This window comes from Micromonospora sp. CA-240977 (genome assembly GCF_050942285.1).
Lineage (GTDB): Bacteria > Actinomycetota > Actinomycetes > Mycobacteriales > Micromonosporaceae > Micromonospora.
This window is the reverse complement of record NZ_CP192055.1, coordinates 505,491-734,646: the sequence shown is the minus strand read 5'-3', so window position 1 is coordinate 734,646 and position 229,156 is coordinate 505,491. Positions and strand designations below refer to the sequence as shown.

At 71.6% G+C, this 229,156-nt stretch carries 202 protein-coding genes, 4 pseudogenes and 1 riboswitch (2 of these 207 only partly in view); of the genes and pseudogenes, 86 read left to right on the top strand and 120 right to left on the bottom strand.

Features of this window, described 5'->3' with window-relative positions:
* On the top strand, positions 1–162 hold the 3' end of the coding sequence (locus tag ACQPWW_RS03485; RefSeq protein ID WP_433129065.1) for a hypothetical protein. It extends 243 nt beyond the left edge of the window; only the last 162 of its 405 coding nucleotides appear in the window; its start codon lies beyond the left edge, outside the window; the stop codon is at positions 160–162.
* Positions 163–314: 152 nt separating this feature from the next.
* Here ACQPWW_RS03485 and ACQPWW_RS03480 read toward each other — a convergent pair.
* The 4 genes and pseudogenes from ACQPWW_RS03480 to ACQPWW_RS03465 form a co-directional block, all read right to left on the bottom strand.
* A pseudogene (locus ACQPWW_RS03480) lies at positions 315–425 on the bottom strand (hypothetical protein); the annotation flags it as partial.
* An 833-nt stretch (positions 426–1,258) separates the two neighbouring features.
* Entirely contained in the window at positions 1,259–1,864 is a 606-nt protein-coding gene (locus tag ACQPWW_RS03475; RefSeq protein ID WP_433129063.1) for a short chain dehydrogenase, read from the bottom strand.
* Positions 1,861–2,793, bottom strand: a complete 933-nt coding sequence (locus ACQPWW_RS03470; RefSeq protein ID WP_433129061.1) for a helix-turn-helix transcriptional regulator — start codon at positions 2,791–2,793, stop codon at positions 1,861–1,863. The genes ACQPWW_RS03475 and ACQPWW_RS03470 overlap by 4 nt, the downstream gene beginning before the upstream one ends.
* A 193-nt stretch (positions 2,794–2,986) precedes the next feature.
* On the bottom strand, positions 2,987–3,346 hold the full coding sequence (locus tag ACQPWW_RS03465; protein ID WP_433129059.1) for a hypothetical protein: 360 nt from the start codon (positions 3,344–3,346) through the stop codon (positions 2,987–2,989).
* 515 nt (positions 3,347–3,861) lie between these two features.
* On the opposite strand from ACQPWW_RS03465, the gene ACQPWW_RS03460 reads away from it, so the two are divergent.
* Positions 3,862–4,197, top strand: coding sequence for a hypothetical protein (locus ACQPWW_RS03460; protein WP_433129057.1), 336 nt, complete (start codon positions 3,862–3,864; stop codon positions 4,195–4,197).
* A gap of 34 nt (positions 4,198–4,231) precedes the next feature.
* Here ACQPWW_RS03460 and ACQPWW_RS03455 read toward each other — a convergent pair whose 3' ends face one another.
* From ACQPWW_RS03455 to ACQPWW_RS03405, 11 genes and pseudogenes are all read right to left on the bottom strand, one after another.
* Entirely contained in the window at positions 4,232–5,707 is a 1,476-nt protein-coding gene (locus ACQPWW_RS03455; RefSeq protein ID WP_433129055.1) for an aminotransferase class V-fold PLP-dependent enzyme, read from the bottom strand.
* Positions 5,697–6,998 carry an amino acid adenylation domain-containing protein gene (locus tag ACQPWW_RS03450; RefSeq protein WP_433129053.1) on the bottom strand — a complete coding sequence of 434 codons (1,302 nt, stop codon included), beginning with the start codon at positions 6,996–6,998 and terminating at the stop codon, positions 5,697–5,699. The genes ACQPWW_RS03455 and ACQPWW_RS03450 overlap by 11 nt, the downstream gene beginning before the upstream one ends.
* Positions 6,995–8,203, bottom strand: coding sequence for a cytochrome P450 (locus tag ACQPWW_RS03445; protein ID WP_433129051.1), 1,209 nt, complete (start codon positions 8,201–8,203; stop codon positions 6,995–6,997). Before ACQPWW_RS03445 ends, ACQPWW_RS03450 begins: the two co-directional genes overlap by 4 nt.
* Positions 8,200–8,430 (bottom strand): phosphopantetheine-binding protein, encoded by a 231-nt coding sequence (locus ACQPWW_RS03440; RefSeq protein ID WP_110568593.1) that lies wholly within the window; start codon positions 8,428–8,430, stop codon positions 8,200–8,202. The genes ACQPWW_RS03445 and ACQPWW_RS03440 overlap by 4 nt, the downstream gene beginning before the upstream one ends.
* Positions 8,408–9,505, bottom strand: a complete 1,098-nt coding sequence (locus ACQPWW_RS03435; RefSeq protein WP_433129049.1) for a hypothetical protein — start codon at positions 9,503–9,505, stop codon at positions 8,408–8,410. The genes ACQPWW_RS03440 and ACQPWW_RS03435 overlap by 23 nt, the downstream gene beginning before the upstream one ends.
* Positions 9,498–10,829, bottom strand: coding sequence for an MFS transporter (locus ACQPWW_RS03430; protein ID WP_433129047.1), 1,332 nt, complete (start codon positions 10,827–10,829; stop codon positions 9,498–9,500). The genes ACQPWW_RS03435 and ACQPWW_RS03430 overlap by 8 nt, the downstream gene beginning before the upstream one ends.
* The gene (locus ACQPWW_RS03425; protein WP_433129045.1) at positions 10,826–12,013 is read right to left on the bottom strand and encodes a condensation domain-containing protein; all 1,188 of its coding nucleotides are present in this window, start codon (positions 12,011–12,013) and stop codon (positions 10,826–10,828) included. The genes ACQPWW_RS03430 and ACQPWW_RS03425 overlap by 4 nt, the downstream gene beginning before the upstream one ends.
* A 279-nt stretch (positions 12,014–12,292) precedes the next feature.
* Complete coding sequence (locus tag ACQPWW_RS03420; RefSeq protein WP_433129043.1) at positions 12,293–13,582, bottom strand: MFS transporter; 1,290 nt, start codon at positions 13,580–13,582, stop codon at positions 12,293–12,295.
* A 218-nt stretch (positions 13,583–13,800) separates the two neighbouring features.
* Complete coding sequence (locus ACQPWW_RS03415; protein WP_433129041.1) at positions 13,801–14,568, bottom strand: 3-keto-5-aminohexanoate cleavage protein; 768 nt, start codon at positions 14,566–14,568, stop codon at positions 13,801–13,803.
* Between the two features lie 89 nt (positions 14,569–14,657).
* A pseudogene (locus ACQPWW_RS03410) lies at positions 14,658–15,308 on the bottom strand (transposase family protein).
* Between the two features lie 39 nt (positions 15,309–15,347).
* A complete protein-coding gene (locus ACQPWW_RS03405) occupies positions 15,348–18,083 on the bottom strand; it encodes an AAA family ATPase (protein WP_433129039.1) in 2,736 nt (911 codons plus the stop codon).
* 695 nt (positions 18,084–18,778) lie between these two features.
* Here ACQPWW_RS03405 and ACQPWW_RS03400 point away from each other — a divergent pair.
* The 3 genes from ACQPWW_RS03400 to ACQPWW_RS03390 all read left to right on the top strand — a co-directional run bounded on the left by ACQPWW_RS03400 (position 18,779) and on the right by ACQPWW_RS03390 (position 22,433).
* A complete protein-coding gene (locus tag ACQPWW_RS03400; RefSeq protein WP_433129037.1) occupies positions 18,779–19,234 on the top strand; it encodes an SRPBCC family protein in 456 nt (151 codons plus the stop codon).
* A gap of 319 nt (positions 19,235–19,553) precedes the next feature.
* Entirely contained in the window at positions 19,554–20,549 is a 996-nt protein-coding gene (locus ACQPWW_RS03395) for an SDR family NAD(P)-dependent oxidoreductase (RefSeq protein WP_433129035.1), read from the top strand.
* 393 nt (positions 20,550–20,942) lie between these two features.
* Positions 20,943–22,433 carry a tannase/feruloyl esterase family alpha/beta hydrolase gene (locus ACQPWW_RS03390; protein WP_433129033.1) on the top strand — a complete coding sequence of 497 codons (1,491 nt, stop codon included), beginning with the start codon at positions 20,943–20,945 and terminating at the stop codon, positions 22,431–22,433.
* Here the strand turns inward: ACQPWW_RS03390 and ACQPWW_RS03385 are convergent.
* A complete protein-coding gene (locus tag ACQPWW_RS03385) occupies positions 22,421–22,756 on the bottom strand; it encodes a hypothetical protein (protein ID WP_433129031.1) in 336 nt (111 codons plus the stop codon). The two genes, ACQPWW_RS03390 and ACQPWW_RS03385, sit on opposite strands and share 13 nt — an antisense overlap.
* A gap of 218 nt (positions 22,757–22,974) precedes the next feature.
* On the opposite strand from ACQPWW_RS03385, the gene ACQPWW_RS03380 reads away from it, so the two are divergent.
* Positions 22,975–23,577 carry a VOC family protein gene (locus tag ACQPWW_RS03380; RefSeq protein WP_433129029.1) on the top strand — a complete coding sequence of 201 codons (603 nt, stop codon included), beginning with the start codon at positions 22,975–22,977 and terminating at the stop codon, positions 23,575–23,577.
* A 277-nt stretch (positions 23,578–23,854) separates the two neighbouring features.
* Here the strand turns inward: ACQPWW_RS03380 and ACQPWW_RS03375 are convergent, their stop codons facing one another.
* A complete protein-coding gene (locus ACQPWW_RS03375) occupies positions 23,855–24,238 on the bottom strand; it encodes a nuclear transport factor 2 family protein (RefSeq protein ID WP_433129027.1) in 384 nt (127 codons plus the stop codon).
* Between the two features lie 108 nt (positions 24,239–24,346).
* On the opposite strand from ACQPWW_RS03375, the gene ACQPWW_RS03370 reads away from it, so the two are divergent.
* Positions 24,347–25,270, top strand: a complete 924-nt coding sequence (locus ACQPWW_RS03370; RefSeq protein ID WP_433129025.1) for an AraC family transcriptional regulator — start codon at positions 24,347–24,349, stop codon at positions 25,268–25,270.
* 104 nt (positions 25,271–25,374) lie between these two features.
* On the opposite strand, the gene ACQPWW_RS03365 is transcribed toward ACQPWW_RS03370, so the two are convergent.
* The 8 genes from ACQPWW_RS03365 to ACQPWW_RS03330 form a co-directional block, all read right to left on the bottom strand.
* Complete coding sequence (locus tag ACQPWW_RS03365; RefSeq protein ID WP_433129023.1) at positions 25,375–25,656, bottom strand: hypothetical protein; 282 nt, start codon at positions 25,654–25,656, stop codon at positions 25,375–25,377.
* Between the two features lie 135 nt (positions 25,657–25,791).
* A complete protein-coding gene (locus ACQPWW_RS03360) occupies positions 25,792–25,995 on the bottom strand; it encodes a cold-shock protein (RefSeq protein ID WP_007074326.1) in 204 nt (67 codons plus the stop codon).
* A 388-nt stretch (positions 25,996–26,383) separates the two neighbouring features.
* Positions 26,384–26,707, bottom strand: a complete 324-nt coding sequence (locus tag ACQPWW_RS03355) for a helix-turn-helix domain-containing protein (RefSeq protein ID WP_433129020.1) — start codon at positions 26,705–26,707, stop codon at positions 26,384–26,386.
* A 980-nt stretch (positions 26,708–27,687) separates the two neighbouring features.
* The gene (locus ACQPWW_RS03350; protein WP_433129018.1) at positions 27,688–28,170 is read right to left on the bottom strand and encodes a GNAT family N-acetyltransferase; all 483 of its coding nucleotides are present in this window, start codon (positions 28,168–28,170) and stop codon (positions 27,688–27,690) included.
* Positions 28,171–28,325: 155 nt separating this feature from the next.
* Positions 28,326–30,860: a caspase, EACC1-associated type gene (locus tag ACQPWW_RS03345; RefSeq protein WP_433129016.1), complete on the bottom strand. Its 2,535-nt coding sequence runs from the start codon at positions 30,858–30,860 to the stop codon at positions 28,326–28,328.
* Positions 30,861–31,014: 154 nt separating this feature from the next.
* Entirely contained in the window at positions 31,015–31,707 is a 693-nt protein-coding gene (locus ACQPWW_RS03340; RefSeq protein ID WP_433129014.1) for a class I SAM-dependent methyltransferase, read from the bottom strand.
* The gene (locus ACQPWW_RS03335) at positions 31,704–32,447 is read right to left on the bottom strand and encodes a TIGR04282 family arsenosugar biosynthesis glycosyltransferase (RefSeq protein WP_433129011.1); all 744 of its coding nucleotides are present in this window, start codon (positions 32,445–32,447) and stop codon (positions 31,704–31,706) included. Before ACQPWW_RS03335 ends, ACQPWW_RS03340 begins: the two co-directional genes overlap by 4 nt.
* Positions 32,444–33,118, bottom strand: coding sequence for a glycosyltransferase family 2 protein (locus tag ACQPWW_RS03330; protein WP_433129009.1), 675 nt, complete (start codon positions 33,116–33,118; stop codon positions 32,444–32,446). The genes ACQPWW_RS03335 and ACQPWW_RS03330 overlap by 4 nt, the downstream gene beginning before the upstream one ends.
* Positions 33,119–33,263: 145 nt before the next feature.
* Here ACQPWW_RS03330 and ACQPWW_RS03325 point away from each other — a divergent pair, with 145 nt between their 5' ends.
* A complete protein-coding gene (locus ACQPWW_RS03325; protein ID WP_433129007.1) occupies positions 33,264–34,676 on the top strand; it encodes a hypothetical protein in 1,413 nt (470 codons plus the stop codon).
* A 14-nt stretch (positions 34,677–34,690) separates the two neighbouring features.
* Here the strand turns inward: ACQPWW_RS03325 and ACQPWW_RS03320 are convergent, their stop codons facing one another.
* On the bottom strand, positions 34,691–35,752 hold the full coding sequence (locus ACQPWW_RS03320; RefSeq protein WP_433129005.1) for an NAD-dependent epimerase/dehydratase family protein: 1,062 nt from the start codon (positions 35,750–35,752) through the stop codon (positions 34,691–34,693).
* A 73-nt stretch (positions 35,753–35,825) separates the two neighbouring features.
* On the opposite strand from ACQPWW_RS03320, the gene ACQPWW_RS03315 reads away from it, so the two are divergent.
* The gene (locus tag ACQPWW_RS03315) at positions 35,826–37,235 is read left to right on the top strand and encodes a molybdopterin-dependent oxidoreductase (RefSeq protein WP_433129003.1); all 1,410 of its coding nucleotides are present in this window, start codon (positions 35,826–35,828) and stop codon (positions 37,233–37,235) included.
* Positions 37,236–37,290: 55 nt separating this feature from the next.
* Positions 37,291–37,773, top strand: coding sequence for a hypothetical protein (locus ACQPWW_RS03310; RefSeq protein ID WP_433134106.1), 483 nt, complete (start codon positions 37,291–37,293; stop codon positions 37,771–37,773).
* Here ACQPWW_RS03310 and ACQPWW_RS03305 read toward each other — a convergent pair.
* Entirely contained in the window at positions 37,709–38,539 is an 831-nt protein-coding gene (locus ACQPWW_RS03305; RefSeq protein WP_433129001.1) for a helix-turn-helix domain-containing protein, read from the bottom strand. The genes ACQPWW_RS03310 and ACQPWW_RS03305 overlap by 65 nt on opposite strands.
* Before the next feature lie 279 nt (positions 38,540–38,818).
* Between ACQPWW_RS03305 and ACQPWW_RS03300 the strand changes: the two genes are divergently transcribed.
* Positions 38,819–39,502, top strand: coding sequence for an alpha/beta fold hydrolase (locus ACQPWW_RS03300; RefSeq protein ID WP_433128998.1), 684 nt, complete (start codon positions 38,819–38,821; stop codon positions 39,500–39,502).
* Positions 39,503–39,568: 66 nt separating this feature from the next.
* On the opposite strand, the gene ACQPWW_RS03295 is transcribed toward ACQPWW_RS03300, so the two are convergent.
* Complete coding sequence (locus tag ACQPWW_RS03295) at positions 39,569–40,030, bottom strand: SRPBCC family protein (protein ID WP_433128996.1); 462 nt, start codon at positions 40,028–40,030, stop codon at positions 39,569–39,571.
* Complete coding sequence (locus ACQPWW_RS03290) at positions 40,027–41,400, bottom strand: MFS transporter (RefSeq protein WP_433128994.1); 1,374 nt, start codon at positions 41,398–41,400, stop codon at positions 40,027–40,029. The genes ACQPWW_RS03295 and ACQPWW_RS03290 overlap by 4 nt, the downstream gene beginning before the upstream one ends.
* 131 nt (positions 41,401–41,531) lie before the next feature.
* On the opposite strand from ACQPWW_RS03290, the gene ACQPWW_RS03285 reads away from it, so the two are divergent.
* Positions 41,532–42,485 (top strand): LysR family transcriptional regulator, encoded by a 954-nt coding sequence (locus ACQPWW_RS03285; protein ID WP_433128992.1) that lies wholly within the window; start codon positions 41,532–41,534, stop codon positions 42,483–42,485.
* A 40-nt stretch (positions 42,486–42,525) separates the two neighbouring features.
* Here the strand turns inward: ACQPWW_RS03285 and ACQPWW_RS03280 are convergent, their stop codons facing one another.
* A complete protein-coding gene (locus ACQPWW_RS03280) occupies positions 42,526–43,176 on the bottom strand; it encodes a CGNR zinc finger domain-containing protein (protein ID WP_433128990.1) in 651 nt (216 codons plus the stop codon).
* Positions 43,177–43,359: 183 nt separating this feature from the next.
* Between ACQPWW_RS03280 and ACQPWW_RS03275 the strand changes: the two genes are divergently transcribed.
* Positions 43,360–44,577 (top strand): MFS transporter, encoded by a 1,218-nt coding sequence (locus ACQPWW_RS03275; protein ID WP_433128988.1) that lies wholly within the window; start codon positions 43,360–43,362, stop codon positions 44,575–44,577.
* A 138-nt stretch (positions 44,578–44,715) separates the two neighbouring features.
* Here ACQPWW_RS03275 and ACQPWW_RS03270 read toward each other — a convergent pair whose 3' ends face one another.
* On the bottom strand, positions 44,716–46,101 hold the full coding sequence (locus ACQPWW_RS03270; protein ID WP_433134103.1) for a glycoside hydrolase family 6 protein: 1,386 nt from the start codon (positions 46,099–46,101) through the stop codon (positions 44,716–44,718).
* A 272-nt stretch (positions 46,102–46,373) separates the two neighbouring features.
* Here ACQPWW_RS03270 and ACQPWW_RS03265 point away from each other — a divergent pair, with 272 nt between their 5' ends.
* The 3 genes from ACQPWW_RS03265 to ACQPWW_RS03255 all read left to right on the top strand — a co-directional run bounded on the left by ACQPWW_RS03265 (position 46,374) and on the right by ACQPWW_RS03255 (position 51,486).
* Positions 46,374–46,931, top strand: coding sequence for a hypothetical protein (locus ACQPWW_RS03265; RefSeq protein ID WP_433128986.1), 558 nt, complete (start codon positions 46,374–46,376; stop codon positions 46,929–46,931).
* A gap of 406 nt (positions 46,932–47,337) precedes the next feature.
* The gene (locus ACQPWW_RS03260; protein ID WP_433128984.1) at positions 47,338–48,711 is read left to right on the top strand and encodes a ricin-type beta-trefoil lectin domain protein; all 1,374 of its coding nucleotides are present in this window, start codon (positions 47,338–47,340) and stop codon (positions 48,709–48,711) included.
* 318 nt (positions 48,712–49,029) lie between these two features.
* Positions 49,030–51,486: a ricin-type beta-trefoil lectin domain protein gene (locus tag ACQPWW_RS03255; RefSeq protein WP_433128982.1), complete on the top strand. Its 2,457-nt coding sequence runs from the start codon at positions 49,030–49,032 to the stop codon at positions 51,484–51,486.
* Positions 51,487–51,665: 179 nt separating this feature from the next.
* Here ACQPWW_RS03255 and ACQPWW_RS03250 read toward each other — a convergent pair whose 3' ends face one another.
* The gene (locus ACQPWW_RS03250) at positions 51,666–52,712 is read right to left on the bottom strand and encodes an ISAzo13-like element transposase-related protein (protein ID WP_433128980.1); all 1,047 of its coding nucleotides are present in this window, start codon (positions 52,710–52,712) and stop codon (positions 51,666–51,668) included.
* 251 nt (positions 52,713–52,963) lie between these two features.
* Between ACQPWW_RS03250 and ACQPWW_RS03245 the strand changes: the two genes are divergently transcribed.
* From ACQPWW_RS03245 to ACQPWW_RS03215, 7 genes are read left to right on the top strand one after another with little or no spacing between them, the layout of a single operon-like run.
* Complete coding sequence (locus ACQPWW_RS03245) at positions 52,964–56,629, top strand: amino acid adenylation domain-containing protein (RefSeq protein WP_433128978.1); 3,666 nt, start codon at positions 52,964–52,966, stop codon at positions 56,627–56,629.
* Positions 56,626–57,579: a fatty acid desaturase family protein gene (locus ACQPWW_RS03240; RefSeq protein ID WP_433128976.1), complete on the top strand. Its 954-nt coding sequence runs from the start codon at positions 56,626–56,628 to the stop codon at positions 57,577–57,579. Before ACQPWW_RS03245 ends, ACQPWW_RS03240 begins: the two co-directional genes overlap by 4 nt.
* Positions 57,579–58,211 (top strand): N-acyl amino acid synthase FeeM domain-containing protein, encoded by a 633-nt coding sequence (locus ACQPWW_RS03235; RefSeq protein ID WP_433128974.1) that lies wholly within the window; start codon positions 57,579–57,581, stop codon positions 58,209–58,211. Before ACQPWW_RS03240 ends, ACQPWW_RS03235 begins: the two co-directional genes overlap by 1 nt.
* Positions 58,212–58,236: 25 nt before the next feature.
* Positions 58,237–61,371 carry an aminotransferase class III-fold pyridoxal phosphate-dependent enzyme gene (locus ACQPWW_RS03230; protein WP_433128972.1) on the top strand — a complete coding sequence of 1,045 codons (3,135 nt, stop codon included), beginning with the start codon at positions 58,237–58,239 and terminating at the stop codon, positions 61,369–61,371.
* On the top strand, positions 61,368–62,375 hold the full coding sequence (locus ACQPWW_RS03225) for an amidohydrolase family protein (protein ID WP_433128970.1): 1,008 nt from the start codon (positions 61,368–61,370) through the stop codon (positions 62,373–62,375). The genes ACQPWW_RS03230 and ACQPWW_RS03225 overlap by 4 nt, the downstream gene beginning before the upstream one ends.
* On the top strand, positions 62,308–62,559 hold the full coding sequence (locus tag ACQPWW_RS03220) for a hypothetical protein (protein ID WP_355027173.1): 252 nt from the start codon (positions 62,308–62,310) through the stop codon (positions 62,557–62,559). The genes ACQPWW_RS03225 and ACQPWW_RS03220 overlap by 68 nt, the downstream gene beginning before the upstream one ends.
* On the top strand, positions 62,556–63,527 hold the full coding sequence (locus ACQPWW_RS03215; protein ID WP_433128968.1) for an amidohydrolase family protein: 972 nt from the start codon (positions 62,556–62,558) through the stop codon (positions 63,525–63,527). The genes ACQPWW_RS03220 and ACQPWW_RS03215 overlap by 4 nt, the downstream gene beginning before the upstream one ends.
* Positions 63,528–63,616: 89 nt before the next feature.
* Here the strand turns inward: ACQPWW_RS03215 and ACQPWW_RS03210 are convergent, their stop codons facing one another.
* Positions 63,617–64,498 (bottom strand): phenylalanine 4-monooxygenase, encoded by an 882-nt coding sequence (locus tag ACQPWW_RS03210; RefSeq protein ID WP_433128966.1) that lies wholly within the window; start codon positions 64,496–64,498, stop codon positions 63,617–63,619.
* Between the two features lie 347 nt (positions 64,499–64,845).
* Here ACQPWW_RS03210 and ACQPWW_RS03205 point away from each other — a divergent pair, with 347 nt between their 5' ends.
* Entirely contained in the window at positions 64,846–66,114 is a 1,269-nt protein-coding gene (locus ACQPWW_RS03205; protein WP_433128964.1) for a cytochrome P450, read from the top strand.
* Here the strand turns inward: ACQPWW_RS03205 and ACQPWW_RS03200 are convergent.
* Positions 66,086–67,105, bottom strand: coding sequence for a methyltransferase (locus ACQPWW_RS03200; protein WP_433128962.1), 1,020 nt, complete (start codon positions 67,103–67,105; stop codon positions 66,086–66,088). The genes ACQPWW_RS03205 and ACQPWW_RS03200 overlap by 29 nt on opposite strands.
* 101 nt (positions 67,106–67,206) lie before the next feature.
* On the opposite strand from ACQPWW_RS03200, the gene ACQPWW_RS03195 reads away from it, so the two are divergent.
* Genes ACQPWW_RS03195 through ACQPWW_RS03180 form a run of 4 tightly spaced genes read left to right on the top strand, consistent with a single transcriptional unit; the run spans position 67,207 to position 73,699 of the window.
* Positions 67,207–70,362 (top strand): non-ribosomal peptide synthetase, encoded by a 3,156-nt coding sequence (locus ACQPWW_RS03195; RefSeq protein ID WP_433128960.1) that lies wholly within the window; start codon positions 67,207–67,209, stop codon positions 70,360–70,362.
* Positions 70,359–71,180, top strand: a complete 822-nt coding sequence (locus ACQPWW_RS03190) for an alpha/beta fold hydrolase (protein WP_433128958.1) — start codon at positions 70,359–70,361, stop codon at positions 71,178–71,180. The genes ACQPWW_RS03195 and ACQPWW_RS03190 overlap by 4 nt, the downstream gene beginning before the upstream one ends.
* A 29-nt stretch (positions 71,181–71,209) precedes the next feature.
* Entirely contained in the window at positions 71,210–72,412 is a 1,203-nt protein-coding gene (locus ACQPWW_RS03185; RefSeq protein ID WP_433128956.1) for an MFS transporter, read from the top strand.
* 42 nt (positions 72,413–72,454) lie between these two features.
* A complete protein-coding gene (locus ACQPWW_RS03180; protein ID WP_433128954.1) occupies positions 72,455–73,699 on the top strand; it encodes a PP2C family protein-serine/threonine phosphatase in 1,245 nt (414 codons plus the stop codon).
* A 9-nt stretch (positions 73,700–73,708) separates the two neighbouring features.
* Here the strand turns inward: ACQPWW_RS03180 and ACQPWW_RS03175 are convergent, their stop codons facing one another.
* From ACQPWW_RS03175 to ACQPWW_RS03145, 7 genes are all read right to left on the bottom strand, one after another.
* Positions 73,709–74,059 carry an STAS domain-containing protein gene (locus tag ACQPWW_RS03175; protein ID WP_433128952.1) on the bottom strand — a complete coding sequence of 117 codons (351 nt, stop codon included), beginning with the start codon at positions 74,057–74,059 and terminating at the stop codon, positions 73,709–73,711.
* A gap of 113 nt (positions 74,060–74,172) precedes the next feature.
* Positions 74,173–75,333: an alanine racemase gene (locus tag ACQPWW_RS03170; RefSeq protein WP_433128950.1), complete on the bottom strand. Its 1,161-nt coding sequence runs from the start codon at positions 75,331–75,333 to the stop codon at positions 74,173–74,175.
* Positions 75,330–76,928 (bottom strand): IucA/IucC family protein, encoded by a 1,599-nt coding sequence (locus tag ACQPWW_RS03165; RefSeq protein ID WP_433128948.1) that lies wholly within the window; start codon positions 76,926–76,928, stop codon positions 75,330–75,332. Before ACQPWW_RS03165 ends, ACQPWW_RS03170 begins: the two co-directional genes overlap by 4 nt.
* Positions 76,925–78,550, bottom strand: coding sequence for an IucA/IucC family protein (locus ACQPWW_RS03160; RefSeq protein WP_433128946.1), 1,626 nt, complete (start codon positions 78,548–78,550; stop codon positions 76,925–76,927). The genes ACQPWW_RS03165 and ACQPWW_RS03160 overlap by 4 nt, the downstream gene beginning before the upstream one ends.
* On the bottom strand, positions 78,547–79,719 hold the full coding sequence (locus ACQPWW_RS03155; protein ID WP_433128944.1) for an ATP-grasp domain-containing protein: 1,173 nt from the start codon (positions 79,717–79,719) through the stop codon (positions 78,547–78,549). The genes ACQPWW_RS03160 and ACQPWW_RS03155 overlap by 4 nt, the downstream gene beginning before the upstream one ends.
* Before the next feature lie 105 nt (positions 79,720–79,824).
* Positions 79,825–81,084, bottom strand: coding sequence for an MFS transporter (locus ACQPWW_RS03150; protein ID WP_433128942.1), 1,260 nt, complete (start codon positions 81,082–81,084; stop codon positions 79,825–79,827).
* Entirely contained in the window at positions 81,081–81,791 is a 711-nt protein-coding gene (locus tag ACQPWW_RS03145; protein WP_433128940.1) for a siderophore-interacting protein, read from the bottom strand. Before ACQPWW_RS03145 ends, ACQPWW_RS03150 begins: the two co-directional genes overlap by 4 nt.
* 81 nt (positions 81,792–81,872) lie before the next feature.
* Between ACQPWW_RS03145 and ACQPWW_RS03140 the strand changes: the two genes are divergently transcribed.
* Positions 81,873–82,433, top strand: a complete 561-nt coding sequence (locus ACQPWW_RS03140; RefSeq protein ID WP_433128938.1) for a GNAT family N-acetyltransferase — start codon at positions 81,873–81,875, stop codon at positions 82,431–82,433.
* Here ACQPWW_RS03140 and ACQPWW_RS03135 read toward each other — a convergent pair.
* Both ACQPWW_RS03135 and ACQPWW_RS03130 read right to left on the bottom strand, forming a co-directional pair.
* Positions 82,415–83,038 carry a DUF305 domain-containing protein gene (locus ACQPWW_RS03135; RefSeq protein WP_433128936.1) on the bottom strand — a complete coding sequence of 208 codons (624 nt, stop codon included), beginning with the start codon at positions 83,036–83,038 and terminating at the stop codon, positions 82,415–82,417. The two genes, ACQPWW_RS03140 and ACQPWW_RS03135, sit on opposite strands and share 19 nt — an antisense overlap.
* 14 nt (positions 83,039–83,052) lie before the next feature.
* The gene (locus tag ACQPWW_RS03130) at positions 83,053–84,951 is read right to left on the bottom strand and encodes a sigma-70 family RNA polymerase sigma factor (RefSeq protein ID WP_433128934.1); all 1,899 of its coding nucleotides are present in this window, start codon (positions 84,949–84,951) and stop codon (positions 83,053–83,055) included.
* Positions 84,952–85,268: 317 nt separating this feature from the next.
* Here ACQPWW_RS03130 and ACQPWW_RS03125 point away from each other — a divergent pair, with 317 nt between their 5' ends.
* Entirely contained in the window at positions 85,269–85,454 is a 186-nt protein-coding gene (locus ACQPWW_RS03125) for a hypothetical protein (RefSeq protein ID WP_433128932.1), read from the top strand.
* 6 nt (positions 85,455–85,460) lie between these two features.
* Here the strand turns inward: ACQPWW_RS03125 and ACQPWW_RS03120 are convergent, their stop codons facing one another.
* From ACQPWW_RS03120 to ACQPWW_RS03075, 10 genes are all read right to left on the bottom strand, one after another.
* Positions 85,461–86,522, bottom strand: a complete 1,062-nt coding sequence (locus ACQPWW_RS03120; protein WP_433128930.1) for a DUF2855 family protein — start codon at positions 86,520–86,522, stop codon at positions 85,461–85,463.
* 69 nt (positions 86,523–86,591) lie between these two features.
* Positions 86,592–87,806: a PP2C family protein-serine/threonine phosphatase gene (locus ACQPWW_RS03115; RefSeq protein ID WP_433128928.1), complete on the bottom strand. Its 1,215-nt coding sequence runs from the start codon at positions 87,804–87,806 to the stop codon at positions 86,592–86,594.
* A gap of 645 nt (positions 87,807–88,451) precedes the next feature.
* Positions 88,452–89,942, bottom strand: coding sequence for a glycoside hydrolase family 130 protein (locus ACQPWW_RS03110; RefSeq protein WP_433128926.1), 1,491 nt, complete (start codon positions 89,940–89,942; stop codon positions 88,452–88,454).
* Positions 89,939–90,991 (bottom strand): glycosyltransferase, encoded by a 1,053-nt coding sequence (locus ACQPWW_RS03105; protein ID WP_433128924.1) that lies wholly within the window; start codon positions 90,989–90,991, stop codon positions 89,939–89,941. Before ACQPWW_RS03105 ends, ACQPWW_RS03110 begins: the two co-directional genes overlap by 4 nt.
* Positions 90,988–92,124, bottom strand: coding sequence for a glycosyltransferase (locus tag ACQPWW_RS03100; protein ID WP_433128922.1), 1,137 nt, complete (start codon positions 92,122–92,124; stop codon positions 90,988–90,990). The genes ACQPWW_RS03105 and ACQPWW_RS03100 overlap by 4 nt, the downstream gene beginning before the upstream one ends.
* 116 nt (positions 92,125–92,240) lie before the next feature.
* A complete protein-coding gene (locus ACQPWW_RS03095) occupies positions 92,241–93,245 on the bottom strand; it encodes a glycosyltransferase family 4 protein (RefSeq protein ID WP_433128920.1) in 1,005 nt (334 codons plus the stop codon).
* On the bottom strand, positions 93,242–93,415 hold the full coding sequence (locus ACQPWW_RS03090) for a hypothetical protein (RefSeq protein ID WP_238646621.1): 174 nt from the start codon (positions 93,413–93,415) through the stop codon (positions 93,242–93,244). The genes ACQPWW_RS03095 and ACQPWW_RS03090 overlap by 4 nt, the downstream gene beginning before the upstream one ends.
* A 312-nt stretch (positions 93,416–93,727) precedes the next feature.
* A complete protein-coding gene (locus tag ACQPWW_RS03085) occupies positions 93,728–94,759 on the bottom strand; it encodes a zinc-binding dehydrogenase (RefSeq protein WP_433128917.1) in 1,032 nt (343 codons plus the stop codon).
* Between the two features lie 90 nt (positions 94,760–94,849).
* Positions 94,850–95,392 carry a TetR/AcrR family transcriptional regulator gene (locus ACQPWW_RS03080; protein WP_433128915.1) on the bottom strand — a complete coding sequence of 181 codons (543 nt, stop codon included), beginning with the start codon at positions 95,390–95,392 and terminating at the stop codon, positions 94,850–94,852.
* Positions 95,393–95,532: 140 nt separating this feature from the next.
* Positions 95,533–96,414, bottom strand: a complete 882-nt coding sequence (locus ACQPWW_RS03075) for a helix-turn-helix transcriptional regulator (protein ID WP_433128912.1) — start codon at positions 96,412–96,414, stop codon at positions 95,533–95,535.
* 132 nt (positions 96,415–96,546) lie between these two features.
* Between ACQPWW_RS03075 and ACQPWW_RS03070 the strand changes: the two genes are divergently transcribed.
* Entirely contained in the window at positions 96,547–97,413 is an 867-nt protein-coding gene (locus ACQPWW_RS03070) for an oxidoreductase (protein ID WP_433128910.1), read from the top strand.
* Here ACQPWW_RS03070 and ACQPWW_RS03065 read toward each other — a convergent pair.
* Complete coding sequence (locus ACQPWW_RS03065; RefSeq protein ID WP_433128908.1) at positions 97,410–98,957, bottom strand: MFS transporter; 1,548 nt, start codon at positions 98,955–98,957, stop codon at positions 97,410–97,412. The genes ACQPWW_RS03070 and ACQPWW_RS03065 overlap by 4 nt on opposite strands.
* Positions 98,958–99,063: 106 nt before the next feature.
* On the opposite strand from ACQPWW_RS03065, the gene ACQPWW_RS03060 reads away from it, so the two are divergent.
* Complete coding sequence (locus ACQPWW_RS03060; protein WP_433128906.1) at positions 99,064–99,543, top strand: winged helix-turn-helix transcriptional regulator; 480 nt, start codon at positions 99,064–99,066, stop codon at positions 99,541–99,543.
* Between the two features lie 68 nt (positions 99,544–99,611).
* Entirely contained in the window at positions 99,612–100,862 is a 1,251-nt protein-coding gene (locus ACQPWW_RS03055; RefSeq protein ID WP_433128904.1) for a DUF222 domain-containing protein, read from the top strand.
* A gap of 315 nt (positions 100,863–101,177) precedes the next feature.
* Here ACQPWW_RS03055 and ACQPWW_RS03050 read toward each other — a convergent pair whose 3' ends face one another.
* Positions 101,178–102,140, bottom strand: coding sequence for an NAD-dependent epimerase/dehydratase family protein (locus ACQPWW_RS03050; RefSeq protein ID WP_433128902.1), 963 nt, complete (start codon positions 102,138–102,140; stop codon positions 101,178–101,180).
* Positions 102,141–102,204: 64 nt separating this feature from the next.
* On the opposite strand from ACQPWW_RS03050, the pseudogene ACQPWW_RS03045 reads away from it, so the two are divergent.
* Positions 102,205–103,145 (top strand): annotated as a pseudogene (locus ACQPWW_RS03045) (IS5 family transposase).
* A gap of 117 nt (positions 103,146–103,262) precedes the next feature.
* Here ACQPWW_RS03045 and ACQPWW_RS03040 read toward each other — a convergent pair.
* Complete coding sequence (locus tag ACQPWW_RS03040) at positions 103,263–103,994, bottom strand: serine/threonine protein kinase (RefSeq protein ID WP_433128900.1); 732 nt, start codon at positions 103,992–103,994, stop codon at positions 103,263–103,265.
* Between the two features lie 257 nt (positions 103,995–104,251).
* Here ACQPWW_RS03040 and ACQPWW_RS03035 point away from each other — a divergent pair, with 257 nt between their 5' ends.
* Together ACQPWW_RS03035 and ACQPWW_RS03030 are read left to right on the top strand one after the other, a co-directional pair.
* Positions 104,252–107,266, top strand: coding sequence for a S8 family serine peptidase (locus ACQPWW_RS03035; protein ID WP_433128898.1), 3,015 nt, complete (start codon positions 104,252–104,254; stop codon positions 107,264–107,266).
* Positions 107,267–107,364: 98 nt separating this feature from the next.
* On the top strand, positions 107,365–109,782 hold the full coding sequence (locus ACQPWW_RS03030; RefSeq protein WP_433128896.1) for an ATP-binding protein: 2,418 nt from the start codon (positions 107,365–107,367) through the stop codon (positions 109,780–109,782).
* Positions 109,783–109,832: 50 nt separating this feature from the next.
* On the opposite strand, the gene ACQPWW_RS03025 is transcribed toward ACQPWW_RS03030, so the two are convergent.
* The 5 genes from ACQPWW_RS03025 to ACQPWW_RS03005 are packed head-to-tail and all read right to left on the bottom strand — an operon-like array spanning position 109,833 to position 117,239.
* Positions 109,833–112,070, bottom strand: a complete 2,238-nt coding sequence (locus tag ACQPWW_RS03025) for a glycoside hydrolase family 27 protein (RefSeq protein WP_433128894.1) — start codon at positions 112,068–112,070, stop codon at positions 109,833–109,835.
* Between the two features lie 49 nt (positions 112,071–112,119).
* Positions 112,120–114,207 (bottom strand): alpha-galactosidase, encoded by a 2,088-nt coding sequence (locus tag ACQPWW_RS03020; RefSeq protein WP_433128892.1) that lies wholly within the window; start codon positions 114,205–114,207, stop codon positions 112,120–112,122.
* Positions 114,204–115,025 carry a carbohydrate ABC transporter permease gene (locus ACQPWW_RS03015; RefSeq protein WP_433128890.1) on the bottom strand — a complete coding sequence of 274 codons (822 nt, stop codon included), beginning with the start codon at positions 115,023–115,025 and terminating at the stop codon, positions 114,204–114,206. Before ACQPWW_RS03015 ends, ACQPWW_RS03020 begins: the two co-directional genes overlap by 4 nt.
* A complete protein-coding gene (locus ACQPWW_RS03010) occupies positions 115,025–115,942 on the bottom strand; it encodes a carbohydrate ABC transporter permease (RefSeq protein WP_433128888.1) in 918 nt (305 codons plus the stop codon). Before ACQPWW_RS03010 ends, ACQPWW_RS03015 begins: the two co-directional genes overlap by 1 nt.
* A gap of 1 nt (position 115,943) precedes the next feature.
* A complete protein-coding gene (locus tag ACQPWW_RS03005; protein ID WP_433128886.1) occupies positions 115,944–117,239 on the bottom strand; it encodes an ABC transporter substrate-binding protein in 1,296 nt (431 codons plus the stop codon).
* Between the two features lie 159 nt (positions 117,240–117,398).
* Here ACQPWW_RS03005 and ACQPWW_RS03000 point away from each other — a divergent pair, with 159 nt between their 5' ends.
* The 8 genes from ACQPWW_RS03000 to ACQPWW_RS02965 all read left to right on the top strand — a co-directional run bounded on the left by ACQPWW_RS03000 (position 117,399) and on the right by ACQPWW_RS02965 (position 124,585).
* A complete protein-coding gene (locus tag ACQPWW_RS03000; protein WP_433128884.1) occupies positions 117,399–118,145 on the top strand; it encodes an SDR family NAD(P)-dependent oxidoreductase in 747 nt (248 codons plus the stop codon).
* Between the two features lie 35 nt (positions 118,146–118,180).
* Positions 118,181–118,891 carry a FadR/GntR family transcriptional regulator gene (locus tag ACQPWW_RS02995; RefSeq protein WP_433128882.1) on the top strand — a complete coding sequence of 237 codons (711 nt, stop codon included), beginning with the start codon at positions 118,181–118,183 and terminating at the stop codon, positions 118,889–118,891.
* Positions 118,888–120,033, top strand: coding sequence for a galactonate dehydratase (gene dgoD / locus ACQPWW_RS02990; protein ID WP_433128880.1), 1,146 nt, complete (start codon positions 118,888–118,890; stop codon positions 120,031–120,033). Before ACQPWW_RS02995 ends, dgoD begins: the two co-directional genes overlap by 4 nt.
* Positions 120,027–120,881, top strand: a complete 855-nt coding sequence (locus ACQPWW_RS02985; protein ID WP_433128878.1) for a hypothetical protein — start codon at positions 120,027–120,029, stop codon at positions 120,879–120,881. Before dgoD ends, ACQPWW_RS02985 begins: the two co-directional genes overlap by 7 nt.
* 11 nt (positions 120,882–120,892) lie before the next feature.
* Complete coding sequence (locus tag ACQPWW_RS02980) at positions 120,893–121,513, top strand: bifunctional 4-hydroxy-2-oxoglutarate aldolase/2-dehydro-3-deoxy-phosphogluconate aldolase (RefSeq protein ID WP_433128876.1); 621 nt, start codon at positions 120,893–120,895, stop codon at positions 121,511–121,513.
* Positions 121,510–122,451, top strand: coding sequence for a sugar kinase (locus tag ACQPWW_RS02975; RefSeq protein WP_433128874.1), 942 nt, complete (start codon positions 121,510–121,512; stop codon positions 122,449–122,451). The genes ACQPWW_RS02980 and ACQPWW_RS02975 overlap by 4 nt, the downstream gene beginning before the upstream one ends.
* Positions 122,452–122,471: 20 nt before the next feature.
* Positions 122,472–123,353: an SMP-30/gluconolactonase/LRE family protein gene (locus ACQPWW_RS02970; protein ID WP_433128872.1), complete on the top strand. Its 882-nt coding sequence runs from the start codon at positions 122,472–122,474 to the stop codon at positions 123,351–123,353.
* A gap of 128 nt (positions 123,354–123,481) precedes the next feature.
* Positions 123,482–124,585, top strand: coding sequence for an L-dopachrome tautomerase-related protein (locus tag ACQPWW_RS02965; protein ID WP_433128870.1), 1,104 nt, complete (start codon positions 123,482–123,484; stop codon positions 124,583–124,585).
* Between the two features lie 108 nt (positions 124,586–124,693).
* On the opposite strand, the gene ACQPWW_RS02960 is transcribed toward ACQPWW_RS02965, so the two are convergent.
* Complete coding sequence (locus ACQPWW_RS02960; protein ID WP_433128868.1) at positions 124,694–125,449, bottom strand: dienelactone hydrolase family protein; 756 nt, start codon at positions 125,447–125,449, stop codon at positions 124,694–124,696.
* A 145-nt stretch (positions 125,450–125,594) separates the two neighbouring features.
* On the opposite strand from ACQPWW_RS02960, the gene ACQPWW_RS02955 reads away from it, so the two are divergent.
* Entirely contained in the window at positions 125,595–126,557 is a 963-nt protein-coding gene (locus ACQPWW_RS02955) for an SDR family oxidoreductase (protein ID WP_433128866.1), read from the top strand.
* A gap of 66 nt (positions 126,558–126,623) precedes the next feature.
* Here the strand turns inward: ACQPWW_RS02955 and ACQPWW_RS02950 are convergent, their stop codons facing one another.
* Together ACQPWW_RS02950 and ACQPWW_RS02945 are read right to left on the bottom strand one after the other, a co-directional pair.
* Positions 126,624–128,633 (bottom strand): FAD-dependent oxidoreductase, encoded by a 2,010-nt coding sequence (locus ACQPWW_RS02950; RefSeq protein WP_433128864.1) that lies wholly within the window; start codon positions 128,631–128,633, stop codon positions 126,624–126,626.
* Between the two features lie 195 nt (positions 128,634–128,828).
* On the bottom strand, positions 128,829–129,869 hold the full coding sequence (locus ACQPWW_RS02945) for a TRM11 family SAM-dependent methyltransferase (RefSeq protein ID WP_433128862.1): 1,041 nt from the start codon (positions 129,867–129,869) through the stop codon (positions 128,829–128,831).
* A 72-nt stretch (positions 129,870–129,941) separates the two neighbouring features.
* Between ACQPWW_RS02945 and ACQPWW_RS02940 the strand changes: the two genes are divergently transcribed.
* Positions 129,942–130,754, top strand: a complete 813-nt coding sequence (locus tag ACQPWW_RS02940; protein WP_433128860.1) for a zf-HC2 domain-containing protein — start codon at positions 129,942–129,944, stop codon at positions 130,752–130,754.
* Between the two features lie 38 nt (positions 130,755–130,792).
* Here the strand turns inward: ACQPWW_RS02940 and ACQPWW_RS02935 are convergent, their stop codons facing one another.
* Entirely contained in the window at positions 130,793–131,278 is a 486-nt protein-coding gene (locus ACQPWW_RS02935; RefSeq protein ID WP_433128858.1) for a MarR family winged helix-turn-helix transcriptional regulator, read from the bottom strand.
* A gap of 84 nt (positions 131,279–131,362) precedes the next feature.
* Between ACQPWW_RS02935 and ACQPWW_RS02930 the strand changes: the two genes are divergently transcribed.
* Positions 131,363–131,752, top strand: a complete 390-nt coding sequence (locus ACQPWW_RS02930) for a hypothetical protein (protein ID WP_433128856.1) — start codon at positions 131,363–131,365, stop codon at positions 131,750–131,752.
* Positions 131,753–131,830: 78 nt separating this feature from the next.
* Here ACQPWW_RS02930 and ACQPWW_RS02925 read toward each other — a convergent pair whose 3' ends face one another.
* Together ACQPWW_RS02925 and ACQPWW_RS02920 are read right to left on the bottom strand one after the other, a co-directional pair.
* The gene (locus ACQPWW_RS02925) at positions 131,831–132,475 is read right to left on the bottom strand and encodes a TetR/AcrR family transcriptional regulator (protein WP_433128854.1); all 645 of its coding nucleotides are present in this window, start codon (positions 132,473–132,475) and stop codon (positions 131,831–131,833) included.
* Positions 132,476–132,582: 107 nt separating this feature from the next.
* A complete protein-coding gene (locus tag ACQPWW_RS02920) occupies positions 132,583–132,738 on the bottom strand; it encodes a hypothetical protein (RefSeq protein WP_433128852.1) in 156 nt (51 codons plus the stop codon).
* 242 nt (positions 132,739–132,980) lie between these two features.
* On the opposite strand from ACQPWW_RS02920, the gene ACQPWW_RS02915 reads away from it, so the two are divergent.
* The 7 genes from ACQPWW_RS02915 (at position 132,981) to ACQPWW_RS02885 (ending at position 140,840) form a co-directional block, all read left to right on the top strand.
* On the top strand, positions 132,981–133,196 hold the full coding sequence (locus ACQPWW_RS02915; RefSeq protein WP_433128850.1) for a helix-turn-helix transcriptional regulator: 216 nt from the start codon (positions 132,981–132,983) through the stop codon (positions 133,194–133,196).
* Between the two features lie 268 nt (positions 133,197–133,464).
* Positions 133,465–134,604 (top strand): peptidoglycan recognition protein family protein, encoded by a 1,140-nt coding sequence (locus tag ACQPWW_RS02910; protein ID WP_433128848.1) that lies wholly within the window; start codon positions 133,465–133,467, stop codon positions 134,602–134,604.
* Positions 134,605–134,748: 144 nt separating this feature from the next.
* Positions 134,749–135,915 carry an acyl-CoA dehydrogenase family protein gene (locus tag ACQPWW_RS02905; RefSeq protein WP_433128846.1) on the top strand — a complete coding sequence of 389 codons (1,167 nt, stop codon included), beginning with the start codon at positions 134,749–134,751 and terminating at the stop codon, positions 135,913–135,915.
* The gene (locus tag ACQPWW_RS02900) at positions 135,905–137,119 is read left to right on the top strand and encodes an acetyl-CoA C-acetyltransferase (RefSeq protein WP_433128844.1); all 1,215 of its coding nucleotides are present in this window, start codon (positions 135,905–135,907) and stop codon (positions 137,117–137,119) included. The genes ACQPWW_RS02905 and ACQPWW_RS02900 overlap by 11 nt, the downstream gene beginning before the upstream one ends.
* 14 nt (positions 137,120–137,133) lie before the next feature.
* Complete coding sequence (locus ACQPWW_RS02895) at positions 137,134–139,302, top strand: 3-hydroxyacyl-CoA dehydrogenase NAD-binding domain-containing protein (protein WP_433128842.1); 2,169 nt, start codon at positions 137,134–137,136, stop codon at positions 139,300–139,302.
* The gene (locus ACQPWW_RS02890) at positions 139,299–140,462 is read left to right on the top strand and encodes a CaiB/BaiF CoA transferase family protein (protein ID WP_433128840.1); all 1,164 of its coding nucleotides are present in this window, start codon (positions 139,299–139,301) and stop codon (positions 140,460–140,462) included. The genes ACQPWW_RS02895 and ACQPWW_RS02890 overlap by 4 nt, the downstream gene beginning before the upstream one ends.
* Positions 140,463–140,552: 90 nt before the next feature.
* Entirely contained in the window at positions 140,553–140,840 is a 288-nt protein-coding gene (locus tag ACQPWW_RS02885; RefSeq protein WP_433128838.1) for a hypothetical protein, read from the top strand.
* Here ACQPWW_RS02885 and ACQPWW_RS02880 read toward each other — a convergent pair whose 3' ends face one another.
* Positions 140,841–141,668, bottom strand: coding sequence for a cytochrome c oxidase assembly protein (locus ACQPWW_RS02880; RefSeq protein WP_433128836.1), 828 nt, complete (start codon positions 141,666–141,668; stop codon positions 140,841–140,843). It lies immediately after the preceding gene.
* Positions 141,665–142,147, bottom strand: a complete 483-nt coding sequence (locus ACQPWW_RS02875; RefSeq protein ID WP_433128834.1) for a DUF2243 domain-containing protein — start codon at positions 142,145–142,147, stop codon at positions 141,665–141,667. The genes ACQPWW_RS02880 and ACQPWW_RS02875 overlap by 4 nt, the downstream gene beginning before the upstream one ends.
* 294 nt (positions 142,148–142,441) lie before the next feature.
* Between ACQPWW_RS02875 and ACQPWW_RS02870 the strand changes: the two genes are divergently transcribed.
* The 3 genes from ACQPWW_RS02870 to ACQPWW_RS02860 all read left to right on the top strand — a co-directional run bounded on the left by ACQPWW_RS02870 (position 142,442) and on the right by ACQPWW_RS02860 (position 145,482).
* Entirely contained in the window at positions 142,442–143,704 is a 1,263-nt protein-coding gene (locus ACQPWW_RS02870; protein ID WP_433128832.1) for a DUF2786 domain-containing protein, read from the top strand.
* A gap of 147 nt (positions 143,705–143,851) precedes the next feature.
* Positions 143,852–144,208 carry a YciI family protein gene (locus ACQPWW_RS02865; protein WP_433134100.1) on the top strand — a complete coding sequence of 119 codons (357 nt, stop codon included), beginning with the start codon at positions 143,852–143,854 and terminating at the stop codon, positions 144,206–144,208.
* Positions 144,205–145,482 (top strand): RNA polymerase sigma factor, encoded by a 1,278-nt coding sequence (locus ACQPWW_RS02860; RefSeq protein WP_433128830.1) that lies wholly within the window; start codon positions 144,205–144,207, stop codon positions 145,480–145,482. The genes ACQPWW_RS02865 and ACQPWW_RS02860 overlap by 4 nt, the downstream gene beginning before the upstream one ends.
* Before the next feature lie 24 nt (positions 145,483–145,506).
* Here ACQPWW_RS02860 and ACQPWW_RS02855 read toward each other — a convergent pair whose 3' ends face one another.
* The 7 genes from ACQPWW_RS02855 to ACQPWW_RS02825 form a co-directional block, all read right to left on the bottom strand.
* Positions 145,507–146,955, bottom strand: a complete 1,449-nt coding sequence (locus ACQPWW_RS02855) for an alpha/beta hydrolase (RefSeq protein WP_433128828.1) — start codon at positions 146,953–146,955, stop codon at positions 145,507–145,509.
* A gap of 123 nt (positions 146,956–147,078) precedes the next feature.
* Entirely contained in the window at positions 147,079–147,348 is a 270-nt protein-coding gene (locus ACQPWW_RS02850; protein WP_433128826.1) for a hypothetical protein, read from the bottom strand.
* The gene (locus ACQPWW_RS02845; protein ID WP_433128824.1) at positions 147,345–147,692 is read right to left on the bottom strand and encodes an ArsR/SmtB family transcription factor; all 348 of its coding nucleotides are present in this window, start codon (positions 147,690–147,692) and stop codon (positions 147,345–147,347) included. The genes ACQPWW_RS02850 and ACQPWW_RS02845 overlap by 4 nt, the downstream gene beginning before the upstream one ends.
* A gap of 167 nt (positions 147,693–147,859) precedes the next feature.
* The gene (locus ACQPWW_RS02840) at positions 147,860–148,033 is read right to left on the bottom strand and encodes a CsbD family protein (protein WP_036410891.1); all 174 of its coding nucleotides are present in this window, start codon (positions 148,031–148,033) and stop codon (positions 147,860–147,862) included.
* Positions 148,034–148,107: 74 nt separating this feature from the next.
* The gene (locus ACQPWW_RS02835) at positions 148,108–150,360 is read right to left on the bottom strand and encodes a heavy metal translocating P-type ATPase (RefSeq protein WP_433128821.1); all 2,253 of its coding nucleotides are present in this window, start codon (positions 150,358–150,360) and stop codon (positions 148,108–148,110) included.
* A gap of 12 nt (positions 150,361–150,372) precedes the next feature.
* Positions 150,373–151,329 carry a hypothetical protein gene (locus tag ACQPWW_RS02830; protein ID WP_433128819.1) on the bottom strand — a complete coding sequence of 319 codons (957 nt, stop codon included), beginning with the start codon at positions 151,327–151,329 and terminating at the stop codon, positions 150,373–150,375.
* Positions 151,330–151,343: 14 nt separating this feature from the next.
* Positions 151,344–151,553, bottom strand: coding sequence for a heavy-metal-associated domain-containing protein (locus tag ACQPWW_RS02825; protein WP_433128817.1), 210 nt, complete (start codon positions 151,551–151,553; stop codon positions 151,344–151,346).
* Between the two features lie 94 nt (positions 151,554–151,647).
* On the opposite strand from ACQPWW_RS02825, the gene ACQPWW_RS02820 reads away from it, so the two are divergent.
* Positions 151,648–151,944, top strand: coding sequence for a metal-sensitive transcriptional regulator (locus tag ACQPWW_RS02820; RefSeq protein WP_355027247.1), 297 nt, complete (start codon positions 151,648–151,650; stop codon positions 151,942–151,944).
* Positions 151,945–151,951: 7 nt separating this feature from the next.
* On the opposite strand, the gene ACQPWW_RS02815 is transcribed toward ACQPWW_RS02820, so the two are convergent.
* The gene (locus ACQPWW_RS02815) at positions 151,952–154,000 is read right to left on the bottom strand and encodes a copper-translocating P-type ATPase (protein WP_433128815.1); all 2,049 of its coding nucleotides are present in this window, start codon (positions 153,998–154,000) and stop codon (positions 151,952–151,954) included.
* 309 nt (positions 154,001–154,309) lie between these two features.
* On the opposite strand from ACQPWW_RS02815, the gene ACQPWW_RS02810 reads away from it, so the two are divergent.
* On the top strand, positions 154,310–155,683 hold the full coding sequence (locus ACQPWW_RS02810) for a YibE/F family protein (protein WP_433128813.1): 1,374 nt from the start codon (positions 154,310–154,312) through the stop codon (positions 155,681–155,683).
* 166 nt (positions 155,684–155,849) lie between these two features.
* A riboswitch (cyclic di-AMP (ydaO/yuaA leader) is annotated at positions 155,850–155,980 on the top strand.
* Positions 155,981–155,984: 4 nt separating this feature from the next.
* Positions 155,985–157,004, top strand: a complete 1,020-nt coding sequence (locus tag ACQPWW_RS02805; protein ID WP_433128811.1) for a coiled-coil domain-containing protein — start codon at positions 155,985–155,987, stop codon at positions 157,002–157,004.
* A 57-nt stretch (positions 157,005–157,061) separates the two neighbouring features.
* Here ACQPWW_RS02805 and ACQPWW_RS02800 read toward each other — a convergent pair whose 3' ends face one another.
* Positions 157,062–157,784 (bottom strand): carbonic anhydrase, encoded by a 723-nt coding sequence (locus ACQPWW_RS02800; RefSeq protein WP_433128809.1) that lies wholly within the window; start codon positions 157,782–157,784, stop codon positions 157,062–157,064.
* A 226-nt stretch (positions 157,785–158,010) separates the two neighbouring features.
* Between ACQPWW_RS02800 and ACQPWW_RS02795 the strand changes: the two genes are divergently transcribed.
* Positions 158,011–158,346 (top strand): helix-turn-helix transcriptional regulator, encoded by a 336-nt coding sequence (locus ACQPWW_RS02795; protein ID WP_433128807.1) that lies wholly within the window; start codon positions 158,011–158,013, stop codon positions 158,344–158,346.
* A gap of 52 nt (positions 158,347–158,398) precedes the next feature.
* Positions 158,399–159,640: a type VII secretion-associated serine protease mycosin gene (mycP, locus tag ACQPWW_RS02790; RefSeq protein WP_433128805.1), complete on the top strand. Its 1,242-nt coding sequence runs from the start codon at positions 158,399–158,401 to the stop codon at positions 159,638–159,640.
* Between the two features lie 79 nt (positions 159,641–159,719).
* On the opposite strand, the gene ACQPWW_RS02785 is transcribed toward mycP, so the two are convergent.
* The 3 genes from ACQPWW_RS02785 to eccCa all read right to left on the bottom strand — a co-directional run bounded on the left by ACQPWW_RS02785 (position 159,720) and on the right by eccCa (position 164,479).
* A complete protein-coding gene (locus ACQPWW_RS02785) occupies positions 159,720–159,998 on the bottom strand; it encodes a WXG100 family type VII secretion target (RefSeq protein WP_433128803.1) in 279 nt (92 codons plus the stop codon).
* Positions 159,999–160,023: 25 nt separating this feature from the next.
* Positions 160,024–160,332 (bottom strand): WXG100 family type VII secretion target, encoded by a 309-nt coding sequence (locus ACQPWW_RS02780; RefSeq protein ID WP_088986628.1) that lies wholly within the window; start codon positions 160,330–160,332, stop codon positions 160,024–160,026.
* 181 nt (positions 160,333–160,513) lie between these two features.
* A complete protein-coding gene (gene eccCa / locus ACQPWW_RS02775; protein WP_433128801.1) occupies positions 160,514–164,479 on the bottom strand; it encodes a type VII secretion protein EccCa in 3,966 nt (1,321 codons plus the stop codon).
* A 166-nt stretch (positions 164,480–164,645) separates the two neighbouring features.
* Here eccCa and eccD point away from each other — a divergent pair, with 166 nt between their 5' ends.
* Positions 164,646–166,043, top strand: coding sequence for a type VII secretion integral membrane protein EccD (gene eccD / locus ACQPWW_RS02770; RefSeq protein ID WP_433128799.1), 1,398 nt, complete (start codon positions 164,646–164,648; stop codon positions 166,041–166,043).
* 22 nt (positions 166,044–166,065) lie between these two features.
* Here the strand turns inward: eccD and ACQPWW_RS02765 are convergent, their stop codons facing one another.
* The gene (locus ACQPWW_RS02765; RefSeq protein WP_433128797.1) at positions 166,066–167,253 is read right to left on the bottom strand and encodes a type VII secretion protein EccE; all 1,188 of its coding nucleotides are present in this window, start codon (positions 167,251–167,253) and stop codon (positions 166,066–166,068) included.
* Between the two features lie 161 nt (positions 167,254–167,414).
* On the opposite strand from ACQPWW_RS02765, the gene eccB reads away from it, so the two are divergent.
* The 8 genes from eccB to ACQPWW_RS02725 all read left to right on the top strand — a co-directional run bounded on the left by eccB (position 167,415) and on the right by ACQPWW_RS02725 (position 173,903).
* Positions 167,415–168,917, top strand: coding sequence for a type VII secretion protein EccB (gene eccB, locus ACQPWW_RS02760; RefSeq protein ID WP_433128795.1), 1,503 nt, complete (start codon positions 167,415–167,417; stop codon positions 168,915–168,917).
* A gap of 88 nt (positions 168,918–169,005) precedes the next feature.
* Complete coding sequence (locus ACQPWW_RS02755; protein WP_433128793.1) at positions 169,006–169,374, top strand: hypothetical protein; 369 nt, start codon at positions 169,006–169,008, stop codon at positions 169,372–169,374.
* A complete protein-coding gene (locus ACQPWW_RS02750; RefSeq protein WP_433128791.1) occupies positions 169,367–170,647 on the top strand; it encodes a WXG100 family type VII secretion target in 1,281 nt (426 codons plus the stop codon). Before ACQPWW_RS02755 ends, ACQPWW_RS02750 begins: the two co-directional genes overlap by 8 nt.
* A 177-nt stretch (positions 170,648–170,824) precedes the next feature.
* A complete protein-coding gene (locus ACQPWW_RS02745) occupies positions 170,825–171,184 on the top strand; it encodes a hypothetical protein (protein WP_433128789.1) in 360 nt (119 codons plus the stop codon).
* Positions 171,185–171,337: 153 nt separating this feature from the next.
* On the top strand, positions 171,338–172,135 hold the full coding sequence (locus tag ACQPWW_RS02740) for a hypothetical protein (RefSeq protein WP_433128787.1): 798 nt from the start codon (positions 171,338–171,340) through the stop codon (positions 172,133–172,135).
* A gap of 33 nt (positions 172,136–172,168) precedes the next feature.
* Positions 172,169–172,510, top strand: coding sequence for a hypothetical protein (locus tag ACQPWW_RS02735; protein WP_433128785.1), 342 nt, complete (start codon positions 172,169–172,171; stop codon positions 172,508–172,510).
* A gap of 31 nt (positions 172,511–172,541) precedes the next feature.
* A complete protein-coding gene (locus tag ACQPWW_RS02730) occupies positions 172,542–172,949 on the top strand; it encodes a pyridoxamine 5'-phosphate oxidase family protein (protein ID WP_433128783.1) in 408 nt (135 codons plus the stop codon).
* Between the two features lie 309 nt (positions 172,950–173,258).
* Positions 173,259–173,903 (top strand): C39 family peptidase, encoded by a 645-nt coding sequence (locus ACQPWW_RS02725; RefSeq protein WP_433128781.1) that lies wholly within the window; start codon positions 173,259–173,261, stop codon positions 173,901–173,903.
* A 13-nt stretch (positions 173,904–173,916) separates the two neighbouring features.
* Here ACQPWW_RS02725 and ACQPWW_RS02720 read toward each other — a convergent pair whose 3' ends face one another.
* The gene (locus tag ACQPWW_RS02720) at positions 173,917–175,242 is read right to left on the bottom strand and encodes an FUSC family protein (protein WP_433128779.1); all 1,326 of its coding nucleotides are present in this window, start codon (positions 175,240–175,242) and stop codon (positions 173,917–173,919) included.
* Positions 175,243–175,413: 171 nt separating this feature from the next.
* Here ACQPWW_RS02720 and ACQPWW_RS02715 point away from each other — a divergent pair, with 171 nt between their 5' ends.
* On the top strand, positions 175,414–176,019 hold the full coding sequence (locus ACQPWW_RS02715) for a hemerythrin domain-containing protein (RefSeq protein WP_433128777.1): 606 nt from the start codon (positions 175,414–175,416) through the stop codon (positions 176,017–176,019).
* A 69-nt stretch (positions 176,020–176,088) separates the two neighbouring features.
* On the opposite strand, the gene ACQPWW_RS02710 is transcribed toward ACQPWW_RS02715, so the two are convergent.
* Entirely contained in the window at positions 176,089–176,271 is a 183-nt protein-coding gene (locus tag ACQPWW_RS02710; RefSeq protein WP_433128775.1) for an antitoxin, read from the bottom strand.
* A gap of 206 nt (positions 176,272–176,477) precedes the next feature.
* Here ACQPWW_RS02710 and ACQPWW_RS02705 point away from each other — a divergent pair, with 206 nt between their 5' ends.
* The gene (locus tag ACQPWW_RS02705) at positions 176,478–177,581 is read left to right on the top strand and encodes an AI-2E family transporter (protein WP_433128773.1); all 1,104 of its coding nucleotides are present in this window, start codon (positions 176,478–176,480) and stop codon (positions 177,579–177,581) included.
* A gap of 3 nt (positions 177,582–177,584) precedes the next feature.
* Here ACQPWW_RS02705 and ACQPWW_RS02700 read toward each other — a convergent pair whose 3' ends face one another.
* Positions 177,585–178,235, bottom strand: coding sequence for a dienelactone hydrolase family protein (locus ACQPWW_RS02700; RefSeq protein ID WP_433128771.1), 651 nt, complete (start codon positions 178,233–178,235; stop codon positions 177,585–177,587).
* A gap of 170 nt (positions 178,236–178,405) precedes the next feature.
* Between ACQPWW_RS02700 and ACQPWW_RS02695 the strand changes: the two genes are divergently transcribed.
* Positions 178,406–178,585 (top strand): hypothetical protein, encoded by a 180-nt coding sequence (locus ACQPWW_RS02695; protein ID WP_357402731.1) that lies wholly within the window; start codon positions 178,406–178,408, stop codon positions 178,583–178,585.
* Between the two features lie 48 nt (positions 178,586–178,633).
* On the opposite strand, the gene ACQPWW_RS02690 is transcribed toward ACQPWW_RS02695, so the two are convergent.
* From ACQPWW_RS02690 to ACQPWW_RS02645, 10 genes are all read right to left on the bottom strand, one after another.
* Entirely contained in the window at positions 178,634–181,015 is a 2,382-nt protein-coding gene (locus ACQPWW_RS02690; protein ID WP_433128769.1) for a glycoside hydrolase family 65 protein, read from the bottom strand.
* Entirely contained in the window at positions 181,012–181,815 is an 804-nt protein-coding gene (locus tag ACQPWW_RS02685) for a beta-phosphoglucomutase family hydrolase (RefSeq protein ID WP_433128767.1), read from the bottom strand. Before ACQPWW_RS02685 ends, ACQPWW_RS02690 begins: the two co-directional genes overlap by 4 nt.
* A gap of 60 nt (positions 181,816–181,875) precedes the next feature.
* The gene (locus ACQPWW_RS02680; protein WP_433128765.1) at positions 181,876–182,340 is read right to left on the bottom strand and encodes a DUF4442 domain-containing protein; all 465 of its coding nucleotides are present in this window, start codon (positions 182,338–182,340) and stop codon (positions 181,876–181,878) included.
* Between the two features lie 64 nt (positions 182,341–182,404).
* Positions 182,405–183,409: a hypothetical protein gene (locus ACQPWW_RS02675; protein ID WP_433128763.1), complete on the bottom strand. Its 1,005-nt coding sequence runs from the start codon at positions 183,407–183,409 to the stop codon at positions 182,405–182,407.
* 93 nt (positions 183,410–183,502) lie between these two features.
* Positions 183,503–184,855, bottom strand: a complete 1,353-nt coding sequence (locus tag ACQPWW_RS02670; RefSeq protein WP_433128761.1) for an ABC transporter ATP-binding protein — start codon at positions 184,853–184,855, stop codon at positions 183,503–183,505.
* 69 nt (positions 184,856–184,924) lie between these two features.
* Complete coding sequence (locus ACQPWW_RS02665; RefSeq protein ID WP_433128759.1) at positions 184,925–187,135, bottom strand: bifunctional glycosyltransferase/CDP-glycerol:glycerophosphate glycerophosphotransferase; 2,211 nt, start codon at positions 187,133–187,135, stop codon at positions 184,925–184,927.
* Positions 187,136–187,150: 15 nt separating this feature from the next.
* Positions 187,151–189,193 (bottom strand): DUF5941 domain-containing protein, encoded by a 2,043-nt coding sequence (locus tag ACQPWW_RS02660; RefSeq protein ID WP_433128757.1) that lies wholly within the window; start codon positions 189,191–189,193, stop codon positions 187,151–187,153.
* Complete coding sequence (locus tag ACQPWW_RS02655) at positions 189,190–189,936, bottom strand: ABC transporter ATP-binding protein (protein ID WP_433128755.1); 747 nt, start codon at positions 189,934–189,936, stop codon at positions 189,190–189,192. The genes ACQPWW_RS02660 and ACQPWW_RS02655 overlap by 4 nt, the downstream gene beginning before the upstream one ends.
* Position 189,937: 1 nt before the next feature.
* Complete coding sequence (locus ACQPWW_RS02650) at positions 189,938–190,765, bottom strand: ABC transporter permease (protein WP_433128753.1); 828 nt, start codon at positions 190,763–190,765, stop codon at positions 189,938–189,940.
* Between the two features lie 72 nt (positions 190,766–190,837).
* On the bottom strand, positions 190,838–192,208 hold the full coding sequence (locus tag ACQPWW_RS02645; protein WP_357813330.1) for an L-serine ammonia-lyase: 1,371 nt from the start codon (positions 192,206–192,208) through the stop codon (positions 190,838–190,840).
* 532 nt (positions 192,209–192,740) lie between these two features.
* Here ACQPWW_RS02645 and ACQPWW_RS02640 point away from each other — a divergent pair.
* Positions 192,741–192,950 (top strand): PspC domain-containing protein, encoded by a 210-nt coding sequence (locus ACQPWW_RS02640; protein WP_357072623.1) that lies wholly within the window; start codon positions 192,741–192,743, stop codon positions 192,948–192,950.
* Between the two features lie 302 nt (positions 192,951–193,252).
* Here the strand turns inward: ACQPWW_RS02640 and ACQPWW_RS02635 are convergent, their stop codons facing one another.
* The 7 genes from ACQPWW_RS02635 to pdxH form a co-directional block, all read right to left on the bottom strand.
* The gene (locus tag ACQPWW_RS02635) at positions 193,253–194,101 is read right to left on the bottom strand and encodes a DUF4230 domain-containing protein (RefSeq protein ID WP_433128750.1); all 849 of its coding nucleotides are present in this window, start codon (positions 194,099–194,101) and stop codon (positions 193,253–193,255) included.
* A 98-nt stretch (positions 194,102–194,199) separates the two neighbouring features.
* Entirely contained in the window at positions 194,200–195,363 is a 1,164-nt protein-coding gene (locus ACQPWW_RS02630) for an acyl-CoA dehydrogenase family protein (RefSeq protein WP_433128748.1), read from the bottom strand.
* Positions 195,364–195,407: 44 nt separating this feature from the next.
* Complete coding sequence (locus ACQPWW_RS02625; RefSeq protein ID WP_030329612.1) at positions 195,408–195,713, bottom strand: type II toxin-antitoxin system VapB family antitoxin; 306 nt, start codon at positions 195,711–195,713, stop codon at positions 195,408–195,410.
* Between the two features lie 187 nt (positions 195,714–195,900).
* Complete coding sequence (locus ACQPWW_RS02620; RefSeq protein WP_433128746.1) at positions 195,901–196,503, bottom strand: nitroreductase family protein; 603 nt, start codon at positions 196,501–196,503, stop codon at positions 195,901–195,903.
* Complete coding sequence (locus ACQPWW_RS02615) at positions 196,503–197,432, bottom strand: aldose 1-epimerase family protein (protein ID WP_433128744.1); 930 nt, start codon at positions 197,430–197,432, stop codon at positions 196,503–196,505. Before ACQPWW_RS02615 ends, ACQPWW_RS02620 begins: the two co-directional genes overlap by 1 nt.
* Before the next feature lie 18 nt (positions 197,433–197,450).
* Positions 197,451–198,746, bottom strand: coding sequence for an MFS transporter (locus ACQPWW_RS02610; protein ID WP_433128741.1), 1,296 nt, complete (start codon positions 198,744–198,746; stop codon positions 197,451–197,453).
* A complete protein-coding gene (gene pdxH, locus ACQPWW_RS02605; RefSeq protein WP_433134097.1) occupies positions 198,743–199,372 on the bottom strand; it encodes a pyridoxamine 5'-phosphate oxidase in 630 nt (209 codons plus the stop codon). The genes ACQPWW_RS02610 and pdxH overlap by 4 nt, the downstream gene beginning before the upstream one ends.
* Positions 199,373–199,652: 280 nt before the next feature.
* Here pdxH and ACQPWW_RS02600 point away from each other — a divergent pair, with 280 nt between their 5' ends.
* The 3 genes from ACQPWW_RS02600 to sepH all read left to right on the top strand — a co-directional run bounded on the left by ACQPWW_RS02600 (position 199,653) and on the right by sepH (position 203,342).
* Entirely contained in the window at positions 199,653–200,759 is a 1,107-nt protein-coding gene (locus ACQPWW_RS02600; RefSeq protein ID WP_355027285.1) for a citrate synthase 2, read from the top strand.
* A gap of 190 nt (positions 200,760–200,949) precedes the next feature.
* Positions 200,950–202,077 (top strand): phosphoserine transaminase, encoded by a 1,128-nt coding sequence (gene serC, locus ACQPWW_RS02595; protein ID WP_433128739.1) that lies wholly within the window; start codon positions 200,950–200,952, stop codon positions 202,075–202,077.
* A gap of 185 nt (positions 202,078–202,262) precedes the next feature.
* Complete coding sequence (gene sepH / locus ACQPWW_RS02590; protein ID WP_433128737.1) at positions 202,263–203,342, top strand: septation protein SepH; 1,080 nt, start codon at positions 202,263–202,265, stop codon at positions 203,340–203,342.
* Positions 203,343–203,397: 55 nt separating this feature from the next.
* Here the strand turns inward: sepH and ACQPWW_RS02585 are convergent, their stop codons facing one another.
* The gene (locus ACQPWW_RS02585; RefSeq protein WP_433128735.1) at positions 203,398–204,228 is read right to left on the bottom strand and encodes an alpha/beta fold hydrolase; all 831 of its coding nucleotides are present in this window, start codon (positions 204,226–204,228) and stop codon (positions 203,398–203,400) included.
* Between the two features lie 38 nt (positions 204,229–204,266).
* On the bottom strand, positions 204,267–204,932 hold the full coding sequence (locus ACQPWW_RS02580) for a DUF4097 family beta strand repeat-containing protein (protein WP_433128733.1): 666 nt from the start codon (positions 204,930–204,932) through the stop codon (positions 204,267–204,269).
* Between the two features lie 238 nt (positions 204,933–205,170).
* On the opposite strand from ACQPWW_RS02580, the pseudogene ACQPWW_RS02575 reads away from it, so the two are divergent.
* Positions 205,171–205,887: pseudogene (locus ACQPWW_RS02575) on the top strand (helix-turn-helix domain-containing protein); the annotation flags it as partial.
* 65 nt (positions 205,888–205,952) lie between these two features.
* Here ACQPWW_RS02575 and thpR read toward each other — a convergent pair.
* The 5 genes from thpR to ACQPWW_RS02550 form a co-directional block, all read right to left on the bottom strand.
* A complete protein-coding gene (gene thpR, locus ACQPWW_RS02570; RefSeq protein WP_433128731.1) occupies positions 205,953–206,534 on the bottom strand; it encodes an RNA 2',3'-cyclic phosphodiesterase in 582 nt (193 codons plus the stop codon).
* Between the two features lie 7 nt (positions 206,535–206,541).
* Entirely contained in the window at positions 206,542–207,051 is a 510-nt protein-coding gene (locus ACQPWW_RS02565; protein WP_433128728.1) for a hypothetical protein, read from the bottom strand.
* A 96-nt stretch (positions 207,052–207,147) separates the two neighbouring features.
* Entirely contained in the window at positions 207,148–208,431 is a 1,284-nt protein-coding gene (locus tag ACQPWW_RS02560) for an MFS transporter (RefSeq protein ID WP_433128726.1), read from the bottom strand.
* 71 nt (positions 208,432–208,502) lie between these two features.
* Positions 208,503–208,952, bottom strand: a complete 450-nt coding sequence (locus ACQPWW_RS02555) for a MarR family winged helix-turn-helix transcriptional regulator (protein WP_357251878.1) — start codon at positions 208,950–208,952, stop codon at positions 208,503–208,505.
* Positions 208,953–209,067: 115 nt separating this feature from the next.
* Positions 209,068–210,546 (bottom strand): NCS2 family permease, encoded by a 1,479-nt coding sequence (locus ACQPWW_RS02550; protein ID WP_433134095.1) that lies wholly within the window; start codon positions 210,544–210,546, stop codon positions 209,068–209,070.
* An 88-nt stretch (positions 210,547–210,634) separates the two neighbouring features.
* Here ACQPWW_RS02550 and ACQPWW_RS02545 point away from each other — a divergent pair, with 88 nt between their 5' ends.
* The gene (locus tag ACQPWW_RS02545) at positions 210,635–210,880 is read left to right on the top strand and encodes a DUF2530 domain-containing protein (protein WP_433128724.1); all 246 of its coding nucleotides are present in this window, start codon (positions 210,635–210,637) and stop codon (positions 210,878–210,880) included.
* A gap of 37 nt (positions 210,881–210,917) precedes the next feature.
* Here the strand turns inward: ACQPWW_RS02545 and ACQPWW_RS02540 are convergent, their stop codons facing one another.
* Positions 210,918–211,847, bottom strand: coding sequence for a DUF3027 domain-containing protein (locus tag ACQPWW_RS02540; protein ID WP_433128722.1), 930 nt, complete (start codon positions 211,845–211,847; stop codon positions 210,918–210,920).
* On the opposite strand from ACQPWW_RS02540, the gene ACQPWW_RS02535 reads away from it, so the two are divergent.
* Together ACQPWW_RS02535 and ACQPWW_RS02530 are read left to right on the top strand one after the other, a co-directional pair.
* Positions 211,846–213,447 carry an MFS transporter gene (locus tag ACQPWW_RS02535; protein WP_433128720.1) on the top strand — a complete coding sequence of 534 codons (1,602 nt, stop codon included), beginning with the start codon at positions 211,846–211,848 and terminating at the stop codon, positions 213,445–213,447. The genes ACQPWW_RS02540 and ACQPWW_RS02535 overlap by 2 nt on opposite strands.
* Entirely contained in the window at positions 213,444–214,127 is a 684-nt protein-coding gene (locus tag ACQPWW_RS02530) for a futalosine hydrolase (protein ID WP_433128718.1), read from the top strand. The genes ACQPWW_RS02535 and ACQPWW_RS02530 overlap by 4 nt, the downstream gene beginning before the upstream one ends.
* Here ACQPWW_RS02530 and ACQPWW_RS02525 read toward each other — a convergent pair.
* Entirely contained in the window at positions 214,096–214,929 is an 834-nt protein-coding gene (locus ACQPWW_RS02525; RefSeq protein ID WP_433128716.1) for a helix-turn-helix domain-containing protein, read from the bottom strand. The genes ACQPWW_RS02530 and ACQPWW_RS02525 overlap by 32 nt on opposite strands.
* 767 nt (positions 214,930–215,696) lie before the next feature.
* Between ACQPWW_RS02525 and ACQPWW_RS02520 the strand changes: the two genes are divergently transcribed.
* Positions 215,697–216,545 (top strand): 1,4-dihydroxy-6-naphthoate synthase, encoded by an 849-nt coding sequence (locus ACQPWW_RS02520; protein ID WP_433128714.1) that lies wholly within the window; start codon positions 215,697–215,699, stop codon positions 216,543–216,545.
* Here the strand turns inward: ACQPWW_RS02520 and ACQPWW_RS02515 are convergent.
* Both ACQPWW_RS02515 and ACQPWW_RS02510 read right to left on the bottom strand, forming a co-directional pair.
* Entirely contained in the window at positions 216,506–216,892 is a 387-nt protein-coding gene (locus tag ACQPWW_RS02515; protein WP_088986676.1) for a cold-shock protein, read from the bottom strand. The two genes, ACQPWW_RS02520 and ACQPWW_RS02515, sit on opposite strands and share 40 nt — an antisense overlap.
* A 27-nt stretch (positions 216,893–216,919) precedes the next feature.
* Positions 216,920–217,543: an HAD family hydrolase gene (locus tag ACQPWW_RS02510; protein ID WP_433128712.1), complete on the bottom strand. Its 624-nt coding sequence runs from the start codon at positions 217,541–217,543 to the stop codon at positions 216,920–216,922.
* An 84-nt stretch (positions 217,544–217,627) separates the two neighbouring features.
* Here ACQPWW_RS02510 and ACQPWW_RS02505 point away from each other — a divergent pair, with 84 nt between their 5' ends.
* On the top strand, positions 217,628–220,114 hold the full coding sequence (locus ACQPWW_RS02505; RefSeq protein WP_433128710.1) for a helicase-associated domain-containing protein: 2,487 nt from the start codon (positions 217,628–217,630) through the stop codon (positions 220,112–220,114).
* Between the two features lie 18 nt (positions 220,115–220,132).
* Here the strand turns inward: ACQPWW_RS02505 and ACQPWW_RS02500 are convergent, their stop codons facing one another.
* Together ACQPWW_RS02500 and ACQPWW_RS02495 are read right to left on the bottom strand one after the other, a co-directional pair.
* Positions 220,133–220,369: a hypothetical protein gene (locus ACQPWW_RS02500; RefSeq protein WP_433128708.1), complete on the bottom strand. Its 237-nt coding sequence runs from the start codon at positions 220,367–220,369 to the stop codon at positions 220,133–220,135.
* A gap of 97 nt (positions 220,370–220,466) precedes the next feature.
* Positions 220,467–221,354, bottom strand: coding sequence for a L,D-transpeptidase family protein (locus ACQPWW_RS02495; protein WP_433128706.1), 888 nt, complete (start codon positions 221,352–221,354; stop codon positions 220,467–220,469).
* Between the two features lie 174 nt (positions 221,355–221,528).
* Here ACQPWW_RS02495 and ACQPWW_RS02490 point away from each other — a divergent pair, with 174 nt between their 5' ends.
* The gene (locus ACQPWW_RS02490) at positions 221,529–223,208 is read left to right on the top strand and encodes a DNA repair helicase XPB (protein ID WP_387116126.1); all 1,680 of its coding nucleotides are present in this window, start codon (positions 221,529–221,531) and stop codon (positions 223,206–223,208) included.
* Between the two features lie 48 nt (positions 223,209–223,256).
* Here ACQPWW_RS02490 and ACQPWW_RS02485 read toward each other — a convergent pair whose 3' ends face one another.
* From ACQPWW_RS02485 to ACQPWW_RS02470, 4 genes are all read right to left on the bottom strand, one after another.
* Entirely contained in the window at positions 223,257–226,121 is a 2,865-nt protein-coding gene (locus ACQPWW_RS02485) for a hypothetical protein (protein WP_433128703.1), read from the bottom strand.
* A gap of 163 nt (positions 226,122–226,284) precedes the next feature.
* A complete protein-coding gene (locus tag ACQPWW_RS02480) occupies positions 226,285–227,205 on the bottom strand; it encodes a sigma-70 family RNA polymerase sigma factor (RefSeq protein WP_433128701.1) in 921 nt (306 codons plus the stop codon).
* A gap of 4 nt (positions 227,206–227,209) precedes the next feature.
* Positions 227,210–227,890 (bottom strand): NAD(P)-dependent oxidoreductase, encoded by a 681-nt coding sequence (locus ACQPWW_RS02475; protein ID WP_433128698.1) that lies wholly within the window; start codon positions 227,888–227,890, stop codon positions 227,210–227,212.
* Between the two features lie 244 nt (positions 227,891–228,134).
* A complete protein-coding gene (locus ACQPWW_RS02470; RefSeq protein WP_433128696.1) occupies positions 228,135–228,344 on the bottom strand; it encodes a GntR family transcriptional regulator in 210 nt (69 codons plus the stop codon).
* Positions 228,345–228,818: 474 nt separating this feature from the next.
* On the opposite strand from ACQPWW_RS02470, the gene ACQPWW_RS02465 reads away from it, so the two are divergent.
* Positions 228,819–229,076, top strand: a complete 258-nt coding sequence (locus ACQPWW_RS02465; RefSeq protein WP_433128694.1) for a hypothetical protein — start codon at positions 228,819–228,821, stop codon at positions 229,074–229,076.
* 10 nt (positions 229,077–229,086) lie between these two features.
* Here the strand turns inward: ACQPWW_RS02465 and ACQPWW_RS02460 are convergent, their stop codons facing one another.
* On the bottom strand, positions 229,087–229,156 hold the final stretch of the coding sequence (locus ACQPWW_RS02460) for a TetR/AcrR family transcriptional regulator (RefSeq protein WP_433128692.1). Its footprint extends 503 nt past the window's final position; 70 of the gene's 573 nt are visible here — the last part of the coding sequence; the start codon falls outside the window, past its right edge — the gene reads right to left on this strand; the stop codon is at positions 229,087–229,089.

Genomic DNA, 229,156 nt, shown 5'->3' with positions numbered 1-229,156 from the left:
CGGTGGCTGCTGGTCGCGGCACCGATCCTGATGCCACTCGGCTTCTTCCTCTCAGTGGCCCGGCCGCAAGATACCCGGCCCAACAAGCTGATCTGGCTGACCGTGGCCGGCGGCGTCAGCGTGAGCGCCGGTGCGCTACTCCTCGGCATCAACCTGCTCTGAGCAACGCAGACGTCCGGTCTGCGGCCCGTCGCACAATCACGCGCCCTCGGTATTGCGGTGAGCAGGGCCGCCCCGCCGTAGTCGATGCGAGCTTGGACGCGTTCCGTGGGTGGCAGGTGGACGCGGGTTGCGATGAGCAGGAGGGCGATGGCGCCCAGAGGCAGGTTGACGTAGAAGGTCCAGCGCCAGCTCAGGTAGCCAGCGAGCAGGCCGGCGACGAGCGGACCGCCGACGTAGGCGACCGGCATGATCACGCCGATCATGGACTGTAGGCGGCCGCTCTCACGCGGTGGTAGGTGTACGCCGATGATGGCGCGGGCTACGCCGACTCGCCGACCGCCTCAGCGACGACTTCATCGCCGGCATCGTCCTCTACACCGGAACCTCCACGCTGCCGTTCGACGACAGGCTCCGCGCAATGCCAGCCAGTGCCCTGTGGCGAGTTGCCGCCCCGACAGCAGACTGGTCTCGCTCTCTTCGCAGGTCGCTCCCGTCAGGTGATGGGCTCACCGATCACCGAGCCATCTGGTTCGCTGATCTTCAGCAAGCGACCACAGCAGCACCCCGCTGCGACCGGCAGACATGGGCGTGAACCGAAAAGCCGCAGGTCATCAGCCTGCGGACATGGGCGGAGCAGCACGTTAGGAAACCGATGCTCTATCCCCTGAGCTACGGGGGCGCGAGTGGCCAGTGTAACGACCTGCGGATCAACCCGCGCTGGCAGGGAGTGACCCTCCGCTGGTGACCACCACGCGACCACATCACCAAGATCGATAAAGGCGCGTCGGCAACTGACTCTGTGTCCGGCGCCATCAGTTCGGAAGAGCGCGCTCAGCCGATCGTGTTGCCGAAACGCCTGTTAGTGGTGGCGGAAGGGGCGTGCGCCTAGTGCCCGCTCCAGCGGTACGGCCACCACCGAGACGGCCCCCGTGGGTCGCGCCGTCGGCAATCGCGACCCACATGCTGCGCCGGTTCGACAGTCCGGGACCTCCGCACCAGGCCGGCCCGAGCGGACGCCTACTGGGGACTGCCGGCTTAGCCCAGCGCGTTCAGCCGTGATGATCGTGACGACGACGTGTAAGGGCGAGTCGCGTGGTCATCCGTACGCCCGGATGATGCGACCGGTGTCGTCACCTTCGACGCAGCGCAGGTAGTGGCCGACGAGTTCGCCCATCGGCACCGGACGCATGCCGGGGAAGTGTTCGGCGAAGGCGTCGAGGGAGTCGCCGATCATCGTGGGGCTGACCACGTTGATCCGCATACCCCGCGGTAGCTCGATCGCGGCCGACAAGCCGAAGCTGTGCAGGGCGCCGCTGATGACGCCGCCGCCAGTGACGTGCGGCCATGCTTGGTCGGCGAAGATACCGGACGTCAGGGTGAAGGAGGCGCCGTCGGCGCAGTGGTGCTGGCCGGTGAGAACCAGATCTGCCTGCCCGAAGAACTTGGCTCGCATGTTTTCCAACAGCGCGTCGGATGTCAGCGTCGTGAACTCGTCGAGCGCGCCATGCGCTGCGATGCTCACGACGCTGTCGACCGCCCCGACCTCGCGGTACATGGCCTCGATGGTCGAATGCGAGGTCAAGTCGACGTGGACGTCACCTGAGGATCGTCCGGCCACGACAACGTCGTGTCCGCGCGAGCGCAGCGCGGGCACCAAACGTCGTCCGATGGTGCCGGCGCCGCCGACGACGACGATCCTCATCGTGCTTTCTCCTTCCGGGACAGGATTCCTGGCGCGATGCGTCGTTCGAGGCTCTGTGCCAGCAAGGTGAGCGCGTCGGCGTCAGACGTGCCGGGACGCGCGTAGAACAGGCCGATCTGCTGGTCATCGTCAGGCAGGGTGACCGTCTCGTTCTGCAGAGTCACTCGCCCGACGACAGGATGGCCGAGTTCTCGTAGGTAGTACGAGCACGTTCGGACGGGGCGCCGCACCCACATTCGCGCGAACTCCGGGCTGTCGACGGCGAGTTGGCCGACGAGCTGTTCGAGCTCTGGGTCGGCCGGGTGCCGCGCAACCGCCTGATGCAGGGCCGCGACAGTGACCTGTGCCTTGGCGTGCCAGTCGCAATACAACGCGCGGTGGTGCGGGTCGAGAAACAGCATTCGGGCGATGTTCGGCCGAATCCGCATGTCCGGAGCGTCGACGTCGACATGACCGGCCAGCAGAGCGTGTCCGAGGCGGTTCCACGCGAGGACGTCGGCGCGGTGATCGATCACGATCGCCGGTGTTCCGGGCATAGCGGCGAGCAGTTCACGTACTGATTGCCTCAGCTTGCTTCTACGGGTCCGAGGACGAGTCGGTCGTCGCGGAGCAGCAAGGATCCGCAGATGTTCGTGCTCCGCCGGAGAGAGCTGCAACGCTGCGGCCAACGCGTCGATGACGGCGCCAGAAGCGCTACCGCTGACCCCCTGCTCCAGTCGCGTGTAGTAGCCGATACTGACCCCGGCGAGTTCGGCCAGCTCTTCCCTGCGCAGTCCGGGGACTCGCCGACGAGTAGCGCCGGGCTCGATACCCGCAGCGTCTGGCGTCAGGCGTTCGCGTCGGCTACGCAGAAAGCCGCCGAGATCGTTCGCTCCTTTGTTGCCCACCAGCCCATCGTCGCGCCGATCGCCGATTTCTGCCTGCCCCAAACAGGGATACCTTCGCGGACCTCCGTGTGTCACATGCTTCTCTCATAAACGGTCCTTTGCGCGAGCAAGATCAAGAATGGGCCGCCGATCCCGGTCAATCCCGGATTCGTTCTCAGAACCTGCTCTCACTCAAAAGTGGGAAGGACTTGTCCTGGACAAACAGCACCAGGCCGCTCGCGTTCCTGAGCACCGTTCACCGATCGTGGTGGATGTCGTGCGCGGAGATCCGCTCCCGGATGGCCTGTCGCTGCGGGTCGTCGGTGTCGTCGAGCAGGTCGAGGGCTTCCCGGCCCCGGCTGACAGCGTTGTCGTGGTCGCCGACCCCGCGGAGGGCCTCCGCCAGTACGGCGAGGGCGCGTGCCTGGCGTAACGGGTCGCCCAGCTCGGCGCCGACGACCCGGGCGAGGGTGGCGTCGGCCAGCGCGTCACGGTGCCGACCCAGGCGGAGCTGGGCCTCGGCCGAGATGGTGAGGGCGTCACAACGGACATTGACCCAGCAGGCCGGACCGACCGGCGACCACACGCGGATCACACCGGACGGGTCGGCGACCATGATCGTTGACCTCGATTGACCTGAAGTGGCACGGATTGACCGGGGGTGACCTCCGCTGGAGACCACACGGGGACCACATCACCATGATCAATAAGAGCCCGCCAGCCGACCCTCGTTCAGTATCGCAGCCGCCGATCGCGATCCTCGGTCGACGTGGTGTGTCTGGTGGTCTTTACGAGTTCGCTGCTTCGAGAATGGCGGTGAGACCGTCAATGGTTCGCTGCGCCTCGGCTTGGTCGGTCTCGGTCGTCCATCCTTGATGCCGGGGTCCGCCAGGACCGGCCGCGAAGCGCAGCGCTCGAGCGCAGACGTGGCAAGGGCGGGCACTGGATCGAACAGAGTCGCTGGGCTTGGTTCGTCGGACACTTGCGCAAGGCCGTGCTGTAGGTGCTCGCCGCCGGGAAGGGTAGCGGCCACGAGCGCTGCCGCCACGACTACTTGGTCGGGGAAGTACTCCCGGTCGCGGTTGGTAACCGTACGACCTGCGGGTCTCCCCCACCGCGAACCCGGCGCAGGTGCTCACGGTGGTGCGCGCCTGCGCCGGGCTGCTCGCCGCCGCAGTCGACACCACCGGGTCGGACGCGCGGGCCTGGCACTGGGGCCCCTGCGACCCGGCCGGTTTCGCCGCGATGGGCGTGGCGGAGACCCTGCTGCACACCTACGACATCACCGTCGGCCTCGGCGTGCCGTGGCAACCACCACAGCCGTCGAGCTCGATGGTGCTGCGCCGGCTCTTTCCGGACGCCCCGGACGGCCCCGCACCCGACGTGCTGCTCTGGTTGACCGGCCGGGGCGAGCTGCCAGGCCGGGCGCGGCGCACCTCCTGGAGCTGGCGGGCCGCAGTCGACTGACTCGCACCTCAGCCGGCTGCGGCGAGCCGGGCGCTCAGCACCGGATCCGTGGTGCCAGCCGGACGTCGGCGGGACCGTCCCGGTCCAGGTAGGTCGACTCGCTGAAGGCCAGGAAGCGTTCCGCGTCCGTCACGGTCGAGGCCAGCCCGAAGGAGACGCGTACCGCCCCGCCGGTCGGCAGCCCCAGCGCGACGAGATGCTGGTCGATCGTCTCGACGTGCGCGAGGTTCGTCCGGCGCAGCAGCCCACGACTGATCCCGAAGGCGGCCTCGGCCGAGCCCGGATTGCAGAAGCAACCCGTCCGCAGGGCGAACCCGGCGGCCGAGGACTCGAACGCGACGAGCCGCTCGTCGACGAGCGTGCCGTCCGGGTAGCGGAAGTTGAACGCCACGGTGCCACCCCGGGCATCGCCCGTCGACGGCCCGTAGACCCGGACCAGCGGCTGGCCGTTGCGGTGCCGCAACGCGGTCAGCCGCTCCAGCAGCCAGCCGGTGAGCAGGCTGACCCGGGTGTGAACGAGGTCCACGCCGATCGAGTCGAGCCAGCGCAGCCCGAACTCCACATCGGGGATGCTGAGGAAGTTGAGCGTGCCGTCCTCGAACCCCGTCTCGTCCCCCATCGGCTGATGCCAGTCACCCTGCACACTGACCGCCCGGATGGTGCCACCCGCGAACCAGGGGCGGCGCAGCCGGGTCAGCGCGGCACGTCGGGCGAGCAGCGCCCCGACGCCGGTGGGGTAGCCAAAGAGCTTGTACCAGCTCAGGCAGACGAAATCCGGCCGTACGACGCTCAGGTCCAGCCGGTTCGTCGGCGCGAACGCCGCGGCGTCGAGCAGCACGTCGTACCCGTGCTGCTGGGCCAGGTCCACCCAGCCGAGCGGATGCTGCACGCCGGTGAAGTTGCTCTGCGCCGGGTACGCGAAGAGCCCCGCCGGCCCCGACTCGGGCGACCAGGGACGGCCGACCGGCCCGCCGTCGCGCGCGGCCAGCGCGGCGAGCACGTCGGCCACGGCCACCCGCAGGTCAGGCCCGGCTGGCGGCACGTAACGCACCGGCGAGCGGGCCGCCCGGGCGTACTCCCGGATGCCGTTGACGGAGTTGTGGTTGTCCCAGGTCAACACGAGCGGGCGGCCCGGCCCGAAGCCGTACGCCTCGCCCACCAGGCGGCATGCGCCAGTGGCGTTGGGCGTGAAGATGACCGCGTACTCGCTGGGGTCGGCGCGGAAGAAGTCGAGCACCGCCTGCCGGGCCGACTCGACCAGCCCGCCGCTCGCCTCGGAGGTGGGGTTCTCCGAGTGCGGGTTGCTGTACAGGCCCGCGAGCAACCGGTCGTGATGGGCCATGACCTGTGCCTGTGCGGCCACCCCGGCACCCGTGTAGTCGAGGTAGACGCGGCCGTCGCGGTCGAGGTGCCGGTACTCGGTGGCACGCAGCTCATCGATCCGGGCGGTGCTCGCGTAGGCGGCCGTCACCGGGAAACGTGCCGCGGGCGCGCGGGGCTCAGCCGTCATGTCGAGGGGGGTCGGACCGACTCAGGGCACGCCTGTCGAGTTTGCCGTTGGGCAGTGTGGACAGCGACTCCACCTGCTCGAACACGGTGGGCACGGCTACGGCGGGCAGCCGGTCGAGCAGATGTGCACGCAGGGTTTTCTGCTCCACCGGCTCGCCACAGACGACGTACGCGACCCCCCGGTAGGGGACGGCGACGCCAGCGAGGAGCACCGCCGGGTGGGCCATCAGCGCGTGCTCGATCTCGGCTGGCTCGATCCGCATCCCACCAATTTTAAGCTGCTCGTCGACGCGTCCGTGGTACCGCAGCAGGCCGTCGGCGCCCATGCTGACCCGATCCCCGGTGCGGTACGTCGGCGTACCGGACACCACGCCGGGCGAGGAGATGCACAGCTCGCCGTCGTCGATCGAGACCGTCGTGCCGGGGATCGGACGGCCGATGGGCACCGGGTCCTCGCCCACCGCGCAGCGGTGCACGGTGCTCCAGACGGTGCACTCGGTGGGACCGTACTCGTTGTAGAGCGTCGCGGCGGGCATCCGCTCGTGGTGCAGGTCGACCAGGCCGGGCGGACAGCTCTCGCCGGCCACGATCACGGTTGTCAGGCTGGGCACCGGCGAACGCAGCACCAGGCGGTACAGGGACGGCACCATCAGCGTGTGGGTGGGCCGGTGTGCGGCGCCGGCCCGGACGATCGCCCGCACGTCGAACGGGCGGTCGCTCGGGATGACCAGGGTGCCTCCCGTGCACAGCGTCCAGTAGATGCCCGCCACGGAGCTGTCGAAGGAGATGGACGAGCACAGCATGAACCGCTCGGGCGGGTGACCGTAGTACTCCAGCCGGGCCCCGGTCGAGTAGCTCAGCGCCGCCCGAGTCACCGTGACTGCCTTCGGCACGCCGGTCGAGCCGCTGGTGAACAGCGTGTACGCATCCGGCCCGTCCTGCCAGTCGAAGCGGACCGGACGCAACGTCGCCAGCAGCTTCTCGGTGAGCGTGACGTGCGCACCGCTGCCGGCGGCCATCAACTCGCGGCGGGCGGCGGGGAACGCCGCGTCGATGGGCACGTAACGCGCGCCCGCTCGCAGTACGCCGAGCATCGCCACGATGGCCCAGCCGGACAACCGGGTGTGCACGATGACCGGTTCTCCGACGGCCACCCCCTGCTGCGCGAGATGGGCGGCGACCGCACCGCTCAAGCCGTCCAGGTCGGCGTACGTCAGGGACTGCTCGGGATCCACCACGGCCAGCGTCTCCCGGCGTGAGCGCAGCTGGCCGGCCAGCCCCTCGGGGATCACCGCCGACCGGCCTGGACCGGCATCCGCTTGATCCCGCTCAACCAGATCGACCGTACGCGCTCGACCTCGCCGGCCGATTCGAAGGAGGAGAAGGTGGCGAAGAGTTCCTCGAAGAAGACGCGCAACGTCAGCCTGGCGACCGCCGCCCCCAGGCAGTAGTGCCGCCCCTCCCCGAAGGCCAGGTGCCGGTTCGGGTGACGGTCCGGGTCGAGGGTGTCGGGATCGCGGAAAACGGACTCGTCACGGTTTGCCGACCCGAGCCACACCACGACGGCGTCGCCCGCCGCGACGCGGACGCCGCCGAGGGTGGTGTCGCTCGTCGCCAGTCGCATGAAGTGCCCGGCCGGTGAGGTGAACCGTAGCGCCTCCTCCACCGCGCGGCCGATCCGCTCGGGTCGCCGGGCCCAGTCCTCGTAACGCCCGGTGCGAATCAGCTCGGCCAGGACCGCGCGGGGCACGTGTGGGAAGGCCGCACTGGCGCCGAGCAGCAGGCTGTAGCAGTTGGCCACGATCGCCCCTGCGCGCAGCGGCATCGCCCCCAGCAGGTCCACCAGGTCGCCGCGCGGACGCCGCCGGTGCGACATCACCAGGTCGAGCAGGTACGCGAACAGTTCCCGGTGTCCACGGTCGAGGGTCGCGGACGGCCCGCCCGGCAGCATGACATCCGGGTCCTCTTCGGCCACCGACATGGACACCCAGCGGGCCAGGGCGGGCCAGTCCGCCGCCGGGATGCCCATCAGCGGTCCCAGGAAGGCCATCGGCAGGGCGGAGGTGAGCGAGGCGAAGTCCAGGAGCCCGTCGGCGGGGCCGAGCATCTCCCGGACGAAGGAGCGGATGGCCGGCTCGTGTCGGGCTACCGCCCGTGCGGTCAGCTGCCGCTGCAGCGGCCCCCGGATGAGGCCGTGCCGCGGTGGGTCGCTCGCCGCGAACTGCTGGTTCTGCGCCGGTTCGGGCCGGCCGAGCATGGTGAGCACCACGCCACCGGTGGAGGTGAACCGGGCATGGTCGGCCAGGACGGTGCTGACGTCGCGGTGGCGGGTGACGGCCCAGAAACCTGACCTGTCCTGCACCGGTTGCCAGCTCACCGGATCCCACCGGCGCAGCAGCCGCCACGCGGCGTGGGGGTCGCCGCCGCCATGCAGGTCGGGGTCGGCGAGGTCGACCCGCCCCGGAGGGCGGGCGTACCCACACGGCGGGGTCCTCATGCGGCCAGCACCTCGTCGACCAGTTCGGCGATAGTCGGCTTGAGGAACAGCACCGCCGCGTCGACCTCGACGCCGAGCTGATCGTAGAGGTCCATCAGCAGGTCGGCGGCGAGCAACGAATCGCCGCCGAGGGCGAAGAAGTCGTCGTCGACACCCACCGGTGTGACGTTCAACTTCTCGCTCCAGAGCCGGGTCAACATCGTCTCAAGCTCGCTGCGCGTCTGCACGGATCTCCTCCCAACTGTCGATGAATCGACCGACCAGCGCCTGCATGTCGGCCTCCCGGTACGCGCGGCGGTAGCGCACGCAGGTGGTGTAGGCGCCGCCCGCGCCCGGCTCGAGCCAGAACGTCATTCCGTTCACGGGCAGCAACGGCCCGCCCAGCCCGAGCCCCGGCGGGATCGTCAGCGGCTCGATCCCGGCGCCCTCCGGCACCTGGATCACCTCGAACTGGGCCAGGCCCGGCCCGCCGTCGGCGAACAGCGCGTCGGCCTGCGGCACCGCGTCCAGCAGCACCGGGAACGGGATCTCGTGCGCGTACGCCTCGGCGAACGCGCGGTGCACCGCGCCCACCGTCGGCGTGCGGAGCCGTACCGGCAGTGCGTTCATGTACAGCCCCACGGTGTCCCAGTCGGAGCGCTGCCGGCCGTGCGTCAGCACGGGGACGACGGCCTCGCCGGGGCTGAGCGGGCCGAGGGCCTGCGCGAACGCGGTGAGCAGGACGACGAACGGGGTGCTGCGCACGCTCCGGGCGACCTCGGCCGCCTGCTGCTGGGTGATGCCGCTCGGCGTTCTGATCTCGGCCGTGACCTCGTCGTCGCCGGAGCCCTGGCCCGGGACCAGGGCCGGTACGTCGGCGAGCATCTCCCGCCAGAACGGCACGGACCGGTTGACCCGCTTGGGCGCCGGAGTCGACGTGCTGCCGTGGTAGGAGGGGGCCGGCCCGGTCCGCGGCTTCAGCACCTCGCGCAGCAGCAGCCGCATCGACCAGGGGTCGGACACGTTGTGGTGCGCCACGAGCAGCAGCTCGCGACCGGCCAGGTACGCCCAGAGCAGGCATTTCGCATCGGGCGGGTAGCGGCCCGCGGCGGCCGCCGCCCACACGTCGTCGACCGTGTGCAGCGGCACCGGCCCCGCCCCCAGCACGGGGTGCCGGGCCAGGATCGCGTCCAGGGTGTCTCGCAGGGCGGCCGGGTCGGGTTCCGCGGGCAGCCGGAGCCCGCCCAGTGCGACGAACCGGTCGGGGTTCGCCGGCCCGCCCGTCCAGGAGAGAATGCGCTGGCCGAACGGCTGGTCATGCACCTCGTACACCTCCGATGGCCGTGCCGGCCGGGTCGACCGGCGCCCGCTCACGCGGCGCCGGGAAGCTCGTCGTCGGCTGCCCGCCGGCTGGCTCATCGGCCTCGTCGGGCAGGTCACGCCACCGCCGCAGCGGCGAGAAGTAGAGCAGCAGGCCGGACGCCCACACTCCGACGGCCGCGATCCACAGCGTCGGTCGCACCCCCAGCCAGCTGCCCAGCAGCCCACCCGCCAGGGCGCCCACCGGCATCACCCCGAAGATCACGAAGCGGACCGACGCGGTCATCCGCCCCAGCAGCTCGGGCGGGCAGACCCGCTGCCGGTAGCTGACCGCCGCCGAGTTGAAGATGGCGAAGACCACTCCCATCCCCGCCATGCCGACCGTGTAGGCGGCCGACCCCCAGCCGGGCTGGGCGGCCGGTACGAGGAGCACCGTCCAGCCGATCGCCAGCGGGGCGATCCAGATGATCCGGGCCGTGCCCACCATGCGCGCCAGCCGTGCGGACGCCAGGCCGCCGATGATCCCGCCCAGCGTGGTCAGCCCCATCACCACACCGACCATGCCTTCGCTCAGGCGCAGGTCGCGTACCAGGTACAGGACCGACAACGCGAAGAGCATCTGACTGAACAGGTTGAACGAGGCCGCGGCCGCCACCAGACGCGGCATGACCGGGTGGCGGAACACGAAGGACAGGCCGTCGCCCAGCTCGCGGCGGAAGTCCCGGCGCCGCGCCACGGCCGGCCGCTGCTCGGCATCACGGATCAGCAGGAGGGACACGGCGTTCACCACGTAGGCGATCGCGTCGACGCCCACGGTGCGCGCCACGCCCAGCGCCGACACCAGCGCGCCGCCCACGCCGTACCCGGCGATCCGCGAGACCGAGTAGGTGGTCGTCAGCTTGCCGTTGGCGTCGATCAACTGGTCCTTGGTGACGATCGACGGCAGGAAACTCTGGTGTGCGGTCTCGTACAGCACGGTGCAGACGCTGGTCAGCAGCGCCACTGTCCACAGTTGCGCCATCGTGACCCAGCCGGCCCACGCGCTGACGGCGACGGTGGCCACCAGCCCGGCCCGCACGAGGTGACACACCACCATCACCCGGCGTTTGCGCATCCGGTCCACCCACACCCCGGCGGGCAGGGAGAGAACCAGGTAGGCCACCATCCGGGTGGCGCTGAGGACACCGACCTCCACGGCGGAGGCGTCCAGCACGGTGACGGCCAGCAGCGGAATGGCCAGCATCGAGACCGCGTCGCCGACCTCGCTGAGGGTCTTGCCCGACCACAACACCATGAAGTCGCGGTGTCGCCACAGACTGTCGGTCATGCCGCGTCCTTGACCGCGCGCAGCAGCAGGTCGGTCATGGTGCTCAGGAAGCGCTCCACCTCGGGGCGCCCGTACCCGCTGCGCATCACCCGCATGGTGAGCTGCACGTACGGGTACACCTCCGCCAGCACGTAGAAGCTGGCTCCGCTGTGCGCGCGGGGAGCAAGGAACTCGATCCGCCGGGGTTCCGGATCGGACGGCGCCGGATCGGCAGCGGCGTCGGCCGGCGCCGGGATGAAGGTGAAGAAGGTGCCGTGGTCGAAGTCCGTGGCCTCGACGGCGAACGGGTCGTACACGCCGTGCTGCAGGGCACGCGCCGCCGCGACGTTGACGTCGCGGGCCAGCGGGCGCAGCGGCCCGTCGGGATCGCACTCGACCAGCATGGGCACCAACTGGGTCATGGAGGACACCAGGCGCCGCACCGTGGGGTCCATCCGGTTCGAGGACAACTGCCACAGCAGCTGGTCTGGCCGGCCCGTGGTCGTAACCAGCGCCTGCACGTACACCGTCAGCAGCAGGGTGGGCAGGGTGACTCCCAGTTGCCGTGCCGTGTCACGGACCGCGCCGTACGGGATGCCGGTGTGTGCGCACGCCCGCACCATGGGACCCCGGGACACCGGCACCTTTGGTACGGCGGCGACGATCCGTCGGCGGTAGTCGCCGGCCGCGACCAGTTTGGCCCGGAAGACGTCGGAGCGTTGGCGTTCGGCCACCTCGCGCGGCGTGGGGGCATCGGCGGGACGGTCACCGCGCAGCAGTGCGTGAAAGTCGGACTCCAGGATCCGCACCGCGGCACCATCGGCCGCAATGTGGTGGATCAGCACACGGACCTGCGGTGTTCCGCCGTCGTCGGGGGTACGCACCCAGGCCCGCCACGCCGGCGCGTCGGCCAGGTCGAACGGGTCGCGAACGGACGCCTCGGTGAACCGCACGATCGGGTCGGGCAGGACCACCTGCCGTACGCCGCCGGGATCATCGGCCGCGCGGTACACGGTGCGCAGCGACTCGTGCCGCACGGCCAGCGCGGTGAGCGCCTGCCGAACCTGTTCCTCGGTGGTCCCGGCCGGAGTCGACCAGGTGAGGTCCAGGTTGGACTCCCACAGCTGCTCCGGGGGGCGTACCGAGAGGGCTCGCCACATCGAGAGCTGACCCATGGTGAGCGGGTGGTCACCCGAATTGTGCATGCCTTCTCCAGCGTCGAGGGGTGGGTGGGTGGGTGGTCGCCTGGCCGGCGACCACCCACCGCGCTTCACACGGCTCTCACTTAACGCAGTCGTCCTTCCGCATCTCCCACACCTCCTCTCGGCGCAGTGGTCGGTCTCCTCCGGCCATCAGGTGGTTCCGGAGGCGCTCCAAACGAAATGGAGCGTCACGGTCAGGTCCAGCTGATGCCACGGTTGCGGACGTTGCGCATGCGCTTCCCCTCTCCCGTAGGTGGCGGCCCCCGTGCCCGCCGGGTGATCTCAGCGTCGGCCGCGGCTCGCTTCGGCGGTAGGGCTGTCGGCGTTCGAGATCGTTCGGCCTTGTTCGACCGGAGACTCGAACATCACCGGCGTGGAGACAGGCTGCCGCGGCCACCGCGGTACGAAGGCGAGGACCGCCACCGCGCCGGACATTCCGCTGAACCCGATCACCGTGGTGGCCGACCAACGGTCGGCGGCCAGACCCGCCAGGACCATCGCCGCCCCCTGGAGCCCACTGAGGCCGGTGATGGCCACCCCGAACGCGCGTCCCCGGTACTCCGTCGGCACCGCCCGGCCGAACAACGCGTTGAGCGGGATCGCGAAAGCGCTCGCCGCGCCGGCCAGCACCAACAGCAGCAGCATCAGCCACAGCGGAGGCACCAGCCAGGCCACCGTCAGCACCCCGCTCGACACCGTGGCCAGGGGCAGGATGAGTCGTGGCCGGGCCGCCGGTGGGCAGAACCGGGTGAGGGCGACTCCGCCGACGGCCATCCCCAACGGCGCCGCCGCGAGCAACAGGCCGACGATGCCGGCGCCACCGCCGTACTGCCGGGCCAGCGGTGCCATCAGCCCTTCGGCGGCGTAGGTGAAGGCGCTGGCCGTCCAGAGGACGAGCACGTAGGACCGCAGTCGGGTATCGGTGAAGATCACCCGCAGGCCGATCGCCCGGCCACGGCGGGTCGGGTTCGATGGCGGTTGGGGCGCGGGCCGGGACCGCACGCCGATCGCGATCAGCAGGGCGGAGATGAGGAACGTGCCGGCATCCACCAGCAGGGCGCCGCGCAGCGACAGCAACGCCACCAGGCTCCCCCCGACGGCGAAGCCGACCACCTGCACGACCTGGGCGCAGATGTTGTCCACGCCGTTGGCCACGGCGTAGCGGTCACCGTCGAGCACTTCCGGCATCAGCGCCGCCCGCGCCGCCACGAACGGTGGCCGCATCAGGTTGACCACGAAGAGGAGCACCACCAGGGCCGGCGCGGGGAGGACCGGCAGCGCCGCCAGCGGGATGAGCGCCGCGCGGCCAAGGTCGCACGCGATCATGACGGTTCGCCGGGGGAACCGGTCGGCGAGGCCGGTCAGCAGCGGTCCGCCGGTGAGCCAGGCGAGGTAGGAACTCGCGTAGCCGGCCGCGGCCAGGGCGGCGGAGCCGGTCTCGGTGAAGATCAGGTACGCCACGGTCACGGCCGTGAGCTGGTCACCGGCCAGAGACAGCAGGTACGCCCCGAACAGGTGGCGGTATTCGCGCACCGCGAACACCTCGGCATACGTCGCGGCGCGCTCGGACACTTCGCCCCCGGTCGGGTCCCAGCGCCCGCTGTCGTCAGGGCGCTCGGCCCAGACCGTAGCCGCGCTGGCGTGGTCGGGGCAGCGACCAGGCGTTCGGATCCGTTCGGATCTGTTCGAAACGAGTTCGGACGGCCGACGGGGCGGTGTCGCCCGTCGTCGGCCATTCGGGTGCTGACGGCGAGGATTCGGATGGCCGGGCGTACGTGCAGCACGAATCTCTACTGCCGTGATGACGCGGCGCCGGTCCAAACAACCAGTGCCTGTCGCACCAGGTCAGCATTGTCGACGACCGGTTCGCCAGCCGGACCGACGACGGCGTCTTCCAACCCGATGCGGGTGGGTAGCCCCAGCCGGCCAGCGTGGGCTACCAGCGGCCAGCACGCTGAGTTCTCGCCATGCAGCAGCCGCGGTCCGGCGATTCCGAGTTCGTCTAGGCGGGCGAGGATGGCGTCGGCCGTAGCGGCGGCCGTCTCGGCCACACCGTCGATAACCTCCACCAGGATGCGGGTCCAGCGGGCCGGGCCGGCGGCGGCCAGCGTCTGAGCGTCGGTGGCTGACCACACCCCGGCCTCCACCTCGATCCCGACCCGGTGCAGCGCCTCGACCAGCTCAACGAATCCGGTCTCGCTCACATTGACAGAAGCGAAATCGGGCCGTGCCGCCAACGGCAGGTCAGCCCAGCGAGCCACCATCGCCAGTCGCCGACCGACGTCGCCGTCACTGATCCACAGCCCGGTGGTTACCCCCACCGGCACGCCTGGACAGGCCCGGCGCACTGCAGCGACAGATGCGCCCACGTCATTGGAGTGCAGCGACTGCGCGCCGACGCGGTCACGTGGATGCAGATGCAGCGCCTCAGCGCCAGCGGCCACCGCACCGGCCGCCTGCGCGGCAAGTTCGCCGGGCGTGATCGGCACGGCCGGGTGCTCGTCGGGACGCCGGCCACCGTTAAGGCATGCCTTGATCCGTACAATCTCCGATCGCACGAAGCCCCCTTCCACCGGCGGCCCTCACCCTATTGGAGGGGCACAGACGAAACCGGCGGGAGGGGACCGCACGCAAGGAGCTACCGGCGTTATCCATCGAGCTGGTGCCGTACTGAACTCGCGTAGCGGTTGGCCTCGACGTGGTGCAGGACGAGGATGGCCTGCACGATCGTGGTCGCCCGGCGCGGGCAGCAGCGCAGCTTGGCCATGATCTTCCAGGTCTTGAGCGTGGCGATGGCTCATTCAGCGCGTCAATGACGTCGTGGGTCCGGGCGGCGGTCAGGTCGTGGGCTGATCCCGAAAGTGCCGTTGACGCCCCACACGAGCCGGCCGGCGGCCTCGGCGATGACCTCCACGTTCACGCCGTGCCGCTTGTGTTCTCCGGAGTAATACGGCTTCTGATCGGCGACCCGGTCGATCGGGACCAGCGTGCCATCCAGGATGGCCTACGCCAGCCGGCGGATTCGCTGCATGGCGGTGGCCAGATCGGCGGCGGCGGTCGCGAGCAGAGCGATCGCTTCCTGCGCGTAACGCCGGACGGTGGCGACGCCGACCTCGAAGTCAGCGGCGAGGCGGGCGTAGGTGTCGCCGTCGCGAAGGTGTGTCAGCGCGAGCAGGGCCAGCCGCCCCGGGTCGAGACGACGCCACCTGGATCGTTGCTGCTGACGGTGGCTGCGCGGACGCGGTCTGCGGTGCCGGGTATGGGCAGCGCAGCCGAACGAACTCCACGACGCTGCCAACGCCACGATGGCCAGCGGCTTGTATCGATTGCAGCGGCCTCATGGTCGAGGTGTGCTGGAATCGATTGCCGCGCGGAGCTCACGACGGGAACTAATGCCCAGCTTGGTGAAGACCTTGCGCAGGTGCCACTCGACCGTTCGCGCGCTGAGGAACAGCACGGCGCCGATCTCCCGGTTCGTCCGGCCGGCAGCAGCCAATCGGGCGATCTGCGTCTCCTGCGAGGTCAGCTCCTCTGGCATACCCACCGTGCGCTTGCGGACCGTCTCGCCGGTGGCAGCAAGTTCCCGGCCCGCCCGCTGGGCGAACGCCTCCGCCCCCATCACGCTGAACGCCTCGTACGACAACCGCAGCTGGGTTCGGGCGTCGCCACGGCGGTTCGACCGGCGCAGCCACTCCCCGTACAACAGCCGAGCCCGGGCCAGTTGCAGGCCGAGCTGCGTGGTGGCGAGCCGGTCGATGGCCACCCGGTAGCGTTCGTCCGCTTCCGCGTCCGGCCCGACGAGCGCGTCCGCGAGTGCCTGCGTGCCGATCGCCCAATCCGTCGCCACCAGGCTGGTTCGCTCCGCGAGGCGGTCGCGTGCCTGCACTGCGGCAGCGTGCGCACCCGAGTGCGCGGCGGCCTCGATCAGCTCACCGAGCGCCCACTGCTGAACGGCCAGGTCGTCCTGCTCGGCCGCCCAGCGCACGGCGTCCAGCGCCGCCGGGTAGTTGCCGAGCCCGTTGAACAGCACTGCCTTGCTGTAGCCGGCGACGCTGAGCAACCAGCCCATGCCGCCCGTTTCGGCCTCCTTGGCCAAGGCGTCGATCAGCTCGACGGCCGACTCTTCCCGGCCTCGGTAGGCCGCCAGGATGACTGCGGTGGCCGGGTGTGGCGACGGCCCTGCGGCGTACGCGAGAGCCTCGGCCTCCTCGAGCAGATCGGACGCGTCGGCGAACCGCCCGGCGAAGATCAGCGCGGTGGCCCGGAACGTCAGCGCGGTGGGCAGCAGCGACAGCCGCCCCGTCTCGCGGGCGTAGCTCACAACCTGTTCGGTAAGCGTCTGAAAGGCGACGTCGTCCCACACCTCATGCAGAACCAGACCGACCAGCCAGGCCAGGTCCACATCGGTCTCCACAGTGACCGCGCGCAGCGCCCGGGTAAAAAGCGGCACGGCTGCGGCCTGCCCATCCAGGCTCCACGTGGTGAAAGCCGCCAGAAGCAGGCCGGCAGGCTCCGCACCCTCAGACACTCGCCGGGCGGCCTGGGCAATGAGCCGCAGGTCATCCCCGCCGAACCGTCCGGCATTCAAGGCCGCGCCGATCGCAGAAAGATAGGTCGCCCGGGCCGCAGCCGGGTCCAGCGCCTCGAGCCGGCGGGCGGCCTCGAGAAGCGGCGGCACCGCCGCCCGGCCGGAGTTGAGGGCGAACGCGACGCGGGCCCGCAGCCGCTCCACCTCAGCGAGCTGCGCCGGGTCCAGGGAGCTCAGCTCGGCGGCGGCCAGCAGGCCAGCTACCTGTTCGGTGGCACCGGCGGCGAATCGGGCCTGCGCTGCGGCCAGGACCCGCCGGCCGCGGGCCGTGGAATCGGCGGTGAGCTCGGCGGCCCGTTCGAGGAAGGCGGCGGCCGCAGCCCGACCGCCACGGGCCAACGCCCGGCCTGCCGAGCGTTCCAGCTCACCGGCGACCTCCTCGTCCGGCCCCACCGCGGCATACGCCCGGTGCCAGGCGCGTCGATCCGGGTCCTGCTGCGGGTCGGTTACGTCGGCCAGCGCCCGGTGCACCGCGCGCAGTTCGGCGGGATCGGCCGAACGCCGACTCGCCGAGCGCACCAGCGGATGGCGCAGCCGTACCCGGGTGCCCAGCTCGACCAGGCCGGCTGCCTCCGCCGGCACCGCCGCGGCGGGACCGACACCCAGCAGGTCCAAGGCACGCCAGAGCAGCGACACATCACCGACCGGCTCCACCGCGGCGGTCAGCAGCAGCCGCCGGCTGTCGGCCGGCAACGCAGCGATACGCCGCTGGAAGCCCTCCTCTACCCGGCCGGCCAGCGGCGTTCCGCTGCGCCCACCGAATCCGAACGCCAGCTCCGCCGGGGACAGACCGCGGGGCAGCTCGACCAGCGCGAGCGGGTTACCGCGGGTCTCGGCAACGATCCGATCCCGAACCCGGGTGTCGACCAGACCCGGTAGCACCGAGTCCAGCAGCGCGCGCGCGTCCGCGTCGGGCAGGCCGTCGACGCGCAGTTCGGGCAGGCCGCCCAGCAGTTGCTCATTGGTGGGGCTGCGCACGGCGAAGAGCAACGCGACCGACTCCGCGTCCAGACGGCGGGCGACGAAGGTGAGGATGATTTCGGACATCCGATCCAGCCACTGCGCGTCGTCCACGACACAGACCAGAGGTTGCTCGGCCGCCGCCTCGGCGAGCAGGCCGAGCACGGCGAGACCGACGAGCAGCCCTTCCGGCGGACGACCTGCCTGGAGGCCGAACGCGGTAGCGAGCGCGTCCCGCTGCGGTCCGGGAAGCCGATCCAGGTGTCTCAACAGCGGAACGCACAGCAGCTGAAGCGTCGAGTACGCCAGGTCGGTCTCCGCCTCGACGCCCGCGGCCCGCACGACGCGATCGGTCGGTGTCCGCTCGGTCACGTAGTCCAGCAACGCGGTCTTGCCCACCCCGGCCTCGCCGCGCAGCACCAGCACACGGCTCTGGCCGGCCTGGACGTCGCGCATCAGCCGATCGAGCAGGTCGCGCTCACGGTGCCGGCCGAGCAGTTCGAAACCCATGTTGTCACTCGGCACGTTGGTCCCCCAGCCGAAATTACTACACCGCGAACGGCCACCGCGCGGGTGGGCCGGACAGCACGCGAAGTGGCATCCAGAGAACGCGGGGTACGACTCTGACCCGGCGTGAGTTCCGGCACCAGGTCTTGTTCATCTCGTACCGCCGGGAGGCGTTGATCGGGGACCACGGCCCTTGCGCCCCTACCGGGTGCTGCCGCCGCAAACCCGACGGCAGCGCCCCTGAGGGGCAGTGGCTTCGGCATACCCGCTTAGTGGGCGGACAAGCACTCGGGGTCCTGTGGCAGGGTGCCCGACAGGTGACACGAGACAGCGTATGTAGAGCGGACGTGCCGTCTCGCGCGTGGTGCGGTGGTCGGTGCGGCCCGCGCGGTTGTCGCAGCACAGCGCGGCGCAGGCCGCCGATGTCGTGGTCGACACCTTCCGCCCGGAACCGGATGTCCAGGGACGAACGACCACATCCGCACCTGATCCCTGGGCTCAACCCGGCCACGCTCGCGGCACAGTGCGAAAGCCGGCGCGCAGGCGGTCACCCACCGGCCGAGCAGGCAGCGCGCTACTCGCGATCATTTGTGGGCGGGTCATGGGGCGTCAACCAGTGAGTTGAGGCGGAGAACCAGGGTGTAACACGGGCTCGTCGGACTCCGCGGTCGGAGAGTCTGGGAGGACGTCAGTCGGAGATCCAGGAGAAGGCAATGTCCACGATCCATTTTCTTGAAAAGACCACCGCGACGCCGGAGCAGGTTCTTGCCGCACTCACCGACTTCGGGCCGGGCCGGTCGGAGATATTCGGCAACAGCGCCGACGAATATCTGAAGGTGCATGGCCAGGGTCCTAGCTGGGCTGACGTCACGGAAGGCTCGGGCGGTATCTGGGAGCGGCTGCGCTACGACTGGTCGAATCCCCGCCGTGTCACCATGACGACGACCGACTCCAACCTCTGGGGCGGCCAGTCGGGTCACACCTATACGTTGCGGCCGCAGCCGGACGGGACGACGGTCCTGGACGTCGTGGTGGTTCGCGAGGGCAAGAACCTCAAGGGCCGCTTGACCGGCGTTGTGCTGGGCTCGGTCGGCAAGGGCGTGCTGGGTAAGGCGTTGAAGAACACGCTCAGAGCCATCGAAGCCCGCAGCACGGCCATCGCTGGTTGACCACACGCTCCGCGCCGCGGGCGTGGCACGGCCGCACCCCTGGGCCAACCGACGGTGGCACGCCTGATTGGTCAGGCGTCGGCCGACGCCACGGATGATCTGCTCCTCCCCCGGTTGCTGGACCACGCACTGGGGTGAGCGGCGCCAGCGTGAATTTCGATTGCCAGTCGGCAAACGGCGGCCCACCACGTGCGTGCCGGGGCGGTCCTGCACCGAGACGGTGCTCAGGATCCAGACGAGCTGGCCGGGCACGACGGTGAGGTTCGGCGTACTTACCAAGGTTTTGCGCCCCTCAGGGTCCGCAGAAAGGACTGACACAGTGACGGCACAGCGCCCCATCAGCTCGGGATTCACCGCTTCCTCCACAACCCGGGACGTTCTGGCCTCGGTCGACCTGACCGGCAAGACCGCGATCGTGACCGGCGCCAACTCCGGACTGGGACTACAGACCGCGCTGGCGTTGAGCTCTGCGGGCGCCCACGTCGTGGTCCTCGACCGCGACGTCGCCAATGCCCGGACCGCATTGGCGGCGGAGTCCGCGGAATATGCGGTCATGGACCTCAGCGAACCGGCCTCGATCGACAGCGTGGCAAAGGAGTTCGTCGACTCCGGCCGGCCCGCGCACATCCTGGTCGCCTCGGCGGGAATCATGGCCGCCCCGTTCGCACGCGACTCGCGCGGCAACGAACTCCAGCTGTCGATCAACTATCTCGGTCACTTTCAGCTCGCAGCCCGGCTGTGGCCGGCTTTGCAGGCCGCAGTGGGCGCTCGCGTCGTGACCCTCACCTCGCTCGGGCACCGTCACTCGCCCGTCGTGTTGGACGACCCGAACTTCACACACCGCGAGTACGACCCCTGGATTGCGTACGGCCAGTCCAAGACGGCCATGTCGCTGTTCGCAGTCGAACTCGACCGGCGCGGACAGGCAGATTGTGTACGCGCCTTCGCCGCCCATCCCGGCAGCATCGTCGCCACCGGACTGAAGCAGTATCTGACGACCGGGCAGCTGGCGGCGGCCGGTATGGCCAACCCCGACGGCAGCCCGATCCTCGACCCGAGCAAGCAGCTCAAGACACCCGAACAGGGCGCCGCAACGCCGGTATGGTGCGCCACGAGCCCGCAGCTCGCCGGGATAGGCGGCGTCTACTGCGAGAACTGTGACATCGCGGAACTCGCCCGCGACACCGATGCCGACACCGCGCACCTCGGCGGCTTCAACGACCTTTCGGGGGTCGCGCCGCACGCGATCGACCCAGCCCAGGCCAGGCGCTTGTGGACGCTCAGCGAGGAGCTGACCGGCGTCGACCTCCTCTAGAAACAACCGACACCGGCGTCCACGAGCCCGCGAGATCCCGAGGTCGCGGAGAATTGGTTCGCGCGGCCGGGCTGCGGACGCCGGTCGCGGGCTGCATCGACGTCGGTGTCGGTTGCGGGGTCCAAAGCCTTCGCAGGTCGGGCCCTGCAGCCACAACGCTCAACCACTCGCCAAGTCCCCGTGGACCGGGTCGGGAAGCAGCCCGGCCACGGGAAAGCCGGCCATGCCGCGGACCGGAATCACGCCCGGGAGTTCCCGGGTCCTCGGCCAGGGTGCACACCAGTGCCTCACCCTGGGGTCACGTCGCCCCGGTTCGGTGAGGGTATGGGTATGAAACGACGCTTGATGATTCTGATGGCCGCGGCAGTTCCGCTAGCGGCCTCCCTCACGCCCGTGGCTGTCAACGCCGCCACGCGCGACGGCGGCACGACCGCCGCTACCACCTGCGCCGCCGTTCCGGTCTCCGCGCCGTCTGGCACCACAGTGGTGTCGGTCAAGGCTGTCTCCAAGGCCGGCGGCGACTTCACGTTCCCCTCCACCCCGGGGCTCCCGCAGAATCCGCCGATCAACGCCGTGCCTGCCTGGTGCGACATCAATGTCGTCGTGACTCACCCGGGCGCGAACGACACCGTCACCATCAAGGTCTCGCTCCCCCAGGATGCCAAAGACTGGAACGGGCGTTTCCAGGCCACCGGCGGCAGCGCTTACTCCGCCGGCGACCTCAGCGATCTGAGCGTCCCGCTGATCAGCGCGGTCAAGGGCGGATACGTCGGCGCGGCCACCGACGCTGGCGTCAAGACCGGCCTCGACGCCAGTTGGGGGCTCACCGCCGACGGAAAGATCAACACCGGGCTGCTCACCAACTTCGCCTCCCGCTCGGTGCACGACATGGCGGTCATCGGCAAGGACGTGGCGACCAAGTTCTACCAGCGCGCCGTTACGTACTCGTACTTCACCGGCTGCTCGACCGGCGGCCGCCAAGGCTACGCGGAGGCACAGAACTACCCGACGGACTTCCAGGGCATCCTCGCGAACGCGCCGGCGATCGAGTGGAACCGGTTCGAGATCGCCACGCTGTGGTCGCAGGCCGTCTACAACGAAGAGAAGGTCGCCCCGTCGCAGTGCGAACTGGCCGCCTTCAACACCGCTGCAGTCACGGCCTGCGACACCCTCGACGGCGTCAAGGACGGCGTCATCGACAACCCGCAGGACTGCAAGTGGGACGCCCGTCGCCTGGTCGGCCAGAAGGTCGTCTGTGAAGGCGAGGAAATCACCATCACCAACGCGGTCGCCGACGCGGTCAACAAGATCTGGGCCGGCCCGGTCTCACCGTCCGGCAAGAAGCTCTGGTACGGCCAGAACAAGGGCTCCGCGTTCAACTTCATCGCCAACCCCGGCGCGCCCTTCCAGGTGCCCGACCAGTGGGCCAAGTACTTCGTGACGAAGAACCCGTCGTTCGACAGCACCAAGCTCACCTACAAGACGTTCACGCAGCTCTTCACCTCGGCGACCAGGCAGTACGACGCCATCATCGCCAACAACGACCCGAACCTGTCGACCTTCGCCGAGGCTGGCGGCAAGCTGCTCACCTGGCACGGCCAATCAGACCAGCTGATCCCGACCCAGGGCACTGTCGACTACCGCAAGCACGTCAACGCCGCCTTCGGCGGTAACAAGCGCGTCGACGACTTCTACCGCCTCTTCCTGCTGCCCGGCGTCGACCACTGCGGAACGCCGCTCTTCAGCACCGGTCCGCTGATCAACCCGGGCGCCGACCTCGACGCCCTGGTCAACTGGGTGGAAAAGGGCCAAGCCCCGGCGACTCTCCCAGCCACGTCCCTAGATGGCAAGACCGCTAGCAACATCCACCACTACCCGCGGTGACTTGCCACACCGGCCACGACAACACCACCCAGGCGGAAAAGTGCCGCGGCGTCGCGGTCTGACCTAAACCGCACCAACCACGGCGGCCCCGGATCGACGTCCGGGGCCGCCACTCGCGAGGCCACCACGTCGATGAGCGGGTGGGCGATCAGGAGGACGACGGTGATGGCGGTGAGCGAGTCGCTGCCGGCCGAGAATCCGGTAGCCCAGACGATCGCGACGAGACCACGGACGAGGTAGATGCCGAGGAGGGGAGACATGACGTGCTGGTCGGCGTGACCCATCACCGGCGCCGCTGTCGCCGAATTCCTCCGCGCGGCCACGATCGCGATCGTCGGGGAGGTCCCGCTCCGGCGGATGCGCCACGCGATTCCCGCGTTTCCCACCCGGAGCGAGATCCGGCTGCACCTGTTCAACGCGCTGGCCCGGTGAGGCCCAGGGCACCTGCCAGGGGTTCTCCCTGGGGCGACACCTGAGTCCGGTGCGCGACGGTGAGGACCGGACGCCGAACGGCATCCTGCGCAGCGGAGGAGTGAAGATCGTGGATTTCAAGCTCGAGGTCATCGTCCTGCCGGTCTCGAACGTGGACCGGGCCAGGGATTTCTACCAAAAAATCGGTTTCCGGCAGGACGTGGACTATGTCGCCCCGGACGGCTTCCGCGTCGTGCACTTCACCCCGCCCGGCTCGGCTTCCTCGCTGATCATTGGGGAGGGAGTGTCCGATGCCGCACCCGGATCGGTGCAGGGTGTACACCTCGTGGTGGACGATGTCGTCGCCGCCCGGGCCGAGCTGGTCGCCCGTGGGATCGAGGTGAGCGAGGTCTTCCACGACGCCGGTGGCGTGTTCCACCACGCCGGCACGCGGGACCGGGTGACCGGCCCTCAGCCTGATCGGCGGTCGTACAGCTCGTTCGCGTCTTTCAGCGACCCAGACGGCAACGGCTTCGTGCTCCAAGAGGTCACCGCGCGGCAGCCGGGACGTACCACCCACGTCGTCTACGGCTCGGTGACCGAGGTGGAACAGGCTCTGCGCGACGCCGCTGTGGCCCACGGCCAGCACGAGGCAGAGCTCGGTCACGAGGACCCGGACTGGCCGACCTGGTACGCCGACTACATGGCGCGGGCCGCCGGCCTCGGCTCCTGACTCCGGCACGGTCCCTCGCGCTGTCGACGCGCGAGGGACCGCAACCCTGAGCAGGCCGTACGCGGGTTTGGTGAGCTCACTTGGTGCACCCTCCGTCGGGAGAGGTTACGTGCCGAGTAACACCGAAAGTCTCGTATCGCGGAGGCGGTGGCGCGAGTGGGAAACGCCCGACCGGCTGCTGCGCGATGGCTCGGGGTCCAGGTCAGACGGATCCCGAGGAGCATTCCGCAATGAAACGGAACGCCCTACTGTCGGCGCACGCCTCGATGGACCACGCCTAGTCGAGCGGTCGGTTGTATTCGTGAAAGCCCACGACCTTGCCATTTCGGACCATGACGTGAATGCAGTGTCGGGCCGCGTACGGCTCGTTGAAGAAGCTACCTCGAGCCCAGTCCTCGAAGACGACGCGATCCTCAGCGACGGTCTTGGAAATCACCTCAACCTTGTCGAACCGGCTGACGCCGGGTGTGAACACGCTGAAGAACCCGACCAGCTTTTCCCGCCCCTCGGACCCGGTGAAATGACCGGTCTGCGGGGCCGGGAGGATCACGTCCACCTCAGCGTCGAACAGGTCGAAGAAGCTCTCCCATGAACCAGTCTGGAACCCTTGAATCAGGGCATCATACGCCTTGTCGGCAATCACCTGAACGTCGTCGCTCATCGTCTACCCTCCGCGTTGTTCATTGCCAGATCCAAGATTAGCTTCCTGGGTTGCCCACAATGCATGCGAGAAGCGCCAGAATTATTTCGCGATCGTCCCGGAGTCTAAATGGATCCCCTGTCCCATGTACTGGCCCTGTCGAACATCGAAGGTGCCGTCTGCGCGGAGCTGCGAGCCGGCGGTAAGTGGGCGATCGCCTTCCGCGGTCAGATGCACGTGAAGTTCGGAGTGGTGCTCTCCGGAGCCTGTTGGCTCACCGTGGAGACCGTCAAGGCACCGCTGCACCTGCGGCAGGGCGACTGCTACCTGGTGGTCGGCGGTCAGGATTACCAGCTTGCCAGCACTCCGGGGATCACCGCCGTGCGTTCGGAGGAGATCTGGACGTCAGGCGAGGACCTCGGCTACGGCGGCGACGGCCATGACACCACCCTGGTCGGCGGGCGCCTGCATTTCGACCGCGCCAACGGCGAACTGCTGCTCAACGCACTTCCGTCGGTCGTACACCTCGCCGCCGACGCGGACCCCACCGGCGTGCTTCGGGCGACGATCCAACTCATGAGGTACGAGACGGCCGCGCCCCGGCCGGGACAGACGCTCATGCTCGACCATCTGGCGCGCATCATCCTGCTGCACGGGCTGCGCGCTCATTTGACCGCCAGCACCGCTGGACCTCCCGGTGAGCGCGCGCATGTGGCGGCGCTGCTCGATCCCGGGGTGGACGCGGCCCTGACAGTGATGCATGACGACGTCGCGCGCGCCTGGTCCGTTGACGAGCTCGCGAGAACGGCGCGGATGTCACGGTCAGGCTTCGCGGAGAAATTCAAGGCGGGCGTCGGGGAGAGCCCTGGTAGGTACCTGCTGAGCCTGCGCATGCACACGGCCAAGCAGATCCTGCTGAAGTCCGACCGGACAGTCTCCTCGGTCGCCGCCGAGTTGGGCTACAGCTCCGAGGCCGCCTTCAGTACCGCCTTCAAACGGGTGATGGGAGCGTCCCCTCGGGACTACCGGACCTCCCGCACCGCCGGTGACTAGAGCGTGGGTTGTCGAGCCGGGAGGGCAACGCTACTTCGAGCCGAGCAAACCCCTCTTGAGCCTCTCCCCGCGGTTGAGCCGGTGCAGTGCTTTGAGGATGGTGATCAGAATGGTGCGGGTCCGCGTCCTGCCAACGACATCAACATCTGCGTGGCGAGTAGCTTGCGAATGCCGGTGACGGCGACTGTCCCCACCCGATCGTAGGGCAGCTCCAGTTGCAGCCCTTCGACTGCGTTGCGAAGGTCTGTCGTGATCTCGTCCGGCCGGAACGTGCCGCCCCAGCCGTTGAGTCCTCCGCGCTGGTTGGTGCTGAGGGAAGCCATGCCGGAGATGCAGGCGCCGTCGACCAGGATCAGCTTCGCAGGACCCGAGTAGGTCGTCGTCATAGTCACCAACCCTTCAAGATGCAACGCCGTACACCCTTCTGCCGAGCAGACGAGTTTCGCGATGCCCTGGTGAGCGCATGAAACGCCGAACGGCGGCCCGCTGAACCAGTCGGACCGCCGTTCGCAAGCTGTGGATCAGAGCGGGCGGATGTTCTCCGCCTGCGGGCCCTTCTGGCCCTGGGTGATGTCGAACTCCACCTTCTGGTTCTCGTCGAGGCTGCGGAAGCCGCTCGCCGAGATCGCGGAGAAGTGGGCGAAGACGTCAGCGCCGCCGCCGTCCGGGCTGATGAAGCCGAAGCCCTTGTCGGCGTTGAACCACTTCACGGTGCCTGTAGTCATGTCTGCTCCTTCGCAGGCTGTCAGAGACCGCACTTTGCGGACCCTTACGCCGCCGCGTTGATCACCCGCGTCGAAACGACACGAAAAACGAAAAGCGCCTGGATGGGTTTCAGATGCCCCATCAGGCGCCGGAAAACGTCTACGGAAATCAAAACTGCAACTCGGTTACCGTAGCACGTGATCCGCCGTCGATCCCATGGGGGTGCGAGGACGTTGATCCTGTCCGAGAAGGACCACGTCCTGGCAGATAAGAAGAACGCTGTTCAGCTGCCGCAGCCAACGGCGGCGGAGGTGGAGTTCGCTCAGCACCTCGACTGGCACGGCGGGCGCAGCGAAAACCGGCGTACCCGCGCTGGCGGGCCAGCCGGCTCAGCGCCCGCCGACGACCTCACCCCTCAGTGCGCCGCGTCCGATGCTGCTGGGTCTGGTTCTGCCGGAGGGCTTCCTCGAGTTGGTCTTCGAGGATGATGATCCGGCAGGCGGCCTCCAGGGCGGTGCCCTGGTCGACCATCTCCCGGGCACGGGCGGCCAGGCGAAGCTGGTAGCGGGAGTAGCGGCGGTGCCCGCCGCTGGAGCGGTGCGGGTTGATCAGTTTGGCCTCGTCCAGGCGGCGCAGGAAGTCCTGCGTGGTGCCGAGCATTTCCGCGGCTTGGCCGATGGTGTAGGCCGGGTAGTTCTCGTCGCCGAACATGTCATCCGGGCCTTGCCCCATTTCACCTCCACGTCGAGGGCCCCGGCGCTGACGCGCCGGGGCCCAGGGTTACGGGTCAGAACACCATCTGCCGAACGGAACGTCGGCTTGTCGTATCCGCACCAGCCGCAACTGACGGCTTCGGGTGCGAGGATCGCGTATGCGTGACCGGAGACCACCTCTCGTTCGATGGAAACTGCGGTGTCCGCCCGGCCTGACATGACGGCCGACGGCGGGCGATCCAACGGTGTACGGCCCTCCCTTTCCTCTGCCTACTTCTTTCCCTTGCTGACGTACGGTCCGCCGGTGCCGGAGCCCCACGCGACTTCATGGCCCCCACACGTACGGCGAACAACAGGTAGAGCCACAGAAGACCCTCGGCCCCACCTGCACTCCGGCTCGCATTACGCCGGACTGTGCTCTTACTGCCTTCGGTAGAGGGAGCGATGGAACCTGCTCCACTCCTCGCCGCCCGGCGTGCTCTCACGGCCGGACAGCCCGTCTGCGTTCTAACGGATCTTTACTCTCGACTTGAAGAAGAGTATGCCACACCGCAGAAGATGTCTAGTCTCTTCAGCCTAGATTTACCGGTCGCCGTCCGAACCTCAGGCGTCGGTGCAGTACCTGGAGGGCGCCGCCCAGCTTGCCGGGTACGGCTGCTGAACCCGGACCAGCGCGCGGCGCTCCGGCTTGCTCTTGGGATACGAGGAGGTGCTGACCGCCACGGCGGGGAAGCTGAACGTGACGATCCCCGCGGTGATCACCTACCGCTCGTACCTGATAGCCGAGTACGCCGCCGCGCCGCGCTGACACCACCTTGGCCAGCGGGCGGCGCCGCTGCTCCGCGACGCGCACCCAGGCACCATGCCTGCCTGGCTATCCGTCGCCCGATGCCATGCCACGAAAGGGCAACCGGTACCGGCGACGACATGATGATTGGACAGGCGACGTCGATTCATTCCGAGTAGAGGGCGTCAGCACGGCCAGTGACATGAACTGGTCTACGTCGCGGTGGTGGTCACAGGCCACGAGTAGTTGTAGACGATACAGCCCCTGTAGACCGCGATCTTGTCGTACAACGCGCGAGCGTCGGCGTCGACCTCGGTGTTCCAGTACAGGCGCGGGGCACCGTGCTCGGCGGCATCCTGCGCCACCCATTCGATCATTGCTGTCGCAATACCACGCCGTCGTAGGTGCGGATCGACGAACAAATCAGCCAGATAACATCTTCCGGCACCCCATACGCTTGCGTGAAACAAGTAATGGGCGATGCCAACCATTTCGCCGTCGAGCCTTGCGCAGATACCACGAATCTGCTCACCGCCGACCAAGCGTCGCCAAGTCTGTTCGTATCCATCGTCGTCAACCTCAGTCGCGGGCCGACCCGGCCGTCCAGCCCAGTGCGCGTGGAAACTTCGGGTCAGCCTCTCCCACTCGTCTCGGTCGAGTTCAGTCAACGGGCCGATGCTCACCACGGATGCCATCCTCACATCAACTCCAGCGCCCGGCGTACCCAGAGCGAGCTGGGCGCCACACGCCCCTCGTGCGCCTCACCGACGTCGGCATCCTGATCAACAAGGCCGGGGTCCACCTGAGCGGAGATCAATTCCTCCTGTTCTGGGTTGGAGGTCGAGCCGGGTCACTTCCAGCGGTCGAGGCTCCCTGGGTGTGCCCGCGAGGCGCCGAACAGCGCGTACGCGAGCACACCGACGCCAGCGCTGGCGGTCATGCCCACCAGGTACCGGGCGAGTAGGTACTGCGCTGGGGGTGCGTAGTGGCCGTCCGCGACGAACCCGATGGCTACTGACGCGGCGACCGCGACGCCGACGACGACCGCCCAGCCGGTCCGCCGCCCGCGGATCAGCGCCACGAGCGTGAACGCCGCTGTGACAAGTAGCGCCAGCCATCCGGCGCACCACAGTGCGGTCGCCCAGTTGTGGCCGGCCTGGGCGTACGTCGATGCCACGTTGCCCAGGCCGACGACGGCGGTCGGCCCGTAGGCAACGCTGTGCTGAGGCCGGATGAGGCCGAACGTGCTTGCGCTGCCGTCGGATACGGGATCGAGTATCGCTGCCCCGGTCAGCGACACGGCGAGGGCGACGACGACGGTCAACAGCAGACCGGGATGGCGCAGCCCGCGCCACGCCCGCCGCCTGGGCGCCCGCGCCGGGCCGAACAGCGCGAACCAGAGCATCGGCGGCACGCTGACCGCCAGCCGGAGCAGGAATCCGTTGGGACCTTCGGCGGCGGCGTGGCCGTCGAACCACACAACACCGCTGCGCACCACACCGTGGTCGTAGACGGTGTCGCTGAACAGCGTGAGTAGTGCCTGGCCCAGCGTGATCGCCACGACCGCGGCCATCCCGGCCGCCCAGCGCCACTCCTGCGACCGCACCGCCGTGACCAGGGCGATCGCCGCGACGACCGGAACGACGGCGAGCACATTGATGCCGGAGAAGTTGCGGGCGTCGTAGCCGACGATCACCATCTCGACGGCTTGGATGATCGCTATCAGCCCGACGGCCACCAGAATGGCGAACAACGTCGGATGCGCCATCGTCGTGGGCCACCGCCAGGCCGCCGGGGCCGCCGCCGGCGGCTCATCACGTACGCGTGGCGCGGCCACCGCTGGCTTCGGCGCTGTCTCGGGTGACGGTGTTGGCGCTGGGATGGGTGCCGGTGCCGGGGTCGCCGCCGGGGTCGGTGTTGGCGCTGGGATGGGTGCCGGTACCGGGGTCGCCGGTGCCAGTGCCGGGGTGCGCGCCCGAGCCGGTTCCTGACCCGGTGCGGGGTCGGGTCGCGCGGCCGGAACGGGCAGCCGGACCGGCGGGACCGTGCCGTCCAGCGCGCCCGCCGCAGCCGCCCGCACGCGCGCGCTGTCGTCCTCGTCGCGCAGCCGGCGCAGCTCGGTCGAGGCGCGCTCGGCGAGGTTCGCGTTCGGTCCGCCGCGGAGCCGGCGCAGCGCGGTCACCGCCTCCAGGCGCAGGGCTACCCGTTCGCTTGCCAGGTCGGCCAGCACCGACGCGGGCAGAGCTGCGGGCCGGACGCTGCGGGCGACGGTCAGACTGCCCTCTACGCCGAACGTCCATTTCATCGGCGTCTGACCCGGGGTCCGCTCACGGACCTGCCGGTAGGTGTAGTCGTAGAGTTCGTCGACGGAGATCTCGCCGTCGCCGCCGAGGTCCGCCTCTCCGGTGGCCAGCCCGTTGACCAGCGCCGTGGTGAAAACCGACGTTCCGGCCTCGACGCGGGCCAGATCGCCGCCCTCGAACGCGTACTCGGTCGCGCTGGACGCGGTGAGCACGATCCGGCCGGTGCCGGTGTTGAACTCGTCGCCGATGTGAACGCTCCGGTCGGCGCGGGCCGTCACACCCCGATTGAACGCGCCGCTGTAGCAGCAGTCCAGCACCAGGATCACGCGCTTGGACTGGGTCTGCACCATCTGGTCGTTCACGAACGCGGCAGCGACCCCGGTAGCGCTCAACGTCTTCAGGTCGGTGTCGCGCGCGGCCAGGTAGAGCCGGCCGTGCGGGTCCTTCACGCCGTGGCAGGAGAAATGCAGCAGCAGCAGGTCGTCGCGGTCACGGTCGGTGAAGAATCCCGCGACATGCCGCCGGACGGTGCGCTCGTCGGCATCCATCAGCAGCTCGACGTCGAAGCCGCCGATCGCCGGGTCGCCGAGCACCCGGGCAAGCGCGTCCGCGTCGCGGGTCGGAGCGCGCAACGCGGCGAGTGCCGGATCGTCGTACCGGGCGTTCGCGATCACGAGCGCCCGCCGCCGCCCGGTCACGAGTCGGCCGGGTTGAGCCAGGAGCGCTGCCACGATCGGCGCGACGTCACTATCGGCGGCGACCTCCACATCGACCCCGGCTACGGTCAGCCGCACCCGGCGGCGGCCGGCGACGCGGGCGAGGCAGCCGCGGATCGCCTCCACTACCTTCGTGAGGGCCTCTACGGTCTGCACGGCGGTGACGATGAACGCGATCACGCCGAGCAGCTCGATCCCCCGGGCACCATCGGGCGCGGTGCCGGTCGCCGCCGCGTCGATCCGCGTCGCGCCCGCGTCGGCCAGCGCCAGCCGCAGCATCCCCGCCAGCTCGTCGACGCCGTCCGGGCCCGCACCGTCCTCGGCGGACACGACCAGAGAGAAGTCGGAAACGCGGGGGGCAGTCATGCAGACCTCGCCTGGAGACGGTGGACTTCGTGAAGGCAACGCGAAGCAGCGCCGACAGAGCGTAGTTCTCCAATGGCGAACGTTGGACCGCTGCTGCTGAATCCCGACAGGTTCGGGACAATGAATCAGAACCACACCTCCCCAGGCACCGAACTCAATCCACTGGGCCGACCGCGCCAGAATTGTCTGCGGTCAACTCGCCGAACCAGCGGCGATCGAGGCGGAACACCTCGCGGACCGTGAGCCCGCCCGCCGATGCCACTCCGGCGACCGCCGTCGTGTCGAGCCGCGCCCAGCGGAAGGGTGGCCCGAGGCGTGATCCACCGCCGGCGGCCTGGAGGGCCAGTTGGGTCTGACCGCACCACAGTCCGGGACCTGGTGGTTCGAGTTCGACGAGCACGGTGCCGCCGGGGCGCAGAAGGTCGTGGCACCGGCCGAGCAGGGCGACGGGGTCACCGCCGATGCCGATGTTCCCGTCGATCAACAGCACGTGCGCCCAGCGTCCCTCGGCGGGCAGCGGGGCGAGGACATCCCGCTGGAGGGCGATCGCGCCTCGGGCCCGGGTCAGACGGACCGCCTGCGCGGAGATGTCGACCCCGACTGCTGTCACTCCGGCGCGGGTGAGTGCCAGTGTGAGCCGGCCTGGGCCGCAGCCCAGGTCGAGAGTTGGGCCGGCGCACCGGGCGACGAGTGCGACCACCGCCGGTTCGGCGGGGCCGTGCCACCGGCGTACCGGTAGGCGGCTGCGCCAACCGTTGTCGCCGTGCACAAGCCAGTGGTCGGCGGTGCGGCGCCGCAGCGCGCTGCCGAACGCCTCGGTCGGTATGGCCCGTACGCCGCGGCTCACCGTGGGATCCCGGGCGTCAGGCTGTGCTGGACCGCCGCGACCTCGCGCGCGAACCGGTTACGCGTGCCGTGCTGCTCCGGACGGCTCTCGGGTTGGGTCGTGGCCTGGTACCCGGACTGCCAGTGCACACACAGAGCGGCCACCGCCAACGCGTCGGGCCACTCGTCGACGTCGCGGAGCAGGGGTAGGCGATCTACGCGCAGACCCTGCGTGCGCAGGGCCTCGATGGTGTGGTGTCCGGTCAGTGCGGTGGACATCGGCACGGTCCGCAGCACTGCGGCGTGCCGGGGGTCGTGCAGACCCAGAGCCCACCATCCGCCGTCGATGGCAGGGCCGAGCACGGCGTCGGTCAGGGTGAGGCGGTGGACGGCCGCGTCGAGTTGCGCGGGGGTCAGCTGCGGCGTGTCCATGCCGATCTGGAGCACCGACCGACCCGGGAAGGCGCCAGCCACGTCGGCGTGGGCGTTGGCGAGACGGTCGCCGAGGTCGGTGCCGCGTTGCGGCAGGATCTGCCAGCCGGCGATCGCGGCGGTCAGCTCGGCGGCCTCCTCGGCGTCGGCCAGCCGCCCGTGGAGGGCGAGGACGGGTGTCACACCGGGCGTGGCGCGTACGGTGTCCAGACTGTCCAGTAGCGCCGCGGCGGCGATCCGGGCCGCCTGAAGGTGGCTGGCCGGTGGACAGAGGCGGGTCTTCACCGCCCCGGGCACGGGTGCCTTCGCCATCACCAGCAGGACGGTCACCGCGACCGCTCCACAGTGCGCAGGACCCCGGCGAAGTCCCGGGTCGCGCGGAGCGTGCCGCGTACCGAGCCGGAGACCTTCGACCGGGTGCCGGCGGCGCGGTGCGAGTACCGCACGTCGAGTTCCCGGATCCGCCAGCCCGCGGCTGCGGCGCGGATGAGCAGCTCCAACGGGTATCCGAAGGCGCGGTCGGTGACTCCGAGGCCGAGCAGCGGGTCGCGGTGGGCCACCCGGATCGGGCTGAGATCGCGCAGCGGTATGCCCCGGTGTCGCAGCAGTGCCGCGACCAGCGCGGTGCCGGCTCGGGCATGCCACGGCCAGACCCCGGCGGCGACGGGCCGACGACGACCGACCACCAGGTCGGCCGATCCGCTGGCCACCGGCGCGACAAGCGCCGGGAGTTGTGTCGGATCGAACGAGCCGTCGGCGTCGAGCACACAGACCAGTGCGGCCTCGGCCGCCAGCAGGCCAGTGTGTACGGCGGCGCCGTAGCCCCGGCGTGCCTCGTGGACGACGCGGGCGCCGTGCCGGGCCGCGACCTCCGGTGAGCCGTCCCGGGAGCCGTTGTCCACCACTATCGCCCGGTAACCGGGCGGCAGGGCGGTCAGTACGCCGGGCAGCGCCGCGGCCTCGTCGAGACACGGCAGTACCACGTCGATCGGTGCTGGCATACCGGAAACGCTAGGACGCCAAGCCGCCCCAGATGGGCGAAATCGGACCATCCGCATCGGTGCCAGCGTCGCTCCCCCATCGAACGGTGGTGTCCTGCCCGTTCCGGCACCACGGGGCCGGCGGTGGCCGTACCGTCCGGTCGTCATGAATGTGCTCGCGCCCCTGCGGCGGGGACCGGAACTGCCCATCCGACGCGTCGACGCCGACCTGGTGGTGCTCGGCGTCGAGGTGGCGTTGGTCGCCGCTGCGGTGGCGGTGGGCGTGCTGCTCAACGCGCGTGGTGTCGGCCTGCACGCCGACGCCGCGCCGCTCTACGCCACCTGGCGTCCGCACCTGGGTTGGGGCACTCCGGCCGCGCTGCTGGTCGCCACCGGGGTGCTCGGTTGGGGCGTCCGGTGGGCCCGGACCGGTGAGTGGGGCCGGCTGCTGGTCGCGGCCTACCTCGCGGCGGTCGCGTGGACGATGTCGTTGGCGCTGGTGGACGGCTGGGCGGCCGGTTTCACCCGGCGACTCACCCCGCAGGCCGAATACCTGCACGAGGTGCCCCGGGTCACCGACGTCACGGCCATGCTGGCCGGCTTCAGCGCCCGGATCCTCGACTTCCAGCCGGAGTCATGGTCCACCCACACGGCCGGCCATCCGCCGGGGGCGCTGCTGGTCTTCGTCGGGTTGGACCGGATCGGCCTCGGCGGTCCCACCGCCGCCGCCCTGGCATGCGTGCTGGTGGGAGCGACAGTGACAGTGTCGGTGCCGGTGACGCTGCGGGCTCTCGGTGCGGAAGAAGCCGCCCGTGGTGTGCTGCCATTCCTGGTGCTGCTGCCCGGCGCGATCTGGGTGGGGGTCTCGGCCGACGGCATCTTCACCGGGGTGGTCGCGGCGGGGCTGGCCCTGCTGGCGGTACGGCGACTGGCCGCCGCCGCGGTCGGGGGCCTGTTGCTCGGCTTCGCCCTCTACCTGTCGTACGGCCTCGTACTGGTGGGCGTCCTGGCCCTGGCGGTGGTGGCGCTGCGGCCACGGGACCGGTGGTCGGCGTTGTTCGTGGCACTGGCCGGCTCCGGGACTGTGGTGGCCACGTTCACGCTTGCCGGTTTCTGGTGGCTCGACGGCTACCACCTGGTGGTCGAGCGATACCACCAGGGCTGGGCCGCGGAGCGCCCGTACGGCTATTGGGTGTGGGCGAACGTGGCGGCGCTTCTGCTCTGTGCGGGCCCGGCGCTCGGGCCCGCGCTGCTCCGGACGGCGCTCGCGTCGGGCGGTCCGGCGCGGACCGTTGCGATGCGGCGGCGCGGGCCGGACCGGAAGCCGGTCATCGCCTGGCGTGACGCCCTGCGGGGAGCCGGGCCCACTGTGCTGCTCCCGCTGGCCGCCGTGCTGGCGGTCGGCGCGGCTGACCTGTCCGGGCTGAGCAAGGCGGAGGTGGAGCGGATCTGGCTACCGTTCGTGGTCTGGCTGCTGGTGGCCGCCGCCCACCTGCCGCCGCCGGCCCGACGGTGGTGGCTGGCCGGGCAGGTGCTCACCGCTCTCGCGGTCAGTCACCTGCTCTGGACGGTGTCCTGATCCGGCGGCCGCTCTCAGGCAGTGAGGGCGGCCGGTTCCCGTAGCGGATCGGTGGCGAAGGCGGCCACCCCCTCGGCGAACCCGACCCGCGCGGTGTAGCCGAGCAGTTCCGCCGCCCGGCGGGGGTCGGCGACCACGTGTCGGACGTCGGCTGCCCGGCCACCACCGGCGATCTGTGGCGCCGGCCCGGCCATCTCCTCGGCGAGGGCGACGGCCAGCTCACCGACCGTGTGCGGCTCGCCGGAGCAGACGTTTACCGGTACGAGGCCCCGCGGCGGCGACGCGGTCAACGCGAGCAGGTTGGCCCGGGCGACGTCGGTGACGTGGACGAAGTCGCGGCGCTGCCGGCCGTCCTCAAGCACTCTCGGCGGCAGGCCCGCCGCCAGTGCGGACCGGAAAATCGAGGCCACGCCCGCGTACGGGGTGTCGCGGGGCATCCGGGGACCGTAGACGTTGTGGTAGCGCAGCGCCCAGACGCTGCCGCCGGTCTGCCGCGCCCAGGCGGCGGCCAGGTGTTCCTGGGCGAGCTTGGTGGCCGCGTACGTGCTCCGCGGATCGAGTGGCGCGTCCTCGGGCACCAGAGCCGGCGAGAGGTCACTCCCGCAGTGTGGGCAGGTTGGCTCGTACCGGCCGGCGGCCAGGTCGGCGACGCTACGGGAGGCGGGCCGCACCGTGCCGTGCGCCGCGCAGACGTACCGACCCTCCCCGTAGACGACCATCGAGCTGGCCAGCACCAGTCGGGTCACACCGGCCCGGTGCATCGCGGCGAGCAGCACCACCGTGCCGTAGTCGTTGTGACTGACGTAGTCGGGGGCGTCGGACGGATCCAGCCCGTGTCCCACCATCGCCGCCTGGTGACACACCGCGTCCACACCGCTGAGAAGCCGGTCCAGCAGGCTGGCGTCCCGGACGTCACCGACCACCGGGTCGTGCCGCCGGGACCACTCCGGGAGGTCCCCACCATGCGCCTGGGGCAGCAACGCGTCGAGCGCCACCAGCTCGTGGCCCTCGGCGACCAGCAGGTCGGCGATCTGCGATCCGATGAAACCGGCCGCGCCGGTGAGCAGTACCCGCATCCCGGTGACCGTAGACCGCACCCGACCGGGGCGGGGCTCCTTCACCCGCCTGCCAGTCCATCGGTATCCCGGTATGCACGAACTTTGCCGCCCGCGGCGTCTAGCGTCCCGGGATATGGGTGTGACGGACCGGCAGACGGGTTTCCCCCAGCGGTGGTGGCGTGCTGTGGAACGACACCCCCCGCCGATCCCCGGTCTGGCCGGGGACCGCTGGCGCAGCCCGCTGCGGGGTCCATGGCTCACCGCCGTCTACGGCGCGGTGCTCCTCGTCGGGCTCCCGCTGGTGATCATCACGGGGCTGCTCGACTACGCCGCCTACGGCCCACAGTTCGCGCAGGCCCTACCCCGCGAGGTGGGCTGGTTACGGCTGCCCCCGTTCGACTGGCCGACCCGGCCGTCCTGGCTGTTCCGGGTCACCCAGGGGCTGCACGTGACGCTCGGCATCATCCTGATCCCCGTGGTGCTGGGCAAGCTCTGGTCGGTGATCCCGAAGCTCTTCGTCTGGCCGCCGGCCCGGTCCCTGGCCCAGGTGCTGGAGCGGCTGTCCCTGCTGCTGCTTGTCGGCGGCATCCTCTTCGAGATCGCGACCGGCGTGCTCAACATCCAGTACGCGTACCTGTTCGGCTTCGACTTCTACACCGCGCACTACTTCGGAGCCTGGGTATTCATCGCAGCGTTCGTGGCACACGTGACGCTGAAACTGCCGCGAATGGTCAGCGCGCTCCGATCCCGGCCGGCCCTGCGGGACCGCCGCCGTCCGGGGCAGCGCGAGCCGGTGCGGGCCGAGCTGCGTACCCCGGTGACCGCGACCCGGCCCGAGCCACCCGACCCGGACGACCTGGTCGCCACCGCACCCGGCGCGCCGACGATGAGCCGACGCGGCGCGATAGCCCTGGTCGGTGGACTGTCATTGCTGCTCGGCGCCCTCACGATCGGGCAGACCCTCGACGGTCCCTGGCGTCGTACCGCGCTGCTGCTGCCCCGCGGACGTCAGTCCGGCACCGGACCGAACGGCTTCCCGATCAACCGCACCGCCGCCGCGGCGGGCATTCAACAGGACGAGACCGGGCAAGGGTGGCGGCTGACCGTGCGGGGCGGCGGCCGTGTCGTCACCCTCGACCGTCCCCGCCTGCTCGCCATGGGCCAGCACACCGCCCGCCTGCCGATCGCCTGCGTGGAGGGATGGTCGACACGACAAACCTGGTCAGGGGTACGACTGCGCGACCTCGCCGCCCTGGTCGGCGTGGACGATCCGGCGTCGGCGCAGGTGCGGTCACTGGAGAAGGCCGGGCTGTTCAACAAGGCGATCCTCCAGGCCAACCAGGTGCTCGACGCCGACTCTCTGCTCGCTCTGCGGGTCAACGGTGTCGACCTCTCGGCCGACCACGGCTTTCCCGCCCGGGTGATCGTCCCCGCCCTACCCGGCGTGCACTGCACGAAGTGGGTCGCCGAGATCATCTTCCGGACCGGCACCGATGGATGAGCTCATCCCCCGATTCCGGGCGGCCTACGGATCGTCAGTCCAGCACCTGGTCGCGATGATCGCCTGCTTCACCCTCGCCGGATGGGTCGCACTCAGAATCGCCGACGAGGCCACGGCCGGCCGAATGCTGGCCTGGTTCGTCGGGGCGGCCGTCGCCCACGACCTCGTCCTCTTTCCGATCTACGCGTCGGCCGACCGGGCGCTGCGCGGTGCGCTCGGGCGCTCCGGCCACGCGCGCAAGAGTGGTCCACCCGCTGGTCCCCATTGGGTGCCAGGCCGCGGCGGGCGGACGCCGTCCCGACCATCCCCGCTGAATTACATCCGGGTGCCGGCACTCGCCGCCGGGCTGCTGTTCCTGGTGTACCTCCCCGGCATCCTGCGGCAGGGCCGCGAAACCTATCTCGCCGCCACCGGTCAGAACCAGCATCCGTACCTGGCCCGCTGGCTGGCCCTCACCGCCGCGCTGTTCCTGGTCAGCGGCGGCTGGTACGTGGTACGGCGGATCCGCTGGCGACGGGACGACGGGGTGTCGCGTTGAACGGGTGATCCCCCGTCGCTGTCCCAGGGAGGCACGAACTCGACACCGGGACTGGCGCCGCCACCGCGAACGCCGGCGGTGCGCGGGTGGTGGCAGCCTGCTCACCCGTTCGGTAGCGGCCCGGGGTCGTGCCGATGACGGTTCTGAACGCTGCGATGAAGCTACTGGGGTTGGCCCATCCGCAGGCGTAGGCGGTCTGGGTGGTGTCCCGGCCGTCGGCGAGGAGCACGAGCGCGTGATAGACGCGCAGCTGCGTACGCCACTCGTAGAAGGTCATGCCGAGTTCGTCGCTCAACAGTCGGCTGACGGTGCGGCTGCTGGCGCCGACCCTCTTCCCGAGTTCGACAAGCGAGGCGTTGTCCGCCGGCCTCTCGTAGAACATCCGGGCAATGGCGCGCAGCCGGTCGTCGCGTGGCTCCGGCAGGTACAGCGGCTGTTCGTGGGTGTCGCGGAGCTCGTCGACGAGCACCCGCAGCAGTCGAGAGCGCGCGGAACGGCTGCGGCCGGGCGCCGTGGCGTCGTAGTGGCCGGGGCCGGTGAGGGCGAGCAGGATCTCGCGAGCGAGGTCGGAGGCCAGGAACACGGCGGGGTGCTCGGGCATGAGCCGGGCCAGGGACGGCGTGAGGAACACGATCCGCATATCGGTGTCGCCGTGGACCCGGTGGTCGTGCGTGAACCCGGCGGGGGTCCAGGCGACCCGGTTGGCGGGGACTATCGACGTGCCGCGCTCGCCGTGCACGGCCAGGATGCCCCTGGCCGCGTACACCAGGTGTCCCCTCGGGTGCGTCTGAGCTGTGCTTTCTCCGCCGGCTGGCCACAGGTGGCGGCCCCCAGACGGCCACAGGTACGACGTCACCGCGGCGCTCGAGCGAGGTTGGTGGGGAACGGGCATCAGACGGCGTCCTATCGGTAGTGAGCCACACCCTGGTCTGGTGACACTGCCTTCATGCGACGTGGTCGTCAGTCGTGCACGGCGCCTGACCGAACCACCTGTCATTCAAGCGGCACGCGTCGACACCGCGGCTGAACAGCGAAGGAGAAACCGATGGAAACATTCGTCCTCGTACCCGGTGCGTGGAAGGGCTCCTGGTCGTTCGAGGCGGTGGCTCCGCTGCTGGAGCGTGCGGGTCATCATGTTCACGCCCTGACCCTGACCGGTCTGCGGCCGGACGACGACGCCGCGACGGTCGCGACCGCCAACCTCGACACGCATGCCGACGACGTGTTGCGGCACCTCGACCGTCACCACATCACCAACGCCACGCTGGTCGGACACAGCTACGCCGGGATGGTGATCGCCGCCGCCGCCGATCGCGCTGACGGCCGGATCGCGCGACTGGTCCATCTCGACGCCTACGTGCCACGCAACGGCGAGTCGTGCTGGTCCTCGACGAACGAGCACTTTCGGGAGGTCTTCGCCGCTGGCGCCACGGCCACCGGCTACACCGTCCGACCCCCGCACGGCGGTGATCCCCGCCGCCGTCCCCATCCCCTCGCCTCGTTCCTGCAAACGATCCGGCTGTCGGGCACGCTCGCCCGGGTCCCCCGTCGGGAGTTCGTCTACTGCTCGGGGTGGGAGGACCGGACACCGTTCGCCGAACTCCGCGCCCAACTCCGAGCCGATCCCGGGTGGCAGGTCCACGATCTCCCCACCGGGCACGACGCGATGCACGAGGCGCCGGAGGCGGTCGCCGCACTACTGCTCGGCGACCGCGCCGCCGATGCGTAGACGTGCCCGGCATTCCCGAACGATGGAGCGCCGCCGACGGGGACGCGCGACGTTGGGGGATGGCGATCAGGTGATGTCACCAGGGGCGGCTGTCGATTTCTCCAGGAGCTGTTTGAGCGTGCCGAGGTTGTCGCGCATTCCGCCTTTGAAGAGTCTCTCGGCGAGCGGTCCGAGGAGCGCGGCTGGGCCGGTGAGCCCGGCGGCGCTGATCGTGCCCTCGAGGATGAGCCTCGTGGCCTCCCGTTCCGGCCGGACGAGGTAGCGGTAGGTGAACGGGGTTGGCCCGCTCAACGACGTGAAGGTGACCTCCTCGCCCTGCGAGTACGTGGTGATCGACACGTCGTTCAGGGCGGGCCCACCGGGCAGGTCTCGATACACGCGGTAGCGGGTTCCGAGGCCGCTGATGCCTCCGACGCGCTCCACGCGGCGTACCGCTGAGTACCACATCGGCATGGTGGTGAAGTCGGCGACGAAGTCGAACACGTGCGCTGCCGGAGCCGTGATGTCCAGGCGCAGTTCGAAGGTCATGGAATCCCCTGTGTACGGTCGCGCTCGGCGACGCGGGGTCGGTCGGCCTGCCCCTCCTCGGCGGCGAGGCGGGCCTTGTACCGGCCTTGATGGTCATGGATGGTCGTCCTGCGTCGGCGGTTCGGCAGCGGTGTTTCCCGTGCAGTGGGACGGTTCTTGCTGTCGTCGCGTGCCCTGGGGCGGGGTAGCAGCAGCGGGCTGGCGAGGATCAGCAGTCCCGCGACAGTGAGGGCCACGCGGGGGCTTGTGGCGTTGGCGAGTAGTCCGGCGAGCGCGCTGAGGATGGCGATGGCTGCGCTGCTGCTGATCGACCAGGCCGACAGCGTGCGGGCGATGCGGTCAGCGGCTGTGTGTTCGAGCCGGTAGGTGGCGAGCACCGGGTTGTACAGGCTCATGCTGATGATGATCGCGAGTTCGACCACCATCACCGTCGCGAGACCGACCACGCCGGGTTGGACGAGGACGAGGCCGATCAGCCAGATCGCGCGCAGCGTGCCGACGGTACGGAGGATCCGGTGTTGGCCGTACCGCGCCACGGCCCGGCGGGCCAGGCGGGAGCCGATGAGCCCGCCGAGGCAGGGGACGGCGAAGGCCAGGCCGTACTGCCAGGGCGGGAACCCGAGGTGGCGGAGCATGAGCACGGCCAGCAGTGGCTCGCTACACATGATCAGCCCACTGACGAGCAACTGGTTGAGGAAGAGCGCCCGCAGGCCCGGATGAGCCAGGATGTGCCGCCAGCCGTCGAGCAGGTCAGCCGCCCGCAGCCGACGCCCGCCGGTGGGCCGCGGCCGCTCCTCCCGGCCGCGAATCGCCGTGATGCCCAGCGCGGAGAACAGGTAGCTGAAGGCGTCGACCGTCACTGTGGTCACCGGCCCGAACAGGCCGACCGCAGCCCCACCCAGCGGCGGCCCGACGGCAATGGAACTCCAGGTCGTCGACTCGAACCGCGCGTTCGCCACGAGCAGGTCGTCCGGCCGGACGAGGGCCTTGAGGTATGCGCCGCTCGCGGCACTGAAGGCGATCTTGGAGGTGGCGACCACTGCCGACACCACAAGCAGGTGGACGAAGCTGAGCAGTTCGACGGCGTAGGCGACCGGAATCGTCAGCATTGTCGCGAACCGGGCCAGATCCATCGCGATCATGACCGGCCGCTTACGGTGAAACTCCACCCACGGCCCGAGCGGCAACGCGATCAGCGCGCCCACCGCCGGCCCGACCGCGGCCAACGCCGACACCTGAGCGGGGCTGGCATCGAGTACCAACACGGCGATCAGCGGCAGCGCGCCGAAACCCAGCCCCGAACCGTAGGCGCTGACGGCGTAGGACGCCCACAACGAGCCGAACCGCCGACCCAGGGATCGCCTCGCCATCAAGACCGACACCCTCCGCCTCGAACAACTCGCCGTTGACCACGGTGATCGAAGCAGGGCCTGGAGCCTCGGATCAAACAACCAAACTATCGGCGAGCCACAACCTGTCGTTGTGTGCGTAGGATCCGGCAATGGATCTGAACGCTGTCCGTACCTTCGTCGCCGCCGCCGACGCCGGCCAGTTCCAGGACGCCGCCGTGGCGCTGTCGATCACCCAGCAGGCCGTCTCCAAGCGCATCGCCGCCCTGGAGAACGACCTCGGCGTACGGCTGTTCACCCGCACCGCTCGCGGCACCCAACTCACCGTCGACGGCCAGGCATTCCTACCGCACGCCCGTGAGCTGCTGCGGGCCGAGGCACGCGCCGACGCCTCCGTACGCCCCGGCCGCCGGGCACTGCGCGTCGACGTGCTCAGCCGACGGATCGCACCAGCGGTGCTGCTACAGGACTTCCACCGTGCGCATCCCCGCATCGAGCTGGACGTCGTCACCCTCGACGCCGACGTCCACGGCGCGATGGCCGCCGTCGAGGCGGGAACTGTCGACGCCACCTTCCACGCCGTCACCGTCGCCGCACGCCACCTGCCAGCCGCGATCAGGACCGCACGCGTGATCGACGAGCACCACGAACTGCTCGTCGGCCCACGCCACGCCCTGGCCAACGCCCGCACCGTCACGCCCGCGCAACTCGCCGAGCACCGCATCTGGATGCCCGGCATGGCCCCCGGCAGCGAATGGGCCGACTACTACGACGAACTCGCCGCCGCGTTCGGCCTCACCATCGACCAGGTCGGGCCGGTCTTCGGCAACGAGGCGCTGCTGGCCGAGATCGCCGACTCCGCGGAGCTGGCGACCCTCGCGGGCGAACGCACCCGGTACCTGTGGCCCGACAGCTACGACCTGCGGCGCATCCCGGTACGCGATCCGGCGCCCATCTACCCGATGTCACTCATCTGGCGCGACGACAACCCGCATCCCGCGCTCGGCACACTCCGCGACTACCTCAGCTTCAGACGAACGGACGCCCCCGACGAAGAGGTGTGGTTGCCGACGTGGGCACAACAACGACAGGCCCCGGGGTCGTAGGCCAGAACCGCCGGACGAACGCGTCGACACCGCCAACCGTCTACTGGTGAGGTGCCCGGGCGGCGCGGCGACGCTCGGTGAGCCGTCGCGCCTTCACCGCGTTGCCGCAGTCGGCCATGCGACACCAACGGCGGGTGCCGCTGCGACTCTGGTCGAGGAACAGCCAGCCGCAGCCGCCTTCGCGGACCGGGCAGCGGCGTACCCGGGTCAGGTCGGCGGTCAGCATGATGTCGCGGGCGGCCTCGGCGATCCGGTCGGGCACCATCATGGCCGGCACCGTGCCGTAGGTCAGCCGTACCCGCGACGAGTCGAGCGCGAATCTCGCTCGGGCGGCCGCGCCCGACCAGCGCTGATGCAGCGCGACAAGCGCCGCGCCGGCGGCGACAGGGTCACCGGCCGGACCACCGTCGGTGTCCGCGATCGTCGCGAGCAGCACGAGATGCAGCCCGTCGCGAACGTCCCGCACCGCGACCAGCCCCGCGTGCGCCGCCGCGGGCTCGTCGCGCCACGCCCGGCCAACCTGGTCGGCCTCCGCGTCGCTGAGCACGCCCACCCGGACGGACCAACGCAGCAGAGCGGAACTGTCGGACAGGAAGTCGTGCGGCGACCCGCCCCCACGTTCGACTGTGTTTACCAGCTCGAGTGCCGGGTGCCCGCCGACCAACGGTAGCTGACACACGTCGACTGACATGACGACGATGCTACCACCTAAGCGGATGACGAAGGTTGCGTTGCGCGCACCCGTTGCCCGCCTTGCTGCCGGATCTGCCTCCGCCGAGGGATAGGGCGAGATATGCCAAGTGATCTATGCTACCGTCAAAATCCGTTTACCAGGAATCACATCCGGCGCTGTCCAGAGTCCGGGAGGTAGCCAATGGCGCACCAACGACGCGCGGTCTATGCCCTCGCCGCGATGTCCGCCGCGACCTTCTGTTACGTCACCACCGAGGTGCTTCCGATCGGGTTGCTCACGCTGATCGCGCCCGACCTGGGGCGCTCCAGGTCCGAGGCCGGTCTGCTGGTGACCGGATACGCCGTGGTGGTCATGATCGTGGCGCTCCCGCTGACCCGGGTCACTCGGCGCGTACCCCGGCGTCCACTGCTCGCCGGCTCGCTCGGTGTGTTCGCCGCGGCGACGGCGGTATCGGCCTTCGCACCCTCCTACGAGGTCCTGCTCGCCGCACGGCTGGTGTCCGCCACCACCAACGGTGTCTTCTGGGCGGTCGTGTTCCCGGTAGCGATCTCGATGTTCCCCGCGAACATCCGCGGTCGCATCGTGGCGCGACTGTCGATCGGCAACGCTCTCGGCCCGGTCGTCGGCGTACCGCTGAGCACCTGGCTGGGCGGGCAGGCCGGGTGGCGGGCGGCGTTCCTCGCGATGGCCATCCTCGGCTTCGTCACGTGCCTCGCGGTGGTCCTGCTCCTGCCAAACGTCACACCCCAGGAGCGTGCGGGCGACACCGGGCCCCTGCCGGACCGACAGCGCTTCGTCGTGCTCATCGTCGCCACCATCCTCGCGGTCACCGGCGCCATGGGCGCGTTCACCTACATGACCGTCTTCCTCCTCGACGTCAGCGGGTTCGCCGCCGCATCTCTCGGCCTGCTGCTCTTCGTCCAAGGCTCGTTCGGTGTCGTCGGCACCTGGGCGGTGGGCCGCGTCCTGGACCAGTTTCCGGTCGGTGTCGTGCTGGTGCTCCTCGGGCTCCTCACCGCCGCGATGCTCGGCCTCTACGGGGCGGGCGGGAGCAAGGCACTGACGATCCCGTTGCTCGCCGTGGCGGGCATGTCGTTCAGCTCGCTGATCGCGGCCATCCAGCACCGCATCATGCAGGTGACCCCGTCGACCACCGACCTGGCGTCGGCCAGCCTCAGCGTCGCGTTCAACGTCGGCCTCGCCGCCGGCTCATTCATCGGCGCAGGCCTGCTGGCGACGGCCGGGGTGCGCGTCATCCCGCTGTTCGGTGGCGTGCTGACGGCTGCGGCGTTCGCGTTGCTCGCCTGCCACGAGACGTCCCGTAAGAGGAAGGACCACGGAGGGGTCCGGGGCAGTGCCCACCGGCAGCCGGTCGGGCAATCCGCAGCTCACGCTTGAGTCGTGGCGATACCCACGGCCTACTACCGCAGTTCGGCCGCCCGCCTGGCCGGCCTGGGCCGGAACGCGGCCGTCCATGACGGACAGGGCCCGGCGTGGAGGGTTGTCCTCCGCGCCGGGCCCTGACGTCGGGTGTGCTCAGCTGGCCGCGCAGGTGGCGGTCGTGCCCGGGCCGGTGCCGGTGCCCTGGAAGCCGAAGTTGGTCGACTGCCCGGCGCCGACGCGCCCGTTGTAGCTCACGTTGGTGTACCGGACGGTCCCGCTGGTGCCGCTGGCCTGGGCATTCCAAGCGCTGGTGACCGTGGCGCCGCTGGGCAGCGTGATGGTCGCGGTCCAGCCGTTGATGTCCGCGGAACCGGCGGTGACCGTCACGCTCGCGGTGAAGCCGCCGGTCCACTGGTTGACCGCCACCGACGCGGAGCAGCCGTTGCCGGTCGGCGGCGGGGTGGTGGGCGGAGCCGTGGTGGGCGGCGCGGTCGTCGGCGGGGCCGTGGTCGGGGGAGCCGTGGTCGGCGGCGCGGTCGTCGGCGGCGCGGTGGTGGGCGGGTTGGGCGCGCCGTTGGCCAGGCTGTAGGCCAAGTCGGGCTGGAACGAACCGGCCGTGTAGCGGCAGCCGTCCGCCTCGCCCGGGGGCTTCACCCAAAGGTACGCGTCGATGTTGGCGTCACCGGTGTTTGTCGTCGGGTACTGCCCGATACGCCGGTCGGTGTTGTCGTCGCCGCACCAGTCGCCGCTGGCGCCCCCGTTGCGGCTGGTGTCGATGACCTGGCGCTTGCCCGAGATGCCCATGCCGTTGAGGGAGGAGATGACCGCCCGGCCGAAGTTCGCCTCGCTGGAGGTCGAGTTGTAGTTCGACACGTTGGTGAAGAAGCCGTCGGCGTACTGCACGCCGGCCGCCCGGAGCCGGTTGGCCGTCTCACCAGCGCTGTTCCAGGTGGAGTGGCCGCCGTCGAGGTACACCTTGGCGTTGGAGTTGGCCGACTTGATGGTCCGGGTGGCCGTCGAGATCGCCTGGTTACGCGCGTTGATCTCACTGCTGTTCAGGCACGTCAGCAGGGCGAGCGAGTCGGTTTCCAGGATGATGATGACGGTCTGGTTGCCCAGCCCTCGGGCGAAGTTGGACACCCACGTCTGGTACTGGTTGAGGTCCGGCGCCCCACCGGCGCTGGCCCCGCCGCAGTCCCGGTTGGGGATCTCGTACACCGCCAGCACCGGGATCTGCTGCGCCGCGTTCGCGGCGCCGATGAACCCGGAGACCTCGGACTGCACTGTCGAGGGGTTGAAGTTGGCAAACCAGCGGGCCTGCGGCTGACTCGCGATCTTGTCGCGGATGACGGCGGCACGGGAGTCGCCGGGGTTGGCGGCTACCCAGCGGACGACAGCCGAACTCGGGTCGCGGTAGAGCGATCCGGACAGCGTGCCGGCGGAGGCGCTGCCGACGGCGAGACAGACGCCGACGGCGGTGGCGCCCGCGACGGCTGCCACGCTGGTGGCCACCGATCTGCGAAGGAGCGAGGAGAGCATAGCCACGACGTGTTGCCTCCTGATCACATAGATGTTACCGAATTCATGGGAGCGTTCCCATGGACGGTAGCGGAGGCGCGCCCCGCTGCCAAGATGTGCGGACCCACCATCAGGGCAGCGACCCCTGTTTATGTGTCGAGACTCGCGCGACACCGTCCCCACGTCAGCCCGGCGCGTTCGACAGGGTCTCCTCGCGGCGGCCGGCCACGTGGCCGGGCTGGTGATCGGACTGCCGGCCGGCGTCATCGCGCGGCAGCGGCTTGAATGGTGGCGTGCAGGTCACCAAGGACGGACGAGACTGGCGCATCGGCGCTGTCGCCGACGTGGGATGGATCGCCGGCCACACCGCCGCCGGCATCTCGGTCACCACCGCCATCCCGCCGATCTTCGACGCCTACGCCACCTCGTACCAGGCGGACGACGTCACCGTCTCTGCCTACGAGCGCGCGCTGGTCGAAGACCTCAGCGCGTACACACCTGACCAGCCCTGGTGGCTGGCCTACCTCGACACCGGCGCCCACGACGTCGTCTTTCCCCACGCCCCGCGGGTGTCGCTCTACTGGGACTGGCCGTACGTGCTGGTCGAGGCCGGCCCCGAGCAGGCTCTCACCTGGCGGACCGGCCACCTGCGCCACGGCCGTGGCTCGCTTCCCGACCTGTTCTTCCCCGCCGACCGATCATGGCTGGTCTCCGCACTCTGGGACGACACCTGGGCCTGCGTCGGCGGCCCGAAACCCCTGATCCACAGACTCGAACGCGACCCGCTGGCCAATGCCCGCCGGGTCCGGCCCGACGAGGACGCGCTGCCGCCGGGGCTGATCCGCGAGTGACCTCGACGCCGGGGCCCGTGCGCGCCGCCAGGCTCGGGACCGGGCCGCAACCTGCCGGACACAGCATTGACATACTTCACTGCGAGATCTAGCGTCGGGGCGAATCGATTCGACGTCGAGCCGGGTGCTCGGGCACCGTCCGACGGTCGGTCGTTGGCGTTCCGGCGCGCACGTGTCGACCGTCGACGGCTCGACGACCAACTGGTCCCGCGTGGGCGGCGAGGCCAGCCGCAGCAACCTGTGGCGATGAGCCGGCCGGGCGCCGTGGGCACATCGCGTCCTCAGAGGTTTCCTCCGCGACGAGTGTGGTCGGCGGGGTGACCGGGAGTGGCGAGTCGTAGCGGTGTGGGTGTCGCCGTGGACCCCGCACCTGAGTCAGTGCGTGTCGAGTGGCGGGAGCCCCATCATGACAAGACGTAGACCCATCCTTGGTTTTCTGGCCACGGCGGCGGCTGTCGTCGTCACAGTGAGCGCGGCCGCGCTGGCCGGCGGTCTCGGCGCCAGCGCGTCGGCCGCGGACTTCGCACCGGCCGCGGCGACCGCCGGGTGCGGCAAGGCGCCCACGCTGACCAGCGGTCAACGAACCATCCAGAGCGGCGGCCAGAACCGCAGTTTCATCCTGAGGATTCCTGACAACTACGACAGGAACCACCCCTACCGGTTGATCTTCGGATTCCACTGGAACGGCGGCACCGCCAACGACGTCGACGGCGGCGGCGCGGACGGGGCGGCCTGGTCCTACTACGGGCTGCGGCAGCAGGCGAACAACAGCACCATTTTCGTCGCCCCCCAGGGCAACGGCAACGGCTGGGCCAACCCCGGCGGCCAGGACGTCACCTTCGTCGACAACATGATCGCGCAGATCGAGGCGGATCTGTGTGTCGACACCACGCAGCTCTTCGCGCTCGGCTTCAGTTACGGCGGAGGCATGAGTTACTCGCTGGCCTGCTCGCGGGCGGGCGTCTTCCGCGCTGTCGCGGTCTACTCCGGCGGGCAGCTCAGCGGGTGCGGCGGCGGCACCCAGCCGATCGCGTACATGGGGATCCACGGCATCGGGGACCCGGTGCTCAACATCTCCGCCGGACGGTCCCTACGGGACACGTTCGTCCGGAACAACGGGTGCACCGCACAGAACCCGCCCGAGCCGAGAGCGGGCAGCCTGACGCACATCACCACCACCTACTCCGGATGCCGTGCCGGCTATCCGGTGGTGTGGGCCGCCTTCGACGGCGGGCACACCCCCGGTCCGGTGGACGGTGGCGGGGACAGCGGAGCCAGGACCTGGACCAAGGGCGAGGTGTGGAGGTTCTTCACCCAGTTCGGCAGCACCGACCCCACGCCGACCCCGACGACGTCGCCCACCGCCAGCCCGACCAGCACCCCGCCACCGACTGGCACGTCGGCCCTGCGCAACACGGCCTCCGGTCGGTGCCTGGACGTCAACGGCGCCTCGCAGACCAACGGCGCGGCGGCGATCATCTGGGACTGCCACGGCCAGAGCAACCAGAGCTGGACCTCGACCGCCGCCCAGGAGCTGCGCGTCTTCGGCGGTAAGTGTCTCGACGTCAACGGCGCCGGCACCGCGAACGGCAGCTCGGTGATCATTTGGGACTGCAACGGCCAGTCCAACCAGCGGTGGCGGCTCAACTCCGACGGCACGATCACCGGCGTCGGCTCCGGCCGGTGCCTGGACGTGGTCAGCAACGGCACGGCCAACGGCACGCGTGTCCAGATCTGGGACTGCAACGGCGCGGCCAACCAACGGTGGAGTCGCAGCTGAGCCCGGCGACCGTCCCGGGAGGGCAACGGTAGGTCCGGTTCGGCGGCGGAACCACCCGGTTCCGCCGCCGAACCGGCCTGCTCCGCCGACGGGACGACGCGGCGCATTCATCGGATATCTCCGCGCCCCGGCACCGCACACAACCGGCACCGACCAGCGAAGTTGCCTGGTCCACGCTGTTGACCGCCGATCGATCCGGTGCCTAACATACGACGTCTGCTCATTAGTGATCTTCGATTGACGCGACTGCGTGCAGTACGCCAGCTCGACGTGTGACGTACGGCTTCGCTGTCGAAACCGGCTGGGGAGGCGGGTCAGATGTTCGATCGAGAGAGTCATCGGCGTGGTGCTGGCGGAGTTGGGCCACGTGGCCGGTCCTGGCGGAGCACCTGGCGTCCGCGTCGGTTGACCGCTTCGGTGGTGGGGGCGGTGGTGGCGGCAGCGGCGGTGCTGACCGGCTTCGCCTCGCCGGCACAGGCGGCAACCGCCATCACGATCAACGGCGGGTCCGGTGGACGGGCGCTCGACGGGATCGGCGCGGTCAGTGGTGGCGGTGGCAACAGCAGGTTGCTGATCGACTACCCGGAACCGCAGCGCAGCGACATCCTGGACTACCTGTTCAAGCCAGGTCGCGGCGCCGCGATGCAGTTGCTGAAGGTGGAGATCGGCGGGGACACCAACTCCACCTCCGGCGCGGAGCCCAGCCACGAACACACCCGGGGCAACGTGAACTGCAACCGGGGCTACGAGTGGTGGCTGATGGAGCAGGCGAGGGCGCGCAACGCCAACATCGCCCTGGCGGGCCTCTCCTGGGGAGCCCCGGGCTGGATCGGGAACGGCAACTTCTGGTCCAACGACTCGATCGACTACCTGCTGGCCTGGCTGAACTGCGCGGGCACCCACGGGCTGACCATCAACTATCTCGGCGGGTGGAACGAGAAGGGCTACAACGCCACCTGGTACAAGAACCTGCGCTCCGCCCTCAACTCCCACGGCTACAGCAGCGTGAAGATCGTCGCCTCGGACGACTTCGGCTGGGGCGCCGCCGACGAGTCACTGCGGGACCCGGCGTTCGCCAACGCCGTGCAGGTCTTCGGCAGCCACTACGTCTGCGGATACCGCAGCGCCCAGACCAGCTGCCCCAGCTCCGGAAACGCGGTCTCCACCGGCAAGTCGCTGTGGGCCAGTGAGAACGGCTCCGACGACTACAACGCCGGGGCGCAGGCCCTCGCCCGGGGCATCAACCGTGGCTACATCGACGGCAAGATGACCGGCTACATCAACTGGCCCGCCATCGCCGCCATCACGCCCAACATCCCGTGGGCGACAACGGGCGTCGCGGTGGCCCAACAGCCCTGGTCCGGCGCCTACTCGATCGGCAAGAACGCGTGGGTGATGGCGCAGACCACGCAGTTCACCGCCCCGGGCTGGCGCTACCTCGACGGATCGAGCGGCTACCTCGGCGGCAACCGCAACAACGGCAGCTACGTCTCGCTGAAGTCGACGAACAACAGCGACTACAGCACCGTCATCGAGACGATGGACGCCGGCTCGGCGCAGACCCTCGACTTCACCGTCACCGGCGGGTTGTCCACCGGCGCCGTGCACGTCTGGTCGACCAACGTCCGGTCGAACAACACCGCCGACCACTTCGTCCGGGGCAACGACATCACGCCGAGCGGAGGGCGTTTCTCGCTCACCGTCCAGCCCGGCTACGTCTACAGCATCACCACCACCACCGGCCAGGGTAAGGGCACCGCGGTCAGCCCGGCGCAGGGCAACCTGAAGCTGCCGTACAGCGACACCTTCGACAGCTACGCCGTCGGGCGCGAGGCGAAGTACCTGATGGACCAGCAGGGCTCGTTCGAGATCGTCGGCTGCGGGGGCGGGCGGTCCGGCCAGTGCGTACGCCAGATGTCGGAGCAGACGCCGATCTTCTGGACGTCCGGCCAGGCCGAGCCGTTCACGCTGTTGGGTGACCTGTCGTGGCGCAACTACACGGTCTCCTCGGACGTGCTGCTGGAGAAGTCCGGCTACGCGCAGCTCATCGGGCGCGCCAACACGTACAACCACCAGGGGCCACAGAACCTGAACGGTTACTACTTCCGGGTGACCGACGGTGGCGCGTGGTCCATCCGGAGCAACAACACAAGCGGCAACTGGCGCACGCTGGCCAGCGGGAACACCTCGGCGCTGGGCACCGGACGCTGGCACACCCTGGCGCTGACGCTCAACGGGAGCACCCTCACCGCGGCCATCGACGGCAACACCGTCGGCACGGCCTCCGACTCGACCTGGGTCGCCGGCCAGATCGGGTACGGCACGGGTCAGGGAGTCTCCGCCCAGTTCGACAACCTCTCCATCACGCCGGTCGGCAACTCCGGCGAGCCGGGCGCGACAACGGCGATCCGGGGCGCGGGCTCCAACCGGTGCCTGGACGTCAACGGAGCCAGCCAGGCCGACGGTTCGGTCGTGCAGATCTGGGACTGCAACGGCGGCGCCAACCAGCAGTGGACGCTCACTTCGAGCAACCAACTGACCATCTATGGCAACAAGTGCCTCGACGTGGCGGGCACCGCGTCGGGTAGCCGCGCGCGGATCATGACCTGCAACGGCGGCAGTGGTCAGCAGTGGCGGGTCAACTCCGACGGCACCATCTCCGGGGTCGGATCGGGGCTCTGCCTGGACGTCAACGGTGCGGGTACCGCCAACGGCACCGCCGTCCAGATCTGGACCTGCACCGGTGGCAGCAACCAGCAGTGGATCCGCGGCTGACCGGTTGACGTCCGCACGGAGACGTACCCGATTCGGGACTGCCGGCCGCTCACCTGAGCGGCCGGCAGTCGTCCGTGTGGGCAGCCACCGCGGCCGGCGTTCCACACCAGGCTCCAGCCCGCACCGACCCTGGGCAGACCACCCCCGCGCGCCGAACTGGTCGACCCGCCGACCCGGGCTCAGGCCGCCGAGCCGACCGTGTAGTTCCAGGCCGGAGGGCCGTCGACGGCCGGGACGGCCGACTGGGCGCCCCGGCCGACGCCGGCCATGACGCCGAGCTCGACCTCGTGGCGGTCGGCCTCCCGACCGGGCCGCTGCACCACGACGCTGGAGCGGATGCATTCGTTGATCCACGTCCACCGCATGGTGAGTGGCGGTAGGTAACAGACGGAGATGGCCAGCCGCGTCTCACCCGCGAGCTTGGTCATGGCCCGGCGCAACGACCGACTGCCGGCCGTCCACAGTGTGCTGTCGGCCACCACCAGAAGGTGGCCCCTCCACTCCGGTTGCCGTTCCCACCAGGCGCGGATGGTGCCGGAGGCCAGCATCAACCTCGCGTCATCGGCGTGGCGGCCCGGTCCGGTGACGGCCGCCGCGGCGCTGCGGGGCGGCCGGTCCGTGCCCCGTCTGGCCGGATCCGGGTCGGTGGGCAGCGTGCCGCCGCGGTCGCGGCGAATGCTCACGCTCACCACCGGCAGCTCCGCGGCCAACCACTGACCCACCCGGCCGTTCACCCGCTCGTACTGCGCGCGCTGGTCGAGCCGCCGGTGCTGATCCGTCGGACGGGAGCCGGGAAAGAGGCGGAAGCCGTTCTGCCGTAACAGGCTCGCCACCGACCAGGCCGAGATGCGGTGCCCGCGTCGCTTGAGGGCCGCCGCGAGCGCACGGGTGGACGAGGTCGTCCACTGCAGGTGCGGGGCGGTGGCGCGGCCCGGTTCCATCAGGTCGAGGAGGGCCGGCAGCACTTCCGGGTTGCTCTCCGTGATCTTCTTACGTCCACCACCCGGCCGGCGCAGGTTGCCGCCGCTCTCCTCGGGCCCCTGAAGCTCCTGGATGCCTTTGGACACGGTGTGTGGGTGCACCCCGACAGCCCGGGCGATGCGACGGGCTCCGCCCTGCCCAAGGGACACGGCGCGGGCGGCCAGTACGAGGCGGCGCTGACGCTCGTCCAGATGCGGCGCCAGGAGGCGGAACTCCTTCGCGAAACTTTCGGGCAGCTCACTCATCTACCACGGCACCCTCCCCCGGTGAATGCCATCACCTCGAAGCGTAGCCGAGACATCGGCGTCCGTGGAACTAGGCGACAAGTTATTACCTCGCACAATCGCCGTTAGCACAATCTGCACTTCTGAATAGTGGACCACTTAGCTGTTTTCCAGCCGCGCAAGTAAATGTGGGTCGACCACACCTTTCGGCCCGTGCTAATTGGTTGGACAGTCGGTCGGAGGGAGCGGCGTGCAACGGGGAGGACTTAACCGTGTCTACGAACGAACCGGAGCATTGGCCGCTGCTGCCCGCGCAGTCGGGGGTGTGGCTGGCCGACGCCCTCGGCTCCGGCGGCGCGTCGAGCAGCATCAGCGACCGCATCGATCTCTTCGGCGCTCTGGACCGTAGTGCCATGGCCGCCGCGCATCGGCAGGTCGAGCGGGAGGCGGAGGCGCTGCGTCTGCGTTTCCGGGCCACCGCGGACGGGCCGGTGCAGTACGTGGATGCGGCGGCGAGCACACCGTTGCGGTTCGTGGACGTCAGCGGCGAGGCCGATCCGGAGCGCGCCGCGGCGGACTGGATGGAGGCGGACACCGCCGCTCCGGTCGACACCCTCGGGCCCTCGCTGTGCACCGCCGCGCTGCTCCGGCTCGGGCCACGGCACCACGTGCTCTACCGCCGGGTCCACCACCTGGTGGTCGACGGCTGGAGTATGGCCGCGCTGCACCGCCGTACCGCCGAGCTCTACGGCGCCTTCGTCTCGGCGCCGGCCACCGAGCCGGCCGAGGTTGGCCGACCGTTCCCGCCCTACCGGGTCCTCGTCGACGCCGACGTCGCCTATCGCGCCAGCCCCCGGCACGCGCAGGATCGGCTCTTCTGGGGCGAGCGCCTGCGTGACCTGCCGGAGCCGGTCCGGCTCGCCGGACGCCGGTACGCGCCCTCCGGCGCCGTCCTGCGGCAGCGGGCCGTCATCCCCACCGACCTCCTGGCCCGGTTGCGGGCGGCCGCGGACCGCTTCGGTGTCGGCTGGTCCGACCTGGCCGTCGGCCTGGTGACCGCGTACGTGGCGCGGATGACCGGTGCGGACGACCTGGTGGTCGGAATGCCGGTGACCGCCCGGATCAGCCGCGCCGAGCGAGCCACCCCCGGCATGACGACGAACGGGATGCCGCTACGGCTGCGGCTGCCCTCGCGGGTAACGCTCGGTGAATTTCTGGCCTCGGTTGCCCTGGAATTGCGTGAAGCGCTGTCGCACAGCCGTTATCCCACTCCCAGCATGATTGCTGACCAGGGCCTCACCGGCACGGGACGCGCCCTGTGGGGCCCGATTGTCAACGTGATGGGCTCGGACGCGGTGTTGGATTTCGCCGGCCAGAGATCCGAGCTCAGAACGATATCCAAGCCTGACATCGAGGATTTTTCCGCGATTTTCTTCCACCTGCCGGGCGGCGATGTCGAACTGATTATCGATGTCGACGCGGGCGGCTATTCGACAACCGAGCTCCAGGCCCACCTGCGGCGGCTGCTCTTCTTCCTCGAGGGTGCCGCGACCGCCGACCCGGCGACCGCGGTGGTCGACGTCCCGCTGGTGGACGAGTCGGAGTCGCGCCGCCTGCGAGACCTCGGCGCCGGCCCGAGTCACCAGATCCCGGACATCGGCGTGCACCAGATGGTTGAGGAGTGGGCGGACCGCACGCCGGATGCCCCGGCTCTGCACTACGCGGACACCGTCGTGGCGTACCGGGCCCTTGACGAACGCGCGAACCGGTTGGCGCGTCTCCTTGTCGCCCGCGGCATCGGACCGGGGCGGACCGTCGGCATCGCGCTGCCCCGTTGCCCGGACCTCATCGTGTCGGTGTTGGCGGTCCTGAAGACGGGCGCGGCCTTCCTCTCCCTGGACACCACCTATCCCGCCGCGCGGATCGCGTTCATGGTCGCCGATGCCGAGGTGGGCGTCATCCTGGTGCACGAGGAAACTGCCGACGTGGCGGGAGAGACCGTCGAGCGCCTGGTACTGGACGCGCCGGAGACCGGCGCGGCGTGGGCCGCGCAGCCGTCGACGCGGCTCACCGACGCCGACCGGCTCGCCCCGTTCTCGCCCCGGTCGCCCGCGTACCTGATCTACACCTCCGGTTCCACAGGCACGCCGAAGGCGGTCCTGGTGGCGCACCGGGGCGTGGTGAACGTGACAAACGCGATGGTCGACCGGCTCGGGCCGGGGCCGGGCCGGCGGACGCTGCAGTTCGCCTCACCGAGTTTCGACGCCTTCGTCGGGGAGATGACCCAGTCGATCTTCCTGGGCGGGACGCTGGTGGGTGCCTCGCAGGACCGGCTCGCCCCGGGTCCCGACCTGTCGAAGCTGCTGCACGAGCACCGGGTGAACGATGTCGTGCTCGTGCCGTCGGTCCTCGCCCAGCTCACCCCGGCGGACCTGCCACCCGGCACGACGGTCTCCATCGTCGGGGAGGCGGCGGCGCCCACCGTCATCGAGCGCTTCGCCCCGGCCTGCCGGCTCATCAACGGCTACGGCCCGACCGAGGGCACCATCTCGACCGCGATGAGTCCCCCGCTGTCACCGGCCGACGCCACCGCTCCGCCGATCGGCACGCCCCTGCGCAACCTGCGCGTCCACGTGCTCGACGACCAACTCCGCCCGGTCCCGGTCGGCGCGGTGGGAGAGCTGTACATCGGCGGCGCGGGCGTCGCGCTGGGCTACCTGAACAGGCCCGAGCTGACCGAGCAACGTTTCCTGCCCGACCCCTTCGCCGGACCCGACGCGCGGATGTACCGCAGTGGGGATCTGGTGCGGTGGAACGCCGACGACCAACTCCTGTTCGTCGGCCGGGACGACGGACAGGCGAAGGTCAACGGATTCCGGATCGAGCTGGGCGAGGTGGAGGCGGCGCTGGTCCGGCTGCCCGGTGTGGCGCGGGCGGCCGCCACTGTCCACGAGGACCCGACCGGCGAACGGCGGTTGCTCGGCTACGTCGTGCCGGTCCCCGGCGCCCGGGTCGACCCGCGTGACCTACGCCGGACGCTGAGCGCGGCTCTCCCGTCCCACCTCGTGCCGCAGCTGCTGGGCGTGCTCGACGAACTGCCGTTGACCCGCAGCGGAAAGCTGGACCGCCGGGCTCTGCCCGACCTGCGCGGCTCCACCGAGCCGGCCAGTCGGCTGCCGCGCGGGCCGGTGCAGGAGGCGGTCGCCGCCGCCTTCCGCGAGGTTCTCCAGATCCCCACTGTCGCCCTCCGGGACAGCTTCTTCGAGTTGGGTGGTCACTCGCTGTCGGCGACGCGGCTCGTCGGCCGGCTCCGCAACCGGTTCGGGGTACGCCTCGACGTCCGGGAACTGTTCCGGAACCTGACGGTCGAGGCGGTGGCCGAGAGGATCGCCGCCGTGGTCGGTGCGGACTGGGGCCGGGATCCACTGGTGCCGCTGCGGCCCGCCGGCGGCCGGGAGCCCCTGTTCTGCGTCGCGGCGCCCGGTGCGGACCCGTGGATCCACCTGCGCCTGGCCCCACATCTGCCGGATCGACCGCTGTACGGCCTGTCCACGCCGCTTCCGGTGACCGACGACGAGATCACGGCGCACGTCCAACGCATCCGCGCGACCGGGTTGCCCGGTCCGTACCACCTCGTCGGCGTGGGCGAAGCGGCCGATCTCGCCCGCCGGCTCGCCGCCGCGCTGTCGGCCGATGGCACACCAGCGGGAACTCTGGTGCTGGTACGGCCGGTGGGGCTCGGCGCGCCCGCGTACCGCGGCGAGACCGTCGTCGTCACCGGGCAGGATCTCGGCCCCGACTCGGCGGAGCCGTTCGATCCGGAGCCACTGGCCCGCCTCGGGGCGACCCTGCAAGCCGTTTCGAACCGCCTGACCGCGACCGCCGCCGACCTTCCACACCAGGAGACCGGCCAGCGGCAGAAAGTGACGAGCACATGAAAATGATCGACGACCGACAGCCACTGGGCAGCGCCGAGCCGGTCACCCCGGCGGACGTCCGGGGTGAGTTCCGGCATCTGCGTACCAGGATCAGTGACCGCACCTTCGCCGCGAAGCTGGCTCTCTGGGCCGCGCTGACCGGCGCCGGCGCGGCGCTTGCCGCGCAGCCGGCGCTCTGGATCCGCGCCGCCGGGATACTGCTGCTCGGATGCATGTTCGCGCACGCGGCCGAGTTGCAGCACCAGACGCTGCACAGTCTCGGGTTCCGGAACCGGCGTGCCAACACGATCGCCGGCATCGTTCTCGGCATCCCCATGCTGATCTCGTTCGCCGCCTACCGGGCGACGCACATGCGTCACCACCGTGACCTGGGGACACCCGAGAACCGGGAGTTCTTCGACTACGGCGACCAGTACGGCGCGGACGGCGGCGGTTCCCGGTGGCGTACCGCGCTGACCTGGACCATCCGGTTCACGATGCTGCACTTCTACGTGCAGTTCCTGGCCTGCGCCGCCCGGGCGGTGCTGCACCGGGACTACGAGGGTGAGTCGAAGACCACGTCCCGGCGCATCCGACGCGACCACTACCTCATCCTCGCCGCCCTGCTGGCGTTCACGCTGCTCTCCGTCGTGCTGCGCGAGCCGGTCGTGCTGTGGGTGTGGCTCCTTCCGCTGCTTGTGGTCGCCGGCCCGGTGCACGCGCTCATCGAGCTGCCGGAGCACTTCCGCTGCGAAACCCTCAGCCAGGACGCGTTCGCCAACACCCGCACCATCCGGTCGAACCGCCTGATGACGTGGTTCACGAACGGAAACAACTTCCACGTCGAGCACCACCTCATGCCCAACCTGCCGATCGAACGGCTGCCGGACCTGCACGACGAGGTGCGACCGCGGCTCAAGCACTTCCACACCGGTTACGTGGACTTCTTCCGAAAGGTGGTGCGGGGTTGATGGCGGACGTGACGTGCTTCCGGGTGGCGCGGTCGGCGGAGGACTGGAGCGCGGTGAGACGGCTGCGCGAGGCGGTGTACGTGCACGAGCAGTCACGGCTCGCCGACGTCGCCGACACTGCCGACACGTTCGACCGCTTCGACGGGTACGCCAGCTACATCCTCGCCGAGGACGGAGCGGAGGCGGTGGGCACCATCAAGGTGGTGCCCGACGCGGAGATCGGCCTGCCCTGTGACGACGTCGTGGACCTCAGCGCCCTGCGTGGGCCCGGGAACCGGCTTGTGGAGTTCGGCCACCTGATGACGCTGCCGCGGATCCGGCAGCGGTCGATCGGCATGGCTCTCATGCGGGAGGCGCTGGTCCACAGCGTCACGCGGTACCGCGCCACCCACGTGCTCGGGGACTTCTTCGTCGACGACACCGGCGGGCTGCGGCCGTTCTACCTGGACATCGGCTTCGTGGCGTTGTCCCCGCCGTACGCGGACGAGCGGTTCCACCACGCGCCGCTGAGCATCGTGGGGGTTCTCGACGTCGAGGATGCCGCCCGCCGCTGCCACACCGAGCAGGGCCGGACCAACCGCCTTCTGCAGTACTTCTTCGCCGACTACGACGCGTACGCGGCCGCGGCCTGACAACGGCGAGGGAGACGGGGGCATCGTGCGATCACAACGACAGCGGCTGGCCGAGTCCAAGGCGGCGCACAACCATCCCACCTACGCCACTATGTCGTTCGTCATGGGCTGTGGAGTCCAGGGCGAGGGGTCGGACAGCTTCGTCGCCGACGAGGACGGCGCCCAACTGCTGGCCCTGTTCGACCAGTACGGCAACCAGTCGTTCGGGTACTCGCACCCGCGGCTGATCGGCGCGATCGAGGAGCAGCTGAGCAGCCGCCGCCTCAACAGCACGAAGATCATGTTCGAGGAGGCGCAGATCCGGCTGACCGCCCGCCTGGCCGAGGTCACCGGCGGTCGACTGCCGTACGCGTACCTCGCCAATGGCGGCGGCGAGAGCATCGACAACGCGTTGAAGCTGGCTCGGGCGGCGACCCGACGGCCGGGCTTCGTCACCGCCGTCGACTGCTTCCACGGCAAGACGTTCGCCACGCTCAGCGCGTCCGGCCGCCCGGAGCACGCAGCGCTGTTCCGGCCGTTCATGGACGGCTTCCAGCAGGTGCCGTTCGGTGACCTGGACGCCCTCGACCGCGCGGTCGGCACCGACACGGCTGCGGTGTTGCTGGAGCCGGTGCAGGCGGAGGCCGGGGTGGTGCTGCCACCCGAGGGATACCTCGCCGAGGTGCGGCGGCTCTGCGACGAGCGCGGAGCGCTGCTGATCCTCGACGAGATGCAGACCGCGTTCGGCAGGTGCGGCGCCCTGTTCGCGCACCAACTCTTCGACGTGACTCCTGACCTGGTCTGCATCGGCAAGGCGTTCGGTGGCGGCATCGTGCCGATCTCCGCGGTGATGGGCACCGCGCGGGTCTGGGAGTCGCTGCGCGACCAACCGTCCACGTTCGGTTCCAGCCTCGGCGGCAACCCGCTGGCCTCCCGGGTGGGCCTGGAGGTGCTGGAGATCGCCACCGCGGACGGCTTCGTCGAGTCGGTGGTCGCCAAGGGGGCACTGATCACCGAGCGGCTGGCCGCGATGGTGGCCCGCCATCCGCGGCTGCTCAGCGCGCACCGCGGCGTCGGGATGATGCACGGCCTGGAGTTCCACGACGAGTCGCTGGGCGGGATGGTTCTCGGGGCACTCCTGAGCCGCCGGGTCACCTCGACGTACTCGCTCTACAACAACCGGGTCCTGCGGGTGCAGCCGCCCATGGTGATCTCCACCGACGACCTGGTCGCGGGCCTGGCGGTGCTCGACGAGGTGCTGGACACCCTGGACGGCCCCGGCGGTCCGGTGCCGGTCCGGCTACCCCCGCTGACGCGGACGGTGTCCGTGGCGCTGAGCCCCGACGAGGTGGCTGAGCTGCTGCACGAGCGGCCACACCTGCTGGACCCGTTCGCCGCCGACCCGGCGGCCACCGGGTCGGCCGTCGAGCCCGACTTCGCCGGGACGCTCGGCGGCCGGTCGGCGCGCTGGACCGACCGCGTCGAGCGGACCCCGGACGGGGTCGTGCTCCGCGCCGATCCCGACTGGCTCTGGAACTCCCTCGAGCGCTCGGTCCGCTGGCGGCCCGACGAGGCGGGCGGCAGCACGCTCACCATCCGGCTCGACTGGGACGCCGGCACCGGCCCGTACGAGCCGATGCTGGGCGGCCACCTCGGCCGGCTCGCACACGACCGCCTGGACACCCTGCTCACCCAGCTGCGCCAGCCCGCCCGGCGCCACTCACGCGAAGGGACGATCGTGAAGCTGTCCAGTCTGATCGAGCACTACCGCGACAACGCCGACTCGGTGGTCGTCGAGATCGACGCCGCCGGCGACCGCCGGGAGATCAGCCACGCCGAGCTGGCGAATCGAGCCGAGCGTCGGGCCGCGGAGTTACGCGCCGCCGGGGTCCGACCGGGTGACGTGGTGGGGCTGCGCGCGCCCAACAGCATCGACTGGTTGACCTGGGACCTCGGCGCGCTGCTCGTCGGCGCCGTGCTCCAGGCCTTCCCGGACGACTTCCCCATCGACGACGTGCCGGCGTTCACCGAGCAGCACGGTCTCGCGCTGCTGGTCCTCGGCGAGGAGACCCACCCGGGGGCTCCCGGGCGTCCGGCCCCGCACGTCGACCCGGACCTGCACAGCCTTGTCTACTCCTCGGGCACCAGCGGGCTGCTGAAGGGCCTGCGGATCAGCGGCAAGGGCACCGAGTACGTCATCCAGCGGTTCATCGACAGCTTCGACGTCACCTCCCGGGACCGGCACCTGATCTTCCTGCCGCTTGCCAACTACCAGCAGCGGCTGTCGGTCTACTGCTGCCTGTGGACCGGCGCGGACCTGGTGCTCGCGCCGTACCAGCGGGTCTTCGCCGCGTTGCGGGCCGAGAACCCCACCTTCCTGATCGGGCCGCCGATCTTCTACGACGCCGTGCTGCAACTCGCCGCCACCTCGGGCGCCGGAATGCCACTCGGCGAGTTCCTCGGTGGGCGGTTGCGGTTCGCCATCACCGGCATGGCGCCCATCAGCCGCAAGACGATGGATGCCTACTGGTCCCAGGACGTGCCGCTGCTCGAGGCGTACGGGATGACCGAGAGCGGCATGATCGGCTGGAACACCCTGGCGGAGAACCGTCCGGGCACGGTCGGCAAGCTCATCGACCCGGACGCGGTGACAGTGCTGGCGGACGGCGAACTTCTGATCCACCGGCCGGCGCCGCTGAGCATCGGCTACTTCGGGCTGGACCAGCAGGTGGCGGAGGAGACGTTCCGGTCCGACGGCACCATCGTCACAGGTGACTACGGGCGTCTCGACGAGGACGGCTACCTCACCCTGCTGGGTCGCAAGAAGGACGTCATCGCGCTGGCCAGCGGGCGCAAGGTCCATCCCGGCGAGGTGGAGTCGCACTTCGCGGGGGTGCCCGGCCTCGCGGACCTGATCGTCGTGCCCACCCCGAACTCGCACGGTCTCGCCGCCATCGGCACCCCCACCGACGACGGCGACGGCCAGCGCGCCGCGATCGTCGAGGGGATCGCCAAGGTCAACGAGCAGTTGGACGGCCAGTACCGCCTCACCGCTGTGTTGTTCAGCGCGAAACCGCTGCGCAGCGATCCGGCGTTCCTGACCGCGAACCTCAAGCTGAGCCGGACGGCCGCTGCCGCCCACTACGCCGAGCGGCGGGACTCGGCCGTCCCCATCGCATGATCGTCGACGCGCACGTCACGCTGGCCAGCGACCGGGCCACCCCACGGGACTTCCTCGCGGCGCAGGCGGCCAACGTCGCGGCCCGGCTCGCCGCCTACGGTGTCGAGGACCGCGCCGAGGCCGTCCTGGAGCAGTTGCTCGCCGGCTACCAGGACCATGACGGTGACCGGCTGGTCGCCGAACTCGACGAGGCCGGGATCGACAAGGCGGTGCTTGTCGCCGCCGACTACTCGTGGGCGAGCCCGCACGCTGTCGCCCCGGCGGAGTTGGCCCTGCTGCACCACCGGGTCTGCGCCCGCCACCCGGGCCGGTTCCGGGTGCTGTGGGGCGTCGATCCCCGGGCCGGCACGGAGGGCGTGGAGCTGTTCGAGCGGTACGTGACGGAGTACGGGTTCGCCGGCATGAAGCTCTATCCGCTCACCGGCTACTCGCCGAGCGACCGCCGGCTGTATCCCTACTTCGAGGTGTGCGCGGCACTGGGACTTCCGGTGCTCACGCACACCGGACCGGGTTGGGGTCCGCTCGACTTCACGCTCGGGCGACCGCTGCTTGTGGACGACGCCGCCCGCGACTTCCCGACAGTGGACTTCGTCCTCGGTCACGGCGGGGTGACCCACGTCGACGAGGCGTCGTACCTGTGCGCCCACCGGCCGAACATCCACCTGGACATCAGCCAGTTCCCGTCGATGCTCAGCGCCGACGGTTGGGTGGCGCACCTCAACCGGCTGTTCCGCAGGGGAATCAACCACAAGATCCTCTTCGGGACGTGCTGGCCCTCGTTCCGCATGTCCGGATCGCTCTCCGCGGTGCTTGCGGAGTTCACCGGGGACGCGCTCTTCACCGGCGTCAAGCGCCGGGACCGTCAATTGATCATGAGTGGCAACGCCCTTCGCCTGTACGGCGAGGCGTCGGCCGCCGTCGCCTCGGGAGGCACCGATGGAAGTCGACACCACGACCCTGCACCAGGAGCTGATCGAGTGGATCGAGAATTGGAACGACGGTGAGACGACGGCAGCGGTGACCGCCGACACCCCACTGCTCACCACCGGGCTCCTGGACTCGATGGGAATGGTGGCCTACCTGTCGTTCCTGGAGGACCGCACCGGCCGCAAGTTCAACCTCATGACGTTCAATGCCGGCCGCGCCGCGACCATCCGTCAGACGGTCGAGCACTGCCTGAAGCCATGATCTACGACGGTCACTGCCACGTGGCCTCGACGGACTTCATCCCGGACGCGTTCCTCGGCGACGTCGCCTACGGCATGCACCGGCGGTTGGACCTGATGGCGGCCGGTCCCCCGCTGGACCGACTGCACGAGAGCTACCGGGCCCAGCACCGGGACCACGACGCGGACCGGCTGGTCGCGGAGATGGACGCCGCCGGAGTCGCCCGGTCGGTGCTGATGGTGCCCGACTTCGGGTACGTCATGCCGGGTCAGCCGGACCTCGCCGCGATGGCCCGGCGGCACCACGAGATCAGGCTGCGCCACCCCGACCGGTTCTGGGTGTACCTGGGCGCCGACCCGCGCCGGGGTGAGGCGGGCGCGCACGCCTTCGCCGATCTCGTGGACCGCTTCGGGCTCGACGGGATGAAGCTCTACCCGCCGTGCGGCTACTCGCCCTCGGACCTGTCGCTCTACCCCTACTACGAGGTGTGCCGGAGTCGCCGCCTGCCGGTCTTCGTCCACACCGGACCGACAGCGCAGTCGCTGACGTTCACCACGAGCGAGGCCATCCTGGTGGACCGCGCCGCCCGGGACTTCCCGGACGTGCCCTTCGTGCTCGGCCATGGCGGGGTCACCGACGTCGAGGTCAGCTCGTACCTGGCGGCACACCGGCCCAACATCTACGTCGACACCGGCGGCTTCGCGGGCTCCCCGGTGCTGGGCGGCTGGGTCGCGCACCTGAACCGGCTGTTCCGGCTCGGCATCAACCACAAGATCATTTTTGGTACGGACTGGCCCCTCAACCAGCTCACCGGCGGCCTGCGGGGACTCGTCGGCGAGATCCGCGACGGCGGCGAGGTGTTCGCCGGTGTCTCCCCGCGCGACCAGGACCTCATCCTGCGGGAGAACCTGCTGCGGGTGCTGTCGCCGGCGAGCGCCGCCGCCGCCGCGCCGGCCGCCGACCGCCCCCGCTCGGGAGCGACGGCATGAGCAGGCCGCCCGGCGACCCGGCCGACGCCCGGCCCGGCCGGCCGGACCGGTGCCGCACACCGGCCGGCCGCCGGGGCCGCGCACGCCGCTCAGGAACCGGTGAGCACCGGCTCGCCGGCCTCGATGGAGGACAGGAACTCGTCGTAGAACGCCTCCAGCTGGTCGAACGACTCGGCGCAGAAGAGCACCGGCTGGAAGTTCTGCACCGTGTAGCTCTGCTCGACCATCGCCCTGACGTCCAGCGGGCGCACCTCCGCGGCGCTGCGGAACTGCTCCAGCTCGCCGACCGACGACAGCAGGCTCGCGCCGTACACCTTGGGCTCACCGTCGGAGAGCACCAGCCCGTACTCCAGGGTGAACCAGAAGACCTGCGAGAGGACCTCGAGCGCCTTCTTGCTGCCCGCGCGGCTCGCGGCCCGGCCGACTCGGCGGTAGAGCGCCGCCAGGCGGTCGTTGGCCAGGGCGTTCCCGTGCCCGATCACCTCGTGCATCATGTCCGGCTCGGGCGAGAAGTACGGCATCGAGCAGTGCCTGATGTACTGCGTGGCCTGGAACCGGCTCTCGTTCAGGGAGCCGTAGAAGTCGCGGAGGCCGACGATGCCGGCCGCCGGCGTGAAGTGGAACCCGGTAAGGGTGCGCAGCCGGCCGGAGACCTCGCGCAGTTGCGGCAGCCGGTCCGTCGGGATGTCGAGGCGTCGCGATCCGTCGAGGAACTCCGGCGCGGCGTACCGGCGGTGCTTCTCCTGAAGGTCGGCGACGACCTGTCGCCAGAGGTCGACCTCCTCGGCGGTGTACTCGACCTCGGGCACCGGATCGCCGAGCTGGTACGTCAGCGCCAGCTCCGCGATCCGTGCGCGGTGGCGCTGGTAGTCGGCATCCTCGAAGCCGGGATGTTCGCGGGCGAATATCACCGAGACTGTCCCGTTCTCCTGCCGGATCACCGGTGAGTAGACGGTGGCTTCTTCGAACATGGTGGCTTCCCTCTCCCACTTGTCGATCGTGCGTCGTTGCGGTGGCGACCACGCGCGCTGCGCCCGTTGCTGTCAGACACCACGGCGTATCGGCCGAGTTGAATGCGCGGTACGTCCGAAAAGCGGTCGTCAGCGCGCTGGAAATATCGGCGTGACGATGCCGGACGTCGGGCGACGCTGCGGGTGCCGGTGGTCTCCCGGACTGCTAGGTGGCCGGATGAATCAATTGTAGGGGGCCTCTGCGAAATTGCCAGAGTTTCAAAAGAACAGGACCGAGGAAAGACCGTTTCCGATGCCTTTCGGCATCGGTGATAATTGCGTGACCCAAATGCAGGAATTATCGGAGGATGGTTGTGACCGATCGCACTCCACTATTCGTCGCCGGTGGGTCCGACGTGGACCTGGCGGACCCACAGTTCTTCACCGGAGACCGTTTTCTGGACGTCGCCGGCGAGGCCCGCCGCCGGCACCCGGTCGCCTGGACCAACCCGGGCCGCGACGGTTTCTGGTCGGTCACCGCGTACCGCCCGGCCCGGGACGTGTTGCGGCAGCCGGAGACCTTTACCTCGACCAGGGGTATGCGCCTCGGTAGCGGCGGCGCCTCGGTGGCGGCCGCGAGCGGCCGGATGCTCGTCGTCTCGGACGGGGCCGACCACCAGCGGTTGCGTCCCGCGCACGCCCGATGGTTCTCCAGTCGAGGGCTCGCGGACCTGGCGTCGGGCCTGCGCGACACCGTCGAGCACCGGCTGCGTGACCTGGTCGGTCGCGGCGGACCGGTGGACGTCGTCGCGGAGCTGGCGCTGCCCGTGCCGTCCTGGGTGTTGTTCACCATGATGGGCGTGCCCCGGGAGGACTGGGACGAACTGGCCGGCCTTACCGCTGCCGGGTTCGACGACGCCGACACCGCACCGGCCGCGGCGGCGGAGCGGACCGCCGCGCACTCGGCGATCTTCGCCTACTTCTTCGACCTCTTGGAGCAGCGTCGCGCCGATCCGGGGGACGACATCGTCTCCACCCTGGCGACCTCCAACTACGGCGGCCGACCACTGACCGACGAGGAGATCGTGCTCAACTGCGACGGCCTGCTCAACGGTGGACTGGAGACGACCCCGCACGCGATCTCCGGCGCGATCCTGGCCTTCGCGCGCCACCCCGAGCAGTGGCGTCGGCTGCGCGCCGACCCCGGACTGCTGGACACCGCGGTCGAGGAGATCCTGCGTTACACCTCCCCACCGGGGCACGCGATGCGCACCGCGACCAGGCCCGCCACCCTCGGTGCCGCGACCATCGCCGAGGGCGACCGCGTCGTCGTCTGGCTGCCCTCCTGCAACCGGGACGAGGACGTGTTCCCGGAGCCGGACCGGTTCCTCGTCGACCGACGACCCAACAAGCACCTGGGATTCGGCGGCGGGCCGCACTACTGCGTGGGCGCGGCCCTGGCCCGGCTGGAGCTGCGCTGCGTGCTGGAGAGCATGCTCGGCACCGTCGCGGATATCCACGAGACGGCCCAGCCGGCCCGGCAGGCCTCCAACTTCCTGAACGGACTGCGACGACTGGACGTGGTCCTCGACCCGGCGGTCTCCACCGTCACGCGGGCCGGCGGGCCGCGTCGATGACGTGCATCCCGGGCGGTCCGGGCACCGTCTCCCGAAGCTGCCAGCCGCCGCGGTCCAGCAGGATCCGGTACTGCTCGGCGGTGCGCTCCCGGGCACCCTCGTACAGCAGCATCATCGCGATGTCGGCCCACGCCTGGGCGGCCGTGGCCGAACCGTCCTCGGGCAGCACGTCCTCGAAGATGACAAGACGCGCGTCGGCCGGAGCGTTCGTCGCCGCGGCGGCCAGGATGCGCACCACCGCCTCGTCGTCCCAGTCGTGCAGCACCCTCGACAACACGTACACGTCGCCGGCCGGCGCCGGGCCGAACAGATCCCCCGCCCGCACCTCACAACGGTCCGCCAGGCCCCGCTCGGCGACGGCGGCACGGGACCGGTCGAGCACCTGCGGCTGGTCCACAAGCAACCCCCGCAGCTGTGGGGACGTGTTCAGCACCGCCGCCAGCAGGGCGCCCGTACCGCCGCCCAAGTCCACCACCACCCCCTCCGCGGGCCAGTCGACGAGGTCGACGCAGGGCAGCGACAGCAGCCGCGCCTGTTCGGCCATGGCCTGGCTGAAGACGGCCTGCCGCTGCGGGCGCGCGGCGAGGAAGGACCAGAAATCCTCGCCCAGCGCCACCGGCGCGGCCGCCCGGCCGGTACGCAGGGCGTCAGCCGTCCGGTGCGCCACATCGGACACGCCCAGCGTCGCGAAGGTCGCCGCCAGCGACAGCGGATGGTCGGAGCGCAGCAGCACACCGCGTCCGGTCAGGGTCACCGCGTCGGCCGCGGGATCGAAGTCGACAAGCTGGTGCCCGGCCAGCAACCGCAGCACCCGCCGCAACGCGTCGGTGTCGGCGCCCACCGCCGCCGCGACCTCGGTCACCGGCCGGGGCTCCTCACCGAGCTGGTCCGGTACGCCCAGCCGGGTCACCGCGCACAGGCAGTGGAAGACCAGCCCGCTCTGGTACACGTCGAACAAGGCCGCGATCTCCGCGATTGGTTCCCGCACCATTCCCCCGCCTCCCCGATCACGATGCTCCGATGCCGTGGGTCGGCAAGCACCCGGGCACCGCGCAATATCGACAGCACTCAAAATACCGATGGAGGACCGCCATGACGACGCCATCCAGTGAGGTTCGGCTGCCGCTGTCCCACGCGCAGCGCCAGCTGTGGCTCATCGACCAGCTCAGCCCGGGTGAGTCCACCTACAACAGCCCGCTGATCTACCGGCTGCGTGGCGCGCTCGACGTCGGGGCGCTGCGCGCCGCGTTGACAGTGTTGCTGCGTCGGCACGACGGCCTGCGCACCCGGTTCGCCGTCAGCGACGGCGTGCCGTACCAGGTGCTTGGTCCGCCACCGGAGGCCGTTGAGCTGGACATCGTCGACCTGCCCGCGTCCGGCGACCGCGACGAGGCGATCACCGACGCGCTGCACGCGGAGGTCACCGCGCCCTTCGACCTGCACGTCGGCCCGCTGTACCGGTTCCGGTTGATCCGGGTCGACGAGTCCGACCACATCCTGGTGCTCGCGTTCCACCACGTGGTCACCGACGGCTGGTCGACCGGAATCGTCCAGCGGGACCTCTCCACCGCCTACCGGGCCCTCGTCGCGGGCGAGGCGCCGCACCTGCCGGTCCCGCGATCCGACTTCGCCGGCTACCTGCGGGAGCAGGCCGAGCGGCTGACCGACGACGCGCTGGAGGAGGGGCTCCAGCACTGGGAGGAGGCGCTGCGCGGGCTGCCCACCCTGGAGCTGCCCGCCGACCGCCCGCGACCGCCGGTGCCCAGCCAGCGGGGCGGCACAGTGGTACGCCACTTCGACGACACGCTGCTGAGCGCGCTGCGCACGGTGGCCGGTGAGGTCAACGCCTCGCTGTTCATGGTGCTCAACACCGGACTGGCCGCGGTGCTGCACGCGCACTCCCGGCAGGACGACATCCCGCTCGGCGTACCCATGCTCGGTCGTGCCGACCCCGACCTGGAGGACACCGTCGGCCTGTTCGTGAACATGGTGGTGCTGCGGCTGGACCTCAGCGGTGACCTCACCCTCGGTGGGCTGCTGGAGCGGGTCGTCGACGCCAGCTTCGGGCTGTACGGCCACGAGGACGTCCCGTTCGAGAAGGTCGTGGAGCGGGTGCGCCCGGTGCGTGACGGCTCGCGTAACCCGCTCTTCCAGGTCGTCACCCAACTGCTCGGCGACGGCACCACCGGAGACGGCCTCGACCTGCCCGGCATCGCCGCCACGCGGCTCGTGCCCCCCTCCGGCCGTGCCCCGTTCGACCTCTCGCTGGACTTCACGCTGAGCGGCGACCGCCTGTCGTTGCACGTCGACTACGCGACCGACCTGTTCGACCGCTGGCGCATCGAAGCCCTGGCCGACCAGATCGAACGGGTCCTGCGGGTCCTGCCCGACGAGTTGTCCACGCCGCTGTCCTGCCTGCCGCTGCTGTCGGAGGCGGAGCAGCAGGAGTTGCTCCAGCTGGGCGACGGCGGTCCCGCCACCGTTCCGCGGCAACCGCTGCACGCGGGCATCGCGGCAGCCGCCGCGGCCGCCCCGGACGCCGTGGCGGCGATCTGCCGCGGTCGGGAGTTGACCTACGGCGAGCTGTGGGCGCAGGCCGAACGGCTGGCCCGGCGGCTGCGCGCCCAGGGCGTACGCCATCAGGACGTGGTGGCGCTCGTCCTGGACCGCGACCTCGACGTCCTGCCCGCCATGCTCGGGGTGCTGCGTGCCGGCGGCGCCATCGCCCCGATCGACCCGGGCGATCCGGTGGAACGGATGTCGTACCTCATCAACGACGCCGACGCCCGCGTCGTGGTCAGCCGCCGTGCGCTCGCCGACCGGTTGCCCGAACCCGACGGGTGGCGCGTCCTGCTGCTCGACGAGCCGCCCGCCGCCGAGCCGGAGGACACCGCGCTGCCGGACCAGGCCGGCCCCGAGTCCCTGGCCTACCTGCTCTACACCTCGGGCTCCACCGGCCGCCCGAAGGGCGTCCAGGTCGAGCACGGCGCGATCGGGCTGTACGCCGAGCACTACCAGCGGTTGCTCGGCCTGGGTCCGGGCGAACGGGTCCTGCAGTTCGCGGCGCTCACCTTCGACGTGTCCTGGGGGGAGATCTTCGCCAGCCTGCTCGCCGGGGCCACGCTCGTGCTGGTGGCGCCCGAGGAGGGCGCGTCGCCCACCGAGGTGGCAGCGCTGGTACGCCGCGAGGAGGTCACCTGCGCCGCGCTGACACCGACAATGCTGAGCCTGCTGGAGACCGACCCGTACCCGACGCTGACTCGGGTCGTGAGCCTCGGCGAGGCCCTGTCGGCGGAGTTGGCGAACGCCTGGATCCGACCGGGGCGCACCCTGTTCAACCTCTACGGCCCGACCGAGGTCGCCGTGGGCTGCACCGATCACGACTGCGGGTCGGGCACGTGGCGGACGCCGCCCCCGATCGGCCGGCCGCACCCGGGCCGCCGGCTGTACGTGGTGAACCCGGCCGGCCGCCTCGTGCCGCGCGGCGCGCCCGGGGAGTTGCTCATCGGCGGCGCGGGCCTGGCCCGTGGATACCTCAACCAACCGGAGCTCACTGCCGACCGGTTCCAGACCGACCCGCTGCGTCCCGACGGCCGGATCTACCGCAGTGGCGACCTCGTCCGGTGGAACGCCGACGGGGAGCTGGAGTACCTCGGTCGGATCGACAAGCAGGTGAAGCTGCGCGGCATCCGCGTCGAGCCCGGCGAGATCGAGTCGGCCCTGCTGGCCCACCCGGGGATTCGGGTGGCCGTGGTGGCCGTACGCCCGGACCGCGACGGCGGTCAGCGCCTGGTCGGCTACCTCGTCCCCGAGGGGCGGGAGCGCCCGACCCCGAGCCAACTGCGGGAGTTCCTCGGGGGCACCCTGCCGCAGCCGCTGATCCCCTCGGCGTGGGTGTTCCGCGACGAGCTGCCGATGACGTCCTCGGCGAAGGTGGACCGGGCTGCCCTGCCCGACCCGGACGCCGACGATCAGGTCGCGGACACTGTCACTCCCCCGGCCACCGCTACCGAGGCGGCACTCGCCGGGATCTTCGCCGACGTGCTCGGCCGGGCCGACGTGGGGGCCGACGCGAACCTGTTCGAACTCGGCGGCTCGTCGCTCCAGGCGATGCGTGTCATCACCCGGATCACCCGCGAGTTCGGCGTCAAGTTGAACCTGCGGCAGCTCTACGGAACATCGACAGTCCGGGCCATCGCCGAACGCATCGACGGGGGCGCGGCGACGACGGGCGGGGGCCCCTCGTGACGGACAGCTTCGACCCGGTGCTGCCCCTGCGCCAGGGCGGCTCCCGGGCGCCGCTCTTCTGCGCACCGCCGATCTCCGGGTCGCCGCACGGCTACCGGACGCTGGTGCCGCTGCTGCATCCCGAGCAGCCCGTCTACGCCCTGGAGGCGCCGGGCTTCGACAACGAGGAGAGCCCGCTCGACTCGGTGCCGGCGCACTCGCAGCGTTATCTGGCCGCGCTGCACCGGCACCGCGGGGGCCGCCCGGTGGCGCTGCTGGGCTGGTCGATGGGGGCTGTCGTGGCGTACGACCTGGCCTGTCGCCTGGTCGCTGCCGGGGCCGTCGTCCCGCGCCTGATCCTCGTCGACCCGCCGACGCCCGGCCCGCTCACCGTCCCGGCCCGGGGGATCGCGGCGCGTCTGCTGGTGCAGGACCTCGTCGCGCTCGGCGGCGGTCCGCGCGAGCCGGTCCAGGCCGCCCTGGCGCAGGTCCCCGAGGACGCGGACGTCGACGACGTCTTCGCTGCGGTAATCCGCGGTGGCGTACTGCCACCGGAGTGTGACGCCGAGTTCCTGCACGCCCGGTACGGCCCCTTCGACGCCCACCTGCGCGCCCTCGGCTCCTACCGGCCGACCGGCCGCTATCCCGGGCCGGTGACGCTCATCCGGGCGACGGAGTCGTCGGCGGACGCCGACCGGTGGCGCGCGATCGTCGAGAGCCTCGACGACTGCACGATAAAGGGAGATCACTATACGATCTGGCATGGTTTGGCATTGGCGGCAATGGGTGCGCTGATCCAGCGAGGACTCGACGACTGTCAACAGGTGAACCGCACGTGAATCAGAAATTCGAGAGGAGCTCTCACCGTATGCGGTCCACGCTCTGGAGCCGGGTCACAGTCCTGGCGGCACTGGCCCTGTCGGCTTTCGTCTTCAACACCACGGAAAACCTGCCCATTGGTCTGCTGAGCCTCATCTCGACGGATCTGGACGTGTCACTGCCGTCGGCGGGCTTCCTCGTCACCGGCTACGGCCTCACCGTCGCGCTGTTCTCCCTGCCCCTGGCATATCTGACCCGGCGGATGCCGCGCCGGCACGTCCTCAGCGGGCTGCTCGTCGTCCTGGTGCTGAGCACACTCGCCTCGGTGCTCGTCAAGTCGTACCCGATTCTGTTCGGGACCCGCGTGACGACGGCGATCGCGCAGGCGCTGTTCTGGGCGGTCCTCGGCCCCACGGCGGTGGGACTCTTCTCCCCGGAGCGCCGTGGCCGCGTCATCGCTGTGATGTCGGTCTTCGGGTCGCTGGCCACGGTGCTTGGCGTTCCCGCCGGCACCTGGCTCGGCCAGCACAGCCGCTGGCAGGTGCCGTTCTTCGTGCTCAGCGCGCTGGCCCTGGTGGCCCTGGTCGTCGTCGCGACACTGCTGCCGACCAGCCGGCCCGAGGAGAGCCACGGCGCGTTCGGCTCCCACCCGGACGGACGTCGATTCGGCATCGTCATCGCCACCACCGCGCTGTCCGTGACCGGTATGTTCGCCGGCTTCACCTACATCACGGACTTCCTCACCAACCTGTCCGGATTCAGCGCGAACACCGTCGGCACGATGCTGTTCGTCTTCGGGGCGGCGGGCACCGCGGGTGTGGTGGCGGTGGGACCACTGCTGGACCGGATGCCCCGGGGATCACTGCTCCTGACCGTCGGGGTGCAGGCGCTCGCCCTGCTCAGTCTGGGCATCTTCGCCGAAAACCAGGTAGCGGTCGTGGTCCTGCTGGCCGTGCTGGGCTGCTCCGCGGCGCCGGTCTTCATGGCCACGCAGGCACGGATCCTTCGGGTGGCGCCCGGACGCACCGAGATCGGGTTCGCGGCCAACTCGGCCGCGTTCAACATCGGCGTGGCGCTCGGCGCCCTCTTCGGTGGCCTGCTGCTGGGGCCGTTCGACGCGCGGGCCGGGTTCCTGCTGGGTGGCGCGCTGACCGCCATCTCGTTGCTGATCCTGCTCGCGGAGGCGCTACTGCCCTCCGAGGAGCGGCAGCCGGGCGACGAGAAGGTGGCCGCAACGGTGGGGGCCGACTGAGTAAAAGATGTCGGCACTCCGGTGGTTGCCTATGCTCGATCGGTGGACGACAACGAGGAGGCCATGCTGACCGGGATGCTTCAGGCGGCCGAGGAAGCCGCGCCGGTCGAGGCGGTGCAGGCCGTCACCGGCGAGATCAGCAAGGCGTTGCACGCCCTCGGCGTCTCGCTGCTCATCGCCGATCTCAGTGGCCGAGCCCTGGTCCGGCTGACGCACCAGACAGATGCCGGCCACCCCGGCCGGCGGCAGGGCGCGGAGGCGGCCGAGGTTCTGCCCTTCGACGGCGGGCCCTACGAGCAGACGCTGCGCCAGCAGACCGTGCGGATTCTTCCCGGTGGTGATGGGTGCCGGGTGCTCGCACCCGTCACCGAGCGCGGCGAGGCCATCGGCCTGCTGGAGATCGACCTGCCGGACGAGCCGGACCTGGCGATGCTCGGGCGGATCGGCCGCACCGCGCACGCGCTGGCGTTCGTGGTCATCGCCAACCGCCGGCACACCGACCTGTTCGAGTGGGGGCAACGCAGCACCCCGTTCACGCTCTCCGCCGAGATCCAACGCCGTCTGCTGCCGGCCTCGTTCACCTGCGAGGCCGGCACGTTCGCGCTCTCCGGCTGGCTGGAGCCCGCCGCCAGCGTCGGCGGGGACACGTTCGACTACAGCGTCGCCCGCGACGTGCTGCACGTCAGCGTCACCGACGCGATGGGCCACGGCGTGGCCAGCGCGCTGACCGCCACCCTCGGCGTGGGTAGCCTGCGCAACACCCGTCGCCGCGGCGACAGCCTGATCACCCAGGCCGAGGCAGCCAACCGAGCCGTCGCCGAGCACGCCAACGTGCGCGGCGCCTACGTGACCGCCGTGCTGGGCCGCATCGACCTGGCCACCGGGCGGTGCGAGTTGCTCAACGCCGGGCACGTTCCGCCGATGCTGGTCCGGGACGGCCGGGCCGTGCCGCTGGAACTGCCCGCCAACTTCCCGCTCGGCATGTTCCCCGACGAGGGCTACCGCAGCGGTGCGGTGTCCCTGCTGCCCGGTGACCGGCTGGTCATGGTCACCGACGGGATGCGCGAACGCAACGCCGCCGACCTGGACCTGCCCACCGCCCTGCTCGGCATCTCCCACCTGCATCCACGCGAGGCCGTCCGGGCGCTCTCCGACGCGGTGCTGGCAATCGCCGGGCCGGTCCTGGCCGACGACGCCACCCTGCTCATCATCGACTGGTACGGGGGCCGGGGCTCGCGGTCGAGCACCGCCGGCGCGGACACCGCCCGCGCCAGCGCCTTCCCCTAGCGGGGACGGTCACGACACCGCCCGCGCCGCCATCTCGGCGTCGTCCACCGTGTCGAAGAGGTCGATGACCCGGTCCACCGAGGTGATCGAGAACACCGTGCGGACCGAGCGGTCGACCCCGGCCAGGGCGAGTGAGCCGCCCCGCTCCCGCAGGTCCTTGTAGGCGACCACGAGCGCGCCCAGGCCACTGGAGTCCATGAATCCGACACCGGTCAGGTCGACCACCACCGTCTGGACGCCGTTCTCCACCAACTGGCGCAGCTGGTCCCGCAACTCGGGCGTGGTGCTCATGTCCAGGTCGCCGGCGACCTCCACCACGGTGCCGATCCGCCCCTGCCGCGTCGACAGCGTGAAGTCCACACAACCTCCTCGATACGGCAGTCACCGACGACTCGGCGACTCGTCCCGTCCTACTCACCGTGCCAGAAGTGGGCCACGATCGCTCGTCGAGGCGTTCCCCCCGTCGGCGGGCGTTACGGACCTCGCAGCACCACCGCGTCGGGTCGGGCAGCCCACTCGGCGGCCACCCGGAACGGGTCACCGGTGCGGAAGAACGGCGGCTCGTGCAGCAGGAAGTCCCGGTGGCTGATGTTCCAGGCGTACGCGCCGGCCATCGCGAAGGCCAGCACGTCACCCACGCCGATCGGCCCGGCGGTGGCCGACCGGGACAGCACGTCCTTCGGGGTGCAGAGCTGCCCGACCACGGTGACCGGCCCGCCGTCGGTGCGTACCGCCCCGGACCCGCGCCGCCGATGCACGGTGAACGGCTGCGGGTGCCCCTTCGCCGCCGGTGTGCGCAGGTGGTGGGTGCCGCCGGCCACCACCACGAACCACTCGCCGTAGGAGCGCTTCACGTCGATCACCTCGGTGAGGTACGCCCCGCAGTAGGCGGTCACCGACCGGCCCGGCTCGATCCGCAGCCGCACCCCCGGGTGCGCCTCGAGGACGTCGGCCAGTGCTCCGCCGTAGCCAACCCAGTCGAATCGCGCCTCCGGGTCGGCGTAGTCGACGGCCATGCCCCCGCCGACGTCGACCTCGACGGCGCCGACCTCGGCTGCCGCCCAACGGACCACGGCGGCGGCGACCGCGGCAGCGAGCGGGGCGTCCAGCCCGCTGGCCAGATGAGCGTGGACTCCGCGGACGTCGATGCCGGCCGGCGGTCGACTGGCGCACTCCACCGCGTCGGCCGGGTCCATGCCGAACGGGCTGGGCCCGCCACCCATGAGCAGGCTCGCACCGGGCGCGTCGACGGGCAGGTTCACCCGCAGCAGCACCTGGGCGGACCGGCCGGAGGCGGCGGCCAGCGCGCCGAGTCGCCGAAGCTCGGCGGGCGATTCGACGTGGATGCGGCGCACCCCGGCGGCCAGGGCGGCGGCGAGGTCCGCGTCGGTCTTCCCCGGACCGGCGTACGCGGCGGGGGCGCGGCCCGGCAGCACCTCGGCCAGTCTCCGCAGCTCGCCCCGGCTCGCGGCCTCGAACCCGTCGACGACCGGGGCGAGGGTCCGCAGGACGCCGGGGTCCGGGTTGGCCTTGACCGCGTAGAGCAACTCGACCGGGCGGGGCAGCGCCGCCCGGATGGCGCCGGCGTGCGCGGCAAGCGCGTCGAGGTCGTGGACGTAGACCGGTCGGGTCACAGTGGCCGGCCCATCGGGTTGGGCACCGGCACGAACGGTGCGGCCCGGTCCGCGTCGCGCCGCCACCGGACCAGCAGGTTGGCCTTGGCCACCAACGGTTCACCGTCGAGCAGCGCGCGCAGCTCGGGCGGATCGTCGAGGTCGGCGGCGACCGCCTCGACGACGGCCCGCACCTCCTGCCACAGCCGCCGTTCGATGCCCGGCCGCGCGTCGGAGAGGGCCCCGCAGATACCGCCGAGGTGGTTGACGAACAGGCAGTAGACGATCCGGCGGCGGGCGTCCCGGGGGCCGTAGCGGACCTGTGCCGGGACGCCGTCCGGCCACGTGGCCCACCGGTCGGCGGCGAGCTTCACCCCCTCCAGGTCGCGCAGCAGCATGCGTACCGGGCGGCGGTCGCGGTCGAGCACGACGACCACGTTCTGCAGGTGCGCCTCGTGCACCACGCCGTGGCGGAGCCAGCACCGCAGCACCGCCGGCACCAGCAGCTCGACGTACGCCCGCCACCAGGCCACCGGGTCCGGTGTCGCAAGCGGCTCCGCGGCCAGCGCCGCCGCCAGGATCGGGGTGTCCCCGGGTCGCAGGTGCGGCCGCAGGCCGGTACGCAGGATCGTCCCGTACGCCTCGTCCGGGCCCGGGACGTCGACGGTGCGGTAGGCGGGCTCGGCGAGCAGCCCGACCCCGTCCGGCAGCGGCACCCGGGACAGCAGGTCGGTCAGGGCGACAGCGCCGGTCAGTTCGTACCGGGCGTTCTTGCGCAGGCAGTTGGTGATCCGCACGTGCAGGCTGGTCTTGACGAACAGGTCGGCCGCCGGGGCGTAGAGGGTGCGCACGCTCGCCGTCGGCCGCACCGGTACGCCGGCCTCGCCCAGGTCACGCAGCCGTGGGTGGGTGGGCGGCAGCAGGGACAGCTGCCAGGGATGCACCGGCAGGACGCGGTGCCCGCGTGGCGGCCGGGGCGGGTCGAGGGCGGCCACGAGCGGATCGAACGGCCCGGCGCCGGCGACCAGGTCCTCCGGTACGGCGAGCCAGCGCAGCCGGAACGAGGTGCGCAGCTCCGGCGCGTACGCCCGCCAGCGCTCCGGGTCGCCGCTGCGCCACTTCGGGGTGGGGTGGTGCGGGTGGCCGAAGACAAGTGACTGCTCCGAGTCGACGTACGCGTCGATGGCGGGCTCCCCGGTGGGGGTGGGATCCGCGCTCGGTCGGTCGGCAAGCAGCCGGGCCACGGTGTCCCGGCTGGCCCGGACCTGCTCGACGAACTCGTCGTTCGGCAGGCCGGTGCGGGCGGTGAGTTCCGCCGCGACCAGCGCGGCCAGCCCGTCGGCGTCCAGGTCCTCCCAGCGTCCGGCGTCGGTCGTCCGCTGCACCGGGCCGGCGTAGCGGTGCGCGCCGAGCGGCGCGGCCCGCGCGACGGCGCAGCGCAGCGTGACGTGGAGGTGTCGCAGCAGCACCCGGGCGGCACCGTCGACAACGGTCCGGGCGCCGTCCGGCGGAGCGAGCTCGCGGATCAGGCAGCCGAAGACGGCGTGGGCGGCGGCCAGGTCGGCGAGCTGGCCGGGGGCGGTGGCCGGCCGGGAGCGCAACCGCACGCTCGTCATCGTGTCTCCCGGAGGTAGTTCGGGCCGGTACGCAGGTAGTACTTGTTGATGTCGGTGCAGCCCAGCCGCTGCTTGGGCAGCAGGGTGCCGGCGGTGAGCATCGCCTTGATGGGCAGTTGGGCGGCGCGCAGGACCTGTTCGGTGAAGGTCCGTGCCGCCGGCCCGTCGCCCCACCGGTCCCGGGCGGCGGAGAGCCGGGGCGTCAGCGCCTCGACGGGGGACGGCACGGGCAGCCCTCGGGCGGCCAGGGCGACGAGCGGCGCGGCGGCGGCCAGGTGCAGGGTGATGGTGATGAACACGTCGGCAAGTTCCTGCGGATCGCGCGCCCACATCCGGTCGTCGTGCAGGGCGAGCCCGCCCGGGCCACCGTGCCGCGGGTCGAGTCGAGCGCCGTCGTTGTCCTTGTAGAGCAGGCCGACGGTGCCGTCGGGGTGCACCAGCAGGTGGATGTTCTGCGGGTGTGCCTCCAGGGCGATGCCGTGGCGTAACCACAGGAAGACGTGCCAGTCGAGCAGCAGGTCCAGGTAGGACTCCAGCACCTCTTCGGGTCGTTCGGGGCTGATCCGGGCCAGCACCGTGCCCGCGACCGGGTCGGTGGCGGCGAGGGCCGCGACCGGCACCACCTGGACCCCGGCCAGGTCGCGCGGAAACCGGCGCAGCAGGAAGCCGCGCCGCTCGTCGCCGTCGACGTGCGCCCAGGTGCTCTCGTCGGCGTGCCGGATCCGCCCGGCGAAGGCGGGTTCGGCGTTGGCGGTCCGGTCGAGCAGCGCGGCGACTGTCGCGCCGTCGGCGAGCGAGCCCGGGTGCAGGGTCCGTCGGTTGCGGGCGCCGAGGCTCGCGGTTGGTAACGGCAGCTTGAGGTGCAGGTACGGGTCGTGGTCGAGCGCCACTGTGCGCATGGAGAGGGTGGGCCGCACGGAGATCGCCGGCCGGTCCGTCACAGGTAGCGCGTCGCGGGCGGCGGTGATCGGGTGCACGGGCAGCAGCAGCTGATCCGGTCGCGGCGCGCGCGGCCACCAGTCGGGCAGCTCACCGGCGAGCCGGACGTCCCGGGCGGGTGCGGCGTGCCAGCGCAGCGTGAGACGCGGGGCGTGCTCCGGGGCGTACCGGAGCAGTTCGTCGTCGGTGAGACCGTGCCGGCAGCGGTCGGTGGGGTAGACGGGGTGGCCGTGGTGGGCGGCGAGCACGTCGTCCAGGAGCGCCCCCGGCAGACCGGTCGGGGTGCTCGCACGCGCGTCGGCCACCTCGGCGAGGACCCGCGGTCGGTGCCGGGCCGCGAGCCGCCGGGCCCGGAGGTCGGCGCGGCACTCGGCGTCGAAGTCCCGCCAGCCGGCGGCCGCCTCGGCGTTGTCCCGTGGGGTGAGCAGCGTCAGCAGCCCGGCCACTGTGTCCGTCCGGTGGGTGGCGCCGTCGGCAAGCACCAGCACCGTCGGCGCGGCGCTGCGCAGGGCCTGCTGGAAGCCGTCCACCCTCACCGGGATGCGCAGCAGGCCGGCGGGGTGCGGCACCTGCCACCAGTCCGGCCCGTCCGGCCGGCCGGTGCTGAGCAGACCGAGGTGGTCCTCGCGCAGCAGGGCGTCGAGCACCCGGCTGAACACCTCCCGCTCGCAGTCGTCGCTCACTCGACGATGGTCCACTCAAGACCGCCGCGGAAGGCGGCCAACGACGTCCGGACGCTGTCCTGGTCCGGGCCGATCGCGTGCAGCACGGCCAGGTAGTCGCGGTTCGTGCCGGTGTGCTCGGCGAAGCGGCCCACCGCGCGCAGCGGACGGCAGCCCAGCCGGACGTCGCCGTGCCCGGTGTCCAGCGGACCCGGTGCGGCGGTGAGCCGGCCCGCCCGGTCCGCGCAGACGTACTCGACCTGGGCGTACCTGTCGACGGTGGCGGGCAGGCCGAGGGCGGCCACCGGCTCGCCGAGGTGCAGGCGGATGACGTGTTCGAACAGCGGGACGCCGAGCAGTTCGGCGAGGATCAGGTCCATCCGGTCGCCGATGAGGCGGTAGTTCACCTCGATGAGCCGGACCCGGCCGTCGCCGGAGACGACGTACTCGGTGTGGCAGGCGCCGAAGCCGACCCCGAGCGCGTCGAGGCACGCCCGCAGTTGGGTGCTCGCCGGCGCGGTCGGAGGTGACCAGGCGAGGCTCTCCTCGGTGAAGGTGGGTGGCGGACCGAGGCCGGTGCGCCACCCGCCGAGGGAGGCGAGATCGCTGCCGTCGCCGAGGGTTTCGAAGGTCCGCAGCTCTCCGGCGAGATACTCCTCCACCACCAGGGCCACCTCCGGCCGCCGCCCCCGGATCTCGGCGACCCGGGCGGCCAGCTCGGTCTGGTCGACCACCAGGTACGCGTCCTCGCTCGCCACGCCCTCGCGGGGTTTGACCACCGCCGGGAACATCCCGGCCGGCGCCTCCGGCGCGCTTGCGGGGTCGACGGTGACGGTGCGTACCAGATCGAGGCCGGCAGCCGCGACTGCCCGCCGGGCCGCGGCCTTGTCCTTGCAGAGACGGGCGGCGTCCGGGTCCTTGCCGGGCAGGCCGAGCTTTCGGGCGGCGATCGCGGTGGCCTCCTGGAGATGGTCGCTGTTGGACAGTAGCGCCACCGGCCGGGTCGGTGCCGTCGCCGCGACGACCGCTGCCGCGTCCCGGACCGCGCAGCGCGTCACCGGGACGTCCGCCGGCCAGTCCGTGGGCCGGTCGGTCAGCACGGTGGCCGACAGCCCCAGCGACGCCGCCGCCGGGAGGAACCCTTCCAGGACGGCGTCGGTGGGGTTGAGCGCGGTCAGGTAGATCTTCATACCGCCTCCGTCGACTACCCGATGTCGTGATTAGGGTAGCCTATCCTTATTAGACGGATACGGTGTGGTCTGTCCCTACTTGTCGAGCGGCGCGACGAGCTGCGGTCACGCCGCCGCCCGCACGCCGTCCGCCGCCGGCCGCTCCGCGACCGGGTCGGCGACGGGACCGGGCCGGTGCGGGAATCGCCGCTGGTGCGCGAGCCCGAGGGCGACCCCGGCGGCCACCAGCACGATGGCCGCCACCGCGACCGCCGGGTAGCCGACCCGGTCGGCCGCCGCGAGACCGACGGACGCCGCCACGAACGAGCAGACCAGGCCGAACGACGACAGAACTGTGAAGTCGGTGCCGCCGGTGTCGGGGCGCGAGTAGTCCATGTTGACCGTGTAGAGCACGACGTTGGCGACGGTGTAGGCCACCATGAAACAGCAGAGCGCGGCGACCGTCGCCGCCAGCGGCGCACTGCCGTTCATCAGCGGCAACAGCAGCAACGTCGACACCGTGAGGGCCACCCCGCCGACCACGAGCACACCGCTGCGCCCGAAGCGACCGACCCCGAACCCCGCGACCAGCCCCGCCACGATGGCTGGAGCGCTTGTCACCACGCCCGTGACGACGCCGATCCGGCCCAACGACCAGCCCGCGTCGACAAGGGCCGGCGTCACCAGGGAGTACGCCATTCCCGCGCCGACGTAGACCAGCGGCACCACCCCGAAGGTCCACCACCGGCAGCCCGGCTGGCCGAACACCGACAGCAACGCCCGGTAGGCAGTGCCCACCCGCGCCACCCGGTCGGTCCGCGGCGGCTCCCGGAACCGCCACACCACAACCAGGCCGACCGCCGTCATCGCGGCCAGCAGACCGATCGCCGACGCCCAGCCGAACCTGTCGTAGACCAGGACGCAGGCACCGCCGCCGAGCAGGTTGCCGAGGTAGCTGGCCGCGACCTGGATGCCGTTGCCGGTGCCCCGGGCCGACTCGGCGAGCATCCGGACGGCCACGGCGTCCACGGCGATGTCCTGGGTGGCGGAGAAGAAGACGTACGCGGCGCAGATCGCGATGATCGGTCCGAGCGCGTCGGCCGGGTCGGCGAACGGCAGCAGCGCCAGCAGGGCGAGCACCAGGGCGGTCTGGAGCACGAGCAACCAGGATCGGTAGTGGCCGCGGTGCCGCGAGCCGTACCGGTCGAGGAGTGGCGCCCAGAGGAACTTGATGGGCCAGATCAGACCGACGACCTGCAACAGCGCCAGGGTGTCCAGTGAGGTGCCGCCGTCGCGCAGGATGGCGGTCAACCCGACGGTGATGAAGCCGACGCCGAGGTACTGGGTGACGTACAGCGCGGTCAGCGTGCCGAGCCGGCCTCTCATGCGGCTTTCCAGTAGCCGAGGGAGGTCAACCGGTCCTTGTCGACGCCCAACGTCCGGCGGATGTGTCGGGTGATGCCACGGGTGCTGGCGGCCTCGCAGGCCACCCAGTAGTGGGCCGCGCCGCTGGCCGGCAGGGCCTCGCACACCGTGTCGACGAGGTGCTGACCGTCGTCGCGCCGAGGCACCCAGGTGACGTCGTGGTGCTCGCGGGTGCGCAGCGCGAGCGCCTTCTCGCCCTCGTGGGCGTACTCCAGCCAGACCGTGGCCGGGATGTCGGCGCCGGCGTCGAGCAGGCTGTTCACCGCCGGCAGGGACGCGGCGTCACCGACGAGGTAGAGGTGTTCGGGCGCGGGGTCGGGCAGTTCGAACGCGCTGCCCTGAACGGTCGCGGTGATGGTGTCGCCGACCTGGGCCGTGGTGGCCCAGCGGGCGGCGCAACCGTCGTGGATGGCGAATTCGAGCGCGAACCGGCCGGTGGCCGGGTCGGGGTCGACAAGCGTGTACGCGCGCTGGTGGGCCCGCCCGTCGTTGTCGAACCACAGCCGGATCCACATCGTGGGGTGCACCCCGCACGCCTCCAGCAGACCGCCTCCGTCGAGGAGCAGCCGCTGGTAGTGCCCGTCGATGGACTCGGTGCCCAGCACGGTCAACCGAAAGTCCCGGCCGCCCATGGCCTTGAGGACCAGGGCCTCCCAGTTCCGTTTCACGCACCCCTCCAGGTAAGGTCATCCTTGGTTAGGGGAGGTTAACCTAAGTTACGCCCCGGATGGAACAGAGGACAGCGCCCGATGACGCACCTGGAGAAAGTCGCCGGTCTCGGTGAGTTGTCGTTGCTGACAGTGGTCCCCGACCGGCACGCCGCCCTCCTGCACGGCTGGGTCACCCAACCCCGTAACTCGTTCTGGGGCATGGGCTCACACACCCTCGACGAGGTCCGCGACGTCTACGCCTTCGTGGACAGCCTGCCGACGCACCACGCGTACCTGATCATGGTGGACGCGGAGCCGGTCGGTCTCTTCCAGACCTACCAACCCGAGGCGGACCCGGTCGGCGAGCGCTACCAGGTGCGGCCCGGGGACGTCGGGATGCACCTGCTGCTCAGCCCCGACCGGCGGATCGCCCGCGGCCTCGCCAACGCCGTCGCGCCGGCCCTTGCTCGTTTCCTGTTCCGCGACCCGGCCGCGCAGCGGATCGTCGTCGAGCCGGATGTCCGCAACCACCTCGCCCTACGCCGACTGGAGATCGAGGGCTTCACCTTCGACTCAGAGATCGACATGCCGGACAAGCGGGCCCAACTCGCGTTCCTCACCCGCGCCCGCTTCGAGGCGAATCACCCGACGCCGGCCTGACGGTCCAGAGCGCTCAGCTCGGCGGCTCGGGCCTGCTGGATCCGGCCGGCGAGCGCCTTCAACTCCGGGCTTCCACCGGCGGTCTGCTCACCCCGGCACAGCAACACCGTCTGCGCGAGGTGCGCCCGGAGCAGCGCAACCGCCCGGGACGGCACCTCGGCGTCGGGCGCGCCCCGCAGCTCGGCGAGACTTTCGTCGGTGACCATGCCGGGCATCTGGTGCCCCTCGTGGATGTCGAGTTCCGCAACGTTGCCGGCGGCCAACAGCCCTCGCAGGTCCCGCAACTCACCCTGGTGCGCCACCCGAACGTCGTCGACAAGGGCCCGCAGACCCGCGTCCGCCGGCCGGGTGTCGAGGTGGTCGATCAACGCGAGCGCGCCCTCGTTCATCGGGATCAGCAGCTGGATGAAGGCGTCATCGGTGCCGTTGAGCAGCACGGGCGCGGTCGTCACCGGAGCGGCCGACGGGGCTGTGGACGGGTGGTCGGAGCTGCCCCGACCCCGGGTGAGACCGACGGTCAGCGCCGTCGCGACAAGGGTCACGGCGACGCCCACGATCCGCCAGGCGTGGGCGCCGAACGTGCGGCGTCCGTGGTGCTCGTTCATCCCGGTCCCCCCGCTCAACGGGCGGCTTGGAACGCGCGGCCGACCACTGTCGCCTCGGTGCCGTCGCTGAACAACCCGGAGCGGTCCTGGTCGGTGGCGGGCAGGCCGAACCAGGCGTACCGCTGCACGTAGGACAGTCGGCCGAGCATGGCGGTGGCCGCGGTGAGGAAGGCCGCCTGCTGCTCCTGGCTGGGGAACTGTTGACGGCCTCCGTCGAAGCGGATCAGGGCGAACTCGGTCAACCAGATCGGTTTCCGGTACCGCTGGTGGACCGCCTGCAGATACTGCCGGAGCTGGTCGACAGCGGTGGCGCTTGTGAAGTCGGCCCCGAACCAGTGCAGCGTGATGAAGTCGACCCGGTGGCCCCGGGCCTGGGCGCCGGTCATGAACCGGTCCAGCCAACCCTGCGGATCCGGCCCTCCCCAGGCGACCGCCGGGCTACCCAGCCTGCTGCCCGTCGCCATCAGCTGCGGCCACAGGTCCAGCGCCTGCTCGACTGTCATGTTCGCCTGCTCGGGCAGGTCCGGTTCGTTGAAGGTGAGCAGATCCGGCCCCGCCGCCTTCGCCCGGGCCAACTCGGCGGGGGTGACGTTCTCCGCGCCCCGGATCATCGGCACGAACGTCACGCCCCGCGGCGTGCTGATCCCGGGGTGCTGGGTGCCCCACGTGTAGTACCAGCCGGCCTTCGAGTTCGCCAGCGCCTGACTGGCCCCGGCGAAGTTCCACACCCCGACGCCCTTGCGCGCGGAGCTGACCGCCGGGGCCACCGGAGCCTTCGACGAGGGTCGTGCGCTCGGCGACGGCGCGCCGCTCGGCGAGGCGACGGCGGTGGGCGCCGCGGACGGCGGCGCGGCCCACGAGGGTGCTGGCGGATCCTCCGGCAGGATCACGACCACCGTGGTGATGGCGAGGACGGCCGCGGCCACCCCGGCCGCGAGGGATGGCAGCAGGCCACGAGGCCGGCTCACCGCGAGGTCGACAGCGCTCGGGCCGCCGCCCGCGTCGGTGGGCACCCCACCGGCCGGACTCGGCCCGGCGGCGTGCCCGGCGGTCGGAGACTGGTGCCCGGCGGCGTGCCCGGCCGTCGAGGGCAGGTGCCCGGCAGGCGCCGCCGCGCTCGGGAGGTGGGCGCCGAGGCCGGCCGGCAACGGCAGCATCGGCAGTCCGGCGAGCAACCTGTCGATCGGCAGCAGGCTGGAGCCCAGCCGCCCACAGAACGCGCAGTCGCGGACGTGTCGGGCCAGTCGCTTGCGCCACAGCGGGCTGGGAGTGCCGTCCCAGTCGACGGTAACGGCCTCGAGGTCCGGACAACCAGGGCGGGCACGCAGTGCGCGGACGACGCCGCGGGCGCTCTGGATCTGCTCCTTCATCCGGTGGATCCGCACCGCGACGTGCCCGGGCGACAGGCTGAGCGCGTCGGCGACCTCGTTCCGGGTGATCTCGCCGGTCTCCTCCAGCCACCACAGCGAGAGCAACTCCTGGTCGTCCGGGTCGAGCCAGCGGGTCGCCTCGGCGACCTCGCGTCGTTGGTCGGTGAGGCCGAGCCGGAGGATGGTCATGCCGGCGAAGTCGGAGGCGGGGTCGGGCACGTTGTGGATAGCGTCGAGCCCGGCGTCCCGGTTGAGCGCGACCCGTCGGCGCTGTTCCCAGTCGCGCACCTGGCGGATGGCGATCGCCACCAGCCAGGACCGGTACGCCGCCGGGTCGTTGAGCGCGGGCAGGTGCCGGATCACCCGTACCAACGTCTCCTGGACGACGTCGTCGACGTCGGCGTGACCGCGCAGCGCACGCCCGACGATGTTGTAGACAAGCGGGAGCGAGGCCGCGACGACGTCATCGAGGGCGCGCTGGTCGCCCTGTCGGGCCGCGACGACCAACCCGACATCGGGTAGTGCTCGACCGGCTGACGGCATGGCTGTCACTCCTCGGGTGCTGATCCGCGCGGACCCGCGCTGTGTGCGCTGACCGCCCTCACGTTCGGAGACTGGCACCGACAGGTTGGATTACAGAATTCTGCGTCGTCGGCGGGCCGGTCGCGACCGGGGACCGCCGGCGGCGCGTGCGGATCGACGGCGGCGGGTATGGTGCGGGGTGTCGGTGTCGCCGGGCGTTCGCCCGTGCACGAGACACCCTGATCGGGCGCCGCTGTGAGGCGCCGCACCGTCACGAGGTCACACGGCGCGAGTTGCCCTGGCCCGGACGCACTCCTTCATCGAAGACAGGATCCTGCATGACATCGAACGACAACGGCCGATCGGCCCTGTTCCTCGCCACGTCGAACGCCGACGGGCCCGACGGGTCGGCGGTGACCGTCGACGGCAGCGCGGAGGCCATGCGCCGGCTGCGCCATCCGTTCGCGGTGCAGCCGGCCCCGCAGAGCCCGACCGCCGGCGACGACCAGGATCGGCGCGGCTGATCCGCCTCACAACTGGATGACGTGACCCACCCGTGGCGGCGTACGACCGGCGAGGACGTCGAGCCAGGCGCGTTGGAGGGCCTCCGGCCCGGCGCCGACCTGGACGTCGAGCCACCCGGCCACCACCGCGGTGAAGCGTTGCCAGGCCTCGGTGAACCGCTTGTCGAGCCCGGCACGGCCCCAGTCCTGGCCGCGCTTGCGCATCTGGACCGGCGCGAAGAACACCTCTTCGGCGGCGTCGGCGTTCGGCGTCTGGTTGGTGAGGCCCACCGCGATGTCCCGGACGAGCCGGTCACCGAGGCGCCGACGCAGGGCGGCCCGGGTCGCGGGCGCGCCGGACAGGTCGAGGTAGACGGACGCGACGGCGTCCAGGGCGCGGATGTCGTCGTACGAGACGACCTCGTCATAGCAGCCGAGCGAACGGGTGAAGGCCAGGTTGCCGGGCGAGGTGAGCCCGACCAGGCGTGGCCCCCGCCCGCGCAGCTCGAAGGCGGCGGCGTACGCGGTCTTGCTCGACGCCGACGACAGCAGCAGCGACTCGGCGCCGTAGCAGTCGTTGTCGACAACCTGGTCGGCCAGCATGAACGAGGTGAAGAAGAGCGGCCGGAACAGGATCAGCAGATCCTCCTGGTCGGGCCGGTACGCCGGGTCGCCGGTGGTCAGTCGGTACGCGTTGTACGGTGACGGCAGCTCGGCCCGGTGCGGGCTCGCGTCACGGAACCCGGACGCGTCCACCCGGTCCGGCCGCACCAGCAGGTGGCCCGCGGGCGGGAGATAGCCGTAGACCCGCTGCCCCGCCTCGACGCCCGGCACCGTCGACGTGACCACCTCGGCGAAGCCCCAGAGCGGCGGCAGGCCCCACTGTGGCCCGAGCCCGACCGGCGGGAAGAACTGCCAGTACCGCATCGCGTCGCCGAGCACCGCGTAGGTCACGTTGTTGGCGGTGAGGCCGACCCGGTCCACCCGCAGCAGCGCCTCACCGTCGGCCACGGTGGGCGGCGTGCCATCGACGAGTGTGGTCTGCCCGAGGTCGTCGCGCGCCACGGCGAAGGTCCATGAGTCGGCCATGAGGTGACGCTAGACACCCCTCCCGGCCCAGACAAGTGCACTGGGAGTGCAAAATCCCACTGTCTCCGGTCAGGATCGGGACGCGGCGAGGTCGCGGAGGTGCGCGAGCGGCAGGTGCGGCGGTCGCCACTCCAGGAAGAGGGCCGTCGCGTCGTCCTCAAGCCGGTCGTCCTGGTAGCCGACGACGGCGCGCACCAGGCGGCGCATCGTCTCCGGGCTCGGTAACCCGTCGTTGAGGGCGCGGTTGACGAAGTCGACGAGCCGGTCCAGCCCGAACTGTTCCCCGTCCGCGCTCCGCGCGTCGGTGATGCCGTCGGTGTAGGCGAGGATGCGGTCGCCAGGGTGCAACTCCTCCACGTGCACCCTCGGGCGGCGGGCCGACAGGTGGCCCAGGCCGAGCGGCAGCACGGTCGGCCCCGGCAGCTCCCGAATGGCCTTGCCGTCGCGCAGCAACATCGCGCCGGGGTGACCCGCGTTGATCATGCTCAGTCGGCCGGTCCGGTGGTCCAACTCGATGAGCAGCCCGGTCGCGAAGAAGTTCGGGTGCTCGGAGCGCACCCACCGGTCGATGCTGATCGCCGTGTCGACCAGGTCGAGGCCACACCGGCGCGCGTTGCGGTACGCGCTGACCACCAGTGAGGCCAACGTGCTCGCCTTGATGCCGTGCCCACAGGTGTCGAAGAGCCCGACACTGAGCACGTCGCCGTTCAGGGCGTAGTCGAAGATGTCGCCGCCGACGTCGTAACAGGGTTCGAGGATGGCGGTGATCACCAGATCGTCGGTGGCGAAGGTCAGCGGCGGCAGCAGCCCCCACACGATCTCGGCCGCGACCTGCATCGGCAGACGCCGCCGCATCCGCTCGACCACGTCACCGTAGAGGCGGCGGTTGACCAGGATCTGGGCGATGTTGACCGCCACCTCCCAGGCCGGCCCGTCCATTGCCGCGTCGCCGGCCGCCGGCGAGACGATCTCCAGCACGCCCATCCGTTCGCACCCGAGCAGCAGCGGCACCCAGACCCGATCCGGGTTGTCGGGCGCACGCTGGATGTCGAGACTGGTGAAGGCCCGGCCGGCGAGGGTCGTCTCGATCGACAGCTCGGCCCGGACCAGACCCGCGCCGAGCAGCGGCACGAGCAGGGACTGCGTGTAGTCGGCCAGGTAGATCACGATCTCGCTGGCGTCGATGGCGGGAGCCGCCCGGGCGACGAGCTGAGACAGCTCGTCCGGGCCACCTCGGGGTGCGTTGAGCTGGAGCCAACGCACCATCTCGCCGACGTCTCCCACGCTCCACCTCCCCCTTGTTCCCCGAACCGTACGACCACAGCAGCGCGAGCGGTGAGGCTACCGTGCCCCGCCGCGTTCCTCGCCTGCCGATCGCCCGCTCTCGGCCGGGCGAGTGCCCTTTCGTCCCAGCCGTCTCACCCATCTCAGCCGTTTCGCAACTATTGCGGACTTGGTGTGAAAAGTCCGATTGAGCAAACCCGTGGTGCGGTGTCTTTCCACGACCGCCGCACAGCCGGCGTCTGGTGAGATGCCTTCGCGAAAGGGCACGTCGTGACAACCAAACTACTCAGCCATCCACGACGCACGGCCATGTCCGCACTGGCGGCCGTCGCCGCCAGCGGCACCGCCGTCGCCGTATTGATCTTCAGCGGCACCGGCGCGAGCGCCGCCGAGGCACCGGTCGACCTCGGTACGGCGGCGAACTTCTCCGTGCTGGCCGGCTCGACGGTCACCAACACCGGGCCGAGCTTCCTCGCCCAGAGCCTCGGCGTCAGCCCCGGTAACACCGCGCCCGGCTTTCCACCCGGCATCGTCGGCGGGGACCCACCTCGGCAACGCCGTCGCGCTGCAGGCGAAGACCGACTCCTGACCGAGGTGCCCCGGCGGCCGGTAACCACCCGGCCGCCGGGGCAGCACCACCAACGGTCATCCGATCCGCTCACCCGGTGGTGGGGATTCCACCATCGCGGCCCGGAGCGCGGCCACCGGCACGGTGGCGAAACCCACCCGGGCGTCACTCGCCCCGTACGGCAGCCACAACTCTTCGTCGTGGATGAGCGCTCCGCAGGAGTAGATGACGTTGGGCACGTACCCGTCCCGGTCGTCCTCGTCGGGTGACAGGAGCGCACCCGGAAGGTGCGCGATGACCCGCTCCGGTCGGTCCAGGTCCAGCAGGAGCGCGCCGATCGCGTACCGGCGCATCGGTCCGACGCCGTGGGTGAGCACGAGCCAGCCGCCGTCGGTCTCGATCGGAGATCCGCAGTTGCCGACCTGGATCAACTCCCAGCTGTCGCGCGGAGCGTGCAGCGGGGTCGGGGCCTGCCAGCGGTTGTCGCCGTCCAGGCTGGTCAGGCCGATGGTCTCGCCGTCGGCCCGACACAGCGCCAGGTGCCGGCCGCCGACCGTACGCGGAAACAACGCGAGCCCCTTGTTCCGAGCACCCGGCCCCCGCATCGGGGTCGTCTCGAACCGGCGCAGGTCGCTGCTGACCAGGGAGCGGGTGGCGATGCTCCGGCCGTCGTAGGCGGTGTAGGTGGCTCGGTACACCGGCCCGGACTCGTCGACGAACCGGACGAACCGCGCGTCCTCCATGCCGTTGCTCTCAGCGGGGGTAGCCGGCCAGAGCACCCGTTGGTGCAGAGCCGTGTCGGCGGGGAAGGCCGTGGCGTAGCTTCCGGCGTTGGTGCGACGCAGTTGTTCGAGGGTGCCCAACCCGGTGCTACGGGAGAGCAGATCGGGTGGCAGGTTGGCGAGCACCCGCTCGAAGGTGGCCTCGTCGTACCGCTCGGGCAAGGCGTCCAGCACCGTGGCGGTGACCTCGTTGTCGCAGTCCTCCTCGGCGAGGCCTGCGACGAGCAGGTCCCGGCGGTGCCGTACGCCCGTCCGCTGCCCGACGGCCAGCGGACCGGCCCGATCGGCGACAGTGAGCTGGCGCCCGGGTCCAAGGACCGCGGTGGCGAACCCGATGGACGACACGTGACCCTCGCCGATCTGACGCAGGCTGACCGCGACGCGCAACTGCCCGGCGCCCAGACCGGTCTGGTCCGGGTGGGCCACCATGGACGGGTTGCAGAGGGCGGCGGCCTCCACGGCGTACTCGTGACTGAAGTACGCGCCGACCAGCAGCCGGCTGGTCGGCGAGAGATCCCGAGCCCGGGCGGCTCGGTGCCGGACGAGGTCGTGGTGGTGGTGAAACGTGCCGGCCAGGTCGCGGTGCCGCGCACCGAAGCGGTCGAAGGTGTCCCGCAACAGCCGGCCGGTCTCCTCGTCGTCGAGGCGTGCGACCCGGTCGATGAGTGCCCGCGCGCGGGTGCGTACCACTGCGGCGTCCTCCCCCGGGACGAAGAGCTTGACGATGACCCGCCGTGGATCCGGGGTGAGAGTGGCGTCCTGCCGGACGGCCAGACTCCGGGTCACGACCACCGCCGGGCGTGCTGGAGGGTGGAGAGGAGCGCGAGGGTGGATTCCGCGCCCTGGTTGAGGTTGGGTCCGTGCGCGGTCAGCCCGTCGTAGCCGCCGCCGGTCGCCGGATCCCACATCGGCGTGCCGAGGTCGTTGTCGCCGAGGAACCACCCGACCGCCTGTCGCACCCCGGTGTCCCACTCGGGGTCACCGGTGACAGTGGCCGCCGTGGCACAGGCGTCAGCGAGCGCGGCGACCTCGATCGGCTGCTGGTCGTGGCGCAGCCGCACGGCGCCGTGCCGCCAACCTCCGGCCGGTACGACCGACAGCCGTCCGTCGCGCAGCTGGACGTCGCGCAACCACGCCAACATCCGCAGGCCGTCGTCCAGGGGTGGACCACCCTCGCGCAGTTGGCTGGCGGTGATGACCACCTCGGCGAGGGCGGGGTTGGCGTAGGTCAGCTCCTGCCGTGGCCACGGCCAGCGCGGATCGGGGCCCGGCGGGCCGACCGTGCTGGCCGCGTCCGCCAGCAGGGACGCTGCGGCGACGTGACCCGGGTGGCGGCGGAGGACCTCGGCCGCGCCCAGGCCGGCGAAGGCCATCGCGTGCGGTGCCCGGGTGCGCCGGCCGGCGCCCCGGCTGAAGGCGACCAGCGCCTCCTCCCGTACCCAGGATGCGGGGCTGCGGGCGACGGCCGTGCCCAGACCCCACAGCGCCCGACCCCACCAGTCGCCGAGCCCCGGTTCGTCGGCCCAGCGCCGGTCGTGCCCGAGCCGGTTGTGGAAGGCGCCGTCGGCGTCCTGCGCGTGGGTCAGGAACGCGAGGTAACGCTCCGCGAGCCGCAGCAGATCCTCGCCCGGGTCCGGCTCGCGGCTGACGACAACCAGGCCACGGGCCACGTCGTCGGTGCAGTAGCCGTGCTCGCGACGGACGATGGCATGCCGGGCGTGCTCGAAGAGACCGGTGTCGTCGCTCATCCGGATCAGGTGCGCGAAGCTCGGCGCGGGCGCCGCCGCCCAGCGTCCACGCGTGGACGTCCGGGGCCGGCCGGTGGTCGCGGTCATGCCGGCACCGCGCTGACCGCCGGCGGGCGGGCCTCGCTGAGTTGCTCCGCGAGCGTTTCGTAGCGGGCCGCCACCGCCGGCCAGCGCAGGTGCGCGGCCAGCGGCCGGACCCGGCCGGCGAGTCGCGCGGTCAGGCCCGGCTCAATCAGGATCCGCCGGATCGCCGCGGCCAGCGCCGCCGGGTTCTGATGGGGTACGACCAGACCCGGCCCACCGGTCAGCAGCTCCACGGCGTGCGGGAACGCCGTGGCCACGACGGGCACCCCGGCGGCCACCGCCTCGATGAGTACGCCTGAGGTGACCTGTTCGCGGGAGTCGTAGGGCAGGACCACCACGTCAGCGGAGCGGATCAACCGGCCCAGCGCCTCCTGGTCGTGGTAGGCGTCCTGATAGTCGACCGCGTGCGCGATGCCCAACTGGGCGCCGAGCTGGTGCAGCCCCGCCCGGTACGCCTCACCGTGGTGCTCGACCACCTTCGGGTGGGTCCGGCCCGCCACCGTATAGGTCGGTGTCGGTTCCAGATCCTGCAACCGCGCGAGGGCACGCAACGACCACTCGACGCCCTTGCCGGGGCCGAGCAACCCCCAGGTCAGCAGGTGCGGACGGCTACGCCGCTCGACGGGTACGCCAGCGAGCTCGGCGGCGCCGTGCGGGATGACCGTCACCTTGCCCGCTGTGACGGCGTACCCGACGAGCAGCCGGTCCCGAGCGGTGTCGGTCATCGTGACGACCGCGCCGGCGGTGGCCACGATCCGCTCCAACAGGGACTTCTGCCGGGCGGTGGGCTGGCTGAGCACGGTGTGCAGGACCACGATGCTCGGCACGGTGAGCCGCCGCAGTAGCGGCAGGACGTCCTCGCCGTCGTTGCCGGGGTAGATGCCGTACTCGTGCTGGACGATCGCCACGTCGTACGCGTTGAGGGCGGTCGCCGCGTCCCGCCAGCCGGCCGGGTCACGCGCCGACCAGGTGTGTACGACCCCGGGCGCGGGCCGCTGGTCGTCGCCGTGATCGGTGACCCGGACGATGCCGCCGTGGGTGCCGTCGGCGGTGAGCTGGCCAGCAAGGGCGGCGTTGAACGTGGCCAGGCCGCACCGGGTCGGTGGGTGGGTGCTGAGAAATCCGTAGCTGGGCATGAACGTCGTGCCTTCCGGTTGTCGGCCACCACAGGAGTACGCGGTGAGCCTCACGCGGGAACGGCGTACGCCGGTCAGCGTGTGTGACCGGCGGAACGGAGAGGTGTGCGGTTCAGTCAGTTACGAACGAGCTGGTCGTAGACGGCGAGATAGTCGGTGACCATCCGGTCCGCGCTGAAGCGCTTCAGAGCCTGCGCCCGACACTCCACCCGATCGAGGTCGGCGGCCCGGGTGATCGCCTCGACGGCCTGGTCGACGGTGTGGACGAGGAGGCCCGTCACCCCTTCGTCGACCACCTCGGTCATGGACCCCCGCTGATAGGCGACGACCGGGGTGCCACAGACCATCGATTCCACGACCGACAGCCCGAACGGCTCGTCGAAGGCGATCGGGTGCAGCAGTGCGGTGCTGTCCCCCAGCACCTCGGCACGCCGTCGCGGGCCCACCGACCCGAGGAAGACGACCTGGTCGCCGTCGATGTGCGGGGCCACCTGTTCGGCGAAGTACCGCTCGTCCTGCACGATGCCGCAGATGGTCAGGGGTCGGCCGGCGCGGCGGGCGATCTCGATCGCGGTGTGCGTGCCCTTGTCGGGATGGATCCGGCCGAAGGCGGCCAGTCCAGGGCCGGCGTCGCCGGTGAACGGCAGCCCGTCGACGTCGACGCCGTGGTGGACCGTGGCGACGTAGTCGAGTTCCGGTGCCCGGTCCGCGTCGGAGATCGACACGTACGACGAGCGGGCTCGACCATAGGCGGGCAGGATGCCCGCCCCGGAGAAACCGTGCACTGTGGTCAGCAGCGGAGCACGGCAGTGCGCCGCGAACGCCAGGGGCAGCCAGTCCAGGTGGCTGTGCACTACGTCGAACTGCGCCGAACGGGCCATCGCGTGGGAGACGTGCATCGCCTCCCACACTCGACCGTCCATGTCCGGGTCGTCGGCGTACCCCCGTGGGCAGACTCCGTCGAGCTGGGCAGAGGTGACGGAGTCCAGTGTCGCGAAGAGCGTCACGTCGACTCCGCGGCTGACCAGCCCCTCGGCGAGCAGGCCGGTCACCTGCTCCCACGGGCCGTAGTGTCGTGGAGGCGTACGCCAGGCGACCGGTCCGAGCAGCGCAACCCTCAAGGGGAGGACGCGTCGACGAGGTCAGCTGGGTCGAGGTGCAGGGTGGCGAGCAGCCCGGAGTGCTTCGCCGGGTCCACGCGCTCCGGCAGCTCGCGCTCGACCCAGTCGGCCCTGGCCTGCTGACCCCGATCGCGAAGTGCGGTGACGATTCTGTCCCTGGCGATCCTCATCTGGTGCTCCCCTGTTAGGCGTTCAGAACGATCATTCGCACGGACGGCGGTGCTCCGGACCACCGCCGTCCCGGCGGTGCTGACCAGCGGACCCGACAGCCGGGACAAGGTCGGCGGTCAACAACACGACCAGCCGTCGCGGCGATGGGGATGACGATCGGTTACGCCCTGTCTGGGCTGGTGGCGGACGGCGTCCGGCGGCCACCGGGATCCCGGGCGACATGTTCACCGTACGCCCTCGCGGTGCGCGACCGCACCTGCACCGGCCACCGGGCCGGCCGGGACACGCCACCGGCGCACCGGATCGAATGATCAGGGCTCCAGCACCACCTTGCCCGCCCGGCTGCGCGTCTCGGCGAACACCAGCGCGGCGGAGACCTCGCTGAGCGGGTAGCGGGCGGCGATCTGCGGCACGATCACCCCCTGCCGCAGGAGGTCGAGCACGATTCCCAGGTCGGTGCGTAGGCGACGCCGGAACGCGGTACGGCGGGTGAGGTGACCGGCCCAGAAGTTGTAGAAGCCGGCCCGGTGGCCGTTCGGCAGCGCGTTCCAGGTGTAGAGGCGCGACAGCAGCTTCACGAAGACCCACACGACCGACTGGCCGGAGTCCACGGCGCCGGCGTTGCCGTAGACGACAAGCGAGCCGCCGGGGGCGAGCAGGCCGTACGAGGTACGTACACCCGGGCCGCCCACCGGGTCGAAGACGGCGTCGACACCGCCCGGCGACAGCTCACGCACGCGCGCGGCCAGCTCCGGGTCGCGGTAGTCCAGCGGCTCGACGCCGAGCTCGCGCAGCGCGGCGTGATGCCGTGCGGCGGCGGTGCCGACGACCCGCAGGCCGAGGTGGCGTCCGAGTTGGACGAGCACCGTTCCGACGCCGCCGTTCGCGCCGTGCACGAGGATGGTCTGCCCGGCCCGCAGCCCGGCACCGCGCAGCATCTGCCAGGCCGTCACGCCGTTGACGACGACGGTCTCGGCGGCGGCGGGGTCCAGCTCCGCGGGTACGGGGGTGAGGGCGTCGATGTCGACAAGCGCGTACGTGGCCCAGCCGCCGGTCTTGGTGACCGCCGCGACCCGGGCGCCGACCAGCGAGTCGTCCGCGCCGGGGCCGACCGCCCGGACCGTGCCGACGAGGTCGTAGCCGGGGACGAACGGGAACTTCGGCTGGCCGGGGTAGCGGTCGTGGCGCATCTGCTGTTCGGCGAACGAGATCCCGGTGGCCTCGACCTGGACGAGCGCCTGCCCCCGGGCGGGGACGGGCATGGCGCGTCGGCGCAGGTGGAGTCCGTCGGGCTCCACCACGCCGGGCAGCACGACTTCGGTGATCATCGCTTCGGTGGTCATCGGATCCTCCTTGTTTGTAAGTGTGCACTCACACACTTATCGGGGTAAAAAAGTGGGCCACCATCGCGGCCCAAGGGTCGGTGTCGGGGGTCAGGGGTGGCGGATGCCGGCGGTCAGCGCGCGGGCCCACGGCTCGGAGACCTGCTCCAGGCCGGCGGTGACGATCAGGTGGCAGAGCTGGCCGTACGCGAAGAACCGCTGCACCTGCGCGTCGTCGGCGCCGGCCCGGTCCTGCACGAAGGTCGCCACCCTCCGGTAGCCGGCGCGCACCGCCTCGGCGATCTCGGGGATGTCCGTGACGGCCTGCGCCTGCACCTGAAAGAGGAGCAGGTCGCGGTCGGCGATCAACTCCGCGTAGGCGGCACCCATGGCGTCGAGAATCTCCTCCGAGGTGCTGCCCGTGGCCCGCTCCGCCCCCGCCTCGATCGCCGTGGCGATCCGGTCGAAACACGCTCCGGCCGCCGCCACGAACAACCCGAGCTTGCCGGAGAAGAGCCGGAAGACGTACGCCTCGGAGATGCCGGCGGCGGCGGCCACGGCGGTGACCGGGGTGGCGTGGAAGCCGGTGCGGGCGAACGCCGACACGGCGGCGTTCAGAACGGTGACCCGGCGGGCCTCGGCGGTCGATCGCATGTTTGTAAGTGTGCACTCACAAACAAAGAACGTCAACCCACGTCGTTAACGGCGCGACGCGCAGGAGTCGCTCCCCGCCGGCCCGGCCGCCAGCGAGACCATGGCGCAGGCGCTACGAGCACGTTCCCCACCCACGCGGCTCACTCGGAGGGATAGAGCCGGGCCGGGTCACCGGGCCGGAGGCTGTCCGGGGCGTCGTCCCGGGTGCTGGCGGCGATCGAGCCGAGCAGCGCCAGGGAACGCGCGGACTCCGTACCCGGCTCGGCGTGGTAGATCACCAGCAGCTGCCCGTCGGCGCCCGCGACGGCGAGTTTGTCGCAGTACAGGTCGAGGTCACCCACCTCCGGATGACGCAGCCGGCTGACCACACCCTCCCGCCGACGCACCTCGTGCCGCGCCCACAACTGCCGGAAACAGTCGCTCTTGAGTGACAACTCCCCCACCAGCGCCGTCAACCGGGGGTCGTCGGTGGCCCCGCCCGAGTCGGCGCGCATCTGCCCCACCACGCTCTGCATCGCCTGCCGCCAGTCGCGGAACAGCTCCCGCTCGGCCGGGTCGAGGAACACCGCGCGGAGTCGGTTCGCGCCCGGGGCGAGGTTCGGCGACAGGGCCCTCGCCATCGGGTTCGAGGCCAGGATGTCGAGGTAGCGGTTCTGCACGAAGGCCGGCATGTCGAGCTGCCGCAGCAGGTGCAGGATGCTGGCCGGCACCCGCTCGGCGGCCGGTCGGACCGCCCGGCGCGACCGCGCTCGGCTCAGCCCGATCAGGTACGCGGTCGCCTCCGGATCCAACCGCAGCACCCCGGCCAGGGCGTCGAGGACCTGCACCGAGGGATGCCGTTCGCGCCCCTGCTCCAACCGCAGGTAGTAGTCGGCGCTGATGCCGGCCAGCATCGCCACCTCCTCGCGCCGCAGCCCCGGCACCCGGCGCAGGCCCACGCCCGGGCCGAGCCCGACGTCCTCGGGCCGGGTCTGCTCCCGACGGGCACGCAGAAAGTCGCCGAGCGGGTTCGTCGCGTCCATGCCACCGACGGTAGATCGCCCGGCCGCCCGGTGACTGGCTGTGTCACTACCAGGAACAGCTCGCCCTGCCGTCCGACCGGTTGTCGGCGCACAGTCGACGCATAACCGCTTCCGTTACGGATAGAGGACGACATGAGCGAGAACCTTCCCGGCGGCGCCCTGACCCTGGCCGACGGCCTCACCCTGAGCCGGATGGGCTACGGGGCGATGCAGTTGGCCGGCCCGGGTGTCTACGGCCCGCCCCGCGACCGCGAGCAGGCGCTCGCCGTGCTGCGCGAGGCCGTCGACCGAGGTGTCCGGCACATCGACACCAGCGACTTCTACGGCCCGGTGGTGGTGAACGAGTTGATCCGCGAGGCGCTGCACCCGTACCCCGAGGATCTGCGCCTGGTCACCAAGGTCGGCGCGCGCCGCGGTGCCGACCGCTCCTGGATCCCGGCCCTGGAGCCGGACGAGCTGAAGGCCCAGGTCCGGGACAACCTCCAGCACCTCGGCCTGGACGTCCTCGACGTGGTCAACCTGCGGGTCGGGGTGGCGGAGGGCACCGGCGACGATCCCCTCTCCGAGCAGTTCGGCGCCCTCGCCGACCTGCGGCAGGAGGGGCTGATCCGGCACCTCGGGCTCAGCAACGTCACGCTCGACCAGCTCACCGAGGCCCAGGCCATCGCCCCGGTGGTCACCGTCCAGAACCTCTACAACCTCGCCAACCGGCAGGACGACGCCCTGGTGGACCGGTGCGCGGCGGAGAACATCGCGTTCGCCGCGTTCTTCCCGCTCGGCGGGTTCACACCGCTGCAGTCCGACATCCTCAACGACGTGGCCGCCAGGGTGGGCGCCTCGCCACAGCAGGTCGCCCTCGCCTGGCTCCTGCAGCGCTCCCCCACCACAGTGCTGATCCCGGGCACCTCGACGCTGGCGCACCTGCGGGAGAACCTCGCGGCGGCCGACCTGAAGCTGCCGGCCGACGCGATCAAGGAGCTGGACGCCATCGGTTCCTAGTGCTGGTGCGGGCGGTTGCGGACGAGGGCGAGCGTGAGCACGGCGGTGCCGAGGAAGACGATCCCGGTGACGCGCAACCCGGCCTGGACGCCGGAGGTCAGCGCCTCGGCCAGCGCCGCTCGCACCGGATCGGGCAGTGGTTGGTCGCCGGTGGCACCGGCGGCCACCGCCGCCCGCACCGCGGCCCGGGTGGGTTCGCCGACCTGGTGCGCGGCCAGCCGGTCGGGCAGGTCGGCAAGCATCGTGGTGGTCAGGAGCGTGCCCAGCAGGGACGAGCCGAGCACGGAGCCGACCTGGCGGGCGGCGTTCACCGCTCCGGCGGCCATGCCGGCCTGGGCGGGCACGACGCTGGCCAGGGCCGCAGCGGTCGCCGGGGCCACCACCAGACCGCTGGCCGCGCCGAACAACGCGAGCAGCGCCCAGCGATGACCGAACGACGCGGTGGGACCCTGGGTCGCCAGAGCGAAGCTGGCCACCGCACCCAGGACCAGGCCGAGGGTGATCGGCGCCTTGAAGCCGGTACGACGGATCGCCCGCCCGGCGCCGGAGGCGGCGAGCACGTAGGCGCCGAAGAGCACGAGCATCCGCCAGCCGGTGTCCAGCGGGCTGAGCGCCTGGGCGCGTTCGTGGAAGAGGACCAGCAGGATCGCCACGCCGGTGAAGCCGAACAGCGACACCGCGGCAACGACCATGACGGCGCTGAACGACGCGGACCGGAACAGCCGTACGTCGAGCATGGGCGCGCTGACCCGCAGTTCCACAAGCACGAACCCGACAAGTGCGACAAGCGCCACGATCCAGGCCGCCAGCACCACCGGGCTGGCGTAGCCGTCCCGGCCGCCCTGGATCATCGCGTAGACGGCGGCGGCGATGGCGACGGTGCCCAGCAACAGGCCCCGCACGTCGAGTCGGGCGGCGCTCGGCCGGGACTCGGCCACCCCGACGACGGCGACGACGAGGGTGATCACGCCGAGCACGATCGTCGACAGGTAGACGCTGTGCCACCGGTAGTGCTGGAGCAGCGTGCCGGCGATGAGTGGACCGATCGCGAGCCCGATGCCGGAGGCCGCCGACCAGGCGGTGATGACCTCGGTACGTCGGTGCGGGTCGGTGAAGGTCGCGCCGAGGATCGCCAGGCTGTTCGGCAGGATCAGGGCTCCGCCGAGGCCGGCGACCAACTGCCCGACGATCACCCAGGCCACGGTCGGGGCACTGGCCACGACGGCGGCGCCGACGATCATCGCGATGACTCCGGCACCGAAGATGCGCTTGCGCCCGTAGCGACTGCCGAGGGTGGCGGCGGACAGCACCACGCTCGCCACCATCAGCGTGTAGGCGCTGGGGACCCAGATCAGGGTGGTCGGGTCGACCCGCAGATCCTGCTGGATCGTGGTGAGGGCGGAGACCGTCGCGGTGATCTGGAGGAACGTGATCATCGCGCCCAGGCACATGGCGATCAGGGTCACCGAACGGGAGCCGCGGACGGATGAGCGGACGACGCCGTCCGGCCCGGGCGCGGGTGGGGCTGCGGTGCTGCTGGTCACGGGGCTTCCTTAGGGACTGGGGCGAGCTGACTTGCTTATGCTGAAGTCAGCATGCCCCAGTGAAGCACCTGACTAATCGCGATGCAAGTCAGGTAGGCTGGACGGCATGGAGGACCTACGAGACGACCGCGACTCCTGGTCGAGTGAGAACTGCTCGGTGGCCCGGGCGATGGACATCGTGGGCAGCAGGTCAACGGTCCTGATCATGCGCGAGGCCCTGCTCGGCACGCGCCGCTTCGACGACTTCGTCCGCCGGGTCGGCGTCGGCGAACCCGCCATGGCCGCCCGCCTCAAGGACATGGTCACCGCCGGCCTGCTCGAACGGATCCCGTACCGGGAGCCGGGGCAGCGCACCCGCCACGAGTACCAGCTCACCCGCAAGGGCCGCGAACTCCTGCCCGTCATCACCGCCCTGCGCAACTGGGGCGACAACTGGGCCGCCGACGACGCCGGCCCGTCCGTCGTCGCCACCCACCACAACTGCGGCCAACCGGTCCGCGCGGTGCTCCGCTGCGCGGCCGGCCACGAGATCGCGGACGGCGACATCGACATCGCCGCCGGCCCGGGCCTCATCCGCCGCGACTGACGGCCGAGCACTCCGACCAATCGATCTTGGTCGCTGAAACTGTCGTACACCTGTTCTAGTGTCTGGTCATGGTCGAGGAGTTGGCGCGGGCAGACGACGCGGTCGCCGTCTGCGTTGACGACGCCGCCTGGGCCCTCACCGAAGATGAGCTGATCGCGGCGCTCGACGCCGCGCACCGGCTGGAGCAACGCCTCGCCGCCGTCAAACTGGCAGTGATCCGCGAACTCGACGGTCGCGGCACGCCCATCGCGCAGGGCGCGTCCAGCACAGCTGTCTGGCTGCGCGAGCGACTCCGCCTCACCGTCCCCGCCGCCCGCCGGCTCGTCGACCTCGCCGCCGCTCTGGACACCGGCAATCCTGGGGTACGCGCCGCTCTGGCCAACGGGGACATCACCGTCGACCAGGCCCGGGTCGTCGCCGACACCGTCACCACCGTGCACACCGCCGCCGGCGCGGAGGCTGCCGACAAGGCCGTCGGCATGCTTGTCGAGTGGGCCGGGCAGTTCGATCCCACCCTCCTGCGCAAAATCGGCACCCGCATCCTCGACCACGTCGCACCCGACATCGCCGACGCCGCCGATCGAGCAGCACTGGAGGCCGAGGCCCGCCGCGCCACCCGCGACCGTCACCTCACCCTCTCCGAACTGTCCGACGGACGGCTCCGGCTCACCGGCACCCTCGACACCGAAACGGCCGGCCTGTTTCGCGCCGCGATCGACCCGCTGACCGCTCCCTGCGGCCCCGACGACCACCGGTCCCCCGGGCAACGCCGCCACGACGCCCTCGCCGATATCTGTCGGCTCAGCCTGCGCACCGGCGAGCTACCCGAACACGGCGGCGACCCCGCACAAATCGTCGTCACCACCAGCTTCGACGCGGTAGCCCGGCAACTCGACGCCGGCACCCTCGACGCCGGGCCGCGGCTCACCCCGGAGACGGTGCGTCGGCTCGCCTGTGACGCGGCGATCCTGCCCGCCGTCCTCGGCGGCGCCGGTCAAACGCTCGACGTCGGCCGACAACGCCGCCTCATCACCGGCCCCCTCCGCCGCGCCCTCGTCCTACGCGACCGCGGCTGCGCCTTCCCCGGCTGCGACCGCCCACCCCGCTGGTGCGACGCCCACCACATCCACCACTGGGCCGACGGCGGCACCACCAGCCTGGCCAACGCCGTCCTGCTCTGCGGCCACCACCACCGACACCTCCACCACAGCGACTGGGCCGTCCGGTTGGGCGGCGACGGCCACCCCGAATTCATCCCACCCGCCTGGCTCGACCCCCAACAGGTCCCCCGCCGCAACCACTACCACCGACGGACATAGAGACGACCTGCCGGCGCTGAACCCACCTTCGCCATGCAGTCGGGTCAGGCAGGTATCCACGCCACTGGGCCGGGGTGCTGGCTGACCCCCGCGCGCTCGGCGGCACCACCACGATGGCGCGACCGCACAGGCCGACGCCAGGCGTGAGCCCGGCCCGCCGCGGGCCACGTTCCCGCGCAGCCGACCACCTAGGTGACGGCCAATCACTAGGCCGTGTCTCGTGGATCAGGAAGAGGCGATTCGGTCCAGGAGGGCTGATTCGCCGCGCAGCCGACCACCTAGGTGACGGCCAATCACTAGGCCGTGTCTCGTGGATCAGGAAGAGGCGATTCGGTCCAGGAGGGCTGATTCGCGGGCGGGGTTGAGGCCGCCGATATTCGGGACGTCCGGCGTTGAGCGCAGCCAGGCCCAGGTGTCGGCGACGGTTTGCACGACCGGGCGGCAGCGTAGCCCCGCCGCGTGCGCCCGGTCAGTGTTCGTCTCGTGCAGTCCCCGCACCGGCGACCCGTCTGGGATCCATATCGGTAGCTCCGACCACGGCTGCACGCCCGCGGCCAATATCGTCTCCGGCTCGGCCCAACGCAGCCGCGCGGCCGAACCGGTGGCCTCGCGGCACGCCTCCAGCAACTCCGCCATGGTGGTGTGCCCCGGTCGGCTCACGGCATTGAACGTGCCGCTGACCGCGTCACGAGCCGTGTCCAGCAGCCATCCGGCGAGATCGCGCACGTCGATGTACTGCAGCGGCAGGTACGGTGGCCCTGGGGCGAGCACATCCCCGCCGCGGGCGACCCGCCGCAGCCACCACACCAGCCGCGTCGGGTGCTCGTGCGGCCCCAGCACCAGTCCAGCCCGGGCGACCAGCGCCCGCATGCCGTACACATCCCGCACAGCGTGCTCGGCCGCGAGCTTGTCGCCGCCGTAGCCGTCGCCCGGCGCCACCAGCGGTGCGTCCTCGTCGAGCCCGCCCGGCAGCGGTTGGCGATAGACGGACCGGCTGGAGACGTACACGTAGCGGCCGGCGGTGTCGCGCAGCACGTCGGCGGCGTCGCGGACCGCCTCAGGCGAGCCGTCCCAGGTGTCCACGACGACGTCCCACGGCTGGTCGGCGATTGCGGCGACGCCGCCGGTGCTGCGGTCGCCGAACACGGACCTCGCTCCGGCGGGCGGGGTGCCGCTCACCCCACGGTGGAACACCGTGACCTGCCAGCCCCGATCCACGGCCGCTGCCGCGATCGCTCGGCCTACGAACCGCGTACCCCCGAGTACCAGCACCCGCACTGGCTCACCCCCGTCCGCGCCGAGCCTAGGGCACGCCTCGTGGATCGGCGAGCCGTGAGCTGGTATCACGTTTGTCGTGACCGGACGGTTCGAGCTCACCGATGCCGAGTGGGAGTTGCTGAAGCCCCTGCCGCCCGCAGATCCGCAGCGTGGCGGCCGCTGGCGTGATCACCATACGACGATCTCGGGGATCTTGTTCCGGGAACGGACCGGGATCCCGTGGCGTGACCTGCCCGCCCGGTTCGGCCCGTGGAAGACCGTCTACCAGCGCAAACGACGGTGGGCGCTGGATGGGACGTGGGCGGCGGTCTGTGACGCTGCGCATCGACTGCGACGCCGAGGAGGGCGACGACTGGACCCTCGGCGTGGACTCGACCGTGGTCCGGGCGCACCAGCACGCCGCCGGTGCCCGCCCCCGGGAGCCACCGAAAGAGCTAGTAGGCGATGACACGGCGGGCAAAGGGGGCGGCCGGCATCGGGCGAATCGGGTGATCGTGAGGCGCTCGGTCGTCCCGCGGCGGGCTGAGCACGAAGCTGCACCTGGCCGCCGACCGCCGGTGCCGGCCGGTCAGCCGGACCCTGACCGCCGGGCAGCGCCACGACAGCGTCGGGTTCGCCAAGGTCATGGACGGTGTCCGCATCCGGCGGCGGGTCGGCCGGCCGCGGACCCGGCCGGGCCGGGTGCTGGCCGACAAGGCGTACACGAACAAGAAGATCCGTGCCGAGCTGCGCCGCCGCAAGATCGCGGCGGTGATCCCGGAGAAGAAGGACCAGGTCGCCGCTCGGGCGGCCAAGGGTAGCCGTGGCGGCCGACCGCCAGCCTTCGACCGTGAGCTGTATCGGCAGCGCAACGTCGTCGAGCGGGCGATCAACAAGCTCAAGCAGTTCCGGGCCGTTGCCAGCCGCTACGACAAGCGAGAGTTCATGTACCAGGCCGCCGTCGACGTCGCCACGATGAAGATCTGGCTACGCGACCTCTCGCGAGATCCACGAGACAGGGCCTAGGAAAAAGCCACCCACCTCGGAGACAGCAACCAACTCGCAGACAGCCACCCACCCCGCAGACAGCCACCCCCGCGAGGGTCAGGGTGTCGCAGGACGGCGACATGAGCATCCTGGGCGTCAACGCGCCTCCCGCCAGGCGCGGACCAGGGCCGGCACGTCGGAGTAACGCTCGGCGGGGGCCACCCTGGTCGCCCGGTCCACGACGCGACGCTGGTCGTCGTTGCCCCGCCAGCCCGCGGGCGAGTCGAGCAGGTGGTGCAGGGTGCGGCCGAGCAGGTGCACGGTGGTCCGCTCGTCGATCACCGCGCCACGGACGAACTCCTCCGGCGCCATGTAGCGCCGCGAGCCGGGCAGCCGTTCGGCGTCGAGCACGAAGGGTCCGGGGCGGTACTCGTCCAGGTCGATCAACCGCATCCGCCCGGCGGAGAAGTCGTACAGGAAGCAGCCGTCGTAGAGGTCGACCGCGACGAGGCCGGCGGCGCTGACGGCGAGATGGGCGTCGAGGATCGCGTCGAGGGCCGCCTCGACCTGTGGCAGGGGCAGTTGCTGGAACCGGGTGAGCCCGCTGCGGTCCGCACCATGCACTGTGGCGTGGTTCAACACGTCGCCGTCGTACCAGGGGTAGAGGAGCGTTGGTCCGGCCGGTCCGTCAACTGTTCGCAGTGGACGGACGATCGCGGGATGGCGGACTGCGGCGTGCACCGCGCAGGCTCGGTCGAGGGACGCTCTGCCCTCGGCCGTGATGGCCGTCTTGACGAGCCAACGCTGGCCCGCCTCCTCGACCCCGTAGGAGAGGCAGCCGGAGTCCTGTTCGTCGAAGACCACGAAGGCCGTCTCGATCGCCGGCACCGAAAACCGCCGACATGACATGGACACCTCCGAGCCGGCGTCGTCCAAATGACGCGCAAAGTACCCGTTGTGTTACGAGCTTGTTTCCAAGATGACAGCCAGGTTACGAGTGCTTCTCGATGATCGGTAGCGATCCTAGGTTTCGGCCACCGTCATCAGTCGTGGCGGCCGGCACCGAACGTGGAGGCAACGACGTGCCACAACCGAACACACATCGGACCGGACGGGCCAGGCGCGGGGTCAGCATGCTGGCCGCCGTGGCACTGACCGCGGCCGGCCTGACCAGCCTGCCCGGCAGCGCCACCGCGGCGCCGACAAGCAGTGGACCGACCGCCCGCTACCTCGTCCAGCTCGACGAGGAGCCGCTGGCCACGTACACCGGCGGGGTGCCGGGGATCGCGGCGACCAAGCCGGCCGACGGCGCCAAGCTGAACCGCACGTCGGGCAGCGCCAGGGCGTACCGCGAGCACCTGCGCCAGCAGCGCACTTCCGTGCTGGACCACGTCGGCGTGCCGACCGACCGCACCCGCGTCACGATGGAGACCGCGTTCAACGGCTTCGCCGCCGACCTGACCGGACCGCAGGCCGCCCGGCTGCGCGCCACCCGCGGCGTGCGGGCGGTGTACGAGAGCCGGCAGGTGCACGCGGCCACCTCGCACACCCCGGACTACCTGGGCCTGACCGGCAATGGTGGGGTGTGGAACAACGAGTTCGGCGGAGACTCCCGCGCTGGCGAGGGCGTCATCGTCGGGGTCATCGACAGCGGCTACTGGCCGGAGAGCGCGAGCTTCGCCCCGCTGCCCAGCCCCCGCCCGGACCAGGCCGTCATCGACGCCAAGTGGAAGGGCACCTGCGACGTCGGCACCGAGGCGCCGGTCACCTGCAACAACAAGGTGATCGGCGCCCGCTGGTACAACGACAGCGGCATCGCCGACGCGTTCCCGGACGACTACGCCTCCCCGCGTGACCGCAACGGCCACGGCACCCACACGGCCAGCACCGCGGCCGGCCTGCACGGCGTGCGGGCCACGTCGGGCACACAGGACCTGGGCATGATCTCCGGGATGGCGCCCGCCGCGCGCCTGGCGATCTACAAGGCGCTGTACGACAACGGGGCGGGCGGCGCGACAGGTACCGACATCGACATCGTGCACGCCATCGACGACGCTGTCGCCGACGGCGTCGACGTGATCAACTACTCGATCGGTGACGACACCGAGCAGTTCGGGGCGGTCGACGCGACGTTCTTCAACGCGGCCGCCGCCGGGGTGTTCGTCGCCGCCGCGGCCGGCAACTCCGGCCCGTTCGCCAACACCGTCGACAACTCGACGCCCTGGCTGACCACTGTGGCCGCGAGCACCACCGACCGGCAGAACACCCGGAAGCTCACCCTCGGCGACGGCACCACCATCGCCGGCGTGGGCATGGGTGAGACCGGTGTCGGTCCGGCCCGACTGGTCTTCGCGAAGGACAGCGCAATCGACCCGGACGGGGCCTACGGCGCCGGCCTCTGCGCCGACGACACGTTGGATCCGGCCAAGGTCAAGGGCGCTATCGTGCTCTGCCTGCGCGGCGAGATCCCGCGTACCGACAAGAGCATCGAGGTGGCCCGGGCCGGCGGCGTCGGCATGGTGCTGTACAACGAGGAGCTCAACTCCCTCAACGCCGACGTGCAGACCGTGCCGACGGTGCACATCAACGAGGTCGACCTGGCGACTGTCACCGCGTACGTCGCCAAGGGCAACGCCACGGCGACGATCTCGCCGAGCACGCTGGAGACCGTCGAGGCCCCAGCGGTCGCCGCGTTCTCCTCGGCCGGCCCGTCCAACCTGAACGCCGGCGAGCTGCTCAAGCCGGACATCAGCGCGCCCGGTCAGGACATCGTCGCGGCGTTCTCCCCGTCCATCGGCGGGAACGACTTCGCCCTGGAGTCGGGCACCTCGATGGCCGCGCCGCACATCGCCGGTATCGCCGCCCTGCTGCTGGCCAAGCACCCCGACTGGTCGCCGGCGGCGGTCCGCTCGGCGCTGATGACCAGCGCGGTGGACAAGACCGACAAGGGCAACCCCATCAAGATCGGCACGTACGACGCCACCCCGCTCAACTACGGCGCCGGCCAGGTGCGGCCGGGCAGCGCCTTCGACCCGGGCCTGGTCTACAACTCCAACCAGCAGGACTGGATCAAGTACCTGTGCGGGGTGTCCGCCGACCGTGGCGGCGACTACGGGCTCGGCGACCTGGACGGCTGCGACACCATCGGTGCGATCGACACGGCCCAGCTCAACTACCCGTCGATCTCGCTGGGCCGGATGGTGGGCAAGCAGACGGTGACCCGTACGGTCACCAACGTCAGCGACAGGACCAGCACCTACACGTCGTCGGTGCAGGCCCCGCCGGGTTACCAGGTCAAGGTAACCCCGAAAAAGATGCAGATCCGTCCGGGCGGGAGCGCGCGCTTCACCGTCGAGGTCACCAACACCGGCGGCGCGTTCGACACCTGGGCCGACGGCTCGTTGACCTGGCGCGACCAGTTCACACACGAGGTACGCAGCCCGCTGGTCGTGCACAACTCGGGGCTTGTCGCGCCCGACGCGATCACCGGCAAGGGCACCTTCGGCAGCGTCCGGATCGCCGCCGAGGTCGGCTACCAGGGTCAGCTGATCTCCCAGCTCTCCGGCCTGACCTCGGGCACCAGCAGCGTGGCCACCCTCCAGGGCGACGGGCCGAGCTGGGACTGGAGCACGTCGAACAACCTGCCGGTGCCATTGCCCGCGTCGATCAGCCGGACCACCCTGCACGTGCCGGCCGGAACTCGTAGCCCGCTCGTCCAGGTGACGTCGGAGCGACCCACCTGCTCCCACATCGACTGGGACGACGAGGAGGGGGTGATGGAGTGCACCGAGTTCAGCCTCAACGTCTACGACAAGGACGGGAAGTTCGTCACCGCCACGGTCAGTGGTCGGGACGGCGCCAAGGTGACGTTGCCGGACGGCGCCGGGGACTACATCGTCGTCGTCGAGCAGGAGTTCACCGAGAACATTCCGTCGGGTGCGAACGCGTACACCATCACCAGCTACCTGCCGGGCGCGCCGGGCACCTCGACCGGCCGGTTCACCATCGACCCGAAGCAGCGCAGCGTGCGGTCGGGCGCGACGGCGAACCTGACAGTGCGCTGGTTCGGCCTCGCCCCAGGTCAGCGCTACCTCGGAGTGCTGGAGTTCCGCAACGGTGACGGCTCGCTGAAGACCGTGCCGGTCACTGTCACCTCCTGACGGTGGCAACCCACCGGCGGACCGGCGTGTGACTCAGGTCACCGCTGGTCCGCCGGGCGGCCGTCCGCACCGGTAGGGGTGATCTGCTCGGCCCCACGGTGATCGACGGCGACCAGGACACGACGCGGGGCGGCGGGGACCCATCTCCCGTCCGCCCCGAACGTCTGCGCGGGCCCGTCGAGTTCGTCGGACGAGCGGCGGAGTTGGCCCGGCTACGCCGGCTCGTCGACGCGCCACCGTGCCTGATCCTGGTGGAGGGCGAGCCCGGGATCGGCAAGAGCCGGCTGGTGAACGAGTTGCTCGCCGACCTTCCCGGGAGTTACCTGATCGGCGAGTGCGACGACGTGCCGGAACCTTTTCCGCTCGGCGTCCTGCTGGACGCGATCCGGGGCAGCGCCAACCGACTCGGCGCGCTCAGCCCGGTGGCCGGCGCCCTCGCGCCGCTGCTGCCCGAACTGGCCGACGCGCTGCCCGACCCGCCACCCCCGTTGACCGACCCGGCAGCCGAGCGGCACCGGCTGCTCCGGGCCGTCGGCGCGGTGCTTGCCGCGTTGAGCCCCGGCACGCTGCTCCTTGAGGATCTGCACTGGGCCGACCCGGCGACCTGCGAGTTCCTCGGCTACCTGAGCACCCATCCGGTTGACGGGCTGGCGGTCGTGCTGACCACCCGCACGGTGATGCCGGGCGGCAGCACGCCGATCCACGACGCGCTGGCGCGGACTCCACCGTGGAGGGTCACGCTCGGCCCGCTGGACGCCACCGACGTACGCCGGCTGGCCGCCCGGACCCTGCGGCTCGACGACCCGCCGGAGCGGCTGGTCGCCACCCTGCTCGACCGCACCGCCGGCATCCCGTTCGTCGTCGAGGAGGTGCTGCGGACGCTCGCGGAACGGGGCGGCGACCCGTTGGCTGACGACAGCGTCCCGTTCGTCCTGCGGGACGTGCTGCTCTGGCGGTTGCGTGCGCTCGACGAGGCCACCCGGGAGGTGCTCGGCGCCGCCGCCGTGCTGGGGTTGGCGCCGGACCAGCGCATCCTCGCGTCGGTGCTCAGCCTGGACCGGGTGGCGGTCGGCACGGCACTGACCGCGGCCCATCGGGCCGGCCTGCTGCACGATGCCGGCGACGGCCTGCGATTCCGCCACGACCTGGCCCGGCAGGTGGTGTACGACCTGGTGCCCCGGGAGAGCCGGGAGTGGCTGCACCTGCGCGTGGCACGGGTGTTGGAACAGGAGCTGCCCCGGCCGGTCGCCCAACTCGCGCACCACTACCGCCGGGCCGGCAGCGGCGCGGACTTCGTCCGCAACGCCGAGGCGGCCGCCGACCTGGCCACCGAGCGGGGCGACGACGCGACCGCCGCCAGCTTCCTGCTCCAGACGATGGACGTCGCCGAGCTGCCCCGACCGGTACGGGTGCGGCTCGCCGCCAAGCTGGGCCGGTCGGCCATCGACGGGCTCAGTCAGGCCGAGGCGATCCCGGTGCTGGAGCGGCTGCTCGCCGACCGACGGCTGCCGCCCGGAGCGCGCGGCGAACTGGGTCTGGTGCTCGGTCGGATGCTGCGCCAGCAGGGCGAGGAGCTGCGCGGGTACACCGAGATCGAACGTGCCGTGCCGTACCTGCGCGCACCGCGACGCAAGGCCCCGGCGCTCGCGGTGCTGGCGGCCCCCGACACCGTCGTCGGCCGGCACGTCGGCGACCACCTGGCCCGCTGCGCGGAGGCGGAGAGCGCCGCGGCGGCCAGCGGGGACCCGGGTGCGCACCTCGCGGTCCGCATCGCCCGCGCCTCGCTGCTGCTGGAGCTGGGCGACCCGGTCGCCTGGGCGATCATCACGGAGCTGCGGGCGTCCGCCGAGTTGGCCGACCGGCCGCGAGAGCACGCACGGGCGTGCCTGAACTGGGCGCAGGGCGCGTTGCACGCCGGGCACCCGGAACAGGCCGAGGCGCTCCTCGCGGCTGGTCGGACGCTCGTCGACGAGTCCGGGTACGAGCGGCTGACCGCCCTGGTGGAGGCGACCGAGCTGTCGCTGGACCGGGCCGCCGGCCGGCTGGACGGTCTCGCCCAGCGGCTCACCCGACTGGTCGCCAGCGCGGAGCGGATGCCTGTCATCCTGCTCGACGCGAGGGCCGAACTGGCGACCGTGCTGGCCCGCACCGCCGCCGGGGACGACGAGGTACGGCGGGCGGAACAGGCGCTGCGGGAGGTGGTGGCCGACGCTCGACGGGTCGGCGCGATCTGGCCGCTGGTGCAGACGCTCTCGGCGCTGGCCCGGCTGACCCTGGCCGGGCGGCCGGGCGAGGCGGTCCGGCACGCGACGGAGGCCCTGTCGCTGGTACGCGGCAAGGGCATCCTGGCGTGGGCCGCCGAGGCGGTGCTGGTGCTGGCGGAGGCGGCGGCCGCGGCGGGCGCACCGGAGTGGGCCGCGGCGGCGGTGACCGAGCTGGAGGTCGGGATCGCGGGCCGAGACGCGCCACTCGCCGTGGCCGCCCTGGGTCGGTGCCGCGACCTCATCCCGGCCTGAGGCCGAGCGTGCGGGTGGCGGGCCGCCGGTCGACGGCCCGCCACCGTGGATCAGAGGACGATCTGGTGCACCCGGTCGTCCACGCCGCGTACCGCCAGCCAGGCGCTGCCGTTGGCGCCGGCAGCGGCCCCCGGCGCGCCCCGGAACGCGTCGGTCGCGAACTCACCCCGCTGGAACCAGCCGCCCCAGGCACCATCGGTCAGGTTGCGCTGCCAGAGCCGGTTGTCGGCGGCCAGCGAGAACAGGTAGACCCGCCCGGCCGTGGCGAGCAACGTCGGGCTGCCGCTGGTGGTGCCGCCCAGGCTGGTCCAGGCCGACCAGGTGGTGCCGGTCCGGCTGCTCCACCACACCTCGTCGGTGCGGCTGCGCACCGCCACGTGCAGCACGCCCGCGTCGTCGACGACCGCGCTCGGCCGACCGTAGAACGGCCGGTTCTCGGGCGCGCCGATGGCCGACCAGCCGGTGCTGGGCGTACGCGACCAGAGCTTGCCGTCGGCTCCGCGCGCCACCAGGGTCCACTGGGTCGGGCTGGTCCAGGCGACGGTGGGAGCGTCGGTCAGCGTGCCACCGAGGCTGCGCCACGGTCCCCACTGCCCGGCGGTGTAACTACGCTGCCAGGCCGCGTTGTCGGTGCCCCGGACGAACACGTCGAGCCGCCCACCGGCGGAGCCGTACGCGGACGGCTGGCCGAGGATCCGGCCGCCGACCGGGCCGCCGAGTGAGGTCCACTGGGTTCCCCACGTCGCGCCGGAGCGCGTGTTGACCGCCAGCGCGCCCGAGGCGTCACGGACGAAGGCGGTGGCGTGCGTGTCGTCCACCCGGACCAGCGCGGGGCTGGCGCTGGCGGAGCCACCGAGGTTGGCGCCGGCGACCTGGTCGGTGCCGGTCAGACCCAGCATCGCCACCCCGTGCGCCGGCACCTCGACGGTGTACGAGCCGGTGAACGGTTGGACACCGGCGGTGCCGGGCTGGGCGTCCACGTCGGCACGGGCCCACAGGTCACGCACGCGCACCGAGCCGCCGAGCGCGACGTCGGCGAAGGTCACAGTGATCCGCTGGGCGGTGTCGTGCCGGTTGAGCAGCGCGACGGCCCGCTTGCCGGACCCGGTGAGCACCTTGCTCCAGACCTGCGCGTCGGTGCCGGTGTCGGCGACCTTGACGCCCTGCCGGACCAGCGGGTCCTGGTCCACCGCGACGATCTCCGGGTTGGTCAACGCCGAGATCATCTCGTTCGGCAGGCCGCGCGGGTCGGAGCCGATCACCAGCGGCGCGGCCATGATTGCCCACATGCCGAGCTGCGTCTTGGACTCCTCAAGGCTCAGCTCGTACCCACCGTCGGGCAGTGGACGCATCGGCAACAGGTAGTCCGGGTCGTTGTAGTGCCCCGGTCCGGTGGCCGCCGGGTGGTACGCGTTGACGTCCATGTTGCGCAGCACCCACGGGTACGCCCACTGCGGGGTCGGGTCGGTGAGACCCACGTCGGTGTACGTCCGCCACGAGTCGGCAATGGTGGGCGCGTACGTGTAGCTCCAGGTGGAGAGCTGTTCCGGGGTGTACGGGCCGCCGCCCCAGTCGGAGCTGACCGGGTTGCAGATGTTGAGCAGCATCGGCCGGGGTGACTGACGTACCGCCTCGGCCAGCTCACGGAAGGTGGCCTCCGGATCGAGGCCGGCGGCCCGGCCGCAGAGCCAGTCGGCCTTGAGCGCGTCGAAGCCCCAGCCCGCGAACTGGGCGATGTCGGCCTGGTAGTGGCCGTTGCTGCCCAACCCGCACTGGCCCGGCAGGTACGGCCCGGCGTCGGTGTAGATGCCGGCCTTCATGCCCCTGCTGTGGATGTACGCGGCCAGCGCGGCCATCCCGCCGGGGAAGCGGGCCGGGTCGGCGACGAGCTGGCCGGCCTCGTTACGCGGGGTGGGCGCGGCCCAGTTGCCGTCGATCCAGACGTAGGTGTAGCCGGCGTCGCGCAGGCCACTCTGGACCATGTGGTCGGTGACCGACCTGACTTCGGCCTCGGTGGGATCGCCACCGAGGCCGAAGTAGGTGTTCCAGCCCTGGTAGGGCGTCGGTGCGAGCCCACTGTTGTAGAACGTGGGCGCGCCCTGGTCCTCGGCGCCGGTCGGGGCGAGGCCGGGACGGCCAGGCCCGTGACCGGACTGCGCCGGGACGGCGTGGGGCTTGCCGGGCTGCGGTGGGCCAGCCGGTGGCGGGCCGGCCATCGCCGGCATGGGGCTGGCCAGGCCCAGGCCGAGCACGGCCAGGCCAGCGGTCAGCTGTCGGATCAGGCGCATGGGGGTACTCCTGTCCCTTTCAGGGGTGGGGTGTGGTGGTGCTCCGGCCTCAGTCGCGGGTCAGCACGATGAGGTCGGCGTCGTGGGTGGCGCTCCACTGCACGGGCAGGCCGACAGCGGCGAGGTGGCTGCCGGAGTAGTGGCGGTCGCCGTGGGAGTAGCGGGCCGCCGGGTCGAGGCCCCGCAAAGGCAGCCGGACCGGGTGGGACGGGAGCAGCCCGGTCCCGTCGAGCCGGCCGGTGTGCCAGGCCAGGACGACCACCCGACGCTGGTCCGGGGCGGTGTACTGCACCGCGCAGCGGGCCTGGTCGGGGCCGCCGATCAGGTGCACCTCACCGCCTGTGACGACGTCCCGGATCTCCTTGTAGCGGGCGATCCAGCCGGCCGCCTCGGCCCGCTCGGCGGGGGTCCAGGCCCGGATGTCCGCGCCGACGCCGAGCACGCCGGCCATCGCGAGGACGAACCGGAACGCCAGCGAGCGGGGGCGGCTGTCGAACAGGCCGGGCGCGTCGGTGACCCAGGAGCTGAGCAGGTGTGGGGCGTTGGCGTGCAGGAAGCCGTACTGGATGGCCAGCCGGTCCAGCGGACCGGTGTTGTCGCTGGGCCAGAAGACGTCGGCGCGGGCGGCCATCGCCAGGTCGGTCCGCGCGCCCCCACCGGCACAGGCCTCGATCAGCACCCCGGGGTGGTCCCGGCGCAGCCGCTCGTAGATCCGGTGCAGGTTGGCGACGTGCGCGCCGTCCAGGTCGAGCGGCCCGACCCCACCGGGCCGGCCCGGTTCGGTACGCGGGCGGTTGAAGTCCCACTTCAAATAGTCGATGTCGTACCGGCGCAGCAGGCCGTCCACCGTGGAGTGCACGAACTCGGCGACCTCCGGCCGGCCCAGGTCGAGCAGGTACTGGTTGCGGACCGGGGTGAGCGGCCGACCGTCGACGGCGTAGACCCAGTCCGGGTGCTCGGCGTACAGGGTCGACTTCGGGTTGACGCACTCCGGCTCCACCCAGAGCCCGAAGTTCAGCCCGAGCGCGCGGACGTCGGCGATGAACGCGTCGAACCCGGCCGGGAACTTCGCCGGATCGGGCGTCCAGTCGCCCAGACCGGCGGTGTCGTCGTTCCGGCCGACGAACCAGCCGTCGTCCACCACGAACGTCTCCACGCCCAGCTCGGCGGCGATCCGGGCGAGCGCCAACTGGCTCTGCGCCTCGACCGCGAAGTAGGTGGCCTCCCAGGAGTTGTAGAGCACCGGGCGCGGGGTGAGCCGGTCGGCGGCGAGCAACCGCTGGTGGGTGTGCCAGACCCGGGCCAGCCCGTCCAGGCCGTCCGGGCTGTACGCGCCGGTGACCACCGGCAGGGTCAGCCGGTCGCCGGGGGCCAGGTTCAGTGGGCCGTCGACAAGCTGACGGCCGGCCCGCACCCGGGTCAGCCCGCCGGTGTCCCGCTCGGCGCTCATCTCCCACGAACCGGTCCAGGCCAACGCCATTCCCCAGGCCGCGCCGGCCGGGTCGGCGGTGTCCCGCACGGCCAGCCACGGCACGTGCAGATGCCCGGGTACGCCCTGGGAGCTGCCGATGCTGAACGTGCCGTGGCCCAACTCGACGTGGGCGAGCTGGAACTCCTGCGCCCACTGCCCCCACTGGTGACTGAGCAGCGCGCCGTGTGGCGTGGGTACGCAGAACCCGCCCGAGCCGGCCCGGACCACCCGCAGCGCGTCGGCGCCGTCGTTGCTCAGCTCGACCCACCGCTCCACCACGTCGGTGCCGGTGGGCACCCGGTAGCGCACAGTTGCGCGCAGCCCGGTCACCGGGTCGGCGAAGTCGACGGCCAGCTCCCGCTGGTCGGCGTCGATCCGCGCCTCGGTGTAAAAGAAGCCGACCCGGCGCTGCCCGGCCGAGGTCTCCACCACCAGGTCCGCGCCGGTGAACGGGCGGTCGGCGTCGGTGGCGTATTCGATGGGGGCGGCGTCGCCGGCGGTGAGGAACGGCACCGGGCCGTCGTAGGCGACCGGTGAGGGCCCGTCCGAGACACCGTGCGGCCCCCACGCGACAAGCTCCAGCCAGCGGCCGTGCGCCGGCACCGCCACTGTGTACTCGGTGTGCGTGCCGCGCAGCGTCCAGCGCTGCCCCGTCACGGCGGTCACTTGACCGCTCCGAGCGCCAGGCCGGAGACGAAGTGCCGTTGGAAGCGCAGGAAGACCGCGACGGTGGGGACGGCAGCGATGACGGTGCCGGCGGCGATGACGTTCCAGGACGAGACGAACTGCCCCTGGAGGCCGAGCAGCGCCGGGGTGACCGGCATGTTGTCGTCGGTCCGCAGCACGGTGATCGCCCAGAGCAGGTCGTTGAAGATCCAGGTGAAGGACAACGCGCCGAGGGCGGCCAGCGCGGGGCGGGTCAGCGGCAGCATCACCTTCGTGAAGATCTGCGCCGTGCCGGCGCCGTCGATGGTGGCCGCCTCCTGGATCTCGCCCGGCAGGTCCCGCATGAAGCCGTGCAGGACGAAGGTGTAGAAGCCGAGCCCGAAGCCGACCTGCACCGCGATCAACGCCCAGAGCGTGTCGTACAGGCCGGTCAGCTCGCTGAACTTGGCCACCGGGATGAGCAGGATCTGCGGTGGCAGCAGGTTGCCGGCGAGCATCAGCAACAGGATCGTGCGCCGGCCCGGGATCCGGAAGCGGCTCAGCGCGAACGCGGCCATCGCCGCGAGCCCGAGGCTCAACGCCACCGACGGGACGGTGACAAGCATGCTGTTGATCAGGGCGCGCAGCTCGCCGCCGTCGGTCCAGGCCTGCCGGTAGGTGTCCAGCGTGAACGACCGGGGCAGGCTGCCGACGCCGTGCGCGGCGATGTCGTCGAACGACCGGGTGGACATCACCACGACCCAGATCACCGGCCCGAGCCACAGCAGCGAGAGCAGGATCATGCCGGTGTGGAAGGCCCCGGTACGGAGCTTGTTCATCACGCTTCCTCCCGGAACGCGCGGACCAGGTAGCCGAGGATGACGGCCAACGCGAGCACGAAGATCACGACGGCGATGGCCGAGGCGTAGCCCAGCCGCAGGCTCTGGAACGCGGTCGAGTACATGTAGGTGCTGAGCAGCTCCGACGAGTGGTACGGCCCGCCCTTGGTCAGCGACCAGACGATGTCGAACGAGCGCAGCGAGTCGATCACGATGACCGACAGCACCACTGCGTTCACCCCCTTGAGCTGGGGAATCGTGACGTGCCGCAGCCGCTGCCAGGAGTTGGCGCCGTCCATCCGGGCCGCCTCGTGCAGCGCCGGGTCGATCGCCTTCAGCCCGGCCAGGAACAGCACCATCACGTAGCCGATCTGCCGCCACAGCGCGGGCAGGATCACCGCGTACAGGGCGGTCTGCGGGTCGGCGAGCCAGGGCCGGATCAGGCTCTCCAGCCCGACGGCCCGCAGCAGCGTGTCGGCGATGCCGTCGGGCTGGTAGAACACCCGCCAGACCAGCGCGGTCACCACAAGCGAGAACACCACAGGGGTGAACAGCGCGGCCCGGTAGAAGCCGACCCCGCGCCGCTCCTTCTGCAGAACCAGCGCCATGCCGAAGCCGCCCAGCACGGAGAGGCCACCGAAGAGCACCAGCCAGATCACCGTGTTGACGAGCGCGCCGCGGAAGGTGGCGTCACCGGCCAGCTCGACGTAGTTGTCGGTGCCGACGAAGGACGGCGACGACATCCCGTCCCAGCGGGTGAGCGAGAACCAGAAACCCTGGAGCGCCGGCCAGAACACCCAGATGCTCTCGACCGCGAACGGCACCAGGACGAACGCCACAAGCAGCGGCGACAGTCGAGCCGACCGTCGCCGCCGCCGGGTGGGGGTGACCGAAGTCGTGGAGATCGTTGCTGTCACGTCAGCCCTTGAAGACCTTCTCGGCGCCGGCCTGCCACTCCCGCAGGATCGCGTCGATCTGGTCCGGCTTGTCGATGAACTTGGTCAGTGCGGTGTCCGCGGTCGGCTGGAGTGCGTCGCTGGAGTCGCGGTTGAAGAACTGGGTCAGCTCCTTGGCCTCGTCGAGCATCGCCTTGCCCTTGACCACAAGCGGCGAGTCGGACGCCTTGGCCTTGGGGTTGGCCGGCAGCACGATGCCGGAGCTGGCCTTGACGTACGCCTCCTGGGCCTCGACCCCGGAGAGGTAGCTGAGCAGGGCCCTGGTGCCTGTCGGGTTGGCGGTCTTCGCGCTGGCGAAGAAGCCGTCGGTGGGGGCCTCCTCGGCCAGCGGCACCGCCGGGTCGATGATCGGGAACCGGAAGAAGTCCAGGTCACCGAGGGCGTCCTTGGGCGCGGCGTCGGCGAAGAACGTGCCGATCAGGAACATGCCGGTCTTGCCGGCCAGCAACGCGGTGGTCGCCTCCTGGAACGGGTACGCCTTGCCCTTGGGGTCGAAGTAGGGCAGGGCCTCGCGCCAGCGGGTGAAGACCGCCTTGACCTTCGGGTCGTCGAAGCGCTGCTTGCCGGCGAGCAGTTCGCGGTGGAACGGCGCGCCGTTGATCCGGATGTTGAGGTAGTCGAACCAGGCCGAGGCGACCCACGGGGTGTCTCCGAGACCGATGCCGATGGGCGGAACGCCCTTGCTCTTCAACGTCTCGCAGACCGCCAGGAACTCGGTCCAGGTCTTCGGCTCCTGCACGCCCCACTTGGCGAAGTTGGACTTGCGGTAGAAGAAGCCCCACCAGTAGTTGTTCATCGGCACGAAGACCTGCTTGCCGCTGGCGTCGGTGGAGAGGGTGCGCAGCGACTGCGGGTAGTCGCCGAGCGACTTCCACACGTCGGAGACGTCAAGCAGCAGGTTCTTGCTGGCGTAGTCGTTGGCGACCGAGCCCGCGTACCAGGTGTAGAGGTCCGGCGGGTTCGCCGAGGTCAGGTACGTCGGCAGTTGGGTCCGGAAGGTCTCCGAGGCGATCGTGTTGAGGGTCGCCTTGCCCTTGCCCTGCGCGTTGAAGGTCTCGATCAGCTTCTCCATCGCGGCCTTGGCCTGCGGCGAGGAGAGGTTGGACTGGATGGTGACCGCGCCCGAGCCGTTGCTCGAAGTCGGTCCGCTGGCGGAGCTGGCGCACGCGCTGAGGAACGAGCTGGCGCCGAGGGCACCCAGGCCGGCGAGCCCGAGATGGCCAAGGAATCGCCGGCGACCGGGGTCGAAGTCGCTCACGGAGGTATCCCTTCCTCTACGACACGTAGCGTCACCGCGCAGTGTGTCGTCCATGTGAATGCTGTGTCGAGAAGGTTGCATCGGACGTCGCCGGCTGTCAAGATATCTTCGTAATTAATGATTAGATGAGATCAAGGCGAGGGTCAGGTGGATCAGCTTATGCGCCGGCTTGAAGGCATGAACGCGCTGGTCACCGGCGCGATGGGCGGGATCGGCGCCGCCACGGCCCGGCGGCTCGTCGCCGAGGGCGCGGCGGTTGCGCTGCTCGACGTGCACGACCCGACCCCGCTTGCCGACGAACTGACAGCTAGCGGCGGACGAGCACTGTCCGTAGTGGCTGATGTCAGCGACGAGAGCGACTGGGCGGCCGCGGTGTCCGCCGTACGCGCCGGCCTCGGCCCGATCGACATCCTGGTCAACACCGCGTACGCCGTGCGGGTCGCCCCGGCCCACGAGACCAGTCGGCAATCCTGGGACGAGCAGCTCGGCGTCAGCCTCACCGGCGCGTTCCTCGGCGTCCGCGCCTGCCTGGACGACCTGCGGGCCCGCTCCGGCGCGGTGGTGCTGATCTCCTCGGTGCACGCCCTGGTCGGGTTGCCGGGCCGCCCCGCGTACGCCGCGGCCAAGGGTGGCCTGGTCGCGCTCGGCCGCCAACTCGCCGTGGAGTACGGCCCACAGGTGCGGGTCAACACCGTGCTGCCCGGCCCGATCCTCACCGCCGCCTGGGCCGACGTGTCCGAAGAGGACCGTGCGCGCAGCGTCGCCGAGACGGTGGCGAAGCGCTTCGGCACCCCGGACGAGGTGGCCGCGACTGTCGCCTTCCTCGCCTCACCGGACGCCGCCTACGTCACCGGCGCGAGCCTCGTTGTGGACGGTGGCTGGACAGCGGTGAAAGCCTCGGCCTGAGAGATCGATACCGACAAACGAAAAGGCCAGGAGCATTGGCACAGTACGCACGCCGCGGCGTCCACGGGCAGACCGTCGAAGCGATCGCCCGTCGCATCCTCACCGGTGAGATCCCTGCCGGCGCGACACTGAACATCGTCGCCCTGCAGGAGGAGTTCGGCGTCAGCCTGACCGCGCTCCGCGAGGCGCTGAAGGTCCTCTCGGCCAAGGGCATCGTCGACGCCCGGCAGAAGCGCGGCACGTTCGTCCGGCCCCGCGCCGACTGGAACCTGCTCGACGGCGACGTGATCCGCTGGCAGTTCGCGGAGGGCCCCGACGAACGCCTGCTCGAGAAGCTGCACGAGGTGCGCGCGATCATCGAGCCGGCCGCCGCACGGCTGGCCGCCACCCGGGCGACCGAGGACGACCTGGCCGCCCTCGACGGGGCACTTGCCGAGATGGCCGAGGCCGACGGTGATCCCGCCGCCGCCGTCGCCGCCGACCTCGCCTTCCACCGCGCGCTGCTCACCGCCACGCACAACGAGCTGCTGGAACGGATGGAGGTGGTGATGGAGACCGGGCTCGCCGAACGGGACCGCCTGGTGCACGGCGGCGCCGCGCACGACGACCCGGTGCCCAGCCACCGTGCCGTCGTCGACGCGCTGCGCGAGCGGAACGAGACGGCGGCCGAGACCGCCATGCGTGAGTTGCTGGACAAGGCCGTCCGCGACGTCGAGAAGGCACGGGGACGAAGGGGCAGTCAGTGAAGATCGAGCGCATCGAGACCTTCCTGGTCGCGCCACGGTGGTTGTTCTGCCGGGTGGAGACCGACGACGGGCTGGTCGGCTGGGGTGAACCGGTGGTGGAGGGGCGCGCCGAAGTGGTGCGCAGCGCCGTCGAGGTGCTCGCCGAGTACCTGATCGGCGCCGACCCGCTGCGGATCGAGCAGCACTGGCAGGTGCTCACCAAGGGCGGCTTCTACCGCGGCGGCCCGATCCTCTCCAGCGCGGTCGCCGGCCTCGACCAGGCACTCTGGGACATCGCCGGACAGGCGTACGGCGCGCCGGTGCACGCGCTCCTCGGCGGGCCGGTGCGCGAGAAGGTGCGGATCTACTCCTGGATCGGCGGGGACGAGCCCGCCGAGGTTGCCGACGCCGCCGCCGCGCAGGTCGCCGCCGGCCTCACCGGCGTCAAGATGAACGCGTGCGGCCGGCTCTCCCCCATCCCCACCTCCGCCGAGGTGGACGAGGTGATCGGCCGGGTCGCCGCCGCCCGGGACGTGCTCGGCCCCGACCGGGACATCGCGCTGGACTTCCACGGTCGGGCCGGGCTGGCCGCGGTACGCCGGATCCTGCCCGAGCTGGCGCCCCTGCGCCCGTTCTTCGTGGAGGAGCCGGTCCTGCCCGACCAGGCCCACCACCTGCGCGACATCGTCGCCAGCACACCGATCCCGGTGGCCACCGGCGAGCGGCTCTACGGCCGCTCCGAGTTTCTCGGCCCGTTGCAGGCCGGCGTCACGGTGGTCCAGCCGGACCTGTCGCACGCCGGCGGGATCTCCGAGGTCCGCCGGATCGCCGCGCTGGCCGAGACGTACGGCGCGCTGCTCGCCCCGCACTGCCCGCTCGGCCCGATCTCCCTGGCGGCCAGCCTCCAGGTGGCCTTCGCGACGCCGAACTTCCTGATCCAGGAGCAGAGCATCGGGATCCACTACAACGTCGGCTCCGAGTTGCTGGACTACCTGGTCGACCCGGAGCCGTTCCGGTTCGTGGACGGGCACATCGCCCGCCTCGACCGGCCCGGCCTGGGCATCACGGTGGACGAGGCGGCCGTCCGCAAGGCGGCGCAGACACCGCACACCTGGCGCAACCCGGTCTGGCAGCACGCCGACGGGTCGTTCGCGGAATGGTGACCGGCGCGACTCCGGTGCCGCTGCGGGTGGCGTACGACGCGGCGCACGGCGGCCGGTGGACAAGCCTGCGCGGTGGCGGCCGGGAGTGGCTCTGGCGCGGCCCGGAACCGGGCCGGCACGAGGTACGCCCCGACGACGCGTTCGTCGACGCCGGCGGGTTGGAGGAGTGCCTGCCCACGGTGCGCGGCGAGCCCGACCACGGCGAGGTGTGGTCGCGCCCGTGGCGAACCGTCGGCCCCGACAGCGCCGGCCCCGACACCCTGGTCATCGAGCGGCCGACGTTCACCCTGACCCGCCGGATCAGCGACTCCGGCGGTGTGGTGGTGGCCGACTACCGGCTGGCCGCCGACCCCGGTTACCGCTTCGTGTGGGCTGCGCACGCCCTGCTCGGCCTGTCTCCCGACGCTCACCTCGTCGCACCCGCCGGCACCCCCACCCGGCTGCACCCGGAGGCCGCCGCCCTGCTGCCGCCGGGCACCTGGCCCGACGGCGACCCGTGGCTGACCGGCCCGTGGCCCTCCCCGGCCGGGCTGACGCTCGACACGTTCGGCCCCGACGACGGGACCGCGCTCGGCGCGGTGCTGCTCGACTGCCCCCGCGTCCAGGTCAGCGACGGCGACGACCGGCTGATCCTGGAGCTGGAGTGTGACGGCCAGCCCCGCAGCACCGCCCTCTGGCGCAACCTGGGCGGCTGGCCGGCCGACTGCCCCTACCGCAGCCTCGGTGTCGAGCCGATGCTCGGTAGCGCCTTCGACCTGGCCGACGCCGGCCCCGCCGACGCGGCGGTCGTTCCGCCCGCCGGCGAGGTCACCTGGCGACTCACCATCTCCGCCCACCGCATCCACTGAGGACACCCGCGATGAACCTGCTCGACGAGCTGCGTACCCACCGGCTGCTGGCCATCGTGCGCGGCCCGGACCCGGCCGCCGCGCTGACCGCCGTACTCACCCTGGCCGAGAGCGGCATCGCCCTGGTCGAGGTCTCGCTGACAAGCGCCGACGCGCTCGGCACCATCCGTCGGGCTCGGGCCGCCCTCGGGGCGGACTACGCCCTGGGCGCGGGCACCGTGCTCACCGCCGAGGACGCCCGCGCCGCTGCCGACGCGGGCGCCGGCTTCCTTGTCACCCCGGCGCTCGCGCCGAGCCTCGCCGAGGGCGGCCGGCTCGGGCTGCCGGTGCTCGCCGGAGCGCTCACCCCCACCGAGGTGGTGCAGGCCGGCAGTGGCGGGGCCACCGCCGTCAAGCTCTTCCCGGCCTCCCTCGGCGGACCGGACTACCTCGGCGCGTTGCGGGACCCGTTCCCCGGCACCGCGTTCGTGCCGGTCGGCGGGGTCGACGCGGACGGCGCGCGGCGTTACCTCGACCGGGGCGCGGTCGCGGTGGGCGTCGGCTCCCCGCTGCTCGGTGACGCCGTCCGCGGCGGCGACCTGTCGGCACTACGCGAGCGCGCGGCCAGCTTCCGCACGGCGGTCCAGCGGTGACCGACCTGCTCACGCTCGGCGAGACGATGGCGGCTTTCCGCAGCAGCGGCCCGCTGCGGCTGGGCGGCACCGCCGGGATCTCCGTCGCCGGGGCCGAGTCGACGGTGGCCATCGGGTTGGCCCGGCTCGGCCACCGGGCCGCCTGGGTCGGGGTCACCGGCGCCGACGAGCCCGGCGAGCTGGTCCGCCGTACGCTGCGCGCCGAGGGTGTCGACCTGGCCTGGTCCCGGATCGACCCGGGCGCGCCCACCGGGCTGATCGTCTTCGAGAACCGGGTCGCCGACATCAACCGGGTCACCTACCACCGGGCGGGCTCCGCGGGCTCCCGGCTGCGCCCCGCCGACGTGACCCGTGCCTTCGACGCGCCCGGATCACCGCCCCGGCTGCTGCACGTCACAGGCATCACCTGCGCGCTGGGCGTCGAGCCGTACCAGGCGGTGGTGGCCGCGGTGCGGCGCGCCCGGGCCGCCGGCACCACCGTCTGCCTGGACGTCAACCACCGGCAGCGGCTCTGGTCGGTCGCCGAGGCGGCCGACGCGCTGCGACCGCTGCTGCCCTCGATCGACCTGGTGGTCGCCTCCGACGACGAGTTGGCAGTGCTTACCGACGCGTCCGACCCGGTCGCGGCGCTGCTCTCGGCCGGCGTGACCGAGGTCGTTGTCAAGCACGGCGCCGACGGGGCGACCAGCCACCGCGCGACCGGCACTGTGCACCGTCCCGCCCGTACCGTGCCGGTGGTGGACACCGTCGGCGCGGGCGACGCGTTCGTGGCCGGGCTGCTCTCCGGTTGGCTCGACGGCGCCGACGCGCCCGCCCGGCTGGACCGGGCGGTCACCACCGGCGCGTTCGCGGTGGCCACCCGGGGCGACTGGGAGGGCCTGCCCGACCGGGCCGAGCTGACGCTGCTCGACCACGGCCCTGGCGGTACGGTCCGCTGACGATCCTTTGGAGGAGCACCATGGAGCTGACCGAACCGACCGTCTGGAGCACCGACCGGCTGGAGCTGGGCGAAGGGCTGCGCTGGGTCGACGACCGCCTGGTCCTCGTCGACCTGCTGGCCGGCCGGCTGCTGGAGACCGGCGGCGACGCGCCGGGTCCGCTGCGGGAGGTGCGCCACCTCGACGTTCCGCTCGGCGCTGTCGCCCCGGTGGCCGACCGACCCGGCGACTGGCTCGCCGCCGCCGGGACCGGCATCACACTGCTGCCCGCCGGGGGCGACCCCCGACCGGTCGCCGACCTGGTCGGTGACGCACCCGAGCCGACCCGGATGAACGACGCGGTCGCCGACCCGCACGGCCACTTCTGGGCCGGCAGCATGACGTACGCCATGGTGCCGGGCGGGGGCACGCTGTTCCGCCTCACCCCGGGCGCCGAGCCGGTGCCCGCGGTCACCGGGCTGACCATTCCGAACGGGCCGGCGTTCGACGCGGCCGGCACCACCATGTACCTGGCCGACACACCGCGCGGCGAGATCGACCGCTTCACCGTCGACCCGGGCACCGGCGACCTGCACGGGCGGGAGCCGTTCCTGCGGCTCTCCCCCGACGACGGAGGTCCGGACGGCATGACCGTCGACGCGGCGGGCCACCTCTGGGTCGCGTTCTGGGGCGGCTCGGCGGTCCGCCGCTACCGGCCCGACGGCACCCTGGACCGGGAGATCCGGCTGCCGGCGGAGCAGCCCGCCGGCATCTGCCTGGGCGGGCCGGGCCTGCGCCGACTCTTCATCGGCACCGCCCGGGTGGGACTGACCACGCCCGGCCCGGAGGACGGCGCCCTGCTCGCGGTGGACGTCGAGGTCCCCGGCCTGCCCGCCGCCAGGGCCGCCGCGCCGCTGGCCTGACGCCCGAACGGGTCGCCTCCCGATCACGCAGGCGACGGTGAGGCTTACCGGACGTCTGGGCGGGAATAGCAGCGGCGGAGCGTGACAACCGGCAGGAAGTGGACGGTGAGCACCGTGGGGTGGATGTCATGAACGGGCCGGTCGGCGACGAACCGGTTGGCGAGCTGGAGCTGGTGCACACCTTCACCGGCCCGATGCCGACCGGCGTGAGCGTCTCGCACCGGGGCCGGATCTTCGTCAACTTCCCGAAATGGGGCGACGAGGTGCCAGCCACCGTCGTGGAGGTGCGCGACGGCCGGGAGGTGCCCTACCCCGACCAGGCGTGGAACGACCCGTCGGGCGACGACGACGCTGGCGCGTTCATCTCGGTGCAGAGCATCGTGGTGGACCCGGCCGACCGGCTCTGGGTGCTGGACACCGGCAGTCCGATGTTCCAGCCCACGAAGCCGGGCGGCCCGAAGCTGGTCCGGATCGACCTGGACACCGACACGGTCGCCCAGGTGATCACCTTCCCGGCGGACGTGGCGCTGCCGACGACGTACCTCAACGACGTCCGCTTCGACCTGCGGCGCGGCGAGGCGGGGGTCGCGTACATCACCGACTCGGCGTCCTCCGGGCCGAACGGGATCATCGTGGTGGACCTGGCCAGTGGCGCTTCCTGGCGGCGGCTGCACGACCACCCGTCCACCAAGGCGGAGTCGCTGGCGACGTTCCGCCCGGTGGTCGAGGGCCGGCCGTTCCTCGAACGGCCGGCGGACGGGCCGCCGAAGCCGGTGAGCATGGGCTCCGACGGCATCGCCATCTCGGCCGACGGCAGCCGGCTCTACTACTGCCCGCTGGCGTCGCGGCGCCTGCACAGCGTCTCCACCGAGGCGCTGGCCGACCCGGGCGTCACCCAGGAGGCGGTCGCCGCGACCGTCGTCGACGAGGGGGACCGGGGCACCGCCTCGGACGGGTTGGAGAGCGACGACGCGGGGCGGATCTACGTCACCTCGTACGAGCACAACGCCGTGCTGCGCCGGCTGCCGAACGGCGACTACGAGACAGTGGTCCACGACCCGCGACTGCTCTGGCCGGACACCATGTCGGTGGCCACCGACGGGTACCTCTACGTCACCGCCAACCAACTGCACCGGCAGGCGCAGTACCAGCGGGGCAAGGACCTGCGGCGCAAGCCGTACGCGCTGTTCCGCACCCGCATCGACGCCGGCCCGGTGCTGCTGCGCCGCTGAGCGGTCCCACCGACCGGTCCGCGCGTTCGTCCCCGTGACCCGACGCAATCTTGGACAGTTTCCGTTACCGGTTGACGGAAACTGTCCAAGATTGCCGAGCGGAGGCGGTCAGGAGACGGGCAGGGTGCGGTCGAGGAGGTCGAACAGGGCGACCCAGTGGCGCTCGGTGGCCCGCTCGTCGTAGATCGGCGTGTCGGCCATGGTGAAGCCGTGGTGGGCGCCCTCGTAGACCTCGGAGCGGTAGCGCACGCCGGCGGCGTCGAGCGCCTTCTCCAGCGTGGCGATCTGCTCGGGGGTCATCGACTGGTCGGCGTCGGCGTGCCCGAAGTACAGCTCGCCGGTGATCGAGCCGACGCCCAGGTGCGGGCTGTCCGGCGCGTCGGTGACGAACCGCCCGCCGTGGAAGCTGGCCACCGCCGCGATCCGGTCCGGGTACGCCTCGATGGCCCGCAGCGCGTTCGTGCCGCCCATGCAGTAGCCGGTGATCGCCACCGGGCCCGGCCGCACGTCGTCCCGGGCGGCCAGGAAGTCCAGGTACGCGGCGGTGTCCTGCCTGACCACCTCGGGGGTCAACACGCCGACCAGCGGCATGATCTTCTCGAAGAGCGCGCTGCGCTGGTCCGGCTCAGCGAGTCGGGACAGGTCGAACAGCGGTGCCCGGCCGGCCTGGTAGAACAGGTGGGGCGTCAGCACCAGGTAGCCGCGGTCGGCGATCCGTTCCGCCATCTCGACAAGGCGCGGGCGCGGCCCGATGGCGTCCATGAAGAGCAGCACCGCCGGGAACGGGCCGTTGCCGTCCGGTCGGGTCAGGGACGCGTCCGCGACCCCGTCGCCGGTCGGGATGTCCACAGTCGTCGTCCGCACCGCGCCTCCTCGTACCGAAAGTCCTTGATCGTCAAGAACGCTACTCGCCGGGCGGCCTCCCCGGTCCGGACCCGGGGACCGTCGATCCCTGGATAAGACGACCCTGGGTGGCGGTCGGCGGGGGATCCAGGCTTGGCCGTGACCGATGAAGGACACCGCCGACCTGGGAGTTGTTGTGCTCGACCTGACCGTTCCGGATTTGACTGGAAAGCTCGCTGTCGTGACCGGCGGCAGCGACGGCCTGGGCCTCGGCCTGGCCACGCGGCTGGCGCGTGCCGGCGCCGAGGTGGTGCTGCCGGTCCGCAACCCGGCCAAGGGGGCCGCCGCGCTGGAGACCGTCCGGGCCGCCGCGCCGGGCGCCGTCGTCTCGACGCGGACGTTGGACCTGGCCTCGCTGGGCTCGGTGGCCGCGCTTGCCGACACGCTGCTCGGCGAGGGTCGACCGATCCACCTCATGATCAACAACGCGGGCGTGATGACACCTCCCACCCGGCACGCCACCGCCGAGGGCTTCGAACTGCAACTCGGCACCAACCACCTCGGCCACTTCGCGCTGAACGGACGGCTCCTGCCGCTGCTGCGGGCCGGCCACGCCCGGGTCACCACCATGTCGAGCAGCGCCGCCCGTTCCGGCCGGCTCGACTGGGACGACCTCCAGAGCAACCGCCGGTACGCGGCGATCCGGGCGTACAACGCCTCCAAGCTGGCCACCCTGCACTTCGGGCTGGAACTCGACAGGCGCAGTCGGGCCGGCGGCTGGGGCATCGTCAGCAACGTCGCCCATCCGGGCACCACGATGACCAACCTCTACGCGTCCGGCCCCAACCTGGGCCGCAACCGGCCCTCGCCGCACCACTCGGTGCTGAGTCGACTGGCCCGCTGGGGCGTCCTGGTGCACTCGGTGGACGCCGGGCTGCTCCCGGCCCTCTACGCGGCCACCAGCCCGCAGGCGCAGGGCGGCCGGTTCTACGGCCCGGACGGCCTGGGGCAGTTCACCGGCAGACCGACCGAGCTGGCCGTCTACCGCTCGGCGCGCAGCACCGAGGACGCCGCCCGGCTGTGGGCCGTCTCCGAGCGGCTGGTGGGCGTCGAGTTCCCCGGCAACTGACGGGGTACGCGGCGTCGAGAATTCGCGGTGGCCCGTCGAACGGCGCGTCGGCGGGCGCGCCGCCGGTCAGGCCCGGACGAAGCGCACCGCGTCGGCGACCACGTGGCCGTCGGTGTCCTCGGTGCGGATCAGCACGCTGCCGCCGCTGCCCGCCGTGAACGGATAGGTCCCCAGCGGCACCCACTGGCCGCCGGCCTGCCGCTGGTCCACGGTGCGGGTGATCAGCCCGCCGGAGTATTCGATGTCCACCGGCACGTTCGTCGCCCGGTTCGGGTTGGCCGTCCAGCGCAACTGCACAGTCCAGGAGCCGGCGGCGGGCAGCGTCGGGCGGAACCGCAGCCGGTTGACGCCCTTGGCGGTGTTGCCGTCGTGCTCGTAGTCCGGGCCGTAGAAACCGCCGACGCTGGTGCTGCGCAGCCACGTTCCGGCCCGGGTGATCCCGTTGGCCGCCGCGTTGTCCAGGATCACCTCGTCGGTCGAGCCCCACTCCAGGAGGGCGCCGTCCTGCCGCAGCCGGGCCTGGAGGGTGGGCACCGGCACCTCCTGCACGGCGAGGTTCCCGGCGAGGGCCAGCGACGCGGCGGTGGCCGCCGCCTGCCCGAGGATCATGAACACCGGTTCCATCCGGATCGAGCCGTACGCGATGTGGCTCGCCGAGAGGCAGACCGGCACCAGCAGGTTGGCGCACTGCGCCTGGTGCGGCACGATCGCCCGGTAGCTCACCGGGTAGGGGGCCGGCACCCCGATCTGCACGTCCCCCTCGTTGCGCACCCGGCCGTCGACCACCACCCGTTGACAATTGTGCGAGTCCATCGTGTAGCTGGCCAGCCCCACCGAGTCGGCGACCCGTACCCGGCCCCGGCAGTCGGCCTCGGTCACCACGTACGCGGACACCATCCGGCGGGCCTCCCGGATGTAGAGCAGCGGCGGCCAACCACCGGTGCTCGTGAACTCGTCGACAGGCAGCCCCCACCGGGCGGTCGAGTCGCGCACCGACGCCGGCAGCCGGGGATCGTTCGCCAGGAACCACATCAGTCCCTGCTGGTAGGTGCGGTGCTCGGCGATGATGCTCTCCCGCACCGCCCAACCGGCCGTCGGGTACGCGTGGTTGAAGCCGATGTTGTCGGTCGACACCGCGCCGTTGTTGTTGGAGTCGGTCTTGCCGCCGCCGATCGAGTGGGTGGTGAAGTACGGCCCGGCGTAGCCGGCCTGGATGTGGCGCAGCAGCAGCTCGTACCGGATCGGGTCGTAACCGGAGGGCCTGCCGAACGGGATCCGGTTGGCCGCCTGGGTCAGGCACATCCGGAAGCAGTACGCCTGGATCCGGTCGTCGGCGCTGCCGCGCGGGGCGAGCGGCGTGGCGGAGATGCCCGGCAACAGGCCGCTGCCGGGCGAGCCGGCCGTCACGTACGGGTCGACGGGGTAGACGAACTGGTGGGTGTTGCCGGACTGCACCCCGTTGATCGTCTCGCCGTAGGTGTCGTTGGACTCCCGCCCGACGGTGAACCCCACCCCGGCCATGGCCAGCAGGTCACCCTCGTAGGTGGCGTCGACGAACACCCCGCCCCGGTAGATCGACCCGTCCTCGGTGCGCAGCTCGGTGATCCGGTTGCCACTGCGGCCGAGGCCGGCCAGCCGGGCGTCGACGATCACCGGCACGCCGGACTCGGCCAGCATCTCGGCGAAGACGGCGGCGGCGACGTGCGGCTCGAAGGTCATCCGCAGCGGCGACGTCGACGTGAGGGTTCCGCCGTGGTACTTCACGTACACCCGGCGGTAGAACTCGGCGGCGAGCCCGCCGATGGACGCCTGGACGCCGGTGTCGGTGGCGCCCAGCCCGGCGGTGCTCAGCCCGCCGACGTGGCTGGTGGGCTCCACCACCACTGCGGTGCGGCCGAGCCGGCGCATGGTGATCGCGGCGGCCAGCCCGCCGGAGGTGGCGCCGTAGACGACCAGGTCGGCGGTGGTGACGGCGGCGCGGGCGGCATCGGCGCGGAACGGATCGGTGAGACCGGCCAGGACGAGGCCGGCACCGCCGGCGGTCAGCAGTCGACGACGGGACAGGGGCACTGACACGGCGAGCTCCCGAGGGGTAACCGGTGGGGGGACGGTTACAGAAGCACGCCGCTGCCGCTGCTAACGAAATTCTTCAATCTCTGCCGGCGGGTGTCAACGGGTCAGGGGCGGTAGCGGTTCGCTTTGGTCACCGCCGGACTCCCGGATGACCGGCGGCCGGGTTGACCCCGACCAGCCGGAAGCCGGGCGGGCGGGTCAGGCCGGGCGGCGGGCCACCAGCACGTCTCGCATGATCGACTGGTCGACCCGGTGTCGCAGCGCGCGGTAGGGCTCCGCGTCGACCACTGTCAGGCCGGCGTCGGCGAGGGCCGCCGCCGCGTCCTCGCGGCTGGCGACGTGGGTGTTCCACGAGATACCGAGCGCGCCGCCGGGGCGCAGCAGCCGCGCCCAGACCGGCGCGGCGTCCGCGAGCAACGCCAGCGGGTCGCGGGTCAACCCCTGCTGAGCGGTACGACTGCCGTGCTGCACGCCGTACGGGGCGTCGGCGACGACCAGGTCCACGGTCTCCGGGCGGAAGAACTCGGCCGAGCGGGCCGTGTCGGCGTTGACCACGTCCAGCAGTTGGGTCTGGCCTGCCTTGTGCTCCTCGCGGGTCGGCGCCAGCTCGATCCGCACCCGTCGGCCGACCACCTTGCGCTCCCGCCGCACCGGCCCCGACTCCAGCACCCGGTGCTTGACCCGCTTCTGCTTGAGCCAGGTGGTGATGAACGCCCGGTACGCCTCGACGTCCTTCTGGTCGCGCTCGATGCCGGCGGCGTCGAACCCGTACATCAGGGCCTGGTTGAGTGTGGTGCCCCGGCCGCAGAGCGGGTCGAGCACCCGGAACCGCCGGCTGGTCAGCTCGCCGGCCCAGTCCGAGGCCAGCAGTGTGACGTTGAGCAGCAGCTTGGTGAACTGCTCGTTGGTCTTGCCCGGGTACTTCTGGATGGTGAGCAGATCGTCGTCGTAGCGGTCCAGTCGGATCCACTCGATCGGCCGCAGCAGCTCACCGACGATCTCGAACAGCGCGTACCCGGCGGAGAGGTTGCCCAGGACGGCCAGGTCCCGCTCGGTCAGCCCGTCGCCGGTGAAGGTGACGTAGGACGCCCCTCCGACGACCTCGGTGTCCAGCTCGCCGATCCGGCCGTCGAGCGCCGAGCGGCCGAAGATCTCCAGCTCGGCCCGGGTCAGGTCGACGGCGGAGCGGGCGTACACCCGGTTGGTGGCGGGCAGGATCAGCAGGCCGTAGCGCGTCATGATCCGGCGAGTATTCCACAACCCGTCGCGGTCGCCGGGAACCGGAGCGGCTCGCGAAGCGACTACCGGTACATGGGGTGTGAGCAGTGGCGGGAGGTCCTGTCCGCGCAGTTGGACGGGGAGGAGACCGCCGCCGAGCTGGCGGCGGTGCAGGGACACCTCGACGGGTGTGCCGAGTGCCGGGCCTGGTTCACGGCGGCGGCCGCGGTGACGCGTCGGGTCCGTACCCGGTTGGTCGCCGATGTACCCGACCGGACGGCGGCGATCCTGGCCGCCGTCGCGGCGGAGCCGGCCCGCCGGTCGTGGTGGCGGCGGCTGGCCGGCCGGGGTCGGCTGGTGGCCGGACTACGCGCGGCGCTCGGGTTGCTCGGCGCGGTGCAGCTGGTGCTCGGCCTGGCCCAGGTGGGCCGGGGCGCGACCGCCGATCACCTGCACCCCGCCGGCCAGCACCTGTGGCACGAGTCGGCCGCGTGGAACGTGGCGGTGGGTGCCGGCTTCCTGTTCGTGGCGGTCCGCCGCAGCCCGCCGGCCGGGCTGCTGCCGATGCTCAGCGCGTTCGTCGGCACGTTGCTGCTGCTCTCGGTCAACGACCTGGCCACCGGGTCGGTGGGCGGGGAGCGGCTGGTCAGTCACGGGTTCCTGGTGGTCGGCTACCTGATCACCGTGTTGCTGTCCCGGCCCGGTCTGCGCCCCGGTGGACCCGCGCCGCAGCGGCAGCCCGTGCCGTCACGCTGGCGGTTCGGCACCGACGAGGTGGACCGGCCGCTGCGGGTGGTTCGCCCCGAGTCGTACCCGGCGCAGGCCGCCGACCGGCACGCCGCCCCTGCGGCGCAGGCCGGCCGAGCCACCCGTGTCGGGCCGGCCGGCGGACGCCGCGCCGCCTGATCACCGCCCGTTCTCTGCGTCACCGCCCGTGCTCTGCGTCACCGGCCGGCCGGATGCGCGGCCCCGGGTTCCCCCGTCTCGTCGGTCTGGCATCGGGGATCGTGGGCCGCGAAGAGGACTGACAACTGTCGGTGCAGCTGACGTCGTTCGTCCTCGGCGAGGGGAGCGAGGAAGTCGGCCTCGGTTCGACGCAACACCGCGAGGGCTTCCGACAAGATGGCGCGACCGTCGGCGGTGACGCTGATGAGCTGCTTGCGACGGTCGCTGGAGCTGCGCTCGCGCCGGACGTGTCCACTGCGCTCAAGTTCGTCGATGACAGCGACCATCGTGGTGCGGTCGAGTCCGGTCCGCTGACACAGGTCACGCTGGGACAACTCCTCGCCCTCGACGAAGGCCAGCACCCGCAGATCGCGACCGCGCAGGCGGAAGGGCAGGAGCGCCTGTTCGATCCGGGCGCCGGCGAGGTTGGCCAACCTCAGCAGCAGATATCCGGTGGCGGAGGAGATGGTGTCCGATGAGCGCATCACCGCAGCCTAGTCGTCCGTTCGGCTGATTATCAGTTAAGCTGACGATCAGCGATCCGGCGCACTTGGAGAGCGGAGAGCCTCATGAAGATGCGTGTCATCCTCACCGTCGTCGGCGTGATCACGGCGACGCCCGCACTCGCCCTGTTCTGGCCGCAACTGCTCACGAGCAGCTACGGGCTGACCGACCCCGACCACATGACCACCGCGCTGCTCCAGCACCGGGGGGTGCTGCAGGCGGCTCTCGGCGCGGCCATCGTCTGGGGAGCCTTCCACCTGCCGGCCAGAGTGCCGGCGGCGGCAACCGCCATCGTCACCAAGTCGGTGTTCCTCGCCCTGACCGTCGTCGACGTCGGCACGCGAGCCGACATGAACCTCATCTCGCTGGTGTTCGACCCGATCGCCATCGTCATCCTGACCGTCGTCATCGTGCTCCACCTCCGCGAGTCGGCCCCCACCGCCGCACCAGTCTGAAGCCCGGCAACCGGTCGCGACGCGTGCGCGTCCGTCAACGACGGCACGACCAGCGAGGCCGGAGCGGGGTCGGTCAGCTCAGGCGGGCGGCGCGGGCCGGGTCGGGCCGGCGACGGCCTGCGGGATGACCTGTTCGACGATGGTCAGCAGGGTGGTGGTGAGCAGCAGGTGCACCTGGGCGCGGGTCAACGCGCCGCGCTGGAGCCACTCCCGGGCGGTCGACGTGGCCAGCCCGCCGTACGCGCGGACCATGGCCCGCAACTCCTCCCGGTGCTCGGCCTCGTCGGCCAGGCCGACGGCGACGAGCATGCGGTCCGCGGCGACCTCCTCGGCTTCGGCGAGCACCCGCTCCACATCCGCGTCGCCGCCCATCCCCCGGGCGGTGACGGCGGCCAGCCAGGAGGTGCTGTGCCGGGACACCACGTCGAGGAACCAGGAGACGCTGGCGTCGACCCGGGTCCGCAGGTCACCCTTGGGCAACCGTTCGAGGGCGACCTCCGGAATTGTCACCATGACCCGGACGACCTCCAGGTAGAGGTCCTTCTTCGCGCCGAAGTAGTGGTTGACCAGGCCGCGAGCGACACCCGCCTCCCGGGCGACGTCGGTTGTCGACACGTCCGCGTACGGGCGATCGCCGAACAGCCGGACCGCGCAGGCCAGGATCTGCCCGCGCCGGGCGTCCGGCTCCAGACGGCGGCGGCGCGGAGCCGTCTCGACACTCATCTGCCCGACCCTATCGAGCGGCCCGGCGTCGGCCACCCGCCCTCACCTTGATCAGATGATGGAAAGTAGGTGCCAGGACGTCCTCTGACCTACTTTTCATCACCTGATCAACGGACTGAGCGGCGCCGCCGGACCAGGTGTCGACCGACGTGCCGCAGGTTGGACGCTTCGGAGTAGAGCGCCGCGTTGATCGCGCCGAGCGCGACTCCGGGCGCTCGCTGCACCCGGTCCACGTCCTGAACCACCCGGCCGATCAGCGTCAACCTGCAACGGAGGTCGAACAACTCCCTCCGTGCGCAGTGCAGGGCTGTCTCCAATCCCCCAACCCGCTCTCGCAGCCACGCCAATTCCGTCGCCTGATCCATCGGGCACCCTCCATCACTCGCAATCGCCACCCAGCGGCTTGAGCCACCGCCAGACCAACAAGTTCACCCTCACCCATTCGAAGGGGCTGCGCAAGTAGGTAGACGCAATTAGGCATGCCTGATCGCCCTACCGTCAGGTCATGGGTGAGGTCCCGGGTCCGCTGGTCGGTCCGCACGAGCTGCAAGATCTGCTCGGCGTGAGCCGGACCCGCATGCGCCAGCTCATCCGCTACCCGACCTTCCCCGCCCCGTTCCAGCGACTGCACGGCACCACGGTCTGGCTCCGCTCCGAGGTGGAGGCGTGGATCGCCGAGCACCGGCCGCCGCGCCCGACCGACGGCGACGAGGCCGAGTAGCACCCTTCTCATCAACTGATCAACGGATTGAGCGGCGACTCCGACCAGGTGTCGAGCGTCGAGCCGCTCGTGCCGAGATGGCGGCGGGGAGCGCCGAGCTCGTCCGACGAACGGTCAGCCGTGGAAGCCGGCCTGCGGTGATCCGCCCTTGCGCTCTACCCTTTCCACTCGACGGTGACAGTCCGACTGGTCAGGCCTCAGGTGTTCACTTCATCGGACAAAACCAACTGAGCAAGGGAGCAATGCCTTGGTTTCTCGACGTCGATTGTTGTCTGGCGCGGCCGGCGCGGCCGTCGGCCTCTCGGCCGCCGGTACGTTCGGCGGGTCGGCGACAGCGGCACCGTCCACCTCCACCGTGACCGAGCCGCTCGCGGCCCGCCGTGGTCGGCTGATGAGCAGGACGGTGGTGACGGCACCGGCCATCCCGTTGACCCACCTGTCCGTCGCGCACAGCGGCCCGACGGCGGCGGTGCGCCTCCGCACCCGCAAGGGGTGGAGCGACTGGCTGGAGATCAGCTCGTGCCCGAACGGTCGGGACGATCGGGCGGTGTCGGCCCGGTCCGACATCGTCGTCGTCGACGGCGCCACCGGGTACGAGGTCCAGGTCTCGGACGGCTCGGCCGCCACCGTCGTCGAGCTGAACATGGTCGACGGGGCTCGGCGGACTGTCGCGAACGCGGAAACGAACAGCCTTCCGCTGCCGCCCAACACCAGGCGGCCACCGACGTATCTGCCCCGGTCCGGCTGGGGAGCCGACGAGTCGCTTCGGCTCGCCCCGAACGGCAGCCAGCTCTGGCCGACCGAGTTCTATCCGGTGCAGACGCTGACGGTCCACCACAGTGGGGTGTATCAGCACAACGAGGACCCCGATCCGGCGGCCACGGTTCGCGCCATCTACTACGACCAGTGCGTCCTGCAGGAGTTCGGGGACATCGGCTACCACCTGCTGATCGACGAGGCCGGACGGGTCTACGAGGGTCGCTACTCCGACCCGGGGCCGCAGCCGGTCTACGGCCCGGGTGTCGGCGCCGACGGCCGGCCGCTCATGGTCAACGCCGCGCACGTGGGCGGTTACAACGCGGGCAACATCGGCGTCTGCCTGCTCGGCCGGTACTCGTCCATCCTGCCCACCCCCGCCGCGAGCACGTCGCTCGCCGTCGTCCTGGCGGGGCTCAGCGTCGCCAGTCGACTCAACCCCACCGGCCGGACCGGGTACGTCAATCCGGTCAGCGGGGTCGGTGGCAACGTGGCGGTCATCTCGGGCCACCGGGACTGGGCGAGCGTCGGGGCCGGTCCGACCGAATGCCCGGGCGACTACTTCTACCCCTACCTCGCCGAGCTTCGCCAGGACGTGGCCACTCTGGTCGGGATGCGCCCGACTCCGCCACCCCGGCCGCCGCGGCGCTAGTCGTCGGCCAGCGCTACCCCGCCGCCCCCGGTCAGCACGCTCGTCGCGCTGACGGGGGCGGTGGCGCTTACTGCCCGCCACGCCGGCGGGGCTGCCGATCCCGACTTATTGACATGCCGCCAACAGCGCGCGAGGGTGGTGGACATGCCGACGCCCCCGCTCGACGGATCCCCCTCAGCCTGGCGCGAGCCGGAGCACGACGACCTCGCCGACCTGGCCCGCACCTTCTTCACCAAGGAGGTGCTGCCGCACGCCGACCGCCTGCTGGCGCAGGGCCACCCGGACCGCGAGCACTACCGCCGCGCGGGTGAGCTGGGGCTGCTGGGCCTGTCCGTCCCGGAGGAGTACGGCGGCGGAGGCGGCCGGTTCACCCACGAGGCCGTGCTGCTGCACGAGCAGGCATACACCGGGGAGAGCAGCCTCGGGCTGGCCGTCCACAGTGGCATCGTCACCGGCTACCTGGTCGCGTACGGCAGCGCGGAGCAGAAGCGGCGGTGGCTGCCCGGCCTGTGCAGCGGTGAGCTGGTCGGCGCTATCGCGATGACCGAGCCGGACGGCGGCTCCGACCTCCAGGCGATGCGCACCCGGGCGGTCCGGGACGGGGACGACTACCTGGTCACCGGCGCGAAGACGTTCATCACCAACGGCGGCCTGGCCGACCTGATCATCGTGGCCGTGAAGACCGACCCCGAGCAGCGGGCGGCCGGTGTCTCGCTGCTTGTCTGCGAGGTCGGCGACGATCCGGAGGGCTTCCGCCGGGGCCGGCTGCTGTCCAAGATCGGGCTGCACGCCAACGACACCGCCGAGCTGTTCTTCGACGAGTTGCGGGTACCGGCGGCCAACCTGCTCGGCGACGCCGAAGGGCAGGGCTTCGTCCAGCTCATGCAGCAGCTTCCGCAGGAACGGTTGGTCATCGGCGTCGGCGCGGTCGCCGCCATGGAACGGGCTGTCGAGTTGACAGTCGCGTACGCCAAGCAGCGCACCGCCTTCGGCAGGACGCTGATGGGCCACCAGAACACCCGGATGGTGCTCGCCGAGTGCGCCACCCGCACCCGGGTCAGCCGCGTCTTCCTGGACGACTGCATCGTCCGGCACACGCGGGGCGACCTGGACGTGGCGACAGCGGCGATGGCGAAGTCCTGGCTCACCGACGGGCAGTGCGAGGTCATCGACCGCTGCCTCCAGCTCTTCGGCGGGTACGGCTACACGACGGAATACCCGATCGCCCAGATGTACGCCGACGCCCGCGTCCAGAAGATCTACGGCGGCACCAACGAGATCATGAAGGAGCTGATCGCCCGTGCCCTCTGAGGCGTACGTCTATGACGCGGTCCGCACCCCGCGCGGACGCGGCCGGGACACCGGCGCGCTGCACGGGGTCAAGCCGATCTCGCTGGTGGTCGGCCTGATCGACGCGCTGCGCGAGCGCAACCCCGGCCTGGACGTGGGCCGACTGGAGGACCTGCTGCTGGGCATCGTCACCCCCGTCGGGGAGCAGGGCGGCAACCTGGCGCGGGCGGCCGCGCTGTTGGCCGGGCTGCCCGACCAGGTGGGCGGGGTGCAGCTCAACCGGTTCTGCGCCTCCGGGCTGGAGGCGGTGAACACGGCGGCCGCACGGATCCGCTCCGGCTGGGAGCACCTGCTGCTCGCCGGCGGCGTGGAGTCGATGTCCCGGGTGCCGATGGGCTCGGACGGCGGGGCCTGGATCACCGACCCGCAGACCACTCTTGCCACGTCGTTCGTGCCGCAGGGCATCAGCGCCGACCTGATCGCCACAGTGGAGGGCTTCACCCGCGACGACGTGGACGGCTACGCGCTGCGGTCGCAGGAGCGGGCCGCCAAGGCGTGGGCCGGCGGGCACTTCGCCCGGTCGGTGGTGCCGGTGCGCGACGGCAACGGGCTGGACATCCTCACCGTGGACGAGCACCCCCGCCCGGACACCACCCGGGAGACGCTGGCCCGACTCACCCCGTCGTTCGCCGCGCTGGGTGAGGCCGCCGGCTTCGACGCTGTCGCGTTGCAGAAGTTCCACTGGTTGGAGGCGATCGACCACGTCCACCACGCCGGCAACTCGTCAGGCATCGTGGACGGCGCGGCGCTGGTGCTGATCGGCTCGGCGCAGGTCGGCCGGGACCTCGGCCTCACCCCGCGGGCCCGGATCGTCAGCGCGGCGGTCAGCGGCGCCGACCCGACGCTGATGCTGACCGGCCCGATCCCGGCCACCCACAAGGCGCTCGCCGCCGCCGGGCTGACCGTCGCCGACATCGACCTGTTCGAGTTCAACGAGGCGTTCGCGGCAGTGGTGCTCAAGTACGTCCGTGACCTGGGCCTCGACCCGGACCGGGTGAACGTCAACGGCGGCGCGATAGCGCTCGGCCACCCACTCGGCGCGACCGGGGCGATGCTGATCGGCACCGCAGTGGACGAGTTGGAGCGCCGCGACCTGCGCCGCGCCGTGGTGACCCTCTGCATCGGCGGCGGCATGGGCGTCGCCACCCTCCTTGAGCGCTGCTGACCCGGGGGACGACCATGACCAACACCATCCGGTACGACCGCGACGCCGACGGCATCGTCACGCTCACCCTGGACGACCCCGACCAGACCGCCAACATCATGAACCAGGCGTACGCGGCGTCCATGAGCGCGGCGCTCGACCGGTTGGAGGCCGAGCGTGACGAGCTGACCGGGGTCATCGTGACAAGCGCGAAGTCGACCTTCTTCGCCGGCGGTGACCTGCCGCGGATGGTCCGGGCCACCCGCGCCGACGCGCCCGAACTGGCCGAGGTGCTCGACACCATCAAACGGGACCTGCGCCGGCTGGAGACGCTGGGTCGACCGGTGGTCGCCGCGATCAACGGCTCGGCGCTCGGCGGTGGCCTGGAGATCGCCCTCGCCTGTCACCACCGGATCGCGCTGGACGCGCCGGACAGCCGGCTCGGGTTGCCCGAGGTGACACTGGGCCTGCTGCCCGGAGCCGGCGGTGTCACCCGGACGGTACGGATGCTCGGTTTGGCCGCGGCACTGACCACGGTGCTGCTCACCGGTCGACGGATGCGCCCCGCCGACGCCCTGGCCGCGGGGCTGGTCGACGAGGTGGTCGCCACCTCGGCGGCACTGCTCGACCGGGCCCGCGCCTGGATCGCCGCCAACCCGCACCCGAGCCAGCCGTGGGACCGACCGGACTACCGGATGCCCGGCGGCACCCCGGCCAGCCGCTCCCTGGCCGCCCAGTTGCCGGCCTTCCCGGCCACCCTGCGCAAGCAGCTCAAGGGTGCCCGGCTGCCCGCACCCGAGGCGATCCTGGCGACCGCCGTCGAGGGCGCGCAGGTCGACCTGGAGACCGCGTTCACGGTGGAGACCCGACACCTGATCGGCCTGCTCACCGGGCAGGTCGCCAAGAACATGATCGGCGCCTTCTTCTTCGACCTGAAGGCCGTCAACGGCGGCGCGGCGCGACCGACCGACGTGGACGCCCCGCCGGTGCGGCGGGTGGCGGTGCTCGGGGCCGGCATGATGGGCGCGGGCATCGCGTACGCGTGCGCCAGTGCCGGATTGGACGTGGTGGTCAAGGACGTCACGCCGGAGGCCGCCGGCCGGGCCCGGGAGCACGCCGAGCGGTTGCTGGCCCGCACGGTACGCAAGGGCCACGCGACGGAGGCGGACGCCCGAGCGGTGCTGAGCCGGATCACCGTCACGGACCAGGTCGACGCGTTGGCCGGCTGCGACGCGGTGATCGAGGCGGTCTTCGAGGACCCGGCGCTGAAGCAGGCGGTCCTCGCCGAGGTGCTGCCGGTGTTGACGCCGGGCGCGCTGCTCGCCTCCAACACCTCCACCCTGCCGATCACCGCGCTGGCCGAGGGGGTGGACCGGCCGTCCGACGTCATCGGCATGCACTTCTTCTCCCCGGTGGACCGGATGCCGCTGCTGGAGATCGTGGTCGGAGCGCGGACCAGCGACACCGCCCTGGCGAGGGCGTTCGACCTGGGCCGGCGGATCGGCAAGACCCCCATCGTGGTCAACGACGGCCGGGGCTTCTTCACCAGCCGGGTGATCGGTCGGTTCCTCGACGAGGCGGTCGGCATGGTCGCCGAGGGGGTGCCCGCCGCGTCGGTGGAGCAGGCCGCGTTCCAGGCCGGCTACCCGACCGGGCCGCTGGCGCTGGCCGACGAGGTGAGTCTCACCCTGATCCAGCGGATCCGCCGGCAGTTCGAGAACGCCAGCGAGGAGTTCCTGCCACTGCCGGCGCACCGGCTCGTCGACGAGCTGGTCGACGCGTACGACCGGTCGGGGCGCGCCGACGGGCGCGGCTTCTACTCCTACGACGGCGGCGTCCGGGGCCGGTTGTGGACCGGCCTCGCGGACCTGGTCACCGACGCGGGTCGCGCGGTGCCGTTCACCGACCTCCAGGAACGGATGCTCTTCGCCGAGGCGCTGGACGCGCTGCGCTGCCTCGACGAGGGTGTGCTGCGCACCGAGGCCGACGCCAACATCGGCTCGATCCTCGGCATCGGCTTCCCGGCCTGGACCGGTGGGGTCATCCGCTACGTCCGGCAGTACGCGGGAGGTCCCGCCGGCTTCGCGGCCCGTGCCGCCGAGCTGGCCGACCGGTACGGCGACCGGTTCACGCCCCCGGCCGACCTGGTCGACCGGCTCGCCGCCTCGGCCGTCCGCCCCGGCGCACCGGCCGGCGTCGCATGACGGGCTCCGACGCCCCGCCCGGCCCGCGAGGCGGCTCGGCGCACGGTGGGCCGCTGGCCGGGGTGCGGGTGGTCGAGTTGGCCAGCCTCGCGCCCGCCCCGTTCGGCTGTATGGTGCTCGCCGACCTCGGCGCGGACGTGGTGCGGGTGGACCGGCCGGGCGCCCCGGGTCCGGGGCGGCTGGCCGCGCCGACCGGCGGACCGTTGCAGCGCGGCCGGCGGGTGACCGCACTGGACCTGAAGTCCCCGGCCGGCGTGGCCGACCTGCTGCGCCTCGTCGAACGGGCGGACGTGCTGGTCGAGGCGTACCGGCCGGGGGTCGCCGAGCGGCTCGGCTTCGGCCCCGAGGTGTGCCGGGCGCGCAACCCCGGGCTGGTGTACGCGCGGATGACCGGCTGGGGCCAGGACGGCCCGCTGGCGTCCCGGGCCGGGCACGACATCGACTACCTCGCCGTGGCGGGGGCGTTGGAGCCGCTGGGTCGGGCCGGCGAGCGCCCGTACGCGCCGATGAACCTGCTCGCCGACTTCGGCGGAGGCGGCATGCTGCTCGCCGTCGGGGTGTTGGCGGCGCTGCTGGAACGGGAACGCTCTGGCGTCGGCCAGGTGGTCGACGCGGCAATGGTGGACGGGTCGGCGCTGCTCACGTCGTTCCTGCACGGGCTGATCGGCAGTGGCCTGTGGGCCGCCCCGCGCGGGCGCAACATGTTCGACGGCGGTGCCCCGTTCTACGACACGTACGCCACCGCCGACGGTGGATTCATGGCCGTCGGCGCTGTGGAACCGGCCTTCTACGCCGTACTCCTCACCGGCCTCGACCTGGCCGACGACCCGGACCTGCCGGCGCAGTACGACCCGAGCGGCTGGGATGAGCTGCGCCGGCGGTTCACCGCGCGGTTCGCCGAGCGGACCCGGGACGAGTGGACGGCGGTCTTCACCGACCTGGACGCCTGCGTCGCGCCGGTGCTCGCCCCCGGTGAGGCGCACCGGCACCCGCACAACGCCGCGCGGGGCACCTTCGTCGAGGTCGGCGGCGAGCTCCAACCGGCCCCGGCACCCCGCTTCGACCGGACGCCCACGACCCGACCGGCTCCCGCCCCGGACCCGGAGCAGGACGTCCTCCCGGCCGCGGAGATCCTCGCCAGTTGGCCGCGACGGACCTGACGGGAACGCACGTGCGGGGGCGTGGTGGCACGCTCGGCGGAGCCGGTCCCGGCCGGGACCGCAGCCACTTCGTTCAGGGAGTCGACGAGCATGGCCAGGGACCTGTGGAAGGGCCACGTCAACGGGATCCTCTACGGGATCCAGTTCGACCGGACGCTTGACGAGTCGCTGGTGACCCGGGTCGCCGATGATGTGACAGGCGGGCGCTACCCGGGCGACCGGACCGAGACGCTGGACGCGCTGGACCAGGCACTGCGCTCCGCGGTCCCGCTCAACGACGAGATCGAGATCCCGCACAGCGAGGAGAGCATCCGCGCGTTCCTGCGCCACCTCTCCACCGCCCTCCACGCGCGGGCCTCCGCACCTCGGCCACGGTGATCAGGAGGTCTGCGGCAGGGACCCGCGCTCCGCTGCCGCGGACCTTCTGGTCCGCGGGCGGCGGTTGTACCAGCTGGCGAAGAGGGCTGTGGCGAGCAGCAGCTCCGCCAGGTCGCCGCCGTAGTACATGAGTTGGGCGGCGGAGCGGAACGCCTCCGGATCCGGGTTGCCGAGGCCGGGTGGGAGGGTGCCGGCCTGGGCGTACAGGTACTTGGCCAGCACGGCGTGGCCGGCCGCCGCGCCCAGCAGCGCGCCGACCCGTACCGCCAGTCCCGGCCGGCGCGGCGCCGGGTCCGGCCCGGCCAGTGACCAGGCGAAGAGGTAGCCGGCGGCCAGGTAGTGCAGGTGCAGGGTGTGGTGCAGCGCGGGCTGACGCTCGGCCGCCGCGTACAGCGGGGTGAGCAGCACCAGCGCCAGCCCACCAGTGCTGAGCAGCGCGCCGGTGAACGGGTGCGCGATCAGGTGCAGCGGGCGGGCGCGCAACAACCGGCCCACCGCCCGGCGGACCGGCGGCGGCGCGACCCGCAGCAGCAGGGTGACCGGGGCGCCGAGCACCAGCCCGAGCGGGGCCAGCATGCCGAGCAGCAGGTGCTGCGCCAGGTGCCCGCGTGGGTCGTCGGGGAGCTGGGCCACCGGCCCGACGGCGACCGCCAACCCCGCGCACCCGGCCAGCCAGGCGGCGGCCCGCCGATGATCCCAACCCCGGGGGTCGCGCGCGGCGGCCAGCAGGTAGCCGCCGGCCAGCACCGCGACCGGGGCCAGCGGCAGCCAGGACGACCCACCCGCCGCGGCCCCACCGTGCGCGAACGGCGGCAGGACCACAGTCATCGGCGACCGTCGCGCGACCGGGCGCGCCAGATCAGCAGGACGCCGGCCAGCAGCAGTGCCGCGCCGGCCACGTTCCACACCACGTCGTACGGCACGAGGTGCACCCCGTAACGGATCTGGTGCAGCCGGAGGACCTTGTGGTCGACCAGCCCGTCGAAGAGCTGGAACCCGCCGGCACCGACCAGGAAGCCACCCCACGCGAGCCGGGCCGACAGGATGTGCCGCCGGCGCAGGTCGGCGAACCAGAAGAACCCACCGACCAGGGCGATCACCTCGGCGGCGTGCAGCAGCCCGTCCGAGAGCAGCGCCACCGATGGGGTCGACCGGTCGTAGAAGTGGTGCCAGGCCAGCAACTGGTGGAAGACGATCTCGTCCACCGCGGCCATGATCGCGATGCCGATCACGCCGCCGGCGAGCGCTGAGGAACGCCCGTCCGGCACGTCGGCGGTGTGCCCACCCGGCAGGCTCGAACCGACCACCACACACCTCGCCTCCACCTCGGGTCAGGCCGCAACTACCCCGAACCTGTCGAAACATGCCCAGTCACCGCCGCCGCGGCATTCGCCCGACGGTGATCAACACGAGGCCAGTGAAGTCGGGGCTTCCCACCAGCCCGGACACCCCGACTTCCGGAAGCCCGTGTCGATCACGGGCGGGCCGGCGTCGATCACCGCCTCGGGGATGATCGACGCCGGCCCGTTTACCGACTTCCGCACTGCCAGCGGCATGATCATGGAGCCTGAAGGGGCAGCGGAACCGAGAAGGAGGTGCCTGTGCCGGACGCGGACGAACTCGTCGCCAACGCACTCACGGCGGTGCGCGGCACCGACGTACGGCGGGCCGAACGGCAGCTGGACCAACTGATGGTCGGCACCGGCGCGGCGGACGGCGCCACGGCGGTGGACGCGGCGGTGCTGCGTCGCCTGGTCCGCGGTCTGACCCGGCTCTGGCCGCGTGGCTGGCAGCCCGTCGACCTGGACCGGATCACCTCCCGGCGGCTCGACGTCCGCGCGGCGCGACTGGTCCGCGCCGCGATGGCAGTGCAACGGCGCGAGCAGTCGGATCCGGTCCCGGCCTGGTTCGACGAGCAGCTCCGTGAGGTGACCGCCGAGGGGCGGGCGAACGACGGGAACGTGCTGTCCGACTGGTCCGCCCGGGAGGGGTTGGACCGGGTCGACGCGCTCCGCACGGCAGTTGACGTCCTCGCGCTGGTGGAGAGCCTGCCGCCGATCGCGGTGCTGCGCCCGCCGCCCGGGTCGAGCGGCGCGGCGACCGCCCGGTCGGCCGGTCCGGCGCGCAGCGGGTCGCCGATGCTGGATCGGGTCCGGGCGCTGCTGGCCAAGGCCGAGTCGACGACCTTCCCCGCCGAAGCGGAGGCGCTGACCGGGAAGGCCCAGGAGCTGATCGCCCGGCACAGCATCGACGAGGCGCTGCTGGCCGCCGGTGCGGAGCGCGGCGACGTGCCCGGCGGCGTACGCCTGAGCACCGACACCCCGTACGCGGGCGCGAAGGCACTGCTGGTGCAGGAGGTGGCGGCCGCCAACAGGTGTGAGGCGGTCTGGTCCGACGATCTCGGCTTCGCCACGGTGCTGGGCTGGCCGGCCGACCTGGTGGCGGTGGAGTTGCTCTACACCTCACTGCTGGTGCAGGCCACCGCCGCCATGCTGCGCGGGCGGGCCGAGCGCCGGCCCGGATCGGGACGGCGGACGAAGGTCTGGGACGAGTCGTTCCTCAACGCGTTCGCGCTGCGGATCGGCGAGCGGCTGCGCGCGGCCACCGAGGCCGCAACCGAGGCGGCGGACCAGGCAGCGGCCGAGACGGCCGGGGCGGAACGGCTGTTGCCGGTGCTCGCCGCCCGAGGCGAGGCGGTCCGGGAGCGGCTGGACACGCTCTTTCCCGGCGTCACCCGGCACCGACTCAGCGTGCGCGACGCCGAGGGCTGGTCGTCGGGCACCTCGGCCGCCGACCGGGCGTCGCTTGACGTCGGCGGCGGGCGAAAGCCCCGCCAGGTGCCCGGCCGACCCGATCGGCGCTGAACCGCCCGGCGTGGGACCACCACCGGGGAGGATATCTGCGATTTTCTTCGGTACGCCGTAGGGAACGGGTTGTCGGCTCCGACCCTCCGGTGAGTCGCGCCCCGACCGGGGTGCGAGCAGAGCCTGAGGAGCGTCGCCGTGAAGTACATGCTGCTGATCTGGAACCGGCCCGGCTTCACCGAGGAGCTGTCCGAGCAGGACCGCACCGCCCTGTTCGGCGAGGTCGACGAGATCATGAAGGAGTTGACCGAGACCGGCGAGCTGATCGGCGGCCAGGCGCTGGCCAACCCGTCGCAGACGCTGACGGTCCGGTCCGTCGACGGCCGGGCCGAGGTCATCGACGGGCCGTTCATGGAGAGCAAGGAGCAGTTCGCCGGCTACCTGGCTGTCGACTGCGACAGCCCGCAGCGGGCCGCCGAGATCGCCGCCCGCTGGCCGGACGTGCGCTTCGGCGGCGCCATGGAGGTCCGCCCGATCATGGACGAGGCCGGAGCGGAGATGTGACAGACGACCGGACGGTCGAGGACCTGCTGCGCACTGTCGCGCCGCAGGTCCTCGGCCTGCTGGTCCGCCGGCACGGCCAGTTCGACAGGTGCGAGGACGCGGTCCAGGAGGCGCTGCTCGCCGCCGCCACCCAGTGGCCCGCGCAGGGCGTACCGGACAGTCCGCGCGCCTGGCTGCTCACCGTGGCGACCCGCCGGCTCACCGACGAGTGGCGCAGCGAGAACGCCCGCCGCGACCGCGAGCTGGCGGTGGCGCTGCGCGAGCCGGCGTACGCCGGGGTGGCCCCGGCGGCCGACGCGGAGCCGGCGGTGGCGGACGCCGACGACACGCTCACCCTGCTGTTCCTCTGCTGCCATCCGGCGCTGACCGGATCGGCGCAGGTGGCGCTCACCCTGCGCGCGGTCGGCGGGCTCAGCACCGCCCAGATCGCCCGGGCGCACCTGCTGCCGGAAGCGACGATGAGTCAACGGATCCGCCGGGCCAAGCAGCGGATCGAGGCCGCCGGGGCCCGGTTCACCATGCCCGGCCCCGCCGAACGGGACGAGCGGCTGCGCACCGTGCTCCGGGTGCTCTACCTGATCTTCAATGAGGGCTACACCGCGTCCAGTGGCCCGGACCTGCACCGGGCCGAGCTGACCGGCGAGGCGATCCGGCTGGCGCGCATCCTGCACGGGCTGCTGCCCGACGACGGCGAGGTGAGCGGGCTGCTGGCGCTGATGCTGCTCACCGACGCGCACCGGGCGGCGCGGCTCGGCCCGGACGGGGAGCTGGTGCCGCTCGCCGAGCAGGACCGCACCCGGTGGGACGTGGCCGCCAGCTCGGAGGGGATCGCCCTTGTCACCGACGCGTTGACCTGGTCGCCGCCCGGCCCGTACCAACTCCAGGCGGCGATCGCCGCGGTGCACGCCGAGGCGCCGACGGCCGCGGAGACGGACTGGCGGCAGATCCTCGCGCTCTACCGACTGCTGGCCCGGATCGCGCCGAACCCGATGGTCACCCTCAACCAGGCGGTGGCGGTTGCCATGGTGGACGGGCCACGGGCCGGGCTCGCCCTGCTCACGTCCCTGGACGCCGACGAGCGCACCGCCGGGCACCACCGGCTCGCCGCCGTCCGGGCGCACCTGTTGGAGCTGGCCGGGGAGACCGGCGCGGCGCGGGAGGCGTACCTGGAGGCGGCCCGGGGCACCACGAGCCGGCCCGAGCAGCGGTACCTGGAGCTGAAGGCCGCCCGGCTGGGCGGCGTCCGACCGCCGCCGGCCGCCGGGCAGACGTGAACCCCGACGGCCGACGGCACGCTGTCACAGGTCGGGGTCGACGGCCGGGCAGTTGACGCCTCGGGCCGGCACCACCTGGTCGATCAGGTAGGCGTCAACTGTCCGCTTGACACACGGGCTGGTGGAGTAGCTGCCGTGTCCCCAACCCTCATAGGTGAGCAGCACGCCGTGCCGGCCCAACTGCCGTGCCACGTTTGTGGCCCAGTTGTACCCGCTGGCTGGGTCGTGCACGGTGGCGGCGATCAGCAGCGGCACATCGGTGCGCACCCGCAACCGGTGCTGCGGGTTGGCCACCGGCGTCGGGGCGCCCAGGCAGGTGGCGAGGGCGAACACCGCCGTCGGATACCGCAGGTCGGGCGCGAGCCGGGCCATCCGGCGCAGGTGTGCGGCGTACTCCCGGTAGTCCCGGACGGGCAGGCTCCAGTCCTGGCAGAAAACCGCGAAGGGGTACGACGCCACTGCGTCGCCCGTCGACGGGCCGGCGCTTCGCACGGTGGTGAGGGCTTCCATCCCGCCCAGCCACTCGGCGAGCCCCGGCCATCGCCAGGTGTCGTAGAAATCCCGGTGGGTGAGCCGGCTCAACTCGAACGGGGTCAGCACGACACCTGGCCGTTTCGGGTCGGTGAGCGTGCCGGCCTCGGCTCGGGCGCGCAGCCCCTCCCAGACGGCCCGGAAGTCCCGCCCGTGCAGGGCGCAGGCGGCGGACCTGTCACACCAGGCGACGAACTCGTCGAACGCGTCCTCCAAGGTGACGGCCTGGGTGTCCAGGAAGGCGCGGGTGCCGAGGCTGTGGTCCACTGCGGCCTCCAGCACCATGGCCCGGACCCGGTGCGGGAACAGTTCGGCGTACTGCTCACCGAGCAGGGTGCCGTACGAGCTGCCGTGGAAGGTCAGCTGCCGCTCGCCGAGCGCGGCGCGGATCGCGTCCAGGTCGCGGGCGGCACTTGTCGTGTCCACGTGGTCGTAGAGCGGCCCGGTGCGGGCCCGACAGTCGGCCCGCAGCAGCGCGTTGCCGGCCAACGTGGCGTCGAACTGGGCCTGGTCGGCGATCAGTTGCGGTTGCCGGGCGAGCAGTTCCCGGGCGCAGACCACCGGGTGGCTGCCGCCGGTGCCGCGCGGGTCGAAGCTGACGATGTCGAACCGGCGGCGCAGGTCGGCGCTGAACCGGGAGCTGCCGTTCACCACCCTGTCGACTCCGCTGTCACCCGGGCCGCCGGGGCCGAAGACCAGCGCGCCCTCGCGGGTGGCCGGCTTGGCGACCCGGCGGGCCAGGGCCAGGTCGAAGCGCTCCCCTCCGGGTCGGTCCCAGTCGACAGGCAGCGACAGGGTGCCGCACTCGGCGGAGGTGTCGGCGGCGCAGGGCCGCCAGTCGATAGTGGGATGGGCGGCGGCCGGGCTCGTCGGGGTCAGCCCGGCGGCAGTGAGGGCCACTGCGATCGCCCAGCCGACTGCGGATTTGCGTACGCGCAGCATGAGGTGCTGTCCTCTCCTGGAAGGAGCGTTACCGGTGAAGCTCGCCCACTGGGCGAGGTGATGCTGCTTCCGCCCGGGTCGTCGAGTAGCCGCTCGACGACCCGGGACCTTTTGTCGCCGAGGTCAGTCGACCTCGAGCAGGACGCGTTCGAGCTTGGTCATCCGGGTCTCCATCCCGCCCAGGCGACCGTCCATGGCCGCGAGCAGTCGGGCGTTCTCCGCCTGCGCCTGGGCGGCAGTCTCGGCGAGCTGGCGGTAGTCGTCCGCCCGGGACGCCTCGTACCGGGCCCGCCGGGTCTTGGCGAGCTGCACGACGGTCACCGTGACCACGCTGATCAGGAAGCCGAAGATGCCGATCGCGCCGACCACCTCGGTCCAGTCGTGCTCGCTCATCGCTGGGCTCCCGGCTGGTCGACCGAGTCGGGCACGGTCAGCGTCTCGGCCGCCGCCGCGATGATCTCGGGGGTGAGGGTGAGCACGAACGGCTGCACCTCGTAGTAGTTCATTGCCTTCCCGTCCTCCGACAACTCCAGGCTCGCGGTGACCAGCCCGGCCGCCGCCAGCTTCCGTAGGTGGACCTGTAACAGCGCTCGGCTGATGCCCAGTTGCCGGGCCAGCCCGCTGACGTAGGCACGCTCGCGGGCCAGCGCGGCGACGATCCGCAGCCGGTGCGGGTTGGCCAACGCGGCCAGCACCCGGACCAGCTGGTCGCCGGTCGGCGACGAAGCGCTGCTCACAACAAGCCCTCGCACATGCAAAAGGAAGTTAGCAGGTATGCCCGCGCGGCGGTGCGGGCCGGGAGCGGAATCAGGGGGATCTCAGGGTCCCGGAACGGGGCCGGACACACAGACACGCCGGGTCGGTGAGCGATCACCGACCCGGCGTGCGGGTGTTACGTCGTACGTCAGCTCTTGAAGGCGTCCTTGATCTTCTCGCCCGCCTGCTTGAGCTTGGCCGTGGACTGGTCAGCGCGACCCTCGGCCTCGAGCTGCTCGTTGTCGGTGGCCCGACCGGCGCCTTCCTTCAGCTTGCCGGTCGCGTCCTCGGTGGCGTTGTTGATCTTATCGTCGAATCCCATTGCCAACCTCCATTGCCAGCGTCGCTACACCACAGGCAATACCCCCGCCGTCGGCGGTCCAACCATCATCGTCGTCACAGTCCGCGATCGACGGCGGCCGGCCGGAACCGGCGCAACCGCAGACTGTTGGCCACCACGAAGACCGAGGAGAACGCCATCGTGGCACCGGCGATCATTGGGTTGAGCAGCCCGGCGGCGGCCAACGGCAGGGCCGCCACGTTGTAGCCGAACGCCCAGAACAGGTTGCCCCGGATGATGCCGAGCGTGCGGCGGGACAACCGGATGGCATCCACCGCGGCGTCCAGGTCACCCCGGACGAGGGTCAGGTCGGACGCCTCGATCGCCACGTCGGTGCCGGTGCCCATGGCCAACCCCAGGTCGGCCTGGGCCAGCGCCGGGGCGTCGTTGACCCCGTCACCGACCATCGCCACCGACCGCCCCTGCGCCTGGAGCCGCTTGACCACGTCGACCTTGCCGGCCGGCAGCACCTCGGCGACCACCTCGTCGATGCCCACCTCGGCGGCGATCGCGCGGGCCACAGTGGTGTTGTCCCCGGTCAGCAGGACCGGGGTGAGCCCCAGCGCCCGCAGCCGGGCCACCGCCGCCCGGCTGGTCGGCCGGACCACGTCGGCGACCGCGAGCACCCCTCGGGCCCGCCCGTCCCAGGCCGCGACGATCGCCGTACGGCCGGCGGTCTCCGCGTCGCGGACGGCCCCCTCGACCTCCGGCGGTACGTCGATCTCCCGCTCGCGCAGCAGCCGTACCCGACCGATGAGCACGGCCCGCCCGTCGACAGTGCCGGCCACGCCCAGCCCCTCGAGGTTGCCGAAGCCCGTCACCGGGGGCAGCGACCCCGCCTCGCTGGCGCCCGCCGCGACCGCGCGGGCGATCGGGTGCTCGGAGGCGGCCTCCACCGCCCCGGCGAGCCGGAGGAGCTCGGCCCGATCCGTGCCGTTGGCCGGCACCACGTCCACCAGGGTCATCCGGCCGGTCGTCACGGTGCCGGTCTTGTCCAGCACCACGGTGTCCACCCGGCGGGTCGACTCCAGCACCTCCGGGCCCTTGATCAGCACACCGAGTTGCGCGCCCCGACCGGTGCCCACCAGCAGCGCGGTCGGGGTGGCCAGGCCGAGCGCGCAGGGGCAGGCGATGATCAGCACGGCGACGGCGGCGGTGAACGCGGCGGTCGGGCCGGCCCCGGTGCCGAGCCACCAGCCGAGCGTGCCGACGGCGAGGGTGATGACGATCGGCACGAAGACGCCGGAGATCCGGTCCGCGAGCCGCTGCACTGCGGCCTTGCCGCTCTGCGCCTGCTCGACCAGGTCGGCCATGCGGGCGAGTTGGGTGTCCGCGCCGACCCGGGTGGCGGTGACGATCAGGCGTCCGCCCGCGTTGATGGTGGCGCCGACCACGCCGTCGCCGGGGCCGACCTCGACCGGCACCGACTCGCCGGTGAGCATGCTGGCGTCGACGGCCGAGGTGCCCTCGTCGACCACCCCGTCGGTGGCGATCTTCTCCCCGGGGCGCACCACGAACCGGTCACCGACGGCGAGCTGCTCCACCGGGATCAGGGTCTCCACCCCGTCGCGCAGCACCGCCACCTCCTTGGCGCCGAGTTCGAGCAGGGCGCGCAGGGCCGCGCCGGCGGTCCGCTTGGAGCGGGCCTCGAAGTAGCGGCCGGCCAGGATGAACACCGTCACCCCGGCGGCCGCCTCCAGGTAGATGTTGCCGGCACCGTCGGTGCGGGTGATGTCGAAGCGGAACGGGTGCGTCATCCCGGGCATGCCGGCGTCACCGAGGAAGAGCGCCCAGAGCGACCAGCCGAACGCGGCAAGGGTGCCGAGCGAGACAAGAGTGTCCATCGTCGCCGCGCCGTGCCGCAGGTTGGTCCAGGCGGCCCGGTGGAACGGCAGCCCACCCCAGACCACCACCGGGGCGGCCAGGGTCAGCGACAGCCACTGCCAGTAGTCGAACTGCCAGGCCGGGACCATGGCCAGCAGGACCACCGGCACGCTGAGCAGCACCGAGACCCAGAGCCGGGTACGCGGACCACGCAACGGATCGATCGGCTCCTCGACCGTCCGCGGGGTGGGCACCGCGGCCGTGTACCCGGTCTTGCGCACTGTCTCGATCAGGTCGTCCGGTGTGACGCCGTCGGCGTACCGGACGGTGGCCTTCTCGGTGGCGTAGTTGACGGCGGCGCTCACGCCGTCCATCCGGTTGAGCTTCTTCTCGATCCGGGCGGCGCAGGCGGCGCAGGTCATCCCGCCGATCGCCAACTCGATCCGGTTGGGCGCCTCGGGCAGCGGTCTGCTGGTGGTGGTCATCGCGTGGTCCCGTCAGTTGTGCCCGTGGCCGGGAGTGCCGTGGTCGGCACCCCCGCTGGGGGCGGGTCCGCTCGGGTTGTTCCCGGTCGGCGGGGTGTCGGCCGGCGGGCTGCCGGCGACGACGGTGAACTCGGCGGTGTGCACCGTCCCGCCGTGCTGGAAGTCGAGGTAGAGCCGGTAGCTGCCGGCCGAGGGCACCTCGGCGAGGAAGCTGACGGCCGGGCCGGGCCGGGTCCGCCCGTCACCCGGCGTCCCGTCCGGATGCACGTGCAGGTACGCGAGGTCGCCCCGGCGCAGTGCCACCAGGTGCCCGTACGCGCCCAGGTAGGGCTCCAGGTCGGTGACCGGCCGACCGTCCCGGCTGACGGTGAACGTGAGCGGGGCGGTGCGGCCGGGCTGCGGCGAGCCGGTCAGGGTGACCGTGTAGCCGTCGACGGTGGTGCTGGTCGCCGGGGCGGGCAGCGGTCGTTCGGTCAGCTCACCGGGGACCGTCACGTCCACGCCGAGCGTCAGCGGCTCGCCCCGGGTGGGGGCGAAGTCGGCGAACGCCCGCCACTGCCCGGGGCCGGTCAGCGGCGTGCCGACCCGCCAGGTGCCGTCCGGAGCCAGGTCGGGGTGCACGTGCCGGAAACCGGAGAGGTCCCGTCGGACCACGATCAGGTGCATCCTCTTGTCGTGCGCCACGTCGTAGCGGGTCACCGGTTGGCCGTCCGGACCGTTGATCCGGAAGGCGAACTGGTCGGCCGGCGCGTCGACCGGGTCGATGGTGTAGCCGCGGTCGGAGACGAGCAGCCCACCGGGAATCCGGTCGGCCGGCTCGGCGTGATCTTCCGTCGCGTGGACGGCGTCGCCGTCGTGCCGGCCCTCGGCGACCGGGGCGCGGTCGGTCAGCCGGCCGACCCCGTAGGTCGCGCCGAAGATCGCCGCGAGGCCGACAGCGAATCCGGCAAGTCTCGTCACGGTACGCATGCCGGCCCCTCCGCTCACGCGTCGACGAGGTCGTAGCCGGCCTCGTCGACGGCCGCCCGGACGACCTGCACGTCCAGTGGCTGCTTGCTGCTCACGGTGACCTGCCCGGTCGCGAGGTCGACCTGGACGTCACGCACGCCCTCGATGGCGCCGACCTCGGCGCTCACCGCGCTGACGCAGTGCCCGCAGGTCATGCCCTGCACCTGGAACGTCGTGTTGACCATCGAATCGTCTCCTTCGAGTACCGGTACCCGGTGGGGGTATCGTCGTCAGGAATGCACCGTACCATACCCCCGGGGGGTAGGCTATCCTTGTCGCATGAGCGCACCCACCCCGATCCGCGGGTACACCGCCAGCAAGGACCAGCTGCTCGCGCGGCTCCGCCGAGTGGAGGGGCAGGTCCGCGGCATCGAGAAGATGGTCGACGACGACCGCTACTGCATCGACGTGCTCACCCAGATCTCCGCGATCCAGGCCGCGCTCGACAAGGTGGCGCTGGGGCTGCTCGACGGGCACGCCCGGCACTGCATGCACGAGGGGGCGGCCGAGGGACGGGCCGACGAGATGGCCACCGAGATGATGGCGGCGGTCGGCCGGCTGATGAAGCGCGGCTGACGCCCCTCTAGTCCCGCTCCGGGTCGAGCCGTACCCGACGCAGCAACTGGGCGTTGAGCGCGACCACGATTGTGGACGCGGACATCAGCACCGCGGCCAGCGCCGGGCTCAACGCCACCCCGGCCCAGGCCAGCACCCCGGCCGCCAGCGGCAACGCCACCACGTTGTAGCCCGCCGCCCAGGCCAGGTTCTGCCGCATCTTCCGGTACGACGCCCGGGACAGTCGCACCACGGCAGCCACCCCGCGCGGATCCGAGGAGGCGAGCACCACCCCGGCCGACTCGATCGCCACCTCGGTGCCCGCGCCGATCGCGATGCCCACGTCGGCGCGGGCCAGCGCGGGAGCGTCGTTCACCCCGTCACCGACCATCGCCACGGTGAGCCCCCGGCGCTGGAGCTCGGCCACCCGGCCGTCCTTGTCGGCGGGCAGCACCTCGGCGAACACCTCGTCGACGCCGGGCCGGAAGCCGAGATCGGCGGCGACCGCCTCGGCCACCGGCCGCGCGTCCCCGGTGATCATGGCGATGGTCCGGACTCCCTCGGCGCGCAACTCGTCGACGGCCCGCCGGGCCTCCGGACGCACCTCGTCGGTCAACGCGAACGCGCCGAGCACCGTGTGCGGCAGCCGCACCAGGTGCAGCACCGCCGCGCCGCGCGCCGACCAGTGCCCGACCGCCGCCGCCAGCTCGGCCGGGAGCGACACGCCCCACTCACGCAGCAGCCCCGGCCCTCCCACCGCGTACTCCGAACCGCCGACGGTGGCCCGCACCCCCCGGCCCGGCAGGGACCGGAACCCGACCGCCGGGGCCGGACCGCCGGGCCCGGCAGCCGCGACTATCGCGCGGGCCAGCGGATGCTCGCTGTCCGACTCCACCCCGGCGGCGATGCGCAGCACCTCGTCCCGCTCGACGCCCGGCGCCGTCGCCACGTCGGTGACGACGTGCTCGCCCCGGGTCAGGGTGCCGGTCTTGTCGAAGAGCACCGCGCCGACGGTCCGCATCCGCTCCAGCGCCAGCCGGTCCTTCACCAGGATCCCGGATCGCGCGGCCAGCGCCGTGGAGAGCGCGACGACCAGCGGGATGGCCAGGCCGAGCGCGTGCGGGCAGGCGATCACCAGGACGGTCACCGCGCGGACCACCGCCTCGTCGGGCTGGCCCAGCGCCGTCCAGACCAGCACGGTCAGCACCGCGGTGCCGCTCGCCACGTAGAACAACGCGGCGGCGAACCGGTCGGCGAGCAGTTGGGCCCGTCCACCGGCGCGCTGCGCCTGGGCGACCATGCGCTGGATGCCGGCGAGCGCCGTCTGCTCACCCAGTGCCTCGACCCGGACCCTGATCGCCGAGTCGGTGGCGACGGTGCCCGCCACCACCCGGTCGCCAACCGCGCGGGCAATCGGGCGCGACTCGCCGGTGATCATCGATTCGTCCAGCTCGGCCCGGCCGTCGACGATGCCTCCGTCCGCCGGCACCCGAGCCCCCGGGCGGACCAGCACCACGTCGCCGACCCGCAGCTCGCCGGCCGACACCGGTTCGACCCGCCCGTCCGCGGTCACCCGCTCGGTCTCGTCCGGCAGCAGCGCGGCCAGCGCCGAGAGCGCGCCGTGGGCCTGCCCGATGGCCTTCATCTCCTGCCAGTGCCCGAGCAGCATGATGGTGACAAGCGCCGCCAACTCCCACCAGAAGTCCAGGTCGAACGCGCCGGCACTGGTGGCCAGCGACGCGCTGTAGGCGACAGTGATCGCCATCGCGACAAGCAGCATCATGCCCGGCGTCCGGTCCCGCACCTCGCGGACCGCACCGACCAGGAACGGCCAGCCACCCCACCAGAACACCACCGAGCCGAGCACCGGCCCCACCCAGGTACGGCCCGGGACGCCGTCGTCCAGGCCCAGCTGATCCGACACGAGGTGGCTGGTCAGGACCACCGGGATGGTCAGCACCAGGCAGACCCAGAAACGACGGCGGAACATCTCCGGATCGTGCCCGGCGTGCCTGTCGTGCGGCGGGGGCGCGGCGTGGCGCCGGTGGTCGGGGTCGGCGGATGACTGAGCGGGCATGGCTCCAACATGCCCGCCCGGTGACCATCGCGCGGGCGGTTCGGCGCTCGACACTCCGTCCCGACCTGCGAGCCCGGAACAGGCTGGCTAGCATCTCCCCGATGGCCCTCCAGCTACCGCTGCGCGGTCGGGCACCGGCGTCGCCGCGACGTGGCGTCGCCTCCGGCCGGCCGGGCTGGACACTGACCGTCCGTGATCGGGCGGTCCTCGGTGAGCGAACCATCGCGCGTTCCGCCGTGTTTCCACGGCATCGCTGAACCGACCGGCACGCTGGCCCGTATCCCGCACCGGATCGTTGGGAGTCTCGACTTGGGTTCCGACCACGCCCGTCCCGCTCCGTCCGCCCCGCCCCGGGTGCGACGGATCCTCGTCATGACGGTGGTGCCCCTCTTCGTCGCCACAGTGCTCGCCGCGGCGCTGCTCTGGCCGCGCGGAGGAGCACCGCGGACCGACGGCGGAGCGGACGTGCCGCGCTACGCCGGCACGGTGACCCGGGTGGTGACCGAGCCGTGCCCGCCGCTGCCGTCGAGCCCCGAGGGCACACCCAGGGTCGGCGCCGGGCCGTGCGGCACCGTCGACGTCCGGGTGGACGACGGGCCCGCCACCGGCCAGCAGGTCCAGACACCGGTGCCCGACGGACCCGGTGCGCCCCGGGTGGACGTCGGCGACGAGGTCATCCTGGTCCAGTTGACCGACCCGACCGATCCCACAATCAGCAACTGGAACATCGCCGAGCACCAGCGCGGCACCCCGATGGTGTGGCTGGCGGTGATCTTCGCTGCCGCGATCGTCGCGTTCGGCCGATGGCGGGGGCTGGCCGCGCTCGCCGGGTTGGCAGCCAGCTTCGCCATCCTGCTCACCTTCGTGCTGCCGGGCATCGGCGCCGGCAAATCACCGCTCCTGGTGGCGGTGGTCGGCGCCGCTCTGATCATGTTCGTGGTGCTCTATCTGACCCACGGCGTCAGCGCGCAGACCTCGGTCGCGGTGCTCGGCACCCTGGGCAGCCTGGTGCTGACCGGCGTGCTCGCCACCATCGCCACGGCGGCAACCCACCTCACCGGCTTCGGCAGCGAGGACGCGACGACACTGTCGATGTTCCAGGGTGACGTGGACCTGCACGGCCTGCTGCTCGCCGGGATCATCATCGGTTCGCTCGGGGTGCTCGACGACGTGACTGTCACCCAGGCGGCCACCGTCACCGAGCTGGCGAACGCGAATCCCGGGCTGACCCGCATGCAGCTGTACCGCGCGGCGACCCGCGTCGGCCGGGCGCACATCGCCTCCACCGTCAACACCATCGTGCTGGCGTACGCGGGCGCGTCGCTGCCCCTGTTGCTCCTGCTCACCGCCGACTCGCGGCCGATCGGGCAGATCCTCACCAGCGAGTTCCTCGCGCAGGAGATCGTCCGCAGCGCGGTCGCCACCCTCGGGCTGATCGCCGCCGTGCCACTGACCACCGGGCTGGCCGCGATCGTCACCGCGGCCGGGCGCGCCGAAGCCACGCCGCCGGGCGACGCCGCCGCCCGGCCGCGCCCCCGGGCGGACCGGGCGGAGGCACTGGCCGCCCTCAACGCACCACGGACGGGGCGACCCGACGAGCCGGACCAGACGCGGACCCGGCCCCCATCCACCGCCACCGACGGGTGGCCGGAGTCGAACAGGAGCACGGAAACGGCATGGTGACACTCCTCAGCGTGACCAGATCGGGTCTTCCCCCTGAGAACCGCGTCACTGGTCACACACCGCTATGGCGAAATGACACTTTTGGTCGGCATCCAGGCGTAGCTCACCCAGTCGACTCTCGGGTAACCTCGCTGCCGGTTACCGATGAAGGCGCGAAGCGGCGCCTGCGGTGCCACCGCCCAATCGCCAACCGGCGAGCCGGGGACCCAGGTGTGTGGGGTGAATCCGCGTCAGCGGTAGGGGCCACTTCCGCCCCGAACCCGTCAGCTAACCCGGTCGGCGGTCGAGGGAAGGGAACATTGTGACGGCACCCCTACGCCGCTGGTTGACACCCGTGGTGGCCGTGATCGCCGCACTGACCGTGCTCGCCGGGCCCCTCCCGGCCCACGCCGCCCCGACGACCCCCACACCGTCCGGGCACGAGGAGGCCGACGAGCCCAAGATGCTCAACGACGTCATCGAGCAGGTGAACCGCGACTACTCCGCCGCCAAGTCCAAACTGGACAAGTCCAAGAAGCGGCAGTTGGAGTTGGCGCTGGAGGTGGACCGGGCCAAGGCCGACCTGGACGCGCTGGCGCCACAGGTCGGGCAGATCGCCGCCCAGTCGTACCGCACCGGTCGGATCGGCGCGCTCGCGATGCTGCTCGAAAGCGACGCTCCGGACACGTTCGTCCAGCGCGCCGCGATGCTCGACGAAATCAACATGGTGAACGAGAACAAGCTCGCCGAGGTCAACACCGTGAAGGCCCGTGCCGAGCAGGCCAAGTTGGCCCTCGACACCGAGGTCCGGGAACAGCAGAAGCAGACCGCCGTGATGGCCAAGCGCAAGAGCGAGGCAGACAAGGCGCTCGCCCTGGTCGGCGGCAAGGGCTTCACCGGCGGTCTGGTGGACGCCACCTCGCCGGTCGCCCGGATCGGGCCGGGCCGCACCGCCGACGGCGACTGGAAGGCGCAGTCCTGCAGCGAGGACGACCCCACCACGTCCGGCTGCGTCACGCCGCGCACGCTGCACGCGTACAAGGAGGTCAGGAGGGCCGGCTTCACCCGGTTCGTCGGCTGTCACCGCAACGGTGGACCGTACGAGCACCCGAAGGGCCGCGCCTGCGACTGGTCGCTACAGAAGAGCGGCTTCTCACCCTGGCACAACGAGGACACCCGGACGTACGGCAACAACGTCGCCGCGTTCCTCATCCGCAACGCCGACCGGCTGGGCATCTACTACGTGATCTGGAACCGGCAGATCTGGTTCCCGGCAACCGGCTGGAAGTCGTACAGCGGGCCGTCGAACCACACCGACCACGTGCACATGTCGATGCTCTGATCCGCGGCGTCTTCCGCCGAGGGCCGTTCCGCGTCGCGCGGAGCGGCCCTCGTCGTGTCAGGCGGCGGCGGCCGGGTCAGCCGACCCGGTCGGCACGTCGAGCGTCGCGAAGCCGGCCGGCACGGCGGCCACCGGGCGCGCCACTCCGGCGGCGAGCCGGTACGACACACCCACCACCGCGCACCGCCCCTGCGCCACCTCGGCGGCCAGCACTGGCGACTGCCGGAGCAGCGTCTCGACGGTCTGTGCGATGTGGATGTCGACGATGCCGTCGATGTCGTCCACACCCTCGGCCTCGGCCCGGCGCAGACTGGGCAGCACGGCGTCGACCACCGCCCCCAGGTGCCCGGGAGGCGGGGTGCCGGTCGCGGAGGACTCCCGCGCCGCCTGCACCGCCCCGCACGAGTCGTGGCCGAGCACCACCACCAGCGGGGTGCCGAGGACGGTCACCGCGTACTCCACGCTGCCGAGCACCTCCGGACCGGTGGTGTGCCCGGCCGTACGGACCACGAACAGGTCACCCAGCCCCCGGTCAAAGATGATCTCGGCGGCCAGGCGGGAGTCGGAGCAGCCGACGATCACCGCGAACGGGTGCTGCCCGTCGGCCACTGCGGCCCGGTGTCCGGCGTCCTGGTTGGGGTGGCGTGGAGCGCCGCTGACGAAGCGCCGGTTACCGGCGGTCAACTCGGCGTACGCCTGGGCCGGCACGCTGGCCGCGGCCGCCCGGTCGCCGGTCCGCTGCGGACCCGGCTGCCCGCCGGGAGTTCCAGGACGACTCATCCCCGCACCTCGTCTTCACGCGTCTGACCTGGTCAGAGGGCTTGTCAGCCGGGCCGGCGGCGGCGCTGGCTCGGGCTCCACCGTCACACGCACCGTAAAGTGCGTCAAGGTATGCGTGATTTAGATTTCATATGTTGACTCCGATTCGGCCCCTGGGTGACGCACCGGGCGCAGGACGGGCGAGACTCCCGGGGGCAGGGCGGACGTCCGGAGAGGTGGTCACACGATGGCGAGCACGACGACGGGCGACACCGGCGGCGGGCGGAACTGGACGTTCCTCACCAACCACGGGCACGTGTTGCTGGCCATCGCCCGCAACCCCACCGCTCGGCTCCGCGACGTCGCGGCCGAGGTCGGCGTGACCGAACGGGCCGCGCAGGCGATCGTCGCCGACCTGGAAGCGGCCGGTTACCTGCACCGCACCCGGGTCGGACGGCGCAACGAATACACCCTCAACCCGGCCGGCCGGTTCCGGCACCCCGCCGAGGCCTACCGCCAGGTCGGCGACCTGCTCGCGCTGTTCGCCGAGACGCCCACCACGGAGGTCGAACCCGGCGCCTGACCCACCCCGCCGGGGGCCGCTGCCCGACGGGGCGCAGCGGTAATCTCTGCGGGTGCGCGAATGCCCGCCGTTGAGCGCGACCCACCCGTTCCGCCGCAGTGGCCGTGCCGCCCGCGGTGTCCTCAGTGGAGCGTTGGTGGCTCTGCTCGGCACCGCCGTGGTGGCACCCGCACCGGCGCGGGCGGCACCGCCCGCCTGCGGTCCGGCCAGTGAGGAGGCCCTGACGGCGATGCCGTGGGCGCTGCGCCGGCTGGAGCCGTCCGCGGCGTGGCCGCTGTCCCGGGGCGCCGGAGTGACGGTCGCGGTGATCGACTCCGGGGTCTCCGCCGTCCACCCGCTGCTCGCCGGTCAGGTGCTCGAGGGTCGCGACTTCAACGATCTGGCGGCCAACCAGGGCCAGTGCGACCTGGTCGGGCACGGCACGATGATCGCCGGCATCATCGCCGGCCGGGAGGGCACCGGCGTCCCGTTCAGCGGCATCGCCCCGGCCGCCCGCATCCTGCCGATCCGCGTTCTGCCGAACCTCAAGGACACCAGGGACCCCAATCTTCCCGTGCAGATCGCCGCGGCGATCGACTGGGCCGTCGACCAGGGCGCCGACGTGATCAACCTGTCCCTCACGACCATTCCCGGCCCCGAGCTGACGGCGGCCGTCGACCGTGCGCTGGCCAAGCGGGTGGTGCTTGTCGCCGCCGCCGGCAACCGCGCGGAGGATCAGCAGAACCGGCCGGGCTACCCGGCCGCGTACCCGGGGGTGATCGCGGTCGGCGGGGTCGACGAGCAGGGCGGCCACGTGGGCAGTTCGATAAGTGGCGACTACGTCGACATCGCCGCACCGGGGCTGAACATCATCGGGCCGGCGCCGCAGGGGTCCGGCTACCGCGCCGAGCCGACCGGCGGCACCAGCTTCGCCGCCGCGTACGTCTCAGGAGTGGCCGCGCTGGTCCGGGCCGCCTACCCGGACCTCACCCCGCAGCAGGTCGCCGAACGGCTGGAACGCACGGCGGACAACCCACCGGAGGGCCACAACGGCGACATCGGCTACGGCGTGGTCAACCCGTACCGGGCGGTGTCGAGCCTGCTGGGCACCAGGGTGAACCCGCCGGCCACCGCGCTCGCGGCGCCCGTCGCGCAGGACGACCCACTGGGTTGGCAGCGCGCCGCCGCGATCTGGGCCGCGGCGGTCGGCGGGCTGCTCACAGTGCTGCTGCTGATCGCCCGACCGATAGTGGCCCGGGGCCGCCAGCGCGGCTGGCGTCCGGGCCGACGCACCGACGCACCGGCCGCCGGCTGACCGCCGCTCCACACCGACGATGAAAAACAGTGCGGCTCCGGCCCGGGTGAACCGGACCGGAGCCGCACCGGTGAATGCCTCAGCCCCACACCTTGGAGTTGCTCATCTCGGTGGTGAGGTAGTTTTCCCGAGCGATGCCGACGGCACCGCCGATCTCGTTCAGGATCCGGTTGATGTCCCGGACCGCCGCATCCCACTTCGCCTGGTGCTGCTCGTAGGCAACCCGGTCCTCGCCGTCCCAGTGGAGCTTGGTCAGCATGGCCCGAAGCGTGTCGAGCTTTTCCTCGAGCGTCTTCGAGATGGCCTGCATCTGCTGATTGCTGCTCTCGAGGACCGCGTAGTCAACTTTGATCGTCACGATTTCCCCCTCTGCTGGCTGCGGATCACGGGTTGAGAGCAGAGTGGAACTTGTCCAGCATCTGCTGCTGCTCTTCGTCGTTTACCTGATGCGTCGTACCCGACTTGTCGAGCAGGTCAGCGATGTTGTCCATCGCCGTCAGCAGTTTGACGGTGTCCTCGTTCCAGCGCGTCATCAGCGACTGGAAGCCCGTGGACGCCTGACCCTTCCACGCCATGGCCAGGTCGTCGACAACGTTCCACAGCTTCTTCAGCTCGCCGTCGACCTCGCTGCGCGTGGACCGCACGTCACTCGCGGCGGTATGCAGAGTCGCAGCTTCGACCTCGAACGCCATGCTTCACACCCTTCCGTCATGTTGTGGTGGCGGCATTGCCGCACTCCTCCCCCGCGGTAAGGCAGCAACACCCCACCGACGGACACTCCAGTGAAGACCGTAGCGGAACCGGTCGAGCGCCCGCAGCCCTGATCGACGGGGGTGCGATGGATGGTGGTGAATCGCGCCGGTTGTACCTCGATCAGGACGGCTCGGACCACGCCGTCTGGATCAACTGTTGGCCGTCACGTCGCCGGACGAGGGTGCCCCGACCCGGCGGTTGCGGGCTCGGTCGCAGGGTGCCGAACACGGCGCCCTCCTCCCGGTTGCCGGACATCAGCAGGCCCGGCGAGTCCAGCTCGCGCAACCGCTGCAACACCGGCTCGTAGAGCGCCCTGGAGACCCCGCCGACGCGACGCGTGACGATCAGGTGCAGACCGATGTCGCGGGCCTGCGGCAACAACTCCTGCAGGGCGCTGAGCGGGTTGCTCCCACCGGAGGCCACCAGGTCGTAGTCGTCCACCAGGATGTACAGGTCCGGGCCCTTCCACCAACTGCGATCGCGCAGCTGGGCGGTGGTCACGTCCGGGCCGGGCAACCGGTTGTTCAGCGCGCTCCGGATCGACCCGAGCCCCTGGGCGAACGCCTGGTTGGACGGGGCGTAGTCGAGCAGGTGATCGCCCTCCACCGCGCCCAGCAGGCCACGCCGATAGTCGGCGATCACCAGCCGCGCCTGGGCGGGCGTGTACCGCTCGGTGATGCCCCGGGCGATCAACCGCAGCAGGTTGGTCTTGCCGCACTCGGCGTCGCCGAAGACCGTCAGGTGCGGCTCGTTGGCCAGATCCAGGTAGACCGGCGCGAGCGCCGACTCGTTGACACCGATCGGCAGACCCGGCGCCGACCGGTCGATGATCCGGGCCAGCTCGGCCACCGGCAACCGGCGCGGCAGCAGCCGCACCTTCGGTGCCGGACGACCCGGCCAGTTCGCTGCCACATGCCCGGCCAGGGCCAGCGACGCCTCGCTCAGGTCATCGATGTCCCGACGACCGTCGAGCCGCGAGATGGCGGTGAGGAAGTGCAGCTTGTCCCGGGTCAGGCCGCGACCGGGCGCCTTGTCCGGCACGTTCATGGCCGCGCGGCGGTCGATCTCGGACTCGGACGGGTCGCCGAGACGCAGCTCCAGCTTGGTGCCGAGCAGGTCACGCATGTTGATCCGGATCTCCGCCCACCGCACCGCGGTGAGCACCACGTGCACACCGAAGCCGAGGCCCCGGTTGGCCAGCGTGGTGATGGTCTGCTCCAGCTCCTCGTACTCCTGGCGCAGCGTGTTCCAACCATCCACCACCAGGAACACGTCACCGAACGGGTCGTCGGCGAACTCACCGGCCGCCCGGCGACGGCGGTAACTGGCCACCGAGTCGATGCCGTGCTGGGCGAAGCGCGTCTCCCGGTCGTCCAGCACGGCGACCACCTCGGCCACCGTCCGGCGTACCGCCTCGACGTCCCGGCGACCGGCCACCCCGGCCATGTGCGGCAGACGCTCCAGACTGCGCAGCGCGCCGCCGCCGAAGTCCAGGCAGAAGAACTGCGCCTCACGTGGCGTGTGGGTGAGCGCCAGCGAGGCGAGCAGCGTACGCAGCATGGTGCTCTTGCCACTCAGCGACCGGCCGACGATGACGACGTTGCCGCCGGCACCGGCCAGCTCGACCATCATCGGGTCGCGGCGCTGCTCGTACGGGCGGTCCACCACCCCGACCGGCACGGTCAGCCGCCCGCGCCCCGGCCAGGAGGCGGTGCACAGCCCGTAGGTCGGGTCGACGGCCAGCGGGCCGAGCAGCTCACCCAGGCCCGGCGGGTCGGCCAGCGGCGGAAGCCACACCTGGTGGGCGGGGCGGCCCCGACCCTTGAGCTGGTCGATCAGCACGTCGAGCATCGCCACGGCCTTGCCGTCGGCCGGCTGCTCGGGCTCCGGAGCGGTGTCCACCGGCATCTGCGGGAGCTGCGCCGCGATGAAGTCCAGGCCGTACGGCACGATCCGGCGCTGCACAAGCGCCTGCGACGCGGCGGCCTGCTGCCCCGGCGCCCGGTAGGCCCCGGACACGTACGCGGCCCGGAACCGCAGCATGGTGCTGGTGTCCGTCTTCAGGTAGCCGTGGCCGGGCGCGTTCGGCAACTCGTACGCGTCCGGCACGCCGAGCACGATCCGGCTCTCCACCGCCGAGAACGTCCGCAGACCGATCCGGTACGACAGGTGGGTGTCCAGCCCCCGCAGCTTGCCCTCTTCGAGCCGCTGACTGGCCAGCAGCAGGTGCACGCCCAGCGACCGACCCAACCGGCCGATCATCACGAACAGGTCGATGAAGTCGGGCTTGGCCGCGAGCAACTCGCTGAACTCGTCACAGATGATCAACAGGCTGGGCATCGGGGCCAGCGGCTCGCCGGCCGCCCGAGCCTTCTCGTACTCGAAGCGGGAGACGTAGTTGCCCGCCGCCCGCAGCAACTCCTGCCGGCGCACCATCTCGCCGGCGAGCGCGTCGCGCATGCGGTCGACAAGCGGCAGCTCGTCGGCCAGGTTGGTGATCACCGCGCTGGTGTGCGGCAACGCCTCCAGCGAGGCGAACGTCGCGCCGCCCTTGAAGTCCACAAGGACGAAGTTCAGCTCCTCCGACGAGTGGGTCACCGCCAGGGCGGCCACCACCGTACGGAGCAGCTCGCTCTTGCCGGAGCCGGTCGCACCGATCACCAGGCCGTGCGGGCCCATGCCCTCGTGCGCGGACTCCTTGAAGTCGAGTTCGACCACGTTGCCGTCCGGGCCGACGCCGAGTGGGATCCGCAGCCGGTCCCGGTGACCGCGGGGGCGCCAGGTCTGCTGCACGTCCACCGTCGCCGCGTCGCCCACCCCGAGCAGGTCCGGCAGCTCCGTGCTGCGCGCCAGCGGCTCATCGGTGCTGGCCTGCTGCTGGGAGAGGCGATAGGGGGCGATCTGCCGAGCCAGCCCCTCGGCCGCCTCGGCGCTGAGCCGGTCGGGGCGCCCCAGCGGCGACGACGAGCTGCCCCGGACCAGATCGAGCGAGCTTCCGTCGGCCACGTCGAGGCAGAGCAGCCAGCGGCCGGCGTCGCGGGGCACCGTCCCGGACAGGTCGAGCACCGTGGTGCCGAGCAGCCCCGGGCCCACCAGTTGGCAGGTCGGCGAGATCTCACCACCGTCGATCACCACGACCAGGTGCGGGGCGGTGGTCAGCGGCTTGGCCTCGGGTGCGAACCGAGGCCGCCCGGCCAGCTCGGCGGCGAGCGACGCCTCGGCCTCGGCCAGGCTGGCGAAGACCAGACGGCGCGCGCCGGCGGCGTCCGTACGCCCGCTGTGGTGGGCGTGCGGCAGCCACTTCACCCAGTCCCAGGACGGCTGCCGGTCCGGCGCGGCGACCACCGCGACCACCAGGTCGTCCGGGGCGTGGAAGGTGGCCAGCTGCCCGAGCGCCGCCCGGGTCAGGTCGAGCACCGGCGCGCGGTCGCCGCGCAGCGCCACCCGGCTGAACGCGCGTACCGACAACGCGGTCGGCAACTCGGGAACAGTGGAGTGGGCGCGGACGAACCGGCGGAGCGCGATGGCGCTCATCGGCTCCAGGTCCTCCACCGGCTTCGTCTCCGGCGGGACGATCTCCACGGCCAGTCGCTGCGGGCCGAGCGCGATCCGGGTCTCGCCGAAGTCGTCCTCGGTGGTCCGTCGCTCCCAGAGCCGCCGGGACGCGGCGATCGACCAGAGCGCGTCGGGCTCCGGGTGCCGCCAGGTCATCGCCGCCCGCTGCTGCTCCGCGGCCCGCCGGGTGCGCTTGCGCATCTGGGCCAGGTAGCGCATGTAGTCGCGCCGGTCGGCGTTCAGCTCGGCCTTGTCCTTGCCGCCGTTGTTGGCGAGCGAACCGATCGCCATGCCGAGCATCGAGACGCCGAAGAGGCCACCGGCGACGTACGTCATCATGCCGCCGCCCTTGCCGGCGTAGAGGAACGCCATCGCGCCGACCCCGCAGAACATCGGCAGGATCATGAGCAGCTGCCCCATCCCGCGGGGCGTCGGCTCGGGCAGCTCTGGAGGAGACTCCAGCAGCACCTCACCGCGCGGCAGAGCCGGTCCCGGCTGACGCGGGAGCCGGCGGAACACCACAGTGCTCACGGCTGTCTCCTCCCCCAGAAGCGGCCTGATGACGTGCCGCCGCGGACCGGAGCCCGCGGGTGGGCATCGTACGTGCCCGCCATCGTAGGTAATCTGCCGTGGGCGCGGTGGACCCGGAGCGTGGCATCGCGGCCAGCCGAGCACCGACGCACACCTGGAGGCCACTGTGGCGACGAAGACGGCGACCGGTGGTCTGAGCCGGATCACCATCGTGGCTCCGCGTACCCGGATGGACCTGGCGCTGCCCTCGGACGTGCCGATGGCCGACCTGCTCCCCACCCTGCTGCGCTACGCCGGCGAGGACATGGCCGACGAGGGCGCGCGGCACGGCGGCTGGGCACTGTCCAGGTTGGGCGGCGCGCCGCTGGACGGTGGTCGTACCGCGGCGCAGCTCAGCGTCCGTGACGGTGAGGTGCTCTACTTCAACCCCCGGTCCGCGGCCGCGCCGGAGATCGTCTTCGACGATGTGGTGGACGCCGTCGCCACCGCGACCAACCAGCGCCCCGGCGCCTGGCAGGTCGGCGCGACCCGGTCCTTCGCCGTGCTGTTCGCGGCGTCGGCGCTCGGCGCCGGCGCGCTCGCCGCGCTCTTCGCCGGCCCGCCGCACCTGCCCGGCGCGCTGGCCGCCCTGCTGGTGGCCGTGGCGCTGCTTGTCGGCGCGGCGGTGCTGTCCCGGGCCGCCGCCGACAGCCGCACCGGCGCGGTGCTGGCCATTGTCGCCCTCGGGCACGCCGCCGTCGGCGGCCTGTTGCTGCTCGCCGGTGACCGGCCACTTACCGAGTTGGCCAGCCCGCACGTGCTGCTCGCGGCGACGGCCGCGGTGGTCGCGGGCGCGGTCGCCGTGCTGGCGGTCGGCGACCGGTATCCGCTCTTCTTCGCCGCGATCGGGGTGGGGGCGGCCACCGGGATGGGCGCGTTGCTCTGCCTGGTCCTCGGCCTCGACGCGCCGGCCGCCGCGGCGGTGGTGGCGGCTGTCGCGTTCGGCGTGGTGCCGGCACTGCCGATGGCGGCCTACCGGCTGGCGCGCCTGCCGGTGCCCTCGATCCCGACCGGCCCGGAGGACCTGAAGACCGACAGCGAGTCGGTCGACGGCCGGCAGGTGCTCCAGCGCAGTGAACGCGCCGACCAGTTCATGACCGGTCTGCTGTGGACGGTCGCGGTGCTGGTGCTCGGCGCGCAGCTCGTGCTCGCCCTGGACGGGCGCGCGGCGGCGGTGCTGCTGTGCCTGGTGCTGGCCCTGCTGTCGTTGCTCCGGGCCCGACCGCTGCTGGGCCGCGCCCAGCGCACCCCCGTGCTGCTGGCCGGCACCGTGGGGTTGGGCCTGGCCGCCGCCGCCACGTTCGCCAGCGGGTCGCTGCCGGTTCAGCTCGGTCTGATCCTGGGCGGGCTGGTGCTGGCCGCCGTGGTCAGCCTGATCTACGGGCTGACCGTCGCCGGTAAGCGCATCTCGCCGGTCTGGGGCCGGCTGCTCGACATCGCCGAGATCATGCTGATCATCTCGCTGGTGCCGCTCGCCTTCTGGGTCTGCGGCCTCTACGGCTGGATCGTCAACCTCCGGCCCTGACCGCCCGCGGACGCCACGCCGGTCATCGCGGCTGCGGACGGGTGGAGACGCCCAGCGCCGACCCGACCGGCGCGGTGGCGTAGACGCCCGGTCCGTGCTGGCCGTCCATCGGTCGGGCGGACGTGCCGGTTCGTTGCGCGATGTCGCGGACCACCTTGACCAGCGCCTCGACGTGGTTGTCCATCGCCGCGACCCGCAACAGCGGCGACGCCACCCGACCGTTCGCCGACACCGTCGCGGCCACCGTGTGCGACGGCGCGGAGGTCGCGGTGATCGCGTCCACCAGCGGGCCGAGCGGCACCTCCGCACGGCCGCGCAGCACCAGGCAACGGTGGGTCCAGCCACCGCCGTGCAGCCCGTGCCAGCTCTCCGCCGGCGCCTCCGGCCCCAGGTCGAGCCCGGCGGCCGAGACGATGGCCGCGCGCAACTCGTCCCGGTTGAGCGGCCGATGGGCCAGCCCCGCCGAGGTCAACGCCTTGCCCAGCCGGCCGATCCCGGCAGCCACCGTCCGGTGCACGCCGGCGAGCCCACCGCCCCGGCTCACCGCCTCCGCCCGGGCGTCGCTGACGGTCAGCCGCAGCGCCACCCAGACGGTCCGGTGCGCCGCCGGCGGCGCACCGGGCGCCGGATACCACACAAGGGTGTGCGCGACTACCTGGGTACGAGAGACCGGGGCGGTGAAGTCGGCAAGCACCCGCAACACCAGGTCCACTGTGGACGCGTGCACCGAACCGGCGGTCGCGCCGCTGGCGGGCTGCAACGCGACCGCCGCGAACCAGCCCTCGTCGTCGCGCCCGATGCCGAGCCGGGTGCCGCGGTCGGTCAACTCGATCACGCTCAACTCGGGGGCGAGCACCGCCAGCCGCGGGTCGCCCGCCCGGCCGCCACCCAGCACCGCCGACGCACGCTCACCGCGCCGCCGCAGACGCCGCCGCAGCAGCAGGTCCTCGAACCACCAGCGGCCACCCCTGCGGGCGAAGGTGGCAACGACGACAAGCGCCGCGACGGGCGCCACCGCGGCAGCCACCCAGCCCGGCCCGAACGAGGCGGCCCACATCCCGACCACGCACAGTTCCAGTACGACGAGCTGCCCGACGAGCACCGGACCGAGCCGTCCACGGCCGGGTCGGTCAGTCGGCGGCGTCGGCCGCGCCGTCACCTCGGTCGGGTCCGTGGCCGCTCGGGCGGGTCGCGCCTGAACCTGCGTCATCGCTGACTGTCCCTCCTGCACGGTACGGCTCTGCACCGGGTCGGTCCGGTGCCGACCACGAGCGGTGGTCCCGAGGAACCTCCGTCGGCCCCTTATCGTAGGGAAGCCCGCGACGGCACCCCGACCTGATCGTCGCGGATCCACCCCGCCGGAGGTAAGTCATGCGGACCCGCCGCGATCAGGTGCAGGCGTACCGCTTCGTCACCCGCCGCATCGTCTCGGCGCTGCTGTCGGGCGACCCGGAGACCACCAACCTCCCGATGCGACGGCTCGGCATGGCCGTCTTCGGCAGTGTCATCACCGCGGCCGTCGTGCTCGGTGGGGTTGGCGCCTACGGCCAGTTGACAGGTAACACAGTGCCACTGAAGGACCAGACCCTGGTCATCGAACGGGAGACCGGCGCGACGTACGTGTACCTGGACGGGCAACTGCACCCGACGTTGAACTACACCTCGGCCCGCCTGGTCCTGAACAAGCCGGACGCGACGGCGCGGACGATGTCCCAGGCGGCACTGCGGGACCAGCCGCGCGGGCTCACCCTCGGCATCGTCGGGGCGCCGGACGCCCTGCCGGACCGCAAGTCGCTGACCGGCCTGCCCTGGTCGGTCTGCGACGTGCCCGACCCGGTCGATCCCGAGCGGTCCAGCACCCGGCTGGTGATCGACCGGGCGCTGCCCGGCGGCGTGCCTCTTGGTGACCGCGCGGTGCTTGTCGTGATGGACGAGCAGCGCTACCTGCTCACCAACAACAGTCGTCTCCAGGTGCTCGACGGGGACCCGACGATCACGGCGCTGAAGATGTCCCGCGCCACTCCGCTACGGGTCGGTCAGCAACTGCTCAACGCCGTGCCGGCCGGGCCACCGCTGCGCAAGCCGGAGCTGCCCGGCGAGGGTGAGAGCAGCGTGCGGAGGGTGGCCGGCCGGCCCGCCGTCATCGGTCAGGTGTTCAGCGCCGCCGGGCAGCACTACGTGCTGACCCGGGAGGGTCTCGCCCCGATCAGTGAGATCAGCGCTCTGCTGATGGTCCGCGGCGGCGGCCAGATCACCGACATCACCCCGGACCAGGCTGGCGACCTGTACGTCGAGCAGCGGGTGGACGAGGAGGGGCTGCCGTCGACGCTGCCCGCCGTCTACCAGGCCAGGCCCGGTCAGACCACGCTGTGCGCGACGTACCGGGCGGGCAGCGCGGGCGGCCAGCCGACCACCACCCTGGAGATCTTCGACCGGGCGCCGGCCGAGCTGACCGGGAACGGTCCGGGCCCGGTGCCGGTGCCCCAGACCAGGCGGGACGCCGTCCGCACCGCCGAGGCGGTGCTGCTGCCCGGTGGCAAGGGCGTCGTCGCGCAGGCCTCGCCCGGCGCCGGGACCAGCGGATCCGGCGCCGCCGGGTCGACGATCTACCTGATCACCCCGCAGGGCATCCGCTATCCGCTCGGCTCGGCGGAGACACTGGACGTGCTCGGCTACGGCGGCGTCACCCCGCTGGCGGTGCCCGGCTCGCTGCTCGCGCTGATCCCGACCGGGCCCACCCTGACCCAGGAGAACGCGATGGCGGTCTTCTCGCCCGACGAGCCGGCCCCGGCGGCCGCACCACCGCCACCCGTTCCGCCGGCCGGTGGAGCGGGCGGCGGGACGCCGGCGGGATCGACCGGGGGCATCGGCTGAGCAGCCGTGACGGGTCGCCCCGAATCGCGGCGGTGGACTAACCTGAATGTCGCTGACGGTTGTCAACCAGAACGACGGGGATGTTGCCATGACCGGGCGTACGGAAGTCGACCTGCTGTCCCTCGAGGATTTTCACGACCACCTTGCTTCGCGGTTGAGCCAGGTCGAGTCGGTGCTGCGCAAGCTCAACACCGAGATGCAGTGCCGGCCGCCGGCGTTGGGCTCGTTCTTCGACGCCACCGACAAGGCGCGTCGCTACAGCGAGGTGCACCAGTCCTATGTGGACCAGGCCGAACGGATCCGGCAGGCGGTGCTTGCGGCTCAGCAGGCCACCAGCACGATTCTGACCAACTACCGCACCGCCGAGGCGCGTAACGCCGCCAACGCCACCGACGTGTCCGCGGCGCTGACCGGGGTCGATCGGGCGTTGCAGCCGAAGGAGAACGGCCGTGTCTGAATACACCGAGCGCTACCAGGGCAGCAGCCACCAGCAGTTGTACGACGGCGTGATGGCTGGCAAGCCGGAGCAGATCGAGGGCGTTGCCACCCAGTGGGCCGAGCTCAAGGGGGTCCTCGACGGGCTCGGCCGGGAGTTGAGCGGCGATCTGGAGAAGCTCGGCAACACCTGGACGGGTTCGGCGGGCCGGGAGTTCCATCGGCGACTCAGCCTGATCGTCGCCCACTCCGACGCCCTCGGCGAGGGGATGGCGGGCATCAAGCAGGGGTTGACCATGATGGCCGACCATCTGCGCACGGCCCACAAGGAGGCCGAGAGCCCGGAGGAGACCGACGACAACGACAAGGCGATCTCCGGCACGATCAAGGGTGCCGCCACCTTCGGTCTGCCCGGCGCGATGGTCATGGGCTTCGTGGGTCACCAGCAGGACAAGCAGGAGCAGGAGAAGGCCCACCAGCGGATGGTGAACCTGGTGGCCGAGCTGGCCAGCAGCTACGAGATCTCCGCGTACGACCGGGTGGTCGATCCACCGCTGCCCGACCCGGACACCCCGAACCGGATCAACACGGATCCGACGACGCCGCAGAGTGTTTCGGCTGTGGCCAAGGCGAGCGCCGGGCCCGGCAGCACCAATGTCAACGCGCACACCGGCGACGCGACCGTCTCGAAGCTCGAGCGCGCCGCCCCACCGCCGGTCGTCGGTGACGGCTCGGTCTCCGACCGGGGCGGCTCGGGCACCGGTGGCACGCCCGCCGTGGCTGCCGGCCCGCTCGGCTCCGGTGGCGACTCCGACCAGCGCGGCACCGTCCTCGCCGGCGCGGATCCGCTGGTCGGTGGCGCGCTGCTCACCGGCGGGGCCGCCGGGCTGGCCGGCCTGGCCGGGTCGGCCCCGGTGACCGCCGCCGCGAGCGCCGGCCCCGGGCTGCTCTACGCAGCGCCGGGTGGGTCACCGGCCGGCGGGGTTTTGCGCACCGCCGCGCTCGCCGGTTCGGGCAGCACCCCCACCCCCTCGGCTCGGCCCGCTGGTGGCGGGACCCCGGCCGAAGGTCGGTCTGCCAGCGGCATCGGGCGCGGCGTGGACGGCCAGCGCGGCGGCGGCCGGGCGGCGGCCGGTGGTGCGGGCTCCGGCCGCAACGGCGCCGGGCTGCTCGGCGGGCGGGGTCGACCGGAGGACGACGACTCCGACGAGCGACTTACCTGGTTGACCGAGGACGAGATGGTGTGGCACGACGGCGGGCACGCCGCGCCGCCGGTGCTCGGCGCCGGCAGCTGACCACGACCCGCCGCAGGCACACGCGCGGTGCCCCCGACCGGACCCGATCCGGCCCGGGGGCACCGTCTTTTCCGGGTGTCGATCCCCACCGTCCACAGTGCTCATGGTGGCGGCGGTCACGCCGCAGCGGGCCGTCGCCGTGCTGCGACACGGCAGGGCAGGCGCTACGTTGGTCGGGTGTCGTCCGCAGTGTGTGTCCGCCCCGCCCGCTGGGCTGTGCTGCGGTCACTGCGTGACCTGACCCGACTGGCGATCACCGCGCTGGTGCTCGCGGTCGGCCTGGGCGGCGCCCTCGCCGCGACCCCACCGCCCGCCTCGACGCAGCTCCGGCCCAGTGCCGTGAGCAGCCGGGTGGCCAGTGTCCGTCCCGATATCCCTTCGGTCACCGAGCGGGCGGCCCAGCCCGCCACCGCCCGGCCGGCTGCCACGGCGGACACCACCGCGCTGACCGGGCCGATCGCGGAGGGCCGGGGTCAGGCCCCGGCCATCGATCCCGGCCGCGGCGTTCCCGCGCTGCGTGGCCCACCCGCCCGCTGATCCTGGCCCGGTGATCCGGGGCCCGGTCCCGGGTAGTCCGTCGCAGCGGCCGAGTCGCCCCTCGACGGGACGACCCCGTCACCCGGCCGACCGGCGCCGTCGGGCTCCTCCTGCCACCCGTCGATACCCGCCTTCGACCGCGAGGTGCTGATCATGCAAACCATCCTCTCCGCCGCCCTGCCCGACCTGTCCCGGGCTGCCGTCATCTGGCTGAGCCTGCTCGGGATCGTCGGCGTCGCTGTCTCCGCTCTGCTGCTCCGGCCCGGCCGGCTCCGCCTCGACCCGGGTGCCCGGATCCGCCGCGCGGCCATGCCGAGCCAACTCGAACAGGCGCAGGAGGAGCGGGAGCAGAGCCGCTACGCGCAGGAGGTCGCGGTGGCCGCGGAGCGGGCGACCACCACCGCCGCGCGCCGCCGAACGGAGTGGGTGGCCGCGCAGGAGGCGGTCGAGGCAGCGTGGCAGACGTACGAGGCGGCCGAGGCGGCCGTCCGGCGGCTCGACGCGGCAGCCGCCATGCCACTGCCGCAGACCGCCCGCACCCCCGCCGAATACGCGGACCGCGAGCGCTACCTGCACCGGGCCGCGCTGGACGCGTACTGGCGGCGGGAGTTGTCGGTGGAGCAGCTCAGCGACGTCTTCGCGCACCGCGACGGCTGGGACCCGCGGCTGCACCCGGTCGCGCAGGAACTGGTGCTGCGACGGGCGATCCGCGACAATCTGGCGGCCCGGCACGCCGCGGCCCGCGAGCAGGAGCAGGTTGCCTGGCGGGCGGCCGAGTTGGCCGTCGCGGCGGCCCGGAGTCTGCGCGAGGAGGCCCACGCCGCCACCGGGCGACGGGTCGCGGAGTCGGCGTCGGTGCTGCCGCTCAGCGAGGTTGCCAGGCCGTCGGCCGAGCAGACCCGGGAGAACAAGGTGACGGCTCGTGGCCGCGCGGCGGTGCCCGCGTTCTGAGCCGCGCGACTCCCGGTGGGTTAGCGTGACGGCATGTCCCGACAGGCGTGGGTCCTCGTGGTGATCGCCGGCATCCTGGCGCTCGCCACACTTGTCGGTGCCGTGGTGCTGGCGGTGCGGATGGTGCGGACGCGACGGATGCTGACCGGGCTCGGCGCGGGCGGCAAGGTGGCCTTCTACGGGGCGCTGATCTACACGATCTTCCCGGTGGACGTGCTGCCGGATCCGATCTACCTGGACGACATGGGTGTCCTGGCCGCCGCGCTGATCTACCTCACCCGGCTGGTGCACAAGCGCCGGGCGGCCGGCCGCCAACTGCCCGGCCAGCCGGATTCGTCGACGGATCGGGATCGGGCGCGCCGTCAGGTGCCATGATCAGGGTCGGTTCGGTGGACAGGGGACGGGCATGGCGGGCGATCATCGGTTGGACGTGCACGACGAGCGTGTTGTCGCCTTCTGCGCGGAACGGCACCTCGCGACCCTGACCACGATCCGTGCGGACGGGACCCCGCACGTCGTACCGGTCGGGGTGACCCTCGACCCGGCGGCCGGGCTGGCCCGGGTCATCACCTCTGGCGGCTCCCGCAAGGCCCGTCAGGTGGCCGCCGCCGGTGCGGCGGGCGCGGCGGTGGCGGTCTGCCACGTGGACGGCCGCCGGTGGCTGACGATCGAGGGCCGCGCGGTCGTGCGGTCGGATCGGGCCGCCGTGGCGGAGGCGGAGCGACGCTACGCCGAGCGGTATCGGACCCCGCGCCCGAATCCGGACCGCGTCGTCATCGAGATCACCGTGACCGGGCTGCTCGGGAGCCTCTGATTTCCGACCGACATCACGCGTGATGCCGGTTTTGTCCGGTGAAGCGGACGAGGTGACCTTTCCCGCCCGCCTGCGGCCGGCCGCGCGGGCGCACCCGGAATCCCGCCCTGCCGGTAGCCGTTGCACCTGATCACGGCACCCACACCACCGGACCGGCGGAATGCCCGCCACCGCGGAGCCGTTACCTACCCGGGACGCCCAGGGTCGAGACCGGCCGCTGGTCGTCGCCCCCTGCTGAGCCGAGCGCCATTCCCGGTGCTGCTGCCCTCCGACGGCCGGAGGCACAACCCCCCGAACGGAGACTCGACAATGAATCCGATCATCCAGAAGAGCGGGCTGTCCGTCGTCGGCATGCTTGTCGCCGGCGGTTGCGCCCTCGGCCCGGCGGTAGCCGCCCAGGCCGCACCCGCCCAGGCCGCACCGACCTCGTCGAGCCAGACCGATCGGGCCGCCGAGCGGATCCTCAGCATCGACTACCAGGCTCAGCCGAACTTCTTCTACTGCGGCCCGGCCGCGACGCGGATCGCGTTGTCCGCCCAGGGGAAGGCGCTTCCCCAGGACGCGGTGGCCAACCTCTTGGGCACCACCGAGGCGGGCACCCCCTCGGCCCTGGACACCACCCGGGTCCTGAACGAGCTGACCGGAGGCAAGTACCGGACCACCGAGATTCGCGACTCGGTGGCCCGCCCGGACCAGGTCGACCAGCTACGCCGGGACGTGCTGGCCGCGGTGGACGCCGGCCGGCCGGTGGTGGCGAACATCAAGGGCACCACTGTGGACACCGACGGCAACCCGCACTCGTACGAGGGCGGCCACTACCTGGCCCTCGTCGGCTACCGCGACGGTGGCGACACCATTCGGGTCGCCGACCCGGCGGACCCGGCGCTGGGCGAGTATTGGGTGAGCCTGCCGAAGATCGCCAACTGGATCGCCGAGCGCGGCTACTCCGCCTGACCACCCGAGCAGATCACCGGGCCGGTCGCTCCCTCGCGGGGCGGCCGGCCCGACTGTCGTCGAGCATCCGGGAGGCCAGGCGGGTACGCCGACGAACTCGGGCGGCTCGCGTCGGACGAACCCGCCGCAGTTGTCGCCGGGCCGGTGGATGGACTTCGGCCTCGCCGGCGCCGGCCGCCCGGCGCACGATCCGGTTGGCCTCGTCCGGTTCACAACCGGAGGCCCGGAGCAGGTCGCTGGCCGCGGTTCGCAGTCCCGTGACGATGGACTCGCCGAATTCCTTGACCCCGCCCGCGGCGGCCCGCCCGGCCAACTCGGCACACTGCTCGACCAACTGGCGGGTGTGCCGGGGGTAGTCGCCAACCCGGCACTCCATGCGCAGTTGGGCCACCGCCTGACCCAACCGGCCCACCGCGTCCGGCAGCTCCGGTGGAATCGGCTCGTCGTACTGCAGCGCGGTCGTCGACCAGCGAGCCAGGGTACGACTGTCCAGGACCAACCGCTCCAGGTGACCCGCCGTGCGGGCATAGGCGTGGTATTGCTGTCGGCGGTGCCAGCGCACCGGAGCAATCGTCACCACCTCCTCCGCGCCGCTCAACGCATCGTGCAGCCGGCCCAGGTCGCCGTCGGTGCCACGGAGGCGCTCCAGGATGCCCAGCGTCCGGTCGCCGTCGCGCTCGCGCGTCGCCTGCGCCAGCTCGGCGAGTTTCTCGCAGAGGATCGCGAAGATCGGTGCCGCGGCCCGCTCCAGCACTCGCATCGGGTTGACCGGCAACAGCAGCGCGACCACCATCAGGCCGACCGCGCCGCCGACGAGTGCGTCGAAGATCCGAGGCAACTCCAGGCCACGTTCCATCGGGGCCAGCGTGGCGATCAGCACGGCGGTACCGCCGGCCTGACCAACCAGCTGGCCGCCCCTCCCGGCCACCAGTAACGCGGCGGCGATGGCCAGCGTGACCACGACGCCGGTCTGCCACGGGCCCGAGCCGAGCAGGAAGCGCAACCCGTCGCCGATGGTGATGCCCAGGATCACGCCGCCCAACAGCTCGAAGGTGCGCCGAGCCCGTTGCCCGATGGCGGTGGCGATCGTGCCGACGGCGGCTGCGGGAGCGAAGACGTGCGCTCCGGGGCCCAGCAGATGCTGGGCGAGGAGGGCGGCGATGGCCGCCGCCAGCCCGGCCTGAATGGAGATCACCAGGGTGATCTCCCACTGCCGGGCCCGAAGCCGGCCGGCCTGCCCGCCGCGGTGTCGCGCCCGTCGGACCGCCCGGCCGCCCCGCTCGGCGGCATCGTCGAGCCGCGACTGCTCGCGGTCGGCGCGTGGGCGGTCGTCGGTCATGGCGGCGGTTACCCCGACGACGGCAGGGCAATCGCGGCGGTCGCGAACCACCCCTACCGCGGGCACCACCGGCATCGCCCAACCCATCGGCATCCGTAGGTTTGCGCAGCCCCGTGGGGGTACCAGGGCCACACACCTCCCACCGATCCGCAACCGGTAAGGGGCCGTCAGATGAGCAACCCAGAGACCACCGACGACCACGACGTCGTCGACATCCTCGTCGCCGACCATCGCGAGGTCGAGGCAATCCTCGTCGAGTTGGAGACCCGGCAGGGCACGCCCGAGCACCGCCGCCAGCTCGTCGACGTGGTGGTCGCCGAACTCGTCCGCCACTCGGTGGCGGAGGAGGCGTACGTCTATCCGATCGCCCGCAAGGCACTGCCCGACGGTGACGAGATCGCCGACCGGGAGATCACCGAGCACGCCGAAGCCGAGCGCACCATGAAGGAGCTGGAGTCCGTCGACCCGTCCGACGCTCGCTTCGACAAGCTCCTCGCCCACCTGACCAGCACCATCCGACACCACGTACGGGAGGAGGAGAACGAACTCTTCCCCCGACTGCGCGCCGCGACGGCACGGGAGGAGCTGGTCGACGCTGCCGACAAGGTGACGGCGGTCAAGAGGATCGGTCCCACCCGGCCACATCCGGGAGCGCCGGACCATCCGCCGGCGAACCGCCTGCTCGCACCCGGCATCGGTCTGGTCGACCGGATACGCGACACGTTGAGCGGTCGGCCCAGCTCGATGAACGAGCTACGCGAGAAGCAACAGCGCTGACCCACGCGGCGTTCGGACGGATGCTCCCGGGTCGCCGAGAAGGTGGCGACCCGGGCAGCGCGTACCGCGTCAGCGAACCTGGTCGCCCTCACCGGTGCGCGCCTGGGCCTGGTCGACGCCCTTGTCAATCTGGTCGTCGTACTTGCCGCCGGTGCGCTTGTCGGCCATGTCGCCGGCCTTCTCCACACCCTGGTCGACCTGCTTGTCATGCTTGTCCGTGAAGTCCTGGGCCTTGTCCATGAAGTCGCCCATACCGCTCTTCCTCCTCGGGTGGTCGCTTCCGTTTGCGTTCCCTCGGCCCGCCAGTGCAAACGCCGTCATCGCGACGGGGATCCGCGGACGCCCACCCGGGACGCCCGGCCGGCGTACGATCCGCGCGGCCAGCGACGGTGCAGCGGTACGGGTGTCAGCGCGCCACCGGTTGGGTACCGACCTCGCCGAGATCGAGGAGGACCGACATGGCGGCAGACGGACCTGAGGCGACAACAGGCGGCCCCGGGCCGCGCCAGACCTGGGCGGCGCTGCCCTGGCTGGTCCGGACCGCGGTGTCGTGGAGCGCCTGCCTGGTGGTGGTCATCGCCGGTCTCTACCTGCTGGGCCGGATCGCCGTCCTGCTGGCGCCGCTGGCCATCGCGCTGGCCGCCACCATCTTCCTCACCGCGCTGCTCGACCCGGTGCTGCTCCTGCTCCGTCGACTGCGCCTGCCGGCGGCGCTGGCCGCGCTGTGCACCGTACTGCTGCTGCTCGGCATCCTGGTCGGTGTCGGCGCCCTGGTGTGGAACCTGACCGCCAGTCAGTTCGACCAGCTCAGCCAGGAGCTGACGCAGGGGGTGGAGCGCAGCCGGGACTTCGTGACGTCCACGTTGCCGGTCAGCGAAGCGCAGCTGGACAAGCTTGTCGACCAAGCCCGGCAGGGCCTCGGCGGCGGCTCTCCGGACCCGGTGGCCGGCGCCCGGACCGCCACCGAGGTGTTCGGCTCCGCGCTGCTCGCCCTGGTGTTGCTCTTCTTCCTGCTCAAGGACGGCCGGTCGATGTGGCACTGGGTGCTGTCGCGGATGTCCGGCCCGAACCAGCCGGTTTTGGCCGAGGCCGGCCGGGCCGGTTGGCAGACGTTGGGCGCGTACAGCCGGGGCACCATGTTCATCGCCGCCATCGACGCGCTGGGCATCGGGTTGGCGCTGGTGGTGCTGCGGGTGCCACTCGCCCTGCCGCTGGCGCTGATCACCTTCCTCGGCGGTTTCGTGCCGATCATCGGGGCGACGGTGGCCGGCGCGGTCGCCGTGTTGGTGGCACTGGCCGCGAACGGCCCCACCACCGCGCTGCTCACCCTGGCCGCCGTGATCGCCGTGCAGCAGATCGAGGGCAACCTGCTGGAGCCACTGATCATGAAACGACAGGTCCGGCTGCACCCGGCGGTGATCCTGGTGGCGGTCACCGCCGGCACGCTGATCGCGGGGATCGCCGGCGCGTTCGTCAGCGTCCCGATCACCGCCGTCCTGTGGCGCGTCATCGACACCGTCCAACAGCGCCGCTCCGCCTCGGCCCTCACCTCCGGAGGGTGACCGTCAGCGGAGCCGCGTGGTGAACCACGTGCCAGCCTGGTCGGCGACCTGCTCCAGGGTGCCGGGCTCCTCGAAGAGGTGGGTGGCGCCCGGGATCACCCGCAGCTCGCCGACCTCCCCCAACTCCGCCAGCGCCCGCTCGTTGAGCGTGATCACTTCCTCGTCCAGGCCGCCCACGAGCAACAACGTCGGGGTACGCACCTGGGCCAGCGCCGCGCCGGCCAGGTCCGGCCGACCGCCCCGGCTGACCACGGCACCCACCCGGTCCGCGCGGGACGAAGCCGCGACCAGGGCGGCGGCGGCTCCCGTGCTGGCCCCGAACAGGCCGATCGGAACGTCACCGGCCGGACGCTCGACCGCCAACCAGTCGATGATCCCGGCCAGCCGGCTGGCCAGCAGCCCGATGTCGAACCGCAGCTCGGCGGTACGGGCGTCCACCTCGTCCTCGGCGGGGCTGAGCAGGTCCACCAACACCGTGCCGAGCCCGCGGCCGGTCAGCGTACGGGCCACCGCCACGTTGCGCGGACTGTGCCGGGAGCTGCCGCTGCCGTGCGCGAAGAGCACCACCCCGACCGGCTCAGCGGGCAGCATCAGATCGGCGGGGAGCTGAACGTCCCCGACCGGAATGGTCACCGTGCCGCGCTGCTCGTCCATGCCCACCTCCGGGGTGCTCGCCTGCCGCCCGGATACCCCTCCCACGGCACCGCACGCACCCGAGCGGCCCTCGCCATCGGCCGCGTTTGCCAGCAGGACCATCGGGTAGGCGACGGACGACCGCAGACCGTGTCGGCGCAACCGCGCCCCGACGGATCGCGAGGATCGCCATGGCCAAGCAGCAGACGTCCCGGCAGCAGCAGATGGACGAGCGGGACCAGCGCGCACAGGACGCCGAACGCAACAAGGACTTCGGGGACCGGGCCGTCGAGGCTCGCCTGCCCGACGATCCCCGGGCGATGGCGCCCCGGGACGCGATCGGGCGGCCGTCGACCGGCGAACCCGTCTGACGTGACGTAGTGCTGACGGTCGGGGCGGGAGCACTCCCGCCCCGACCGTCACTGCTCCACGTTCGCGCGCTCCGGCAACCGCAGCAAGGGTGACCGGCCCGGTGGCTGCTCGGGTGACGGGCCGGACGGCTCGGCCGGCGGCACCGGCACCGTCACCGGCTCGTCGCAGGTCACCCGCAGCATCTGGTCGTGGTGGCGCAGCTCCACCACGTCGTCCGGACCGCCGTGACGCAGCGAGTACGTCGTCTGGTGCGGGCGGACATCCACCCGCAGCGCGAGCCCCCGCCACTGTAGGGAGAACTCCAGCCGGCTGAGTCGGCTGGAGAGCCGGGGCGCGAAGGACAGCCCACCGTCGTGGTCCCGGAGCCCGCCCAGCCCGCTGACCAGGGCGAGCCAGGCGCCGGCCAACGACGCCATGTGCACGCCGTCGCGGGTGTTCTCGTTGAGGTCGTGCAGGTCCATCAGCGCGGCCTCGCGCAGGTAGGTGTGCGCCAGTTCCGGGTGGCCCACCTCGGCGGCGAGCACCGCCTGCGTGCAGGCCGACAGGGACGAGTCGCGTACGGTGCGACGCTCGTAGTAGAGGAAGTTGCGGACCTTCTGCTCCGGGGTGAACGCGTCCCCTCGCCAGTGCATGGCCAGGACCAGGTCGGCCTGCTTGACCACCTGCTTGCGGTACAGCTCGAAGTACGGGTAGTGCAGCAGCAGCGGGTACTTCTCCGCCGGGGTGTGCGGGAAGTCCCACTCCTGGAGCCGGGTGAAGCCCTCCACCTGTTGGTGCACGTCGAGTTCCTCGTCGTACGGAACGTGCATCGAGGTGGCGGCGTCCCGCCAGCTCGCCGCCTCCTCGTCGGTGACCCCGAGGTGGAACGCCTCGTCCCGGTAGCGCATCACCACGTCGGCGGCCGCGAGCAGGTTCCGTTGTGCCATCAGGTTGGTGTAGATGTTGTCGTTCTTCACGGCGGTGTACTCGTCCGGGCCTGTGACACCGTCGATGTGGAACTGGCCGTGCCGGTCGTGGTGGCCGATCGAGCGCCACAGCCGGGCGGTCTCCACAAGCAGCTCCAGCCCGACCTCCCGCTCGAACTGGGTGTCACCGGTGACCATCACGTAGCGGCGCGCGGCGTCGGCGATGTCGGCGGCGATGTGGAAGGCCGCCGTGCCGGCCGGCCAGTAGCCGGAGGATTCCGGGCCCTCGATGGTCCGCCAGGGAAAGGCGGCACCCCTGAGGTTGAGCGTGTCGGCACGCTCCCGCGCCGAGTCCAGCGTGCTGTGCCGCCACTGCAACGCGCTGCGTACCGCGCTCGGCTGGGTGTACGTGAGCACCGGCAGCACGAACATCTCGGTGTCCCAGAAGGCGTGCCCGTCGTAGCCGGGACCGGTCAGCCCCTTCGCCGAGATCGGCCGCTGCTCGGCCCGTGCGCCGGCCTGGAGCACATGGAAGAGGCCGAACCGGACCGCCTGCTGCACCTCCGGGTCACCCTCGACGAGCACGTCGGAGGCGTCCCAGAACGCGTCGAGGTAGTTGCGCTGCTCCCGGTGCAGGCCGTCCCAGCCGTCCAGCCGGGCGCCGGCGAGCGCCGCGCCGACCTGGTCGCGCAGCGCGGGCAACGATCGCCGACTCGACCAGCTGTACGTCAGATACTTGATCACCCGCAGCTTCTCGCCGGGCTTGAGCACGCAGGCGATCGTGGTGCGTACCCAGTCCTGGTAGCCCTCGGACTCGATGGTGGTGTGGTCCGGGCCGTGCACCTCGTGCTCCATCGCGGCGGCGACCCGTAGCCCGGAGACCTTGGTGCGGTGGATCAGCTGCCCCCCGTCCGGGGTGGTCAGCTCCTCCTCGGCCTGTAGGGGTGACTCCAGCACGGCGGCGACCCGGGGGTCCTTGCTCTGCGCGGGCAGCGACTCGTTGGCCACCAGCTCGGACTGCACGATCAACCGCAGCGGGCCGTCGACCGCCTCCACCTCGTAGCTGATCGCGGCGACCGACCGCTGCGTGAACGAGACCAGGCGGGTGCTGCGGACCTTGACCTCCCGGCCGGCGGGCGAGCGCCAGTGCAGCTCCCGGTGCAGGGTGCCGGCCCGCATGTCGAGGATCCGCTCGTGGGACATCAGCTCCCCGTACCGCACGTCGAGTGGTTCGTCGTCGACGAGCAGCCGCATCAACTTGCCGTTCGTGACGTTGACGATGGTCTGCCCCGACTCGGGGAAGCCGTAGCCAGCCTCCGCGTACGGCAGCGGGCGCAGCTCGTAGAACGAGTTGAGGTAGGTGCCGGGCAGGCCGTGCGGCTCGCCCTCGTCGAGGTTGCCGCGCAGCCCGACGTGCCCGTTGGAGAGCGCGAAGACCGACTCCGACTGGGCCAGCACGTCCATGTCGAGCCGGATCTCGCGGACATGCCACGGCTCGACCGGATAGGCCCGCTCCCGGATCACCCGGGGTCCCGTTGGGTGGTGGCTTGGTGCGCGGCAGCGGTGCGTGCCGGCACCGCCGGATCGGCGTCGAGCAGGTCGGCGAGGTCCTGCACCACGATGTCGGCGCCGTGCGCGAGCAACTCGTCAGCCTGCCCGACCCGGTCGACGCCGACGACGTAACCGAAGCCGCCCGCACGGCCGGCGGCCACCCCGGAGAGCGCGTCCTCGAAGACGGCGGCCTGCGTCGGGTCCACGCCGAGCAGCCTGGCCCCGGCGAGGAACGTGTCCGGTTCCGGCTTTCCGCGCAGCCCTTCCGCGCGCGCCACCAGCCCGTCGACCCGGGCCTCCAGCAGTGGTTCCAGCCCCGCTGCGGCGACCACCTCGCCCCCGTTGGCGCTCGCTGTCACCACTGCCCGGCGCAGCCCGGCGGCGGCGGCCGCCCGCAGATAGCGCACCGACCCCGGGTAGACCTCGACGCCGTCGTCGCGCAGGTGTTGGAGCAGCAGCACGTTCTTGCGGTTGCCCACGCCGTTGACGGTGTCGGCGTCCGGCGGGTCGTCCGGGCTGCCCTCGGGCAACACGATGCCGCGGGAGGCGAGGAACGTCCGGACCCCGTCGGCGCGGGGTCGGCCGTCGACGTAGCGGTTGTAGTCCGGGCCGGGATCGAAGGGTTGGAACGGCTCGCCGGAGGCGGTGGCGCGCTGCCGGAGGAACTCGTCGAACGTCTGCGTCCAGGCAGCGTTGTGCACACGGGCGGTCTGCGTCAGCACACCGTCCAGATCGAAGAGACAGGCGGTCACGTGAGCAGGTAGGCCCAGCACGGTACGAATCTATCCACCCCGCTGGGCCCGCAAACCCGTTTCGGCCCGCTCGACACGGTTTCAGTTGGGTCGCAGCGTCCAGATCACGGTCAGGGCCGCTGTCGGCGTGCCGTCTTCGGTCGCGATCTCCACCGCGACGCCGAATTCCGGCCGCCGGCCGGACTCGAACTCCTCGATCACGTCGAGCGCCGACCGGCCGAGCCGCGCGGTGGCCCGCACCGGGCCCATGGCGAGCTTGCGGTAGGCGATGTCGGCCCGGACGGCGAGCGGCACGGCCCGGTCGAGCAGGTGCCCGAAGGCCGCCAGCACGACCGCGCCGGAGGCCGTCTCGCCGAGGGTGAAGATGGCACCCGCGTGCGGGCCGCCGACGTGGTTGTGGGTGGCCGGCGAGTCGGGCATCCGGACGACTGCCCGGACCCCGCCCGCCGCCTCGGGCGCCACCTCGACGAATTCGAAGCCGAGCGTACGGGCGAAGGGCACCGCTTCGAGCATGCCGGCCGCCACCTGACGGGAGTCGATGGTCATGAGCCGACGTTACTAGCCGGTAATCAGGCCGGCAACCAGGAGTTTTCCGCTCTCGTCCGGTGCGTCAGAGGTTGGCGATCGTCCGCAGGATCTCCGCGTAGAAGTTGCCGTCGATGCTGCGGAAGAAGGCGAAATCCTGACCCGGGTCGCCGAAGAACGGACGCAGCGTCCACGCCAGTTGGGTGCCGACGAAGCCGAAGAGCAGGATCCAGATGTAGAGCAGGGTCATGCTCGCCGGCCGCTGCGTCGGTTCGCCCCGTCGGATCGTGCGGTCGTTCCACGCGAGCGGGTAGCCGGGCGGCACGGTGCCCGCCGGAGGCGCACCGGCGGGCTGGCCGCCCCACTGCGCCGGAACGTGAGCCGGCGCGGCGGTGGCCACGCCGTTCGGCGTGGGTTCCGCCACCGCGACCGCGGCCGGTACGACCGCCGGCTCGGCACTCGCGCCGGCGACCGGAGCGGCGGCCGGCGTCGCGACGGCGGGCACCGCGGCGGCGGGCACCGCGGCCGGCGCGGCCGGGGCCGGGGCGTTGGCGTGCGCGTGGACCTGGGCGTTGGCGGTCGCCGGAGCGAGCAGGCCGTGGTCGTTGAGCACCTGCATGCCGCCGGTCAGGAAGCGCAACCCGACAAGCGCCGACAGGGCCAGGATCGCCACGTTGAGCAGCTTGAAGAACCCGTAGTCGGGCGCGGTGATCAGGAAGAAGAGACTGATCGGCGCGAACGCCACAGCGAGCATCGAGGTGACCGTGATCGCCACCATCACCAGCGCCAACGACTGACGCACCGAGAGTCGGGCACCGAAGACCAGGTTGAACAGGTAGAGCGTGGGCAGGCAGATGGCCAACGTGACGAGGAACAGCAGTGGCAGTTTCAGCGCCGAGGTCAGTGCCATCAGCGGACTGTGGAACGCCCCGAGCACCGCCCCGTAGCAGGCCAGCGCGATGGCCGAGCTGGCCAGCATCCGCCCGGTCAACGGGTTGAGGTCACGCTCGGCCACGATCTGCTGCCAGATGCCCTCGCGGTCGCGCAGGATGCGCTCGATGACGAGCGGGCTGGGACGGTCACCCGACACGGGCGCACCCCTTTCGGTGGTCTTTCACTGTGGACTGGGTGGGCAGACCGTAGGGCACCGGGGGGCGGGCCGCCACCCTGCTCCGGTGAGTCGTCAGCGCCAACCCACGTCGATCCGGGCGCCCCGCTCGTCGAAGAAGTGCAGCGCGTCCATCCGAACCGAGACGGCGAGCGGGTGCCCGGCGCTGACCGCCGGGTACGGCGCCAGCCGCACCGCCAGCTCCGCCGGGCGGCGGTGGTGCCGGCCCGGATCGGGAAGCACGCTGGTCTGGGTGCCACTGCTCGGCGGCTCCTGTGGCTCCACCGGCTTACCGGTGAGGCGCTGCATCACCGAGCCGAACCGCCGCAGGCCACGCTGGCCCACCGGCGGCGGGTCGAGCGGCGCACCCATCTCGTCGACCATGATCGCGGTGGCGCCGATGTCGAGGAACGCGAGCGACTCGTGTCCGTGGTGCTCCAGGTAGCGGATCCGCCCGCGCAGCACGTCGCCCGGGCTGTCCGGTGCGACCGGGGTGAGCGCCTCGGCGCGCATGCCGACCACGATCCGCTCACCGTGGTAGTGCGCCACCGCCCGACTGCGGATGTCGTTCCAGGGCAGGTAGAGCGACTGGTCACCGAGGTTGAGCGTGACGTACCGGTCGAGGTGGACGTAGACCGACGCCTCCAGCAGGTTCATCCGCGGGCTGCCCAGGAAGGCCGCCACGTAGAGCGTCGCCGGCCGGCCGTACACCTGGGTGGGTGTGCCGACGTCCTGGAGCACGCCCCGACGCATGATGGCCACCCGGTCCGCCATGGTGAGCGCCTCGGCCTGGTCGTGGGTGACGTAGACGGTGGTGACGCCCAGCTCCCGGGTCAGGCCCGAGATCTCCGCGCGCAGCTCCGCACGCAGACCGCTGTCCAGGTTCGACAGGGGCTCGTCCATGAGGAACAGGCCGGGCCGGCGGACGATCGCCCGGCCCATCGCCACCCGCTGCCGCTGACCACCGGAGAGCTGGCCGGGCTTGCGGGCCAGCACGTCACCGATGCCCAGCGCGCTGGCCACGTCACTGACCCGCTCACCACGCGGTTCGGGCTCCACCCCGGCCAGCCGCAACGGAAAGGCGATGTTGTCGCCGACTGTCATGTGCGGGTAGAGCGCGAAGTCCTGGAAGACCATGGCGATCTTGCGATCCCGTGGCGGCAGGTCGTTCGCCAATTCTCCGTCGAGCAGAACAGCTCCGCTGGTCGGCTCCTCCAACCCGGCGATCATCCGCAGCACCGTGGACTTGCCGCAACCGGACGGCCCGAGGAGCACCATGAACTCGCCGTCGTTAACATCGAGATTGATGCTGTCGACGGCCATGGTGCCATCCCTGAATACCTTGGTCACATCCTTGAGCGTGACGGTGCTCACCGTCGTCCCCCCCAGTTGGTCGGCCGAACCCCTGAAGACTGTGACCAGGATCATTGGTTTAGGACATCGGGTAAACGTCCTATGTTCAGGGAGTGACGGTGCTATTAAGCGACAAAAGTCCGATCAACATTTCGAGGGGCGCTCACCCGGCTCGCCGAGGAACACCTGACGCACCACCCGCTCCGCCGCGTGCCCGTCGTCCAGAGTGCAGAATCGGCCCCGGAACTGCTCGCGCGCCTTCGCCGCCGCGTCGGATCGCACCGCGTCGGTCCGGAACAGGTCGAGCAGATCGTCGAAGGTGGTCGCCACCGCACCCGGCGGCTCGGCCGTCACGTCGAAGTAGACACCCCGGGCCAGCCGGTACGCCTCCCAGTCCGGGGCGTACAACACGATCGGCCGGTCCAGCACCGCGAAGTCGAACATCGCCGACGAATAGTCGGTGACCAGCACGTCCGCCACCAGGTAGAGATCCTCCACCCGCTGGTGGCCGCTGACGTCCCGGACCCGCTCCCAGTCCCCCGGTTGACCGGGACGCCGTTCGCGGTCGTGGAAGTAGTGACTGCGCATCAGCAGCCGGCCCGAGTCACCGAGCGCCCGCACGAACCGGTCCGGGTCGAACGGCGGCCGGTAGCCGGGCAGGTGCTCGCGGTGCGTCGGGGCGTACAGCACGACCTGCTCGTCGGGGCCGAGGCCGAACTCCGCGCGCAGTCGGCGCACCTCGTCCGGGCCGGCGGTGACCAGGCGGTCGTTGCGCGGGTAGCCCACCTCCAGGGTCGTGTACGTGGCCGGGTACGCCCGGTCCCACATCTGGGTGGAGAAGCTGTTCGCGCTGACGCTGTAGTCCCAGCGGTCCACCCGGCGCAGCAGCCCGGCGAAGTCCATCCGGCCCGCGCCGATCGGGTAGCGCTGCTGATCCAACCCCATCACCTTCACCGGCGTGCCGTGGTGGGTCTGCAGGTGCACCTGCTCGGGGCGCTTCCGGACGAAGTCCGGGAAGTTGACGTTGTTGACCAACCACCGGGCGCGGGCCAGCGCCCGGTAGTAGGCCGGGGTGCCGGCGACCACGTACTCCACCCCGGCCGGCACGGCGTCCACCCGGTCCCGACGCACGATCCACACCCCGCGCACCCCCGGCACCAACCGGCGGGCGACCTCGTAGATCGCCGCCGGGTTGCAGGAGTAACCCCGGTACCAGTAGGCGGCGTACACGGCCAGCGTCGGATCGACCGGCCGCCGCAGCTCGGCCCGGTAGTACTCGCGCAGCAACCCGTCGCGGGTCAGCCGGGCACTCCGGCGAGCGACCGGGCCGACCCGCCGCCGGGCGGTGCGAGCCTGCCGGCGGGCGACGTCCCGGGCCCGGCTCGCGGCCCGCAACGCGCTGAAGGTGCGCCACCGACCGGAGGCGACCAGCCGGTGCTTGATCCCCTCCACCCCGTCCGGCACGGGATAGCCGCCGGGCGGCAACCAGCGTTCGTAGTCGGCGGTGATCTGCGCGAAGAACGCCGGCCGCAGCTCCGGGGCGATCCGCTGGCCGTTGCCCAGCACGGTGAGGTAATGCCAGATCATCCGCTCGAAGACCGCCGGCCGCAGGGCGTCCGTCGCCGAGCCCCACCCGTCCATCAGGTGGAAGACCCGGTGCCACTGCGGAAAGACCTCGAAATGCCTGTCACCCCGGGTCCGGGTGATCGCGCCGGCCCGGCGTTGCCGGTAGTTGACGCAGACCCGATCCAGTACGCCGATCCGCTGCGCCGCCATCAGCACCGGGTAGCTGAACGAGACGTCCTCGTACCAGCCGGGCGCGAACCGCAGCCCCAGGTCGGTGAGGAACTCCCGGCGGACCAACCGGTTCCACGCGGTGTGCAGCAGGCGCATCGCCTCCGGTCGGTCCCGCAGCCGGAAGGTGCCCGCGCCGGGCGACTCGGGAAACACCTCGGCCATCGCGCTGCGGGTGGCGGTGTCGTTCCAGTGGGTGCGGACGTGGTCGACGAGCAGCACGTCCGGGCGGGTCGCCCGCAACCGCTCGGCGACCTCCGGCAGGCACTCCGGCGCCAGCCAGTCGTCGCCGTCGAGGAACCACACGTACTCGCCGACGGCCCGGTCCAGCCCGATGTTGCGGGCTGGACCGAGGCCGACGTTCTCCGGCAGCCGGACCGGGCGGACCCGCCGGTCACGGGCCGCGTACTCGTCGATGATGTCGCCACTGGCATCCGGCGAGCAGTCATCGACGGCGATGACCTCGATGTCGGTCTCCGGCTGACCGAGGATGGAGTCCAGGCACTCGCGCAGGTATCCCTGCACCCGGAAGGCCGGCACCACGAAACTGATAAGGGTCACCCGGCCGTCCCTCCGTCAGCGTGGCGCGGCACCTCCGGCGCCCACCGGCGCGACAAACGCCCGCGCGCTACGGGCCGGTCGGACGAACCAGGCCAGGACGACGCTCACCACGAAAACCACGAGAAGGTACGCACCGAGTGTAGCCAGCCCGATACCCGCTACGCCGACAATCGCCGCGAGGGCCAGGAGCACCGAACGTCCGTCCCAGCCCAGCGTGGCCGCGTGCAGCGGTGGTGCCGCCTGCCGTTTCTCCAACCGGGCGGTCAGGTCGTAGTGGTGCACGGTGAGCACGAGGACGTACCCGAAGATCAGCCAACCTGGCACCTCACCGACCACGCCGACCGCGATGGCGAACAGGTACTCGGCCGCCCGCAGCGCCGCCGGCACCAGCCAGTCAAGCGGCCCGTTGTGCGCCGCCCCGGCACCCAGCCCACCGGCCAGCAGCACCACCAGCGCCACCGGCACCGCCCAGCGCAGCCCGTCCGGCGCGTCGCCCAGCAGCGCCACGACGAGCAGCACCGCCGGGCCGAGCGCGGCGATCACCGCCAGGGTGAGCGGCCCCATCGGGCGGACCACCGGCAGCCGTCGGGCCAGCGGGCCGTCGTCGCGGTGCAGGGTGGCGTCGACAGTGTCCAGCACCGGCACCCACATCCAGCGGGCGCGCAGCGTCCGCAGCGCCCCGGTGTACGCGAACGCCAGCACCCCCCAGACCAGCACCGCGATCAGGCTGACCAGCGGATTGAACAGCGCCACGGTCACCGCGATCAACGCCCAGCGCTCACCGATCGGAAAGACAACGGTCCGCTTGAGCCAGTACGACACCGAGCCGGTGTCCGCCTGCACCCGGGTCGACGCCGCGTTCAACCGGTCGCCGATGCCGCCGCTGGCGCCCGCCGCCACCCGCGGTCGGCGGGCCGCCTCGTCGTGCAGCACCCCGTACCAGGTGTCGGTCATGTGCCGGACGGTCTGCAACGTCATCGCGGCGATCGCCAACGCCCAACCGTTGCCCAACCCGGCGTGGCTCACCCCGAAGCCCAGGCCGGCGTAGACCAGGTACTCCTTGGCCCGGTCCGCCATGGTGTCCAGCCAGCCACCCCAGGCGCTGAAGTGTCGCGTGTAGCGGGCCAACTGGCCGTCCACGCAGTCCAGCACGAAGCCGAGGTAGAGCAGCACCGCGCCGCCGACCAGGGCGGGCCGCCCGCCGACCCCGAACAGCACCGCCGCCGCCAGCGCGAACAGCACCGAGATCGCCGTCACGCCGGTCGGGGTGAGCCGGAGCCGGGCCGACAACCGGACCACGTACGGCGACCAGGTGCTGACGAAGTAGGTGGAGAAGAAGTCGTCCTTCTCCTTCACCGACAGCCGCAGCTCGGCCCGGTCCTCGTCGACGGCGGTCACCGCCGCCTCGGCAGCCGCCAACCCGGACGCGTCCGCGACCCGGTGCGCGACGAGCAGGCGTACCCGCTGGGCGAAGATCAGGGTGCCGAGCGCCGCGAGGCCCGCGACGAGCCGGTCCACGGCGGACCCGGGACCGCCGTGTCCGGCTCCCCCGGCGGCCGGCAGCGGCGCCACGTCGCCGACCGGACCGATCGGGGCGGCGACCGGGAGCACCCCGGACGCGGCGGCGCGGGCGGCGGCGGCAAGCGTCGGCAGGTCGTCCACGCCGACCCGCAGCGCGCCACCGAACACGCCGGTGGCGTCGCCGTCGAGGGCGTCCAGCGGGCCGGCGTCGACCACCTGGCCGCGTTCCTCGCGCACGGCGGTCCGACCGGGCACCGGCGGGTCGGTCAGCACCAGCGCCACCGTCGGCCCGACCGGGCTGGTGGCCAGGTGCCGCAGCACGGCGGTGTGGGCCACCAGGTCGGTGCCCGTGATCAGCAGTGGGCCGTCGGCGGCGTCGGCAAGCGCGGCCAGCTCGTCGAGGTCGCCGGCGAACCGCACCTCGTCCGCCCCGGCCCGGCGCAGCTGGGCGGCCAGCCGCTCGGTCAGCGGCTCGCCGGTCGACGTGGTCAGGCCCGCCGCGGCCGTCCCGGCGGCGAGCACGATCGCGAGCGTCACCGCGGGACCGCGGCGTGGTACGCGTCGAGCGCCTCGGCGATGCTGCCGTCGAGCGTCAACCGGCCCGCGTCGAGGTACAACCCCCGACGGCAGAACCGGGTCAGGTCCTTTTCGTTGTGTGACACCAGCACCAGCGTGCGCCCCTCCCCGAGCAGACGATCAATCGTCGCGTAGCACTTCTTGCGGAACTCCGCGTCTCCGACAGCGGTCACCTCGTCCATCAGCAGGATCGGGTGCGGCAGGTGCGAGATGATCGCGAAGCCGAGCCGCACCTTCATCCCCGACGAGTAGTGCCGCACCGACGTGTCGATGGCACCCTGCACCTGCTCACCGGCGAACTCGACGATCTCGTCGAAGTGCCGCTTCAGATAACCCGTCGACAGTCCGTGCAGCCCACCGACCAGGTGCAGGTTCTCCCGTCCGGTCAGGTCGTTGGAGAAACCGGCGGACAACTCCAGCAGCGGCGCCACCGCACCGTGCACCCGGATGTCACCCTCGTCCGGGATGAGCACCCCGGCGATCAGCCGTAGCAGGGTGCTCTTGCCGGTGCCGTTGCGGCCGATCACACCGACGGTCTCGCCCGGCTCGACGGTGAACGACACGTCGCGCAGCGGCCAGAACTGGCCGGGCAGGGCGCCGCGCCCGCCCCGGTGGATGAACAACTCCCGCAGCCGCAGCTGGCGGCGACGGTTGCGGACGAACCGGATGCCCAGGCCGTCGGCCTCGATGATCGGGTTGGCCACGTCAGAGTTCCTTGAGCACTGCGGGTTCCAACCGGCGGAACGACCACCAGCCGGCGGCCAGCACCAGCAGGCTGCCGACGATCGTGGTGGCGAGCAGCCGGGCGTCCGGGAACTCGTCCGGGTACCAGATCGCGTGGTGCAGCTGGAAGATCCCGACCAGGGGGTTCAACTCGTACCCCACCTTCAGCCAGCCGGGCAGCCCCGACTCCCGGACCAGGCTGAGCGGATAGATGATCGGCGTGGCGTAGAAGAGCAGCCGGATGATCAGCCGCAGCAACCGTTCCACGTCGCGCATCAGCACGTTCCAGGCGGACAGCAGCAGGGCGAGCCCGGTCAACAGGACGGCCTGGACGGCCACCGCGAGCGGCAGGGCGAGCAGCGACCAGCCGGGGTGGATCCGACCGTGCGCCGCGTAGATCACCGCGATGGCGATCAGGATCGGCAGGCCGGCAGCGTACTCGGCGAACCGGCCGGTGACCCGGCCGATCGGAAAGACCTGACGCGGCACGTTCATCGTGGTGATCAACCGGGACTGGCCGGTCAGCGCGTTTGTCGCCTCGCTCAGCGCCGAGCTGGTCCACATCCAGGCGAAGATCCCGGTGATCAGGAACAGCGGGTACGACCCGGCCGCCTCGCCCAGGTGCCGGCCGGTGTCCCGGGAGTACAGCACCCCGAACACGAACCAGTAGATGGCGCCCATGCCGAGCGGCTCGATCAACGACCAGAAGTAGCCAAGCACCGACTGCTGGTACTTGACCGCCAGATCCCGCCGGACCAGGATGCGCAGCGAGTTGCGGTGCGACCACAACGCCGCGACGCCAGAGGTCACCGCGAGCCTCCCGCCTCCTGAAACGGACGACAGGTTAGCAGTCGGTGAACGAATGCCCCGAATCGGCCGGACTCAACACTCGATCACGTTGACGGCCAGACCGCCACGCGCCGTCTCCTTGTATTTGACCTTCATGTCGGCGCCCGTCTCCCGCATGGTCTTGATGACCTTGTCCAGCGACACCTTGTGCACACCGTCGCCGCGCAGCGCCAGCCGGGCAGCCGTGATCGCCTTGATGCTAGCCACCGCGTTCCGCTCGATGCAGGGGATCTGCACCAGGCCACCCACCGGGTCACAGGTCAACCCGAGGTTGTGCTCCATGCCGATCTCGGCCGCGTTCTCCACCTGCTCCGGGGTGCCACCGAGTGCCTCGGCCAGCCCGGCCGCCGCCATCGAACACGCCGAACCCACCTCACCCTGGCAGCCGACCTCCGCACCCGAGATCGACGCGTTCTCCTTGAACAGCACGCCGATCGCGCCGGCCGTCAGCAGGAACCGCACCACCCCGTCGTCGTCGGCGCCCGGCACGAACCGGGTGTAGTAGTGCAGCACCGCCGGAATGATCCCGGCCGCACCGTTCGTCGGCGCGGTGACCACCCGGCCACCGGCCGCGTTCTCCTCGTTGACAGCGAGGGCGAACAGCGTCACCCAGTCCATCGCGTGCAACGGGTCGGGCGTCCCGGCGTCCGCCTCCAGGCCACGCCGCAGCTCCGCCGCCCGCCGCCGAACCTTCAACCCACCAGGGAGTACGCCGTCCCGCTCGCAGCCGCGCTGCACGCACTCCCGCATCACCCGCCAGATCTCCAGCAGGCCGGCCCGGATGTCCGCCTCGCTGCGCCAGGAGCGCTCGTTGGCAAGCATCACCTCGCTGATCGACAACCCGGTGGAGGTGGTGACGTCGAGGAGCTGCGCCCCGGTCAGGAAGGGGTACCGCACCTGCGTGCTGTCCGGTTTGATGCGGTCCGCGCCGGCCGCGGCCTCGTCCACCACGAACCCGCCGCCGACGGAGTAGTAGGTACGGCTGCGGACCTCGGCCCCAGCCCCGTCGTACGCCGCGAAGGTCATCCCGTTCGGGTGGTACGGCAGCGAACGACGCCGGTGCAACGTCAGGTCCCGATCCGGGTCAAAGTCGATCTCGTGCGCGGCCAGGATGCTGATCCGCCGCTCGGCCCGGATCCGCTCGACCCGAGGACCGATGGTGTCCGTGTCGACAGTCTCCGGCGACTCGCCCGCCAACCCGAGCAGCACCGCCGGACCGCTGCCGTGGCCGTGCCCGGTCGCGCCCAACGAGCCGAACAGCTCAGCCTGCACCCGTGCGACGTCGGTGAGCAGCCCGTCGGCCTTGAGCCCGGCGACGAACGTCCGCGCGGCCCGCATCGGCCCCACCGTGTGCGAGCTGGACGGCCCGATACCGACGCTGAAGAGGTCGAAAACACTGATCATGGCTGCGCTTCCTCGCCGTCGTCCCGGCGTACGGGACCCGGCCGCGCCAGGACCGTCGATCTGACGGCCCCGCTCGTGATCGACCGGGGTATGGGTTCCGGCCGCCCGGGGTGTGGGTGGCCGATCTGTCAGCGTACCCGCCCAGCTCAACGCCCACCCGACCACGGGAGTGTGCACCCGACCGCCACCGCCCCGCCGCGCCCGCCCGCGCCCGCCGTGCCGCCGTGCCGCCGTGACGCCGCAAGATCGTGCTCGATCCAGGATCTAGTGGTCTCCCTCCGCCCTCGATGCCACTACAACCAGGATCGAGCGCGATCTTCGTCCGGCTGAGACCGACGCCGTGACCGGTGGACGCGGCGGAGGGCGGGCGGCGGGCGACGGACGGCCGGGGATGCGTCAGCGAGGGGCTGCCCGGGTAAGCACCTACGGGTCCACAGGTTGCCGCTCATCCTCGGGACGGAGGGCGAGGTGGCCACCCCCTTCTACCGTGGATTGCAGACGCGGCGCACCGCCGCAGAGTGGGAGTACGACGATGAGTCGCAAACTGGTCCGGCCCCGCGAGGGGCGCATGCTCGCCGGTGTCTGCGCCGGCCTCGGTCGGCGGTTCGGCATGTCCGCCGGCATGGTCCGGCTGCTGTTTCTGCTGTCCCTGCTGCTGCCCGGCACCCAGGTGATCGTCTACCTGATCCTCTGGGTGCTGATGCCGAATGAGGACCGCTACCTGGCCTCCACCCAGCACTGACGCTCGCCGCGCACCGCCCCGTCGAGACCACATCGCGCCCGGAAGGCCACCACAACCATGTTGTGGTGGCCTTCCGCGTAGCCGCAGCCGCAGATACCCGAAGCTGGCCGCCGCCCTGACCACCGGCGCCACCCCAACCCACCCCGCCCAGACCTGAGGCAGCAACTTCCCCGAAGTTGCTGCCTCTCGAGCGGTGGAGGCAGCACCATCCCTGAAGTTGCGCAGATCTTGAGCCAGGGGAAGCCGCAGCGCCCGCCTCGACGGATGTCGGGGCGGGCGCTCGGTGTTACGGGCTTGGCAGGTCAGGGGGCCGTGTAGGTGACGGTGATTTGCTGGTAGCCGAGGGAGCGCAGCAGCCCTTCCAGCATCTTGCGGGTGTTTTCCTCGGCTCGGGCGGAGAGCCCGCTGTCGCGGGCGGCGGCGGTGATCCGGTCCTCGGCGAGCTGGTAGACCTGCTGCTGCCGGTTGGGGTCGTTGCCGACCAGGTCACCGAGCCGGTTGAGCAGACCACGCTGCTCCGCGAAGACGTAGCTCTTCTCCATGTCGAGGTTGGTCTCGCCGAGCTGCGGCGCGGGCAGCTTGATCTCGACGGACTTGCCGTCGGCGGACTGGACGATGGCGCCTTCGGCGATCTTGGTGAAGTCGACGTACGCCTCGACACTGCCGGCGCCGACGAACAGGGTGCGCTCGTTGAGCAGGAAGTCTGGCACGTTGCGCCTGTCGTTCTGGGTGTCGACGACGACCTGGAAGTTGCCCTCCGCGGCCACGTAGCGGCTGAGATCCTGGATCGACTTCAGCAGCGGTGGCTGACTGCGGTCGGTCTGCTCCTTGGCGAACGGGTTGCGGAACTCCGGCAGGAGGCCGGTCACCTGGATGCCGAGCAGCACCACCACGGCCAGCGCGGCGGCGCCGAGCAGCAGGAGCAGGCCGCGAGCGGCCCCACCACCCCCACCGTCGCCACCGGCCGCCGGGCCGGTGGGCGGGCCGGCGGGAGGGTCGCCGGGGCCACCGGGGCCACCAGCACCTCCGAAGCCGCCCGGTGTATCCGCGGTCGGCTCGGGTGTAGCGGTCGACCGCTCCCGGAGATCGTCGCCGGTCGGGTAACCGGGGAACTCCCTCGTGGGCTCGTTGCTGCCAGCGTCGCGGGCCATCACGCTCACCGTCCTCGTCAGACACGTCGTCTGAGATGACGGTACGGCCCCACTGCGACAGTCGCGCGTCGAGCGCCGGGACGCCGACATCGGGCAGGTCAGGCGAACGCGGAGAGCCCGGTGAGCCGTTGCCCGACGACGAGCTGATGGATCTCGGAGGTGCCCTCGTACGTCAGCACGCTCTCCAGGTTGTTGGCGTGCCGCATCACCGGGTATTCGCCGGAGACGCCGTTGGCGCCGAGGATGGTCCGACACTGCCGGGCGATGGCCAGGGCCTCCCGCACGTTGTTCAGCTTGCCGACGCTTACCTGCTCGGGCCGCAGCCGGTGGGTGTCGGCGAGCCGGCCCAGGTGCAGCGCGAGCAGTTGCCCCTTCACCAGCTCGACGGCCATGTCGGCGAGCTTCGCCTGGGTGAGTTGGAAACCGGCGAGCGGGCGACCGAACTGGGTGCGGGTGGTGGCGTACGCCAGTGTGGTTTCCAGACAGTCGCGGGCGGCGCCGAGCGCACCCCAGACGATGCCGTACCGGGCCTCGGTGAGGCAGCTCAGCGGCGCCTTGAGCCCGGCGGCGTCGGGTAGTTGGGCGTCCGTCGGGAGCCGGACGTCGTCGAGCACGATCTCGCCGGTCACCGACGCGCGCAGCGACATCTTGCGGCGGATCTCCCGGGCCGCGACACCGGGCGTGTCCATGGGTACGGCGAAACCGCGCACGCCCTCGTCGGTGCGCGCCCAGATCACCGCGACGTCGGCGATCGGCGCGTTGGTGATCCACATCTTTCCGCCGGTGAGCAGCCAGTCGGCACCGTCGCGGCGGGCCCGGGTGGTCATCGAGGCGGGGTCGGAGCCGTGGTCCGGTTCGGTCAGGCCGAAGCAGCCGATCGCCTCACCGGTGGCCATCGACGGCAGCCAGCTTTGCTTCTGCTCCTCGCTGCCGTAGCGCCAGATGGCGTACATGGCGAGCGAGCCCTGCACCGAGACCAGGGACCGGAGGCCGGAGTCACCGGCTTCCAGCTCCTGGCAGGCCAGCCCGTAGGCGACAGCGGACGCGCCGGCGCAGCCGTAGCCGGTCAGGTGCATGCCGAGCAGTCCCAGCTTGCCGAACTCGCGGGCCAGGTCCCGGGCCGGCACCTGGCCGTCCTCGTACCAGTCGGCGACGTGCGGTCGCACCCGGTCGTCGACGAGCTGGCGGACGACGTCGCGGATCTGCCGCTCCTCCTCGCTGAGCGACAGGTCCAGGTCGAGCAGGTCGAGCGGAGCGGTCATGGACGCCACCTTAACGAAGGTTCAGCGTGCGGAAGAAGGGCTCGTCACTCGATCGGTTCCGAGAGCACGAGCACCCGCGCGTGGATCTGGTTGCGCTGCTGCAGGGCGGCACGCAACGCGCGGTGCAGCCCGTCCTCCAGGTAGAGCCCGCCGTTCCACTGCACGACGTGCGGAAAGAGGTCACCGTAGAAGGTGGAATCCTCGGCGAGGAGCTTGTCGAGCGCCAACTCGCGCTTCGTGGTGATCATCTGATCCAGGCGCAGCGGACGGGGCGGGATCTCCGCCCACTGCTTCAGGGTCAGGTTGTGCTCCGGGTAGGGACGCCCGTCCCGGACCGCTCTGAAGATCACGACGGCACGCTCCCCTCCCCGTGGCCGGGCCGACCGACAGCGCCGAGCCGGGCCGCGGCGGGCACCGCGCGGCGCGGCACCGATGACCGTGCCAGCCTAGCCGCCCAGCGCTCGTTGCGTTCTGCTCCCTGATGTCAGTTTCGCTATCGCTCGTCCGATCCTCAACCGGACGAACGGGACGCACCGCTCAGCTCCACCTGCCGCGGCGCACAACCTGGTCCACTCCACGACGCCCACGGCGCAGCGACGGTGACCGATGGTCGGGTGCCCGGTAACCGATTGTGACGGCTCCGATGGGCTGGTACTCCGCCGGCACGCCGAACGCGTCCCGGTAGCTGGCCTGTCGCTGCGGCGCGATGCCGAAGAAACAGGCCCCCAACCCCTCGTCCACGGCGGTCAGGAGCATCAGCAACGCGGCGAAGCCGGTGTCCACGTGCCAGTACGGCACCGGCCACCGGTCGGTGGACCGGTCCGTCCAGCCCTTGTCCGGCTCGGCGTAGCGCCGCAGGTAGGCCGACTCGTTGGCGTGCGGCACCACGATCAGGGGCGCCCGGCGCATCCCGGCCAGCCAGCGCTCCCGTCCACCGCCGTCCGGGGTGGTGGCCGCCCAGAACCGCTCCCGGTCGGCCGGCTCCTCCAGCACCAGGAAACCCCAGCCCTGGGCGAACCCGGCCGACGGGGCGCGGATCGCGTGGTCGAGCAGCCGTTCCACCACGTCGGGCGGGACCGGGCGGTCCGGGTCGTAGTTGCGCACCATCCGCCGACGCCGGACGACCTCGGCGAACTCCATCAGGCCCCGGGCCGGATGCCCCAGGCACCCCGCCAGGTCGTCCCGGGCTTGAGCGAGAGCAGGTCCCGACCCGACCGGAACGCGTCCGGAGGGCAGGTCATCGGCTCGATCGCCACCGAGCGGCGGTGCCGCACACCGGTGAGCGCGTCCCCGGTGAACACCTGCCACCAGCCGAACTCGGCGTCGGCCCAGATGTGCACGCCCGTCGAACCGTCCGGGGCGGACAGGCTCACCGACGAGCCGCCGTCGGCGTCCCGGATCACCTCGCCGAAGCACAGGTCCAGCTCGGCGGCGCCGATCCGGCGCGGGCTGGTCCAGTCGTACTCCGTGCCGGCCACCGGGGTGGCGCCGATCGGCAGCAACCGGCCGTCGACAAGCATCCGGGTCCGGGTCGGCAGCCGCATGACCAGGTCGTCGACAGCGACGCCCGGCAGTTGCAGGTACGGGTGCACGGAGAAGCCGAACGGCGCCGCCTCGCCACCGATGTTCGTCACCTCGTGCTCGGCGCGCAGCCCGTCCGCGCCGACGCTCCATCGGCTGAGCAGCCGCAGCGGCCACGGGTAGCCAGGCTGCGGCGGCAGGTCGTAGCCGAGGGTCACGGCGGCCTCGGACTGCTCCACAAGCCGCCACGGCACCCAGTTGACCAGGCCGTGGATCGCCACGTGCCGCTCCGGCTCGGTAAGCGGGAGCTGGTGCGTCCGCTCGCCGAACGGGTAGCGGCCGTCGCGGATCCGGTTCGGCCAGGGTGCCAGCACCTGCCCGGCGCAGCCGGGGCACACCTCGTCGGTCTGGTAACCGTCGACCAGGTCGACACCGTCGTGCCGGTACGTCCGGAGCCCACCACCCACCTCCACGATGACGGCCTCGTGGCCGGCGGCGGAGATGGTCCACTGGGCGCCGGAGAACGCGCGCTGCTCGGGGCTTTCCATGTCGGCGACCCTAACCGGTCACGTCCGGTCGGCGCTCGACGCCGCCGCCCGGTAGCGCAGCAGTGCCGGGAACGCGACCGCGAGCACCACGACGAGCACCGCCGAGGCCAGTCCGCCGGCCACCCAGGCCACCCCGCCGCCGAACCCGGCGGCCATCGTGCCGGCCCGCAGATCGCCCAGCCGCGGACCACCGGCCACCACCACCGTGTTGACGCCCTGGAGCCGGCCACGCATCCGGTCCGGTGCGTAGACGAGCATCATCGACTGGCGCAGCACCGCGCTGACCAGGTCGGCGGCCCCGGCCACGGCGAGCAGGAGAACCATCAGCCAGAGCTGGTGGGCGAGCCCGGCCGCGGCGATCGCGACCCCCCAGGCGACCACCGCGACCACCAGGCCGAGGCCCTGCCGGCGGAGCCGACCGATCCAGCCGGAGGTCAGCCCACCGATCATCGAGCCGATCGCGATGGCGCTGTAGAGCAGGCCGACCGCTCCACCGCCGCCGAACCTCTCGTGGGCGATCTCCGGGAAGAGCGCCCGCGGCATGGCGAGGATCATCGCGATCAGGTCCACCCCGAAGGACAGCAGCAGCACCGGAGTGGTGGCCAGGTACCGGAATCCGTCGACAACGCTGGCCAGGCCGGCGCGGCGGCGCTCACCGTCGGCGGTCGGCTCGGGCGGGAGCGCGGGCAGGCGCAGCGCCGCCCAGAGCATCGCGGTGAACAGCACCGCGTCCACCCCGTACGCGATGGGCAGCACGACCGTGGTGTCCGCCGAGGCGGAGAGGATCAGGCCGGCGGCGAGCGGGCCGGCGACCGAGGCCGCGGTGAAGGTCGTGTAGTTCAGGGTGCTGGCGGCCGGCACCAGGTCGTCCGGCACCAGGCGGGGCAGCATGGCGCTGCGGGCCGGGGAGGTGATCGCGAACGCCACCGACTGCAACGCCATCAACGCCAGCAGCAGCACCGGGCTGCCCACGTTCAGCAGGGCCTGGACCAGCAACCCGAGAGTCGACGCCCAGAGCAGGACCGACCCGCCGAGCAGCACGGCACGGCGGTCGTGGGCGTCGGCGACCGCGCCACCCCAGAGCCCGAAGATCAGCAACGGTACGAAGGCCGCCACGCCCAGCAGGCCCACCCAGAACGAGTCCCGGGTCAGGGCGTACATCTCCACCGGAACCGCGACGGCGGTGAACTGGAATCCGAACATCGCCACTGTGTTGCCGAGCCAGAGCCGCCGGTACGCGGGCACCCGCAGCGGACGGACGTCGATCGCCCAGCGGCGCGCCCCGCGCGACCGGGCCTCCTGCACACCCGTCACGGCGCCAACCGCTCGACGGTCCAGCCACCCTCGTCGAGGTGCCGGAAGCGGAGCCGGTCGTGCAACCGACCGGCCCGGCCCTGCCAGAACTCCACCGACTCGGGTCGGACCCGCAACCCGCCCCAGTGCGGCGGGATCGGGATCTCCGCCTCGTCGGCGAACCGCTCGGCCACCTCCCGGTAGCGCTCCTCCAGCGTCGCCCGGTCCGGCACCACCTGGGACTGCGGGCTGGCCCACGCGCCCAGTTGGGAGCCGCGCGGCCGGCTGGCGAAGTACGCGGCGCTCGTCGCGCGGTCGACCGGCTCGACCCGCCCGGCGACCACCACCTGCCGCTGCATGGGGAACCACGGAAAGACCAGGCTGGCGTACGGGTTGTCGGACGCCTCGACGCCCTTGCGGGACAGGTGGTTGGTGTAGAAGACGAAGCCGTCCGGGTCGTACCCCTTGAGCAGCACCGTCCGACCGCTCGGCCGGCCGGCGGAGTCCGCGGTGCCCACCACCATCGCGTTCACCTCGGGTAGCCCGAAGGCCACCGCGTCGGCGAACCAGCTGTCGAACTGCGTGTGCCAGTCGGCGGCCAGGTCGGCTTCGGTCAGGCCCAGGTCCGCGGCGTACTCGTTACGCATCGCGGCCGGGCCGGGTGTGTCGCCCGTCACGTCCCCACTCCTTCTCGGCAGGTCCGCCGGCACCCTCCCGCGCTGGCCAGCCCGCACCGCCCAGTCTCACCGAGTCCGGCGGAGAATGCGCGTCCGGGGATGTCGCGTGCAGCACAGTCGCCGTGGGTCGCGTATCCGGTTACTCAGCAGGCAAGATGTTCCGAACACATCCCTGAGGGTCGCCTAGGGCGCTCGGCCGACCGGGCCGGATGAGCCGACCGGGCGCACCGACCAGATCCAGGAGAGCGACATGGCCGATTTCAAACCCGGGCTGGAGGGCGTCGTCGCCTTCGAGACCGAGATCGCCGAACCCGACCGCGAGGGTGGCGCGCTGCGCTACCGCGGGGTCGACATCGAGGATCTGATCGGTCAGGTCTCGTTCGGCAACGTGTGGGCGTTGCTTGTCGACGGCCGGTTCGGGCCGGGTCTGCCCCCGGCGGAGCCGTTCCCGGTGCCTGTGCACTCCGGTGACATCCGGGTCGACGTGCAGTCGGCGGTCGCCATGCTCGCCCCGTACTGGGGGCTCAGCCAACTGCTTGACATCTCCGACGAGCAGGCCCGCGAGGACCTCGCCCGGGTTTCGGTGACCGCGCTCTCCTTCGTCGCCCAGTCGGCTCGGGGCCTCGGCCTGCCGGCGGTGCCGCAGAAGGAGATCGACAAGGCGCAGACAATCGTCGAGCGGTTCATGAAGCGGTGGCGCGGCGAGCCCGACCCGCGCCACGTCAAGGCCGTCGACGCGTACTTCATCTCGGCCGCCGAGCACGGCCTGAACGCCTCCACCTTCACCGCCCGCATCGTCGCCTCCACCGGCGCGGACGCGGCGGCCTGCATCTCCTCCGGCATCGGCGCCCTCTCCGGTCCGCTGCACGGCGGCGCGCCGTCCCGGGTGCTCAGCATGCTGGAGGCGGTGGAGCGCAGCGGCGACGCGGAGGGCTACGTCAAGGGCGTACTCGATCGCGGCGAGCGGCTGATGGGCTTCGGCCACCGCGTCTACCGGGCCGAGGACCCGCGCGCCCGGGTGCTCCGCCGCACGGCCAAGGAGCTGAGCGCGCCGCGCTTCGAGATCGCCGAGGCGCTGGAGAAGGCAGCGCTCGCCGAGTTGCAGGCCCGCCGCCCGGACCGGGTGCTGGCCACCAACGTCGAGTTCTGGTCGGCCGTCGTACTGGACTTCGCCGAGGTGCCGGCGCACATGTTCACCTCCATGTTCACCTGCGCGCGGATGGGCGGTTGGAGCGCGCACATCCTGGAGCAGAAGCGCCTGCAGCGGCTGGTCCGCCCGGCCGCCCGCTACGTCGGCCCGGAGGCCCGCAAGCCGTCCGGCGTCGAGGGCTGGGCCGCCATCCCGCACGGCGTCTGACCGTTCGAGAAGGGCCCCTCCGCTACGTCCGGCGTAGCGGAGGGGCCCTTCCGCACGTCAGCCGAGGTGTGGCGAAGGACTCAGCCCGGCCCACGGGGGCCCGGCTTCCACCGATGGGTCCGAGTGCGAGGATGAGGGCCGGCAGTGTCGCCGGGCCCGCCCTCGCCCTTGCGGAAGGATCTTCAAGACCGTGGCTGACGCACCGACCATCCGGATTCCCGATGACATCAAGCCCGCCGACGGACGTTTCGGCTGCGGCCCGTCCAAGGTCCGCCCCGCGGCGGTGTCCGCACTTGCCGAGGTCGCCACCAGCTACCTGGGCACCTCGCACCGGCAGAAGACGGTCCGCGACCAGGTGGCCCGGCTGCGCTCCGGCATCGCCGAGTTCTTCTCGCTGCCCGAGGGTTACGAGGTCGTGATCGGCAACGGCGGCACCACCGCGTTCTGGGAGGTCGCCACCTTCGGCCTGGTCCGCGACCGGGCCCAGTTCGCCAGCTTCGGCGAGTTCGGCGCCAAGTTCGCCAAGTCGGTGAAGGACGCGCCGTTCCTCGGTGAGCCGACAGTGCGCAAGGCCGAGGCCGGCAGCGCGCCGACCCTGGTCGCCGAGGCCGGCGTGGACGTGTACGCGACTCCGCAGAACGAGACGTCGACCGGCGTGGCCGTCCCGATCAGCCGGGTGGCCGGGGCCGACGAGGGCGCGCTGCTGCTTGTCGACGCGACCTCCGGCGCGGGTGGCCTGGAGGTCAACGTCGGCGAGACCGACGTCTACTACTTCGCCCCGCAGAAGTGCTTCGGCTCCGACGGCGGCCTCTGGCTGGCCCTGATGTCACCGGCCGCGCTGGATCGCGCCGCCGAGATCAAGGCGTCCGGGCGCTACATCCCCGCCTTCCTCGACCTGGTCACCGCGATCGACAACTCGCGGTTGGAGCAGACCTACAACACCCCGGCGCTGGCCACCATCTTCCTGGCCGCCGAGCAGACCGACTGGATGAACGCCCAGGGCGGCCTGGCCTGGGCGGCCAAGCGCACCGCCGAGAGCGCCGCCACGGTGTACGGCTGGGCGGAGCGGTCCAGCGTGGCCAGCCCGTTCGTCGGCGACCCGGCGCTGCGCTCCAACGTGGTCGCCACTGTCGACTTCGCCGACGGGGTGGACGCCACCGCGATCGCGAAGGCGCTGCGGGCCAACGGCATCGTGGACACCGAGCCGTACCGCAAGCTCGGTCGCAACCAGCTGCGGGTGGCGCTGTTCCCGGCCGTCGAGCCGGCGGATGTCGAGGCGTTGACCGCGTCCATCGACTACGTCATCGAGCGACTCTGACGTTCGTCACGGTCGGTGTTCGTTGGGGCCTCCACGGACACCGACCGTGATCATCGTTGCAGCTCAGTCGCGACATGCGGGGTGTCGCTTCCCCCACCCCGAGACAGATGCGCGTACGGTGGTCCGAGACGCCTGGGTGGCCGACTCGTGGCGTGCGGCCAGCGAAGCGGGACGGAGGCAACGCTATGCGCCCAGTACGCTTCGTCGCCCTCTCCGAGGACGGCCATGCCCTGGTTCTCGCCGACGAGGTCGGGCGGTTGCTCGCCCTGCCGATCGACGACCGGATCTCGGGTGCGCTGCACGCCGAGCCCGGCGCGCCGCCGCTCCCGGCGGCACCGGCCGCCGCCGACCCGATTCCCTCACTGTCCCCTCGGGACATTCAGGCCCGCATCCGCTCCGGTGAGTCCGCCGAGGATGTCGCCCGGATCGCCGGCGTGCCTGTCGACCGGGTGCTGCGGTATGCCGGCCCGGTGCTCCAGGAGCGGGCGATGCTCGCCCAGCACGCCCGCCGCACCCGGCTGAAGGGCGCGGAGAAGCCCACCCCGTTGGCCGAGGTGGTAAACGGGCGGTTGAGCCAGCACGGCATCGACACCGAGAAGATCTCCTGGGACGCGTACCGGCGGGACGACGGCACCTGGCGGATCATCGCCACCTGGCCGTCCGGCAAGGCGACAGCGCAGGCCATCTGGGATCTCGACAAGACCCGGCAGTCGGTCGCCCCGCACGACGACATGGCGCAATACCTGTGCGCCGAGCGGCCCACGCCGATCCTCGGCCAGGAGCCGGCGCCGGAGCGGGGCGGGCACGGCCTGCCCGGTCCCTCGCGCGGCGAGCCGAGCCGTGGTGGGCACGGGTTGCCGGCGGCGTCCGAGCATCCTCGCCCCGGCCGGGACCCGATCCGGGCCGGACGGGACGCGCTGCTCGCCTCCCTGGACCGCCCGCTCGGCGCCTCGTCGGGTCGTGGCCTGGAGCCGCGTACCCCGGCTGCTCTTGCCGGTTCGGACGCGCCTCGGCAGCGGCCGGTCGGCGGTGGCGCCGCCGCGTTGCTCGGCGGCGGCCAGGGGTCGGCCTTCGACGACGACTCGGACGCGCCCAAGGAGGTGCCGGCCGTGCCGTCGCTGGCGGTGCTGCGGCCCCGCCGCACGGGCGCGGCGGCAGCCGCCGGCGGCGAGTCCACCGATGCCAACGGCAAGCCGCGCAAGCGCCTGCCGAGCTGGGACGACGTGCTCTTCGGCAGCGGGCCGGCGGCGCGCGAGTCTTCCTGACGCGTCGCGTTGGCGGGTGGTGGTTCGCCACCCGCCAACGCGTAACGCGTGGACCTCACCGAGGGTCTTCAGCGTGCCCGCCGTCCAGGCCGGCGACCTCGCGGACGGCCTCGGCGACGGTCGCGAAGTCCTTCTTGAGGATCGCACCGTGGTTGCTGGCGACCTTCGCGGCGATCTGGAGGTGCGGGTTGCGGACGGTCGCCGCGTCGAGGCTGGCACGGATCTTTTCCTGCTCGTCACCGCGACTGCCGAGGGACGTGCCGGAGGCGACGACGTACCGCACCGGGACGGTGATGCCGTCCAGCACCGGGCCCAACTCGCGCTCGCGGGAGAGTCTGCCCAGCTCGATGTTGCTGTCCGCCATCTGTTCGGCGTTCATTCGCGGGGTCAGACCCGTTGGGCGAAGCAGCGGCATGAACAGGTTCATCCGTCGGAACATCTTCCGGATCCGCTGCTCCATTGCCTCGTCGAGCCAGTCGTGCGGGAACGCGCCGTCGACAAGAACCGCACCGAGAGCGCGGTCCGGGTTCCGGTGGGCCCAGTGCGCCCCGACCACCGCCCCGTAGGACCAGCCCACCACCAGCGCGCGGTCCACGTTCCGGGCGGCGAGGACGGCATCGACGTCGCGGACGGCCGCCTCGAAGGAGTAGTCGGCTGAGCGCCCGGACTTCCGGCCGCGTGCCCGTTCGTCGTAGGTGATGTGCCGCCAACCGGTGCCGAGGTCGGCGATGACTCGACGCCAGTACCCCTGGGTGGCGAACTGGCCGTTGAGGTAGAGCACTGGGACACCGGGGCCGCCGGTGTCGGTGACGGCCAGGGCGGTGTCGTCGATCGGCACCATGCCGGTCCACGTCGAGTTGGTCGCGGAAGCGTTGTTCGTCGTCATGTCTGCACTCCTGGTGGCGTCGCGGGACTCGGTCGGGATCAGAGGCTGCGGGCGGTGATGTCGCCGTGGGAGGTGGTGGCGCGGATGTCGAGTGCGGTGGTGCCGTCGTTCCTGAGGGCGTTGCTGACCCGGCCGTGGCCGGTGCCGGCGTCCAGCGCGGCCGAGACGCCAGCGGCGGCGGCGATCGAGATGTCGCCGGACTGGGTCGTCAGCACGACGGTGCCGTGGACGGCTTCGGTGATCCGGATGTCGCCCCTGGTGGTGCTGATCTCGGCCGGGCCGGTGAGTCGGCCGACCTCGACGTCGCCGTCGATGGCGGTGAGGCGGACGCTCGCCGCCTCATCGATCTTGATCTGGCGGTACGCGCCGTCGAAGCTGACGTCGCCGAGGCGGCCGACACCCCGCAACTCGGCGCTGGCGGTCCTGGCCTCGATGCGGGAGTCGGCGGGCAGTCGGACGGTCACCTGAAGGGATCCGGAGGGACCGACGAGCGCGTTGCCGGGCGTTGCCGCAGTGATCCGCAGGACGCCGTCGGCGTACGTGACGGTGGTCTGTTCGGCGGCCCGGGTGTCGCGGCTCCTGGCCGGGTCGGTGGGCAGCACCTCGACGGTGGTGTCGACGCGGTCCGCGGCGATGAGCTGGATGCGCCCGGCGGGAATGGTCAGGATGGCGGAGATCGGGGCGGGGGTCTCGAACGTCTTCATCAGGCTCTCCGATGCTCGTGCGTTGTTTCCGATACCGGAAAAGCTACGTTGCTTTCCAAACTCAGGCAACAAGCTTGTTGCGTCCAAGGCGCGTTTTTCCAGCTCAACGCATCGATATCATTGCAACCGGTTGCCGCTTAACGCAACGAGCACTGTCGTAGCTGTTGCAATGGGTAAGAAGTGAACGCTATGGTGAAGGGGCCACGAGGTCGCCACGACGGATCACCAGGGAGATCAGATGCCAGGGGGCCGACTCACCCAGCAGGAACGCCAGCAGATCGCGCTGGGGCTGGTCGACAGCCTCCCCTACGCGGAGATCGCCCGACGTCTCGACCGACCCACCTCGACGATCACCCGCGAGGTGATGCGCAACGGCGGTCCCATGGGTTACCGCGCCGACCTGGCCCACCGCGCCACCGAACGCCGCGCCCACCGACGCCGGCCAGCCTCCTCCCGTCCGACGGAATCGGCCCTCCCGCAGCACGGACGCGACGCCGAGGCCGTTGCCGAATACGAGGAGACCTTCACCACCGTTCTCATGGGATCGGGTCTGACCAAGATGGCGGCCCGCGTGTTGACCTGCCTCTTCACCACCGACGCGGGCAGCCTCACCGCGTCCGAGCTCACCAGGCGCCTCCAGGTCAGCCCCGCGTCCATCTCCAAGGCGATCACCTTCCTGGAGGGCCAGAGCCTGGTCCGCCGCGAACGCGACGAACGCCGCCGCGACCGCTACGTCGTCGACAACGAGCTCTTCTACCAGGCCACGATCGCCGGCGCCCGGTCCAACGACCAGCTCGTCGCCGTCGCACGGCAGGGCGTCGCCCTGCTCGGCCCGCACACCCCCGCCGCGGCCCGCCTGGAGAACATCGCCCGCTTCCTCGACTTCATCAGCGAGAGCATCATCCGCGCCGCCGAACAGGCCCGCGAAGTCCTCCACATCAGACCCGCTGCGGCCGCCGCCCCACCGATCCCGGACCAGGGACCGGCACCCGCCGGGGTCGTCCCGCCGACGGCACCGGGTCAGAGCGGCCAGCCGGCGAGCCGGTCGTAGCGCGAGCCCCGGGCGGCGAGGTGGCTGCGCATCAGCGACAGCTCGGTCGCCGGCCACTCCGGGCCCTGGTAGTCGTCCAGGTCGGCCCGGTCGGCCTCGATGTCGGCCGGGTCCATCCGATCACCGGGCCGGGCCACTGTCAGGTGCGGGCGGAACGGCCTGACGTCGTACGGCAGCCGGGCCTGTCGCAACCGGGACCGGACCAGCCCGGCCAACACGTACAGCGCCTCGACCTCGCCTCGTACGCCCACCCAGAGCACCGTAGACCGGGCCTGACCGAACCGGCCACCGCCGCCGAGGCTGAGCCGGGGCGCGGCGTGCCGGCCGTCGCGGAACCACTCCACGGCCAGCCCGAGCGCACTCTCCACCTCGACCAGCCGGGCCGCCTCGACGTCGCCGAGGAAACCCACTGTGACGTGCAGCTGGGCCGGAGCGGCGAGCCGGACGGCAGCGCCGGCGGCGGACGCCGCGCCGACCCGTAACCGCGCGACCCGCGCGCCGAGGTGGTCGACCGGCTCGGGGGGCGGGTAGACCGCGACGAAGAGCCGCAACCGTCGCTCAGCGGTGCCGCTGCCGGTGCCCGGCCCTCGCCGCCGGCAGGGTCAGCCCGGCAGCGTGCAGCACCCCCTCCACCCGAACCCGCTCGATCTCCTGGTCGACGCCCGCCAACTCGGCGAGGTGCTCGCTGATGCCGAGGGCGCGGCAGGCCAGCCGGAGCCGGTCGTCGTACGCCTGGAGGAGCGCGCCGTGCCAGACCATCGACCGACCGGTGCCGCCGAGCCGCTGACCGCCGAGGCGGCGCAGGTCGGCGGCGAGCTGCTCCAGGGGTCGACGGTCGACCCGGTCGAAACCGCTGAGGTCGATGTCGCGGGTCAGCGCGTCAGCCTCGACGGCCCGGTCCAGGCGGGCGATGGTGCGCCTCTCCCGCCTGCGCTCCCGCCATTCGGACCAGCCGCAGACGACCCGATCGAGGATCTCGTCATAGCAGAAGAGCAGGGCGAACGCTGCCGGCAGACTGGCGACGGCAAGGAACGCCAGGGCCAGCATCAGCGCGCGTCCGACTCCCACATATCGACGCTAAGCCCCGTCGTGCCGGCCCGCCAGCGATTTGGCCGCATCCGCACGATCCGCTCAACGCGACGCGGCCCGAACCCGGGTCAAACCTCAGCAGTCGGTGGAGGTCACGTAGAAGCGGGGCATCGGGAGCACCCGGAAGCGCAACCGGGCACCGGATCGGCGCAACTGCCAGGTGAGGGCGATCAGCGCGGCGGCCAGCGAGATCAGCGCGCCCATCCAGATGCTGGCGCCGGCACCGAAGTGCTCCGCGACCCAGCCGATCAGCGGCGCGCCGACCGGATTGGTGCCCAGGAAGACCAGCACCCACAGGGACATCACCCGACCCCGGAAGGCCGCGTCCACGCCCAGCTGAACCCGCTGGTTGGCGGCCTGGGCGAAGAAGACCATGAAGAAGCCGGTCGGCACCAGCAGCACAACGACCAGCCAGTACGCCGACGCGAGGCCGACCAGGGTGCCGAAGCTGGCACAGGCGATCGCGGCGCCGAGCACCAGCCAGACCGACGGGCGGCTGCGCCGGCCGGTGCCGCTGAGCGCTCCACCGAGCGCGCCGACGGCCAGCGCCGTGCTGAACAGGCCAAAGGAGGCAGCACCGGTGTTGAAGACCGTCTTCGCCAGCGCGGCCAGGGTGAGCTGGAAGTTGAAGAGGGACATGCCGATCACCGACATGACCGCCATCGGCAACAGCAGGTCGGGTCGGCGCCACACGTACCGCAGCCCGTCGATGACCTTCGCGGAGGCCCGTTCGTCGCGGGGCAGCAGGGCGTCGCGCTGCAGCTCGGAGGTCCGCATCCGGACGACGTTGACAAGGGGCGCGATGGAGCTGACGGCGGTGAAGAGGAAGACCGGGCCGACGTCGAACGCGGCGATGGCCAGGCCGGCGACGGCCGGACCGACGATCCGGGCCGAGTTGAACACGGCGGCGTTCAGCGACAGCGCGTTGGGCAGCAGGGGCGTGCCGACGAGTTCGGAGACGAACGCCTGGCGGACCGGCGTCTCCACGGCGTTGGCCGTGCCGAGCAGGGCCGCGAAGGCGAAGACGTGCCAGAGCTGCACCAGGTCGGTGAGGACCAGCAGCGACATGCCGAGCGCCAGCAGGCTCCAGAAGGCGTTGGCGGCGAAGAGCAGCACCCGCTTGTCGTACCGGTCGGCGAGCCGGCCGGAGAGCAGGGTGAGCAGCAGCACCGGAGTGAACTGGCAGGCGGTGACCACGCCGAGCGCGGTGGCCGAATTGTTGGAGAGGTCGAGGACGAGCCAGTCCTGGGCGATGAACATCATCCAGACGCCGATCAGCTTGATCAGCTGCCCGGATGCGAAGAGGCGGTAGTTGCGAACCTGTAGGGACTGGAACATCGTGCTCAGCTTGGCCTGCACTCTTGGTGCGCCTCCTCGGACGTACGCGTCATCGACAGGTGACGGCACGGCCCGGTGGGGCTGGGCGCGGCTCAGGCGCGAGCGAGCTGCTGAAGAATCTCGGCGGCCCTCTGCAGGGTCTCCCGTTCGTCCTCGTCGAGCGCGGCCAGCCGGTGGGCCAGCCACTCGTCGCGGGCCCGCTCGAACTGGTCGAGCACGGCGTGCCCGCCCTCGGTCGCCGCGAGGATGACCTGCCGGCCGTCGGTCGGATGGGGTGTCCGCCGCACGAGGCCCCGGTCCTCCAACTTCCCGACGATCTTGGTCATCGTCGGTGGCTGCACCCGCTCGACGTCGGCCAGTTCCCGAGGGGTCATCGCACCCGCCAGCCGCAGGCTGGTGAGCGCGGAGACCTGGGTGACCGTGAGGTCGCCGACCGGTCGGGCCTGGCGGACCCGCCGGTTGAGTCGAGTTATCGCATCACGCAACTGGGGGGCCAGCTGCGCCGGTGGCACGCGTTTCGCCGTCACCGTCCGCTCCGTCACAGTAGTTAGCTTAACTAATGAGCATGGCTAACGACATCGGTTATGACCAGGCTCACGAGGACGTTAGTGCTGTTCCGGGCGGGGAATCCCGTTCGACCCCCCGCCCGTACGCGGGTCAGAGCACCAGCGACTCGATGGGCCCACGCAGGAAGTACAGCACGAACAGCGCGGCCACCCCGTACAGCAACGGGTGGACCTCCCGGGCCTTACCCCGCGCCAGCTTGAGCACCACGAAGGTGATCAGACCGGCGCCGATCCCGTTGGAGATGGAGTAGGTGAACGGCATCAGCACGATCGTGAGGAACGCCGGGATGGCGATCTCGTAGTCCGACCAGTCGATCGTCCGGACCGCTGTCATCATCAGGAAACCGACCACCACCAGGGCCGTCGAGGCCGCCTCGAACGGCACGATCACCACCAGCGGCGCGAGGAACATCGCCAGCAGGAAGAGCACCCCGGTGACCAGGTTGGCCACGCCGGTCCGGGCGCCCTCCGCGACACCGGCAGCACTCTCGATGTACGACGTGTTGCTGGAGGTGCTGGCCGCGCCGCCGGCCGCCGCGGCGATCGAGTCGACAAGCAGGATCTCCTTGGCCCGCGGCGGAGTGCCCTGCTCGTCGAGCAGGCCGCCCTCCTGGCCCACCGCCACCATCGTGCCCATGGTGTCGAAGAAGTCGGTGATCAGCAGCGTGAAGACGAACATCAGCACGACCACCCAGCCGGCCCGCCCCCACGAGTCGAGCACGTTGAACTTGCCGAGCAGCGACAGGTCCGGCAGGTCGACCACCGTCTTCGGCAACTCCGGCACGTTCAGCGCCCAGCCCTTCGGGTTGGGCTTCCCGTCCACGAACGACGGGCCGATGTTGGCGACCGCCTCCACGATCACCGCCAGCACGGTGGACGCGAAAATGCCGATCAGGATCGCGCCCTTCACCCGGCGCACCACGAGCACCAGGGTGATCAGCAGACCCACCACGAAGACCAGCAGCGGCCAGCTCACCAGCTTGCCGCCGATACCCAGGCCGACCGGGACTGTGGTGTTGGCGGCGTCCGGGAGCCGCCGGACGAAGCCGGCGTCCACCAGACCGATGATGGTCAGGAACAGGCCGATGCCAACCCCGATCGCGGTCTTCAACTGCGTCGGCACCGAACGGAACACCGCGGTCCGCAGACCGGTCAGCACCAGCACCGCGATGATCACACCTTCGATCACCACCAGGCCCATCGCGTCGGCCCAGGTCATCTCGGGAGCGATCTCGTACGCGACAAGCGCGTTGACACCCAGACCGGCGGCGAGCGCCAGCGGGAACCGGCCGACCACACCCATCAGGATGGTCATCAGGCCGGCGACCAACGCGGTCGCGGCAGCCAGCGCGGGAATCGGCAGGGTCTTGCCGTCGGCGTCGACGGCGCCACCCAGGATCAGTGGGTTGAGCACCACGATGTACGCCATCGTGAAGAAGGTCGCCAGGCCGCCGCGTACCTCACGGCCCATCGTCGAGCCACGGGCGGAGATCTCAAAGAACCGGTCGAAGCCGTTACGCGGGTGAGCGGGGTCGGGAGGTGTGCCGGTCTCGGGCGGCGCTACTGCCATCAGGTCCTCGCAGGTGATCTTCCGGTTGTCGCGCGCATCGTCCCAGATCACGAGCGGGCAGGGGAAGTGGATCGCGTACGCTTGCCGAATGCCGGACGAGCAGCCACCGCGGCCCGCACCACTGGACCCGCCGATGGTGCCGTTCGCTCTCGCCGGGTTGGTCGCCTGGGCGGTGGCCGGGCTGGTCCTGCTGATCTTCTTCCGGGGCTGGTTGACCGACCACCATCACGAGAACTGGCTCTGGACCTGCCTCGCCGGCTTCCTGTGGGGCTTCCCCGGCCTCGCCGTGATGCTGCGGCACGACGCCAACCGCCGCCGCCGCCGCGCCAACTGACCTGGCCACCGTGCCGGGACACCCCGGCGCGGAACGGTCAGGAGTGCCCGTACGGCTCCGCCGGCTCGGCCGCGTCCACCGAACCCGGGGCGCGACTGACCGACATGGCCTCCACCGCGCTGTCGTCGTACACCGTCGGTAGCTCTTCGACGGCGGTCTCGACCGCCTCGATCAGCGTCTCGGAGTGGGCGCCGCACCCGTGGTCGGCGCTCACCACCCGGCCGTCGTCCGGCGCGTAGAAGTTGCCACACGCTCCGAACGCCTGCCGCATCGCGCCCGCCAGCGGCAGGTAGAACCCGCAGGTGCCGCAACGGGCGGCGGCCGGAGCGGCGGTGGAGATCGGCGCGGCGGGACCGTGGTCGCCCTCATACCAGCGCTGCGCGGCGTCGGCGCGGCCCTCCCGGGAGAGCACACGTGCCCGCCCGAGGCCCAACTCCCACGCCGTCTCCTCGACCGCCGGGTCGTCGGAGAGCACGTAACCGGGGACCAGTCGATCGTCGTCCGGCGCGCTCGGCAGCAGATCACCAGGGCCCAGATCGCCCGGCTTGAGTCGCTCCTGCCAGGGCAGCCAACCGGGCGCGAGCAGCGCGTCCGGGCCGGGCAGCAACACCGTCTCGCAGATGGTCACCGTCTTGCTGCGCGACACCCGGGTGACGGTCACCGCCCACCGCCAGCCGCGATAGCCGGCGAGGAGGCACTCGAAGTAGTGGGTCACCAGCCGTTCACCCTCGGCCACGACCTGCAGGTGGTCGCCGACATCGTCGGCGTCCACCTCGGTGATGCCAGCGCGGGCCACCTCGACGGCGGCGGCACAGACCTGGTCGAGACGGGCGGCGCGGGTGGAGGCGGGCCTGGTCACCTCACCATTGTTCCCCATGCGCCCCGCAGGGGTGACAGTGACTCCCGGGGAACCTTTCCCCGCGGTGGTGCGGCGTACCCGGATCAGATGGGCGAGGATGGTGCACATGCCGTCGTACTCCCGCTCCGGGCGATCCGTCCTCGGGCGAACCGTCGGCACCGGCATCCGCGCCATTCGCCTGCTGCTGCGTGGTTCGGTGGGCAGCGGCCGCTGGGTGACCCGGCGGGCCGGTCGGGCCCGCGCCCGGGGCGCCGGCGGCGAGGTCGGCATGGTTCGCCTGTTCGACCTGCACGCGGTCTCCTGCGCCGGTGACACGTTGATCGCCATCGGCCTGGCCGGGACGATCTTCTTCAACGTCCCGCTGGGCGAGGCCCGCAGCAAGGTCGCGCTCTACCTGCTGGTGACCATGGTGCCGTTCGCCATGCTCGCCCCGGTGGTGGGTCCGCTGTTGGACCACTTCCGGCACGGCCGGCGTTACGCCCTGGCCGCCACGATGCTCGGCCGCGCGTTCCTGGCCTGGTTGATCTCCGACTACATCCACGGCTTCGGGCTCTATCCGGCCGCGTTCGGGGTGCTCGCGCTGTCCCGGGCGTACGGCGTGGCCCGGTCCGCGGCGGTCCCCCGGTTGTTGCCGGAGGGGCTCGGCCTCTCCCAGGTGGGTGCCCGGGCCAGCGTCTACGGCACGGTCGCGGGCGCGCTGGTGGCGCCGATCGGGTTGGCAGCGTTCTGGTTCGGCCCGCAGTGGCCGCTGCGCGTCGCGTCGGTGATCTTCCTGATCGGCATGGTGATCTCGCTGCGGTTGCCGCCGATGGCCGACTCGGAGCCACCGGAGCGGGTCCCCCGGCCGCTGCGCGCGCTGGGTCGACACCGCGGCGACCGGCCGCTGGGTCGGGGGCGTCCCGCCGGCCGCCTGGTGATCGCCACCCTGATCGGTGCCGCGACGCTACGCGCGGTGTACGGCTTCCTGCTGCTCTTCCTCGCCTTCGCGATCAAGAAGGGCGACCTGACCACTGTGGCGTTCGGCCGGGATTTGGGCGCCGAGTGGGCGTTGGGGCTGGTCGGCGGGGCGCTCGCGGTCGGCACCTTCCTGGCCACCGCCGTCGGCACCCGGCTGCGCATCCACCGGCCGACCGCCATCCAGTCCAGCAGCATGATCATCGTGGCGGGCGTGGCGGTGCTCACCGTCATCCAGTTCTCGCTGGTGATGGTCGCCCTGCTCTGCCTGGTCGCGGCGTTGGTCAGCGGGATCTCGAAGCTGGCCGTGGACGCCTCCATCCAGGAGCGCATCCCGGAACGGCTGCGAGCGAGTTCCTTCGCCCACTCCGAGACGGTGCTGATGCTCGCGTTCGTCGCCGGTGGCGGGCTCGGGCTGGTGCCGTTCGACGGCCGGATGGGCATCGCGGTGGCCGCCGGTGTGGGCATCCTGGCCGCGATCCGGGGTGTGCTGATCGCCGCCCGGCTGCGCGGCGAGAAGCTGGCCGGTCGACCGCTCGGCGACGACGAGCTGACCGAGGACGAGCCGGCGGACGAGCCAGAGGACTCCGCGCCCACCTCGCCGGCACCGGCGCAGAGCAGCTCCCCGCCGTACGAAGGCCCGGACCTGACCCCGCCGGGCTACCACATCTACCGGCCGTCGTCCGCCGTCGGCGGCCCGGGTGGCGGCGCCGACGAGGAGACCCGCCGCGAATCCCCCGGCTCGCTCTCGTGACCGGCCTGCTGGTGGTGACGGCGGTGCCGGCCGAGGCGGACGCGATCCGTTCCGGGCTGACCGACCCGACCGTGACCGTCGCCCCGGTCGGCGTGGGCCCGGCCGTCGCCGCTGCCGCAACCGCACGCCTGCTGGCGCTGGCCGAAGCCGCCGGGCAGCCGTACCGCGCGGTGGTCAGCGCCGGCGTGGCCGGTGGCTTCACCGGCCGGGCCGAGGTGGGCGACACGGTGCTCGGCACCGCCAGCATCGCCGCCGACCTGGGCGCCGAGTCACCTGACGGCTTCATCCCCGTCGACGAGTTGGGCATGCCACTGGCGCTGCTCGGCGCCGGCAGCGTGGTGCGGGCCGACCAAGTCCTGCTGGCGGCGCTGCGGGCCGCCCTCCCGGCGGCCACGGCTGGCCCGGTGCTCACGGTCAGCACGGTCACCGGCACCGCCGCCAGCACCGAAGAGCTGCGCCGCAGGCATCCGGAGGCGGTCGCCGAGGCCATGGAGGGGTACGGCGTGGCGGTCGCCGCGGCACAGGCCGGGGTGCCCTTCGCCGAGCTACGCACCATCTCCAACCCGATCGGCCCCCGCGACCGGGACGCCTGGCGCCTGCGCGAAGCCCTCACCGCGCTCACCGCGGCGGCTCCAGCGCTTGCGCTGACTACGGCCGAGGAGCACGGACTTCGAGCGTGAGCTCCGACGGCCGACCCGCCTGTAGCTCGAACCCGCAGGCGAGCAGGAAGTCGACGTGGCCCGACGAGGCGATCGCGTGGGTGGTCCGGATGCCGGCCGCTGCCATCTCGGTGGCGAGCATCCCGATCAGCTGACGCCCGATGCCCAGGGTCCGCAGGCCGGGAACAACGACAACGCCTTCCAACACCAACTCACGCCGGTCGCCCCAATCCTCGCCGAGGAGGAGGTCCACGCTCCGTTCGTGGGCCCTCAACTCGCCCACCGGCCCGGCCCCGGGCACCTCGGCGAGGAAGCGCCAGGCCGTGGCCGGCAGCCCTTCGAACGCCCGCCGAAACCGCACCTGGGCGCGGGCCTGGTCCCGCCCCCGTCGCTCGTCTCGCCGCGCTCGGTCCAGGTCGTAGGTCAACTCCGGGACACGCACCGGCCACAACCGCTGCGGAAGGGTGTACGAGTGCACCCACCAGGCCCCCGGCCAATCCTTGAGGGTCAGGACCTGACGGACGTCCAGGTGCGCCGGATATCGACGACCGGCCTCGTCCCGCAGCTCATCCTGTGGCTCGCCGCCGACTGCCCGATGGGAGGGCTCGCCGGGCAGCCTGAGGACGAGCTCCCCACCGACGGCACTGACGAGCTGCTCCACCGTCCGGAACGCCGGCCCAGCACCATGCCCCGCCTCGATCCGAGCCAACGTGCTCTTCGGGATCCCGGCCCGCTCGGCCAGCTCGCGCTGGCTGAGATCGGCACGCCGACGCAGATCGCGCAGAACCGCCCCCACGTCGATCGCACCCTTGTCGGTAGCCACCAGTCCATGGTTTTCCGCCGACCTCCCGCCGTCAACGACGCCCCGTCCACCTGTGGAAAACCCTGTGGATAGTGTCGCCGCGGCTGTGTACGAACCTCTGTCAGCGCCTGTAGAGCTGCCCCACGAGTGGGGCGGCTGACGAGGCCCTGAGCCACACGAAGATCGACGGCCCACGATCATCGGCGCACCAGCACCGCCGGGGCCGCACCGCCGAGCCACACCGCAACCGCCGGGCCGCACCGTAACCGCCGGGCCGCACCCTAACCGCCGGGCCACTCCGCAACCGCCGGGCCACACCGCAACCGCCGGACCGCACCGCAACCGCCGGGCCACAGCGCAACCGCCGGGCCGCGTCGTCGAGCCGCGCCCCAAATACGGGGCAGCTCTACAGGGAGTTGAAGGGATCACCACAGCCCCACGTCGCTGGCACCCGGACTCGCACTTGGCATTGGCTGGCACCGCCGCACCGCCACCGCAACCACCGGGCCCCACCGCAACCACCAGGCCGCACCGCCACCGCCAGGCCGCACCGCCACCGCCAGGCCGCACCGCCACCACCGGGCCGCAGCGTCGAGCCGCGCCCCAAATACGGGGCAGCTCTACAGGGAGTTGAAGAGACCACCGAAGCCCAACGTGGCTGGCAGCTGGCACCCGGACTGGCACTCGGCGTTGGCTGGCGTGGCGGGCAGACGGCGGCGAATGCTCGACAGGTCACAGGCACCGCACCGCGCCGACCGAACGCGCGGGGGCGGGGCTAACGTGGGGGCGTGGCGCTCTCTCTGGCGATCTCGCCCTGCCCCAACGACACGTTCGTCTTCCACGCCCTGGTGCACGGGCGGGTGCCCGGCGCGCCGCCGGTCGAGGTGACGTACGCCGACGTGGACGTCACCAACACGGCGGCCGAGCGGGGCGCGTTCGACCTGGTGAAGGTGAGCTTCGCGGCGCTGCCCTGGCTGCTCGACGACTACCACCTGCTGCCCTGCGGTGGCGCGCTCGGTCGCGGCTGCGGCCCGCTGGTGCTCACCCGCGGCGATCGTGACGGCGGGCCGGACCGCACCGACCTGACCGGCGCCACGGTGGCGGTGCCGGGCGACCGGACCACCGCGTACCTGCTGTTCCGGCTCTGGTCGGCCGGACGGCCGCCGGCCCGGATCGAAGTGGTCCCGTTCCACGAGATCATGCCGGGCGTCGCGGCTGGCCGCTACGACGCCGGGTTGGTCATCCACGAGGCCCGGTTCACCTACCACCGGCACGGCCTGACCGCCCTCGTCGACCTCGGCGAGTGGTGGGAGGCCGACACCGGGCTGCCCATCCCCCTCGGCGCGATCCTGGCCCGACGCGGCGCGGTGGACCCGGAGGCCGCGGCCGGCTGGGTCCGCGAGTCGGTCCGGCAGGCCTGGGCGGACCCGGCGGCCAGCCGGGAGTACGTGCTGACGCACGCCCAGGAGATGGAACTCGATGTGGTGGACCGGCACATCGGCCTCTACGTCAACGAGTTCACCGCGGACCTGGGCGAGGCCGGTTTCGCCGCGGTGGCGGCACTGCTCGATCGAGCCGCCACCGCCGGCCTGGTGCCTCAGACCTCCAGCTCGCGTGCGACCGCGTGGACCAGCTGAGCGATCTTCTGCGCCGTCTTCTTGTCCGGGTACCGCCCCCGGCGCAGGTCCGGCTGGACCTTCGCCTCCAGCACCTTGATCATGTCCTCGACGAGGCCGTGCAGCTCCTCGGCCGGCCGACGGCGCAACTCCGCCATCGACGGCGGCGCGTCCAGCAGCTTGACTCCCATGGCCTGCGCGCCCCGGCGACTGTCGACCACGCTGAAGTCGACCCGCTGGCCACCCTTGAGGTCGGTGACACCCGCCGGCAGCGCGCCCTTGGGCAGGAACACGTCGCCGCCCTCGTCACTGGTGACGAAGCCATATCCCTTGGCCGTGTCGTACCACTTCACTCGACCCGTAGGCACCTGAAAACCCCTGCTTCACTTGAGCCGCTACTGCTCCAAGGCTAGCTGGATCATGCCGTCGAGCGCCGCCGGGAATTCGGTGAGGTCGTCCAGCACCACATCCGCCCCGGCCGCGCGCAGCTCATCGCCGGAACACGGGCCGGTAGCGACAGCGATGCCGGGCACCCCGGCGGTCGCCGCCGCGACCATGTCCGCGACGTGATCGCCGACGTAGTGGGTCGCGTCGTGCTCCCGGAGGGCCGTCGCCTTCTGCTCGGCGAACAGGTCACCTGCCAACGCGTCGACAGTGAGGCCGAGGTGGTCCAGGTGCAGCCGGGCCAACCGGCCGATCTTGGATGTGACGACAAGCACCCGGCCGCCCCGGGCGCGGATCGCGTCGATGGCCTCCCGCGCGCCCGGCAACAGGACAGACGGGGTGATCGCGTACGCCGGGTACAGCTCGCGGTACGCCCGCACGGCCGACTCGACCTGCTCCGGCGGGAACCAGTGCGCAAGCTCGGTACGCAGCGGCGGCCCAAGCCGCGACACCGCCAGCTCGGCGTCCACCGGCACGCCGGTCCGCGCCGTCAGGGCCCGATAGGCCGCGGCGATGCCGGGGCGGGAATCCACCAGGGTCATGTCGAGGTCGAATCCGACGGTCAGTGCGGGCATGTCGAGAAACCTACCCGGCGACTCCCGGTCGGCCGGACGTCCGAGGGGCGCGGAAGCCCACTGCCGGGCTAGCGTGGAAAGACGATGACCACCTCACTCGCCGACCACCTGCGGTCGCTGCCCGACGAGTCACTGGCCGCGCTCCTCCAGCTGCGGCCCGACCTCGTCGTGCCCGTGCCAGCCGACGTCTCCGCCCTGTCCATCCGGGCCCAGTCCCGGGTGTCGGTGGCCCGCGCGCTGGACGGGCTGGACCAGTTCACCCTCCAGATCCTCGACGCCGCCCGCCTCACCCGGAACCCGGAGGACGGCACCACGGCCACCGACGCCGTGCTCGCGATGGCGACCGCCGGGCCGCACCCGCCCGCTCCGACGGCCGTCCGAGCCGCCGTGGGCCGGCTGCGCGCGCTCTTCCTGCTGTACGGCCCGGAGCACGCGCTGCACGTGGTGCCCGCCGTCGACGAGGTTTCCCCGTACCCCGCCGGGCTCGGCCGGCCGGCGGCGGAGCTGGACCCGCGCACGGCTGCGCTCTGCGCGGACCCGGCGAAGCTCCGCCGGACGCTGCTCGCCGCCCCGCCGTCGGCCCGGGCGATCCTCGATCGGTTGGCGGCCGGCCCACCGGTGGGCAGCGTGCCCCCTGGCGCTCTGCACGCGCCGCCGCTCGGTGCGGAGGACCCGGTGCTCTCCGATCCGACAAACGGCGGCGCCCCGACCGGGTCCCCGGTGCGCTGGCTGGTCGACAACCGGCTGTTGGTCCCCGTGACGACCGGCTCGTCGACGGCCAGCGGCACTGTGGAGCTGCCCCGAGAGGTCGGCCTGCTGCTCCGGCGCGACAGCGGGCCGCTCGGCCCGCTACGCACCAGCCCACCGCCGGTCGCCGCCGCGCCGCGTGAGCCGAAGGCTGTCGACTCGGCTGGCGCCGGGCAGACGATGGAGGTGGTCCGACACACCGAAGGGCTGCTGGAGCAACTCGCCGACGAGCCCGCGCCGGTGCTCCGGTCGGGCGGCATCGGTGTGCGGGACCTGCGTCGGTTGGCCCGGACCGCCGGGCTGGACGAGTCGACCACGGCGCTGTTGCTCGAGGTGGCGTACGCGGCGGGGCTCGCGGGTGAGCTGGAGATGCCCGGCGCGACCACCAGCCGGTACGGAGCGGACCAGCAGGTGCTGCCGACCGGCGGGTACGAGGTGTGGCGGGCCGCCTCGCTGGCCCAGCGGTGGGAGCAGCTCGCCCGAGCCTGGCTGACCATGAGCCGGCAGGTGGGGCTGGTCGGCCGCCGCGACGACCGGGACCGGCCCATCACCGCGCTCTCCGCCGAGGCCGAGCGGGCCAGCGCGCCGGCCACCCGGCGGGCGGTGCTCGGTGTGCTCGCCGACCTGGAACCGGCGACCGCGCCCACCCCGCAGGAGGTGCAGGACCTGTTGGACTGGCGGGCGCCGCGACGCAGCCGGGGCCGCGACGCCGCCCACCGGGAGGTGCTGGCCGAGGCGGCGCAGCTCGGCGTGACCGGGCTGGGGGCGCTCACCTCGTACGGTCGGCTGCTGCTGGGTGACCTGATGTCGGCCGACGAGCGGGGTGGCGACGACCCGCTGGGCGTGCACGCCGACGTGGAGAGCGGTGACCCGTCCGGTGCGGCCCGCGCCCTGGACGCGCTGCTGCCCGCCCCGGTCGACCACTTCCTGGTGCAGGCCGACCTGACAGTGGTGGTGCCCGGCCCACCCGAACCGGCGCTCGCCGCCGAGTTGGAGGCGATGACCGAACTCGAATCGGCCGGTGGGGCCAGCGTGCACCGGGTCACGACGGCGAGCGTGCGGCGGGCCCTGGATTCGGGCTACACGGCCGACGACCTGCACGACGTGTTCCGGCGACGGTCGCGTACCCCGGTGCCGCAGGGGCTTTCCTACCTGGTGGACGACGTGGCCCGTAAGCACGGCGGGTTGCGGGTCGGGCTGGCCGGGGCGTACCTGCGCAGCGACGACGAGACGCTGATCAGTGAGGTGCTTGCCGACCGCCGGTTGGAGTCCCTGTCGCTGCGCCGGCTCGCGCCGACGGTGCTGTGTACGCCGTACCAGGTCGGTCGGTTGTTGGGCGCGCTGCGCGACGCCGGATTCGCCCCGGTGCAGGAGGACGGCACCGGCAGCACCGTGCTGGCCCGGCCACGGATCCGCCGGGCCCCGGCCCGGGTGTCGGTGACCAGCCGGACCCTCGACCCGCTGGCCGCGCCGAAGCTGCCCATGCCCCGGCTGCTCGGGGTGGTGGAGCACATCCGGCGGGGTGACGCGGCGGCGCGGGCGGCCCGGCGGGCACCGGCGGTGGTGCGGGGCGGGGCGGCCGGGCTGGGCGGCGGCCCGGTGCCGGCGCACACGCACAGCGAGGCCCTGGCGGTGCTCCAACAGGCGGTCCGCGACAAGGCGTTGGTCTGGGTCGGTTACGTCGACGCGCACGGGGCGACCGCGTCCCGGCTGGTCAAACCGGTCTCGATCGGTGCCGGTTACCTACGCGCCGAGGACGAACGGACCGAGATGCTGCACACGTTCGCGTTGCACCGGATCACCGCGGCGGTGGTGGCGGACTGAACGGCGCCACCTCCGCGGTCAGCGGCGGCTGCGGCGTACGGTGCCGACCACCGAGATGATCAGCAGCAGCGCGAAGCCGGCGCCGGCGGACTCCCCGACCGAGTCGACGAAGCCCTGCCGCAGCACCAGCCAGCCGAAGAGGAACCACCCGACGAGGAGCGTCGCGGCGACGGCGTAGGCGATCACTGTCGCGCGGGACACCTCGTCGGGTGGTGCCTGTTCGTGTTCTGGGATTACCTCACGGTCGACCGTCATGCCCAGCCTCCCCGCCCGGTCCGGCCCTGGCCTCCCAGCGTGACACTCGAAGGACCGGGCGGACAGGGGGTTACCGCCCCGATTCGCCCCGTGCCGGTCAGGTGCCGGGGCGGCGGCCGATGAGCACCACCCGGGTGCCGACCTTGCCCAGCTCCCACATCCGGACCGCGTCGGCGTGCAGCAGGTTGACGCAGCCGTGCGAGCCGATCGACGTGTCGTGCAGGTAGGTGGTGGTCTCGTGGAAGCCCATGCCCTGGGTGAAGTGCTGCCAGTACGGCAGCCACACCTCGTACGGGTCGGACCACTCCTTCGGGTTGCGGAAGTTGACGGTGAACGTGCCGGCCGGGGTGCGGTAGCCGGCCATGCCGGTGCGGGTCACCGTCGGGGGCATGATCACCTTGCCGCCCCGGACCGCCCAGACGGTCTGCCGGGTCAGGTCCACGCAGAACGTCGTGCCCGTGCCGGCCTTGCACCGGGCCGGGTCGGTGGTGGCGAGGCGCTGGGCCACGTCGTACGTGGTCGGTCCGGCGCGACCCTCGACGGGGCGAATGCCGTACCTCTTCTGGAACTTCTTGATCGCGGCGCAGTCGGCGGCGGACTGCCGCCCGTCCACGGTCACCGCACCGAACCCGCCCAGTCGGGCCAGGTAGGTCTCCACCTCGCGCTGGTGCTGGCCCTGGGGGCAACCGGCGACCGTCGGCGTGCCGGTGCTGGTGGTGGGCTTCGGCGTCGCGCTGCGGGTGGGTTTCGGCGCCGGGGGCCGGGTCGCCTTCCGCGTCGGGGTGGGTGCGGCCGGTGTGGGCCGGCCGCGCTGGTCCGGGCCGGGCGTGGCGCTCGCCCCCGTTGCCTGTTCCGCCGCACCGGCTGGGGCGGCTCCCCCGCCACCACTCCCGCCGGACTGCGGATCGAACGCGCACGCACCGGCGCCGACCAGCACAACCACCACCAGGGCGACCAGTCGGGAGGTGATCCGGACCCGCTGCATGGAACCTCCCACTGGACGATCGTCCCTTTACTAGACGTTCGTGAGTGCCGTCACGGTTGCGACCGGTGAGCATCTTTCTTTGCGGATCCCACATCGTGCAACACTGGATGGTCGGCCAGCGGCGGGTATGCGACCCGTCCCGGCCGGGCGGCCAACCGAGGAGAGGACGCTGGCGTGAGCGGTGGACCACTGATCGTGCAGTCGGACAAGACGCTGCTGCTGGAGATCGACCACCCCGACGCGCAGGCCTGCCGGATGGCGATCGCGCCGTTCGCCGAGCTGGAGCGCTCGCCGGAGCACGTGCACACCTATCGGTTGACCCCGCTGGGCCTGTGGAACGCCCGGGCTGCGGGGCACGACGCGGAGGGTGTGGTCGACTCCCTGCTCAAGTACTCCCGCTACCCGGTGCCGCACGCGCTGCTCGTGGACGTGGCCGAGACGATGGACCGGTACGGCCGGCTCCAGCTCGCCAACGACCCGGCGTACGGGCTGGTGCTGCGCGCGCTCGACCGGCTGGTGCTGATCGAGGTGGCCAAGAGCAAGAAGCTCGCCGGGATGCTCGGCGACAAGATCGACGACGACACGATCCGGGTGCACCCGTCCGAGCGCGGCCGGCTCAAGCAGGCGCTGCTCAAGTTGGGCTGGCCGGCGGAGGACCTGGCCGGCTACGTGGACGGTGAGGCGCACCCGATCGAGCTGGCCGAGGCCGGCAAGGACGGGCGCAAGCCGTGGACGCTGCGGTCGTACCAACGGGAGGCCGTCGAGGCGTTCTGGGCCGGCGGGTCGGGTGTGGTGGTGCTGCCGTGCGGCGCCGGTAAGACCCTGGTCGGCGCGGCGGCGATGGCCGAGGCGAAGGCGACGACGCTGATCCTGGTCACCAACACCGTGGCGGGCCGGCAGTGGAAGCGGGAGCTGATCGCCCGCACGTCGCTGACCGAGGAGGAGATCGGGGAGTACTCGGGCGAGCGCAAGGAGATCCGCCCGGTCACCATCGCCACGTACCAGGTGCTCACCTCGCGGCGCGGCGGCGCGTTCACCCACCTGGACCTGTTCGGGGCCCGCGACTGGGGCCTTGTCGTCTACGACGAGGTGCACCTGCTACCCGCGCCGATCTTCCGGTTCACCGCGGACCTCCAGGCCCGCCGTCGGCTGGGCCTGACGGCGACGCTGGTACGCGAGGACGGCCGCGAGGGTGACGTGTTCAGCCTGATCGGTCCGAAGCGGTACGACGCGCCGTGGAAGGACATCGAGTCGCAGGGCTGGATCGCCCCGGCCGAGTGCACCGAGGTCCGGGTGACCCTGACCGACGCGGAGCGGATGTCGTACGCGACGGCGGAGGCCGAGGAGCGCTACCGGATGGCGGCGACCGCCCGCACCAAGCTGCCGGTGGTTAAGGCGCTTGTCGACAGGCACCCGGACGACCAGGTGCTGGTCATCGGCGCGTACATCGACCAGTTGCACCAGCTCGGCGAATATCTGGACGCGCCGATCATCCAGGGCTCGACCACGAACAAGGAGCGGGAGCGGCTGTTCGACGCGTTCCGCACCGGGGAGATCCGCACGCTGGTGATCTCCAAGGTCGGCAACTTCTCCATCGACCTGCCCGAGGCGGCGGTGGCGATCCAGGTGTCCGGGACGTTCGGGTCGCGGCAGGAGGAGGCGCAGCGGTTGGGGCGGGTGCTCCGGCCGAAGGCCGACGGCCGGCAGGCGCACTTCTACACGGTGGTGTCCCGGGACACGATCGACACGGAGTACGCGGCGCACCGGCAGCGCTTCCTCGCCGAGCAGGGGTACGCGTACACGATCGTCGACGCCGACGACGTCCTCGGCCCGTCCCTGCCGTCCTTCGACTGAGCGCGGTGGGTCGCCCCGGAAGGGGCGACCCACCGCGTCACCGCCGGATCAGGAGACGTTGACCAGGAAGTAGTAGTTGGTCGGGTTGGACCACACCCCGTCGGCCGTACGCCCGCGCACGCTCATGGTGTGCGAGCTGATCGAGGTCGGCGTGTAGGCGACGGTGGCGACCCCGGCGGCGTTCGCCGCCACCGTCGCCGGCTCCCCGTTGTCGATCGTGTACTCGAACTCCACCATCCCGGGACCGCCCTGGGTGAAGGTGAAGTCACCCGGCACGCCGACGCCACCGGCCCACTGACCCTCCGGATAGGTGGTCGACGACACCCGCGGTGCGGTGCCGACCAGGAACGGGTAGTCCGTCTGCGGCGTGTACTCGCCCGCCTCGGTGCGGCCCCGCACGGAGAACACGTTCGCGCCGTTGCGATCCATGGTCACCGAGATGTCGGTGGCCAGCGATTCGGGCTTCTTCGGCACGCTCTGCCAGGCGCCGCCGTTGAGCTGGTACTCGAAGGTCGTCACCTCGCCGATCTCGGTGTAGACACCGAACCTGCCGACCGCGCCGATCCCGCCACGCGGGGTGTACTCGTCGTACGCGCTGCTCACGTTCACCCGCGGATCGCGTACCCGGAAGTAGTACCGCCGCTCGGCGCTGGCCGTGCCGTCCGCGGCCCGGCTGGTGACCGTCAGCAGGGTGTAGCCGGCGTGCACGGGCGCGATCTCGATTGTCGCCTTGCCGTCCGGTCCGGCGGCCACCACCTGCTCCTCGCCGCTGTACTCCAGCACGTAGCGGTACTCCACCACGTCGGAGCGGCCCGGGTTGAAGGTGAACTGTCCGGGCTGGCCTGGCTGGCCGGCGGAGTCGTTCTCGGGGTACGCGCTGGACGTCACCACCGGTGCGTCACTGACCTCGAACGTGTAGGTCCGTGTCGGCGAGAAGGACCCGTTCAGGAAACGCGTCCGCACCGCAAGCGTGTTGCTGCCGGAGCGGTCCGGGGCAAGGGTCAGCTGGGTCTCGTTGTTCGTCTGGTCGAGGACCTGCTCGGTTCCGTCGTTGTACCGGTAGAGGAAGACGTCCACGTCCGGCATCGCGGTGCTGATGTGGAACTCACCGGGGATGCCCACGCCGCCCCACGCCCCGTACTCGTAGTAGGTCTGGGAGTAGACGCTCGGCTTCGTGTCGATGACGTTGAACTCGTACTGGACGACGTCCGATCTGGTGCCGTCGGCGCTGATGCTGCGCACCATGAACGTGTGCCAGCCCGGCTCGGTCGGTGTCCAGCTCAGCACCGCGGTGCCGTCCGCTGCCGCGTCGATGCGGTCCATTTCGGCGTAGAGCAACCCGTACTCGTACGCCACCACCCCGGCCCGGCCGGGTCGGAAGGTGAAGGTGCCCGGACGACCCACCACACCGTTGTGGTCGGGGAAGGCGAAGTCGGCCGACTCCACGCCCGGGGTGTCGTCGACGCGCACATTCTGGGTGGACGCGCCGACGAACTCGGTGCCGACGTAGCTGCGCACCTCAAGCCTGATGACACCGGCCTCCGGGAACGTCACCGGAACCTCTGTGCTGCCATCGGTGGCCGCCGGGACCCTGATCTCGTCGCCACCACCGATCCGGTAGCCGAACTCGGTGACCCCCTCGACGTTTGTCGAGATCGCCAGTTGACTCGGCAGGCCGACTCCCCCGACGGTCACCCGCACCTCCGGCGCCGTGGATCGCACCGAGAACTCGTAGGTGGTCACCAGGGAGGAGTTCGACGCGCTGTCCACGCTGCGTACGCTCAGCTGCTCGCTGTAGGAGGTGGGCGCGTATTCGAGCGTGACGGCCGCGCCGGGTGCGGGCGCGGGCAGGTAGTTGTACGTCTCGCCGTAGCGCCCCCAGTAGTAGCCGACCACGTCGGGCGACCCGTTCGCAGTGAAGACGAACGTGCCCGGCACTCCGGGGCCGCCGTGGGGTTGGCCGTCAGCCGGGTATTTCGTCGAGCTGACCACGGGCGGCGTTGGCCGCTGACTGTCCACCTTCACGTAGCACGGTGCAGCCCACTTCGAGTAGTCCTGACCGTCGTAGGCACGGGCAGTCCACGCCACCACGGTCCCGTGCGGGTACTGCGACATCTCCCAGGGGACCTTCGCGACGGTTCCGTAACTCGAGCCGAGTTGCTCGGTCCGCTGGTCCTCGTGGCCGACCGGCCAGGCGGCGAACTGCCCGTTGAGGAACGAATCTCCGCTGTCCGCGTCCGCGCCCCGGAGCATGAAGGAGTAGCTGCGTGGCCCGACCGCCTGCGGGTTCTTCTTGGTGCCGCAGGCCCAGGACGGCCACTCGAGCCCGATCTGCGCGACGGTCGGGGCGTGGTTGACATCGCTGCGGATCACCGGAAAGGGGCGGAGCTTTCGGCCGTGCGACAGCTTGCCCTCGTCGCCGTGCGGCACGGCGATCTCGACGGTCACTGTCGGCTTGTCCTGATCGGCCAGGCTCTGGAGAGTCGGCATGATGTCCCAGACCAGATAGCCGGGACAGGTGGCCGAGCCGCCGGCCAGGATGGTGCCGATGAGTTCGCGCCGGCGCGGCTCCGACTCCCAACTCGTGGTCGCCTTGATCGGATCGGTACGCCAGAGCTGGACGGGCTGAGCCGTCGCGCAGTCGGCAGCCGATCGCTCTCCGATAATGAGCTCGGCCCGGTGGACAATGGCCTTGCGGAAACGCGAGACGTCGAAGGTGAAATAGGACCGCGACTTGTGCGTGTTGCCGCGCGCGTCTGCCCAGGCGCCGATCGGCGCGTCTCCGGCAGCGTCGATGAACGACTTTTTCGGTAGATATGAGTCTGTGTAGGCCCAGCCGGACCTTTGCAGGTCCAACTGCGCATCGGCCTGCGCCGGATTGGCGGTGACGGTGACCAGGCACGCACCGAGCATGATCCCGATTGATGCGGCAAGCATTCTTCGTACGCGCTCGACCATTGTGTCCCCCCGGACGAGATTGGCGCGCCTCGCCATCTCATCCGCGAGGGTACCGATACGCGTCACGCGCTCACGTCCCGAAATCTCGCTGTGTCGCGGACCGGACGTTATAGGAAGATCAACTCGACTTCCTGAAATCGGGGGTGTCCGGGGCATATTGATGCCGCGGTTTCACGGAAACCGAGTCGATCATCAGCTTGTCCGGGTCGAGAATCATGTCGATGGTGACGATGCGATCGCCGCGAACGGTGAAGCCGACGACGGCGATGGGCTTGCCGCTCCGGTCCCGGGCGACGACACCGGCAACCCCGTTGACCAGAGCCGGAGCGCAGAGGCGCGCGAACCGTGGCCCGGCGTCGGCGGCGCGACCGGCCACGGCGTGCGCGCCCGTGAGCACGGCGGGTGCGAGCCGCGCACGGCGTCCGTTGTCGGAGCGGAACACCACGTCGGGGTCCAGCAGGGCCAGCAGGGCGTCGAAGTCACCGTCGCGGGCGGCGGCCAGGAACGCGTCGACGACACGTCGCTGGGCGGGCAGACCGGCCCGGGGCTGCGGGGCGTGCTCGCGCAGTCGCCGCCGGGCGCGGCTGGCCAACTGCCTGGTGGCCGCCGGCGTACGCCCCACGACGGTGGCCACCTGGTCGAACGGCATACCGAACATGTCGTGCAGCACCACCGCCAGCCGCTCGGCAGGCTCAAGGCTGTCCAGCACCACGAGCAACGCGATGCCTACCGCGTCGGTGTGCAGGCTGGCTTCCTCCGGATCGCCGTACTCGCTGACCAGCGGCTCCCAGGTCGCGCTCAACTGCTCGCGGCGCGCCTGCCGGGCCCGCAGCATGTCGATGCACACCCGGCCGACAAGCGTGGTCAGCCACGCCGCGGGGTTGGTGATCGCGGCCGGATCGGCCCGCGTGGTCCGCAGCCACGCCTCCTGAAGCGCGTCGTCGACCTCCGTCAGCGAACCCAACAGCCGGTAGGCGACGGCCCGCAGACGCTGGCGATGCTGGGCGAACTGCTCGGCGAACCACTGCTTGTCGTCCATCTGCCTATTTCCCGAACGCTTCCCGCCGCAGCATCGCCAACAGCGTCGGCGTGCCCTCGGCGGTGGTGACGGCGACGGTCCGGGCGATCCAGGCAGTGTCGGTGGCCTGCGCCAGCAGACAGGCCGCCAGGTCCGCGCGACTGGTGAAGACACCGTCGGAGCGATCCTCGGAGAGCCGGTAGCGAGTGACGCTGTCGCTGTCGAACAGTCCGGACGGTCGCACTATCGTCCAGTCGAGGTCGCTGGTGCGTACCAGCGTCTCCATGGCGCGCATGTCGTCGTAGGTGGACTTGCCGATCGTGGCGGTGACAAGCGGCTGGATGACCCGGTTGAGGAAGAAGCCACCCTCGGCGTGGTGGTGTGGTTCGGTGGCGCTGGAACTGACAACGACGAGCCGCCGCAGACCCTCCCGGCGCATCGCGGCCAGGACCCTGGCGGTGCTGCGACTGTAGAGGGTCACCGGTTGCCGGGTGAACGGCGCTCCCAGCGTCGACAGCACCACGTCGGCGCCGCCCACCGGGGCATCCGCTGTGACATCAGCGGCCACCACCTCCAGGCCGGGGCCACTGAGCGGGAACGACTTCGGCTGCCGGGTCACCGCCCGTACGTCATGGCCGGCGTCCAACGCCTGCCGTACCAGGCGACGACCCGTGCCCCCATTCGCGCCGAGAACGACGATACGCATCCGGTGTGCTCCCTCCCGCTGTGGCTGTCGACAGGAACGTCGATCCGCGCGGCTCAGGTGTGACAAACCGCAGGTCAGCGCGGACCGCGCCGGACCCGGTCACCGCTCGGGCCGTGCCATTCTCGGGAGCACCCATGGCGGCGCGGCAGGCCGCCCACCGCGTCAACGTCGGGTCAGGAAGGGCCGACCAGGGGGTAGTGGCCTCGCGAACGCATCGATCGGTGCGCAACAACCGCAGCCGCTGTCAACGCCGCCGGGACTCAGCGACGAAGACGCCGCGACCTGGCCGGCCGACCAGCACACCCTGTTTCCTCAGTGTCGCCACCGCCCGGCTGATCGTGGACTGCGAGACGTCGTACTCATCTGCCAACACCCGCCCGGACGGAAGCTGGGAACCGGGCGGATACGTTCCGTCCTTGATCTTGCCTAGAAGATCGTCGAGCAACTCATCCATCGTGGGCGGAATAGGCATCTGGAGCCCCTTGCAGTCGGTTGGCCCGCCCAGTATTGATCAGCTACTTCGACGCAGGCAACGCACGTAGCACGAGTGACATAAGTGGGTAGATAACTCAGAGACGTGCTTGACATAGGTGACTCAGTAGCAATACCGTCGCTCTCGGTGATGCGGTGCTGCTGCGGTCGGTTGGCGCCTCTCGTACCGGTCTCGCATCGCCGCCGAGACCTTCACCCGCCGCGCTCCCCCGGCGCGGCCTGCTGCCGTACCTCCGGAACGGCCGCAGGGCGGGGCGGTCTCCGCCGACCGCAACCGGCGGAGACCGTCCCTCCACGTCGATCCCCACCGACGAAGGGCAGTCACCGTGCGCAACCTGATCCGTCGGCTGCCGAGCCGACGCGACGAGCCACCTCCGACGAGAAGGCGAGAAGAGCCGCCGCGACCCCGGCAGATCCGCGAACGGCGCTGCCGCCGATGAGTGACCGCTGGGTGATCCACCTGCCGATCACCGCGCCGGACCTGCTGCGTGCCCGGATCTTCGCGCGTACCGCCGCCCGGGTACTGGTCCGACTCAGCGCGCGGGTCGAGCCGGGCGGGGTGACCGTCTCGGCGGAGGACCAGCAGGGCGTACGACACTGGGTCTTCTGCGATCGACCACTGCCCGGCGGCGCGCGGTGCGCCCTGCCGGTGGACCACCTCGCGCCGTGCGCGCGACGGCTCCGTCAGCCGTGACCGGCGGCTCTCACCGGGAGAAGCAACGCACCAGCACCGCGAGCCGCCGGTCCTGGTCGGCGCGGCGGAGCCGGCCACTG

Excerpts from the sequence above, each read along its gene's own strand:
- ACQPWW_RS02820 (WP_355027247.1), top strand. The coding sequence starts at position 151,648 with ATGAGCGCACCCACCCCGATCCGCGGGTACACCGCCAGCAAGGACCAG.
- ACQPWW_RS02720 (WP_433128779.1), bottom strand. The coding sequence starts at position 175,242 with ATGACCGACGACCGCCCACGCGCCGACCGCGAGCAGTCGCGGCTCGAC.
- ACQPWW_RS02905 (WP_433128846.1), top strand. The coding sequence starts at position 134,749 with ATGCCGACGCCCCCGCTCGACGGATCCCCCTCAGCCTGGCGCGAGCCG.
- ACQPWW_RS03290 (WP_433128994.1), bottom strand. The coding sequence starts at position 41,400 with ATGGCGAGGCGATCCCTGGGTCGGCGGTTCGGCTCGTTGTGGGCGTCC.
- ACQPWW_RS03345 (WP_433129016.1), bottom strand. The coding sequence starts at position 30,860 with ATGACTGCCCCCCGCGTTTCCGACTTCTCTCTGGTCGTGTCCGCCGAG.
- ACQPWW_RS02730 (WP_433128783.1), top strand. The coding sequence starts at position 172,542 with ATGGCGGGCGATCATCGGTTGGACGTGCACGACGAGCGTGTTGTCGCC.
- ACQPWW_RS03200 (WP_433128962.1), bottom strand. The coding sequence starts at position 67,105 with ATGGTGCGGGAACCAATCGCGGAGATCGCGGCCTTGTTCGACGTGTAC.
- ACQPWW_RS02585 (WP_433128735.1), bottom strand. The coding sequence starts at position 204,228 with ATGACGACGAACAACGCTTCCGCGACCAACTCGACGTGGACCGGCATG.
- ACQPWW_RS02505 (WP_433128710.1), top strand. The coding sequence starts at position 217,628 with ATGACCACCTCACTCGCCGACCACCTGCGGTCGCTGCCCGACGAGTCA.
- ACQPWW_RS03210 (WP_433128966.1), bottom strand. The coding sequence starts at position 64,498 with ATGTTCGAAGAAGCCACCGTCTACTCACCGGTGATCCGGCAGGAGAAC.
- ACQPWW_RS02930 (WP_433128856.1), top strand. The coding sequence starts at position 131,363 with ATGAAGATGCGTGTCATCCTCACCGTCGTCGGCGTGATCACGGCGACG.
- ACQPWW_RS02540 (WP_433128722.1), bottom strand. The coding sequence starts at position 211,847 with ATGTGCACCATCCTCGCCCATCTGATCCGGGTACGCCGCACCACCGCG.
- ACQPWW_RS03195 (WP_433128960.1), top strand. The coding sequence starts at position 67,207 with ATGACGACGCCATCCAGTGAGGTTCGGCTGCCGCTGTCCCACGCGCAG.
- ACQPWW_RS03250 (WP_433128980.1), bottom strand. The coding sequence starts at position 52,712 with ATGAGTGAGCTGCCCGAAAGTTTCGCGAAGGAGTTCCGCCTCCTGGCG.
- ACQPWW_RS03105 (WP_433128924.1), bottom strand. The coding sequence starts at position 90,991 with ATGACCGCGACCACCGGCCGGCCCCGGACGTCCACGCGTGGACGCTGG.
- ACQPWW_RS03350 (WP_433129018.1), bottom strand. The coding sequence starts at position 28,170 with ATGGCATCCGTGGTGAGCATCGGCCCGTTGACTGAACTCGACCGAGAC.
- ACQPWW_RS03300 (WP_433128998.1), top strand. The coding sequence starts at position 38,819 with ATGGAAACATTCGTCCTCGTACCCGGTGCGTGGAAGGGCTCCTGGTCG.
- ACQPWW_RS02765 (WP_433128797.1), bottom strand. The coding sequence starts at position 167,253 with ATGACGCAGGTTCAGGCGCGACCCGCCCGAGCGGCCACGGACCCGACC.
- ACQPWW_RS02890 (WP_433128840.1), top strand. The coding sequence starts at position 139,299 with ATGACGGGCTCCGACGCCCCGCCCGGCCCGCGAGGCGGCTCGGCGCAC.
- ACQPWW_RS02800 (WP_433128809.1), bottom strand. The coding sequence starts at position 157,784 with ATGAGTCGTCCTGGAACTCCCGGCGGGCAGCCGGGTCCGCAGCGGACC.
- ACQPWW_RS03155 (WP_433128944.1), bottom strand. The coding sequence starts at position 79,719 with ATGAAGATCTACCTGACCGCGCTCAACCCCACCGACGCCGTCCTGGAA.
- ACQPWW_RS03400 (WP_433129037.1), top strand. The coding sequence starts at position 18,779 with ATGTCCACGATCCATTTTCTTGAAAAGACCACCGCGACGCCGGAGCAG.
- ACQPWW_RS03475 (WP_433129063.1), bottom strand. The coding sequence starts at position 1,864 with ATGAGGATCGTCGTCGTCGGCGGCGCCGGCACCATCGGACGACGTTTG.
- sepH (WP_433128737.1), top strand. The coding sequence starts at position 202,263 with ATGCGCCCAGTACGCTTCGTCGCCCTCTCCGAGGACGGCCATGCCCTG.
- ACQPWW_RS03100 (WP_433128922.1), bottom strand. The coding sequence starts at position 92,124 with ATGCCCAGCTACGGATTTCTCAGCACCCACCCACCGACCCGGTGCGGC.
- ACQPWW_RS03075 (WP_433128912.1), bottom strand. The coding sequence starts at position 96,414 with ATGGACGCGACGAACCCGCTCGGCGACTTTCTGCGTGCCCGTCGGGAG.
- ACQPWW_RS02915 (WP_433128850.1), top strand. The coding sequence starts at position 132,981 with ATGGGTGAGGTCCCGGGTCCGCTGGTCGGTCCGCACGAGCTGCAAGAT.
- ACQPWW_RS03285 (WP_433128992.1), top strand. The coding sequence starts at position 41,532 with ATGGATCTGAACGCTGTCCGTACCTTCGTCGCCGCCGCCGACGCCGGC.
- ACQPWW_RS02840 (WP_036410891.1), bottom strand. The coding sequence starts at position 148,033 with ATGGGATTCGACGATAAGATCAACAACGCCACCGAGGACGCGACCGGC.
- ACQPWW_RS02935 (WP_433128858.1), bottom strand. The coding sequence starts at position 131,278 with ATGCGCTCATCGGACACCATCTCCTCCGCCACCGGATATCTGCTGCTG.
- ACQPWW_RS02550 (WP_433134095.1), bottom strand. The coding sequence starts at position 210,546 with ATGGCAGTAGCGCCGCCCGAGACCGGCACACCTCCCGACCCCGCTCAC.
- ACQPWW_RS02855 (WP_433128828.1), bottom strand. The coding sequence starts at position 146,955 with ATGCTGCGCGTACGCAAATCCGCAGTCGGCTGGGCGATCGCAGTGGCC.
- ACQPWW_RS03325 (WP_433129007.1), top strand. The coding sequence starts at position 33,264 with ATGAATGTGCTCGCGCCCCTGCGGCGGGGACCGGAACTGCCCATCCGA.
- ACQPWW_RS03055 (WP_433128904.1), top strand. The coding sequence starts at position 99,612 with ATGGTCGAGGAGTTGGCGCGGGCAGACGACGCGGTCGCCGTCTGCGTT.
- ACQPWW_RS02740 (WP_433128787.1), top strand. The coding sequence starts at position 171,338 with ATGCAAACCATCCTCTCCGCCGCCCTGCCCGACCTGTCCCGGGCTGCC.
- ACQPWW_RS03185 (WP_433128956.1), top strand. The coding sequence starts at position 71,210 with ATGCGGTCCACGCTCTGGAGCCGGGTCACAGTCCTGGCGGCACTGGCC.
- ACQPWW_RS03235 (WP_433128974.1), top strand. The coding sequence starts at position 57,579 with ATGGCGGACGTGACGTGCTTCCGGGTGGCGCGGTCGGCGGAGGACTGG.
- ACQPWW_RS03085 (WP_433128917.1), bottom strand. The coding sequence starts at position 94,759 with ATGACCACCGAAGCGATGATCACCGAAGTCGTGCTGCCCGGCGTGGTG.
- ACQPWW_RS02705 (WP_433128773.1), top strand. The coding sequence starts at position 176,478 with ATGGCGGCAGACGGACCTGAGGCGACAACAGGCGGCCCCGGGCCGCGC.
- ACQPWW_RS02615 (WP_433128744.1), bottom strand. The coding sequence starts at position 197,432 with ATGGAAAGCCCCGAGCAGCGCGCGTTCTCCGGCGCCCAGTGGACCATC.
- ACQPWW_RS03365 (WP_433129023.1), bottom strand. The coding sequence starts at position 25,656 with ATGACGACGACCTACTCGGGTCCTGCGAAGCTGATCCTGGTCGACGGC.
- ACQPWW_RS02945 (WP_433128862.1), bottom strand. The coding sequence starts at position 129,869 with ATGACGCGCTACGGCCTGCTGATCCTGCCCGCCACCAACCGGGTGTAC.
- ACQPWW_RS02865 (WP_433134100.1), top strand. The coding sequence starts at position 143,852 with ATGCTGCTGATCTGGAACCGGCCCGGCTTCACCGAGGAGCTGTCCGAG.
- ACQPWW_RS02645 (WP_357813330.1), bottom strand. The coding sequence starts at position 192,208 with ATGATCAGTGTTTTCGACCTCTTCAGCGTCGGTATCGGGCCGTCCAGC.
- ACQPWW_RS03120 (WP_433128930.1), bottom strand. The coding sequence starts at position 86,522 with ATGGCCGACTCATGGACCTTCGCCGTGGCGCGCGACGACCTCGGGCAG.
- ACQPWW_RS02795 (WP_433128807.1), top strand. The coding sequence starts at position 158,011 with ATGGCGAGCACGACGACGGGCGACACCGGCGGCGGGCGGAACTGGACG.
- ACQPWW_RS03205 (WP_433128964.1), top strand. The coding sequence starts at position 64,846 with ATGGTTGTGACCGATCGCACTCCACTATTCGTCGCCGGTGGGTCCGAC.
- ACQPWW_RS02880 (WP_433128836.1), bottom strand. The coding sequence starts at position 141,668 with ATGACTGTGGTCCTGCCGCCGTTCGCGCACGGTGGGGCCGCGGCGGGT.
- ACQPWW_RS03455 (WP_433129055.1), bottom strand. The coding sequence starts at position 5,707 with ATGACGGCTGAGCCCCGCGCGCCCGCGGCACGTTTCCCGGTGACGGCC.
- ACQPWW_RS03295 (WP_433128996.1), bottom strand. The coding sequence starts at position 40,030 with ATGACCTTCGAACTGCGCCTGGACATCACGGCTCCGGCAGCGCACGTG.
- ACQPWW_RS02600 (WP_355027285.1), top strand. The coding sequence starts at position 199,653 with ATGGCCGATTTCAAACCCGGGCTGGAGGGCGTCGTCGCCTTCGAGACC.
- ACQPWW_RS02980 (WP_433128876.1), top strand. The coding sequence starts at position 120,893 with ATGAACCTGCTCGACGAGCTGCGTACCCACCGGCTGCTGGCCATCGTG.
- ACQPWW_RS03310 (WP_433134106.1), top strand. The coding sequence starts at position 37,291 with ATGATCGCCTGCTTCACCCTCGCCGGATGGGTCGCACTCAGAATCGCC.
- ACQPWW_RS02755 (WP_433128793.1), top strand. The coding sequence starts at position 169,006 with ATGACCGGGCGTACGGAAGTCGACCTGCTGTCCCTCGAGGATTTTCAC.
- ACQPWW_RS03165 (WP_433128948.1), bottom strand. The coding sequence starts at position 76,928 with ATGACGAGCGTGCGGTTGCGCTCCCGGCCGGCCACCGCCCCCGGCCAG.
- ACQPWW_RS02965 (WP_433128870.1), top strand. The coding sequence starts at position 123,482 with ATGAACGGGCCGGTCGGCGACGAACCGGTTGGCGAGCTGGAGCTGGTG.
- ACQPWW_RS03125 (WP_433128932.1), top strand. The coding sequence starts at position 85,269 with ATGACATCGAACGACAACGGCCGATCGGCCCTGTTCCTCGCCACGTCG.
- ACQPWW_RS02500 (WP_433128708.1), bottom strand. The coding sequence starts at position 220,369 with ATGACGGTCGACCGTGAGGTAATCCCAGAACACGAACAGGCACCACCC.
- ACQPWW_RS03320 (WP_433129005.1), bottom strand. The coding sequence starts at position 35,752 with ATGCGGGTACTGCTCACCGGCGCGGCCGGTTTCATCGGATCGCAGATC.
- ACQPWW_RS03370 (WP_433129025.1), top strand. The coding sequence starts at position 24,347 with ATGGATCCCCTGTCCCATGTACTGGCCCTGTCGAACATCGAAGGTGCC.
- ACQPWW_RS02680 (WP_433128765.1), bottom strand. The coding sequence starts at position 182,340 with ATGACCATCGACTCCCGTCAGGTGGCGGCCGGCATGCTCGAAGCGGTG.
- ACQPWW_RS02985 (WP_433128878.1), top strand. The coding sequence starts at position 120,027 with ATGGTGACCGGCGCGACTCCGGTGCCGCTGCGGGTGGCGTACGACGCG.
- ACQPWW_RS03140 (WP_433128938.1), top strand. The coding sequence starts at position 81,873 with ATGACGCACCTGGAGAAAGTCGCCGGTCTCGGTGAGTTGTCGTTGCTG.
- ACQPWW_RS03465 (WP_433129059.1), bottom strand. The coding sequence starts at position 3,346 with ATGGTCGCCGACCCGTCCGGTGTGATCCGCGTGTGGTCGCCGGTCGGT.
- ACQPWW_RS03260 (WP_433128984.1), top strand. The coding sequence starts at position 47,338 with ATGACAAGACGTAGACCCATCCTTGGTTTTCTGGCCACGGCGGCGGCT.
- ACQPWW_RS02630 (WP_433128748.1), bottom strand. The coding sequence starts at position 195,363 with ATGACCGCTCCGCTCGACCTGCTCGACCTGGACCTGTCGCTCAGCGAG.
- ACQPWW_RS03240 (WP_433128976.1), top strand. The coding sequence starts at position 56,626 with ATGAAAATGATCGACGACCGACAGCCACTGGGCAGCGCCGAGCCGGTC.
- ACQPWW_RS03000 (WP_433128884.1), top strand. The coding sequence starts at position 117,399 with ATGCGCCGGCTTGAAGGCATGAACGCGCTGGTCACCGGCGCGATGGGC.
- ACQPWW_RS02620 (WP_433128746.1), bottom strand. The coding sequence starts at position 196,503 with ATGGAGTTCGCCGAGGTCGTCCGGCGTCGGCGGATGGTGCGCAACTAC.
- ACQPWW_RS02670 (WP_433128761.1), bottom strand. The coding sequence starts at position 184,855 with ATGATCCTGGTCACAGTCTTCAGGGGTTCGGCCGACCAACTGGGGGGG.
- ACQPWW_RS02695 (WP_357402731.1), top strand. The coding sequence starts at position 178,406 with ATGGCCAAGCAGCAGACGTCCCGGCAGCAGCAGATGGACGAGCGGGAC.
- pdxH (WP_433134097.1), bottom strand. The coding sequence starts at position 199,372 with ATGCGTAACGAGTACGCCGCGGACCTGGGCCTGACCGAAGCCGACCTG.
- ACQPWW_RS02710 (WP_433128775.1), bottom strand. The coding sequence starts at position 176,271 with ATGGGCGACTTCATGGACAAGGCCCAGGACTTCACGGACAAGCATGAC.
- ACQPWW_RS03090 (WP_238646621.1), bottom strand. The coding sequence starts at position 93,415 with ATGAGGATCGCCAGGGACAGAATCGTCACCGCACTTCGCGATCGGGGT.
- ACQPWW_RS03215 (WP_433128968.1), top strand. The coding sequence starts at position 62,556 with ATGATCTACGACGGTCACTGCCACGTGGCCTCGACGGACTTCATCCCG.
- ACQPWW_RS02635 (WP_433128750.1), bottom strand. The coding sequence starts at position 194,101 with ATGGCCCGCGACGCTGGCAGCAACGAGCCCACGAGGGAGTTCCCCGGT.
- ACQPWW_RS02495 (WP_433128706.1), bottom strand. The coding sequence starts at position 221,354 with ATGCAGCGGGTCCGGATCACCTCCCGACTGGTCGCCCTGGTGGTGGTT.
- ACQPWW_RS02780 (WP_088986628.1), bottom strand. The coding sequence starts at position 160,332 with ATGGCGTTCGAGGTCGAAGCTGCGACTCTGCATACCGCCGCGAGTGAC.
- ACQPWW_RS02850 (WP_433128826.1), bottom strand. The coding sequence starts at position 147,348 with ATGAGCGAGCACGACTGGACCGAGGTGGTCGGCGCGATCGGCATCTTC.
- ACQPWW_RS02830 (WP_433128819.1), bottom strand. The coding sequence starts at position 151,329 with ATGCGTACCGTGACGAGACTTGCCGGATTCGCTGTCGGCCTCGCGGCG.
- ACQPWW_RS03330 (WP_433129009.1), bottom strand. The coding sequence starts at position 33,118 with ATGCCAGCACCGATCGACGTGGTACTGCCGTGTCTCGACGAGGCCGCG.
- ACQPWW_RS02510 (WP_433128712.1), bottom strand. The coding sequence starts at position 217,543 with ATGCCCGCACTGACCGTCGGATTCGACCTCGACATGACCCTGGTGGAT.
- ACQPWW_RS02970 (WP_433128872.1), top strand. The coding sequence starts at position 122,472 with ATGGAGCTGACCGAACCGACCGTCTGGAGCACCGACCGGCTGGAGCTG.
- ACQPWW_RS02825 (WP_433128817.1), bottom strand. The coding sequence starts at position 151,553 with ATGGTCAACACGACGTTCCAGGTGCAGGGCATGACCTGCGGGCACTGC.
- ACQPWW_RS02955 (WP_433128866.1), top strand. The coding sequence starts at position 125,595 with ATGAAGGACACCGCCGACCTGGGAGTTGTTGTGCTCGACCTGACCGTT.
- ACQPWW_RS02470 (WP_433128696.1), bottom strand. The coding sequence starts at position 228,344 with ATGGATGAGTTGCTCGACGATCTTCTAGGCAAGATCAAGGACGGAACG.
- ACQPWW_RS03135 (WP_433128936.1), bottom strand. The coding sequence starts at position 83,038 with ATGAACGAGCACCACGGACGCCGCACGTTCGGCGCCCACGCCTGGCGG.
- ACQPWW_RS02465 (WP_433128694.1), top strand. The coding sequence starts at position 228,819 with ATGAGTGACCGCTGGGTGATCCACCTGCCGATCACCGCGCCGGACCTG.
- ACQPWW_RS03255 (WP_433128982.1), top strand. The coding sequence starts at position 49,030 with ATGTTCGATCGAGAGAGTCATCGGCGTGGTGCTGGCGGAGTTGGGCCA.
- ACQPWW_RS02480 (WP_433128701.1), bottom strand. The coding sequence starts at position 227,205 with ATGGACGACAAGCAGTGGTTCGCCGAGCAGTTCGCCCAGCATCGCCAG.
- ACQPWW_RS03375 (WP_433129027.1), bottom strand. The coding sequence starts at position 24,238 with ATGAGCGACGACGTTCAGGTGATTGCCGACAAGGCGTATGATGCCCTG.
- ACQPWW_RS03070 (WP_433128910.1), top strand. The coding sequence starts at position 96,547 with ATGAGCGAGAACCTTCCCGGCGGCGCCCTGACCCTGGCCGACGGCCTC.
- ACQPWW_RS03225 (WP_433128970.1), top strand. The coding sequence starts at position 61,368 with ATGATCGTCGACGCGCACGTCACGCTGGCCAGCGACCGGGCCACCCCA.
- ACQPWW_RS03270 (WP_433134103.1), bottom strand. The coding sequence starts at position 46,101 with ATGCTCTCCTCGCTCCTTCGCAGATCGGTGGCCACCAGCGTGGCAGCC.
- ACQPWW_RS02715 (WP_433128777.1), top strand. The coding sequence starts at position 175,414 with ATGAGCAACCCAGAGACCACCGACGACCACGACGTCGTCGACATCCTC.
- ACQPWW_RS02640 (WP_357072623.1), top strand. The coding sequence starts at position 192,741 with ATGAGTCGCAAACTGGTCCGGCCCCGCGAGGGGCGCATGCTCGCCGGT.
- ACQPWW_RS02475 (WP_433128698.1), bottom strand. The coding sequence starts at position 227,890 with ATGCGTATCGTCGTTCTCGGCGCGAATGGGGGCACGGGTCGTCGCCTG.
- ACQPWW_RS03430 (WP_433129047.1), bottom strand. The coding sequence starts at position 10,829 with ATGACCGACAGTCTGTGGCGACACCGCGACTTCATGGTGTTGTGGTCG.
- ACQPWW_RS02815 (WP_433128815.1), bottom strand. The coding sequence starts at position 154,000 with ATGCCCGCTCAGTCATCCGCCGACCCCGACCACCGGCGCCACGCCGCG.
- ACQPWW_RS03425 (WP_433129045.1), bottom strand. The coding sequence starts at position 12,013 with ATGCACAATTCGGGTGACCACCCGCTCACCATGGGTCAGCTCTCGATG.
- ACQPWW_RS03220 (WP_355027173.1), top strand. The coding sequence starts at position 62,308 with ATGGAAGTCGACACCACGACCCTGCACCAGGAGCTGATCGAGTGGATC.
- ACQPWW_RS03315 (WP_433129003.1), top strand. The coding sequence starts at position 35,826 with ATGCACGAACTTTGCCGCCCGCGGCGTCTAGCGTCCCGGGATATGGGT.
- ACQPWW_RS03015 (WP_433128890.1), bottom strand. The coding sequence starts at position 115,025 with ATGAACAAGCTCCGTACCGGGGCCTTCCACACCGGCATGATCCTGCTC.
- ACQPWW_RS03445 (WP_433129051.1), bottom strand. The coding sequence starts at position 8,203 with ATGAGGACCCCGCCGTGTGGGTACGCCCGCCCTCCGGGGCGGGTCGAC.
- ACQPWW_RS02925 (WP_433128854.1), bottom strand. The coding sequence starts at position 132,475 with ATGAGTGTCGAGACGGCTCCGCGCCGCCGCCGTCTGGAGCCGGACGCC.
- ACQPWW_RS02545 (WP_433128724.1), top strand. The coding sequence starts at position 210,635 with ATGCCGGACGAGCAGCCACCGCGGCCCGCACCACTGGACCCGCCGATG.
- ACQPWW_RS02735 (WP_433128785.1), top strand. The coding sequence starts at position 172,169 with ATGTCCCGACAGGCGTGGGTCCTCGTGGTGATCGCCGGCATCCTGGCG.
- ACQPWW_RS03025 (WP_433128894.1), bottom strand. The coding sequence starts at position 112,070 with ATGCGCCTGATCCGACAGCTGACCGCTGGCCTGGCCGTGCTCGGCCTG.
- ACQPWW_RS03060 (WP_433128906.1), top strand. The coding sequence starts at position 99,064 with ATGGAGGACCTACGAGACGACCGCGACTCCTGGTCGAGTGAGAACTGC.
- ACQPWW_RS02700 (WP_433128771.1), bottom strand. The coding sequence starts at position 178,235 with ATGGACGAGCAGCGCGGCACGGTGACCATTCCGGTCGGGGACGTTCAG.
- ACQPWW_RS02580 (WP_433128733.1), bottom strand. The coding sequence starts at position 204,932 with ATGAAGACGTTCGAGACCCCCGCCCCGATCTCCGCCATCCTGACCATT.
- eccB (WP_433128795.1), top strand. The coding sequence starts at position 167,415 with ATGCGGACCCGCCGCGATCAGGTGCAGGCGTACCGCTTCGTCACCCGC.
- ACQPWW_RS02535 (WP_433128720.1), top strand. The coding sequence starts at position 211,846 with ATGCCGTCGTACTCCCGCTCCGGGCGATCCGTCCTCGGGCGAACCGTC.
- ACQPWW_RS02885 (WP_433128838.1), top strand. The coding sequence starts at position 140,553 with ATGGCCAGGGACCTGTGGAAGGGCCACGTCAACGGGATCCTCTACGGG.
- ACQPWW_RS03360 (WP_007074326.1), bottom strand. The coding sequence starts at position 25,995 with ATGACTACAGGCACCGTGAAGTGGTTCAACGCCGACAAGGGCTTCGGC.
- ACQPWW_RS02485 (WP_433128703.1), bottom strand. The coding sequence starts at position 226,121 with ATGCTCGGTGCGTGCCTGGTCACCGTCACCGCCAATCCGGCGCAGGCC.
- ACQPWW_RS02895 (WP_433128842.1), top strand. The coding sequence starts at position 137,134 with ATGACCAACACCATCCGGTACGACCGCGACGCCGACGGCATCGTCACG.
- ACQPWW_RS03130 (WP_433128934.1), bottom strand. The coding sequence starts at position 84,951 with ATGCCGTCAGCCGGTCGAGCACTACCCGATGTCGGGTTGGTCGTCGCG.
- ACQPWW_RS02940 (WP_433128860.1), top strand. The coding sequence starts at position 129,942 with ATGGGGTGTGAGCAGTGGCGGGAGGTCCTGTCCGCGCAGTTGGACGGG.
- ACQPWW_RS02725 (WP_433128781.1), top strand. The coding sequence starts at position 173,259 with ATGAATCCGATCATCCAGAAGAGCGGGCTGTCCGTCGTCGGCATGCTT.
- ACQPWW_RS03355 (WP_433129020.1), bottom strand. The coding sequence starts at position 26,707 with ATGGGGCAAGGCCCGGATGACATGTTCGGCGACGAGAACTACCCGGCC.
- ACQPWW_RS03275 (WP_433128988.1), top strand. The coding sequence starts at position 43,360 with ATGGCGCACCAACGACGCGCGGTCTATGCCCTCGCCGCGATGTCCGCC.
- ACQPWW_RS03080 (WP_433128915.1), bottom strand. The coding sequence starts at position 95,392 with ATGCGATCGACCGCCGAGGCCCGCCGGGTCACCGTTCTGAACGCCGCC.
- ACQPWW_RS03280 (WP_433128990.1), bottom strand. The coding sequence starts at position 43,176 with ATGTCAGTCGACGTGTGTCAGCTACCGTTGGTCGGCGGGCACCCGGCA.
- ACQPWW_RS02835 (WP_433128821.1), bottom strand. The coding sequence starts at position 150,360 with ATGACCACCACCAGCAGACCGCTGCCCGAGGCGCCCAACCGGATCGAG.
- ACQPWW_RS03150 (WP_433128942.1), bottom strand. The coding sequence starts at position 81,084 with ATGAGAGGCCGGCTCGGCACGCTGACCGCGCTGTACGTCACCCAGTAC.